This is a genomic window from Rhizobium sp. BK181, from assembly GCF_014193305.1.
GTDB lineage: Bacteria > Pseudomonadota > Alphaproteobacteria > Rhizobiales > Rhizobiaceae > Rhizobium.
Genome location: NZ_JACHZA010000001.1, coordinates 1122070 through 1350184 on the forward strand (window position 1 = coordinate 1122070; position 228115 = coordinate 1350184).

Consider the following 228115-nt stretch of genomic DNA (forward strand, 5'->3'; position numbering starts at 1 on the left):
AGCTATACCGGGCGCTGCTTCTGCGGCACGGTCGAGATTGTTGCGACCGGCGAACCGGTGGCAATGGGATACTGCCACTGCGCCTCCTGCCGGCATTGGTCGGCCGGGCCGGTCAACGCTTTCACGCTCTGGCAGCCCCAGGCGGTCCACGTCACCAAGGGTGGAGAGCACGTCGAGGGCTACCAGAGGTCCGATACCAGCGTTCGGAAATTCTGCGACCGCTGCGGTGGTCATCTCTACACGGAGCACCCGACCTGGGGCGTCACCGACGTTTACGCAGCCCTTCTGCCCGATCTCGATTATGCCCCGGCGTTGCACGTGAACTATCAGGAAAGCGTGTTGCGCATCCGTGATGGCCTGCCAAAATACAAAGATATGCCGGCGGAGATGGGCGGATCGGGCGACACTCTGCCGGAGTAGCCCTTCTACTTCGTGCTGCGCGACAATCGCGTCATCAGCTGAGCGGTGTAATCGACCATCGGAACGATGCGCGAGTAGTTGAGACGCGTCGGCCCTATGACGCCGACGGCGCCGACAATGCGGTCATCGTCGTCCCTGTAGGGCGCGACGATCAACGACGAGCCCGAGAGCGAGAACAGCTTGTTCTCCGAGCCGATGAAAATCCGCACCCCGGGGCCGCTTTCGGCCAGGTTCAGAAGCTCGAGCAAGCTGTCTTTCTTCTCCAGATCGTCGAACAGCATGCGCAGACGGTCAAGATCGTCGGCACCGGCGAGACCGGCCAGCAGATTGGCACGGCCGCGAATGATGAGCTGCGCGGGCTTGCCTTCGTCGGCGCTACCGGACCAGACGGCGATGCCGCGCTCGACGAGATCCTGCGACAGCGTGTCTAGCTCGCGGCGCACATCATCCTTCAGTCGGCTCAACTGATTGCGCAGTTCCGGCAGCGTCTGCCCGGTCATGTGCGCATTGAGAAAGTTTGCGGCCTCGGTCAATTGCGATGACGTGACGCCCGCCGGAAGCTCGATGATCCGGTTTTCCACTTGGTCGTGATCGCCGACGAGCACCGCGAGCGCCTTGGTCGGCTCAAGCCTGATGAATTCGACATGCTTGAGAACCGGATCGCTCTTCGAGGTGATGACCAGTCCGGCGCCGCGCGAAATGCCCGAGAGCATGCGGCTCGCCTCGTTCATCATCAACTCCATCGGATTGTCGCGACTTTCAGCGCGCACCTGCCGATCGATATTGGCGCGATCCTCGGCTGAGAGATCGCCTACCTGCATGAAGGCGTCGACGAAGAAGCGCAGGCCGATCTGCGTCGGCAGACGGCCGGCGCTGACATGCGGCGAATAGATGAGGCCAAGTTCTTCCAGATCGCTCATCACATTGCGCACAGATGCCGGCGACAGCGACATCGGCAGGATGCGCGACAGGTTGCGGGAGCCGAGCGGTTCACCCGTTTCCAGATAGCCCTCTACAATCCGGCGAAAGATTTCCTTAGAGCGTTCATCCAGCGCAGCCACTGCATCTGAAACCGACGTCGATCTGAACTCCATGAAGCCTTGCGTACCCGTGCTGACGATGATCCGACAAAATATAGCCAATCTCCCCGCAGCGGCAAAAGGGAAATTGCAAATGGGCGCTGCCAATCGTAGAAGCTCTCAACACCACAGCACGCATGATCTATCCGAAGGCTGCTCACGTCTTCGGCATGACGATTAGGAGAATAGTATGCGGCCCTCAGGCAGAAAAACCGACCAGATGCGCAAGGTCTCTTTCGAGCGCAATTTCTCCAAGCATGCAGAAGGCTCCTGTCTGGTGAAGTTCGGCGATACGCATGTGCTGTGCACGGCTAGCGTCGAGGAAAAGCCGCCGGCGTGGCTGCGCAACACCGGCAAGGGCTGGGTCACGGCTGAATACGGCATGCTGCCGCGCGCAACCGGCGACCGCATGAAGCGCGAGGCTGCGGCCGGCAAGCAGGGTGGCCGCACACAGGAAATCCAGCGCCTGATCGGCCGGTCGCTGCGCGCCGTCGTCGATCTCAAGGAACTCGGCGAACGCCAGATCACGCTCGACTGCGATGTCATCCAGGCGGACGGCGGCACGCGCACGGCATCGATCACCGGTGCCTGGATTGCGCTCCACGACTGCCTGAAGTGGATGGAGAGCCGCAACATGCTCAAGGTCGAGCGGGTGCTGAAGGACCATGTCGCGGCCATCTCGTGCGGAATCTTCGCCAACCAGTCGGTGCTCGATCTCGACTACCTCGAAGACTCCTCGGCCGAGACCGACGCGAACTTCGTGATGACCGGCACCGGCGGTATCGTCGAAATCCAGGGCACTGCAGAAGGTACGCCCTTCACCGACGAGGAGTTCGCTTCGCTGATGACGCTCGCCAAGGCAGGTATCGCCGAACTCGTCGCAATGCAGAAGCAGGCGATCGCCGGATGAACGACATGCTGGAAGGCATGCTGGAAACGGCGCTCTATGCTGATGATCTCGACAAGGCAGAAGCCTTCTATGAAGGCATCCTCGGCCTTTCGAAGATCTCGCGCGGCGGCAACCGGCATGTCTTCTTTCGTTGCGGTGCCAGCGTTCTGCTGATCTTCAACCCTGACGAAACGATCAAGCCACCCTCGCCCGGCTCCCTGCAGGTGCCGCCGCACGGCACGACAGGCGCGGGACACGCTTGCTTCCGTGTCTCCGGGGAAAATCTCGATGCAATTGCGGCCCGGCTGAAGTCCAACGGCGTTGCCATCGAATCCGAAGTCACCTGGCCGCAAGGCGGCCGCTCGATCTATTTCCGCGATCCGGCGGGCAACAGCCTCGAATGCGCTGAAGCCCGCATCTGGGGCATCGAATAGGACCATCATGCGCAAGCTCGAAACCAAGACCATCGTCGTTGCCAGCCACAATGCCGGTAAGATCCGGGAAATTCAGGACCTGATCGGCCCCTTCGGCTTCACCGCGAAGTCGGCGGCCGAATTGAACTTCGTCGAGCCCGACGAAACGGGTACCACCTTCGAGGAAAACGCAAAGATCAAGGCGCTCGCCTCTGCCGAAGCCTCCGGACTGCCGGCGTTGTCTGACGATTCCGGCCTCGTTATCGATGCGCTCGGCGGCGACCCGGGCGTCTACACCGCCAACTGGGCAGAAAAGCCGGACGGCACCCGCGACTTCGCGATGGCGATGGAAAAGGTCGAGGCGGCGCTGGACAAGGCCGGCGCTTCCAAACTTGAACAACGCGCCGCCCGCTTCGTTAGCGTGCTCTGCCTGGCCTGGCCGGATGGCCATACCGAGCTGTTTCGTGGGGAAGTCGAAGGCGCTGTCGTCTGGCCGCCGCGCGGCAGCCAGGGCTTCGGCTACGATCCGGTCTTTCAACCCGAGGGTTATGACACTACCTTTGGCGAGATGAGCGCGGAAGAAAAGCACGGCTGGAAGCCGGGCGACGCAGAAGCCCTGTCACACCGCGCCCGCGCCTTCAAGATTTTCGTCGAAACCTGCCTGGAAGCCTAAGGGCAAACGTGGACACTTTGGAACAGCCTAACCTGACGCGCTATGCCGCTCTTTTGGCCGATACCGGTGAACCCGGCTTCGGCGTCTACGTGCATTGGCCGTTCTGCGCCGCCAAGTGCCCCTACTGCGATTTCAACAGCCATGTCCGTCACCAGCCGGTGGATCAGGAGCGCTTCACGGCCGCCTTCCTGAAGGAGATGGCGACGGTGCGCCAACTGAGCGGACCGAAGACAGTCACGAGCGTCTTCCTCGGTGGCGGCACGCCCTCGTTGATGAATCCCTCGACGGTTGCTGCCATTCTCGACGGCATCGGCAAGCACTGGCATATGCCAGATGGTATCGAGATCACCATGGAGGCAAACCCCTCCAGCGTCGAAGCGGAGCGTTTCCGCGGCTATCGCGCCGCCGGCGTCAACCGCGTCTCGCTCGGCGTCCAGGCGCTGAATGATCGTGACCTGAAGTTCCTCGGACGACTGCACGACGTTGCCGATGCGCTGAAGGCGATCAAGCTCGCGCGCGACATCTTCCCGCGCATGTCCTTCGATCTGATCTATGCCCGCCCGAACCAGACGGTCGACGAGTGGGAGCGCGAGTTGAAGGAGGCGATCTCCTACGCGGTCGACCATCTCTCGCTCTATCAGCTGACGATCGAAGAGGGCACGCCCTTTTTCGGCCTTCACAAGGCCGGCAAGCTTGTCGTTCCGGATGGCGAACAATCGGCGCTGCTCTACGAGGCGACCCAGGAGATCACGGCCCGCGAAGGGCTGCCTGCCTACGAGGTCTCCAACCACGCCCGCCCAGGTGCCGAGAGCCGTCATAACCTCACCTATTGGCGCTATGGCGACTATGCCGGCATCGGCCCCGGCGCCCACGGACGACTGACACGCGGCTCCATGAAGATCGCAACCGCGACCGAACGCAAGCCTGAAAGCTGGCTCGATCTTGTCGAGCGCGACGCCCACGGCATGCTCGATCAGGAACAGCTCGGCTACGAGGAGCAGGCGGACGAACTGCTGCTGATGGGACTGCGTCTGAAGGAAGGCGTCGATCTCGCCCGCTGGCAGCAGCTTTCGGGCCGCGATCTCGACCCGAAGCGGGAGGAGTTCCTGCTGGAGCACGGCTTCATCGAGCGGATCGGCAATTCCCGGCTTCGCTGCACGCCGTCGGGCATGCTGATCCTCGATTCCGTCGTCGCCGATCTGGCCTGCTAGAGCGGCTGTCTGAAATAGACGACGCGCTGAGTTTCCTCGAAGCCGAGGGCAGCGTGGAAGCGGTGGCTGTCGACATTGTCCAAAAGCGCATCCGACGCAAATTCCGTACAGCCTGACGCCTTGCCGAAGGCGCGCACGGCCTCAAGCAAAGCCCGCCCGATGCCGCCCCGCCGAAACGCCGGTTCGACATGGATGCCCTCGAGGAAGAGAACCGGCGACGATCTGCAGCCGTTAACGTAGTCACGCCGCAAGCAGGCTTCGGCGAAGCCGACCGCCTCGCCATCCGACCGAAAGGCCAGAAAACCGCGGAAATCGGCAGCGTCATCATCGAGCAGCCGCCGCAGGTCCCGGGAATGTTCCTCCATCGACTGGTCCGACCATAAGGCGGCGCGAAGCTTCGCCCACGCGTCGATATTATCGCTCGACGCCCGCTCGATCCTGATCGTATTGCCTGCCTGCTGCTTCATCTCGACGCCCGAAAATTGCGGTCTTCGGGATAGTAGCCATACCCTGCGGGTTTGCAATCTTCACCCGTCACGCCACCCGCCCGCGCCAACGGGAGAACAACCGCCCATCGATCGCCGCAAGGCCGATCGCGATCATCGCCATGCCGATCAGATGCTTGGACTGCAGCTGTTCGCCGAGGATGGCCGCGCCGAGCAGGATGGCGCTGACCGGGATCAGGAAGGTCACCAGCATCAGATTCGTTGCCCCTGCCGTCGCAAGGATGCGGAAGAACAGCACGTAGGCGATCGCGGTCGATAGCAGGGCCAGACCCAGCAGCGCCAGCCAAGTCTCGACTGACGGGGCGGCCAGTGTCCAAGGCTGGTCGACGATGAGCGCGATCGGCAGCATCAGGACCGTGGAGGCGGTGACCTGCCCTGCGGCGGGAATGAGCGGCGCCATGCCCATTTGGCGGAAGCGGCGGCCGAAAATCCCGGCAAAGGCATAGGACAGAGCAGCAGCGAGCACCGCCAGCTGAGCCAGCACGTTCGAGCCGAGATCACGCAAAACGTCGAAGCCAATCATGTAGGCGACGCCGGCAAATCCGACGAGAACGCCAAGCAGGCGATTGCCGGTCATCTTTTCGTCCGCGGTCAGGAAATGCGCGACAACGACGCCGAAGAGCGGCGTGGTGGCGTTCAGGATGGAAGCGAGACCGCTTGCGATATGCGTCTGGCCCCAGACAATCAGGCAGAAGGGGATCATATTGTTCAGGATGCCCATGCCGAAGAACGCCGCCCAGGATTTGCCGTCACGCGGCATGGTATGGCCGGTTGCACGGACGATCATGTTCAACGCAAGCGCGGCGATCAGGACCCGGCCCGTGACGATCGTGAACGGCGGCAGGGTCTTCACCAGAATGCCGTTGAAAAGGAATGAGCCGCCCCACAAGAGGGAAAGCACCAGTAACATCCCCCATTCGGAAAAACCCATCTGTTTCTGCTGCATCATCTTCTCCCAAAGTCAGTCTGCTACGGCATATATGCCATCGCCAACGGCCACCACCCGATTGTTGCGCGATCTAAGAGCGGTTTTCTCGATTTATTCTCGCTCTTCACTAAGCCGGAAACAGCTTTTGCGATGGCTTTCCTGCTGATATTATTGCCATGCTGGGCACGAGACAAACGAGTCTTTCTCGATGCATGATATAGCTGAGCTAAACCATGAGTGATTATCTCCCCTCGCTTTCAGCGCTTCGGGCCTTCGAGGCTGCCGCCCGGCATCTCAGCATGACGCTGGCGGCAAAGGAGCTGAACGTCACACCAGGCGCCGTCAGCCTGCAGATTCGCGACCTGGAGGCATCGCTTGGCATCAAGCTCTTCGAGCGCAAGACGCGGGCGCTCGCGTTGACGGTGGAGGGTGCGGACTATTTCTCGACCCTGAGGGCGGCATTTCGTCTGGTTCGGGAAGCGACGGCGGCGATCACGGCGCGTGGACGCGGCGCCGTCCTCAATGTCACCTGCACGGCGGGATTTGCAACCTACTGGCTGGTGCCGCGCCTTGGACGCTTCGAGGCTATGCACCCTGAAATCGACGTCCGCATCAGCGCATCACACCGCGTCCTCGACTTTCAGCGTGACGGGATCGACCTCGCGATCCGCCACGGCCTCGGCGGATATGATAACCTGATCAGCGAACGGCTTGTCGATGACGAACTGGTGCCGGTCTGCACGCCAAAGCTCGCCACAGAACTGGGGCCCAATCCGTCCGCGGGCGCCCTCTCTGGTTTCCAGCTGATCCATGATGTCTATCGCCATGACTGGCAGCTCTGGCTGGAAGCAGCCGGCGCGACCGGAGTCGACCCCTCGCGCGGGCCGGTCTTCATGCATGGCAACGGAGCCTATGACGCGATGAAGGCCGGGCTGGGCTTTGCCTTGATGCGGCGCTCGTTTCTGGAACGGGACCTGAAAGAAGGCGCAGTGGTCACGCCCTTCCCGATTGGCATTGCGAGCCGGCTTGCCTTTCATCTCGTCTATCCGGGCCTTGCGCTGGAGCGACCGGCTGCAGCCGCCTTCCGTCGGTGGCTGTTGTCGGAGGCACAAGCCTGATTGGATGCGCTCACTTTATCACGCTGATTAAAAAGTGGAGTAATTTAATCATAAAATAGGGTTTTCTTCGGACAATTTCTTGACTATTACACTCCACATATTTTTCTCAATGCACATTCCCGGTGTGATAAGCCAATGAATAGTCTCCGATTTTCCTCTCGAATCCTTTCAACGTCGGCATTGACCGGCATGGCGCTCGTTCATCTTCTCACGCCAGTCGCAGCACAGGACGCGACGGGAAAGCAGCAAGACGGTGCGACGGTTTTGGAAGACATCATTGTCAATGGCGGCAGCGGCGGCGTGATCCAGGCAGACGGATATGTCGGCAAGAGCAGCGCCACGGGCACGAAGACCGACACACCCTTTATCGAGATGCCACAATCGATTTCGTCGGTGACCGAACAGCAGTTGAAGGATCGCAACCCGCAGACGTTGCTCGATACCGTTGCCTATACACCCGGCACACGCGTCGGCGCCTATGGCTTCGATCCGCGTTTCGATTCGTTCTCGGTACGCGGTTTCGACGTGACCTATACCGGGATTTTCCGCGACAACCTCCGTCAGCCAGGCGCAGGCTCATCGCTCTTCAAGACCGAGCCCTACGGGCTTGAAGGAGTTTCCATCCTTCGTGGCCCCTCCTCCGCGCTTTATGGGGCAACAGGTGCCGGTGGTCTTTTCAACCTCATCACCAAACGGCCGACGGAAGAGCCCTTTCATGAAGTTCAGCTGCAGTACGGCACTGAACAGCGTTATCAAACCCAGTTCGACGTTTCAGGCCCCGTCAACAATACGGATCCCTTCTACTATCGTCTGACTGGCCTCTACCGCGATGCCAATACCGAGCAGATCAGCGTTCCCGACGACCGCATCTATATCGCGCCAGCCTTCATGTGGAAGCCGGACGAAGACACGAGGCTCACCATTCTCGGCGAATACTCCCGAACGAAGACCGGCGGCACCGCGGCCTATTACAACGACCCTGCCGGCAACGTAACGGACTTTTCCGCAGGCAATCCGGCCTTCAACGATTCAGTCCAAAACCAGGCCCGCATCGGCTATGAATTCGAGCATCGGCTGAACGATGTCTTCGTCTTCCGCCAAAACGCCCGTGCATCGACGCTCAATATCGACGCCGACTGGGCCTTCGCCTACGCCCCCAATAAGATCGATCCAAGGCTCCTCGATCGCAGCGCCGGAACGTTCGACGAGCGGCTGACGGCCGTCGTTATCGACAACCAGCTAGAAGCGCGGTTCGAGACCGGCGCCGTCGACCATACGCTGCTTGCGGGTCTGGACCTGACCAAGCTGCGCTGGCGCTCGCTCGATGGCCGCGGCGTGTCGCCGCCGCTCGACACCAACAATCCGACGGCAGGGGCTTTCGTTGCGCCGATCGATTTCGACACGCGTACCGTCCAGGACCAATGGCAAGTCGGCACCTACTTGCAGGACCAGATCCGCTATGACGCATGGATACTGACCCTCGGAGGTCGCTACGATTGGGTTTCGACGGACACCGAAAATACCGACCTCAGCACGAACGCCTTGACGACCATTTCGCAGAGGGACAAGGCATTCTCCGGCCGCATCGGTCTAGGCTACGAGACAGATTTCGGCGTCGTACCTTATGCCAGCTACTCCACCGCCTTCTCACCCAATGCGGGCATCAACCAGGAGACAGACCAGCCCTTTAAACCCACGGAAAGCGAGCAGGAAGAGATAGGGGTCAAGTACCTCCTTCCGAACAGCAATACGCTGCTCACGGCGGCGCTGTTCAATATCGACCAGAAGAATAGCCTTTACTACGAGGTCGTGAACCTGCCGACCGGACCGGCGAACATTCAGGTGCAGCGCGGCAAGATTCGCTCTCGTGGATTGGAGCTCGAAGCGAACACGAGCCTCGATAATGGCCTGTCGCTGGTTGCGTCTTATACCTACACCGATACCGAGATCCTGGAAGGAACGACCGGCACTGTAGGCAATTCCGTCTCATCGGTTCCGAGGCACATGGCTGGGCTCTGGGCGAACTATACATTCCAGGAGAGTAGCCCGATCTACGGTCTCGGTATCGGTTTCGGAACGCGGTATCTCGGCAAGAGCTATACGAGCGACACCAACACCGCCCAGAACGGGTCGCGCGTCCTCTTCGACGCCGCTGTCAGCTACGATTTTGCGGCGCTCGATAAGAAATACGAGGGCCTGAGCCTGCAGGTGAATGCCACCAACCTCTTCGACCGCCGCGAGCCCATCTGCTCGGCTGGCTTCTGCTATCGCGATCAGGGTCGCACCGTGATCGGCAGCCTGCGTTATACGTGGTGAGCTGATGGTGAGTGCTGGGCACCATATCGCTGCTCCGGGCTGCACTGCCTCGGTCCTCTCGCCGGCTTTTGCCGGCGAGCATGCATGGTGCAGCGAGAAAATGGCTCTTTCCGCCGATCTGCCCGACGGCGTGCCGCTGCCGTCGTTCTTCGGAAATGGCGGGTTCGAGCAGGCGATCGGTCGCTATGCCACGGCCTGTGGCGACTGTGACCGGCGTGCGGTCGTGTCGATGTGGTCGCTGTATTACTTCTCCGCTCTCTCCATTCCCTATGTGCTGGCTCGCCGTCTCGCCGCACAGGAGCTGCCGGTCGCTTTCGACGAGATGACGATTGCTTTGCAGGATAATGGCCTGCCGAGGGCGTTCGGCGTTCCCCACCGGGGCCGGAATGCCCGGAACGGCGAGGAGGACGGCTTTGAGGCGATTGCCCCGTTGATGGAGGAACACCTTCCGGAAGCAATCAGGAGGCTCACCGCCTGCGGTGTTTCGGCCAAGCTGTGCTGGAACAATGCCGCGGTGTATCTCGACTACGTGCTGCGGTTGACCCTGCCGCCGGAAGGCCCGGATCTCACCGTCTTTGTGCGCGGCTGTCTGCCCGATGGCGGCGTCAACCCACTTTGCGGCAGCCTGCGATATGTCGAGGAAGACGGAGAGCGCGTCGCTCGCCGGAAGATATGCTGCCTGCGCTACATGCTGCCTGGCGTCCAGAGCTGCGGCAAGCTTTGCGCCCTTCCCAGTCAAAGGAATATGCAATGACCTGCCTCACCATCACAAGGCGTGGCTTTCTCGCCGCGGCGTCTGCGGCGCTCTGTGCGCCGGCTCTGCTGAAGGCTGAGACGCGATGGCCGCTGACCGTGACCGATGCCGTCGGGCGGACCGTAACGATACCCAAAAAGCCGAAGTCGATCATCCTCGGCACGGGTTTCAATCTTGTCGCGCTGTCGCTGATCCATCCGGATCCGGTCAGCCTGCTGGCCGGCTGGGCGACGGACATGAAAACGGACAATCCGTTCATCTACGATGCCTTCCGCGGCAAGTTTCCAGCCCTTAACGAAGTCCCGCTTGTCAGCAACGGCCTGGCGGATGGTATGAACTTCGAAGCTGCCCTCTCGTTGGAGGCCGACCTGGCGGTCATGGGCATGTGGCAGGCAGAGGGCGAGCAAGGAAAGCGTGCCATCGACTATCTCCAATTGACCGGCGTGCCTGTCATCGTCGTCGATTTCAATGTCGATCCACTGAAGAGTACCCCGCGGGACATCCGCCTCCTTGGTCGCATCTTGGAGTGTGATCGGCAGGCTGAAGATTATGCCCAGCTTTTCGAAAAACGGGTGCAGCGCATTAGAGCGGCAGCGACGGGGAAAGGCGAGGATGGGCCGCAGGTGCTGATGGATGCCTTCCCGAGCGCAACGCGCGGCAGTTGGGCATACGGTCGAACCAGCCTCGGCGAATTGATTGCGCTTGCCGGCGGACGCAACATCGCGGACAAGAACCTGCCGCCACAGGGCGGTCCGGTTACGGCGGAATATATCATCGCGGCGGAGCCGGACGTCTATATCGCCACCGGCTCGCCCGGCGGGACTTACACCGCCTTCTCGATCGGCCCTGGCGTCGATCCTGCGGAAGCGCGTCGGTCGCTCGAGGAGACCGTGAAGGCCCCCACGCTTGCGCCGCTGAAGGCGGTGCGCGAAGGGAACGTGCATGGCATGTGGAACTTCTTCAACGCCGTGCCGCTGAACGTGCTGGCGGCGGAAGCGGTAGCATCCTGGATCAGGCCCGACCTGTTCGGCGATCTCGATCCGACGGGCAGCCTCGCCGAGATCAACGAGCGTTTTGCGGCTGTGCCCTTCGAGGGCGCATATTGGACGAGCCTGACAGGCTAACGGGCGGGCGCGCCAGTCTTGAAAAGGCTGCCGGTTGGCGTGTTCAGGAACATCTCCAGCGGAATGTACTCCTGATGCAGGAAGCCGGTGGACGGCAGCAGATCGTCGCGCACCATCTCGATGACAGCAACCACCGAGGCCGATGTCGTCCACGCGATCGCGGTGCGGCGGCCCCCCGCGATCTCGATCGGATAATAGGCGCGGACAAATTCCTTCCGGCGCAGGGTGCCGTTTACCGTACCCTCCGCCGCCACATGGACATAGACAACATCGTCATCGACCGGAGGCTTGGCATTGGTCAGTATCTCGCCGGCAAGCTTGCGCCTGTCGCGCATCAGCAGTTCGTGGAAGAAGAAGTTCATCAGATCCATGTGCCCCGGATAGCGCATCGTCTTGTAGTCGAGGTTCTCGACCTTGCCGAGGAGCGTGTCGCACATGGTTCCGAGACCGCCTGACGTGGTGAACGCCTCAAGCTTGACGCCTTCGACATAAATCGTCTCATGCCATTCCATCGGCGAGACCAGTTTGCGAACGCCGCCCTCGATCACCTCGCAGTCGTTCAGATACTCGTTGACCACGCCCTCCGGCGACCAGTTGAAGGCGTAACCAAGGAGACCGGTCGGGTTCTGCGGCAGCGCGCCTACCCGCATGCGAATGGAACGGCATTTGTCGAATCCGTCCGCAAGGCTGGATCCGACAAGGCCGACGAAGCCGGGGGCAAGGCCACATTGCGGCGCCATCAGCCCACGCGCTGTCTTCGACAATTCGATAATGAAATTGGTGGTCGGCACATCCTCGGTCAGGTCGAAGTAGTGGATCCCCGCAAGGTGGGCGGCACGTGCCAGGCCGATATTGAGGTGATAAGGCAGGCAGGAAAGCACGGCCTCGACGCCTGATAGCAGCTCACCGATCACGACCGGATCGGAAATGTCTCCATTCCAACACTTGAACGGTACTTCCTCGCTTGGCGCCTGAAGGTCGACGCCGAGAACGTCGAAGCCTCCTTCGTGGAGGAGCGTGGCTGCCAGCCGCCCGACCTTGCCCAGCCCAAGTACGGCAATCCTGTCAAATCCCATCGATCCCTCCCACGAGCGCATGGCGACACGTTCCCAGCATCAAGCGTACAGAAGATTGCAGGCAAAGGAAAACGGCCGGAGCATAGCCCGGCCGTTAGAAGTTGCTCAGAGAGGTTGCCTACTTATTATTCGTTGATCAGGCGCTTCAGCAGTTCGATCTCGTGCGAGAGCTTCGTGTCCCCGGCAATAAGCTCCTCGATCTTGCGCACGGCGTGCAGCACGGTCGTGTGGTCACGACCGCCAAAGCGACGACCGATTTCCGGGAAGGAGCGCGGCGTCAGCGTCTTCGACAGATACATGGCGATCTGGCGCGGCTTAACGATGACGCGGGTGCGGCGGTTCGAAACCAGTTCCTGGCGCGACACGTTGTAGTGCCGTGCGACGATGCGCTGGATGTCCTCGATGCGGACTCGGCGCGGCTCGCCCGAGCCGACGAGATGCGCAAGAAGCTCATCTACGCGCTCGACCGTCAGGTTCGGCTCGAAGGAGCGGCGGAAAAGCAGCTGGTTGAACGCGCCTTCCAGCTCGCGGCCGCTTGCCGTGATGTTACGCGCAACGTGGTTCAGCAACTCGGCCGAGATTTCCAGCGACGGATCCTCGAGGCGAGCAGCAGTGAGGCGACGCTTCAGGATTTCGAGACGCATCTCGTAATCCGGGGCGTCGAGCTCGATGGCCACACCGCCCTGCAAACGCGAGCGGACGCGTGGATCGAGCGATTCCAGCTCCCAGGGAGCGCGGTCTGCAGCGACCACGACCTGCTTGGCGCTGTCGAGCAGCATGTTCAGCAGGTGGCAGAACTCATGCTGGATCATCTTGCCCTGCAGGAACTGCATGTCGTCGATGATCAGAAGGTCGATGTTGCGCAGCGAGTCCTTGAGCGTCAAAGCATCATTGTCGCGGATCGCGGTTGCGAAACGCCACATGAAATACTCCGCCGTCAGGTAGACGACGCGCAGCGCACGCGGGTTTTGAACCGCGGCATTGGCGATCGCCTGCAGAAGATGCGACTTGCCGAGTCCAACGCTGGAATGGACGAAAAGCGGGTTGAAGCGAACAGCGCCCTGTCCGGCTTCCGCAATCGTCTTGGCAGCAGCAAGCGCTACACGGTTCGAACTGCCTTCAACGAAGGTGTCGAAGGTGAAACGGGAGTCCAGCGGCGAGCCAAAGAGCGGCTGGCCGGAGCTGGCCGGACGGGCCGCAGCCGCGGATGAGACCGTGTGCTGAACAATCTGCCCGGCATGCTGCGCCACGGAGCGGCGCGTCTGTGCGGCAGCAACAGGCTCTGGAGAAACCGGCTCTTCAGCCGGTTTGCCAACGCTACGCGTTGCGGTGCGCACCAGAATTTCGACTTTCAGGATTTCGGAGTCTTCGGCCTGGAACAGGCTGGTGATCAGTTCAAGATACCGATTGTTGATCCAGGACTTCAGGAAAGTTGTCGGCACCGTGAGGCGCACGACGCTCTTTGAAACCGAATGCAATTTCAGCCGCGCAAACCAGCTTGCATAGACATCCGGACCGACTTGCGCCTTCAGACGGGCGCTGACACGATCGAAAAGTACACCATGCTTCATTTCTCCCTTTTCCCCTGCCGTTTCGGCGCAAATAGAGCCAAACGCCTGCGGTTCATTGTCCCCACTCTCCAGGACATCCGCCGTCATTGTATTCATCTGCATCATGCCGCCTTCCATTCGTCGGCCGACTTTGTTCGTCGCCCGATTATTTCCCCGCTATGACCAGAAAGTGGCACCCTCATGAGCCACTCGCCTGCCGGTTCACTCGAATACTGCCCCACTCACAAGACTTCCCGAGAAAGCGCGAGCCCGCTTCATGCGGCCCGACTGCCCCCTGTCGGACTGGATGCCGCTCCTCGTAAGCCAGCATCCGGTCGTCCTGTCACGACTTCTCTTCCCCATTCCGGCTTCACGCCACGCGTGCAACCAACACACAAAACATCACCATTCCGCGACAGCCACGTCGCGGTCAAAAATGCTCAAGTGCGTGAAAAACCGGAGACTTTGACTCTCCGTAACAAGTGGCACAGGATCATCGTCCTGCCGACGTGGCAGTTTCAGACCGAGCCTTCGCAGGTGATGTCTGGACCCCTTGTTGGAGGGCATTTAGGCAGGATCGATTGCGGGAATCAACGATGAATTTTACGCAAAATTAAGAGCGGCCCGTTGACTCCCGCGGCACCTTTAGGGCGTCACATCCGTGTCAAAAAAGAATCGCTTTTGAATCAAGGAGATTCGCCTCGCTGACATTTTTGACACGCATAAAAAGAAAAAAATAAAAAAGCTTCTTGACTCTGCTCAGACCGCAGATTGTAGAGCCCGAGTCGCGTGCACCTGAAGTATCCTACAGCAAACACTTGTTTTTATTGTATTTTTCGTGTCACACGCTCGACATGAAATCGTCGCCGAGTTAACCATACGGAAGCCAGTCGGCGGAATCGAAAAAGCCCGACAAAGTTGCCGGGCTAATCATAATGATGCGTTTATTAACGAAGGATTATGCGGTCGCAGAAACCGACAGGGCCTTCACACGAGCTGCGAGGCGCGAAACCTTGCGGGAAGCCGTGTTGGCGTGAACAACGCCCTTGCTTGCGGCGCGAGCCAGTTCCGGCTGCGCGGCCAGGAAAGCTTCCTTTGCCTTGTCAGCATCACCAGATGCGATTGCCTCTTCGACCTTGCGAACGAAAGTACGAACGCGCGAGCGACGAGCCTTATTGACGTCGGTACGGCGGGCGATCTTGCGGGTCGCTTTTTTCGCCGAAGTTGTATTGGCCATGGATGCCTCTCTAAGAATTCGAACAAACTCCGTCATTACCGCGGGCCTTGCGGCCACTTCATACAGCAATGCGGGAGCATAATCGGAAAACCGGAGTGGCTTCCCGAACCGTGGGCGGGCATATAACCCTAAAGCCGACCCACGTCAACGCGCATTTTCGAGGAAACGCCGCCTTTCTCCAAGGCTCAGCGGTTCTTGAAGGCAGGCTTACGCTTTTCGATGAAAGCCGTCATCCCCTCTTTCTGATCTTCGGTGGAAAACAGGCTATGGAAAAGCCGGCGTTCGAAGCGCAGACCTTCATCCAATGTCGTCTCCAGCGCGCGGTTTACCGCCTCCTTCGCCATCAGCACGGACGGACGCGACAGCGATGCAATCTTGGCGGCCGCCTCCAGCGCCTCCTCCAGCAGCCGATCCGGCGCCACCACACGCGAGACGAGTCCTGCGCGCTCGGCTTCAGCAGCATCCATCATCCGGCCGGTCAGGATCAGGTCCATCGCCTTATATCTGCCGACGGCACGCGTCAGCCGCTGTGAGCCACCCATGCCGGGGATGACGCCAAGGGTGATTTCGGGCTGGCCGAACTTGGCGGTTTCCGAGGCGATAATGATGTCGCACATCATGGCGAGCTCGCAGCCGCCGCCGAGCGCAAAGCCGCTGACGGCGGCAATGACGGGCTTGCGCACCTTGGCGACATCGTCCCAGCCGCTCATCAGGTCGCGGCTGTAGACATCGACATAGCTGAGCGGCTGCATTTCCTTGATGTCGGCGCCGGCCGCGAATGCGCGCTCGGAACCGGTCAGCACCATGGCGCCGACGGCATCATCGGCCTGAAAGGCTTCGTAGGCCTGCAGGAGTTCCTTCAGCACCGTCGAGTTCAGCGCATTCAGCGCCTGCGGGCGGTTCAAGGTGATCAACCCGACTGCACCGCGGGTTTCAACGATCAGCGTTTCGTAGGCCATGGACAATCCTCCCGTTATTTCTGGCAGGTAGGGCAATAGAAGGTCGAACGCCCCGCCTGAACAATGCGTGCGACCGTACCGCCGCAGCCCGGAGTACGGCAAGGCAGACTTTCGCGATCATAGACCGAGAAGGAGTGCTGGAAGTAACCGAGCGAACCGTCCGTCTGGATATGGTCCCGCAGCGACGAGCCGCCCGCCTTGATGGCGTCGGCAATGACGTCGCGGATCGAGGTGACCAGAAGATCCATCTGCTTGGCCGGTTTCCCGGTGTTGGTCACGATCGTCGCCGCAGCACGGGTCGGGCTCAGGTGCGCGCGCCATAGCGCCTCGCAGACGTAGATATTGCCGAGCCCTGCGATATTCTTCTGATCGAGCAGCGCGCTCTTCAGCGGCTGCGCCTTGCCGATGAAACGTTCCGCCAGATAGGCGGCGCTGAGTGCGTTGCCTGTTGGTTCCGGCCCGAGACCGAAGAGGAAGGGATTGAGCTCAAGCTCGGAACGCCGCGCCATATCCATGAAGCCGAAGCGGCGCGGGTCATTATAGATGACGCGACTAATGCCTGTCGGGCCCTCGAGATGGAAGATGGCGTGGTCGTGCTTTTCATCCTTCGAACGCGGATGATGAAAGTCGCCAGGCTGATCGGACACTGGCCCGGTCTCGATGCGGAACGAGCCGGACATGCCAAGATGCGAGATGATTGTCGTGCCGTCGTCGAGGTCGATCAGCAGATATTTGGCGCGGCGACCGAGCGCGACGATCTCGCGGCCGGTTGCCCGCGTCTCCAGACCGTCCGGAAAGGGGAACCGCAGGTCCTTGCGACGCAGCTCCAGGCGGGCGATCCGCGCGCCTTCCATGGTGGGGGCAAGCCCGCGTCGGACGGTTTCGACTTCTGGCAATTCCGGCATCTTAACCCATCTATATCTAACATGTTTCAACCACGGGCGTTGTGCGCTATAGCGCCAAGGTGCCGCGGCCTTGACCGTGGCCCACAGATAGCGCCGCGCGCGTCCGTTCGCTATGGTCGCCGCGCCGATTTCAGATAGATGGAGTATTTCGATGTCAGAAAGCCGTACCTCCGCCGAAGGCGGCATGGAAACATCCTACGGCTTCCGCGAAGTGGCGGACGGTGAAAAGCAGGGCCTCGTCAACGAGGTCTTCCACAAGGTCGCCAAGCGCTACGACATCATGAACGACGTCATGTCGGTCGGCATGCATCGCGTCTGGAAGGACGCGATGATTTCGGCGCTGAACCCGCGCAAGGAGCCCGGCTACAAGGTTCTCGACGTTGCCGGCGGCACCGGCGACATCGCGTTTCGCATCATCGAGGCCTCCAACCGGCAGGCCCATGCGACGGTTCTCGACATCAACGGTTCGATGCTGGCCGTCGGCGGCGAGCGCGCCGCCAAGAAGAAGCTTTCCGACAACCTGACCTTCGTCGAGGCGAACGCCGAGGAGCTGCCGTTCGAGCCGAACAGCTTCGACGCCTATACGATCGCCTTCGGCATCCGCAACGTGCCGCGCATCGACGTAGCGCTGAGCGAAGCCTATCGCGTGCTGAAGCGTGGTGGCCGGCTGCTGGTACTCGAGTTCTCGGAAGTGGATTTGCCGCTGCTCGACCGCGTCTATGACAGCTGGTCATTCAACGCCATTCCGAAGTTCGGCAAGGCGATCACCGGCGAGGCCGAGCCCTATCAATATCTTGTCGAATCCATCCGCAAGTTTCCCAACCAGGAGAATTTCGCCGAGATGATCCGCAACGCCGGCTTCTCGCGCGTGAGCTTTACGAACTACACCGGCGGGATTGCGGCCCTCCACTCCGGCTGGAAGCTCTAAGGGATGGTTCGAGAACAATCGTTCACCCGCTCGCTTTCGCAGGCAGGCAATCCGGCATGAGCACTCTGGGGGCATATTTCCGGCTCTGGCGCGTCGGCTGGATTCTGGTGCGCGAAGGCGTGATTTCGGCCTTGCCGTCGGAAGATCTGCCGCCATCGGTCGGCCTTGCCAAGTCGTTTGTGGGCCTGTTCGCGCGCAATCGTTCAAAATCGAAGAAGCGCAGCGACCGGCTGGCGCAAGCCGTTGAGCGGCTGGGCCCCTCCTATGTGAAGATCGGTCAATTCCTGGCAACGCGCCCCGATGTCGTTGGTGTCGAGTTCGCCGACGATCTGTCGCAGCTTCAGGACCGCATGGCATTCTTTCCGCTCGCCGCCGCCAAGGCGAGCATCGCCGGATCGCTCGGCCGCCCGACAGAAGAACTTTATGCAAGCTTCGGCGAGCCGATTGCCGCCGCTTCGATCGCGCAGGTGCACCCCGCCGAGGTCGATACACCTGCTGGGCGCAAGAAGGTTGCGGTGAAGGTCGTTCGCCCCGGCGTGCGTCAACGCTTCACGCATGACATCGAGGCGATGTATCTCGTCGCTCACATGCAGGAGCGCTTCATGCCTTCGAGCCGGCGGCTAAGGCCGGTCGAGGTCACGAAGACGCTGGAGCAGACGACCAAGGTCGAAATGGACCTGCGGCTCGAGGCGGCGGCCCTTTCCGAGATTGCCGAAAATACCGAGAAAGACCCAGGCTTCCGCGTGCCGAAGGTCGATTGGGAGCGCACCGGCCGCGACGTAATCACCATGGAGTGGATCGACGGCGTGAAGATGTCGGATGTCGAAGGCCTGAGGGCCGCCGGCCACGACCTCAACCTGCTCGCAGACACGTTGATCCAGTCATTCCTGCGCCACACGCTGCGCGACGGCTTCTTCCATGCCGACATGCATCCAGGCAACCTGTTTGTCGACGAGCACGGCGATATCGTTGCGGTCGACATGGGGATTGTCGGGCGTTTGGGGAAGAAGGAGCGCCGTTTTCTGGCGGAAATTCTCTTCGGCTTCATCACCCGCGACTATATCAGGGTCGCCGAAGTCCACTTCGAGGCAGGCTACGTGCCGGGCCACCACAATGTCGAAAGCTTCGCGCAGGCGATCCGCGCGATCGGCGAGCCGATCCACGGCCAGCCTGCCGAGACGATCTCGATGGGCAAGCTGCTGACCCTGCTGTTCGAGGTGACCGAACTCTTCGACATGGCGACGCGGCCCGAACTGGTCATGCTGCAGAAGACCATGGTCGTGGTCGAAGGCGTGTCGCGCATGCTCAATCCACGCTTCAACATGTGGAAGGCATCCGAACCCGTTGTCGGCGATTGGATCCGCAACAATCTTGGCCCGAAGCGCATCGTCACCGATCTCAAGGACGGGCTGAAGGCGGCTGTGAAGCTAGCCGAAGCAGCGCCCGAGATTGCCGCCAAGACCGAGAAATTCCACCATCAACTGCTGCAGATGAGCGAGAACGGATTGCGGTTCGACGCGGAAACGGCTGAGGCGATCGGCAAATCCGAGGCGCGACACAATCGTTCCGGCCGGTTCGCCCTCTGGATTATCGCGCTCGCCCTTCTTTATATTGCTTGGGTGGTCACCTGATCCATCGCAGCAATGCATGTTGTGTTCGATATTTGGGATATCCCATCGAGTAGCGCCGTCGCATAGTCTCACTTTTCAGGAGATATGGCAGATGAAGCATGAACGCCCCCGCATCGAACTTTCCGGACAGCCGCTCAGCTTTGCCGAAATGGTGAGGGTCGGATCGGGAAAGGTGGCGATCTCGGCTTCTGCGACCGGGATGGCTCGCGTCGAGATCGCGCGCGGGATCGTCGAGGATGCGATCAAGTCTGGAATGCCCGTCTATGGAGCGACCACCGGCGTCGGCGCCATGAAGGATGTCGAGTGGTCCCCCGAGGACCTCGATGCCTTCAATCTCGGGCTGGTGCGGGCGCATCACTTCGGCACTGGTACGCCATTTTCGTGCTCGGTGGTGCGCAACGCGATGGCCATCCGCATCAATACTGCGCTGACGGGGCAAGTCGGCTGTACACCCGAACTCGTCAATGCATACATGCAGATGCTTGAAGCGGATATCATTCCGGTCGTGCGCCGCACCGGCTCCATTGGCTGCGCCGATATCGGCCTGATGGGGCAGATCGGCGCTGTACTGACGGGAGTCGGTGAAGCCGTCCATCGCGGCAAGCGCATGCAGGCGGCCGATGCCTTCGCCGCTGCCGGCATGAAACCCTTCACCATGGCACCGCGCGACAGTCTGGCCTCGCTCAGCGTCAATGCCGTGAGTTTTGCCGCGGCAGCGGACGCCACTCGCAATGCCGCTGCCTCCATTCGTGTGCTGCTCGCCTCCGGCATGATGGCTTCGGGTGCACTCGGCGCTTCCCGCGACCCGTGGCTTTCCGTTCGCCATGTCGGCACCTCCCGGGAGGCATTGATCGGCTCCTGGCTCTGCAATGCGTCGGACGCCTGGCACTGGCCGATCAAGACTCACGTCCAGGACCCATTGAGCCTGCGCATGATCGCGCAGGTCTTCGGCGCCGTCATCGAGAACCTGCTGACGACGGGTCACAAGATCCTCGCCGCCACCGGACGCTCCGACGACAATCCAGTCGTCGTCGAGGGGCGGGTCATGACGTCGGGCGGATCGCTGCCGCTCGACGTGACAATCCTGCTGGAATCAGCTGCTCTCTGCATGGCGCACGCCGCCCGCAATGCCTTCAACCGCTGTGTCCTGCTCGGCAACGGCCAGCGCCGTGACCTACCGGTCAATCTCGTGCCGCCTGGCCGTATCGCCACTGGCTTCGGTCCGATCATCAAGCTGGCCGGCGAAATCTTTTCTCGCGTGCTGTCGATGTCGAACCCGGTTTCGGCGCAGTCATTGGTGGTTGCAGCCGGCCTCGAGGATGAGGCTGCCTTCCTGCCGCTGGTGATCGAGCGCTTCGAACGCCAGACGCGCGCGCTGATGCGCCTCGCCGCTCTCGAAGCGCTGCTTTCAGCGCAGGCGGTGGACATTCTCGGCGACAAGCCGAAAGGCGTCGGCGGGATGCTCTATGACATCGTTCGCAAGCATGCGGACTTTTATACGGTCGACCGGCCACTCTCTGCCGAGGTGGAAGCGATCGAGGAAGAATTCGGCTCCGACGCCTTCATGTCCAAGCTGATCGAAGAGGTGCCGATCGCATCCTTCGACGATTTCTTTGCGCTCGGCTCGCTGGCGCGCATCGAGCAGCGCCTGACCCAGGAACCGGTCGCCATCTGATCCTTCAATATTCGCCACGGAGAAAGCGGCATGGCTGATTTCGATCTCGTTCTGCAAGGCACGGTCGTTTTGCCGGAGCGCATCCTGGAAGCCGGCTACGTCGCCGTCCGCGATGGCAAGATTGCGGAGATCGGCCTTGGAGTGCCGCCTGCCGCGCGCGAACGCCATCTCCTCGGCAAGGCATTGATCCTGCCGGGCGCCATCGACGCCCAGGTTCACTCGCTGTCGCAGAAGGACCAGGAGGATTTCATCTGGTCGACGCGCTCGGCTGCTGCCGGCGGCGTGACGACGATCGTCGACATGCCCTACGATGAAGGCAATCTTGTCTGTTCGGCGGAAGCCGTAAAGAAGAAGATCGCCCATGCCGGCCCGCAGGCGCGGGTCGATTTTGCGCTCTACGGCACCGTCGATCCCGAGGAAGGCGCCAAGCGGGTTGCCGAAATGGTCGATGCGGGCGTTGCCGCCTTCAAGTTTTCGACGTTCGGTACGGATCCGAAACGCTTTCCGCGCATCCCCCCTGCCCTGCTGGACGAATGCTTTGCCGCGATAGCGCCGACCGGGCTGACCGCCGGCGTTCACAACGAGGACGACGAGGCCGTTCGCACCTACATGGATCGCGTGAAGGCGAGCGGGATCACTGATTGGCGCGCGCATGGACTGTCCCGGCCGCCGATCACCGAGTTGCTCGCCATGCACACCATCTTCGAGACGGGCGCCAATACGGGTTGCCCGTCACATGTGGTGCATTGTTCACTCGGGCGCGGCTACGACATCGCACGCGCCTACCGCCGCGACGGTTTCGAGGCGACGGTTGAATGCTGCATTCATTACCTGACTTTGGATGAGGAAAACGACGTCAAGCGGCTCGGCGGTAAGGCGAAGATCAATCCGCCGATCCGACCACGCGCCGAGGTCGAGGCGCTGTGGCGCAAGATTGCGGAAGGCAATGTCTGGCTGGTCTCGACGGATCACGTCAGCTGGTCCGAAAATCGCAAGACCAACCCTGACATGCTCGCAAACGCGTCCGGCGTTCCCGGGCTCGAAGTGATGGTACCGCTCTTCGTCAAGGGTGCCTCCGAGCGCGGCATTCCGCTCACTTGGGCGGCCAAGCTGATGGCGGAAAACCCGGCGAAGCATTTCCGCCTCGATCATATCAAGGGCGCGCTGACGCCAGGCAAGGACGCCGATATCGTCGTGCTCGAGCCGCGCGAAACGGTCTATGACGCCGCAGCCAGCGGCAACAACGTGGTCGGCTGGAGCCCCTACAACGGTATCCGCCTTCCCTGGACGGTCGCCGCGACCTATCTGCGCGGCAAGAAGATCACCGATGGCGCGACCGTGTCGGCTGAACCCGGGAACGGCCAATTTGTGCGTCCGCTGCCGAGGCAGGTAATCGCCGGAGCCGCAGAATGAGCCGAAACCTGCCGGTCAACGCGGATCGTATCGCAGAGGATATCGACGCCCTGTCTGGGATTACCGAACCCGGTCATCCCTGGACCCGCCGCGCCTTCTCGCCACTCTTTCTTGAGGGGCGCGCCTATATCGAAGCTCGCATGCGGGCGGCTGGCCTCGAGACGCGGATTGATGCCGCCGGCAACCTGATCGGCAAGCGACAGGGAGCCGGCAACGGGCTCGGCACGATCATGCTCGGTTCGCATTCGGACACTGTGCCGGATGGAGGACGGTTCGACGGCATTGCCGGCGTCGTGGCAGCGCTGGAAGTCGCTCGTGCGCTCCGCGATCGGGGCATCGAACTCGATCACGACCTCGAGATTGTCGACTTCCTCGCGGAGGAGGTCAGCATCTTCGGTGTCTCCTGTATCGGCAGCCGGGGCATGACCGGGCAGCTGCCGGAAGCGTGGCTTGCCCGCGCGACGGACGGGCGCGACCTGGCCGAGGCGATTGCCGAGGTCGGTGGGCGCCCGAGCGTGCTGCAGCAGCAAAACAGGCCCGATATTTCAGGCTTTCTCGAACTGCATATCGAGCAGGGGCCGGTTCTGGAGAACGAGAAGAAGGACATCGGCATCGTCACTGCGATCGCCGGGATCACCCGGATTGAGATTGTCGTCGAGGGGCGCGCCGACCATGCCGGCACGACTCCGATGGATAGCCGCTCGGATGCGCTGGTCGCCGCCGCGCAACTAGTGCTCGATATCCGCAATGCCGCATCCGCCCGCGCGAAGACACCGGGGCATTTCGCTGCGACAGTCGGCGAGTTCCGGATCGAGCCGAATGCGGCCAACGTCGTTCCGTCGAAGGTCGTGTTGCTGATCGATGGGCGGGCGGAGGTTCGCAACGACATGGAAGCTTTCTGCGAGTGGCTGGACGAGCACGTGATTAAGTTAGCCATCGCTTACGGAGTTTCGATCAAGAGTCCCATGCGGGTTTCGGATAACCGTCCGACGCCGAGCGATGCCGGACTGTTGAAGACATTTGAAAGGGCGTGCGGAACCGTCGGCGCCAGGTACCGCCGAATGGCATCGGGCGCCGGCCACGACATGGCCTGGATTGCCAAGGTCGCGCCTGCGGCCATGATCTTCGTGCCCTGCAAGGAGGGGCGCAGCCACTCCGCCGACGAATGGGCTAACAACGACGACATCGCGCTAGGGGCGGCCGTGCTTTTCGAAGCCGTCTTGGACATGGACAAGAGCTTGAAGCAGGAGAATGCCTGATGGGACGCATACTGGTTGAAAAGGACGTCGAAGCAGCGGTCAAGGGCGGGTCGGTCTATGCTGCCGGTGGGGGCGGCTGGGCGGATCACGGGCGCATGCTCGGTTACGCAGCGGTCAACGTCGGCAAGCCGGAACTTGTGTCGATCGACGAGCTGAAGGACGACGACTGGATCGCGACGGCCGCCGCGATCGGCGCACCCGCCTCCACGACGCCCTGGGAGATGCAGGGCATCGACTATGTGAAGGCCGTGCAGTTGCTGCAGGACGAGCTCGGCGAGAAACTGTCCGGCCTGATCATCGGCCAGAACGGCAAGTCATCGACGCTGAACGGCTGGCTGCCTTCCGCCATTCTTGGAACCAAGGTCGTCGACGCCGTCGGCGATATCCGCGCGCATCCGACCGGCGACATGGGCTCGATCGGCATGGCGGGCTCGCCTGAAAAGATGATCCAGACGGCGGTCGGCGGAAACCGCGCCGAGAACCGATACATCGAGCTTGTCGTAAAGGGCGCGACAGCGAAGATCTCACCGATTCTGCGGGCGGCCTCCGACCAGTCGGGCGGCTTCATCGCCAGCTGCCGCAACCCGCTGCGTGCCTCTTATGTGCGTACCCATGCTGCACTTGGCGGCATCTCGATGGCGCTTGCCCTCGGCGAGGCGATCATTGCGGCTGAGAAGATCGGCGGTTCAGCCGTGATCGACGCCATCTGCAAGACCACCGGCGGCCATATCCTGGCCGAAGGCATCATCACCAAGAAGGACGTCGTCTATACGAAGGAAGCCTTCGACATAGGCACGATCGTCGTCGGCTCCGGCGACAAGGCGGTGACCATGCATGTGATGAATGAATACATGGCCGTCGACGACATCGAGGGCAAACGCATCGCCACCTTCCCCTCGGTCATTACGACGCTCTCGCCCGAGGGAGAACCACTGAGCGTCGGTCAGTTGGAGAGCGGCATGCATGTGTTCATCCTGCATGTGCCGATGAGCATCATTCCGCTGTCGGCAAGCGTTCTCGACCCGACCGTCTATCCCCCGGTGGAAAAGGCGATGGGGATCGAGCTTGCCCGCTACGCGCTGGCCGCGAAAGCCTGAGCCGCGCCGGATTCCGACGCGGCAAGCGAAGATAGAGGAACAACCAAGATGCCGAAGCCCAATCCACGTCATCCGAAATTTCCGATTCCGGGCGGGTCGGACCTGCGCGCCAAGGGTTGGCGGCAGGAGGCCCTGCTGCGGCTTCTGGAAAACGTTCTCTCCGTCGGCGAGGATCCGGACAATCTCGTGGTCTACGCCGCGCTCGGCAAGGCCGCGCGCAACTGGGCGGCGCACAAGGGCATCGTCAAGGCGCTGACCGAGATGGACGAGGATCAGACGCTGCTGATCCAGTCCGGCAAGCCGATCGGCGTTGTCAAGACGCACGCGAAGGCACCGCTCGTCATCATGGCGAACTGCAACATCGTCGGGCAATGGGCGAAGGCCGAGGTCTTCTACGAGCTGCAGCGGAAGGGATTGATCTGCTGGGGCGGGCTGACGGCCGGTGCCTGGCAATATATCGGCAGTCAGGGCGTCATCCAGGGCACCTATGAAATCTTCATGCGCATTGCAGAGCGCCGGTTCGGCGGCGATCTCTTCGGACGCTTCGTGCTGACGGCGGGGCTCGGCGGCATGGGCGGCGCGCAGCCGCTCGCCGGCCGCATGGCGGGTGCGGCCATCCTCTGCGTCGACATCGATGCCGAGCGCGCGAAGAAGCGGCAAGAGATCGGCTATCTGCAGGAAATCGCGCCGGATCTCGATACGGCGCTTGCGATGATCGACGCCGCCGTGAAGGAAAAGCGGGCGCTATCCGTCGGTCTCGTCGGCAACGCCGCGGAAATCTATCCCGAAATCGCACGGCGCGGCATCGTGCCCGATATCGTCACCGACCAGACCTCCGCGCACGATCTTGTCTACGGTTACGTGCCGAAGGGGATGAGCCTCGCGCAGGTGCGCGAGCTGCGCGACGATGGTCAGGGACAGTTGATGGCGGCAAGCCGCGCCTCGATCGTGCAGCACGTAACCGCCATGCTGGACTTCCAGAAGAAGGGCTCCGAGGTCTTCGACAACGGCAACCTCATTCGCACACAGGCGAAGGAAGGCGGCGTCGCCAACGCCTTCGACATCCCGATCTTCACCGAAGCCTATCTGCGGCCGCTCTTTGCCCGGGCAATCGGTCCCTTCCGCTGGATGGCATTGTCGGGCGAGGAAAGCGACATCGCCCGGATCGATGATCTGCTGCTCGAGATGTTCCCCGAGAACAAGATCATCACCAACTGGATCCGGCTGGCGCGCGAGCATGTGCCTTTCGAGGGATTGCCGGCCCGCATTGCCTGGCTCGGCCACGGCGAGCGCACGATGCTCGCCCGCCGGGTCAACGAACTCGTCGCAAGCGGTGAGCTGAAAGGGCCCGTCGCCTTCTCGCGGGATCATCTCGACGCCGGCGCGATGGCGCATCCGAACATCATGACCGAGCGGATGAAGGACGGCTCCGACGCGATCGCCGATTGGCCGCTGATCGATGCGATGATGCTTTGCTCGTCGATGGCTGATCTCGTCGTCGTTCATTCCGGCGGCGGCGGCTATGCCGGCTACATGACAAGCTGCGGCGTGACCGTCGTGGCCGATGGCACCGATGCAGCTGACGAGCGACTTGACCATGCGCTCACCAACGACACGGCGCTCGGCGTCATGCGCTATGCCGATGCCGGCTATGACGAGGCGCTGGATGAGGTGGCAAGGAAGGACGTTCCTTACATCAGGCTTGGATAGCGCCGCGGCGGCTGTCTGGAGGCATTTTCTGTCGGATTACGCTATGGCGTGGCGCAACCGATCGATCGCTGGTCTGGCGTCTCTGATACAGATCGGATGTCGACTCGACAGCTGCCCTTCCAACGAACGGATCTCACCATGCAGCCCCGCACCTACGGTATGCTCCTCGTCAGCATCGCTACGATCATGTGGAGCACCGCGGGGCTCTTCGTCCGGGCGCTCGACCTCGATGTCTGGACGGTGCTCGGCTGGCGCTCACTGTTTGGTGGACTGGCGCTGACGATCATCATTTTGGCAAAGAAGCGGATCAGTGCCGCGCCTGGCAAGGCACCGCTCTATTTCTATCCGCTGTTTGGTCTGATGGCCGCGATTTCGATGTACGGCTATATTGGCGCGCTCAAGCTGACGACCGTCGCCAACGTGCTGGCGATCTATGCGACCGTTCCCTTCGTCGCCGCAGCCATCGCCTATCTCTGGCTGAAGGAGACCATCAGTAGGCGCGTGCTTATCGCCAGTATGATCGCCTTCGTTGGCGTCCTGATTGTTGCAGGTTTCGGGGCGAGGCCCCAGGACATCGCGGGCAATGCCCTGGCGTTCCTGATGACGCTAACCTTCAGCATTCTGCTCGTGGCAGCGCGACGCTATCCGGCGCTGCGGCTGGCGCCAGTCAACGCGCTGGGGTCGGGCCTCTGTGTGCTGCTTTGTCTGCCGCTGATGTCCCACACGCTACCGAGCTGGCAGGAAATCCTCGTGCTCGTGGTGTTTGGGTCGACGACATCGGGGATCGCCTATCTGCTGTTCATGACCGGCGGCCGCTATATTCCGTCGAGCGAGGCTGGACTGATCGGCTTGCTTGACGTCGTGCTCGGCCCGCTCTGGGTCTGGCTCGCCTTCTCGGAGACACCCACCCTTTCCACGATCATCGGCGGTGTGATCATCCTGATCTCCGTCTTCTGGTATCTGTGGAGTGGCATGAGAGGGGCTCAACCGCGGCGCACGGCAAAGACTGTTTAGTCCGCTTACTATCTTTGGTTATGACGCCTATCGTTTGGCCAGCCTCGCGGCGGCGAGCGCCGCGACCATACCGAGCACCAGCAGTGCCAGCGTGAAGACCACGACGGCATTCCAGCCATCGGCACCCCAGAAATAGCCACCGACCGAACCGGCAACGCTGGAACCGATGTAATAAGACAGCAGATAGAGCGCGGAAGCGTGCCCCTTGGTGCCGCGGGCAAGGCGACCGACGAGCGCGCTTGCCACCGAATGGGCGACGAAGAAGCCCGATGTCAGCAGCACGATGCCAAGGACAATCAGCGGCAAGGAGGATGAGAGCGTCGCGGTCACACCCAATGCCGCGACCGCAATGCCGGCCGGCAGGACGATGAAGTGACCGATGCGGTCACCGAGCATGCCGGCAACCCACGAGGCAGCGATGCCAAAGAGGTAAACCGTGAAGATCAGGCCAAGCTCGGTTTGATTGAGGTTGTATGGTGGCTGAACTAGGCGGAAGCCGATGTAGTTGTAAACCGTGACGAAGGTGCCCATGGCGAGAAAGCCGATGGCGAAGAGCAGCGGCAGGGCAGGATTGCTGAGATGTCCGGCCCAGGCCCTCACGTGGAATCGGGCGTCGAAACCCTTGCGCGGTGTAAAATTGCGCGATGCGGGGAGCAGCAGGAAGAAGCCTATTGCTGCAGCGAGGCCGAGCACGCCGAGCGCCCCCAATGCGACGCGCCAGGAGAAAAATTCAGCCAGCGTGCCGGTGACGACACGGCCTGCCATACCGCCGAAGGCATTCCCAGCGATATAGAGGCCCATCGAAGCGCCAAGTCCCCGCGGATCGATTTCCTCGGAGAGATAGGCCATCGCAACAGCCGGTACGCCGCCGAGCAACAGCCCTTCAAGCGCGCGGATAACAAGCAGCGCGTGCCAGCTTGGGACGAGGGCGCAGGCGATCGTGCAAAGCGCGGCCCCGAGCAGCGAAGCGAACATCAGGCTGCGGCGGCCAAAGCTTTCGGAGACGGCCGCGGCACAGAAGATCGCGAAGGCGAGAAAACCGGTCGACAAAGACAATGATAGCGAGCTCGCCGCCGGGCTTACTCCGAAGTCCGCGGCAAAGATCGGCATCAGCGGCTGCACGCAATAGAGCAGCGAAAAGGTAGCAAAGCCGGAAAGGAAGAGCGCGAGGCTGGCGCGCCGATAGGACGAGGTGCCGCGCAGCAGGAACTGCCTGTCCTGCGGCTCCGCCGTCGTTCGCACGACGTGGAGATTTGGACGCGAGTGAATTTCGGAGGCGTCTAAGGGCTTATCTGCGGCGCGTTGCATTGGGGCACCAACCTTTCACGCCTTTTGACCTAGCCAGCAGCGCGCCATTTGTCCAATATATGAAAGTGCCATTGTCGATAGCTTTTGGAGATACCAATGGAGTTGCGCCATATCCGCTATTTCCTGGCAGTGGCCGAAGAGGGGAATTTCACCCGCGCCGCCGCGAAGCTCGGCATCGGCCAGCCGCCGCTCAGCCAGCAGATCCGCGACCTTGAACATGAGGTCGGCGCCGCGCTGTTTCATCGCGTCCCGCATGGCGCGGAGCTGACGGAGGCGGGCAGCGCATTCCTGCCGGAAGGCCGGGCTGCCATTGCTGCTGCCGAAAAGGCGAAACTCGCCGCACAGCGCGCGACACGTGGCGAGACCGGGCGGCTGGCACTCGGCTTCACCGCGTCCTCCGCCTTCAACACGGCGGTCAGCGGCACGATCCGCCGCTTTCGCAGCCAGTGGCCCGATGTCGGCCTTTCCTTGACCGAGATGAACAGCAATTGGTTGATGGAGAAATTGCTGCGGCAGGAAATCGACGTCGCCTTCATCAGACCCGGTCTGGAAGATCCGAAAGACGTCACGCTGAAGCGACTGGCGGACGAGCCGATGCTGATTGCTTTGCCGGCGCACCACCCGCTTGCAAAATACGGGAAGGTGCCACTCTCGGCGCTTGCCGGCGAACCCTTCATTCTGTTTCCACGCACGGTCGGTCTCAGTCTCTATGACGATATCGTGCGCGGATGCCGCGATGCCGGTTTCGAGCTCGTCGTGACACAGGAGGCGCCACAGATTCCGTCGGTCGTCAATCTTGTGGCCGCCGATCTCGGCGTGTCGATCGTTCCGGCTTCGATTGCCCATCTGGCTCTCGATGGCGTCGCCTACCGACCGATCGAGGGGCCACCGCTGGTGGCGCGTCTCGGACTTGCTATGTTGAAGGCACAGCGGTCGCGCGTCGCCGCAAACATGATGAGCCTCATCTGATCATCCGGCGGGATCCCAATAGGGCGGATCTCCGAAGGTCCTGCGCAGATGGTCCGCGACGGCGCGCAACTTCGCGGACGGATTGCGGCCCTCCGGATGCGCCATATAGATGAACTCGGCTTCCGGCCTGTAGCCGACATCGATTTCCTGCAGCTGTCCCTTACTGATCGCAGGTCCGGCGATGAAGGCTGGCAGCAGCGCGATTCCGAGACCGGCGGCCGCGGCATCGCGGATCATGTCTCCGTTGTTCATGCCGACGGCCTGGCTTGCCCGCACGACGATCGCTCCATCCGGGGTCTGGAACCGCCAGTCGGCAACGCCCCGGTTGGTGTAGAAGATGCCTTTATGACCATCGAGGTCGGCAAGGGTCTTCGGCATACCATGGCGGCCGAGATAAGCCGGCGAGGCGACCAAAATCCGACGACTGCGGCTGAGCTTCCATACCACCAGCCGGGAGTCGACAATCGGGCCATGGCGGACCACGGCATCATACCCTTCCGAGGAGACATCGACGCGGCGGTCGTCGATGTCGAGCACAAGCTGGATCTCCGGGTGCTCGGCCAGAAACGGGTATAGCGCAGGGCCAAGATGCATGCGCCCGAAGGTGACGGGGGCGGCAATGCGCAGCGGTCCGGATAGTGTGCCACGGCGTACCGCCATCTCGGCGGTGGCTTCCTCTATTTCCTGAACGATCCGCGTCGCGCGCTCCAGAAAGGCCGTGCCGTCTTCCGTGAGGGTGAGTTTTCGCGTGGTGCGATGAAGGAGCACACCGCCGAGCGATTTTTCAAGCTCCGCCAGTCGCTCGCTGACGACAGACTTCGACAACCGCAGGCGCCGGGCGGCCTCGCTGACCGAGCCGGCTTCCACGATCGCCACGAAAGCCGTTATTCCCTCAACCCTGATCATCGTTCGGCAAATCCGAATTCGAGTTCCACCATTTGGAGACTAATCCGAACGAAAAGAAAATGCCATCTTCTGCTCATCGAAAGGGACGGCAATCGCCACCCACAACCCAACACTGGAGATGGAACAATGAACCGCTTGAATGGAAAAGTCGCCATCGTAACCGGCGCGAGCGCCGGCATCGGTCGCGCAACGGCCAAGCTCTTTGCTGCCGAGGGCGCAAAGGTCGTGGTCGGCGCCCGCCGCCAGGCAGAACTTGAAAGCCTGGTGGCAGAGATCAAGGCAGCCGGTGGAGACGCCGTCGCCGTTGCCGGCGACGTCCGCTCGGAAGACTATCACAAGGCGCTGGTCGCCACCGCAGTCGATCGCTACGGCAAGCTCGACATTGCTTTCAACAATGCCGGCATCCTTGGCGAAGCCGGTCCCAGCACTAGCGTTTCGGAAGCCGGTTTCACTGAAGCGCTGACGATCAACCTGACGGCCTCCTTCCTGGCTGCCAAGCATCAGATCGGCCAGATGGAAAAGAACGGCGGCGGCTCCGTCATCTTCACCTCGACTTTCGTCGGCTACAGCTTCGCCTTCCCGGGCGTTGCCGCTTATGCCGCCAGCAAGTCCGGCCTCATCGGCCTGACACAGGCGCTCGCTGCCGAATTCGGCCCGAAGAATGTGCGTGTCAATGCGGTTCTGCCGGGTGCTGTCGACACCGACATGTATCGCGAGATGAACGACACCGAAGGCAAGCAGAGCTTCATCACCAGCCTGCATGCGCTGAAGCGTGTCGCTGCGCCTGAGGAACTTGCCCGCTCCGTGCTCTACTTCGCATCCGACGACTCGAGCTTCGTCACCGGCACCGCCTCGCTGGTCGACGGTGGCGCCTCGATCACCCGCACCTGAGTTCGAAAGCTATCCGCTCTGACCGGAAAGATTGTGGAAAGAGCGGATATCGCGGCTAGCAATTGCAATCGCATCCTCCCAACATCAATGGATCATAAGGACTCACGACAATGGCACGCTTGCAGAACAAGACAGCTCTCATCACTGGCGGCACCAGCGGCATCGGCCTCGAGACCGCCCGTCAATTCATCGCCGAAGGCGCTCGCGTTGCCATCACCGGTAGTAGCGAAAAGAGCGTCGAGGCCGCCCGTGCCGAATTTGGCGACAAGGCGTTGGTCATCCAGGCGGATGCCGGCAACGCTGCCGGCCAGAAGACCGTCGCCGCCACCATCAAGGACGTTTTCGGCCATCTCGACATCCTCTTCGTCAATGCCGGCGTGGCCGAGTTCGGCCCGCTCGAACAATGGAGCGAGGAAGCCTTCGACAAGTCGATCGCGATCAATGTCAAGGGTCCGTTCTTCCTGATCCAGGCACTCTTGCCGCTCTTTTCGAAGCAGGCTTCGATCGTTCTCAACACCTCGATCAACGCCCATATCGGCATGCCGAATTCCAGCGTCTACGCCCTGACCAAGGGCGCGCTGCTGACGCTGGCAAAGACGCTCTCCGGCGAACTGATCGGCCGCGGCATTCGCGTCAACGCGGTCAGCCCCGGTCCGATCGCGACACCGCTCTATGGCAAGTTCGGGATGTCGGAAGCCGACGCCAAAGCCATGGCTTCGCAGATCCAGGCGCAAATCCCGGTAGGCCGGTTCGGCGATGCCGGCGAGGTTGCCAAGACGATCATTTTCCTCGCCTCCGATGAAGCCGCCTATATCGTCGGCAGCGAGCTCGTCATCGATGGCGGGATGAGCAACCTCTAAGGACCGAGACCCCGAGAGAGGATGCATGAGAAGGCCGTGGATTCTCTCCTCCACGGCCTTTCTGCTATCTGTCGATCGGGCTGGGCGCGAGTGTGTCCGCCTCCCCAGCGAGGTCAGATCGATGGCAACCTTCTGGACCTGACGTAGAGCCAATCCAATCCGAGCATAACGATGAGCGACAGGCCGACCAGCGGGAAGAGCACCCCGCCGATGGCAAGGATCGCAATCAGGCCGCGAAACACGCGTTTGTCCGCCGGCATCGGCGGAACGCCGAGCGATCCGGCCGGGCGTCGCTTCCACCACATGATCGCAGCCGAAACCGCAAGCAGGATGATCGCCGCACAAGCGACGATAAGCACAAGCTGGTTCACAAGCCCGAATTGCTGACCGAGATGGGTGTTGATGCCCCACTCGAGCGACTCTCCGAGCGGACCGTAGTCGGCATAGCTCATGTCGATCAGTGGCGTTCCGGAATACTGGTCGAGATGTACGACCCGCTGCTTGGTAAGGTCATCGGGATAGACCGATCCGGTAAACACACCGTCCGACGTCGTCGGAATATTCACGGCGTAGCCACGATGCAGGCCAAGACGGTCGAAGGTGGCGACGGCGCCGTCGAGACTGATCGGCTGTGCATGATGCGCGTGCCCGGCAGACTGCGGGACCTGCGCCTGCTCCAGCGACCACGAGGTCTTGGCAATGTGATCGAGGTGCTCGTCGGACATCGGTACGGCGACGCGCACCCCTGCGGGATAGCCGAAGTTGTTGCCATTCGCCCATTCATTGACCTTGCCACCCCAGACCCCGGACCACGGCATGCCCGTGATGGCCAGGAAGACGATGAAGAAGCCGACGAATATGCCGGTCACGGCGTGCATGTCCCGCCAGAAGACCCGGCGCTTCGGCGTGCCGCGAACGGAAAGAACGCCCCCAGTCTGGCGTCGCGGCCACCAGAGGTAGATGCCCGTGGCAACCAGCAGGATTGACCAACCGGCCGCGATTTCGATCAGCATGCGTGCGTAGTTTCCGAAATATTTTAGGCTGTGAAGATAGCGGATCGTCCACATGACGGTGCCGCGATCCGGCAATGCGCCCAGCACCTTGGCGGTGTAGGGATCAACGTACACGGCAAGTTTACCTTCCGCCACCGTACCGATGGTGATTTCGGCAGAAGCGTCGGGCGTGGCCGGGTCGGTGAATTTGACTGCAGTTCCAGGGTGGACAGCAAGCGCGGCGGCCACCATCGCTGAAGGTGCCGCACGGTTTACGCCCGGCTGCACTTCGACGCGCTTGAGATCGGAATGGATCGCCGCGTCTATCTCATCCTTGAAGAGATAAAGGCCGCCAGTGATTGCCAGCGTAATCATGAAAGGCAGGACGAGAAGGCCTGCGTAAAAATGCCAACGCCAGACGGCGCGGTAGAGGTCGGAGGCGGAGCGCACCGAAGCGCCAACGCTCTCGCGACCGATGGTAAGATCGGACATGGAGGACTCCCAACGTGAGAAAATCGGCCTCTGCGCGACGGGCGTAGAGGCGGACGACGATGACGTCAGGCTGTGATGGGAGGTGCACGCGGTTCGGCGATCCGTCCGCGTAAAGGATATGAAACAACGGCATCCGCTCGGGCCGCTATGTCGATAGAGGCCTCGACCGCAACATAAAGAGGAGCTGTCTGCCCGCCGAGAATTGCCGGCATGGCAGTCGATACGAGGCGGCAGAGCGTGCCGCACGGGCACTCCGGCATCTTCTTGGCCGGCAAATTACCGTGCCCGGCATCATCGACGGAACCGTGTCCGCTCGAAGAACAGATGATCGCGAAGGGATCGACGGCGGATGCCGCCATGGCGCCCTGCGCGGTGCCGGTCAGCAGCCCCTGGATCAAAAGCAGGCAGGCGAACAGCAGCGCGACGGCGCTTGCCGATACCCGATCCCGCAAGATTCGCCGCATGGTCCCCATGTTTCGCTCCATGCCACAGGACGTCCGCGTTGTCACTGCGACCGATGCGCTTCCAGTGCCGATTGCTTATTATTCCCCAAAGGCTTAGGGTTTGCTGCAACCAGCTAATCGATGGAAAGAGCCATGGTTCTCAGCGGCAAACGGATCCTCCTCATCATTTCAGGCGGGATCGCGGCCTATAAAAGCCTGGACCTGATCCGACGACTCAGGGAGCGGGGCGCTTCCGTGCGACCGCTGATGACCACAGGCGCGCAGGAATTCGTGACGCCGCTTGCCGTCGGTGCGCTTGCTGCCGACCATGTGTTCACGGATCTTTTTTCTCGGCAGGACGAGCAGGATGTCGGGCACATCCGGCTGGCGCGCGATTGCGACCTTGTCCTGATCGCGCCGGCGACGGCGGACCTGCTTGCCAAGATGGCGAACGGGCTTGCTGACGACCTTGCTTCTACGGTGTTGCTTGCGACCGACCGGCCGGTTCTCGCCGCACCCGCCATGAACCCGCATATGTGGGCCCATCCGGCGACGAAACGCAACGTCGAGACGCTGCGCGGCGACCGCATCCGGTTCATCGGGCCGATGTCCGGCGAGATGGCGGAGAGCCGCGAGGCGGGCGTCGGTCGCATGGCCGAGCCGCTGGAGATCGTTGCTGCCGCAGAAGCGTTGCTGAGCGATGGGCCGAAGCCGCTGGCCGGTCGCAGGGCAATCGTCACCTCCGGGCCAACGCATGAGCCGATCGACCCCGTGCGCTACATCGCCAATCGCTCCTCCGGCCGCCAGGGGCATGCGATTGCCGCGGCACTCGCCACGCTTGGCGCAGATGTGACCCTCGTTTCCGGACCGGTTTCCATTCCCGATCCTTTCGGCGTCAAGGTTGTCCATGTGGAGCGCGCCGATCAGATGCGGGACGCCGTGCTCGCCGCCCTGCCCGCCGATGTCGCCGTGATGGTCGCGGCCGTCGCCGACTGGCGCGTGGCCTCAGCCGCCGACCAGAAGATCAAGAAGCATCCGGGCGAATCCATCCCGACGCTCGCGCTAACGGAAAATCCGGACATCCTGAAAACAGTCGGCCATCACACGATGCGGCCGAAGCTGGTGATCGGTTTCGCCGCCGAAACCCAGGACGTCGAGAGCAACGCCAGGGCAAAGCTTGATCGCAAGGGCGCCGATATCATCGTCGCCAACGATGTTTCGCCGGCAACGGGCATCATGGGCGGTGTGCGCAACCGCGTAAAGATCGTCGCCCACAGCGGCATCGAGCAGTGGCCGGACCTTGCAAAGGAAGAGGTTGCCACCAGGCTGGCGGCAATGATTGCCGAACGGCTCAAGCCGTGATGGCGACCGGAGCGGCTCTCACCACAGCCTGCACCGGACGAAACGGTACGATGTCGAGACCACCATCGCCGAGCGTGACGACGCTGCCGTCCGGGATCTCTGCCCAAGCATCGACGTCATCGTTGAGCGGCTCGGACACCAGGCAATAGCCCTTGCCGAGCGGTGAGGCGTAAAGCGTCGGCGCCTTGCGATCGGTCGCATAGCGCATCGCGTAGAGCGACTTGCCATCGGAGAAGGCCGCCGTATAGCGCAGCAGCACAGATCCCAGCAGCTTGTCGGCGAGGCTTTCGACGAAGCGGATCATCTCCGCCATCGCAGCCACCGGCGTCTGTTGCAGACCGAACTGCAGGGCAAGGAGGAACATCAGCTCTGAATCGGTCGTCCCGCCGCGGGCATTGAAGAGTTCGTCGTCCAGCATGGCTTCCATGGGTCGGCGCAGCCGCTCGAAGCCGGAGATCTGGCCGTTGTGCATGAACGACCAGTTGCCGTAGGTGAAAGGGTGACAGTTGTCACGACGGGTACCGCCGCCGGTAGCCGCCCGCACGTGCGCCAGGAACAACGGCGAACGGATCTGCCGCGCAAGGCTCTTGAGATTGCAGTCGGACCAGGCCGGCAAGGTGTCGCGATAACGACCCGGCTCCGGTCGGTCGCCATACCAGGCAATGCCGAAGCCGTCGCCATTGGTGGGCGTCTTGGCGCGGGTGGCGCAATGCGATTGCTCGATCAGCGAGTGCGCGGGAGATGACACCAGTTCCTCCAGATAGAGGGGTTCTCCGCGATAGGCTGCCCAGCGACACATGCTCTTTCCACTCCGGAACCCGCTCCGTCGGAAGCGGGAGAAATGCTGAAACGCGACAATGATTGTCGAATCCGATGGTTAATAAGACCTGAACGGCTTCGTGGCTTGCAAGCGGAAGATGACAAATTTCTGACGGTTGACGCGTTCACATTGCGCAATGGTGCATCTTCTTTTGTGAACAGTGCGTTCCTGTCTCCGGCGGTTTCGCTCGGGCCGGCCCGATGGCTATATTTCGGGCTAAGTTGAACCTTGGAGAGGATGCCATGTCGATCCGTCCCGTAAAGCATATGAGCACTGCAACGCCGACCATGGAAGGCGCCGGCGTGAAGCTGCATCGCGTCTTCGGCTTCGGAGATCCGTCGATGACAGATCCGTTCCTGATGATGGACGACTTCCGCAACGACAATCCGGCCGAATATATCCGCGGCTTCCCATGGCATCCGCACCGCGGCATCGAGACGATCACCTATGTTCTCGCCGGCACGGTCGAGCATGGCGACAGCCTCGGCAATCGCGGCCTGCTCGGCGCCGGCGACATCCAGTGGATGACGGCGGGCAGCGGCATCATGCATCAGGAAATGCCGAAGGGCGATTTTGCCGGACGCATGCACGGCTTCCAGCTCTGGGCCAATCTCCCCTCGTCGCTGAAGATGACGGCGCCACGCTACCAGGACGTCAAGTCCGCCGACATTCCCGTTGTGGTCGATGACGACGGCACCGCCGTACGCGTCATCTGCGGCGACTTCTGGGGCAAGGCTGGCCCAGTCGACGGCGTGGCAGCCGAGCCGATCTACCTCGATGTCTCGGTACCGCCAGGCAAGAAGAAGCGCTTGCCGGTCGATACCTATCGCAATGCCTTTGCCTATATCTTCGCTGGCTCCGGCACGTTCCGCGACGCGTCGAAACCCTTCGGCGTCCGCGTCGAGAAAGAGGTCAACGGCGAAGAGCTGAACATCCGCGACATGTCGGGCAACCGGACGCTGGTCGTCTTCGACAGCGGTGACGAAGTGACAGTGCAGGCCGGCGACGAAGGTATCCGCTTCCTGCTTGTCTCGGGCAAGCCGATCGAGGAACCGGTCGCCTGGCACGGACCGATCGTCATGAATTCCCGCGAAGAGATCATGCAGGCGATGCGCGAACTGCAGAATGGCACGTTCATCAAGGCCGCACATTGAGCCGGCTCAATCCACAGGCTTTCCCACTAAAGTCTACAATGGAACAGAAGCAAGCAGCACTCCGTTGTAATCATTACAGGATCGCCGATGACAGCGAAATGAAATCGGGGGATTGGCAAGTTGTCGCGGCATCCTCGTCAGGAATTCTTCTTGCATCGCCGGCGAATCATCCTACCTTCTTCTTATCGACAACAGAACGAAAGGAAGGTGATCCAATGTCTAATGAGATTTCAGACCTCGTAAAAGGCATGGAAGTGGTGATGAAAGCGAGGCAGCCCTCGCTCTAAGCCCACCTTCCTAGGGCCGCTTTGACGGTCCGGCCATTTACAGGCCAGAACTCATGGAAAGGGTCGCTCGCGCGGCCCTTTTCCAATTTTCGCGATGGCATTGACGAACATCATGATCTCGGAGTATTCATAAAGTCATCTGATGACTTTATGAATACGAACGATGGAACCACTCGCAAAAACCAAGCTGGCGGATACGGCCATTGAGGCGATCCGTACGGAAATCCTCGGAAAGAGGTGGGCCGTTGGCGATAAATTGCCCAACGAGGCGTCTCTTTCGTCCATGCTCTCCGTCAGCCGCGGCACCGTCCGCGAGGCGGTCAGGGTGCTGGTATCGCAAGGCCTGCTGGAGACCCGGCAGGGCTCGGGAACCTACGTGCTCTCGACCACGGATACCCGGCTGCCGCTCACCATGGCCCGTCGCGCCAGTCTGCGCGATCTGTTCGAGGCCCGGTGCGCGCTCGACGTCGAGGCGGCACGGCTCGCGGCTCTACGGCAGACGCCTGCGATCATCGCGGAGCTTCGGGCACTTCTTGAAAAACGCGGCAATTTCGAAGGCGGCGACAAGAGCGCCTTCGTCGAACGCGATCTTGCCTTTCACAAGGCGGTCATCGCCGCGTCTGCCAACCGTGCGATGATTGAAATCTATGAGTTTTTCTCCGCCTCGATCACCGAGACGATCAAGGCGACGTTGGATGATGAAATTCCGGAGCCCGATATGCGGGCGCATGCAGACATCATCGACGCAATCGCCAGCGGCAATCCACAGCAGGCCGACGCCGCCGTACGCCGCTTCATGGCCCCGATCATCAGTGCTCTTGACCGGATGCTCCATTCATGACAACGCCCCTCGAGGATTCCGCTCACGTCTACGACCTGGCGGACGAACAACTCATCGACGCCGAGGCCGACAGCGTCCCGCAACCGAAGCCGCCGGTCGGCAGCAGCGCCGCGGCGCGCTTTCTGCTTGGGGCAAGCCTCGTTCTGATTGCGTTCAATCTGCGTCCGGTGTTCTCCAGCGCCTCGGCGCTGTTGCCCGAAATCAAATCTGAACTCGGCCTCTCCGCGCTGGGCGCCAGCCTGCTGACCACTTTGCCCGTTGTTTGCCTCGGTGCCTTTTCACCGCTGGCGCCGCGGCTTGCCCAGCGGATCGGCACGGAACGCACGCTTCTCGGCGTGCTCGTCCTGCTGGCGCTCGGGACAGCCTTGCGTGGCCTTTCCTCGATTCCGCTGCTCTTCGTCGGCACTGCCCTCGCCGGCGGCTGCATCGCTGTCGGGAACGTGCTGCTGCCGGGCTTGGTCAAGCGCGACTTTGCCGATCGCGCCGCATTGATGACCGGCTTCTACACGATGGCGCTGTGCGCCGGCGCCGCGAGCGCGGCGGGCTTCACTTTGCCGCTCGAACACATTCTCGGTGATTCCCTTTCCGCGGCGCTCGCCGCGTGGGGGATACCCGCGCTGGTCGTCGCGATTATCTGGCTGCCGCAGGTGCTGTCCACGAAGAACCAGGTCAAACGCACCGGCTTTTCGGTGCAAGGGCTCTGGCGCGATCGCCTGGCCTGGCACGTCACACTGTTCATGGGGCTGCAATCAGCGCTGGCCTATTGTGTGTTCGGCTGGCTCGTTCCAATCCTGCGCGAGCGCGGTGTTGACGGCATCACTGCGGGGGCGATCGTTTCCGTGTCGGTGATGGTTCAGGCCGCGGCATGCCTTGTCGCCCCGCAGATCGCAGTCAGGGGCAAGGATCAGCGGGTGATCAACGCGTCGCTCTGCGCCGTCGCCGTCGTCGCCCTGTTCGGCCTGCTATTTGCGCCGCTGTCCACGGTCTGGGTCTGGGCCGTGCTGCAGGGTATCGGCCAAGGCGGACTGATTGCGGTTGCGATGACGACGATCGTCTTGAGGTCTCGCGATCCGCATGTCGCGGCCCACCTTTCCGGCATGGCCCAATGTGTCGGCTACCTGCTTGCGGCGATCGGTCCGCTTGTCGTTGGGCTGATCCGCAGCTGGACTGGCAGCTTTGGCTGGTCGGCGGTGCTCTTCGTGGCGCTGGGCACCGGTGCCGCCATCAATGGCTGGAACGCCGGCCGTGCACAATTCGTCAATGCGCGGACGATCGAGAAGGCGGACTGACGTCCGCCTCACCATCTGTTGATTTCTCCCCTCACCGGGCGATGCTAGGCTGACCTCTTCCATGCCGCTTCCGCCGGAGGAGAAGTCTTGCGTTTCCTGTCCGCCATTCTGCTCGCAACCGCCCTGCTTGCGCCGATCACTCCCGCCGTATCGCAGGAGGGCAGAGGCGATACTTCCACACAGCGGGCATCTGACGATAGTGTACTGAGCCTGTTGCCAATCGACTCGGCGACCGAGCGCACAATGACCATCGGTGGCCGACAGCTCGACTATGTCGCAACGGCCGGGACGCTGGATCTCTTCGCGCAAGACGGCTCCAAGACCGGCGCTATCTTCTATACGGCCTATGTCGCCAAGAATGGAGCGCCCGACCGACCGCTGACCTTTGCCTTCAATGGCGGCCCGGGTGCTGCCTCGGCATTTCTCCAACTCGGCCTTGTGGGGCCGCGCATCCTCGATTTCGGCCCGAAGGGCGACGATGGGGCCGACGCGAAATTGGTCGACAATCCGCTGAGCTGGCTCGACTTCACCGACCTTGTCCTGATCGATCCGATCGGAACCGGCTGGAGCCGGACCGCCAAGGCTGACGACGCGTCCAAATACTACAACGTCAACTCCGACGCGGAGAGCATTGCAAAGGCGATCGCCCTCTACGTCGCCCACAACAACCGCTCCGGTTCGCCGAAATTTCTTCTCGGCGAGAGTTACGGCGGCTTTCGCGCCGCCAAAGTCGCCGGCGCACTGAAGGATAGCCAAGGCATCATCGCCTCCGGCGCGATCCTGCTTTCGCCCCTGCTCGAAGGGCAACTGATGTTCAATGCAGATCAGTTTGCACTCGGCGCCGCGCTTGAGTTTCCGTCGCTCGCGGCAGCGAACATGGAGAGGCGCAACGCCTTCGATGAAGTACGGCAAAGCGAGGCGGAGAAGTTTGCACTCGGCGACTATCTGACGACACTTGCCGGCCCGGCGCCGACAGGCGATGCCGCCAAAGCCTTCTATGGGAAGATTGCCGGCATGACCGGCATTCCCGAGGATGTCGTAACGAAGAACCGTGGCTTCCTCGGAAATGCCTACGCGAAGCAGTCAAGTGGCCAGGACGGCAAGGTCGTCAGCCCTTACGACGCGACGTTCTCGACGCCCGATCCTTACCCGGAGTCGGACTCTGATCGCGGCGACGACGCAATTCTCGACGGCTTCACCCGCGCCTATGGCGGCGCCTTTGCCGACTATGCGCGCAACGAACTCGGCTTCAAGACCGAGATGACCTATTCGCTGCTGGACGGCGACATCAGCCGCAGATGGGAATGGGGCGGACGCGGCGGCGGTTCAAGGCTGCAGGCGAGCGTGACCGACGACATCCGCCAGCTGCTCGCCTCCAATCCGAAATTCCGGCTGCTGATCGCCCACGGCTACAGCGATCTGGTGACGCCGTACGGCGTCAGCCGCTATGTCGTTGACCACCTGCCGCCTTCGCTTGCCGGCGAGCGGGTGGCGCTGAAGGTCTATCGAGGCGGCCACATGTTTTATACGCGGGCAGATCAGCGAGAAGTCTTCACGGCCGACGCCAAGGCCTTTTTTGCCGAGCATTCCGGCACGATCCCGGCTGAATGAAACGGCCGAGCGCAGGACGCCGGTAGAAATCCGAGATTTCCTCGCAACATTCAATCGCGCGGGTTGCCTTGGGATGATAGCGACATAGGTAAGTCACCATGTCGTACACCAGTAAGCCATTTCCTGCCGCGACGCCGCAATCGGTCTCGGGGCAGAAGAAGGTGCTGAGCGCTCTGTCCTCTTCGCCTCAAGATTGCGCTCTCTTCCTCGATATCGATGGGACATTGCTCGATCTCGCCGAGGTTCCGGACGCGATCGTAGTGCCCCCGCTGCTGCCTGCAGGTCTCGATATCGCTTCGCAAAGGCTCGGTGGTGCGTTGGCCTTGGTCACCGGGCGAGCGCTCGCCTATGCCGATGAATTGTTCTCGCCATTCCGATTTCCGATCGCCGGCCTGCACGGCGCCGAGTTGCGTCGGCCCGACGGCAAGGTCGCCAAGGCAGAAACGACAGCTGCGTTCGAGGCTTTGAAGGCCGATCTTCGGGAGGAAACGGAAGGGCTGGAAGGCGTGCTCGTGGAAGACAAGGGAGCGGCAGTCGCCGCCCACTACCGTCTAGCGCCACACAAGCAGGCGCAGGTGGAGTCCATCATGGAGCGGATGCTGTCCCGGGCCGGCCCGAACTGGACCTTGCAGCGAGGCAAGATGGTCCTCGAGATCCGCCCCGCCAGCGCCGACAAAGGAAACGCTGTCGAGGCGTTCCTGTCGATGCCGCCATTTGCAGGCAGACGTCCGATCACCATCGGTGACGACGTAACCGATGAAGCGATGTTTCGCATCGCCAATCGTCAGGGCGGCCTCTCCGTTCGGGTGGGCGCACCCTCCGAAACGGCCGCCGCACTGACGCTGCCTTCGGCATCGGCAGTACGGGAACTCATTGGGCAGTTTGCCGTTTGATCCGAGCGCTCGCGCTGCCCTCCCAGGAAAGGAATCCCTGTGTCCCGTCTCGTTATCGTTTCCAATCGCGTGCCAGCCCCGACAAAGGAGGGCGCAGCCTCCGCTGGCGGACTGGCGGTGGCGCTGAAAGCGGCATTGGAACAGCGCGGCGGCATCTGGATGGGCTGGTCCGGAAAGTCGAGCGAAAACGACGAGCCCGGTCCGCTCTCCCTGACGGAAGAGGGCAAGATCACCTACGCCCTGACCGACCTCACCGGCAAGGATGTCGAGGAGTATTACCACGGCTTCGCCAACCGGGTGCTCTGGCCGATCTGCCACTACCGGTTGGATCTCGCGGAGTACGGCCGCAAGGAAATGGCCGGATACTTCCGGGTCAACCGCTTCTTCGCGCATCGGCTGGCGCCGCTGCTGCGTCCGGATGACATCATCTGGGTCCATGACTACCATCTGATCCCGCTGGCTGCGGAACTCAGGCAGATGGGGTTCAAGAACCGCATCGGCTTCTTCCTGCACATTCCCTGGCCGCCGGCCGATGTGCTCTACACGATGCCGGTTCACGAAGAGATCATGCATGGCCTGGCGGCCTACGATCTCGTCGGCTTTCAGACGGACCATGATCTGGAAAACTTCGCCGGGTGCCTTCGCCGCGAGGACATGGGCGATGCGATCGGGGATGGCCGGTTCACGGCAAACGGCAAGGTTTTCAAGGGCGGCGCTTACGGGATCAGCATCGAAACGGCTGCCTTTGCCGATTTTGCCAAGAAGGCGAGCAGCCATCATCTGGTGCAGCGCGCACGGCAGAGCGTCAAGGATCGCGATCTTATCATCGGCGTCGACCGGCTCGATTACTCGAAGGGCATCACACAGCGGCTGGATGCTTTCGAGCGCTTTATCATCAACAATCCTGCCCACCAACGGAAAGTCACCTATCTCCAGATCACACCGAAATCCCGATCGGAAGTGCCTGAATACGAGCAGATGCAACGCACCGTCGCGGAGCAGGCCGGCCGCGTCAACGGTGCCTTGGGAACGGTGGACTGGGTGCCGGTCCGCTACATCAACCGCTCCGTCAGCCGCCCGATCCTCGCCGGTCTTTATCGGCTGGCCGAGGTTGGATTGGTCACGCCGCTTCGGGACGGCATGAACCTCGTGGCCAAGGAGTATGTTGCCGCCCAGGACCCGGAGGATCCCGGCGTGCTGGTGCTCTCACGCTTCGCCGGTGCCGCCCGCGAACTGAAGAAGGGTGCCTTGCTGGTCAATCCCTACGACATCGAGGGAACAGCCAACGCACTGGCACGGGCCTTGAACATGCCGCTTGAGGAACGCCAGGAACGTTGGCGGAAGATGATGGACCACCTGCTGGTGCACGATGTATCGCGCTGGTGCCAAGATTTCCTCGATGACCTCGTCGCTTGAGGGTAGCGTCAGTCGATGCCAGCCTCGGCCATCAGCCACGCTGCAAGCAGGTCACTTTGGGCATCGCGCATGCGCCGCGGCAGCAGCAACCAATAGCCTCGATCCGGCGCTTCCAGCGCGGGGCCAGCGGTCTTCAGCATCCCGGTTGCTAGCAGGGAGTCGACCAGGCCCATCCATCCGATTGCAACGCCCTGTTCGCCGATTGCCGCCTGTACCACCAGCGAATAGGTGTTGAAGCTGAGGTCGCCCTGCCCGGCGTGACCATCGCGGCGGACACCAAGCTCCGCCAGATAGGTTCGCCAGTCGAACCAAGGCGACGGTTCCTCGGTATCGAGATGAATCAAACGCGTCCGCGCGAGATCATCAGGCGTCGAGAGGGAGCCGTAGCGATCGAGAAAGCCCTGGGTGCAGACCGGTGCGACCTTTTCCGGCAGGAGCAGAACCGCGCCGCGATCGAATTCGGATCGCCGACCAAAGACCACTGCAATATCGCCGTCGTCCGAACGACCTTTCTCTATTCGTTGTGTCGCGACAATCTGAATGTCGACATCCGGGTAAAGCGTGCGGAATGCGTGCATCCGCGGGATCAGCCAGAGCGAAGAGAATGCGAAGTCCGTCCGCAGTCGGATCGTTGGCCTGTCCGGTTCAGTGCGGAAGCGCCGCGCCAGCTCGTCAATCTCGCTGACGCTCCTTGCCACGACGTCGAGCAGGCGGTGGCCCTCCGCCGTCAATTCAACGCCGCGATGTTGTCGTTTCAGGAGGCTCACGCCTAGTTGCTCCTCCAGCCGGCGAACCTGATAGCTGACGGCGGGTTGCGTCAGACCAAGAGCGCTTGCCGCAGCCGACAGACTACCTGTCTTGCCGATCTCGGAGAATATGCGCATCCACCCAAGTTCGACACGGCGGCTTTCCATAAAAAATCCTTAGAGATGATATCAAAAAATGCCCGCTTCACAGGTCAATTGATATCGATAATCAATAAAGCAATCAAATGGCACATGCGAGATGAGGCCGAGATTCCTGTTGCGCCTTCCAGTCGATGCGGGCTGGAATAGCGCAGAGCACACGGCTAAGTTCCCGCTCCCGCAAACCGAAGGACGATACGCATGGCGCGCCCGAATATTCTCATTCTGATGGTGGATCAGTTCAATGGCACGCTGTTTCCCGACGGGCCGGCTGATTTTCTCCATGCGCCGCATCTGAAAGCCCTGGCACAGCGTTCGGTGCGTTTTGCCAACACTTACACGGCAAGTCCGCTTTGCGCGCCGGCGCGCGCATCCTTCATGTCCGGGCAATTGCCGAGCCGGACCCGCGTGTATGACAACGCCGCCGAATTCGCGTCCGATATCCCGACATTCGCCCATCACCTGCGGGCGGCGGGCTATCACACCGCCCTTTCCGGAAAGATGCATTTCGTCGGCCCCGACCAGCTGCATGGCTTCGAGGAACGGCTGACCACCGATATATATCCCGCCGATTTCGGCTGGACACCCGATTACAGCAAGCCCGGCGAGCGCATCGACTGGTGGTACCACAATCTCGGCTCGGTCACCGGTGCCGGCGTTGCCGAAATCACCAACCAGATGGAGTATGACGACGAGGTTGCCTACAACGCGACCCGCAAGCTCTACGACCTTTCGCGCCGTCAAGACGACCGCCCATGGTGCCTGACTGTGAGCTTCACTCACCCGCACGACCCCTATGTCGCTCGCCGCAAGTATTGGGACCTCTACGAGAATTCCCCGGCGCTCGATCCCGAGGTCGGCGCAATTCCGTTCGACGAGCAGGATCCGCATTCTCAGCGCCTGCTGAAGGCCTGCGACTACGACGCGTTCGACATCACCCCGGAACAGATCCGCCGCGCGCGCCAAGGCTACTTCGCCAATATCTCCTACATCGACGACAAGATCGGCGAGATCCTTGATGTCCTCGAACGTGCGCGGATGGCGGACAATACCATCGTGCTGTTCGTTTCCGACCACGGTGACATGCTCGGCGACCGTGGCCTCTGGTTCAAGATGTGCTTCTTCGATGGTTCGTCGCGCGTGCCGCTGACGATTGCGGCGCCCGGCTGGGCACCTGCCTCTATCCAGCAGCCTGTCTCGACGCTCGACGTGACGCCGACGCTCGCGGCACTGGCGGGCATCGACATCGCGAAGCTCGCCCCATGGACGGATGGCGAGGATCTGACGCCGCTTGCCACCGGCACCGGCGGTCGTGGCCCGGTGCCGATGGAGTATGCCGCCGAGGGGTCGGAAGCCCCGCTCGTCTGCCTGCGGGACGGCCGCTTCAAGCTGACGCTGTGCGAGAAGGACCCGCCGATGCTGTTCGATATCGAGGCGGACCCAAGGGAATTGAACAACCTTGCTGGCGATACTGGACATGCCGATATTCTCGCCGGACTGACGGCCCAGGCCGAGAAGCGCTGGAACCTGCAGAGCTTCGACGCCGCCGTGCGCGAAAGCCAGGCGCGCCGCTGGGTGGTTTACGAGGCGCTGCGGAACGGCGCCTACTATCCCTGGGATTATCAGCCGCTGCAGCGGGCTTCCGAGCGCTACATGCGCAACCATATGGATCTGAACGTGCTGGAGGAAAGCCAACGCTATCCGCGCGGCGAGTAGATTGCAGCGGCACACCTTAGCCACTACTGTCCGCATGCAAAACAGGAGGCTTCCATGAAGATCAGTGCACGCAATCGCTTGAAAGGAAAGATCGTCGAGGTGAAGAAGGGTGCGACCACGGCGCACGTCCGCATCGATATCGGCGGCGGTTCCATCGTCACGTCCTCGATCACCAACGAAGCCGTCGATGAACTGGGGCTGGCCGTCGGCGGCGACGCCTATGCGGTCGTCAAGGCCTCTGACGTTATGGTCGCGGTCGACTGATCGTCAGGCCTTCTTGCAATAATGCGCGACGTCGTCGCCGGTCTGGAAATCTCCGGGCTGCGGCGGCGCGATCGGCTTGAACAGCGTGCGATCGGGCTTCAGGTCGAGCAGCGGCGTGCCGTCAAGGCAATCCATCCCGCGAACCAAAAGAACGCCCTCTTCGACCCCTTCCAGCTTGACGATGGAGGTGCCGATCGGATTTGGCCGCACCGGCGAGCGAAGCGAAAAAGTGCCATGGACTTTTCCGCTATTGGCAGGACTTTGCAGAACGAGATCACGGCGTGATCGATCAAGCCAATAGAGGATCTCCAGCCGCTCGAAGGCTTCCACGCCCTGGAGCGCCTGCCTCCATGGCTCGAATATCTCGATCTTGCAAAGGGGACCGTCATGCCGCCCCTGGCGCGGCGTCTCCATGCGCGAGGTCCAAGGGGTCAAGATACGCCCGATGAACACCAGCCCCGCATCCGTCGCCGGCGGCAGATCGACCGCGACTTCGTTTTCCCGGATTTCGTTCTCGCGTACCATCAAACGCTCCTGTTCGAAGATACATCATGGCAGATCAGTGTATCCGATCCAATATCACGCGGCCTTGACGGCGTGGTATTCCTTGAGGGCGGCCATCCTGATCACCGGGTAGCGCTCGGCCTCGTAGCGGAGAGAGAAGCTGTCCTGCGCCAGGAACACCGGGTCGTTATCGAGGTCGCGGGCGATATCGCCGCGACGCGCGGTTATGAATTTTTCGAGCTCTGCCGGCTGATCAGCCGAAATCCAGCGGCACACGGAGAAGCGCGACATTTCAAAGGAGACCGGCAGGCCGTATTCGGCCATTAGGCGCTCCTTCAGAACGTCAAGCTGTAGCGCGCCGACGACGCCAACGATAGCCGGCGAACCATCTTCCGGCGAGAACAGCTGGACGACGCCCTCTTCCGCCATCTGCTGCAGCGCTTCCTTGAGCTTCTTCGCCTTCATGGCGTCTTCCAGACGTACGCGGCGCAGGATTTCCGGCGAGAAGTTCGGCACGCCCTGGAACACCAGCGACTCGCCTTCCGTCAGCGTATCGCCGATGCGCAGCGTTCCGTGATTGGGAATGCCGACGACGTCGCCGGCATAGGCCGTATCCGCAAGCTGCCGCTGCGAGGCAAAGAAGAACTGCGGCGCGGTGAGGCCGAGCTGCTTGCCGGTGCGCGACAAGCGCGCCTTCATGCCGCGCTCGAGCTTGCCCGAGCAGATGCGGGCAAACGCGATGCGGTCGCGATGATTGGGGTCCATGTTCGCCTGGATCTTGAAGACGAAGGCGGTCATCTTGTTGTCGGTCGCCTGCACGGTACGTATGTCGGCGACCTGATCACGGGGCGGCGGGGCGAACTCGCCGAGCGCATCGATAAGGTCGCGCACGCCGAAATTGCGCAGCGCCGAACCGAAGAAGACGGGCGTCAAATGGCCTTCGAGGAAGGCCTTCCTGTCGAAGGGCTTGCAGGCCTCGATCGCCAGCGTCGTCTCCTCGATGAACGCGTCACGCTCGTTCTCCGGCAGGCGATGGGCTACCATCTCGGGATCGGTGACCTTGGTCATGATCTCCTGCGTGTCCGAAGCACGCACCTCGTTGTTCGCCAGGTGGTAGGTGCCGCAGAAGGTCTTGGAACGGCCGATCGGCCATGTCACCGGTGCGCAGTCAAGCGCCAGCTTCTCCTCGACTTCGTCAAGGATCTCGAAGGGATCGCGGCTTTCCCGGTCCATCTTGTTGATGAAGGTGATGATCGGAATGTCGCGCATGCGGCAGACTTCGAACAGCTTCAGTGTCCGCGGCTCGATACCCTTGGCGGCATCGATCACCATGACTGCGGCATCGACCGCCGTCAGCGTGCGATAGGTGTCGTCGGCGAAGTCTTCGTGGCCGGGCGTATCGAGGATGTTGAAGACATTGTCCTTGTACTCGAACGTCATGACCGAGGTGACGACCGAGATGCCGCGCTCACGCTCGATCTTCATCCAGTCGGAGCGCGTCTGCATGCGATCCTTCTTTGCCTTGACTTCGCCGGCAAGCTGAATGGCGCCGCCGAACAGCAGCAGCTTTTCGGTGAGCGTGGTCTTACCCGCGTCCGGGTGCGCGATAATAGCGAATGTGCGGCGGCGGGAGACCGCCTCGGCGAGACTTTCGGCCATAATGTGAATCCTGTGGAATTGCGGCGTATCTAGCGATTAAAGCCCGGCATTGCAATTGACCTTGGAGCTTCGGGCGCAAACTAATGCGGCATGACCATTCATGCCGATACGCGCCCGACGCTCAACATCATCCGCCTTGCCAACGGCAAGGACCTCGAACTGCCGGCCTATGAAAGCAAGGGGGCGGCAGGCATGGACCTGCGCGCCGCCGTCGATGCCGACGCGCCGACCATCCTCGCGCCTGGCAAGCGCGCGCTGGTGCCGACCGGTTTCATCTTCGAAATTCCGGAAGGATTCGAGGGCCAGGTGCGTCCGCGCTCCGGCCTCGCCTTCAAGCACGGCCTCACCTGCCTGAACACGCCCGGCACCATCGACAGCGACTATCGCGGCGAGGTCAAGGTTCTGCTGATCAACCTCGGCGACGAGCCGTTCGAGATCACCCGGGGCATGCGCATCGCCCAGATGGTAATCGCACCGGCGATTCAGGCTCATATCTGCGAAATCTCCGAGGCGAGTGCCACGGCGCGCGGCGCCGGCGGTTTCGGCTCGACCGGGGTATGACCTCCAAGGGGATCGATCATTCCGGCTTGACCTTCCGCCAAGACTATTTCGGCGACCTTAAGGCATGGCAGGCGCTGGTCGATCTCCTAAAGGACACATTCGATATCGATATCGGCCCATTGCAGCAAATGGGCGGACCCGACCCTAGCAGCATGCCCTTCGGCTGGTTTGACGGCGATGGCCTGCTTGCCGCCAATCTTTCGGCCTTTGCGATGCCCCTCGTCATCAACGGTCGAACACTGAATGCCGCCGCATTCCAATCGGGCGCGGTTAGGCCGCCCTGGCGCAGACGCGGCCTGTATCGCAACCTGACCCGCAAGGCGCTCGCGTGGTGTGAGGAGATGGGCTTCGAAGCGATCGCCCTCTACACGGACAAGCCGTCGCTGTATGAACCCTACGGATTCCGCTCGGTTCCAATGCATGCCTATTCCGGCAAGGCGCCGGCTGTTTCAAAGGCGCAAACGCCGGCGTATCGCCTCGATCCGCTCGACGCGGCAGACCTCGAGTTGCTGCGCGCAGCTTTGAGGTCCCGCGAACCAGTCTCAGACGTGCTCGCCGTGTGTCAGAGCGCCGCGATGTTTCTCATCAACACACAGCTCGACCCCGGCGTCAGGGTCAGTTGGATGGAACGGGAACAGGCCGCGATTGCCTGGAAGATGGAACCGCCGGGACGTTTGATTCTCCTCGACGTCGTCGCGGCCGATATGCCCTCGCTGACCTCGATCATCGGAGCTCTCGACATAGAGCCTGGCGCCGTCGATGCGTTGTTCTGCCCTGACAAACTCGGGTGGAACGGCGAGGCGCGACCGCTCGACGGCCACACGCACTTCATGATCCGCACACCCGGCGCAATCACCTTTGATCGACCGGCAATGCTGTCGCCGATGGCCGATTTCTGATCTATCGGTCCCGCGAGAGCGGCGGCAGACGGCGCTTTACCGGAGATGCCTTGACCATCGAGGTGCTGGTTTCGGCCTTCTCGGCCACCTTGTCGAGGATCGCGTCGAGTTCCGCCATGGAGGAAACGACAAGCCGGGCAATGAAACAGTCATCACCCGTCACCTTGTCGCACTCCACAAACTGGGGCGTATCCTGGATGATGCGCTGGACGACATGCAACTGTCCCGGCAGCGGCCGGACGCGCACGATCGCCTGCAGCGGATATCCGAGCGCCGCGGCGTCGATATCAATTGTGAACGCGGCGATGATCCCGCGTTCCTCAAGGCGGCGGAGACGTTCGGCGGCGCTGGGCGAAGAGAGGCCCGCGGCCTGCGCCAGTTCCTTCAAGGAAATGCGGGCATTCTCCGCCAGTGCCTGCAGGATTTTCTGGTCGACCGCATCGATCAAGTTGTCATTAGGCAATACAGACACTTTTCCTCACAAAGATAGGACGATTGCGCAGCGAGCCTAATGGAATCTATATAAGTCACGATGACCCCGCAATATTCTTTCTCCATCAACATGGAGAGATGCGATGCACAGTGAAGTTCGCGCCGGCGCTGCCCAAATCACAGCGGCAATGCTGATTTCAGGAACCATCGGCTGGTTCGTCGTGATGTCCGGCCAGCCTGTGAGCGGCGTGGTGTTCTGGCGCTGCTTCTTTGGGGCGATCAGCCTGCTCGCCGTCTGCGCGGCCATGGGACTGCTGCGACCGGGCGTCATCAGCTTGAAGGCGTTTGGCATCGCGGTCTTCGGCGGAGTTGCCATTGTTCTCAATTGGCTGCTGCTGTTTGCGTCATACGGCCACGCCTCGATTTCGATAGCGACGACCGTCTACAATACGCAACCCTTCATGTTGCTTGCGCTCGGTGCGCTTTTTCTCGGCGAGAAGATCACCGCCGCGAAGCTGTTGTGGCTGACGCTGGCCTTTGGCGGAATGGCGGCCATCGTCGAAGCCAAGCCGGCGACGTCAGGCGAACACGAGGGCTATGCGGTCGGGATCCTTTTGGCGCTTGGCGCTGCGTTTTTCTACGCGCTGGCAGCCCTTGCCGCGAAATGGCTCAAGGGAACGCCGCCGCATCTGATAGCGCTGATACAGGTTGCGACCGGCGTGCTGATGCTGCTGCCCACCGTGAACTTCTCGAACCTGCCAACCGACGGACAGTCCTGGTCAATCCTTGCCACCATGGGCATCGTTCATACAGGGCTGATGTATGTGCTGCTCTACGGAGCGATCCAGAAGCTGCCGATCCATCTGACAGGGGCGCTGTCGTTCATCTATCCGATCGCCGCCATCCTCGTGGACCGGGTGGCCTTCGGACATGCGCTGCAACCGCTTCAGCTCGTTGGTGCAGCGATCATTCTCGTCGCCGCGGCCGGCATGAACCTCGGCTGGACGCCCGCGCAGTTGCTACGTGCGCGGGCAAGCTCATAGGCCAGAGGGCGCCGACGCTATTTCTGCTGCCGCGTCGTTTCGAACAGGAACCAAGTGCGGCGCTCGGCCTCGTCGATCCAGACTTCCAGCAGACTTGTGGTAGCGAAGTCATTGTGCTCGGAGCAGACATCGTGGGTTTCGCGCAACAGCGATACAAGCTGCCTGTTGTCGTCGCGCAGTTCCGCCAGCATGTCCTCCGGCGTGACATACTCGGCGTCATTGTCATTGATGCGCTGCAGGCGACCGATATGGCCGATGGAGCGCAACGTCGTGCCGCCGATCTTGCGGGCGCGTTCGGCAATCGCGTCGGTCGTGGCAAAGATCTGCTCAGCCTGCTCGTCGAGCATCAGGTGATAGTCGCGGAAATGCGGCCCCGACATATGCCAGTGGAAATTCTTGGTCTTCATGTAGAGCGCGAAGACGTCTGCCAGCAGCGCCGCTAAAGCGGCCGAGATGTCCTGGATGGCATTGCCTTTCAGGTCCGTCGGCGTGGCAAGTGGGGCGAGTTTACGCTTTTCGGCTGCGTTGAGGCTCATCGATGTCTCCTTTGGCGAACAGTAGATATTGGTCGGTATGGAGGGGTTCATTGCCCATTGGCCCTCGGATTTGGTTGTTGGCGCGATGCCGGCCTTCATAGCTTCGACCCCGCCTTGGAACTAGAACCGTCACAACAAGCGTCAATAGCGGCTATGCACTGCAGCCCGGTGACAGAGCGTCACATCCTTGAAATCCCCCGTTTACAGGCGTAGAAGGCGTCCGAAGCAGGAGCTTGCACCATGTCTTTCACCGCCCTTTTTGCATATGCTGCAGCCCTTTTCATCGCTGCCGCCATCCCCGGACCGGGCATCACGGCGATCGTCGCGCGCGCACTCGGCTCGAATTTTCGCGAGACATTCTTCATGGGCCTCGGTCTAGTGCTTGGTGATATGACCTATCTCACTGCCGTCATTCTCGGCCTCGCTTTCGTGGCGCAGACGTTCACCGAACTCTTCATTGTCATCAAGATCGCCGGTGCGCTTTATCTCTGCTACATCGCTTACAAGCTCTGGACGGCCGGGTTGCTGCCCCACGACATCGCGGCCAGGAAGGCGAGCAATGTCGGCATGAGCTTCCTGTCCGGCCTGCTGGTAACACTCGGCAATCCCAAAACCATGCTCTTCTATGTCGCACTGGTGCCGACTTTGATCGACATCAACAGCATCGGGCTTCGTGAATATGGTGTCCTTTTGGCAACCACCTTCGTCGTCCTGCTTGTGGTTTTGGTCCCGTATATGCTGCTTGCGTCACGCGCCCGCATGATGCTGAAGCAACCGCGTGCACTGGCGGCGCTGAACAAGACGGCGGCAGGTATTCTCGCCGGCACGGCCGCCTTCATCGCCACCCGCGCGGCCTGAAAAATTCATTCGACAAAGCCCGGTTCCTAAAGGATTTTTTCTCGCCTGACCGCTTCTGAGGGATGAAGCCACACTGGCCTCCATCCATCTTTGACCCTATTCTCTCCGCACATTTCACCAAGGGAGAGCCTAATGTCGAAGAAACCGGGCCGCGGCCGCATCTATTCCTCGATCACCGAGACCATCGGTGACACGCCAATCGTGCGGCTCGACAAGCTCGCCAAGGCGAAGGGCGTCAAAGCGAACCTCCTGGCGAAGCTGGAATTCTTCAATCCGATTGCTTCCGTGAAGGACCGCATCGGCGTCGCAATGATCGAGTCGCTGGAGTCACTGGGCAAGATTTCGCCCGGCAAGACGACCCTGATCGAGCCGACATCGGGCAATACCGGAATTGCGCTCGCCTTTGCAGCAGCGGCCAAGGGGTACAAACTGATCCTCACGATGCCGGAAACCATGTCCGTCGAGCGCCGCAAGATGCTGGCACTGCTCGGCGCCGAACTCGTGCTCACCGAAGGTCCGAAGGGAATGAAGGGCGCGATCGCCAAGGCCGAGGAATTGGCGGCGACACTGCCCGATGCGATTATCCCGCAGCAGTTCGAAAATCCTGCCAATCCAGAAATCCACCGCCGCACGACAGCCGAGGAGATCTGGAACGATACCGACGGTGCGGTCGATATCCTGGTTGCCGGCATCGGCACCGGCGGCACCATCACCGGCGCGGGCCAGGTGCTAAAATCGAAGAAGCCTGGCTTCAAGGTCGTCGCCGTCGAACCTGCGGAATCTCCCGTCCTTTCCGGCGGCCAGCCGGGTCCGCACAAGATCCAGGGCATCGGCGCAGGCTTCGCGCCGGCGATCCTCGATACGCACATCTACGACGAAATCGTCACGGTCAGCAGCCCCGAAGCGCTTGACCTTGCCCGCGAGGTTGCCAGGCTGGAAGGCGTGCCGGTCGGCATTTCCTCGGGCGCAGCCTTGGCCGCCGCAATCAAAATCGGCAGCCGTGAGGAGAACGCGGGGAAAAACATCGTCGTGATCATCCCATCCTTTGCCGAACGTTATCTCTCCACGGCCCTGTTTGAGGGGCTTGGCGGCTAAGCCGGCATTCCTGACGCGGGGCGCTCTCGGCGGGCGCCCCCCTTTCGTTTCAGGCGGGCGTGGTCAGACGTTCGCCGGCGATGCGATAGGAGATCGCCTCGGCGAGGTGGATGCGACCCACCATCTCATTGCCATCGAGATCCGCGAGCGTACGCGCGACCTTCAGGACCCGATGATATCCGCGCGCCGAGAACTTCATTTTTTCGGCTGCGTCGCGGAGCAACTGCAGGCCGGAAGCATCCGGTGCGGCGTATGCCTCGATCATGGCGGTCGAGCACCGGGCGTTGGTCCCGATTGCCCCCGGGCTCGCCGCCTTGAAGCGATCCCGCTGAATCTCGCGCGCACGGGCGACGCGGCGGGCGATATCCACGCTCCTTTCAGCAGGCATCGGTCGAATGAGATCGAAGGCGGAGACAGCCGGAACATCGATGCGGATGTCGATGCGATCCATCAGCGGGCCTGAAATGCGCGACTGATAGTCCGTCATGCAGCGTGGACCGCGTACGCAACTATGGCCAGGTTCGCCGGCCATGCCGCAGCGACAGGGGTTCATCGCCGCGACGAGCTGGATGTTGGCCGGATAGGCCACACGATGATTGGCGCGGGCGATGATGCATTCGCCTGTTTCGAGCGGTTGCCGCAGAGCATCGAGCGCCTGCGGCGAAAATTCGGGAAACTCATCGAGAAACAGCACGCCATGGTGGGCCAGCGACGCCTCGCCGGGCTTTGCGCGCAAGCCGCCGCCGACGAGGGCTGCCATGGTGGCGGAATGATGCGGCGTACGGAAGGGGCGTCGATCCGAGAGCTTCCCGCCAGATAGTTGGCCGGCTACCGAATGAATCATCGAGACTTCGAGAAGTTCCGCGGCCGAAAGCGGCGGCAGAATCGATGGCAACCGGGCGGCAAGCATGGATTTTCCGGAACCGGGAGGACCGACCATCAGGAGATTGTGGCCGCCGGCCGCCGCAACTTCCAGCGCCCGCTTGGCGCTTTCCTGCCCCTTGATATCGGCAAGATCAGGCAGGCTGACCGTATTGGCGCGGATCGAGGGTTCTGGACGGGAGAGAACCTGGGTGCCGCGAAAATGATTGGCGAGCGCGATCAGGCTGCGCGGCGCGAGGATGTCGATATCCGGTCCCGCCCAGGCCGCCTCCGCGCCGCTTTCGGCCGGGCAAATCAATCCCTTGCCGATGGCGTTGGCGCCAATCGCGGCCGGCAACGCCCCGGCGACGGGAGCGATCGTCCCATCCAGATTGAGTTCGCCAATCACCACGTAGTCGGAGAGCGCATCCGCGGGAATGGCGCCCAAGGCGGCCATCAGGCCAAGGGCGATCGGCAGGTCGAAATGGGAGCCTTCCTTGGGCAGGTCCGCCGGCGCCAGGTTGACAGTAATCTTCTTGGCCGGGAGGGCCAGGCCCGAGGCGTGCAGCGCGGCGTGAACGCGCTCGCGGCTTTCCGCCACCGCCTTATCAGGAAGGCCCACGATCTGGGTGACGACCCGGCCGGGCGCGACCATGACCTGGACCTCGACCGGAACACCCTCAATGCCCTGAAATGCAAGCGTGTTGACGCGTGCGACCATGCCCCATCCCCTGTGCCGCAACCCACTACACTGCAGTTTAACGACGTATCATTGTCGCCAATTGCAATCTTGCATAGAAACGGGAATGAAACAAGAACAATAAAAGAACAGATTCAAGCCAACGCTGTGGGTAGGTTGTGGCAGGTTGCAGCGAGAGAACAAAGCGGTCGATTTATTCCGACCGTGTCGAGCGGGAATGTCTTGAAGAAAGAAATGTCCGTAGAGCCGCGCGTCCGTTCCCAGCGCGCGGCCACAAAGCGCGCCTAGCGCTTCTGCTCGATCGCATCCCACAACAAGGCGGCGATATCGGCACCACCGAATTTGCGCACTTCGCGGATGCCGGTCGGCGAGGTGACGTTGATCTCCGTCATGTAGTCGCCGATGACGTCGATGCCAACGAAGAGGAAGCCGCGTTCCTTCAGCGCAGGGCCGATGCGCTTGCAGATTTCGATCTCGCGGGCCGTCAGTTCAGTCGCCTCGGCGCGTCCTCCGACATGCATGTTGGAACGGCTGTCGTGCTCGGCGGGCACGCGATTGATGGCGCCGACGGGCTCGCCGTCGACGAGCAGGATGCGCTTGTCGCCCTTGCGAACATCAGGAAGGTACTGCTGCGCAATGAAAGGTTCGCGGAAGAGTTGACCGAACATTTCTAGCAGGGACGACAGGTTGCGGTCGTCCTTTGTCGAATGGAAAACGCCGGCGCCGCCATTGCCGTAGAGCGGCTTCAGGATGATGTCGCCCATCTCGTCTCGGAAGCGGCGAATTTCCGCTGCATCCTTGGTGATCAGCGTCTTCGGCATCAGATCGGCAAATTCGGTGACGAAGATCTTTTCGGGAGAGTTCCGAACCCAGGCCGGATCATTGACGACCAGCGTCTTCGGATGGATCCGCTCCAGCAGGTGGGTCGAGGTGATATAGGCCATGTCGAACGGCGGATCCTGGCGCAGCAGGATCACGTCCATGGTGGAAAGGTCGACGCGTTCGGGCGCCCCGAGCTCGAAATGATCACCCTTGACGTCGCGCAACACCATCGGCTCCACCGTGGCGTACAGATTGCCGTCCCGGAAGCTCAGGCGCTCAGGCGTGTAATGGAAAAGCTTGTAGCCGCGGGCCTGCGCTTCCAGGCTCATCGCAAAGGTGGAATCGCCCGCGATATTGATGCCGGCGACATGATCCATCTGGACCGCTACGTTTCTGATCTTAGCCATTTCCGTCCCTTAGCTGATGCCGGACAGATGTAGGCTGCAGATGCCCCGAAAGCAACGCCAATCAACGGCTTCGTTGTGGCGGGACCGGAAATCGTCAGGCGGCGATGCCGCTCTTTTGGACCTCGCCGCGCAACAGGCTCTTCAGCCGGTAGGCGAGCGCGACCGGCTTCGGGAACGGCTTCCTCAGGAACGCAACCTTGCGCACGTAACTGTCCACGCGCCAGCTGGCCCAGGTGCCCGCAGCGAAGAAGGCAACATCGCCGGCTTGCAGTGTCCGCTCCGTGCCGTCCCCGGCAACGATATGGACGCCGCCTTCGAGGATCATCACCGTTTCGTCCCAGTAGAAGTGCCAACGGAATTCGCCGGCCGTGCAATCCCAGATCGCCGTATAGGCTCCATCGTCATTGCTGCGTGAATGCTCGCCGGTGCGCGCCTCAGGGTTACCGCTGATCACCCAATCGGGATTGATCGGCGTCGCGCGCATGTCGAAAGTATCGCCGGACTTCGCCACGAATGTCTTTGCTTGCGGCTGCGGCAGGCTCGGAAAGGGCACCACGCGCGCCGCCATCGCGACCACGCTTGCCAGCATCATATGAATACCCATGAGCCCCCCAGCTATCCAATCCGTGTTGGGATAGCAGAGAGTCGTAAAGGCACCGTACAGTCGATCCGTACAATTTTAAGGATCAGTGAGGCGTCAGGCGATTTCCGTTTTGACCACGGCGGCCGGCGAAGCTGCCGGCTCGCCGATGCGCTTGCCCGTCTCGTGATTGAAGAAATGCAGCCGCTCTGCGCCGATGACCAGCCGTAGTTCGGACTTCAGCTCCGCCTCGGGCGACAGGACCGCGGTCAACTGCTGATCGCCAAGACTTCCGTGCACCAAACGCTGTGAACCCAGCTCTTCGACATAGTCGATCGCGACCGTCATGGCATGTTCACCGGCACGGGCAAGGCGGAGGTCTTCGGCGCGAATCCCGACCGTGACCGGACCCGACGTCGGCGCGCTGCCGGCAAGGTCGATCAGGCTCGGACCGAGCGCCAGTTTGTCGCCGTGCAACTCGCCCTTAAGGAGGTTCATGGCCGGCGAGCCGATGAAGCTGGCCACGAAGGTGGAAGCCGGGCGATGATAGACCTCGAGCGGTGTGCCGATCTGTTCGATCTCTCCATGGCTCAGGACCACGAGGCGATCTGCCAAGGTCATCGCTTCGAGCTGGTCGTGGGTGACATAGAGCGAGGTGGTGCCGAGGCGGCGCTGCAGGCGCTTGATTTCGCCGCGCATGGAAACGCGCAGCTTGGCGTCGAGGTTCGACAGCGGTTCGTCGAACAGGAAGGCAGCCGGCTTGCGAACGATGGCGCGGCCCATGGCGACGCGCTGGCGCTGACCGCCCGATAGCGCCCGAGGCTTGCGGTCGAGATAGGGCTCGAGCTGCAGCATGCGGGCGGCCTCTGCGACGCGAGCGTCGATCTCGGACTTCGGCGTCTTGCGGTTCTTCAGGCCGTATTCCAGGTTCTCGCGCACCGTCATGTGCGGGTAGAGCGCATAGTTCTGGAAGACCATGGCGATGTCGCGATCAGCAGGGTCGACGCTGTTGACCACGCGGTCACCGATGCTGACGGTGCCGTCGGAGATCTCCTCGAGACCGGCCACCATGCGCAGCAGCGTGGACTTGCCGCAACCCGACGGGCCGACCAACACGATGAACTCACCGTCGGCGATCGAGATATCGACGCCGTTCACGGCGCGAACGCCGCCATGATAATCCTTGCAGACCTTCGAGATTTCGATCCGTGCCATGTTTCTCTTCCTTACTTATCGCTCTCGGTGAGGCCCTTGATGAACCATCTCTGGAAAATCACGACGATCAGCACCGGCGGCAGCATTGCCAGCACGGCGAGTGCAAAGGCTTCGTTGTAATCGGGAATTTGCGAACCGACCCAGACCTGCAGGATCGACTTGATGCCGCGCATGAGCGTGAAGAAGCTCTCGTCGGTGGTCATCAGCATCGGCCAGAGATACTGGTTCCAGCCATAGACGAACATGATGATGAAGATCGCCGCCATCATGGTGCGCGACAGCGGGATCAGGATGTCGACGAAGAACTTGAACGGCCCGGCGCCATCGATGCGGGCGGCCTCCAGCAATTCTTCGGGAACGGACTTGAAGAACTGGCGGAAATAGAAGGTGCCGGTCGCCGAGGCGAGCAGCGGCACGATCAGGCCGGTGTAAGTGTTCAGCAGCCCGAGTTTGCTCATCACCTCGTAGGACGGCATGATGCGGACTTCGAGCGGCAAGAGCAGCGTCGTGAAGATGATCCAGAAGGCGAGCGTCGCGAAGCGAAAACGGAAGTAGACGATGGCGTAGGCCGCCATCATCGACAGCACGATCTTGCCGACGGCAAAGCCGATGCCGAGGATGAGCGAGTTCAGCACCATGTTGAGGCCGGTGACCTGGCCGGTGAAGCCGCCCTTCTGGGTCAGGACCTTCTCATAGGTGCCGACGAAATTGTCGCCAGGGAGCAGCATCAGGCCTTTAGTGTGGATTTCAGCCGCCTCGTGCGTCGAGGTCATGAAGGCCACGATCACGGGCACGATCAGGAACAGCGAGCCGAGGATCAGGATCAGATGGTCGAGGGGTTTCGTCTTGTACATTGGTCGTCCCCTCTCACGTGTAGTGGATGCGCTTCTCGATGAAGCGGAACTGGATGATGGTCAGGACGAAGACAACGATCATCAGGATAACCGACTGCGCCGAGGAGCTGCCGATGTCATTGCCGCGGAAGCCGTCCATGTAGACCTTGTAGACAAGGGTGATCGGATTGTTGGCCGGCTTGTCCTTCACCATCACGTCGATGACGCCGAAGGTGTCGAACAGGGCGTAGGTGATGTTGATGATCAGCAGAAAGAAGGCGGTCGGCGCCAATAGCGGCAGCGTCACCGTCCAGAACCGGCGGAAGCCGGAGCGGCAGTCGATGGTGGCGGCTTCGCGCACGGAGACCGGCACGCCCTGAAGACCGGACAGGAAGAAGATGAAGTTGTAGGGGATCTGCTTCCAGACCGCGACGACGATCAGCGCAAAGGCGGTGTCGTAGTAATCGAGACCGACCTGCATGTCCCAGCCGAACCAGGCCGCCAGCTTGACGAAGGGCCCGATGTGCAGGTCGAAGAACATCATGCCGATCAGGCCAGCAACCGGCGGGGCGATCGCGTAGACCGAGATCAGCAGTGTCTTGTAGGCGGAGCTGCCGCGAATGACGGCATCGGCCTTGACCGCCAGCAGCAGGCCGAGCGCCAGCGAGAAGAAGGTCACCAGCGCCGTGAAGACGACCGTGAACTTGGCGATGCTCAGATATTCGGGGCTGAAGATCGCGTCCGTATAGTTGGCGAAGCCGACGAAGGTCGAGCCGAAGCCGAACGGGTCCTCGATATAGAAGGACGACTGCACCGCCTGCACGGACGGCCAGTAGAAGAAAATGAAGATCACCGCGAGCTGCGGCGCCAGAAACAGATAGGGGATGAGCGAGGGCGAGAACTGGACGCGCTTGGCGCCCGATGGCTCGGCAGCGGCTGCCGGTTTCCTGGCGCCTGCCGCGAGGCCCGGAATGAACCGGCCGAAGCGGGGTTGGGATGGAGTATAGGCCACGCGCGGTCCTCTATCGCTGATAGGACCTCCCTTCCGGAGAAGGGAGGTCCATGTTGACTGTCATGGTCGACGCGGCTTGGATCAGCCAGCGGTCTTCGCGAAGCGGGCGAGAAGTTCGTTGCCTTCCTTCTCGATGGTGTCGAACGCGTCCTTGACGGTGGTTTCACCAGCGAAGATGCGGTTGTATTCGCGCTCCATGATCGAGCGGATCTGCGGGTAGAAGCCGAGGCGATAGCCCTTCGACCACTCGCCGCCTTCCAGCTTCAGCTGCTTGATACCGACTTCGGCGACAGGCTCCTTCTCGTAGTAGCCTTCCTTCTTGGCGAGATCGTAGGCTGCTTCGGTGATGGCGACGTAGCCGGTTGCCTGGTGGTAGAACTTCTGGATCTCAGGTGAGGTCAGGAACTGGAAGAAGTCGGCAACGCACTTGTTTTCGGCTTCCGGCTTGCCGGCCATCGCGAAGAGTGCGGCGCCACCGATGAAGGTGTTCTTGCCAGCGCCGCTGATCGAGTTCCAGTAAGGCAGGAAGGTTGCGGAGAAAGGCATGGTTGCGGTCTTCTTCAGGCCGCCGAAGGAGCCCGAGGAACCGATCCACAGAGCGACCTTGCCTTCTTCGAAGGGCTTCTGGTTGTCGTTCCAGCCGGCGCCGTAGTAGGCGAAGTAGCCTTCATCCTTCCAGGCCTTCAGCTTTTCGAACATCATGATGAGGTTCGGGTCGGTGACCTTCAGCTTGGTGTCGACGATGCTGTCGTAACCATTGTTGTTGGTGGCGAACTGGATATTGTTGCGCGAGAAGAAGTTCTCGGTGAACTCCCAAGTCAGCTGCGTCTGAACGAGCGGGATATAGCCGGCTTCCTTGAGCTTCGGCGCGATCGCCTCGAACTCTTCCCAAGTCTTCGGGGCTTCGACGCCGGCCTTCTTCAGCGCTTCCGGGTTGGTGTACATGATCGGAGCGGAAGAGTTGAACGGCATGCCGACGAACTTGCCGTCTGCAGCGGCGTAGAGATAGCGAACGCCAGGGATGAAGGCGTTGCGGTCGAACTTGTAGCCGGCGTTGTTGATCAGGTCTTCAGCCGGGATGACGGCGCCCTTGGCGTTGATGATCGTGGCTGCACCCGCATCGAAAACCTGCAGGATGTTCGGCTGCTCGCCCGAACGGAAAGCAGCGATGCCGGCTGCGAGCGCTTCTTCGTACGATCCCTTGGAGACCGGCGTGATCGCGCAGCTCGTCTGCGATGCGTTGAACTTCTGTGCGACTTCGTTGATGACTTCGCCGTTGCGGCCGCCCATGCCGTGCCACCAAGTGATATTGGTCGCGGCAAAAGACGACGAGGCCGAGAAGCTCACGGCCACGGCCGCCATCGTAAATTTCTTGAACATGACTAATCCCTCTCCACCAGTTGTTGGGGTGAGGAGTGCAATAGAGGCGTTCCATGACGCCTCCTTGATGATTTGATGACGGGACTGTTACAGTCGGCTCTTTTTGCACGCGAGTGCAAAAAGGTCAGAAGGCGTTCGGAAAATGACGCGGCAGCCGGCCGGGCAGGATGGCCACAATATCGTAACGCTGCGAAAGCAAAGCATAATCGCGTTGGCGCTGTAGCCATAGATCACTGGCCGCTCTGATCCGTTTTTGCGCCGTTGTCGACACGGCGTCGATGGCGATCATCTCCTCGCGCCGCGCCTTCACTTCAACAAAAATCGCCAGATTGCGCTTGCGTGCAATGATGTCGATCTCGCCGAGCTTGGTGCGATAACGCATGGCAACGATGCGATATCCCTTCAACATGAGATAGAGAGCAGCGAAATACTCGGAGACATGGCCCCGGCGGAGCGCCCTTCGGCGGTCGGCAGCAGGAGGAGTCCTATCGCCCATCGCCGCCCTTCATGTCGAGGAGCCGCTGATAGAGTTCCTTCTTAGAGACGCCGGTCAGCTTTGACGCTTCCGCGGCAGCCTTGGAGGTTGGCAAGGTTTTGGCCAAGTCCGCCAAGATCGCATCGACATCGGCTGCTTCGACCGCCCGCTCGGGAGGCGGTCCGATGACCAGCACGATCTCGCCCTTGACGTTATCGACATCGGCGTAATGCGCCGCGAGCTCGGCCAGCGTCCCACGGCGAAACTCTTCATAGGTCTTCGTCAATTCGCGACAGACGGATGCCGCGCGATCGCCGCCGAGCACATCGGCGGCAGCGGTCAACGTAGCAGCAATGCGATGCGGCGATTCAAAGAACATCAGCGTTGCGGGAACTGCCTCGAACTCCGCCAACCGATCACGGCGGGCCTTGTCCTTGGTCGGCAGAAACCCGGCAAACAGAAAGGCGTCGTTCGGCAGGCCGGAACCGACCAAAGCCGCAAGCGGCGCGGAGGCGCCGGGAATCGGCACGACGCGATAGCCCGCCTCGATGGCGTTCTGCGCGAGGCGATAGCCGGGATCGGAGACCAGCGGCGTTCCGGCGTCCGAGACGAGAGCCACAGACTTTCCAGCCTCCAGCGCCTGCAAAAGCCGCGGCCCAGCCTCGTCGGCATTGTGTTCGTGATACGCATAGGGGCGGTTCTGGATGCCAAACCGGTCAAGCAAGACGCGGGTGACGCGCGTGTCTTCGCAGGCCAGGACGTCGGCGCCGGCAAGCGTTTCCAAGGCACGCAGCGTGATGTCGCCGAGATTACCGATCGGCGTCGCGACGAGATAGAGCGCCGGCTCCAATGGTCGTGCCGGAACGGACATATTGTGCAGGCGGAAGCTGCGTTGCCTGCCGCCATCGGCCATCACATCGTCATTGCTCAAGGTATCGATACTCATCTCTCGTTTCCGCTGTTATGGGCGAGACCCCGCCTTTCGGCAAGGCCGCAGCAATTTCTGTGTGCATTGCACCGGAAAACGGCAATTGCAGTGGCGCGGCCATTTGCGCCTCTTGCAATCGGTCTCAAAATCCTGCCATTTTGCCTATCCACTCTACGGTCCCTTTTGGGCAAAGGCATTCCTTGCGGCGCGCGGCATGCGCGCCCAAGCAGTAACGGTCGAAAGCGGTAGCATCCCATGCGTATTACAATTGAGCGGTCCAACCTTTTGAAGTCGCTGAACCACGTGCATCGCGTGGTCGAACGCCGGAACACGATCCCGATCCTGTCCAACATCCTGCTGCGCGCCGATGGTCAGAACCTCGACATGAAGGCGACCGACCTCGATCTAGAGGTGACCGAGGCGACGCCTGCGAACGTCGAACAGGCCGGCGCCACTACCGTTCCTGCCCATCTTCTCTACGACATCGTGCGCAAGCTGCCTGACGGTTCCGAAGTCCTGCTGGCGACGAGCACAGACGGCGGCTCGATGACTGTCGCGTCCGGTCGCTCCAAGTTCTCGCTTCAGTGCCTGCCGCAGTCCGACTTCCCGGATCTCACCGCGGGCACCTTCAGCCACACCTTCAAGCTGAAGGCGACGGACCTCAAGATGTTGATTGATCGTACCCAGTTCGCGATCTCGACTGAGGAAACGCGCTACTACCTGAACGGCATCTTCTTCCACACCATCGAAAGCCAGGGCGATCTGAAGCTGCGCGCCGTCGCAACCGACGGCCATCGCCTCGCCCGCGCCGACGTCGATGCGCCATCGGGCTCCGAAGGCATGCCCGGCATCATCATCCCGCGCAAGACCGTCGGCGAACTGCAGAAGCTCGTCGATGTTCCGGATGCGATGGTGACCGTCGAAGTGTCGGACGCCAAGATCCGCCTCAGCATCGGCCCGATCGTCATGACCTCGAAGCTGATCGACGGCACATTCCCCGATTACCAGCGCGTTATCCCGGCCAACAACGACAAGGAAATGCGTGTCGACTGCACGACGTTCGCGCAGGCCGTCGACCGCGTCTCGACGATCTCCTCCGAGCGTGGCCGCGCCGTCAAGCTCGCTCTCTCGGACGGCCAGTTGCTGCTCACCGTCAACAATCCGGATTCGGGCAGCGCGACGGAAGAAGTCGCCGTTGGCTATGACACGGACGCGATGGAAATCGGCTTCAACGCCAAATACCTGCTTGATATCACCGCACAGCTTTCCGGCGACGAAGCGATCTTCCTGCTCGCCGATGCGGGATCGCCGACGCTCATTCGCGACACCGCAGGCGACGACGCCCTTTACGTGCTGATGCCGATGCGCGTCTAGACGGGCGTCGCATTTGCCGTGCAAACTTTGCCAATTGCGACGTCAGGCCTTGTTTTTCGCTGAGACTGACTGCAATTAGAAAGCGGGCTGTTTTGTTGCATAACCAGGAGGACGGGCATGGCGTTGCGCCTAAAGGAACGGCTGGGCAAGAAGTTTGACGAAGAGATCCGCTTCTTCAAAGGAATGATGCAGGGGCCGAAAACCGTCGGTTCGATTGTTCCCACCTCCTCCATTACAGCCCGCAAGATGGCAAGCGTCATCAACCCGCACTCGGGACTGCCGGTCCTTGAGCTCGGACCCGGCACCGGGGCGATCACCAAAGCCATTCTCGGTCGCGGCGTGAAGCCAGGAAATCTGGTCGCCGTCGAATATTCGACCGACTTCTACGAACATCTCGTCCGGCTCTATCCGGGCGTGAATTTCATCAATGGCGACGCGTTCAATCTCGACAAGACGCTCGGCGCCATGAAGGATCAAACGTTCGATTCCGTCGTTTCCGCCGTGCCGCTGTTGAACTTTCCGATGCAGGCGCGCATCGCACTTCTCGAGAGCCTGCTCGACCGTCTGCCAGCCGGTCGCCCGGTCGTGCAGATTTCCTACGGCCCTGTATCGCCGATCATCGCGCGGCCGGATCGCTACCATATCCAGCACTTCGACTTCATCGTCCGCAACATTCCGCCGGCGCAACTCTGGATCTACCGGCGCGGCTGAACCGGTGTTCGGCCTCTACATCACGCATCCGCAGGTGAAGATCGACCCCGATGTCCCCGTGCCGAAATGGGGACTATCGGACATCGGGGCTGCGCGCGCTGGCAAGGCAGCTGAAAGCGGTTGGGCAAGGCAGTTGCGGCGGGTCGTTTCCAGCGACGAGACGAAAGCGATCGAGACTGCCGAAATCCTTGCGTCCGCAGCCGGACTGACCGTCGAAATCGTCCCGGGCATGCATGAGAACGATCGCACGGCAACCGGTTTCCTGCCGCCGCCGGAGTTCGAAAAGGCAGCCGACTGGTTCTTTGCGCACCCCGAGGAAAGCTTCCGCGGTTGGGAGCGAGCAATCGATGCACAACGGCGTATCGTTTCGGCGGTTACTGATGTCCTCGCATCGCATGATTCCGTCCTGCCCATTGCGCTTGTCGGGCACGGCGGCGTCGGCACCTTGCTGAAATGCCACCTTCAGGGCCGGGGGATCCGGCGCGACGGCGATCAGCCTGCGGGTGGCGGCAATCTCTATTGTTTCAGCCTTGCAGATCAGAGCCTATCGTGCGACTGGACGCCTATCGAAGAGTGGCAGGGATGGATGTGAGATGGATGCACGCGAACGCCTGATCGTCGGACTGGATGTTCCAACGCTTGGCGAAGCCGAAAGGATCGTCAACACACTCGGCGACGACGTGGTTTTCTACAAGATCGGCTATCAGCTGGCCTTTGCCGGCGGCTTGGAATTTGCGCGCGACCTTGCCAAGAGCGGCAAGAAGGTCTTCCTCGACATGAAGCTGCTCGATATCGACAATACGGTCGCCTCGGGCGTCGAGAACATCGTCAAGATGGGCATGTCGATGCTGACGCTGCACGCCTATCCGAAGGCGATGAAGGCTGCGGTCGAGGCGGCGAAGGGCTCCGATCTCTGCCTCCTCGGTGTCACCGTGCTGACATCGATGGACGAGCAGGACCTGATCGCCGCAGGCTACGAGTATGATCCGCATACGCTCGTGCTGCGCCGCGCCGAACAGGCGCATCTCGCCGGCATGGGCGGCATCGTCTGCTCCGCGGAAGAATCTGCGGCCGTGCGCAAGATCATCGGCCCCGATATGGCGCTCGTCACGCCGGGCATCCGCCCTGCCGGCGCCGACAAGGGCGACCAGAAACGTGTGATGACACCGGCCGATGCGCTGAAGGCCGGCTCCAGCCATCTGGTCGTTGCCCGCCCGATCGTCAAAGCCGCCGATCCTCGCGAAGCCGCGCGGGCGATCCTCGCCGAAATGGCAACCGTCCTACAATAACCAAGCATGCCAGGGAGCACTCAGATGGCAAAAGCATACTGGATCGCACGCGTCGATGTTCGCGACCTCGAGCGTTACAAGGACTACGTCGCAGCCGGAAAGCTGGCATTCGACAAGTACGGCGCCAACTTCCTCGCCCGTGGCGGCGCGATCACCGAGCTTGAAGGCAAGTCGCGCGCACGCAACGTGGTCATCGAATTTCCCTCGATGCAGCATGCCGTCGATTGCTACAATTCACCGGAATACCAGATCGCCGCGAAAATCCGCCAGGAAATCGCCGATGCCGAGATGGTCGTCGTCGAAGGCATCTGAGACGAGTTCTCAGCGGTGAGAACTGCGGCGCGATGGCCCTTTTCGTCACGCCGTGATTGGTCTAAGACGAAACCACATCGACCACACAACTGAGCCTTTCGAGGAGCCTGCCATGACCCTTGCCAACCTGCCGCCACTCGTCACCGTGTTCGGAGGGTCCGGCTTCATCGGCAGGCATATCGTTCGCGAGCTCGCAAAGCGCGGCTACCGCATCCGTGTTGCCGTCCGCCGTCCCGATCTCGCCGGCTTCCTGCAGCCACTCGGCAATGTCGGCCAGATTTCCTTTGTCCAGGCGAACCTGCGCTACCGCAACTCGGTCGATCGTGCGGTCGACGGCGCTGACTATGTGGTGAACTGCGTCGGCATCCTCCACGAAGCCGGCCGCAACACCTTCGAGGCGGTCCAGGAATTTGGCGCCCGTGCCGTCGCCGAAGCCGCGCGCGGCGTCGGTGCCAAGCTGATCCATATCTCCGCGATCGGCGCACATGCCCATTCCGACTCCGGATATGCCCGCACGAAGGGTCGCGCCGAGGCGGCAATCCACGCGATCAAGCCGGACGCCATCATCTATCGTCCGTCGGTGGTCTTCGGCCCGGAGGACAGCTTCTTCAATAAGTTCGCCGACATGGCGCGCATGTCGCCGATGCTGCCGCTGATCGGCGGCGGCAAGACGAAATTCCAGCCGGTCTACGTCGTAGACGTCGCCGAAGCGGTCGCGAAGGCTGTCGAGGGCAAGGTTGCCGCTGGCGAAACCTTCGAGCTCGGCGGCCCCGAAGTACTGACGTTCCGCGAATGTCTTGAAATCATGCTGAAGACCACCTCGCGCAAGAACCGCCTCGTGTCGCTTCCGTTCGGCATCGCCTCGATGATCGGCAGCATTGCCTCGCTCGTTCCGTTCATCACGCCGCCGATCACGGCGGACCAGGTGCGCCTTCTAAGGAAGAACAACGTCGTCTCGAAGGAAGCAGAAGCTGAAGGCCGCACGCTGAAGGGCATCGGCGTCACGCCAACTCTGGTGAACTCGGTCATCGGGTCGTACCTCGTGCAGTATCGTCCGCACGGCCAATACACCGGCTCGGGCAAGGCCGCCTAAGGCCACTGTCCACTTCTATCTAGGTGTGCCGCTCGCGGGATCGCGGGCGGCATTTTTCTTGGAAGAGTTTTCCGGAATCGCGCAAGTTGTGGATGCTTTTTTCTCTGTGCCGGCAAGGCACTCGTTGCATAAAAGCCGCACCAAAAAATTAGCGGAATTAACACCAAATTTAGCAGGAACATTTATTGCTATTTGTCATTCCACTGACTACACACCCCGCGCGTCTCCCAATGGACTCAGCGCCTTGACGGCGCGCTAACGACTTTTGAAAGGCTTTCTTCGATGGGTAGGTCAATCGCGCTTCTGTTTGCGTGCGCGGCGCTGGTTATTCTGGCAGGCTCCTTCATTGCACCCGGCTCGGTTGCAGCGGTGAAGGGCGAGTGCTCGCCAGCTTATGGCATCGATCCCTGCGAGACCGGCTCCATCAGCCGATAACGAAAAACCGGCGCTTTACGCCGGTTTTTTTGTGCCGTCAGACATCTGAAGTGTTTGTCACTTCGTCGGGCAATCCGCATTTGCGCGATCAGTGCGCAAATGCGGCAGTCAAAAGCTATCTCAGGCGATCGCCCCAGTCGCGGCCATGCCAAGCAGAATGGCGCCCAGAATGATGCGGTAGATGGCAAACATCGTAAAGCGGTTGCTGCGGATATAGGAGAGCAGCCACTTAACTGCCACGAACGCGACAATCGTCGAGACGACGAAGGCGATACCGAGGCTCGTCCAGTTCTCATTTGCGGCGCCGCCATCCTTGAACGTCTTCAACAGTTCGTAGGCGCTTGCAGCATACATGGTCGGGATGCCGACCAGGAAGGCGAATTCGGTCGCCGCAGCGCGGTTGCCGGTGCCGGCCAGCATGGCAACGAAGATCGTGGCGCCTGAGCGCGAGGTTCCCGGGAAAACGCCTGCGACGACCTGGGCAATGCCGACCAGGATGGCAACAAGCCAGGTGATTTCCTTGTGCGGGGGCCTACGCGCGGCGGCCCACTCGGCAAAGATCATCCAGACGCCGCCGATGATCAGCGCCCAGGCGATCGGTGTTGCGTTCTCCGGCAACTCGAAGCCGAGCTTCTTGACGATCAGCCCGAGGACGGCCGTGATCAGAAATGCGACAATCAGCTTGGCGGCATAGGCGCGATTTCGCGGATCACGCCATCCGAGAACGAGATCCACGAGGCGCCGCCAGTAGATAATGGTGACGGCGAGGATGGCACCAGCCTGAATGACAATGTTGAACATGTCCGAGCGGTGGCCGAGCCATTGTTCCGCAATGATAAGGTGGCCAGTGCTCGAAATCGGCAGAAACTCGGTAATTCCCTCTATTATGCCTAGAATTATAGAGTTCACATATTCCATACATTCTCTCCGTGGAAATTTGGTCGGGCTGCGTGGGGGTTATGGCGGCCGTAAGTGACGAAGGCAGGGCGGGAAGGCAAAAATCGGTTTTCGGCGCGTACACGTCCTTTGTCCAGGCGGTCGGCTGTCCGATTCGCTTGTATTGGAAGGACCAAACTCCTATAGCTTCAACGAATAAGTCATGACTAGGGCGCTATGATCATCGCGCTCCCGCAACGCACCCACAGCCATCAAAAATCCGAGAATCGATGCCCACGCTCTATCATCACCCCATGTCATCCGCATCACGCTTCGTTCGGCTGATCCTGACGGAGTACGGCTATCAGGCGGATCTGATCGAAGAACAGACATGGGAGAAGCGGCGGGATTTCCTCGCGCTGAACCCGGCCGGAACCTTGCCGGTGTATGTCGATGACAGCATGCGGGCGCTCTGCGGCGCCACAGTCATCTCGGAGTATCTCGACGAGACGCATGGCGTGCTCAAGCGGGATCGCCGGCTACTCGCAGAAGATCCGTTCCAGCGCGCCGAAATCCGCCGGCTGGCGGAGTGGTTCATGCAGAAGATGGAAACCGACGTCACTAGGCCGCTTGCCCGCGAGCGGGTCTACAAGCTGCAGATGACGGCGGACCAGGGAGGCGGTGCGCCTGACTCGAAGATCCTTCGCACGGCACGGGCAAACATCCGCCAGCATATGAAGTACCTCACATGGCTCGCAGGCTCGCGCCAGTGGCTGGCCGGCGACCGCATGAGCTATGCCGACCTGGCTGCCGCCTCCGCCGTTTCCATTCTCGACTATCTCGGCGAGATCGACTGGTCGGAAGCGCCTGTTGTCAAGGAGTGGTATCAGCGCCTGAAGTCGCGTCCATCCTTCCGGCCCCTGCTCACCGAACGCGTACGGGGCCTGACACCGGTGTCCCACTACGCCGATCTGGATTTCTGACGAGGGCCTTCGATGGCCACAGAAAACAAGGAACAGAAACGCCGCGACACCCTCACCGCCTTCGTTCGCTCGGAGGCGAAGGCTCTCGGATTCGATCTCTGTCGCATCACCCGAGCCGATGCAATCCCCGAGGCCAAGGAGCGGCTTGGCGAATTCATCGACGCCGGGCGGCACGGCACGATGGAGTGGATGGCGGAGACTCGCGACAGGCGCGGCGATCCGCGCACGCTCTGGAGCGATGTCCGGTCAATCGTCGTCTTCGGCCTCAATTACGGACCGGATGAAGATCCCCGCGAAATTCTGACGAAGCCCGACAAGGCCGCGATCTCGGTCTATGCGCGCAATCGCGACTATCACGACGTCATCAAGGGACGGCTGAAGGAGATTGCGACGCGTTTTGCGGCGCGTGCGGGGGTGGACGTGAAGGTCTTCGTCGATACCGCGCCTGTGATGGAGAAGCCGCTTGCGGCCGCGGCCGGCCTTGGCTGGCAGGGCAAGCACACGAACCTCGTCAGCCGTGAACTCGGCTCGTGGCTCTTTCTCGGCTCGATGTTCACAACCGCGGATCTGAATATAGATGCCGCTGAAGTCGACCACTGCGGCTCCTGTCGTGCCTGTCTCGACATCTGCCCGACCAATGCATTCCCGGCACCCTATCAAATCGACGCGCGACGCTGCATTTCGTACCTGACCATCGAGCACAAGGGACCGATCGATCCCGCCCTGCGTCCGTTGATCGGCAATCGGATCTACGGCTGCGATGATTGCCTTGCCGTCTGCCCATGGAACAAGTTTGCCCATGAGGCGTCCGAAATGAAGCTGCAGCCCCGAGAGGACCTGAAGGAACCGACGATCGAGTTCCTGCTCAACCTCGACGACGCCGCCTTTCGCGCATTCTTCAGCGGCTCGCCGGTCAAGCGGATCGGCCGCGACCGCTTCATCCGCAATGTGCTCATCGCTGCCGGCAATTCGGGCGACCGCCGCTTTGTCGAGCGATGTCGGGCGCTGTCGCTGGACCCCTCGCCCGTCGTACGTGGTATGGCGGTCTGGGCGCTTTCACGCCTTTTCGAGGCTGGTGAATTCGCAGCCTTTGCGGCACAAAGGCCAGATGAATCGGACAGCGATGTCAGGGACGAATGGCGGCTAGCGGGAGCTGTATGATGGATGTGATGATTTTCGGCTGCGGTTTTTCCGGTAAGGCAATCGCCGAGGCTTTCATAGCTGATGGGGCGCGCGTAACCGGGACGACACGGACGGACGAAAAGGCTGCCGCTTTGCGTGGCCTCGGGATCAACGCGTTCCTTTTCGACGGCGAGACTCTGGGACATGATCTGAGCGTCGCGATGCGCGATACGACGCATCTCGTTCAATCCATTGCTCCACGGGAAAGCGGCGATCCGCTGATCGGGCTCGCAGGTGAGCGATTGCGGGAGATGATGCCGAAGCTCCAGTGGATCGGCTATCTCTCGACGGTCGGCGTCTACGGCGATCACAAGGGCAACTGGGTCACTGAAGACACGCCCTGCACGCCGGTTTCCGGCCGCTCAAAGGAGCGGCTGGAAGCGGAAGACGGCTGGATGGCCATCGGCGCAAAGAACAATATTCCGGCGGCGGTTCTCCGCCTTTCCGGCATCTACGGACCCGGCCGCAATGCGTTTTGCAATCTGGAGCGCGGCACGGCAAGGCGGCTGATCAAGAAAGACCAGGTCTTCAACCGCATCCGCGTCGAGGACATTGGATCTGCGACGCGGTTCCTTGCCGAGCGCGGACTTGGCGGCATCTACAATGTCACCGACGATCTGCCCGGCCCGCCTCAGGATGTCATTGTCGAGGCCGCTCGCCTTCTGGGCGTCGAGCCCCCGCCGGAGCAGCCGTTTGAGACTGCCGAACTCACGCCGATGGCGCGGTCCTTCTACGGCGAGAACAAGCGGGTATCCAACGCCAAGCTGAAAGCGGCAGGCTTTACCTTCACGTTCCCGACCTATCCGACCTCCCTCGCGCAGCTGAAGCAAAGCAACAGCTGGCGAGGATAGGCAGCCTCAAGCCGACACGCCGAGAGCCGGTTCGGTCTTTGCTCTTGCGAGCGGCGGAAACGCCAGGGCAATCGCAGCCGCCCCAAGCCCAACCAGGGCGGATCCGATGAAGAGCCACGAGTAGTTGTGGAACGTGTCGAAGATCCAGCCACCGATCAGTGGGCCGAAGGCCATGCCGAGGCTGGAGAGCATGGTGGCGGCGCCGAAAACGGTGCCGATGATACGCGGTCCGAAATATTCCCGCGCCAGCACCGCATAGAGCGGCATCACGCCGCCATAGGCACTACCGAAGATGATCGCTAGAGCATAGAATTCACCGAGCCTGCTGACGAAAAGGTAGGTTGCCAGCGCGATCGCCTGGACAAGCAGGCCGGCCACAAGCACGGGCTTCACGCCGATCCTGTCGGCAAGCCCGCCATAGAGAAGCCGTCCGCCCAGCCCCGCGAGCCCCTCGACGCTGTAGATGCTGACAGCGGCCATCGGGGCAATGCCACAGATCGTGGCGTAACTGACCATGTGGAAGATCGGCCCTGAATGCGCGGCACAGCAGGCAGCGAATGTCAGCCCGAGCACGATGAATTGCGGCGAGCGGAACACGCGGGAAAGGGACGGCTGCTCGCCACTCGCTACATCGGCGGCCGCAGCGTCCCCCGTTTCCGCGGGCGGACGGCGAACGAGCAAGGCTGCCGGTATCAGCAGCACCCAGGCGGTGATGCCGATCAGCAGCATCGCAGTTCGCCAATCATAGGCGGAGATCAGCCAGCGCGCGAACGGTGAGATAGTCATGGGCGCAACGCCCATGCCAGCCGACACCAGCGAAACGGCAAGGCCACGGTTCTCCTCGAACCAACCCGTCGTCGCCGCGATCATCGGCGCAAAGAAGGTGCTGGCGGCCAGCCCGACCAGAATGCCGTAGGTCAGTTGAAATTGCAGAAGGGACTCGGCTCGACTTGCAAGCACAAGCGCCAGGCCGAGGCCTCCGGCGCCGATCAGAACGACGACGCGGGGCCCGTAGCGATCGCTTGCGGTGCCCCACAAGAAGCCACCGATCCCCATGACAATGAAATTGAGCGTCATTGCGCTCGCGATGCCAGCATGTGACCAGCCGGTGTCGATGGCGATCGGCTCCTGGAAAATCGCTAGGGAAAACATCGCGCCGAGCGCGACGCACGTCATCAAAGCCCCAGCAGCAACAATAATCCAACGATAGGGTATGCTCATAACTTCGCAGCCTCCCTGCCCAAGTTGACGAGGCGTGCACTACTTGCGCGCCTGCAAGCTAAAGACGTTCGGGCGTCCGCATTTTCGACAACGTCGTCGTATTTTGAGCGACACCTCGCCAACTCCCAGCCAACTTGATAGCACGAGTTGGCAAGCCGGCGGGAGCGGACCTCAGATTTTTACGTCCATGGGTTGTGCAACCACTTGCAGACAGCTCGCCAAAAGAGGTAGGAAATTCCTACCTTTCCGGTGCGCACGCACAATTCTGCGCCGCTTTATGGTTAACGGCCCCTAAATTTGCTCAAATGGGGCAGCAATTATGGCAATTGCGCAAAATTATTTTCGTAAATTTTGTGATCTCGGGTTGCGTGGATCATGTCTTGTAAAAAACGTTCGAATTTTACTTGATTTCATTATCTTTTTTTCCATCTCCTTGTTTTTAACGGCGTTACCTGTCGTGCATCTATCCATCACAGATATTACACTCTGTAACATTCCGTGATAATTGGGGGCACTTTTTCGCCACACTTGGCCGGATTCAACCCCTTCACCGCCCACAAGGCGTGAGTTCAACAGTTGAGGGACAATCCGTTTTGAAGAAAATCTGCCGTTCTGTTATCGCCGCAGCAACAATTGCAGCTTGCTCTACCATCCTTCCCGTCGAAGGATTTGCTGCAAATGGTTGCGGTGGCGCTTCCTGGTACGCACTTCGCTCCAAAACCGCCTCCGGGGAACGTATGAACCCGGCCATCAATACTGCAGCACATCGTTCATTGGCATTTGGCACGAAGCTGAAAGTTACCAACCGCAACAACGGCCGCAGCGTCGTCGTTCGCGTCAACGATCGTGGTCCGTTCATTCGCGGCCGCGTTCTCGATCTCTCCCGCGCTGCCGCCCAGAACATTGGCATGGTCAGCAGTGGCACGGCAAAGGTCTGCTACGAAGTCATAGGCTAAGCGTTCGCCCGTATACGAACGGGTCGCTTGCTCTTGCCGCCAATCGCGTCTACGACGCGGTTTAGACTTGTGTACTATCCGCTGCGTCTGTCGCGCTTCCTGCGGATTGTTCACAAGCCCGGTATTTTGATCCAGGCGATAGGAGCTGTTTGAATGCGATTGGGCGGGCGGCTCGAAGGGGCGATTTCGGTTCTTGCAGATATCGATGCCCGCAGACGGCCTGTAGCCGATGCATTGAAGGACTGGGGCCTCGCCCATCGGTTTGCCGGCTCCGGCGACCGCGCCGCGATCGGCAACATCGTCTACGATGCGCTCCGCATGCGCCTGTCCCACGCCTGGCTGATGGACGACGAAAGTGCTTCCTCCATCGCTTACGCCGTGATGTTCCGCCAGTGGGGTTTCACGCCGGACACGCTTGCTGCGGAACTTGCGGACGACAAGTTCGCACCTGCCCCCCTTTCGGAAGCTCAACTGTCCGCATTCAATAGCCGGCGCCTGACCGATGCTCCGGCTCATATCCAGGGTGATATCCCTGAGTGGGTCCAATCCTCCTTTGAAAATGCCTTCGGCGACAGCTGGCTTGCCGAGGCACAGGCCCTTGCGGGACGTCCTACACTTGATCTGCGCGCCAACATCCTCAAGGCGACCCGCGACAAGACGGTCAAAGCGCTTGAGAGGGCCGGCGCACAAGAGGCAAAAATCGCGCGCTACGGGATCCGGATTCCCGCCGGCGAAGGAGCCTCAAGACTTCCAAACGTGACAGCTGAGCTTTCGTTCCAAAAAGGTTGGTTCGAAGTTCAGGACGAAGGATCGCAGATCGTTGCCGATCTCGTGCTTCCCAAGGACGGCGAACAGGTGCTTGACTATTGCGCAGGCGGCGGCGGCAAGACGCTCGCCATGTCGGCGGCGATGCACAACAAGGGCCAGGTTCATGCCTACGACGCCGACCGCAAGCGGCTCGCCCCGATCATCGAACGGCTGAAGCGTGCGGGCACCCGCAATGTTCAGGTCCATGATGACGCCAAGGCCCTGAAGAGCCTTAGCGATCGCTGCGACAAGGTGCTCGTCGATGCGCCGTGCACGGGAACCGGGACCTGGCGGCGGCGGCCCGACACCAAATGGCGATTGACCGCAAAGAACCTCGACGAGCGCACGGCCCAGCAGCAGGATGCCCTCAAGCAGGCGAGCGCCTTTGTCCGCCCCGGCGGCGAGTTGATCTATGTCACCTGCTCGGTTCTGCCGCAGGAAAACGAAGAGCAGGTCCGACGCTTCACCGCCGAGAACGGCGACTACGAGATCGTCAGCGCCCTGCCCGCCTGGGACGGACTGTTCGGAAAGGACAGCCCGCGCCCACGCTCGTCGGACGGCAAGACCATCACGCTGACGCCCTCTTCCACCGATACGGATGGGTTCTTCTTCTGCCGCATGAAGCGGAAGGGCTGAACAGCCGGTCTTCGCGCCCGCAATCCCGCGAATACACTTAAAACCATTCCAAACTAGAGTGTTTGACACCAGTTTGCTTTTGCGCAAAGAGATTTGCGTCGGACTTCGCGCTGAACGTCCGCACAGGAGAGGATCATGAAACTCAACAAGAATTTCTGCGCAGCCGTGGCGCTGGCGGTGGCCCCAACCGCTCTGCTCGCCATTCCTGCCTACGCGGCACCGGATGCTGCCGCAGTTGTAAAGCACTACGCCGACGTTGCGCATGCCAAATACGAAGACTCGCTGACGACGGCCAAGGCCCTTGACGCGGCAATCGACGTCCTGCTCAAGGACCCGACCGACAAGACATTGAAGGCTGCCCGCGCCGCGTGGATCAAGGCACGCATCCCTTACCAGCAAACGGAAGTCTATCGCTTCGGCAACCCGATCGTTGACGACTGGGAAGGTAAGGTCAACGCTTGGCCGCTCGACGAAGGCCTGATCGATTACGTCGATGCGTCGTACGGAACCGAGAGCGACGAGAATTCGCTCTACGTTGCCAATGTCATCGCCAACAAGACGATCAAGATCGACGGCAAGGATGTGGACGCGTCGAAGCTGACGCCCGAATTCCTCTCCGGCACGCTGGCCGAAGCCGGCGGCGTCGAAGCCAATGTCGCCACCGGCTACCATGCCATTGAATTTCTGCTCTGGGGTCAGGATCTGAACGGCACGGGCCCGGGTGCCGGCAACCGCCCTGCTACGGATTACGACCTGAAGAATTGCACGCACGGCAATTGCGATCGCCGCGCCGAATATCTGAAGTCCGCCTCGACGCTGCTGGTCTCCGACCTTCAGGAAATGACCGACAACTGGACTGCGGATGGTGAAGCCACCAAGCATGTCGAAGCCGATCCGAAAGCTGGTCTCGTTGCCATCCTGACGGGTATGGGCTCGCTCTCCTACGGAGAACTGGCTGGCGAGCGCATGAAGCTCGGCCTGCTGCTGCACGATCCGGAAGAAGAGCATGATTGCTTCTCCGACAACACCTTCAACTCGCACCTCAACGACGCGATCGGCATCGCCGCTGCCTACACGGGCGACTACACCCGCGTTGACGGCACGAAGATGAAGGGACCGTCGCTGCACGATCTCGTCGTCGCCAAGGACGAGAAACTCGACAAGGAAATGCAGGCCAAACTGAAGAAGACGCTCGATGCGATGCAGGTCATGGCGAAGCGCGGTCTGAACGTCGAGAAGTACGACCAGATGATCGGCGAAGGCAACAAGAAGGGCAACGCTGTCGTTCAGGCTGCCATCGACGGTCTCGTCGACCAGACCAAGACGGTGCAGCGCGTTATTGCCGCACTCGATCTCGGCACGGTGAAGCTTGAAGGTTCCGACAGCTTGGATAATCCTGGCGCGGTCTTCCAATAAGTGAAAAGGCGGGCCGCTTCGTTCGACGCAGCGGCCCGAACTCTCGGATGCCTTCCAGATTGGCTCGTCGTCTTGTCAGTTGCGCAGCATTTTGCGCCGCGATTGCCGGATTTTCGGTTGCGCTGGCATCCGGGTTCGATCTTCCGACGAAACGAGGCGACCTTTCCGAAGCGGATATGAAACGCGTCGCCGCGGTGACCCGGCCGACCACGGATTTTTCCAAGGCCGAGCAATACGAGACGATGCAGGCGGGCGGCGCCACGTCCATCGATCCGGTCACCGAGGATTCCTTTTCGCATATTTCCGCGACCATCCCCTTCGAGGAAGAGCAGCCGTTCCGCCTGGGAAACGCCCTCTTCAAGAAGCTCTGGGTTTCCGCTCCTTCCTCGACACAGGCCTCGGATGGCCTTGGGCCGCTCTTCAATGCCCGCTCCTGCATGAGCTGTCACGTAAACGACGGCCGTGGCACGCCGCCGGAAGACGGCGTCAGCGCCACCTCGATGTTCCTGCGCCTGTCGCGTCCCGCAGCCACGCCTGACGAACAGCGGGCAATTGCCAACGCCGAGATCGTCAACTTCCCTGATCCCGTTTACGGCCACCAGCTGCAGGATCTTGCGGTTCCGGGTCTGCCCTCCGAGGGCAAGATGGCGATCCGCTATTCCGAGGTGCCGGTCACACTTGCTGGCGGAGAGACGGTTTCGCTCCGCCGCCCGAGCTACGAGGTGACCAACCCAGGCTATGGCCCAATCGACCCGGCGACGACGATCTCGCCGCGCGTTGCGCCCGCGATGATCGGGCTCGGGCTGATCGAGGCCATCCCCGAAGCTGATATTCTGGCCCATGCCGATCCGGACGATACGAACGGCGATGGCATTCACGGCAAGGCGGCTGTTGTGCGCAACCATCGCACAGGCAAGATCGCGCTCGGCCGCTTCGGTTGGAAGGCGCAGAACGCAAGTGTGCGCGATCAGAGCGCGGATGCCTTCTCCAATGACATTGGCATTTCGACGCCGGACCAGCCTGACCCGCATGGCGATTGCACCGCAGCCGAGGCCAAGTGCAGGGAGATGCCGACCGGCGTGCAGAAACGGCTTGGCAAGGGGGAGGCCCCCGGCCCGATCCTCGACCTCGTGACCTTCTACTCTGCCAACCTGGCCGTCCCTGCCCGGCGAAAGGCGAGCTTCCCGGCGACCCTGCAGGGCAAAAAGATCTTCTACCAAAGCGGCTGCGTTTCCTGCCACGTGCCGAAGTTCGTCACCCGCCGGGACAGCGCCGACAAGGCCCAATCCTTCCAGCTGATCTGGCCCTATTCCGACTTCCTGCTGCACGATATGGGCGAAGGTCTCGCGGACGGACAACAAGTCGGGAGCGCCAACGGTCGTGAATGGCGCACGCCCCCACTATGGGGTATAGGTCTGACCCAGACTGTCAGCGGGCACAGCTTTTTCCTCCACGACGGCCGCGCCAGAAATCTCACCGAAGCGATTCTCTGGCATGGCGGCGAGGCTCAAAAAGCGCGTGACGCTTTCGCATCCCTGCCGAAGGATGATCGGCAGGCACTGATTACATTCCTGGAGTCCCTTTGATGCGCCTTTGGCAACCTCTTCTTCTCTCCTTGGCCCTTGCTACTTCTGCCTCCGCACAGACCCCCGCACCGCAAGCCGGCCTGAACGAGGAAGCGGTATCCGCGGTGATGCAGCGGGCAGTTGACGAGGTGATCCGCCCCGGCTATCGCAATGCCCAGCAATCGGCCGCACGCCTGACGACGGCGATGAAGGACCTCTGCGAAGACGCGACGCAGCAGAAGCTCGACAAGGCGAAGTCGGCTTTCGACGACACGATCCGCTATTGGTCGGTCATCGAGATCGTCCAGACAGGACCTGTCATTCAGGACAATCTCTTCGAGCACATCCTGTTTTATCCCGATCGCAAAGGGGTCGGCCTGAAGCAGGTTCAGGCGCTGATCGCCAAAGCCGATCCGAAGGACACCACGGTCGATGCGATCGCCGGCAAGAGTGTTGCGCTGCAGGGGCTCACTGCGCTTGAATACGTGCTCTACGGCACCGGCGCCGAAGACCTGACGACACAGAAAAATAGTTTCCGATGCCTCTATGGCGCAGCCGTCGCCGGCAACATTCAGCGCGAGGCCGGCGAGGTTGTCGCCGCCTGGGAAAAGCCCGACGGCGTGCAGGCGAGCTGGAAGCATCCCGGCCCGCAAAGCGCGGACTTCATGGATAACAAGGAAGCAGTGACGGCGCTACTCGGCATTCTCGTCCACGGCGCCGAAACGGTTCGCGATCAGCGTCTCGAGCAGTTCTACAAGGGCAAGGACAGCACGCCCCGCCCGCGCATGGCGATCTACTGGCGTTCCAAGAACACCTGGAAGTCGATGGCAGCCAATCTCGACGGACTGCGCACGCTCTGGCAGAAGGCCGGCATGGCCGAGCTTCTTCCCACCGACAAGAAACCACTTGCCGACGCGATCGATGCCAGCTTCAAGTCGCTGCTGGAAACCGTACCAAAGCTCAACCCCGATATCGAAGTCGCGACAAGCGATGCCGAGAAAGCAAAGCTGGATGCCCTTCTGGTCAGCACGCGTGAGCTGATTACCAAGATAAGCGACGACTACGGAGCGGCGATCGGCCTATCGGCTGGCTTCTCCTTCTCCGACGGCGACTGAACATGTGGAACAGCTCTGCGATTGATCGGCGCAGTTTCGTCAAGGCTGCCGGACTAACCTTCCTGGCGGCACTGCAGCCGCGCGCGCTGATGGCACTGGAGCGTGCAGATGCTGTTTATGCATCCGGTTTGCGGACGGCCGACGGATCCTATGCCATAGCCACGGTCTCGGAACGCGGTGAAATTATCGACCAGGTTGCGCTTCCCGCGCGGGCGCATGGCATGGCCTTCAGCCGGGCGACCGGAAAGACCGTCGCCTTTGCGCGTCGGCCCGGCACCTATGCGATGATCTTCGACCCGCGCGGCAAGAACGAGCCAATCACCATTGCCGCCGCCGAGGGACGCCATTTCTATGGTCATGGCGCCTTTTCACCAGATGGTCGGCTCCTTTATGCCAGCGAGAATGCCTACGACGCCAATCGCGGCGTGATCGGCCTTTACGACGCGACCGGTCGTTTCGATCGTATCGATGAATTCGAGACCTACGGTGTCGGTCCGCATGACATGACGGTGTCCGACGACGGGCGCATGCTGATCATTGCCAATGGCGGGATTGAAACGCATCCGGATTTCGGCCGCACCAAGCTCAATCTTTTCAATATGCAGCCTTCGCTGACGCTGATCGATGCGGCGACGGGATCGCTGATCGAAAAGCGCTCTCTGCCGTCGCAATGGGCACAACTCTCCACGCGTCACGTCGATGTCGACGATAGCGGCCGCATCTGGTTTGCGTGCCAGTACGAGGGTCACCGCAACGACCTGCCGCCGCTCGTCGGTTCCTTTGCAAAGGGAGAAGACCTGCGCTTCGTCGATCTGCCGGACGAAACCACGCGCCGCCTCGCCAACTATGTCGGCGCTATCGCCATCAACCGGGCAGATGGGCTCGTCGGCATCACCTCGCCCAAGGGCGGTGCATCCGTGACGATCGATGCGAAGAGCGGCCGCGTGCTGCGTGAAGCGGTCGTGCCTGACGCGGCTGGGATTGCAGCGGCCAAGACCGGCTTTGCCGTGTCATCCTATGATGGCGGGTTTTTATCAACGCGGAGCGACGTGGCCTGGGACCAGCATATCGTGCGTATTGCGGCCGTCTGAATTGTGCGCAAAAGATCGCTAGCGATCTGGTTGGAGGGTGCGCTCGCCCTATCTAGCGCGGATGAGCAGAGCCCTGACCTACGTCGTCTTCATCGCCATCGCGCTCGGCGGGGGCCTGACTGTCGGCGTCAACAATTTGCCCGGTGAATGGTATCAATCCCTCGCCAAGCCGCCGTTCAATCCACCTGATTGGATATTCGCCCCTGTGTGGCTCACCCTCTACGTTTTGATTGGTATTGCCGGTGCGCGGACATGGTTGCGCGGCCATCTCTCCGTCGGCATGCTGATCTGGGCCTGGCAGATGGTACTGAACTTTCTGTGGTCGCCGTTCTTTTTCGGCATGCGGATGCTCTCCGCCTCCCTGGTCGTCATCGTGCTGTTGCTGGGGCTAGTGATCGCCTTTGTCGTCAACCGCTGGAACGCCGACCGGGCAGCCGCGCTGCTTTTCATGCCCTATGCCATCTGGGTCGGTTTCGCGACGCTTCTCAACGCCTCGATCGTCTATCTGAACTGAAGCAGCGGCAGCGGGATCGTCGGTCGCGAGCCACGGAGGCTTCCGCCCGAAGGCAGACAACGAGAGCTCGTTTGCCGAATTCTAATCGGCTTTGGCGACCCAGTCGTGCCAGTCCGCTTCGCTGCCGTGGAAGACATTCAGGTCGATCCGGCCGTCAACGCCGTGCGAGATGCCGGAGCCTGAATACTGCCAGAACACCCAGCGGCGTCCGGGATAGACCTTGGAAGGGTGCGCCGCGACCGAACGCAGCCAGAAGGGATAGTTCAGGAAGGCTCCCTTCAGGTTGTCGCGATAGAAGTCCGGCGCGGTGTAGATGATCGGCCGCTGCCCGTAGTGCTGCTCCAGCTTGTCCATGAAGACCTGCATCTTCTCGCGAACCTTCTCGGGCGAGACTCGCCGCTTGCAGCTCGACTCGCCGTTCCATTCGACGTCGATGACCGGTGGCAAGGCCCCGGCTTCGCGGGGAACGTTGCGGATGAACCAGTCAGCCTGTTCGCCCGCCGTGCGGCACCAGTAGAAGAAGTGATAGGCCCCGCGTTTGATCCCGGCCTGCTTAGCGTCGCGCCAGTTCTTCCGGAACATCGGGTCGAGGTGATCGCCACCGTCGGTCGCCTTGATGTAAACGAAGTTCGCGCCCTGCGTCCTCAGCTTCTGCCAGTCGATATCGCCCTGCCAGCGCGAAACGTCGACACCATGGACGGCAAGCTTTCTTGGCGACGAGGAGCCGAAATTGATCGGTTTGACGTCGCGGAAACGATGGTTGTAGATCCGCGAGCGTGTCCGCGGCGCGTCGTCGATTTCGGGGGCCGTCGGCGTTAGCACGGCTGGCTGGACTGTTGCAACCGGCCTTTCCGAAGGCATGGGGGCGGCGGACACGCCTGCCTGCGGTTCGAAGGCTCGTGGCTGAGGAACCGGGCCGGCCCAGGCCAATTCTTCCTGTCTTGGCGCCGTTGCCGCAGGCGTTTCTGCGACATCCGCCGATGGCACCGGGCTTGCCGGCACAGGCGCGCTTGGGCGTGCAACCGAGCTGGTCGTCTCGCGGGACGGCACGCTCGCGACAAGGTCCGGCCCCAAGCTGGATGTGCAGCCGGACAGAGCAAGAGAAGCAAGAAAGAACGCTGGCGCAGCCGATAGACGCATTGAGAACCCGCACGCAAAACAATTGTCGATGGCAGGGAGCCGCCACCGGGGAACCATTGAAAGGCAATGGCTAATGGAAAATTACCAAAAAAGACTGAATCCAATCTTTACGCGCGGCACGGGACGCTTCGTCAGTCAGACAACATCCAGCGCGCAGAAACCTTCTGCCAACTGATTTCCGGGAACCGCTTGTCTGACGCGACGCACCATGCCACTTTCGCGCCGGCAAAAAAGGCAAAGCGATGACTGACAACGGCGACTTCCACGAGCGGATCCGAAGAAACTTTGCGCGCCAGGCGGCGCTGCAGACCATTGGCGCCGAGTTGACCCGCGTCGAGCGGGCAACGGTGGAAATCGAGCTGCCATTCGACGTCAAGCTCACCCAGCAGCACGGTATTTTGCATGCAGGCGTGATTTCCGCGGCGCTCGATTCCGCTTGTGGTTTTGCCGCTTATAGCGTCATTGACGCCGAAGCATCCATTCTGACGATCGAATTCAAGGTCAATCTGCTGTCGCCGGGCCGGGGCGAGCGTTTTCTGTTTCGCGGCGAGATCACCAAGCCGGGATCGAACATCATCGTCGCGGACGGGCGCGGCTACGCGATCGGCGACGGGCCGGCAAAGCTGATTGCTTCCATGACAAGCACCATGATGATCATCCGTGGCAGAGAGGGCATTTCGGGATGAAGTTTGAGCTGAAATCGGTCGCCGGCAAATCCATTCTATTCGTGATGGCGGCGGAGGCCGAATACGGTCCGTTCCTGCGCTCCCGCTTCGAGCCGCTGATGACCGGGGTCGGCCCCGTCGAGGCGGCTGTCGCCCTCACGCGGACACTGACGGAATTGGATAACGCGGACGACCTGCCACAACTCGTCGTCTCGCTCGGCTCGGCGGGCTCGTCCAAGCTTGAGCAGACCGAAGTCTACCAGGTCACGTCAGTCTCCTATCGCGACATGGACGCCTCGCCACTTGGTTTCGAAAAGGGGCGCACGCCTTTTCTCGATCTGCCCGCCGTCGTCGAATTGCCGCTGAGGATCCCGGGCATTGCCGAAGCAAGCCTCTCGACCGGTGGCAACGTCGTGTCCGGGCAGGCATACAGCGGCATCGCCGCCGACATGGTCGATATGGAGACCTTCGCAATCCTGCGTGCCTGCCAGGCCTATGGCCTGCCGCTAATCGGCCTGCGCGGGATTTCCGACGGTGTGGAGGAACTGCAGCACATTTCCGGTTGGACGGAATACCTGCATGTCGTCGACCGCAAGCTGTCTTATGCCGTCGACAGTCTGTTTACGGCACTGGAGGACGGCGTATTCTGGTTCTAACCCCTGCTAAACAGGGACAATCGGGACAATAAAATCCTCCAGCCAAGGATTTCGCGCATTGCAAGACCGGGTGCTTTTCATTAAAGGCTCGCCATGACCCAGACAGCACATCCAGACAGCGTTCTCATCGTCGATTTCGGCAGCCAGGTAACCCAGCTGATCGCACGCCGCGTGCGCGAAACGGGTGTCTACTGCGAGATCGTTCCCTTCCAGTCCGCCGAAGAAGGCTTCAAGCGCCTGCAGCCGAAGGCAGTGATCCTGTCCGGCAGCCCGGCCTCGACGGTGGATGAAGGCTCGCCCCGCGCGCCCCAGATCATATTCGACAGCGGCCTGCCCGTTTTCGGCATCTGCTACGGCCAGCAGACGATGTGCATGCAGCTCGGCGGCAAGGTCGAGAGCGGCCATCACCGCGAATTTGGCCGCGCCTTCCTCGAAGTCGACGAAGACAGCGCGCTGTTCGAAGGCCTCTGGTCAAAGGGTTCGCGCCATCAGGTGTGGATGAGCCACGGCGACCGCGTCACGGCGCTCCCCGAAGGTTTCGAGGTCGTCGCGACTTCACCGAACGCACCCTATGCCTTCATTGCCGACGAGAAGCGCAAATATTACGGCGTGCAGTTTCACCCGGAAGTCGTACACACGCCCGATGGCGCCAAGCTGATTGCCAACTTCATTCATAACATCGCCGGCATCAAGGGTGACTGGTCGATGTCGGCCTATCGCCAGAAGGCCGTCGAGGCGATCCGCGAACAGGTTGGCGACAAGCGCGTCCTCTGCGCCCTTTCGGGTGGCGTCGACAGCTCCGTTGCAGCGCTGCTGATCCACGAAGCCATCGGCGACAAGCTCACCTGCGTGCTCGTCGATCACGGCCTGATGCGCAAGGACGAGGCGGCCAACGTCGTCGCCATGTTCCGCGAACACTACAATCTGCACCTCATCCACGTTGACGCATCCGACAAGTTCATCGGCGAGCTGGAAGGGGTTTCCGACCCAGAGACCAAGCGCAAGATCATCGGCCGCCTGTTCATCGAAACCTTCGAGGAGGAAGCCAAGAAGCTCGGCGGCGCCGATTTCCTCGGCCAGGGCACGCTTTACCCCGACGTCATTGAAAGCGTTTCCTTCACCGGCGGCCCATCGGTGACGATCAAGTCGCACCACAACGTCGGCGGCCTGCCGGAGCGCATGAACATGCAGCTCGTCGAGCCGCTGCGCGAGCTCTTCAAGGACGAAGTGCGCGTCCTCGGCAAGGAGCTCGGCCTGCCGGACAGCTTCATCGGCCGCCATCCCTTCCCGGGTCCCGGCCTCGCGATCCGCTGCCCCGGCGGCATCACCCGCGAAAAGCTGGAAATTCTGCGCGAAGCCGACGCCATCTATCTCGACGAAATCCGCAAGGCCGGTCTCTACGACGCGATCTGGCAGGCGTTCGCCGTGCTGCTTCCCGTCCAGACCGTCGGCGTCATGGGCGACGGCCGCACCTACGAATTCGTCTGCGCACTGCGCGCCGTGACCTCGGTCGACGGCATGACGGCGGATTTCTACCATTACGACATGGAATTCCTCGGCCGCGCCGCCACCCGCATCATCAACGAAGTGCGCGGCATCAACCGCGTCGTCTACGATGTGACGTCGAAGCCGCCCGGCACGATCGAATGGGAATGATTTGAGAGTCGCCTCAATCGAGGCGACATCCATCAGAAATCAAGTGACTGCTGCACCGGCTTTGGCGGCGCCAGGCTAACGCCTTCGAGCTCCAACATCCTCTGCTTGGACGTTGAGCCGCCGGGCGCGGAGAAGCCTCCGATCTTGTTTCCGGCCGCTAGCACGCGATGGCAGGGGATGATCAAGGCGACCGGATTTTTCGCCATCGCCTGGCCGACGTCGCGGGCGGCCTCCGGCCCTACGCCGAGTTGCTTCGCGAGCGCACCGTAGGTGGTCGTGTGACCCCAGCCGATCTGGCGGGCAGCATCGTAAACCTGCCTGAAAAAGGCATCCTGACCAGCGAGATCGACCTTCACGGTTGAGAAGTCCGTCGGCTCTCCGCTGAAATAGCGCTTCACTGCGGCAACAGCTTCGGCAACGGCGGCCGTCGGCTTCGCCGGCTCGGCGCCGGGAATGCGGCGAAGGAGCAATCGCTCGGTTGCCTCGGCACTCGACGTCGGCAGCTGAAACCGCGTAATGCCGACATCATTCCAGGCGATGCCGCAGAAGCCACCGCTCGTCTCGAAAATCAGATAGTGATGCATTGCCTGTTGCATGGGTTATTGCCTCCCTGCTGCTCACTCCGAAGATCGTGCCGTCGCGGCCCGAATTCAACCCGTTTCTTGCGTCGCACGAGCTTGCTCCGGTCGATCGTTTCCCCTTGTGTTCTTTTTTTGTTCTTGTCATTTCAAGATCAAATGTTAGGCTCCCTGTCTTCGGTGAAGAATGAGAAACGGCCGTTGCCCAGGAGCCGATCATGCAAGAGGACTTGCAGGCATCTTTCGATTTCGCTTCGCCGAAGACGCGCCAGCAACCATCGCGCTTCGACCGGGAAAGCCTTTTCTTTGCGATTTTGCCGGACTCGCGATCGCTCGACGAATGCGTGGCGATCCAGCAGTGGCTGCAGCAGGATTACCTTCCCCTCGCATCGCCGCGTCCGCCGGCGGCCATACACGTCTCGCTCTATTGTGTCGGCAGGAGCGCCCGCATTCCCGAGGCAATCATCGCGGCGGCACGCCAGGCAGGAACGGCGATCGATGCGTGTCAGTTCGAGCTCGCCTTCGACCATGTCATCACATTCCTGCTGCCGCAGGACAACGCGATCGTGCTGGCCGGCAATGGCGGACGGGAACTGTTGCGACAACTGCATGTGCAGATCGCGATCGAGATGCACCGGTTGGGTGCAGACGCCAATCTGAACCCGAACTTTCAGCCGCATGCCACGCTCCTCTACGACAAGGACGTGGTGCCGCGGATCGCCCTGCAGAAGCCAATCGTGATGGCTGCGCGCGAATTCGTTCTGCTACACAATCGCCGGGTTGAAGCAGGCTACGAAGAGCTCGGGCGCTGGCCGCTCCATGCGCGCGGATAACACCTTGCCTCCGGCTATCGAACTCGCTTAAAGCTCCTGCGACAAGGCATGAAGCGGAGAACGACATGAACACGTCCGAGATCATTATTGCCGGCGACACGGCGGGTATCGAGTGGCGTTTGCCGGTTCTTCGTTTCAAGGGCAGCGATCCCAAGGCACCGAAGGTCTACATTCAGGCGGCTCTCCACGCCAACGAGCTGCCGGGCACGGCGTTGGTTCACTTCCTGTGTGAAAGACTGCGCCAGTCGGAAAACGCCGGTCAGATCAAGAGCGACATCATCGTCGTCCCGCATGCCAACCCGATCGGCGCGGCCCAGTCGCATTTCGGCGAGCTTCAGGGCCGCTTCGATCTTGGATCACGGACCAATTTCAATCGCGAGTTTCCGCTGATCTCGGTGAAGGATCGCGACGGGTTGCTTGAGGGCCTCGAGAACCGTTCCGCCATCGACAAGCTGAAGCGCCAGCTGCTGCACATGGCGCTCGGCTGCGATCTGGTGATCGACCTGCATTGTGATGATGAGTCGCTGCAATACGCCTACATCGACGAGGCCTTCTGGCCGGAGGCAGCCGATCTCGCCTCAGCGATGGATATGGAAGCGGTTCTCCTCTCCGATGGCGAGAGCTCCGCCTTCGAGGAGGCCGTCGGTTTTGCCTGGAAATACGAGACGCCGGAGAAACAATCGCGCCTGCCCCGGAAACTGTCCGTCACCGTCGAGCTTCGCGGCCGCCGTGATGTCTATCCCGAGATGGCGAAGAAGGATGCCGATGGATTGTGGAAATTCCTGGCGAGCCGCGGCGCAATCGATGCCGCCGTCTCGCTGCCCGCCTTCGATGGTCCCGCCGTACCGCTCGATAATATCGAGATCGTCCGTGCGCCGGAGGCCGGCACGGTTCTCTTCCACCACAATATCGGCGAATGGGTTGGCGAAGGCGATGTGCTTGCTACGCTCATCACCCGCCCCGGCATGGCTGACGGCAGCCTCGAGATTCGTGCGCCGCAGGCCGGCCTGATCGTGACCCGCAGCTCCGAGCGGTTGGTTCGCCGCCGCGCCGACCTGATGAAGATTGCTTGCAAGACTGCCAGCAAGGCAACGCGCAAGCCTGGAACGCTGGAGGACTAAGTGACCGTCACCATTTACGGCATCAAGAACTGCGACACCATGAAGAAGGCCAGAACCTGGCTGGAAGAGCATGACGTCGGCTACCAGTTCCATGACTACAAGGCCGTCGGAATCGATCGCGCCCACCTGCAGGCATGGACGAAGCAAGCCGGTTGGGAAACCGTGCTCAACCGGGCCGGCACGACCTTTCGTAAGCTGCCCGAGGCCGAGCGCGAAAATCTCGACGAGGGCAAGGCAATCGCTCTGATGCTGGAGCAGCCGTCGATGATCAAGCGGCCGGTTGTGGAGGCAGACGGCAAGTTGCTCATCGGCTTCAAGCCCGAGATCTACGGCAGCTTCTTCAAGGCCTGATCGATGTCGAAAACTACGCGCGCCACGCAGGTTCTGAGCCAAGCCGGAATTGCCTTCACGGTCCATACCTACGACTATGATCCGAACGCGGAGCGCGTCGGCCTGCAGGCGGCAGAAGCGCTTGGCGAGGAGCCGCATCGCGTGTTGAAGACGCTGATGGCGGAGGTCGACGGCAAGGCGGTCTGCGTCGTCGTGCCGTCGGATCGTGAAGTCAGCATGAAGAAGCTCGCTAGCGCGTTCGGCGGAAAGTCCGCCAACATGATGAAGCCCGCCGATGCCGAGCGCCTGACTGGCTACCACGTCGGCGGCATCAGCCCGTTCGGACAGAAGAAGCTTGTGCCGACGGCAATCGAAGAGGCGGCGCTTGCCGAGGCGCAGGTTTATATCAATGGCGGACAACGCGGCCTACAGGTTCGGCTTGACCCGAAGGACGCGTTGAAGACGCTGAAGGCCGCAGCGGCACCGCTCATTGCCTGATCTCAGCTGAAGCGTGCCAGCAGAGAACCGAGCGTCGCGGCATCGGCCTTGCTCAGCTTTGCGCCGAAGTTGGCCTCGATAGCCTTGGCATAGACCGTCCACATGCGCTTCTGCAGTGCCCACCCCTTCTCGGTAACGACCACCCACTGCCCGCGCCCGTCCCGGTCGAACGTCTGGCGCTGCACCAGCCCCGCCTTCTCGAGGCGGTCGATCAGTCGCGAGAGATTGTATTGGGCGAGCAACGTCCGCTCTTCGATCTCGAACGGCCGCAACCTGCCCTCCGGCGAGCGCACCAGTTCCCAGAGCACGTCGTACCAGCCGAGCGGCGGAAGCTCGGCCGACTTGAGATCCGCTTCGATCTGACCGAGCAGTCGCTGCTGCGCGCGCATCAGCCCGATCCAGGCATCGACCGCCGCATCGGAGGGCGTCGTTTCGTTCTTTTCGTTCATACATGCATTTACATCTACCTTGAACCCCGGCGCAACAGCTACTACATGCACTTGCATCTACAATGGAGATGCCCACTATGGATCATTTGCCACTTCAAGCACCGGGTTCGGCTCTGCTGCTTGTCAGCCACCACCTTTGCCCGTACGTGCAGCGCGCCGCGATCGCGCTGGCGGAGAAGGGAGTACCCTTCGAGCGAATCAACATTGATCTCGCAGACAAGCCCGGCTGGTTTCTTGAGATTTCGCCGCTCGGCAAGGTTCCCCTACTCTGCGTCAGCAACAGCGACGGCAGTCATGAGGTACTTTTTGAGAGCAGCGTGATCTGCGAGTATCTGGAAGAGACGCAGGATGGCGCCCGCCTTCATCCGGCCGATCCATTGACGCGCGCCCGCCACCGCGGCTGGATGGAGTTCGGCTCTTCGATCCTGTCCGACCTCTGGGTCTACGAGACGACGCAGGACCGCGCCCAACTAGAGGCGAAACGGCAAGTCCTTGCATCGAAGTTCGCGACCATCGAAACGGAACTGAAGAGCGGCCCCTACTTCGCGGGCGACAGCTTAAGTCTGGTCGATGCGGTGTTCGCGCCGATCTTTCGCTACTTCGACGTTTTCGACACCATCGGCGACAGCGGCATCTTTGCCCGCCTGCCCCGCGTTCAGGCCTGGCGGAAAGTATTGTCAGAGACGCCGAGCGTGAAGGCAGCGGTCGGGCCTGACTATGCCGATCGGCTGATGGCCTTCCTGAAGCGCCACGATGCGGTACTGTTGCAGCAGCCATCCGTTTCGGCCGCCTAATCCCGGCATAAGCCGGTGGCGGCAAAGAGCTGCCATCGGTTGACAAGCAACTTCAATTTCGCCGCAAAGGGGTCTAAGTCTACCGGCCAATCCGTTTTGTTCGAGGAGTGACCGATCATGAATTTCATGCCGCAAAGCCAGACCTCAGTCGATCCCGTAAAGCTTGAAAAGCTGGCGGAGGTGGCCGTCAAGGTCGGGCTGCAGTTGCAGACGGGCCAGGACCTCGTGATCACGGCCCCGGTCGTCGCCCTGCCCCTCGTGCGCCTGATTACCAAGCATGCCTACATGGCGGGTGCCGGGCTGGTGACGGCATTCTATTCCGACGAGGAGTCGACGCTCGCGCGCTACAGATACGGCAGCGATCAGAGCTTCGATCGCGCATCCGATTGGCTCTATGACGGCATGGCAAAGACTTATGCAAAGGGCACCGCCCGGCTTGCCGTTTCAGGCGACAATCCGATGCTGCTTTCGGAACAGGATCCGGCAAAGGTTGGTCGCGCCAATCGGGCGAACTCGGCGGCCTACAAGCCGGCGCTGGAGAAGATCTCGAATTTCGACATCAACTGGAACATCGTCTCTTACCCCAATCCGTCCTGGGCAGCGCTGGTCTTCCCTGACGATCCGGAAGCGATCGCGGTTGCCAAGCTCGCCAAGGCGATCTTTGCGGCGTCGCGCGTCGATGTCGAAGACCCAATCGCCGCCTGGGCTGAGCACAATGCCAATCTTGCCAAACGCTCACACTGGCTGAATGGGGAGCGCTTCGCTTCCTTGCACTTCACAGGGCCCGGCACCGATCTGACGGTCGGCCTTGCCGACGGCCACGAGTGGCATGGCGGCTCGTCGACCGCCAAGAACGGCATCACCTGCAATCCGAACATTCCAACCGAGGAGGTCTTCACGACGCCGCATGCGCTCAAGGTCGAGGGCCATGTTTCGAGCACCAAGCCGCTGTCCCATCAGGGCACGCTGATCGACAATATCCGGGTTCGCTTCGAAGGCGGCCGGATCGTCGAAGCGAAGGCCTCGCGTGGCGAGGAAGTGCTGAACAAGGTGCTGGATACCGACGAGGGGGCACGGCGGCTCGGCGAAGTGGCGCTGGTACCGCATTCATCACCGATCTCAGCGAGCGGCATTCTGTTCTACAACACACTGTTCGACGAGAACGCCTCGTGCCACATCGCGCTCGGCCAATGCTATTCGAAATGCTTCGTCAATGGCGCCAGCCTGACGCAGGAGCAGATCAAGGCCCAAGGCGGCAACTCGAGCCTGATCCACATCGACTGGATGATCGGCTCCGGCCAGGTCGATATCGACGGCGTCAGGCCAGACGGCTCGCGGGTTCCGGTGATGCGTCAGGGCGAGTGGGCCTGACCGACATTGCGCGCTGACTGAGCCAGACGCTCGCGAGCACCATTGCGAAGCCGACGAGCTGCGCGGGCGTCAGGCTTTGTCCAAGAGCCAGCCAACCCAGCAGGGTGGCTGTGACCGGACTAAGGAAGCCCAATGAGGCCGCGGCGGACGGCTCGATGCGCGCGAGCCCCCGAAACCACAGAAGATAGGTGAAGGCTGCGCCGATCAGGCCAAGATAGGCCATGCCGAGGACATTGGCTGTAGTCGGCACCGGCAGCGCGGGTTCAAGGAAGAATGCGACGGGCGCGAGCAGGATGCCGCCCGCCGTCAGCTGCCATGCGGTAAAGGCAAGATTTGAGACCGGCGGAGCCCATCGTCGCGTCAGCACCGTGCCGAACGCCATCGAGACCGCACCCGCGATGCCGGCGACGACGCCGATCGGGTCGAGCGCCGCGTTGGGCGTGAGCACCAGCAGTGCGACGCCCGTCATCCCGATCAGCCCGGCACCCACGGCAAGAGCATGGATCGGCTTGCCGAGGAAGATGCGCGACAGCAGAATGACGATCAGCGGCTGAATGGCCCCAACCGTCGCGGCAACGCCGCCTGGCAACCGATAGGCAGACACAAACAGCATTGCCCAGAAGAACGAGAAATTGAGGCCGCCGAGCAAAAACACGCGAGCCCACCAGATCCCTTGCGGCAGTTGCCGGACGACCGCAAGCAGCAGAAGCCCGGCCGGCAAGGCGCGCAGGAAAGCGACCGTCAGTGGATATCCGTGCGGCAGGAAGGATGTCGTCACGAAATAGGTGCTGCCCCAGATCGTTGGCGCCAGCGCCGTGATCAGGACATCGGAAAGAGGCGTTCTAATTGTCTTCATCTCAAGAATCTCTATATCAAGATAAATATAATCTAGTGCCATTTATCTTGACGTCAAGAGACATGGTGATAACAGTCTCCCGGAAGAATGGGCTGGCCGATGGATCGCGTCGACAAGATACTTGCACAATGGAAAAGGGAGCGCCCCGACCTTGATACCGAGGCGATGGGCATCATGGGTCGGCTGAAACGGCTGACGACGCATCTCGCCCGCGAGGTGGACCAGGTGTTGCAGCAGCAGGGACTGTCCTCCTCGTCCTTCGATGTGCTGGCAACCCTCAGACGTTCGGGCGCGCCGTATCGGCTCTCACCGGGCGATCTGCTCTCCATGACGATGGTCAGCTCCGGCACCATGACCAACCGGATCGACCAGTTGGAGAAAGCCGGGCTGGTCGAGCGCGTTCTCAATCCCGACGACCGGCGAAGCGTCCTCATCGCCCTGACCGAAGCGGGACTTGCCGCCGTGGAAAGCGCAGTCGGTCTGCACGTCGCAAATCAGCAACGCTTGACGCAGGGCTTCAGCGCCGAGGAGAAAGCGCAGCTTGACGCCTTGCTGCGCAAGTTTCTGGCGACATTCGAGTAGCCGGACCAGCCGCCCTCCTCGCGTGTACCCTTGGCATCGGTGGGAAGCGGCCTCCTTGCTTTGGCCTCAGATGTTCAGGTCGACCCAGATCGCGGCATGATCGGACGCCGCGTGTTTTGGCTCGGTGAGTTCCGGATACGTCTCCCAGCGTCTCGGCCGGCTTCCGGGCCAGGCGCCTTTGCGGAAGACGCCGCCGCGCTCGACCTTGTCGAAAAGCTTCGGCGACAGGAGGAGGTAGTCGATCTTGTTGCCGGCGTTGCCAAGGCCGAAGGTGCCGGGAAAACCGCCGTCGTCGAACGCGGGATGTGTAAAGGCGTCCCGGAGCGTGCTCTCTTTCAGCGGAGTCAGCGGAGCGCTGTCTGGTGTGTCGTTCAGGTCACCAATCAGCGCGACATGGTCGAACCCTTCGGCGATGCGCTTCTCGTAGATGTCCCGAGCTCGTTGCGCTTGCGCATGCCGGCGAGCATCGGAGGACTGGGCGCTCCCGAAACCCTTGCTCTTGAAATGATTGACCATGACAAGCAGCGTCACCCCTGCAGGCGTGGTCACGTAGTACTCCGGGCAATCGCGGGAGAAGATCGGGTTGCCTGCCGCAACCCGATCGTCGACGTGGCTGCGCATGATATCGAGGACGAAGCCGTTGCGCGTCAGGAGCCCGACATCGATCCCCCGCTCATCGTTGCCATCGATGACCATGACCTGATTGAAAGGCATACCGCCAACAGCCGGCAACACCTGCATATTGAACGCCGTAAGGACCGGCCGACTTTCGACTTCCACAATCCCCAGAATATCGGCGTCGAGGTCGCTCATGACGCGTGCGGTATTTTGCATGGCGATTTCATTGATCGGCTCGTCTCGCAGCTCGAGCGACCCGACCCAATCGATGCGACCATTGGCCGTTATCACAACGCCGCCAGTCCTTGGCCGCTTCAGAAGATTGCCCCGGTTGCGACGAAGAATGACAAAGGGGCCGGTATCGCTCTCCTCCATGCCGAGCTCGATGATCAAGGTGGCCATGCGGGCTTTGTCGGCGCTGCTGTAGGTGACCTGCCCCAGCAATTGCTGCAATTCTGCAAAGCGGTCCAGAACGACTCGCCCCTCCGCCCAGGTGTCCAGGTTCATGGCCTTTGCGCGGTCGAACAGGTTTTCGACATTGAACGATGCAAGCCTCATGTTTCTCCCTCCCATTTATCGAGAGGTTGGCACGCATATGTTGCATTTCCATGATGTCCGCGCGACATTCAGCGGCTGATGACCACCTAGAATAGGCTTCCCTGCTTTGGCGGCGCCTGCTCGTCGTGCGGTTTCGCGGCTCGTTTCTTCTGCGCGGAGGAGGACGCGCCCCCGTCCGTCGTCACCGCGCCGACACGACCATCCGCAAACTCGATCGAGATGCCTGTCCCCGACGCCAACATCGCCGCCTGCGACACGGGCCTGTTCTCGTCGTCCCGGATAACCGCGTAGCCTCGCTTCAGCACGTTCTTGTAAGATAGGGACTGCAGTACACGATCTTGAGCCGTGAGCTCACCGCGTGCCCGCGTTAGCTGATGCCTGACAGCGGTGTCGGCGTGACGTGACAGATTGGCCAGGTGATCACGCTGGCGCGCCGTCTGCGTCTTCAGGCGCGCCGGCAGCGTCGCAAAAATCGCGTCCGCACGGCCAACCCGCGATTTCGAGCGGTCGAGAAGACGCTCGATCGTCCGCTCCGCGCGCGTCATACGTTCGTTCAGATATTGGCGCCGCTCCGTAATGCGGTTCGACAGGACATCGGGCCGCAAATGCGCGGCGATCCGCTCAAAACTACGGCGCTTATTGATCGTGTTGAGTTCGAGACCGCGGCCAAGACCGGCGGCCGCCTCATCGAACCGGCGCCGCGGCAGGGCCAAGAGCTGATCCAGAGAAGGCAGCGCGCGGACGAGAGCCCGAACCGACTGGCGATGATGGTCCATGCGGCGGTTCATACACCCCTGCAGGCGCGCGGCGAGTGCTGCTGTCTGCGCCCCCAGTTCGGCCTTCACCGGAACCGCCATCTCGGCCGCTCCGGTCGGCGTCGGTGCGCGCACATCTGCGGCGTAGTCGATCAGCGTCCAGTCAGTTTCGTGTCCGACCGCCGAGACCAGCGGGATCTGGCTCTCGGCAGCGGCACGCACAACGATTTCGTCGTTAAAGCTCCAGAGATCTTCAAGGCTGCCGCCGCCACGGGCGACAATCAGAACGTCCGGGCGCGGCATGTCCCCACCAGGCTCGAAGCTGTTGAAGCCTCTGATGGCGTTGGCGATCTCTTCGCCGGAACCGTCGCCTTGGACCTTGACGGGCCAGACGATGACATGAACCGGGAAACGATCGGAGATGCGGTGGAGAATGTCGCGAATGACCGCGCCCGTCGGCGAGGTCACGACGCCGATCACCTTCGGCATGAAGGGTAGCCGCCGCTTGCGGGACTGGTCGAAGAGCCCCTCGGCGCCAAGCCTGCGCTTGCGTTCCTCGATGAGCGCCATCAGCGCGCCCGCGCCGGCCGGTTCCAGCGTTTCGATAACGATCTGATATTTCGATGAGCCGGGGAATGTCGTCACCTTGCCGGTGGCGATCACCTCCATCCCTTCTTCGGGACGGAATTTCAGCCTGGAGAAATTGCCCTTCCAGACGACGGCATCGATACGCGCGCGGTCATCCTTCAAGGAAAAATAGGCGTGGCCGGAAGAGTGGGGCCCTCTGTAGCCGGAAATTTCGCCCCGCACACGCACCTGGTCGAAGGCAGTCTCGACGGTGCGCTTGATCGAGCCGGAAAGCTCCGAAACCGAATACTCGGCAAGATTGCTCGGCGAATCATTCTCGAAGACATTGCTCATGGTCCTGTTCTAGCCGATGCGGCGGCAAAGAGCAGCCCTTGTCTTCGTAGGCATTCTGCGCACTCAGCCATTTGCCGCATGCTAGTCTGGCGGTATTACAAAAAACCAGGCGCAAGGCCGCTTAATCGGAATTTCGCAACAACGGCTTTTTCGGCTCACGCCCTTGCCGAACCAAGCCGCATCCGGAGAGGAAACCATGGAGATCAGCGTAAGGAAGCTCTTCGACCGGTATGAGCGCTTTTTCAACCAGCCCCTCGGCGGCGACGTAGACAGGGAAGGCGTCGCTTCTGGCTCGACAGGGGGATGTTTTTTCAACCGAATTCGCAAGAGCTCGGCTTTTTCCGTGGCAAATCAATTGCTTCATTGAACCACGCCGCGAAACTCGCGGGACCGTTTTCCCCGACAATCCTTGGAGAGCGATGATCGGGCAAACGACAAAAGGAGTTTGCATGTCCGACCGTTTTGCTTCCCACGCTCCCTCTCTTACTGGTCCGGCAAGCGCCGGCTTCGCCATCGTTCCCAATGACAATCTCGATCTGCCGGAGATTACAAGAGCGGTCTATGTCGGCATCGGCGGAGACTTGGCTGTGACCCTGGCGTCGGGGCAGGTTCTGACCTTTGCCTCTGTTTCAGACGGGTCGCTGCTGCCGCTGCGGGTTTCCCGTGTCCATGCCACCGGTACTACGGCAGAGAGCGTTCTCGGGCTCGCTTAGGTGCCCGTCCCGCCACGGGCGCTCCTGTGCCGATTGCGAACACTGGGGAAAACCGCAACAAACCCTTCCATTAATTGTTCGACAAGACAGACCCGTCTATACTGAAGCAAATCAGGAGATGCTGATGATCGCTTTGACAGCCACCACACTGGGCTTTGCCACTGCGCCAATGCGTTCGATCTTTTCGATGGTGTTGGTCGGCTGCCTCGTCTGCGTCGCCTACGCCTGCGCGGCCCTGATGTCATTGACATCCATTCTGGATCTTGCAGCCGCGATCGTTTGCTATGACGCTGGCCTTCTGATCTGCCTTCTCGGCCTCCACGCTTTCGCGCGTATCCTCGATCGCCGACGCTTCGTCTAAATTCTACGTCCCAGTGGGCACGTAACGAAAGAACCGAATGGGTGCACCTTTGGGCGCTGGAATCGGCCTCAGGTAAGCCGGGACCATTCCCTTAGTCAGCTGCGCGTAAAGACCATCCGGCTTCATTTTGGCGAGCTCCGTGGTCTGCGGATAGTCGGCGCAAAAAGCCAGAACCGTGACCCCTGCACCCTTCAGGAAGGCCTCGGCTTCCTGCGGTTCTGCCAGGCCGATATGCATTTCCGTCAGCATGCCACCTTGGTTTCGATGGTACGGCGCGGCCAGAATCCGGTTCCCTGTAAAGCGGAGAATCGAGACGCCCACGTCGGACGGCGCCGCCACAAGGCCCGGGGGAACATCGGCCAACGGCGCCAGAGCCGACTTCGACGCACAAGAGGTTTTTGTGGACGCCGCTTGCAGGACGCTCTCGTTGTTCACCTGCATACCGATCAGCCCTCCCGTGAGCCCCCAGACTGCCGCCACACTCATAAGAACAGTGGAAAGGTAGCAGAAGGCAGCGGCGACATCCTCGCTGTCGCTGGCCGATAGACGTCGCAGGTCGATGATCAGCAACGTCAGCGGCAGGACCGCGAGAAGATTGGAAAACATCGTGCCGCGCACCTGAAAGGCCGCGATTGCCCAGCTGACGGAAAGAAGGAAAAGAAGGATCAGGTGAATTCGCACCCGGTCCCTGAAAACAAGGCGAAGGATGCAGACGGCTATTGCGAAAACCCCGGTTGCGTAGAAAAAGCCGAGCGTGAACGGATCCCGCTGGTCTAGCGCAACAATCGACTGAGCTTCCTGCACCCCGTCCAACCATAGCGTGACAAGGAGTGGATCGAGGTCAGCCAGCGGGTTGCGGAGGCATTGCGGAGCGATCGTGATCGCAGAGGCGAGGACGACCGCGCCGATCCCGCCCAGAACGACAAACCGCAGCAGCCGGCTTGTTCTGCTGGCGAGGGTGGCGGCACACAGCAACAGCCCGCCGCCAATCGCCGCGAGACTGTAGTAGCCGAGTGACAGGTTATCACAGCTGACTGCCGAATAGAGCCGCGGTGGAACGGTGCCGAAGAAAAGCAGACTGATCGAGAGAGCCAAGGCCAATCCGAAAGCCTTGGCTGCGCCTGCGAACGGCTCGCCTTCCCACGCCCACGAGATGGCAACAACCACGCACGCTGCCGCCACGAAAGGCGTTGTTTCGGCGCCGATGGCAATCGCGGTTGCTGCCGCCAGTCCTGCGACCGCGTAGCTGAGCGGTCGATGGTCTTCGTCGAGCAGCATCGCCGTCATGATGGCGACCAGCGCGAACTGGACATTGTGGTGGTCGATTGCGCCAGGCAGGAAACGGTTGCTGGCGACCAACAGCATTGCGGTCAGCCCTAAGGCGATGTGCATTCCGAACACGCCGCCGATGCGGCGCCCGGCAAGCCCCATGGCCCAGAGACTGGGGACGGTTAGTGAAAGCGGCCAGACGGCAAGCGCAAGCGCCTCTGCCCGCTCCTGCGGGAGAAACAACTCGAAAAATCTGATCAGCGTGGCGATCGGAAGGTCAATTAGGCGGGACCAGTGCATCAACGTGCCCTCGCCGAGACCCATCCGGTATTGCATCAGGTCGAACCAGCCCTGGCCGTTCAGGAAATCGCGCACCTCGACAAGCCGCATACCGTCATCGTTATCCGCGCCGACATAATCCGTGGCGCCAGGCAGCTTCAAAGCCAGGATCGCGGCAACGAGGAGGGCGCTGTAGAGGAGCGCCGAAGGCCACAGCCTGGTCATCATGCTGCGCAGCTTGGCGGTCAACGATGCCGATGTCGGCGCATCGACCATCTGGGCAACATTCGTCATGAAGCGGATCTCACCGTTTTGAGTGGCAACAAAGTAACGCGCTCCTGTCAAGAAACCGTAAAGGTCCCACCGGCCGGCGGTTTTCGCGGGATTCATAGTTAGTTGTTAACGGCCGCCATCTATTCTTGAGCGGATTTCTTTCGCCACGGGTTTGATCATGACTGGATCGCGGATCGACAATCTGAATATTGCGGTGCTCTTACCGTGCTACAACGAGGCCTCGACCATTGGCGCCGTTGTCCGGGGGTTCAGATCTGCGCTGCCGGGCGCCGTGGTGCATGTCTACGACAACAACTCGACGGATGGCACCGCCCTCCACGCGATGCTTGCCGGCGCAAGTGTCGTGCGTGAACGGCGGCAAGGCAAGGGCCACGTTGTCAGGCGCATGTTCGCCGACATCGACGCTGACATCTACATCATGGCGGATGGCGACGCGACGTACTCCCCCGACGACGCCGAGGAACTGATCCGCACGCTGCTGACGGAGCGCGCCGACATGGTCGTCGGCACGCGGCGCGGCGTGCAGGCGGACGCCGGCAGGCAGGGTCACGCCTTCGGCAACAAGATTTTCAACGTGCTCTACCGAACGATCTTTGGAACCGACTTCACCGATATCTTCTCGGGCTACCGCGTCTTCTCGCGACGCTTCGTCAAGAGCTTCCCTGCCGTCTCGGGAGGTTTCGAGATCGAGACGGAAATGTCCGTGCATGCATCGCGTCTGAAGCTGCCGATCAGCGAACTTGAGCTGGACTACGGCCGCCGGCCGGAAGGCTCTCATTCCAAGCTTTCCACATTCAAGGACGGCGCAAAGATCCTTTGGATGTTCGCGATGCTGATGAAGGAAACCCGCCCTTTCGCGTTCTTTGGCATCGTCAGCGCCGCCTTTATGCTGGCCAGTCTGGGATTCATGGCGCCTGTTCTCGTCGAGTATTTTGAAACGGGTCTTGTCAGCCGAATGCCGACATGGGTTCTGTCCATGGCACTGATGATGGTATCATTCATGATGTTTACCGCCGGCGTGATCCTGGACTCCGTTTCGCGCGCCCGCGCCGAACAGCTTCGCATCCACTATATGAGCCTTGCGTCCCCTCGCCCACGCGAGCAGACACCGTTGCTGGTGGATGATCTTGACACTCCCCGACAATTGCCGAGTAGGATCGGCAGCAGATGAAGAAGCTGCTGCGCTTCGCGATTGCAGGCGGCCTTGGCTTTCTCGTGGATGCCGGGGTCTTGGCGTTTTTGTTGCATGTCACGCCACTTGGCCCATTCCTGGCGCGCTTGATAGCGATTGCTCTCGCAATGGCGACGACATGGCTCTTCAACAGAACGTTCACGTTCGATCGCTCGGGACATTCGCTCGCCGTCGAGGGATTTCGCTACGGCTCCGTCGGCGTAACCGCGGCACTGGTTAACTATGGACTCTATTCAGCGCTGTTGCTGCGGCTGCCCGACTTGCAGCCGCTCGCGGCGATGGTGCTCTCCACCGCCGCCTCCATGGTGTTCAGCTTTATCGGCTATTCCCGCTTCGTCTTCCGCCGCGACTGAATCAGACCGGCTCCCAGCCGTCCTTCTCGCTCGCGCGATAGATCGAATCGATGAACTTCTGGCTGAGCTTCGAGCTCTCCAGCGTCACGATCTCTTCATTCTCGCCCTTGGCAGCCCGCGCAAAGGCTTCGGCTTCGCGCTTGTACTGGCGGCTGTCCGGGAAGCGGAAGATCGTCGATTCATTGTGGCTGCGGTTGGTCAGCTCGATTTCCTCGGCGCCCCAGCGGTCGGCGTTGAAGGGCGACTTCACCTCGATAAAGCCATCCGTGCCGTGGAAGACCATGACCTGGCGGTTCGCCATCTGCGTTGCGACATAGAAGGTCAGCTCGAAGTCGCCGAAATCGGCCTTGACGCTCGAATAGATGTCGGTGCCGAACTCAGGGTCGCGGCGAGTAACGGCCTGAACACGGAGCGGCTCCTTGCCGGTCGTGAAGCGGGTGGCGATCGTCGGGTAAACACCGATATCCGGCAACGCCCCGCCGCCGAGCTCGGGGATATTGCGCATGTTGCCGGGATCGCGGTTGAAATAGGTAAATGCGCCCTGGACATGCAGGAGCGTTCCGATCGCGCCATCCGCAATCAGCGAACGGACCTTCCGCCAGACCGGCGTGTAGGTGACCATATAGGCCTCGGTGACGAGAACCTTGTTGCGGTCGCGGGCGGCGATCAGGCTGTCGATCTCATCGGCCTTCAGCGCAATCGGCTTTTCGCAGAGCACGTGCTTGCCGGCGTCAGCGGCCTTGATGGTCCACTCGACATGCTGCGAGGTCGGCAGCGGGATATAGACGGCGTCGATCTTGTCGGAGGCCAGCATCTCCTCGTAGGAACCGAAGGCGTGCGGAACGGAAAAGCGATCCGCCATCTCCCGGGCTCTCGCCAGATTGCGGCTGGCAACCGCCGTCACGACGCAGTTTTCGGCGTCCTGGATGGCGGGGACAACGAGTTCACGGCCGATCTTCGCGGTCGAAAGAATACCAAAACGCAGCATAGCCTCACTCCTCTCCTGGTTCGATTTTTGCGCACCTTAGTAAGGCGACGGCGACGGCGCAATGGCGTGATCACAATTCAAGGAGCAGGTTTCCATCAGGCGGCGGCCGCGCTAGGTTACGTCCCGGCGGCGTTCTGTCGCGTCATCGATTTCAATCAATTCAGCACTTTAGGAGAGCGCCATGGATATGCGCCGTCTTGGAAAAACTGGCCTTTCAATCGCCCCGATCGTCTTCGGCGGCAACGTCTTCGGCTGGACCGCCGACGAGAAGACATCCTTCGACATTCTCGATGCCTTCTTCGACGCCGGGTTCAACACGATTGACACGGCCGACGTCTATTCGGCCTGGGTGCCGGGCAACAAGGGCGGCGATTCCGAGGAGATCATCGGCAAGTGGCTGAAGCGCGGCAAGGTCTCCCGTGACAAGGCTGTGATCATCACCAAGGTCGGCTCCGACATGGGCCAGGGCAAGACGCTGAAGGAAACCTATATCCTGAAGGCGGTCGAGGATTCGCTGCGCCGGCTGCAAACCGACCATATCGATCTCTACCTCTCACATTGGCCTGACGAGAACACGCCCTATGAAGAAACGCTCGGCGCCTTTGCCAAGCTGAAGCAGCAAGGCAAGATCCGCGCGATCGGCTCCTCCAATCTCGACGCGACACAGCTTCAGGCGTCCTTCGATGCCGCCGAGAAGGTCGGCGTGCCGCGCTACGACGTGATCCAGCCGGAATACAATCTCTACGAACGCGCTAACTTCGAGGGACCGCTGGCCGATCTCTGCGTCAAGGAAGATATCGGTGTCATCACCTACTTCAGTCTTGCCGCCGGCTTTCTCTCCGGAAAATACCGCAGCAAGGCCGATACGGAAGGCCGCGCCCGAGAAGGCCGGGTGGCGCAGTATCTCGACGACAAGGGAATGCGCATCCTTGCAGCGCTCGACAAGGTCGCGGCGGAAACCGACGCCAAGCCGGCGGAGATCGCGCTTGCCTGGCTGCTCAGAAAGAAGGGCGTGACGGCGCCGATCGCCAGCGCCACCAGCCTGTCGCAGCTTGACAGCCTAACCAAGTCGGCGACAGTTTCGCTCTCTGACGAGGCAATGGCACTGCTCGACAATGCGGGCGCGTGACGGGAGCCAGCCGATGGCCGTGACGATCCGCTATGCGAAGCGCGAGCACGATGCGCGCTGACGCGAGCTTTTTGGCCGATTAAGTTCCCAGGCGGACAGCGTGCGGGAGGCAATGCCAGCTTCCTTTTCCAAGCCTTCTGCCGCCTTGCCCGCAAGAGCGCCACCAACGACCCTATAACCGGCCGCCGCCCACGCCTCTCGCGCCGCCTTCATCATCGTCGTCTTGCCAGCGCCGGCACAGCCGATCACAGCGGTGATGCGCTCCGATCCGGCGACACGTTCGATCGCAGTTTTCTGCTCATCCGACAGACGGCCATACTGCGAAAGACTTACCGACCCGTGAGCTCGCACGAGCCCTCAGTCTGGCCAGCTTCTTAAGTATTATTTTCATCTAAGCGGTGTAAAATTGAATAAAACATCTCCATAGACAAGATGTAACCCTATTGGTGTATGCGTCGCGATACATCATACCGCTGATTACTGTCGTTCTCTCTTTCCGCAAACATGACAGGATACTTCCCTGGACATGTGTCGCAGTGCGAGTGAGGGGCGTTCGTCATGCTGAGGATCAACATCAAGAACCGCGACTATCTGAGCGCATACGGCGGAACGTCGAGCGTTTACAGCGCAGCGGTCACTGGCAGTGCTCTTCTTGCAAACGCAACAGTAGGTTCCTCAACAGGGGCTCCCCCGATTGCCGACTTGAACGCCGTCGGCTCGGTAAGCTCGCTCTGATGTCCGTTGTCAATGCTCTGGGCGTGTTTAACCGCCCGTTCTGACGAACGACTATTCATGATGATGATCGCGTATGGGTGGAGGCGGAACTCAAGGACGTCGGTGATCAAGCTCTGATGCGCGGGTTGGCTACCGCATTCCCGATTGTGCGTCCGGGGCTGTTCCTATCTTACTGCGGGCGTCGGTCATTTACCGGCCACAAAGCGACTGACGGATGTTCCCCTGCCGTTGTCCCGCCTCCGCCCATGCGCGAGGTGCACGTTCGTTGCCGCGATCTACGATTTGACCGTTTGCGCCTCCCTTGCAACAGCCCACATGAATCCGGCCAGCTCTCGAGCAATCGCAGTGCATACCACTGTCGTCCGCTTTCCTCGTGCGGCTAACATACGGTAGCGAGCCGTCAACCGGCTCTGAGCTTTCCACGCGATCTCGCGCACTTTCGGTGGCGCCGCATCCAAGCGATATAACTTCTTCGCGCCCACCCTCGGAGGATGGCGATATGTCCAGGCGCTTTCAACCAACATGTGGCGGATCCGGCCGTTGCCAGCCTTCGTGATAGAGCCCCGCCGGACTGTCTCACCCGTCGACCGCTCTCCCGGCACTAGACCGAGGTAACCCATCAATTGCCGAGGGCTGTCAAATCTGGTCACATCGCCGACCTCAGTGGCAAAGGTGACAGCAACGATCAAATCGACCCCTCGTAGCGCCTGCAGAGCTCGGACGACCGGCGCGAGAGACCAGTTCGGGATGAATTCTTCAATTACCTTCTCCAGTCGTTCAACACGCTCTTTCGAGACGCGCACCGCCTCGGCCATTTCCTGCAGCGCGATTTGGTGCGCGGGATGGTCGAACTGCTGCTCTTGCAGCCAACGCAGATACCGCATTGTCCAAGTCTTCTTGCCCGGATAGATGCGGCTATGTTTGAGCATGAAGGCACTTATCTGCTGCCGATGAACCCGTAGCGTCTCGACAGCGGAAGCCCGAGCACGAACAAGATCACGTATCGCTTCATGACCCTCGTCAGGAACCCACACCGACGTGAGCTCGCCGGCCCTTAGTAGCCGGGCGAGCGCGAGTGCATCTCGACGGTTCGTCTTCACGCGATCACCAGGTTTCCTCGGGATCAGCGACGGAGCTACGACTGTGCATTCATGGCCGAGCGATAGGATCAGCCGATAAAGGCCGTAACCCGTAGGGCCGGCTTCGTAACAGAAAATTACGCGATCAAATTTTGCAGCTATTCGTTGGATTGTGCGCCGCATACTCGAAGCCGACGCATCAAACTCACCTAAAAAGCGGATCTCGCCCGTGCGGCCGGCGTCGGCGATGGCAATTGCATTCTTCAATTTAGCGACATCGATTCCGACAAAAGCTTCTCTATATTCTGCCACGGCTCGTCCTCCTGTGGTGAGGATCCGGCTCGGCCTACCCGAGCAACCCTCGGAAGACCAGTGTAGGGCGAGCCACCTCAGCCACGAAGACGGACATACGGTCTTACGGGAGCACAGACCACAGCATCTCCTCTGACGAGTGATCCTGCCACGTCGCAAATGTCTCCGGCTTCAGGTGCGCCCTCCACAGGCGATACGACCGGCGGAGCCAGCTTCGCGCTAACGACCGCCGGGGCATCGACGACAAGTTCTTCCACGCCCGACCCACAGACGACAGCGAAGCCACGCACGGTCCTGCCTCCCGATCCTTCCACGCCGATTGCCACGACGTCGCTGGAACCTGCCCTTTCGGCTGCTCCTGAGGTGACACTGCCGGTCTCGGGCGCAAGCGATACATCAAGTGCGCCGATCCTGAGGTTTTCGGCCGCAACCGTAGTAACTGCTGAGGACAATAATTCGTCCGCGTCAGCCCCGACAACCGCAACGGACCCGGCAACGCTGGCCGCAACTGCCCCGGCGGCCCTGGCCGCAACGGCCCCGTTAACAACAGACACTACAGTTACAGCCGCAGCTACTCCTTTGCGAAACAGGATCGCCGACGAGAACTTGAAGCAAGGCGACCCGATCAGTGAATGGGGCCTCGACGGCGACGGCGGCGGGACCATTCAGGGTTTTGCTACCGAAATCAGCACCAATGTCGGCGGCACCGTAGACTTCAAGATCGCAACGGACTCGACTCACTACCGCATCGACATTTATCGTCTCGGCTATTACGGCGGCGACGGCGCGCGCAAGGTAGCGTCGATTGACAAGTCGCTGACGACGGCCCAGATCCAGCCGCACCCCATCGTCGACATGTCGCTTGGCCTTATCGACTGTGGCAACTGGTCGGTTTCAGCGAGCTGGCAGATTCCGGATGACGCAGTATCGGGCGTGTACATCGCCAAACTGGTGCGGGAGGACGGGACCGAAGACGCAAGCATCATTCCGTTTGTCGTGCGCGACGATGCTTCGCACAGCGACATCGTCTTCCAGACCTCCGATACGACCTGGCAGGCCTACAACGCATGGGGTGGGGCGAGCCTCTACGAAGGCAATGTACCGGTCGACCCAGCAGACATGATCGGCTACATGCCTCCAAACTGCAGTTGCGGCCTGACTGCGATTGGGCGTGCATCGGCAATCAGCTACAACCGCCCGATCATCACCAATACAAGCGCGATGGGAGGAACGTGGGACTACATCTTTGGCGCCGAGCACTCAGCAATCCAATGGCTTGAGCAGAACGGCTATGACGTCTCCTACATCTCCGGCGTCGATGCGTCTCGCAATGGCAATCTGCTCCTTAACCATCAAGCTTACCTCTCCGTTGGTCACGACGAATACTGGTCAGCCGAACAGCGCACTAACGTCGAAGCGGCCCGTGATAGCGGCGTCAACCTAGCATTCTGGAGCGGAAATGAATGCTACTGGAAAGTACGATGGGAAAGCAGCATTGATGGCAACGGCCAAGCCTACCGGACCATGGTTTGCTACAAGGAGACTTGGGGGACCAGCACGGATCCGAGCGACATCGGCACCGGCACTTGGCGCGATCCACGCTATGCCGACCCCGGACAGGAGCCGGAGAACTCGCTGACCGGAACCATGTTCACGGTCGACAGCTATCGCTCCGATACAATTTCAATACCTTATGACTATTCGAACCTGCGTTTCTGGCGAAACACCGACGTTGCCAACCTCCAGCCCGGAGAAACATACAATCTCGTCCAGAACCTGCTTGGCTATGAATGGGATTCCGACGTCGAAAATGGGTTCCGGCCAGACGGGCTGATCAACCTGTCTCTGTCCACAGTGGCAGTGAACACCTATCTTCGGGACTATGGCACTACCATCGGCGATGCCGTCGTAAATCATAGCCTGACGATGTATCGAGCCGCAAGCGGAGCGCTGGTATTCGGCGCAGGCACCGTATTCTGGTCGTGGGGATTGAACGATCAGCATGAAGGACCGGAAACGCCGACAGACCCGAACGTCCAGCAGGCTATGGTCAACATGTTCGCGGATATGGGAATCCAGCCAACGACGCTGGATGCCAGCCTTATTCTCGCGACGCAGTCCACTGACCACCTGAAGCCAACATCAACGATTACGTCGCCAATCATCGGTGCGAGTTTTGTCGAAGGCCAGCACGTCACGATCACTGGAACGGCCCAGGACTTCGGCGGCGGCATTATCGCCGGTATCGAGGTGTCTACTGACGGCGGCCAGCATTGGTTCAAGGCAACCGGCCGTGAAAACTGGAGCTACAACTGGGTCGTCCAGGCGAGCGGCACCTACACGATCATGTCGCGTGCCGTCGACGACAGCGTCAACCTGGAGACGCCATCGTCCGGAAAGCAGGTCACTGTCACACTGCCGGACACGACCGGTCTTTGGACACTGGCCTCCAAGCCCACGCTCGAGACTGCGGTCGACCGCGACGGCGTCGAACTCGGGGTCCGTTTTCAGTCCACCACCGGCGGCTATATCGAGGGGATTCGCTTCTACAAAGGCTTCTACAACGTTGGTGAACATAAAGTCAGTTTGTGGGACGCCAGTGGGACACTGCTTGCCACGGGCGTATCGACGGGCGAGTCCCTTTCAGGCTGGCAAACAGTCACCTTTTCCACTCCAATTCATATCCCCGCGGGGACGACCTTCGTTGCCTCCTATCACAGCAACGGCTTCTATTCAGTCACCGAGAACTATTTCACTCCTGGCTCGACCTATACCAATGGCGTGCTGAAGGCAGTTGATGGGGGTGGTGTTTATGCATATGGCGCCACCAGTACCTTCCCGGGCAACAACCCTGGCGGATCAAACTACTGGGTTGATGTTGTGTTTGACGCTGGTCCGAACAGCATACCCGTGGCAACCGACGACAGCGGCTTTACCATCTCCCGCAATGGCGTTTTGACAATGTCATTTGCCTCGCTGACAGCCAACGATACTGACGCCAATGGTGATGCGCTGACGATCATCGGCGTTGGCAATGCAGTCAACGGAACGGTTGCGCTGGACACTCAAACCGGCAACGTGATCTTTACACCGAATGCCAACTACATCGGGCCGGCAAGCTTCAGCTACACCCTTTCCGACGGACGGGGTGGCACGGACCAGGGGAGCGTGAGCCTTTCCGTGGACGAAGTTGCGGCCGGCGTTTCGCTGTTTCAGCCGAACGAAGGTCCCACGGGGCAGGCGTTTACCGACAATTCTGCAGTCGAGTTGGGCATGAAGTTCACCTCGTCGAGCAGCGGTTCGATCACCGGAATTCGTTTCTATAAGGCGTCCGGCGATACGGGTACCCACACTGGTTCGATCTGGAGCACTGACGGCACGCTCCTGACGACTGTAACTTTCACCAACGAGTCTCTCAGCGGTTGGCAAACCGCAAAGTTCTCCAGCCCGATCCAGATCCAGGCCGGGGTAACCTACGTCGCATCGTATCACACGACCGGGACCTATGTGGCAACTGTCGGCTACTTCAACACTGCGCATACCAACGGAGCCCTCACCGGCGTTTCCGCGACCGCGAGCGGAGGGAACGGCGTCTTTTCCTACGGCACCGGCACGACTTTCCCAACATCCAGCTATCAGGCATCCAATTACTGGGTCGATGTCGTATTCAATCAATCGACGGTGAATTCGGTGCCTGTTGCAGCCAACGATAACGGCTTCAGCACCTACTCGAGCACGGCACTATCCATTGCGGCAGCAGCCCTCCTGGCGAACGACAACGACCCGGATGGCGACCCGTTGTCGATCACGGGCGTTGCAAACGGGGCAAACGGCACAGTCACTTTCGATAGCGTGACAAATACGATCGTGTTCACTCCGACAACAGGATACGTCGGCGCGGCAAATTTCTCGTACACGATCGCAGATGGCCGCGGCGGCACCGCCTCGGCAACCGTCAGCCTGACGGTTGGCGCACAGCCAACGGGCACAGGCCTGTTTTCGTCAACCGACACGCCCACCATTGCTGCGGACAATGATCCAGGATCGGTGGAACTCGGCGTCAAGTTCACCTCTTCCGAAAGGGGCGAGATTACCGGCCTGCGCTACTACAAGAGCGCGCAAGACACCGGCACGCACGTCGGTTCACTCTGGAGCAGCACCGGCGTCTTGCTTGCGTCCGCAACCTTCACGAACGAGACAGCAAGCGGCTGGCAAACGGTAACCTTCTCGCAACCTGTCAGCATCTCCGCAGGCGTTACCTATGTGGCAAGCTATCATTCGAACGGCTTCTATGCGGCCACGCCAAACTATTTCACGACCAGCCACTCAAACGGCACTCTGACCGCATCTTCTACGGGCAATGGCGTTTATGCCTACGGCACAGGCAGCCTCTTCCCGAGCGCGACCTACAATTTGACCAACTATTGGGTCGACGTTCTTTATCAGCCAGCGACTCAAAACGCTGCCCCAGTTGCTGCGAACGACTCCGGAATATCAGGTGTTGCAAACACCCAATTGACGATCCTCGCCTCGGCATTGCTCGCCAACGACAGCGACCCCGATGGCGACGCGATTTCCGTCACCAGTGTCGGCAACGCGCTGCACGGAACGGTGTCCTTCGACAGCCAGTCGAATATGATCACCTTCACGCCGGAAACGGGCTACACCGGATCTGCGAGCTTTTCCTACACCATCGCCGATACGAAGGGTGCAACGTCCACTGCGCAGGCATCCCTCAACATTTCCAACGAAGGCAGCGAGCAGAATGTCTTCGCCGCCGGTACGACGCCGGCGATCGTCTCCGTCAATGACAACAGCCCGGTCAATCTCGGCATGAAATTCCAGTCGGATGCAGCGGGCTGGATCACCGGTATTCGCTTCTACAAGAGCGCGGAAAATACCGGAGCACACACAGGCTATCTCTGGACAGCAAGTGGCACCCTGCTGGCGAGCGCCACCTTCACCAACGAGAGCGCAAGCGGTTGGCAATCTGTCGATCTCTCGCAGCAGGTCGCCATCGATGCCGGCTCGACATACGTCGTATCCTACAGCACGAACGGCAATTACTCGGCAACCGGCAACTACTTCAGCGACACAACGACAAACGGCAATCTGCAGGCCATGTCGTCGGCGCTGAGCGGTGGTAACGGCGTGTATGCCTATGGCTCCAGCGGGCTGTTCCCGACGAGCACATTCAACAGCACCAACTACTACGTGGACGTGGCATTCAGGCAGCAGCTCGCAGCGTAACAGCGAGTGGGGGAGTATCAATGACAGGTGGCGACAAGCGCCTCCCAGTAACGGTTTTGGCGGGTTTCCTCGGCGCGGGAAAGACAACCATCCTCAACCATGTATTGCGTAACCGGGAAGGACGCCGGGTTGCCGTCATCGTCAATGACATGAGCGAAATCAATATTGATGCCGAGCTCGTTCGTGATGGGGGTGCCAACCTGTCGCGCACCAATGAAACCCTGGTGGAACTCACCAACGGCTGCATCTGTTGCACGCTGCGTGACGATCTGTTGAGCGAAGTGCGTCGGCTTGCTGCCGACGGTCGCTTCGACTATCTGCTCATCGAGGGCACCGGCATCGCCGAACCTCTGCCGATCGCCGCTACATTCTCTTTTCGCGACGAAAACGGCAGCGCGCTTTGCGACATTGCGCGGCTTGATACAATGGTGTCGGTCGTCGACGCGGCAAACCTCCTGGCGGATTACTCGAGCGTCGATTTCCTGAGCGATCGCGGCGAAACTCGCGACACCGATGACGTACGAACGCTTGTAGACCTGCTCGTAGAGCAGATCGAATTTGCCGATGTGGTCGTGATCAACAAGGTTTCCGAGGTCAGTTCCGAGACCCGCGCGATGGTGCGCCAGATCGTTGCGGCACTCAATCCCGATGCTCGCGTCATCGAGACGGACTTCGGCCATCTCCCGCTTTCCACCATTCTGGACACCGGCCTTTTCAGCGAGGCCAAGTCGGCCCGTCACCCGTACTGGCACAAGGAGCTCTATGGCTGGGGCGACCATGTTCCGGAAACCGAGGAGTACGGGATCTCAAGCTTCGTCTATCGCGCACGCCGTCCTTTCGACCCCGCTGCGCTCGACCGCTTTCTCGCGCAGCAGTGGCCGGGCCTCATTCGCGCCAAGGGACACTTTTGGTTGGCGACGCGGCCGAACGAGATCGGGCTCCTTTCGATTGCCGGTACACAGCGACGCATGGACACCAAGGGCTTCTGGTGGGCAAGCGTGTCAAAGGCGCATTGGCCACGCTATCCGCAGTTCCGCCAATTGCTCGACCGCTATTGGGACGCCGTATGGGGCGATCGCCGCCAGGAACTCGTGTTCATCGGCGCCGGCTTCGATAAGCGGGCGATCAGCGCCGCGCTCGACGATTGCCTGATCGGAGACGAAGCAAGCTTCGACCCCGATCTCGGTAGGCATCTCGCGGATCCGTTCCCGGCCTGGCAACACGCACAACATCACCATCCATGATCAGCTATCGAAACGAGGAGACGACAATGAGCAATGAACTCTATGCAGATGGAATTGGCGAAATCACCGTTACCGGCACCATCGTGCGCATCGATCTGATGTCGCTGTCGGCCACCGAGCGCGATGCGAGCAACAACCCGAAGCCGGTCTTCCGCCAACGCATTATCTTGCCGGTCGACGCGTTCGCGAATGCGGTCGACCTGATGCAGAAGGCGCTTGGCGGGCTTGTCGAGGCGGGTGCAGTGCGTCGCATCAACGACCTGCCATCGGCCCCCAAGGCTGAAATCATTCAGCCGTCTGGTGCATCGGCAAACGCCTCGCCGAACTTCAACTGACCAACGCCTCTTCTTCAACGCAGACACCCGGGTGGGCCATGAGTACGTTTTTGCACACCAATCTACACTGCCTTGCTCTCGTCGCACGCCATCACGGCGTCGATCTATCTCCCGAACGCCTGCAGCACGACTACGCAGTCGACGAGCGGCCGGTCGAAATGCGGCAGCTGCTGCGCATGGCGAAGGATGCCGGATTGCGCGCGCGGCAGATCAGCCTTTCCTGGACATCACTCGTCCAGTTGGGCGAGGCCTTCCCGGTTCTGGCGGAACTCGACAACGGCAACTGGGTCGTCATTGCCGGCCCGGCCATGGGTGAAGAAGAGGCAAAAATCAGGGTTCTCGACCCGCTCGCCGAGCGCCCTGACTTCATTCTCCTGAACGAGGAGCAGTTCACCAGGTCCTGGCGGGGATCCGTCGTGATGATGAAGCGAAACTTCAGCATCAACGATGCCGACCAGCCTTTCGGCTTCCGCTGGTTCATTCCCGAGATCATCAAGCAGCGCAGCTTCTTCCGCGATGTTGCCCTTGCCGCCATCGTTCTCTACGGCCTTGGCCTGATGACGCCGATCTTCTTTCAGCTTGTCATCGACAAGGTGCTGGTCCATCAGAGCTACGCAACGCTGACGGTCCTGACCATTGGCATCGGCATTGCCCTTGTCTTCGATGCTGCCTTCAGCTTCCTACGCCGTTACCTGTTGCTCTATGCGACGAACCGGATCGATATCCGCATCGCGACACGCACGTTCGGGCATCTGCTCAATCTTCCAATCGCCTTGTTCGAGCAGGCTTCGGCGGGCGTCCTCGTGAAGCACATGCAGCAGACAGGCAGGATTCGCGAGTTTCTGACCGGCCGCCTGTTTCTGACGCTTCTCGACGGCGTGTCATTGCTGGTCTTCATTCCGATCCTGCTTCTTTACAGCGTCAAGCTGACCCTCGTCGTCATCGGATTTGCCGCCCTTGTCGGCCTCGTCGTCATGCTTCTGGTCGGCCCCTTCCAGCGTCGTCTCCAGGCGCTTTACAAGGCGGAAGGCGACCGCCAGGCTTTGCTCGTTGAAACCGTCCACGGCATGCGCACCGTCAAATCGCTGGCGCTTGAACCACGCCAGCGCCGCGCCTGGGACGACTATTCGGCGCAATCGATTTCCGTCCGGTTCCGTGTCGAGAAAATCTCGACGGCCGCCCAATCGATGACCGGGCTCCTCGAAAAGCTGATGAGCGTTGCGATCATCGGGCTCGGCGCTCTCGACGTCTTCAGCGGCGCGATGACGATTGGCGCATTGGTCGCATTCAACATGCTCGCCGGTCGCGTGTCTGGCCCGCTTGTCCAGATCGTGACGATGGTTCACGAGTACCAGGAAGTTGCGCTTTCGGTGCGGATGCTGGGTGAGATCATGAACCAGCGCCCGGAACAGGCTGGCCGCGGGCGCGGCATTCGCCCGCACCTCCGAGGCAACATCCAGTTCGACAAGGTGACGTTCCGCTACGGACCAGATGGCCCGCCGGCACTCGACGATGTCTCCTTCAACATTCCTGCCGGCTCCGTCTTCGGCGTCGTTGGCAAGAGCGGTTCCGGCAAGACGACGATCACGCGACTGATCCAGGGTCTCTATCAGAACCAGCAGGGTATTGTGCGGATGGACGGCTATGACAGCCGCGAAATCGACCTTGTGCATCTCAGGACGAGCACCGGTGTCGTGCTGCAGGACAACTTCCTTTTCCGCGGCACTGTTCGCGAAAACATCGCGGCGGCAAAGCCCGACGCAAGTATCGAGGAAATCATGGAGGTGGCACGCATTGCCGGCGCCGAAGAGTTCATCGAGCGCCTTCCGCGCGGTTTCGACACGATGCTGGAGGAAAACGCCTCGAACCTGTCGGGCGGGCAGAAACAGCGTCTGGCAATTGCCCGGGCACTCATCACCGATCCGAAACTGCTGATCCTGGACGAGGCCACCAGCGCGCTCGACCCCGACAGCGAAACGATCATTCGCCAAAACCTCAGCCAGATCGCGGCCGGGCGAACGGTGGTTATCGTTTCTCACCGCCTCTCCACGCTTGTGGATGCGGACGCCATTCTCGTCGTCGAACGCGGCAAGATCGCCGATATCGGCAGGCATGATCAACTGGTCACACGCTGCATGACATACCGTCACCTGTGGTCCCAGCAGATGAGGCAGGTAGCATGAACGCGCGCGCTGAAAAGCCAAGAGAGAATCTTCCAGTTCCAGCACCCGCCCCGGTCACTCAACCGGCGCTCAGGCGCTCGCTGCCAGCCGCGATCGCAGAGTTCCAGTCCGATGCCGTTGAGTTGGAGGAGCGCGCTCCGCCAAGGGTTGCCCGCATGACGCTCTACGGCATCACCGCGCTGATCGCCGCGGCAATCGTCTGGGCGTCCGTTTCGTCGATAGACGAGGTCGTCGTTGCGCCCGGCAAACTGATCACGACGCAGCCGACCATCGTCGTGCAGCCTCTCGAAACGTCAATCATCCGGACGATCAATGTCGCAGCCGGCGAGATCGTTAAGAAAGGTCAGGTGCTCGCGACGCTCGATGCGACATTCAGCCAATCTGACGTCGATCAGCAACGGGCAAAGTTCGCGGCTCTCGACGCCCAGGTGAAACGCCTCGAAGCCGAGCTTGCCGGTACCGACTACACCCAGACGGCCGGCGGATCCCGCGACGAGCTGCTTCAGATGCAGTTGTTCGGGCAGCGACGCGCCTATTACATGGCGCAGCTGCAGAACTACGACCAGCAGATTGCGGCGCAGGCCGCGACGATCACTTCGAGCCGAAACCAGGAGGCGGTCCTTGCCAATCGACGCGATACGCTGTCACAGATCGAGGGTGCCCGCGAACGGCTTTACAATCGCGAAAGCGGATCCTTGATAACATTGCTTGGATCGCGCGACGCTCGCCTGGATGTCGAGACCAGTCTTAGCGCTGTCCAGGGCCGGGCAGATGAGGCAGAGCATACCTTCGCCAAGCTAAAGGCGGATCGACAAGCGTTCATCGAAGACTTCCGACGCGCCGCCATGGAGCAACTGGTCGATCTGCGCAGCCAGCGCGACACCGCCGCTCAGGAACTGAAGAAGATGGAGCTTCGGCGTGACATGGTTGCACTGACGGCACCTGCGGATGCAGTCGTGCTTGATCTTGCCGCACGCTCGGTTGGCTCCGTGGTTCGAGAAGCCGAGCCCATTGTAACGCTGGTGCCGCTCAATGTACCGCTGGAAGCCGAGGTTTCGGTCAATACCCGCGACATCGGCCGCATTACCAATGGCAAGGAAGCGCGCATCAAGTTTGACGCCTATCCGTTCCAAAAGTTCGGCACTGCATCCGGGACGGTCAGAACGGTGAGCCGCGACGCCTTCACCCCATCGCAGCAGGAGGCCGCAACCCAGACGGCGGCCCCTTATTTCAAGGCACTCATACCGCTCGCTGACCCAAGGCTAAAGGGCTCGGACGAGCCCGTGCGTCTGCTGCCCGGTATGACGGTTTCAGCCGAGATTATGGTGGGGCATCGTACCGTCATCTCCTACTTCCTCTATCCCATCTTGAGAGGACTCGACACCGCAATCCGCGAGCCCTGAAAACGCCAGATGGCCGCTGGCGCCGCAAATGCTTGACGGGGCCGCTTTATCGCCTCCCCAAGCGGCCCCGACAATATGACAGGTCGCACTGCCACCATCCAAGGAGGAACCGGTGATGGCAGCAACCAGATGCTCGGACAAGCGAGTTGATACGAGGAATTCTCGATGAAAGCCCCCTGAAGGCAGCGAGCTTCATCGTGACGATCTATGGCGATGTCGTCGAGCCGCGCGGCGGCATTGCCCGGATCGGCAATCCGATCGAAACCTGCGCAGAAGTTGGAATCAGCGAGAACCTCGTGCGTACTGCCGTCTCCCGTCTCGTCGCAGCCGGCCAGCTTTCCGGGGAACGAGAGGGACGGTAGCTATTACCGGCTGTCATGGTCGGCCGGCAGCGAGTTCGCGGCCGCAGCCCGCGTGCTGTTTGGCGTTCCCGAGGACAGCGGGTGGCAGTTTGTTCATGTGACCGGCCCGGCCTTCGAAGATACGATGCTGACGCTCAAGCGTGCCGGTCTCGCGCGACTCAACAATCGCCTGGCAGTCGGCCCTGCCAGGTCGACGCCTGCGACAATCCCGGCCCTGATATTCCGCTTCTCACCGACATCGCAAGCGTCGCCGAGCTGTCCTGGGACATGCCGGACAGTGTTAAGCAACCTTGGTTGGGTGGCACGATTCGAAAGCGCACTCTACGACGGCTATACCGAGAACAACGGGCACATTCGCTATCGCGTCAACTTCTGAGAGGCGGGAAGCCTTCATAGAACCCGGCGTGGCTGCCTTCCCAGTTTTCCATTCCCGGCTTCGTGAGGATGCCGCGCGGCCGGACATAGCTCTGGATGATACGGCGGGGTCGCTCATGCCACTGGATGTTGAAGGCCCAGAGTTTCGGGAAGAAGCAGAGTGCGGCATAGGGCAGATGGTCGTGGATCCACCAGGCAAGCCGCTGCCAATCCTCCTCGTTGCGGTAGTTGTCGATCATCCACGGAACGACGACGCAGGCTGTCGCTCCCATGCAGCCATCGAAATCGCGAAGATCCCAGATGTGATCGGCCGCGGTCGCGGGATTTGACGAGCAGTTGAGATTGTTGCGGTTGCCGAACTGGTTGACCTCGGGCGAGCGATAGCCGGAGCGGATGTGCAGCCGGCCGAAGGTTGCCTGCAGCGGCTCCAGCAGGTCCTCGCAGAGCCGTTTTCCCGCCTTGATCGCCAGATCGGGATTCTCCGGGATGTTCGGAATGCGGTAGAAATCGGCGATTTCGGAATGCAGAAAATCGCGGAGGAAGAAATTCTTCGAAAGCCGCGCACGCCCGAGATCTTCCAGGCCCTTCATCGATCCAGGTTTCTTCACGAAAAGCTCCCGTTGTTTGACCGCCGGAGTCTGCCGGCCCTGACGATCGGCGCAACCCGAAAAACGGTCGGAACAATTAGCGTCCTCTTAACTTCTTCTCCCGTCCGCGCTTCGCGGTACTCCACACAGCAAGGGAAGAGACAATGGCCAAGGAAAAGACCCTCGACGATCTATTCTACGATACGCTCAAGGACATCTATTTTGCCGAACGACAGATTCTTCGCGCCCTGCCGAAAATGGCGCGGGCGGCCCAATCGCAAGAGCTGAAAGCCGGCTTCGAAAAGCATCGCGAGCAGACGGAAGGCCATGTGGAACGCCTGCAGCAGGTCTTTGAAATCGTCGGGAAGCGCGCCCAGGGGAAGACCTGCGAAGCGATCCAGGGCATTATTGCAGAGGGCGAAGAGATCATCGACGAATTCAAGGGCTCGCCGGCTATCGATGCTGGTCTCATCTCAGCAGCGCAGGCGGTCGAACATTACGAGATCGCCCGCTACGGCACCCTGAAGACCTGGGCACAGACGCTCGGCAAGAAGGACGTCGTCGCCCTGCTCGACGCGACGCTCAAGGAAGAGGCCGCGACGGACAAGACCCTGTCACAGCTGGCGATGACAGCCGCCAACCAGAAGGCCGCGGCCTGATTGTCGGTCCCGCGGGAGCAACAATAGCTGCACAGGTTCCTTCCCGGCGCGATCGACAACCGGGGGAAGGTCCGCGAGACCAGATCGCCGGCGAGCAATTCCCGGCTGGCCGGCGGAGCTTGCGACCCAGCCAAAAGGTTAAGGTGCTGCCGCATCGGGCGACCTTGCCGCACCCATTCGCTGCACTATGCTATTGGGCATATTTCTGGCGAGGTGAGGCATGTCGGACCAGCAGGCAATCGAAGCAGTCGTTCATCTCTATGTCGAAGGCATGACCTTCGCCAACGAAGCGGCATTGCGGAAGGCCTTTCATCCGCAATGTGCCATCATCGGCCACTACGAAAATGCCGTCGAATGGCTGAACCGGGAAGAGTTCATTGCCGCCATCGTCGCCGAGGGCTCGGCGCCGCCGACCACCCAGCCGCACATGGACATCCAGATGCTTGACGTCGTCGGCGATGCAGCGAGCGTGAAGGTCAGCGACGATTTCGCCGGCATGCGGTTCACCGACTATCTCTCGATGCTGAAGATCGATGGCCGCTGGACGATCGTCAACAAGCTCTACTATCTCCACACATAGAAAAGCCGGCGAGACTATCGCCGGCTTTTTTGCATTAACAGATCGGATGCGCCTCAGGCTCTGAGGACGCCGCCGGTGAACTTCGTCACGCTGGCGACGATCTTCTCAGTCAGCGCCTCGAAATCCTCGTCGGTCAGCGTGCGCTCGACCGGCTGGATCTGCACCTCGATCGCTACCGACTTCTTACCTTCACCGAGCGACGGGCCTTCGAAGATGTCGAAGACGTTGACACCGGTGACGAGCTTGCGGTCGACGCCGGAGGCGGCCTTGATGATCGCGCCCGCTTCTACCGACTTGTCGACGACAAAGGCGAAGTCGCGCTTGACGGCCTGGAACGGCGAAAGCTCCAGCGCCGGCTTGGTGCGGGTCGCCTTCTTCTTCGGCTCGGCCATGGCGTCGATGTAGACTTCGAAGCCTGAGAGAGAGCCCGATACGTCGAGGGCTTCCAGCGTCGAGGGATGGAACTCGCCGAAATAGCCGAGAATGATCTTTGGGCCCATCTTGATCGTCCCGGAGCGGCCGGGGTGGTACCATTCCGGTCCGCCCTGTTCGATCTGGATATTGCCCATCGGCAGGCCGCAGGCTTCGATCACGGCGAGCGCATCGGCCTTGGCGTCGAAGACGTCGACCGGCTTGCCGCCACCCTTGGCGGCGTTCAGCCACATGCGGCCGGCGCCGGCAAGCGAGGCAGTGCCGCGACGGACACCGCCGGCAACGCGGCGCTGGCCCTCGGGGCGATCGTTCTCATAGGTGCCGGAGACTTCGAAGATCGCGACGTCGCCGTAGCCCTTGTCGGCATTGCGCTGGGCAGCGCTGAGCAGGCCTGGCAACAGCGACGGACGCATGTCGGACATGTCTGATGCAATCGGGTTGGCAAGCTTCAGTGCCGGCGAGCCGCCGCCGAAGAGCTTCGCTTGCTCTTCCGAAATGAACGACCAGTTGACGGCTTCCAGCATGCCGCGCGAGGCAAGCGCGCGCTTGGCGGTGCGGGTGCGGATCTGCAGCGTCGTCAGGATCCTGCCGTTGACGGCCGCATGGCTTTCCAACGGCGCGGGCTTGATGTTGTCGACGCCGTGGATGCGCATGACTTCTTCGACGAGGTCGGCCTTGCCGTCGACATCGGGGCGCCAGGACGGAACCGAGACCGAGACGCGCTCGCCGGAACCGGTGACCTTGAAACCGAGGCGGGTTAGGATTTCGACGCTCTCTTCGGTGGAGACTTCCAGGCCCGTCAGTCGCTTCACTTCCGAGAAGGGGAAGTCGACGGTCTTGGGCTCATAGCCCTTGTAGCCGACGACGTCGGCCTTGGCCGCCGTACCACCGCAGAGTTCGAGCACCAGCTCGGTGGTGCGCTCGATACCCGGAACCATGTACTCCGGATCGACGCCACGCTCGAAGCGGTAGCGCGCATCGGTGATGATACCGAGGCCGCGGCCGGACTTTGCGATATTCATCGGGTCCCAGAGAGCGCTCTCGATCAGGACGTCTGTCGTGTTCTCGTCGCAGCCGGAATGCTCGCCGCCCATGATGCCGCCGATCGACTCGATGCCATCGGCGTCCGCGATCACGACATTGTTCGGCCCAAGCTTGTACTCGCGCTGATCGAGCGCCAACACCGTCTCGCCATCCTTGGCGCGGCGGACGGTCAGGTTGCCCTTGACCTTGGCGGCGTCGAAGACGTGCATCGGGCGCCCCTGGTCGAAGGTCATGTAGTTGGTGATGTCAACCAGCGCGTTGATCGGGCGCAGGCCGATCGCCAGCAGGCGCTGCTGCATCCACTTCGGGCTCGGGCCGTTCTTGACGCCACGCACGAGGCGCAGCGCAAAGCCCGGGCAAAGCTTCTCGTCATCGAGGTCGAGCGTCACCTTGACGGGCGTCTCGCCTTCAACCGCGAAAGACTGTGCCGGACGCGTCTTCAGCGTGCCGAGACCGGATGCCGCCAGGTCACGAGCGATGCCGTAGATCGAGGTACAATCCGGACGGTTCGGCGTCAGGTTGATCTCGATCATGGGATCGTCGAGATGTGCATAGGCGGCGTAGCTCTGACCAACCGGCGCATCCTCAGGAAGGTCGATGATGCCATCGTGGCTGTCGGAGATCTGCAGCTCCTTCTCCGAGCACATCATGCCGTGGCTTTCGACGCCACGGATGTTGCCGACGGCAAGTGTCACGTCGATGCCGGGAACATAGGTGCCGGGAGCCGCGAAGGCACCAATCAGGCCGGCGCGCGCATTCGGAGCGCCACAGACGACCTGGATGGGCGCGCCCTTGCCGGTATCAACCGAGAGAACCTTGAGGCGATCTGCCTGCGGATGCTTCTCGGCGGTCAGGATCTTGGCGATGACGAAAGGCTTGAACGCCGCCTTGTCGTCGACATCCTCGACCTCGAGGCCGATCTCGGTCAGGCGCTTGCAGATTTCATCGAGGGTCGCATCCGTTTCCAGATGATCCTTCAGCCAGGAAAGTGTGAACTTCATGATCTCTATCCTCCCTTACGCGCTCAGACCGCCGAACAGCGTCGGCATGTCGAGCGGGCGGAAGCCGTAATGGGTCATCCAGCGGACATCGGCGTTGAAGAAGTCGCGCAGGTCGGGCATGCCGTATTTCAGCATGGCGATGCGGTCGAGGCCCATGCCCCAGGCAAAGCCCTGGTATTCGTCAGGATCGAGACCGCCGGCGCGCAGCACGTTCGGATGCACCATGCCGCAGCCGAGGATTTCCATCCAGTCGGTGCCTTCGCCGAACTTGACGATCGGGCCCGAGCGGTCGCACTGGATGTCGACCTCGAACGACGGTTCCGTGAACGGGAAGAACGACGGGCGGAAGCGCATCGTCACGCTGTCGACCTCGAAGAAGGTCTTGCAGAATTCTTCCAGCACCCAGCGGATGTTGGCGACGTTCGCCTTCTTGTCGACGACGAGGCCCTCGACCTGATGGAACATCGGCGAGTGCGTGGCGTCACTGTCCTGGCGGTAGGTCTTGCCGGGGATGATGATGCGGATCGGCGGTTTCTGCGCTTCCATGGTGCGCACCTGCACCGGCGAGGTGTGCGTGCGCAGCACCTTGCGCTCGCCGTTCTCATCCGGATTGAAGAAGAAGGTATCGTGCATCTCGCGGGCCGGGTGGCCTTCGGGGAAGTTCAGCGCCGTGAAATTGTAGTAGTCGGTCTCGACATCGGGACCTTCAGCGATCGAGAAGCCCATGTCGCCGAAGATCGCGGTGATTTCGTCGATGATCTGGCTGATCGGATGGATGCGGCCACGCTCGGCCGGCGAAGAGCGCACCGGCAGGCTGACGTCGACCGTCTCCGCCTTCAGGCGTGCGTCGATCGCGGCCTTCTTCAGTTCCGCCTTGCGTTCCGTGATCGCGTCGGTGACGGCGTTCTTCAGCGCATTGATCGCGGCACCGCGCGTCTGGCGCTCTTCCGGCGTCATCGAACCAAGCGTCTTCAGGAGCTCGGAGACCGACCCCTTCTTGCCGAGTGCGCCGACACGCACGGCTTCGATCGCCGGCTCGTCGGCAGCGGCTGCCACATCAGACAGAAGTTGCTTTTCCAGGGTTTCGAGTTCGGTCATCTTTTCCTGCCTCACGGGGCGTCAGTCTTGTCGATAATTCACGAAAACATGCATCGGATAGCTCAAGCGCCACGATGAAGCGTCGCAGATCACTACCCATGTGCACGCAGCCAATCAACCGGGCACACCACAAAAAGCCCGCGACGTCGAACGAGGAGCGGCCAAGCCGTCTCAATCGCCATCGCGCCAATGCAAAGAACCCGCGCAAGCCTGGCCAGCGCGGGTCCCAAATCATCGAAGCAAAGGTTCGAATAGCGCCGGCTTAGTTGACGGCTGCTTCAAACTCGTTCTTCGTACCGGCGTCCTTCAGGTACTCGAGAGCCTTCTTGGAGGCAGCAACGAGTGCACCGAATGCTTCCGGCTCATGGATAGCCATGTCGGAGAGAACCTTACGGTCGACTTCGATGCCAGCCTTGTTCAGGCCGTCGATGAAGCGGCCGTAGGTCAGGCCGAATTCGCGGACGGCAGCGTTGATACGCTGGATCCAGAGGGCGCGGAAGTTGCGCTTGTTGATCTTGCGGTCGCGATAAGCGTACTGCTTCGAACGATCGACAGCAGCCTTCGCAGCGCGGATGGTGTTCTTGCGACGGCCGTAAAAGCCCTTAGCGGCCTTCAGAACCTTCTTGTGCTTGGCGTGGGCGGTAACGCCTCTTTTTACACGTGCCATTTCATGATCTCCTTAATCTAAAGCGTTCGCGGAATAGTCTTAGAGACCGTTCGGCAGGTAGTTCTTCACGACCTTGCGGCCATCGGGTTCTGCGAGAACCATCGTGCCACGTGCATCGCGGATGAACTTGTTGGTACGCTTGATCATGCCATGGCGCTTGCCAGCAGCTGCAGCCTTGACCTTACCGGTCGCGGTGATCTTGAACCGCTTCTTGGCAGCAGACTTCGTCTTCATCTTGGGCATTTTGCTACTCCGTTTCTGATCCCCCTGCATGCTTCATCAAGGAAGCCTTCTCGCGATGCCCGGTTTACGGCCGTCGCAACAAGGTGCGGGAGCGTTTGTTGTTGATCTGCGGCTCCGGTGATGAACCGTTCCGCAAGCATTCGAAACCGCCACGGCATGCCCTGCCGGTCAGTTCGGACGCGCGCTTATAACCGCAGCGTCATAAAAGTGCAACGGGGCGGCGGATGAATCTTCTAGGCAATGGCGGGAGGCCGGGCGGCCATGGCCGGGAGCATCAGTTTCACCTGAAGGCCGCCCCACCGCGAGGCGGAAAGATCGAGCCTGCCGCCGTAAGCCTCCAGGATATCGCCCGAGATCGCCAGCCCCAACCCAGTTCCTGCCGTGCCTTCGTCGATCCGGACGCCGCGCTTCAACATCAAGTTATAGCTCTCCGGATCGGCTCCGGGCCCATCGTCGGAAACGCTGAGCACGACATCATCCTGTGAGCGCCCGGCGGAAAGATCGATGCGTGTTCTGGCAAAGCGCACGGCATTGTCGAGCACGTTGCCAAGCGCCTCGGCAATATCGGCGGGATCCGCCTGTACCGTGAGCGACGGATCGATATCGAGATGCCAGTCGATCCCCTTCTCTTCGGTGAAGGGTGTCAAGACGTTGACGAGCTTTCCGGAAATCCCGAGCAACGATGTCGTTGCCATCTGCTCCACGCCCATCCGGGCCGCCTGCAATTGGCGGTCGGCGCGCTGCCGGACCAGCTCGATCTGCTGCAAGGCGGTGTCGCGTTGGCCCTCCGGCAGAGCTTCAACCAGGTGCGACAACACCGTTAGCGGCGTTTTCAAACCGTGGGCGAGGTCGCTCGCACGAGCACGGGCCCGTTCGATCGCCGTCTCGCGCTCGCTGAGCAGCAAGTTGATCTCGCGAACCAGCGGCTTGACCTCGCTCGGCCCCTCCGTGCCGATATGAGAGCTGCGCCCGGCCCTGATATCGGCGACGCGATCGCGAAGCCGCACCAGCGGGCGCAGGCCCACCCACCCCTGCAAAAATGCGGCCAGGAGAAGCATGCCGCCGGTCGAAAGCAGCATCAACCGCAACGGCCGGTGATAGCTTTCAAGCGCTGCTTCCATCTCCGGCTTGGAAAAAGCGGCGTAGACGGTGAAGTTCTTCTTTGCGTCGCCTTCGCCAAGCGCCATCGTCTTCATCGACACCAGCAGCGGCGAGCCATCCGGCCCGTCCGTTTCCCGGAACCCGCAATACATGTCCTTCGACAGGTCATCCGTGGTGATTTCCTCGTCCCACAGCGAGCGGGACCGCAGCGGCTCCTCGTTGCCATCGGGAGAGATTTGCCAGTATCGGCCGCCAGCCGGAATCTGGAAGCGCGAGTCGGCAGGCTCGTTCTTCAATTCAAGAGCGCCATTCTCCACGCTGAGCCGCGCTGCCAGCGAATCCATCACCGACGTCATTTCGTTGGAATACTGGTCGGCCAGATAGTCCGTGAACAGATGGCTGAGCACCGCCCAGACGAGCGTCAACGCCAGCGCGATCGCGACAAGCGCTCCGGCAGCCAGGCGAAAATGCAGCGAGTGGATCACCGAGGTCGCTCCGGAAGGACATAGCCAAAGCCGCGCCGGGTCTCGATGGCGTCGCTGTCCGTCTTCTTTCGCAGCCGCGCCACCATGGCCTCCACGGCATTCTTGGCGGCATCGTCGTCACGGCCCTGAACCTGGCTTGCCAGTTCGGTGGGGCTGAGCACTTCCCCGGGCTTTCCGATGAAAAGCGCGATCATCCGGTATTCCAGCGGGCTGAGGTCGAGCTCGCGCCCGTCGAACGTCACGCGCCTGGCGCTCTCATCAAGTGTGAAACGGTTGGCGGATTTGACGCGCACAGCGACAGCGCCGGTGCGCCGAAGAAGCGCCCGCAGGCGGGCCAACAGTTCCTCGGTACGAAACGGCTTCGGCAGATAGTCATCGGCGCCCGCATCGAAGCCGTCGACGCGCTCCATCCAGGAGCCGCGAGCCGTCAGAACGAGAACCGGCGTGTTGATGCCCGCGCCGCGCCAACGTTTCAGTATTGAGAGGCCATCCATACCGGGCAATCCGAGGTCAAGGATGATGGCTGAGTAATCGCCAGTCTCGCCCTCTTCCCACACGGCAGGCCCGCTCGCGAATACTTCGACGCGATAGCCTTCCCGCCCAAGCTTTTCGACCACATGGCCGGAAATATTGGGATCGTCCTCCGCCAACAGGATACGCATAGCCCCTAGCCCCCCAGCAATGCTCCGTTGCGGGCGTCGACGCGCAATGTCCTGATCGCGCCCGTCACGTCGCGAACCTTCACTTGATACACATCGCTGAACATAGATCGACGGAGATTGACGTCGATAACCCGACCGTAGCGTTTTGCGTCGATGCGCTGCAGAACGGTCTTCAGCGGCAGGATCCGTCCCTCGCGAACGGCGTCGCGCGCGCGATCGGAATCGGTGTTCCGTCCGCCGCTGCCGCGGCCGCTGTTACCGCCGCCTCCGCCGCCGCCGTGGTCATCACCGCCGTCATCATCCCCGTGATCGTCGTGGCCGCCACGACCGGAATTGGAACTGCCGCTGCCCGAGTTGGACCCCGAGGATCCGGACGAGCCGGAGCCCGACGAGCCGCTGCCGCCACTCGAACCACTCCCACCGCTGCTACCGCCGCCGCCACCATCGTCGCTGCCATCCTTGGCTTCGGCATGGGAAACGAAAATCGGACCGGCGGCGGCGAGCGCCACGGCCAGCATCAACATCGTCATGAAAGAGCGACGGCTTGTGTTCATTGACCTTCCAGGTATTTCAAGCATCTGCAATCGCGGAACCTACACTGAACGCTTTATCGCGACGAGACAAGGTTCCAAGAAACCAAGAACTCCGCCGGGGCGCGGCGGAGTTCTTTCTTCCGAAGGGGTGGCCGGAAGACCGCGCCGGGCAGATTATTGCGCCGAAGCGGGAACTATGTTGACGCTGGTGATTGCGCCAGGATTTCGAACAAAGTCACCTCTGTGTGGATGCGCCACGACCTCACGTGTCCCGTGCTCGAGCTCAACCTCGACCTCGAGGCGTCGCCCGAGCTGATCGACAGCGACGAGCGAACCGTTCAGCAGTCCCGTCAGGCTCGCTTCGGATACCGAAAGCGTCACTTCCGGACGATTGTCGTTGCGTCCGCCACGGCGGTTGCCAGCATTGTCGTCATTGGCGTCATGGTTGGCTCCGTCATCGGCTCCACGTCCACGGCCATGGTCGTCATTACCGTCGTCGTGACCGCCGCGACCGCTGTGATCATCACCACCACGCCCGCTGCCGCTGTGGTCATCACTGCCACCGCTGTGGCTGGATCCGCTATTGCCGCTGCCGCCCGAGCCGCCGGAACCGCTACCGCTGCTCCCACCACCATCATCGCTGCCACCACGGGCAAATGCTGCCGACGAAAAATGGCCTGAACTGAATGTCTGGATTGTCGGGAGCGACAAGGTCACCGCGATTGCGGCGACTGAAGCCAGAAACGTGTGGGAAATGGTCTTCTTCATGATCTTTGCCTTCTGCTCTCTTCTTTGTTGAGAACAGATTGCCAAAGTCTCGCTGACAGACCGTTGAGCGCGTTTGTCAGCATCCTGTCAGATTGGGTGGACGAGGCCCCAAAATACAAAAGCCGCCCTTACGGACGGCTTTGATACGAGAGTAGCTACACGCCTCACTTCGGCGCGAGCACCATCATCATCTGGCGGCCTTCAAGCTTCGGCTCGGCTTCGACCTTGGCATATTCGGTCGTGTCGGCCTTCACCTGCTGCAGCAGCTTCATACCGAGTTCCTGGTGCGCCATTTCGCGACCGCGGAACTTCAGCGTCACCTTGACCTTGTCACCGTCTTCAAAGAAACGGCCCATCGCCTTCATCTTCACCTCATAGTCATGGGTGTCGATATTGGGGCGCATCTTGATTTCTTTGACTTCGACAATCTTCTGCTTCTTGCGCGCCTCGGCGGCCTTTTTCTGGTTGGCGTATTTCAGCTTGCCCAGATCGAGGATCTTGCACACAGGCGGTTCGGCATTGGGGGAGATTTCCACCAGGTCGAGGCCGGCTTCTTCAGCCATTTTCAACGCCTGGTCGGTGGGCACAACGCCCAAGTTCTGTCCTTCAGCATCAATCAGCTGAACTCGGGGGATGCGAATTTCCCGGTTCGAGCGCGGCCCTTCCTTCACGGGCGCGTCGGCTTTAAAGGGTCTGCGAATGGTCGTATTCTCCTCGCGTTGTTTCGGATCGCTGCAGCCCTGGCACTCCCAATCACGGGAGTACAAACGTAGTCTCACCATTGCTGCAACGGAGTCAGTAGCATTCTTTAGCGGAAAAAACACCTGCTGTCAGCCTGTCAAGAATCTGTTTTATAGGCCAAAACAACCGGAGTTCTGCGATGTCTGACGCAAATTTCATTCATGACCAACAATATCTGACCGTCGGAGAAGGCGAAGCCGCACGCGAGATTGCCTACATCGCGCGCAGCCGGTCCGGTCAGGCAAACGGCCCAACCCTCGTTTGGTTATCCGGATACCGCTCCGACATGAGCGGCAGCAAGGCGATCGAACTCGACAGGTTTGCCGCGGAAAACGGTCTCGCCTGCCTACGCCTAGACTATTCGGGGCACGGCCTATCCGGCGGCAAGTTCACCGATGGGACGATCTCGCGCTGGCTGGAGGAAGCGCTTGCCGTGATCCTCCACACGGCCCCCGACCGGATTCTGGTCGTAGGTTCGTCGATGGGCGGATGGATTGCTCTCAGGCTCGCGCAGGAACTTGGCAAGCGGCAGGACGGGCCGAAGCTCGAAGGCATGGTGCTGATTGCGCCGGCTCCCGACTTCACCACCGAGCTGATCGAGCCGAGCCTCACGAAGAAGGAGAAAGCCTCGCTAGCCGAGCGCGGCTACTTCGAGGAGCGGTCGGCCTATAGCCCGGAGCCAAACATCTATACGCGGGCGCTGATGGAGGACGGGCGCGACAACAGCGTCCTCAAAGGCATCATCGAGACCGGTTGCCCCGTGCATATCCTGCAGGGGATGAAGGATCCCGACGTTCCCTATCAGCACGCCATGAAACTGGTGGAACATCTGCCTGCCGACGATGTCGTACTGACCTTCGTGCGCGACGGCGATCACCGGCTTTCGCGACCGCAGGACATCGAGCGCATCCTTGCCGCCGTCAAAGGGCTTATCCGATAATTCAAACGGTACCGCCTGTGCCAAATCCTAACGGATTTTAACCATGTTGGTGGTTAGCGCCCCCCTCCCCAGAAGTAACGATTGACTCTCCGAGCCTCCGTCCGTTAACTTTTTGTTAACAATACATGGGCGATGCAAGGGAAGAGCGGGCGTGCGGATCAAGGGTTTCGTCGTGGCCATGATGGCCGTGTTTGCTATGTCTACAGCCGCAACGCCGGCTTCCACCAACAACCTCTCGATGGTCACAGGCGCAGCCACTTCCCAGCCGATCGGCCACTACGACTTCTGCCAGATCCATAGCAACGAATGCGGCCCGAACCGCAACACCTCGCCGGCTGAGATGTCTGATGCCAAGTGGGGAATGGTGCGATCGGTCAACGCCACGGTCAACAACAGCATCACGCCGATGACCGACAAGGAAATCTACGGCAAGGATGAGGTCTGGGCTTATCCGACGACGGCGGGCGATTGCGAAGACTTCGCCCTCTTGAAGCGCCGCATCCTGGTTCAGCGGGGAATTTCGCCAGCTAACCTTCTGCTCACGGTCGTTCGCAAGCCGGACGGCGAAGGCCATGCCGTACTGACGTTGCGCACCACCAACGGCGACTTCGTGCTCGACAACCTGGCATCCAGCGTCAAGCCGTGGTTCGACACCCCCTACTCCTTCATCAAGCGCCAGTCGAGCGCCAATGCCGGTCGCTGGGTCACCATCGAAAACGGCCGCGACGTTTTGGTCGGCGCCTTGAGGTAGACGATATCGGATTGAACAGGAAAGGCCGGCGAGATGCCGGCCTTTTTTGTACCTCAGCCATTTCCAATCAGAATACCGGCCCCGAGAACAAGACCGCCGCCGACAACCACCTGCAAGGCGGCACGCAAGAACGGTGTTTCCATAAACCTGTTCTGGATGAACGCGATCGCCCAAAGCTCGAAGATCGCGATGATCACCGCCATCGTCGTTGCAGTCCAGAAGTTCGGGATCAGATACGGCAAGGTGTGCCCAAGACCGCCGAGCGCCGTCATCACTCCGCAGGCGAGACCACGCTTGATCGGCGAACCGCGGCCGGAAATCTTGCCGTCGTCATGCGCCGCCTCGGTGAAGCCCATCGAGATGCCGGCGCCGACCGATGCGGACATCCCGACAAGGAAGGTCTGCCAGGTGTCCTGGGTCGCAAACGCGGCCGCAAAGATCGGTGCCAATGTTGACACCGAGCCGTCCATCAGACCAGCGAGACCGGGCTGCACGTAGGTCAGAACCAATTGCCGCCGCGCAGCGACGTCTTCCTCCGCCTTTACGGTCTCAGGCGTGTGCTTGTCGCCCAGCATATGGGTGATCTCTTCGTGGCCCTGCTCGGCGAGCGCCAAGTCACCCAAAAGCTGCCTCGTGCCGGCGTCGGTCACGCGGGTCGCGGCCTCGACATAGAAGCGATAGGCCTGCTGTTCCATGGCCGCCGCCTCGTCCCGGATCTTGTCCAATGACAGGTTGCGTCGCAGCCAGTCGGGCTTGCGCTCATAGAATCCTCGAACATGCTCGCGCCGGATGAGCGTTATGCGCTCGCCGAACCGCTGGCGATAAATTTCGATCAGGGATTTGCGATGTGTGTCCTCGACCTCGGCCATGTCCTCGAAGACTTTTGCCGAGGCGGGATACGCGTCCCGCAGCATGTCGGCGTAGGCGAGATAAATGCGCGCGTCGTCCTCTTCGGAGCCGATGGCAAGCGCGAGTATTTCCTGTTCGGACAATGAATCAAAAGAACGCTTGGATGAATTGAAAAGTCTGTTGAACATGACAACCTCGTTTTAGAATTATTCTAAAATATGAGTTGTCGATGCTTGGGTCAAGTTTGGCAAGCCACGGAATCGACGGAGAATCAGGTGATCGCCGCGGCAAGTAAAATAGAATGCGACTTACGCACGATTGCCGCCCTAAACGCGCATCGCAAATAGCGTGCACGTTACGGTCGATGTCTACGCCGAAAGTGTATGACTGAGCGGCCCAAAACCACAGCAAAAGCAGGTTGAAAATTGCAACTAGTTGGTTGAGATATTGCAAAAGGCGGGCATAGTACTAGCGCATTTGAATTTATAATGAGGGAACACAGCAGTGCCAGATCCGGTGGATATTATTGTCGGCAGAAATGTCCGGACGCTCAGGGCCAAACGACGCATATCGCAGCTGGAACTGGGAGACGCGCTGGGGCTGACTTTTCAACAGATTCAGAAATACGAGAAAGGCACCAATCGCGTATCCGCGAGCAAGCTTCACCAGATCGCGGTCTTTCTGGGCGTGGATATTTCGGACCTGTTCGAAGGCGCCAATCCGCGTGACGGATCGGCGCGACCAGGTCTCAGCCCGGAGGCCTATGAGCTTGCCCTGCACTACGACAAGCTTCGCTCCACAGCAGGCAAAGAGGCCGTGAAGACCATCCTGTCGATCATGACCGGCGAAAGCTACGTCGAGGCGTTGGGCTGAGCTCTGCTCTGCCGGTCAGTGCAGTTCGCGCTCGTGAAGGGCGACGAGCAAATCGTCCTGTGTCTGATGGCCGGCGTGATAGAGATCTATCGCGATGCTGGCGATCGCAAGTCCCTGCTGGCTGCGCAGCTTGATATTGTGCTCGGCGCACCACGCGTAGAGCGCGCCGGCGAGCACATCGACATCGTCAGACTGGAAAGACACGGAAGCGGCTGCTGCCATCATGGAAGTTGCCCTCGATTTTTTGGTTGATCCCCGCAAGGATACTGGCCGCTTCGTGTGCCTTTGCAAAGCGCCATTCATTGCCTGCGTTAACGCAAGACAGATGCGCATTTCGGCCTGCTCCAAAATGGAACAGGTGCCGGGCGCCAGCGCTATTCCGACGCCACCTTGAAGTCCAGCGAGGCTGAGCAGGCCGCGATCGCATCCAGCATCTTTTCGAATCGTGGGTGATCGCGCACCGAATCCAGATCCGAATCATGCTTGAACCACAGGATGTGATAACAGGACGACAGCGGCAGTAGCTCCTCCAACAAGTCCAGAGCAGCGTCGCATTCGTTCAGCAACGCGTAAACACAGGCGATGTTATACTGCGCGACAATGTCATCGGGGTCGATCATCTGGGCGCGCTTCACCCACTCCTTTGCTTTTTCCGCCTCGCCCATGTGCGCCAGGGCCAGCGCGCCGCGATGAGCTGGGCCTGAATTTTCCGGATGCCGCTCCAGGGCCTCCTCGGCGCGCTCGATGCAGATGCGTGCCCAGTGCGCTCGTTCTTCCTCCAGCCCGAGCGACCGACATGCACTCATCAGGTGTATCGGCGACAAATAGTCGTCCGGCCTGATCTCGGCCGCCCTGGTGAAGAACGTGATGGCTCCTTCGAACTTGCCCTCCATGAAAAGGAAGCGGCCGTAGTGAAAATTCGCTTCATAGAGATCGGGCTCCAGCGCCAGCGCCTTTTCGAACTCGCTCAGCGCCTCTTCGTCTCGGCCATCCTGGTGCAGCGCCAGCCCGCGCGAGGCGTGCGCCTCAGCGAGATTTGGATCGAGTGCAAGCGCCTTGGCACTCAGATTGAGAATCCCCTGTAGCGTATACTCTCCCGCATGCCAGTCGCGCAGCGCTGACTCGCAATCGGCCATCCCGGCATAGGCACGCGCATATTCCGGATCGAGAGCGACCGCAGTCGCAAACATACGCCGCGCCAGAAGCAGATAAGGCCGCGTCCAGGTATGAGAAAGCTGCCGGCCGCGCAGGTAATAGGTGTAGGCTTCGACATTGCATGTCTGCTCGGCTTCGATCGCTCGCCGCTCCTCCGGCAGCAACTTGATCTTGAGTTGATCGACGATCGCGTGGGTGATCTCGTCCTGGATCGCAAAAATATCGGTCAGGTCACGGTCAAAGCGGTCCGCCCAAAGGTGCCCGCCGTTCTTCGCATCAATCAGCTGCCCGGTAATGCGCACCCGCTGCCCGACCTTGCGGACGCTGCCCTCGAGAACGAAGTCGACCCCGAGCTCGGCCGCGACCTGCTTTACCTGCACGGATTTTCCCTTGTAGGTGAAGGCGGTGTTGCGCGCGACGACATAGAGGTTCGATACCTTGGAGAGGTCGGTAATGATGTCTTCAGTGATGCCGTCCGAAAAATACTCCTGCTCGGCGTCACCGCTCATGTTGGTGAAAGGTAGGACGGCAACGAGCTGCTTGTGCTTTTCCTTGGCTGCGGCCAGAGCGGCCTTGTTCACTTTCAGCGGCAGCGCCCGCCGCGGAGAGATCGCATAGACCCTGATCGGTTCCTTGATGTTCTTGAGCCTGTGCTCGCCGCGATCCTCGAACGACAGGTCGAGCCGCGAGCCGACGTGGTCTTTGACCGAGGCGGAGACAGCAATGCCGCCGGGTTCGGCCAAAGTTTCCAGCCGGGCGGCAACATTGACACCATCGCCGAAAATATCGCCCTCCTCGACGATAACATCGCCGAGATGGATACCGATCCGGAACTCGATGCGCTTTTCTTCAAGTACGGACAGGTTTCGCTGCGCCGTCTCCCGCTGCACCTCGTCGGCACAGGCAACCGCGTTCACAATGCTGGAGAATTCCACCAACATGCCGTCACCGGTCATCTTGACGATGCGGCCGCGATGCTGCGCAATTTTCGGGTTGAGGAGCTCCGTGCGGCAGGACTTTACCGCACTCAGCGTCCCGGATTCATCTGATCCCATCAATCGGCTGTAACCGACGATATCTGCTGCGAGGATGGCTGCGAGACGGCGTTCCAAGTGTCCCTCGGCGCTGCTATGTTGTTCGGCCTGCTAATTTACCCTTTTATTATCTTAATGTCCCACCAATCATTTGGCTGATCCAAAATTGTAAAGCCATTTTCACTGCGAAAGTCGCGCTCGCGCAACAACCCTGCATAGGCAATCCGGAGCAAATAACAATAAAGGCCCGGTTGCAGGAACAACCGAGCCTTTTAACATTTCATCGATGGCCCGATCAGCCTTCGAAGAATTCCTTCATTCGGGCAAAGAACCCGGTCGATTCCGGATTGTTTTCCTTCGAGGACAGCTGTTCGAACTCCTGAAGGAGTTCGCGTTGCCGCTTCGTCAGCTTCTGCGGGGTCTCGATCTGGATCTGGATGTAAAGGTCACCCGTTTGCGGCGACCGCAGCACCGGCATGCCCTTGCCCTTGAGGCGGAACTGCTTTCCGGCCTGCGTGCCTTCCGGCACGGTAACGCGCGACTTGGTGCCATCGAGCGTCGCCACGTCAAACGTGCCGCCAAGTGCCGCCGTCGTCATCGAGATCGGGATAGTACAGTAGAGATCGGCGCCATCACGCTGGTAGAATTCATGCGGCTTGACCGACAGGAAGATGTAGAGATCGCCCGCCGGACCGCCGCGCATGCCGGCCTCGCCCTCGCCCTGCAGCCGAATGCGGGTGCCGTCTTCGATGCCCGCCGGAATGTTCACCGAGAGCGAACGCTCTTCGGTGACCCGACCCTGGCCATGGCACTTCGTGCATGGATCGGGAATGATCGTGCCACGACCATGACAGGTCGGGCAGGTCCGCTCGATCGAGAAGAAGCCCTGGGCCGCGCGAACACGGCCAGAACCCTGGCAGGTGCCGCAGGTTTTCGGCTGGGTGCCGGGCTTTGCGCCCGAGCCGGAACAGACGTCACAAGTGATCGATGTCGGAACGCGGATTTGCGCCGTCTTTCCGGAGAAGGATTCCTCCAGCGAAATTTCCATGTTGTAGCGAAGATCGGCGCCACGCTCGCGGCCACCCGAAGAGCGCTGCCGCTGACGGCCGCCGCCCATCATCTCGCCGAAGATATCCTCGAAGATATCGGAGAACCCACCGCCGCCGCCAAAGCCACCGCCGCCGAAGCCGCCACCGCCCATGCCGCCATGCTCGAAGGCTGCGTGACCGTAACGGTCATAGGCCGCCCGCTTCTGCGGATCCTTGAGCATTTCGTAGGCTTCGTTGATTTCCTTGAATTTACGCTCTGCCTCATGATCGCCCGGATTCTTGTCCGGATGGAATTTCATGGCGAGTTTGCGGAAGGCGCTTTTCAGCTCTTTTTCGTCCGCCGTCTTGGCGACACCCAGCGTTTCGTAAAAATCGGCTTTTGCCATTAAGGATCAGACCCCGGAAATGGATTTCCGGCTGCCCTGGAGAGCAGCCGGAATGTCAGTTTCAAACGTGACCGTTCAGCCCAGCTTACGCGGACTTCTTGCGGTCGTCGTCCTTGACTTCTTCGTAGTCGGCATCGACGACATTGTCATCGCCGGCTTCTGCCGATGCGTCTGCCGCACCACCTTCAGCCTGCTGTGCTTCGTAGATCGCCTGACCGAGCTTCATGGAGACTTCCATGAGGGTCTGGGTCTTTGCCTTGATCTCTTCAGCATCCGGCTCGCTTACCTCGACGGCAGACTTCAGAGCAGCAATCGCATCGGAGATCGCGGTGCGATCGGCCTCGGTCACCTTGTCACCGTAATCCTTCAGCGACTTCTCGCTGGAGTGGATCAGGCTTTCGGCCTGGTTCTTGGCTTCTACGCCTTCGCGACGCTTCTTGTCGGCTTCGGCATTGGCTTCGGCGTCCTTGACCATCTTCTCGATGTCGGCGTCGGAGAGACCACCAGATGCCTGGATGCGGATCTGCTGTTCCTTGCCGGTGCCCTTGTCCTTGGCCGAAACCTGCACGATGCCGTTGGCGTCGATATCGAAGGTGACTTCGATCTGCGGAACGCCACGCGGTGCCGGCGGCAGGCCAACGAGGTCGAACTGGCCGAGCAGCTTGTTGTCGGCAGCCATTTCGCGCTCGCCCTGCGAAACGCGGATGGTGACAGCCTGCTGGTTGTCGTCGGCGGTCGAGAAGGTCTGCGACTTCTTCGTCGGGATCGTGGTGTTACGCTCGATCAGACGGGTGAAGACGCCACCGAGGGTCTCGATTCCGAGAGACAGCGGGGTTACGTCGAGGAGCAGAACGTCCTTGACGTCGCCCTGGAGAACGCCGGCCTGGATGGCGGCGCCGAGAGCGACGACTTCATCCGGGTTGACGCCCTTGTGCGGCTCCTTGCCGAACAGCTGCTTGACGACTTCCTGCACCTTCGGCATGCGGCTCATGCCGCCGACCAGAACGACTTCGTCGATCTCGGCAGGCGTTACGCCGGCATCCTTGAGAGCAGCCTTGCACGGTGCGATCGTGCGCTGGATCAGATCCTCGACCAGGCTTTCGAGCTTGGCGCGGGTCAGCTTCAGGGTCAGGTGCTTCGGGCCGGTTGCGTCCGCCGTGATGAACGGCAGGTTGATTTCGGTCTGCTGCGAAGACGACAGTTCGATCTTCGCCTTTTCGGCAGCTTCCTTGAGGCGTTGCAGAGCCAGCTTGTCGCCCTTGAGGTCGATGCCGTTGTCCTTCTTGAATTCGGCAACGAGGTATTCGACGAGGCGCATGTCGAAGTCTTCACCGCCGAGGAAGGTGTCGCCGTTGGTGGACTTCACTTCGAAGACGCCGTCACCGATCTCGAGGATCGAGATATCGAAGGTACCGCCACCCAAGTCGTAAACGGCGATGGTCTTGCCGTCCTTCTTGTCGAGGCCGTAAGCGAGCGCGGCAGCGGTCGGCTCGTTGATGATGCGGAGAACTTCGAGGCCAGCGATCTTGCCGGCATCCTTGGTTGCCTGGCGCTGTGCGTCGTTGAAGTAAGCCGGAACGGTGATGACGGCCTTTTCGACCTTTTCACCGAGATAGGATTCAGCGGTTTCCTTCATCTTCTGAAGGATCATCGCGGAGATCTGTGCAGGCGAATAGCCGGTGCCGCGGGCCTTGACCCAGGCGTCGCCGTTGTCACCCTTGGTGATCTCGAAAGGAACGAGAGCCTTGTCCTTTTCAACCGTCGGATCGTCGTAGCGGCGGCCGATGAGGCGCTTCACTGCGAACAGCGTATCCGTGGGGTTGGTAACTGCCTGGCGCTTGGCCGGCTGACCGACGAGGCGTTCGCCATCTTCGGAAAATGCTACGATCGAAGGCGTCGTGCGCGCACCTTCGGCGTTCTCAATGACCTTCGCGTCCTTGCCGTCCATGACAGCGACGCAGGAATTTGTCGTTCCGAGGTCGATACCAATTACTTTTGCCATGTCATTCTCTCCTTGAAGCAAGCTGTCGGAACCCCGAGAAGGCATTTCCCTGACAGCCCCTTACGGGATGGGTCTTTAAGATTAACGCAATCGTGATTGCGGTGATGCCGCGTATATAAGGAGCGGTTTTCGGGACTGCAAGGCGAGAAATGGCCAGAAAACCAGCAAAACAAGCGCCCAGCGATTAATTTCGACACACACAGGAAAATGGCATTTTCCTGACCGAATGCTTTGGTTATTGCCCCATGATCAAGTCGAGCAAAGTCGTCCGTCTCGGCCTGTGTGCCGGCGCCGGTTCAGGCTCGCCAATGTCACCCGGCGGCAGCGCGTCGCCGTAGCCATAATCTCCGTCCTGGGCGATGTCTGCGGGAGGCACGGGGCCGCCGTTATCAGGCGTCATCGGCTGGCGTCGTGGCCGACCCGGCGCCTGCGGATAACGCTCGGCGCTCTCACCAAAGACGCCGGAAAGAATGCTGCCGATCGTCGTCGGTTCTTCAAGCGGCGGCGCCATGCCAGGCTCGGCGGATGCCATCGGCTGATCGCCGAAGCCGGGATTGGCTGCCGGATCCGCCATGAACTGGCCGTTGCCGAACAGCGGGGCCGGCGACAGTCCCTTGTGCGCGGCGACCATGAACTCCTGCCAGGCCTTGGCGGGCAAGCCGCCGCCCGTGACCTTCTTCATTGGCTTGCCGTCGTCGTTGCCGAACCAGACGCCCGTCGTGAGGTTGCTCGTGAAGCCAACAAAGAGCGCGTCGCGCGAGTTCTGGGTGGTGCCGGTCTTGCCGGCGGCCTGCCAGCCGGAAAGCTTGGCGCTCTTGCCCGTTCCCTGGTTGATGACGCCCATCATCATCGTATTCATGTTTGCGGCGATCGCTTCCGACAGGACGCGGGGCGGATTGTCGTAGGTGTTCTCATAGAGCACCTTGCTGCCGTCGGCCGTCGTCACCCTGCGGATCACGTGCGGCGTCGCCTTGTAACCACCATTCATGAAGGCGGCATAAGCGCCGGTGAGCTCGGTCAGCGACACTTCTGATGTGCCAAGCGCGATCGAGGCATTCGGCTGCAGTTCCGATTCGATGCCGAGACGGTGTGCCAGCTTGATGACCTGGTCCGGCCCGTCATACATGACAAGCTGGGCGGCGACGGTGTTCAGTGACTTTGCAAGCGCCGTCGCGAGCGTCACCTCGCCATTATACTTCTTCTCGTAATTCTCGGGCGTCCAGTCGCCGATGCGGATCGGCGCGTCGTTGAATACGGAAAACGGCGTCAGGCCCTTTTCCAGCGCCGCGGCGTAGACGAACGGCTTGAAGGACGATCCCGGCTGGCGTTTGGCAGTGACGGCGCGGTTGAACTGGCTGTCGGCATAGTCCCTGCCGCCCACCAGCGCGCGGATTGCGCCGGTGCCATCGAGCGAAACCAGGGCCGCCTGTGAGGCATCGAGCTTGGCGCCGTCCTTGCCGAGAACGACATTCAGCGACTGCTCCGCGCGCTTTTCCAGCGTCTTGTCGATCGTCGTATCGACGACGATGTCTTCCTTGACGTCACCGATCAGACCTGGAAGTTGGTCGATGACCATATCGGCGACGTAGTGACCGGCGCCCGACCAATAGCGCTTTGCCTTGGCCGGCGTCTGCGACATGGCGGTCTTCACTTCGTCATCGGTGATATAGCCCTGCTCGCGCATCGTCTGCAGCACCACCTGCGCGCGGGCATTGGCGGCCTCAGGATCGCGTGCAGGCGACAGGCGCGACGGCGCCTTGACGAGGCCGGCAAGAAGGGCGGCTTCACCAAGGTTCACATCACGCGCGGACTTGTTGAAGTAGCGCCGCGACGCAGCCTCGACGCCATAGGCGTTCGAACCGAAAAACACCCGGTTGAGATACATCGCAAGGATCTGCTCCTTGGTATATTTCTGCTCCAGCCATAGCGCGAGCAGAACTTCCTGGACCTTGCGCTCGAGCGTCCGGTCCGGCGACAGGAAGAGGTTCTTTGCAAGCTGCTGCGTCAGCGTCGAGCCGCCCTGAACCATATGCCCGGTCGTCAGGTTGGTGACCAAGGCGCGTGCAAGGCCAAGCGGATCGACGCCGAAATGCGAATAGAAACGGCGGTCTTCGATGGCGACGATCGCTTCGGGGATGTACGGCGACATATCTTCGAGTGCCAGCGCTTCGCCGCCGGTCGTGCCGCGATTGGCAAGGACGCTGCCGTCGACAGCGGTGATCTTGACGTTCGGCGGACGTTCCGGAATGGCCCAGGTGCTCGCGCTCGGCATACGCGAGCCGTAGTAAACGACGAGGCCGGCGACGCCGATCCCGGCCCAAATCCCGAAAACGATGCACCAGTAGACAAGGCGACGGATGAAAGCGAAGAGCCCACCGCCGTCGCGATCACGGCGGTCTCGTTTGCGTCGCTCCGGCTGCCGCGAACGGGACGACTTCGGCGGCGCTTTCCGCGTCGAGCGTCCGCGCACCACACGGTCATCGGCATCGAGCGAGAAATCGTCATCATCATCACGGTCGTTGCGACCGCTGAAAGAAGGTTCGATCCTGTCGCGTGATTTGCCTCTGCCCGCCATCTAGTACCCGGTACACCCCATCTTCGCTTCTCGCGCGGCGATGCCGCAGAAACCGTGCTTTGCCAAACGGTTCTCCACCCGGTTGAACTTTAAATGCGGCGATTTAAGGGGTGGTTAAGAAGTGGTTAGAACGGCCCATGCCTGCCCCAATAATGTCAAATTTGGTTCAGCCCCCGTTCACCGAACCGGCTCTCTAATCGGTAGGCAAGGGACTTGCATAACAGAGGTGCAGAGATGCGTATGAGAATGATTGCAGCCGCGATCGCCATGTTTGGATTTGGCGTTTCCATGGCTGAAGCGATGCCGATTGCGCCAGTGAACGGCATTGCGGCCAAGAATACAGTGCTCGTCGACTATGCCTGCGGGCGCGGCTATCACCTGACCCGATGGGGCAATTGCCGGCCGAACTGGAACCGGCCTCCGCCGCCGCGATACGGCTGGCGCAATGACCGCCGCCCTTATGGCTGGGGCGGCCCGCCGCGCTATGGTTGGCGCTACGAGCGATCCTACGGGTGGGATCGCCCGCCGCCGTGGGTGCGCGGACGCGATTGGCGATAGTCGAATTCAGGAGAATCGCAGGGCCCGGCTTCGACCGGGCTTTGTTTTCTTTGGCTTACCAAGCCACGCTTTTTCGGCATAGCTGCCATTCGTTGCGACTGTCACAAATCTGACATATAGCACGTCGAATTGCGCCTAAGATTAGCGCAGACCGCGCAATATGTAGGCATTTCATGAGCATCGACTTTAACAACACCGAAGAATTCAGGCTGCGCGAAGTCTGGAGCGTGCATGAGTTTGCACGCCACCACCGGCTGACCAAAATGGAAGAGAGCCGTCTGAAGATGCTGCACGGTCCGTTTGCCGAGATGCGCGAACTGCTCGCCTCGCGGCAAAGTTCAGTTTCTCTCTGGTAAGCGGGAACCATTAGCGACCCCGTGGATTATGCCCGAAGCGAAACACGCCCTACACGTTTCGCTAAAGGTCGGCCGTCTCCCCTCAAACGAGCCGATCGCGATCCGGCCCGGTGTCTCTCCCAGAGCGCCGGGCCGTCCTCTGTCTGCTCCAGACATTTCATCTGCAATAAGGCGGCCTGCGGCCGCCTTATCCGTTTACTGCTGAGGTCCGCAACTCGGATCACCGGGCTGGCAGCGCGGGGGTCCACGACGACCATCACCACCACGACGTTGATTCGCGTCGTCGGTCCGCTGCGGCGGTCGCTGGAAATCGTGACGGTTGTCACTGGGTCGCCCCTGGAAATCCTGAGCGTCCGGGCGGCCGCCGAAATCCCGGCGGCGATCCGGGCCGCGGTTTCCATCGGGCCGGCGATCGGGACCACGATCGAAATCGGGCCGCGGGCGGTCGGGGCGCGGGCGTCCGTCAAATTCCGGCGGTCGCGCCGGCCGGACGGCAGCGGGCGGACGATCATAGACCGGATTCCGGCGCCAACGATCCCGGTCCCGATAAAAGTCGCGATTGCGATAGTAGCGATCCCAGTAATTTCCGACGCTGAAGACCACGGTCGGAATTCCGAGGGGACGGTAGTATTCCGGCCCCACATAGACGCGCCGGCTTTGATACAGCGCCTGCACGTAGCGACCAGCTACCCAGCCGCGACCGCCGTAAAACTCCACATCGCACCATGGAACATCCGCAAGGCAACCATGAATCTCCACCGATTCGCCCGCCGGAATGACGGTGACGGCAGGGTATTGCGTGCTCGGCCCGGCGCGCATGTTGACGTTGGCTGTGGCAAATCCTCCTGCGGCTTCCGCAACCGCAGGCGCAAGTAAAAGGGCCGCCACGGCAGCGGCCGTCGTCAGTATGGACTTCACGTTTTAAACTCCTTTGCCGACGCACGCGGATCACGCCGCCTGCGCGTTTCGAAAAGGTCGCCTGGTGCATCGGACACGCGTTCGCCATTCCTCGCCCCGCGTCGATTCAGCCAATCACCTTTTTCTTTCAATGGTTTGTAGTTCGCTCAGATGAACCTGAGTTGAACAGCCGAAGGCCTCGAAACGCAAAAATATGCGAGCCTCGCTTGAAACGCGGGACGGGCATACCGACATAGGGCTCAACAGATTGCAGCCGGTGGAAAGCTGGGCGCGCCAGCAACGTTGCCGCTTCCGCCATTGTGATCGTGGCTCGCTGGTTAACCATTCGTTAACCTTTCCCGATCAGTCTGGCTGCAACATTCGCTTCCTCCTTGACCACGGATGTACTGGCATCGAAGTGAAGCGAATGACGAAAGGCCGGTTTGTTCCGGCCTTTTTGTTTTTCAGGCGCCCGCGAAGCAGGCGCACATTCCGACCGTCACTTGGCCAGCGCTTCCAGGATGCGGATCCAGGAGCGGATGCCCTTGTGATAGGACACCAGTTCGTACTTCTCGTTGGGCGAGTGAATGCGATCGTCGCTGAGGCCGAAGCCGACGAGCAACGACTCCATGCCGAGCATCTTCTGGAAGTCACCGACGATCGGGATCGATCCGCCCATGCCGATGACGACGGCAGGCTTCGGCCACTCGTCGGAAAGCGCGTTCTTCGCCTTTGTCAGAACCGGCGAATCATAGGAAAGATGGATGGCCGGCGAACCGCCGTGCGGGTGGAATTCGACAGAGCAATCCGCCGGGATCTTCGACCGGACATAGGCGCGGAAGCTTTCGCGAATGGCGCTTGGATCCTGGCTCCCTACGAGACGGAACGAAACCTTGGCCGAGGCCTTGGCTGCGATCACCGTCTTGAAGCCCTCGCCCGTATAGCCACCCCAGATGCCGTTGACCTCGGCGGTCGGCCGCGCCCAGGTCAGTTCAAGGACGGACCTGCCCTTTTCACCCGAAGGAATCGACAGGCCAACCTCCCCGAGGAAGGTCTCCGCCGTCTTGCCGAGGGTTTCCCAGGATGCCTTGATGTTGGCCGGGGTTTCCTCGACACCGTTATAGAAGCCTTCGAGGGTGATACGGCCGGTTTCATCGTGCAGTCCAGCGAGAATGGCCGTCAGAATATGGATCGGGTTGGCAGCCGCACCGCCGAACAAGCCGGAATGCAGGTCGCGATCAGCCGCGGTTACGACCACCTCCTCTCCGACAAGCCCGCGAAGCGCTGCGGCAATCGCCGGGGTATCACGGTCCCACATGCCGGTGTCGCAAACCAGTGCGTAGTCCGCCTTCAGTTCGGCGGCGTTGGCCTCGAGGAACGGCTTCAGCGACGGCGAACCCGATTCTTCTTCGCCTTCGAAGAGGATGGTAATGCGGCAGGGCAACGCGCCGTTGACTTCCTTATACGCGCGGCAGGCCTCGACGAAGGTCATCAACTGGCCCTTGTCGTCGGAGGTGCCGCGACCGGTGAGGACCTTTCGGCCGTTGCCGATGTCCTTGATCGCCGGCTCGAAGGGATCGTTCTCCCAAAGTTCGATGGGATCGACGGGCTGGACGTCATAGTGGCCGTAGAACAGCGCATGCGGCGCGTCGGCGCTTGCCCCAGCATGATGAGCGACAACCATGGGATGACCGGGCGTGTCGCGCACGGAAGCCTCGAAACCCAGCGTCTTCAGGTAGGACACGAGCCATTCCGCCGCCTTGCGGCACTCCGCCTTGAAGGCGGGATCGGTCGAGATGGACTTGATCCTCAATAGCTCAAACAGCTTGTCGAGGCTTGATGGCAGGTTCTGGTCCGCGCGCGAAAGCACCGGCATTGCATCGGTCATTTTCGACTCCTTTCGAAATTTCGCGGGACGATAGACCAAAGGTCGACTGCTTTCGAGGCGAAAAAAGCAGAGCAGCGGAACGCTACAGCGAGGGAATGGGGCAAGGGACCAGCCTTTCGGTAAGCCTGATAACGAACCGAGCGTAAGGCTGGCTGCATACGAAAATTTTCTTTCCGTACACGGAGACGAGTTTGACCGCCTTTACAACGCGACACCGATAACGGCAGCGAAATGGCGCCTGCTCAAAGCTTCTTGGCGTTGTCGAGAAGCCGGCGGATATATTCGAGGGTCAGCTCCCGTTCGAAACTCTTGAAGCCCTGAAATAGCGCAAGGTCGGCTTCTCGCGCCGCCTCGATCGCATCATCTTCCATGCCCTTTGCCTTGTCGGTCAGAAAGATCAGCTGGGCCCGCTTGTCGGATGGATGCGGACGACGGTCGATCAATCCGTCGCGCGCCATGCGTGCAAGCGTGTTCGCCATGGTCGCCTGCTCGATGTCGACGCGGGCCAGCAGCTGCTTCTGCGTCAGCCCGTCCTCGGCCCAGAGTTCGAGAAGAACCGGGAACTGCCCTGGCGAAAAGCCGAGCCGCGCCGCGCGCCGCTGCAGCGAACGAGCAAAGCCCTTGGCCAGCTGGCTGGCAAGGTAGGCCCCCGAGTCCATACGATTACTTCCCATCTTCTCAGTTAGTCGCAAAAAACTCGACGAAACAGTGCAACAAATCGCATACGACGCATCACAAGTGCTTCATCGCAGGTTGTCCTTCGGAAGATAGAGCAGAAAAACAAAGCCGCCATAGCCTGGAGGTCTGGCTATGGCGGCTCTAAAATGGGGACAAAGGCCCGGAGAGGGGATAAGGCCTTTGTCCAAGTCCGATGCGGCGGGGGACAAGCCAGCTATCAGACCCTCGACGCGACCAAACACGATCAAACGTCGGTAGTAATCATTTGTGATCGGGAATGTGGCTTTTCAAGGGAAAGCCGAGCATTGACTATTACAAATTGGTAACAGTTTGGTGAGGCGGAATCTTTTCGGTCTCCAAGTTTATATGGACCTTCCAAGGTCGCCGCGCTATCCATGACGCCATGAAAAAAGGCGATCATCTTTTCCTAGTCGACGGCTCCGGTTTCATTTTTAGAGCCTTTCACGCACTCCCCCCTCTGACCCGCAAATCCGATGGTTTGCCGGTCGGCGCGGTGTCAGGATTCTGCAACATGTTGTGGAAGCTGCTGACGGATGCGCGCGACACATCGGTCGGCGTGACGCCGACGCATCTTGCCGTCATCTTCGACTACTCGGCAAAAACGTTCCGCAAGGATCTCTACGATGCCTACAAGGCAAATCGCTCAACACCGCCCGACGAGCTTATCCCGCAATTCGGGCTGATCCGGCACGCAACGCGGGCCTTTAATCTGCCGTGCATCGAGACGGAGGGTTTCGAGGCCGACGACATCATCGCAACTTACGCCCGCCAGGCCGAGGCCCTCGGCGCTGACGTGACGATCGTCTCCTCGGACAAGGATCTGATGCAGCTGGTTACGACTGCGGTCCACATGTATGACAGCATGAAGGACAAGCAGATCGGCATTCCTGACGTCATCGAGAAATGGGGCGTGCCGCCCGAGAAGATGATCGATCTTCAGGCGATGACAGGCGACTCCGTCGACAACGTGCCCGGCATCCCAGGCATCGGTCCGAAGACGGCGGCGCAGCTGCTTGCCGAGTACGGCAATCTCGATGCGCTTCTCGAACGCGCGACCGAGATCAAGCAGGAGAAGCGCCGCCAGACGATCATCGAGAATGCCGACAAGGCCCGCCTGTCACGCGAACTGGTGCGACTGCGTACCGACGTTCCGCTCGAACTCAAGGTGGAAGACCTGATCCTCGAGCCGCAAAACGGGCCAATGCTGATCGGCTTCCTGAAGGCAATGCAGTTCACATCGCTGACGCGGCGCGTTGCCGAGGCTTGCGATTGCGACGCCAGCGCCATCGACGCCGTTGACGTTCCGGTCGAATGGGGTGCATCGGCGCGGGGTCCCGATCTCGACAGCGCAGAGCCCGAGCCGGTGGCCGGGGGCATTCCCGACGTTGCCGGCGACGCGGTGCCCGTCCCCGCGAAGACGAATGGCGTGAACGGTCGCGAAGGTACCTTCCTGCCCGGCGACCTTGCCAAGGCACGCGCCGAGGCTTTTGCCTCGCTACCCTTCGATCACTCGCGCTATGTCACCATTCGCGATGTCGCGACGCTCGACAAATGGATTGCCGATGCGCGCGATACCGGAGTGGTTGGCTTCGACACCGAGACGACGTCGCTCGATGCGATGCAGGCAGAACTCGTCGGATTCTCGATGGCGATCGCCGACAACGACAAGAATGCCACCGGCACCAGCATCCGCGCCGCCTACATCCCGATCGGCCACAAGACGGGCTTCGGCGATCTGCTCGGCGGCGGATTGGCCGAGAACCAGATCCCGATGCGCGACGCCTTGCCCCGGCTGAAGGCGCTTCTGGAAGACGAGGCGATCCTGAAGGTCGCCCAGAACCTGAAATACGACTACCTCTTGATGAAGCGATACGGCGTCGAAACGAAACACTTCGACGATACGATGCTGATCTCCTATGTGCTGGACGCCGGAACCGGCGCACACGGAATGGATCCGCTGTCGGAGAAGTTCCTTGGCCATACGCCGATTGCCTACAAGGACGTGGCCGGTAGCGGTAAGTCGAACGTTACATTCGACCTCGTCGATATCGATCGCGCGACGCACTATGCCGCAGAGGACGCGGAGATCACGCTCAGGCTCTGGCTGGTGCTGAAACCGCGTCTTGCCGCCGAGAGGCTGACGACGGTTTACGAACGCCTCGAACGGCCCCTGCTTCCGGTTCTCGCCCATATGGAAGAGCGCGGGATTACCGTCGACAGGCAAATCCTGTCGCGCCTGTCCGGCGATCTCGCGCAGGGCGCTGCCGCGCTCGAGGAGGAAATTTTCAAGCTCGCCGGCGGGCGCTTCACCATCGGCTCGCCGAAGCAGCTGGGCGATATCCTGTTCGGCAAGATGGGACTGGCCGGCGGTACGAAGACGAAGACCGGCCAGTGGTCCACCTCGGCAAGCGTGCTCGAAGACCTCGCCGCTGCGGGCTTCGAACTGCCGCGCAAGATCGTCGACTGGCGCCAGCTGACCAAGCTCAAGTCGACCTATACGGATGCGCTGCCGGGATACGTCCATCCCCAGACGAAGCGGGTTCACACTTCGTACTCGCTGGCGTCGACGACAACCGGTCGCCTGTCGTCCTCGGAACCGAACCTGCAGAACATTCCTGTACGCACTGCGGAAGGCCGCAAGATCCGCACGGCATTCATTTCGTCGCCGGGCCATAAGCTGATTTCGGCCGACTACAGCCAGATCGAGCTGCGCGTGCTCGCCCATGTCGCCGAGATTCCGCAGCTGACGCAGGCGTTTGCCGATGGCGTCGACATTCATGCAATGACCGCGTCGGAGATGTTCAGCGTACCCGTCGAGGGCATGCCGTCCGAAGTGCGACGTCGCGCCAAGGCCATCAACTTCGGCATCATCTACGGCATTTCCGCGTTCGGCCTCGCCAATCAACTCTCGATCGAGCGCTCGGAAGCGGGCGACTACATCAAGAAGTATTTCGAACGCTTCCCCGGCATCCGCGACTACATGGACAGCCGCAAGCAGATGGCGCGTGACAAGGGCTACGTCGAAACGATCTTCGGACGGCGAATCAACTACCCGGAGATTCGCTCCTCCAACCCGTCGGTTCGCGCCTTCAACGAACGGGCGGCGATCAACGCACCGATCCAGGGATCGGCCGCCGATATCATTCGCCGGGCGATGATCAAGATGGAACCGGCGCTCGCCGAAGCAGGGCTCGGCGACCGCGTGCGCATGCTCCTGCAGGTGCACGACGAACTGATCTTCGAAGTCGAGGACGCAGACGTCGAAAAGGCCACGCCGATCATCGTTTCGGTGATGGAAAACGCCACCATGCCGGCGCTCGAAATGCGCGTGCCGCTCCGAGTCGACGCGCGTTCGGCCACCAACTGGGACGAAGCGCACTGAGCGCTTCGTCGAAAATCCATTAAAATTTTCACTACCGTTCAATCCATTGATACAAAATGGTTTTGCATGAATTCCGCGGCGAATGTAGGCGCGGATGGAAGGAACTTATTAACCTTCATTTCCTAATCCGAGAGCGGGTATTAGTTGCTAATCATGAGTGAGTAGCGGTCGTATGCGCTTTCCTAGAACCAATCTGACAGGGGCCGAGGAGATTTCCGCGGAAGTCGAAGGTGAACAGCTGCAGGAACACGCAGGCGAGAAGCCTACGGCACCTATCTGGCAGAACAATTTTTCACTGGCTCCGAATGTGCGGTTTACCCGCACGCCCGAGAATCTGATCAATCCAAAGCGCGTGCCGACGCCAGCCGTTCGCACGCCGCCGCTTGCGCTGCAGGAGCGCGTTGCGGCGGAAATCGGCGCAAGCGTGGAATCGCTGGCGCCCGTAGTCGCTAACCTTCCGCTCGAGATCTATGAAGCCGTGATTCCGCCTGCGATCGAAGTGCAGCCGGCTGTAGCTGTATCACCGATCATGTCGGCCGAGCCCGAAACCCAGACCATTGTCCGGGCCTCGACCGAACTGGCTGCCATCTCGGACTTCGCGTTCTGGGAAGTCATGGCATTCGAGGAAGCGGCGGCGGAACCGATCCTGCTGCCGCCGGTAGTTTCGCTGCCGAAGCCAGAGGTCAGCCCCGAATCGATCATCAGCCGGTTCCGCGTCATGGAGTGGCGGCCAGGTCGACAACATCAGGCCATCGCCGTTGCACCGACGCCTGAACCAGTCGCGCCGCCGCCCGTCGCGCCTGCTCCCGGTTTGACGCGGGGCCGCGCAGCGCAAAGCCCCGTCGCGACCGAGCAGATCCGCTTGGAAGAAGCGGTACCAGTCGAGCCAAAGGCGCAGCCGATCGCTCCACTGCCGGTTCGCGCTTTGGCGCCGCAGCCGCTCGCACCGGCCCCTCGCTTTGCCGCGCCGAAGGTCGTCCCCTCGAGGGTCGATGCCTCGGGCTACGAGTTCCCGTCGCACTCGCTGCTGCAGGAGCCGCCAGAGCGCGTCGGCGAGATCATGTCGCAAGAGACGCTCGAGCAGAATGCCGGGCTTCTCGAAAGCGTGCTGGAGGATTTCGGCATCAAGGGTGAGATCATCCATGTCCGCCCCGGCCCCGTCGTGACACTTTACGAGTTCGAACCGGCACCGGGCGTGAAATCGTCGCGCGTCATTGGCCTTGCCGACGATATCGCCCGCTCGATGTCGGCGCTGTCGGCACGCGTCGCCGTGGTTCCCGGCCGCAACGTCATCGGCATCGAACTGCCGAATGCGCTCCGCGAAACCGTCTATTTCCGCGAGATGATCGAAAGCGCCGACTTCGAGAAGAGCAGCTTCAAGTTGGCGCTCGGTCTCGGCAAGACGATCGGCGGCGAACCTGTGATCGCCGAGCTCGCGAAGATGCCGCACCTGCTCGTTGCCGGTACCACCGGTTCGGGCAAGTCGGTTGCCATCAACACGATGATCCTGTCGCTGCTCTACCGGATGTCGCCGGAACAGTGCCGCTTGATCATGGTCGATCCGAAGATGCTGGAGCTGTCGGTCTATGACGGCATCCCGCACCTTCTGACGCCTGTGGTCACCGACCCCAAGAAGGCCGTGATGGCGCTGAAGTGGGCCGTTCGCGAGATGGAGGACCGCTATCGCAAGATGTCGCGCCTCGGCGTGCGCAATATCGACGGCTACAACAGCCGCGTGGCGCAGGCCCGCGACAAGGACGAGACGATCCACGTCATGGTCCAGACCGGTTTCGACAGGAGCACCGGCGCTCCGATCGAGGAGCAGCAGGAGATGGACCTGACGCCGATGCCATATATCGTCGTCATCGTCGACGAGATGGCCGACCTGATGATGGTCGCCGGCAAGGAAATCGAAGGCGCGATCCAGCGGCTGGCGCAGATGGCGCGCGCCGCCGGCATCCACCTGATCATGGCGACTCAGCGCCCTTCCGTCGACGTCATCACCGGTACGATCAAGGCAAACTTCCCGACCCGCATCTCCTTTCAGGTGACCTCGAAGATCGATAGCCGCACCATCCTTGGCGAACAGGGCGCCGAGCAGCTGCTCGGCCAGGGCGACATGCTGCATATGCAGGGCGGCGGGCGGATTTCTCGCGTGCACGGACCGTTCGTTTCGGATGCCGAAGTCGAGAAGGTCGTGGCACACCTGAAGACGCAGGGTCGGCCGGAATATCTCGACACCGTCACGGCTGACGAAGAGGAAGACACCGAGGAAGAGGACAGCGCCGTCTTCGACAAGGGCGACATGACGGCCGAGGACGGCAACGACCTCTACGACAAGGCAGTCAAGGTCGTCATGCGCGACAAGAAGTGCTCGACCTCCTATATCCAGCGCCGCCTCGGCATCGGCTACAACCGTGCGGCTTCGCTCGTCGAACGCATGGAGAAGGAAGGCCTTGTCGGCCCGGCAAACCACGTCGGCAAGCGCGAGATCGTGGCTGGACGCGGCGAAGGGGAATGATCTCCCGGAGGGGAGAACTGCTGGCGGCGCGCAAGTGACCGCTAGCCTGGGGACGAGGCCACAGCGCGTTCCCAGTCCTCGACAATGCTGGGATTCGGCTTCTTGCGAAGTCAGTCACGGGCGCGACGGCCGAGAAAGTCGGCGATTGCGACACGACGCGTCCGCAGCTATAGATGCCCCGGTAGGCACCGCCCTTCATGTTGAAACATTGGAGCGCGCGCATGGTCTTCCGCACGGCCGGAGCCATTCGCGACGTCTCGGAAGGAGATTGAGCGATGACAGAAATCGCTGATCACGGTGTCCGCTTCGGACGCATCGCCGCGATGCTTCCCGTAAAAGATATCAGTCGGGCAGTGGACTTTTATAGCGGCGTGATGGGCTTCACCAAGGTGTTTGAGAACGGCAACCCGGTCGGCTTCGTTATCCTGAAGCGTGATGCCGCCGAACTGCATCTGACGCTGCAACCGAACCACGAAATCCCCAATTTCAACGTCGCTCATCTCATGGTCGACGATGCGGATGCTCTCTATGCGCTGTGCCAGGCGCATGGCGCGCGGATCATCAAGAGGCTGCAGGACAAGGACTATGGCCTCCGCGCCTTCGTGTTCGAGGATCCCGACGGCAACCGTATCGATGTCGGGCAGGTGATCTAGGCCAACGCAGGAGCCGGGCGCATCGTGCGTCCGGTCTCTCTGGCAGGCGGGACACCCGTGCTTCGCCTGCTTGGACCGGAGAATGTCCGCACCCGATCCATTTCGCTATCGGGTAAATCGCAAGCCTGTCGACCGAAGCTGTCCATCCTGTTTCCAACCGCACCCGTTGCCGGGCAACACAAAGCCCCGCACCGGAAAGAGCTCCGGTACGGCGTGGACTGGCTGGGAATAGGCAGGCGGCGGTTATAGTAGATAGGGATTGTCAGGCGGTGCAGCCTGCCCGATCGCATCGAGATCTCCGCCCTTCCGGGCCGACAGGAGCGTCTCTCGGCCTTTCCGATGCGGCGGATCGCCAGCCCCGACGACTTGCGACCCCTCTTCTGCAACCATCATCGAACGCCGGACTTTCGACCAGTTTTGTCAGATCCGGTTCGCGACCCGGCTCCCTGTCCAATGACGCCACCAGTGTGCGTCAGATCATGTATGCGGGGATGGGCGGGGACAATACGGCAGGCAAGCGCCTGAGATCGCTTCGAAGTTTCCTGCTACGCAAGAAAATTATCCGCGCAACGACCGTTCGGCCTCGATCATCGCAAGCCGCAGTGTCTCTGCGACGAAGTCGCTCTTGCCGCCGGTGTAGATATCCCAGTCGCCATTGGCCTTTGCGGCAAGGTGACGTTTCAGCGCCTGATACTCGGCCGCCTTTTGCGGGTGGCAGCGGAGGTGGTCGCGAAACAGGATACGGTTACGGTGAGCCGGATTATTAGGTGTGCAGAGATAGAGGCGTAGGCCATAGCCCTCATGATCGCGGGTGAAGGGCCAGCGGCCGTCGCCGTGGGGATCGCCGTGAGCCCGGAAACCGGCAGATGGAAGCAAAGAGGCGACCGAATTACGTGCTGTTTCGTCCACCAGCACGGCATCGAGATCGATCTTCGGCTTCGCCGCCAGTCCAGGGACCGCTGTGCTGCCGATATGCTCGATCGTGAGGATACTATCCGCCGCCAGCGTCACCAGTTCGCGTCTTGCGGCGTCGAAGAGAGCGGGCCATGCCGGGTCGTAATCGAGAACCGTGATCGGCCGCATGCCCCCGCCTCCGCGTCAGCCGATCTCGGCCAGAAACGCGTTCAACGCATCGATGATCCTGCTTCCGCCTTCTTCCAGCGAACCGCTGTTATCCAGGTCGACCACGTCGTAGTCGCCGCGCACCGTCAGGGGGCCGCGTGCGAGCCTGGCCATGATGTCTTCATGCGTCTCGCGGCCGCGAGCCTCCAGGCGGCTTGCCAACACCTCGACGGTCGCTGTCACATTGATGACCTTGAGCCGCGGGAAAACGGCCTTGAAGTGGTGGAGCGCCGAACGCGAACCGTTGGCAATAACCAGATTCCCTTGTGCGAGCGCGACCGACACCTCAGCCGGAATGCCATATTTCAAGCCGTGCGCTTCCCACCAGACCGCGAAGTTTCCGGCCTGCTCCATCGACGCGAAACCCTGGGCCGACACGGCGAGATGCTGCTCGCCGCCGGCATGGGTGTGGCGGGTGATGACACGGCGGACAAAATGCACATCCGGGCGGCCCTGGAAGTGCTTGGCGGCGAGCGCCATCAGCGTGTCCTTGCCGGCACCGCTCGGGCCGACGACGACCACCATGATGCCGCGCTCCGTTCCCGGAACAATGTGAGGTTCGTGCGAGGGCATCATGCGACTCGGCGTCCTTCGCGCCACACGGAGCGAGTGACCGGAACGCCGTGGTCCCGGTAGACCCGCACGAGGTCAGCGCGCAGGCTGGGCGCGATCCGGCCACGGTCGTTGAGGTTGACGGTGCGCGCCGGCGTCGACGTAACCATGGCGATTGCCTGCGGCAGCGAAATGCTCTCGACGTCGTCGGCCAGGATGAACGGCGCGTAGAGCAGGCTGAGTGGCACGTAATCCGACGACAACACGTCCAGCACGCCCCGCTCCGCAAGGTCGCGGGCCGCGATGTTGCCGGAGTGGGACTTGCCACGCACCACGTTGGGGGCGCCCATCAGCACGCTCATGCCATGGCCATGCGAGGCCTTGGCGGCGTCGAAGCTGGTCGGGAACTCGGCCAGGCGAACGCCATTTTCGATTGCTTCATCGACATGGGAGAGGGTGGCGTCGTCGTGGCTGGCAACGGTGATGCCGCGCTCGGCGCAGACCTTGGAAATGGCCGTGCGGTGCGGCGTGGAATTGCGCTCGGATTCGGACACGCGGCGATCGACGAACTTGGCGAACTCGGCGTCGGAGAGGCCACGCTTCTTCTGGTAGTAGAAGATATACTGGTCCATCGTCTGGAACTGGCGCTGGCCGGGCGCGTGGTCCATCAACGAAACGAGGCGAACGTAGGGATCGTTTTCGAAATCGGCGAAGTGCTGCAGCACGTTGTCGGCCGAAACCTCGCAACGCAGGTGGATCAGGTGCTCGGCGCGCAAGCGGCCTTCCTGCTCTGCCTTCTGGATCGCATCGGCCATCTCGCGCATTTCGCCATGCTCGAAGCCGCCGTCCTCGTCAGCGCCCATGCGCAGGCAATCGAAGACCGTGGTGATGCCCGAGGTAACGATCTGGGCGTCGTGCGCCTGGATTGCCGCCGTCTTGTGCCAGCGTAGGCCGGGGCGCGGCGAATAGTGGCCCTCAAGATGGTCGGTATGCAGTTCGACGAGGCCGGGGATCAGGTAGTCACCCTCGAAATCCTCGCCAACATGTGAGCTGCCTGTCGAGATGTCGGCGATCTTGCCATCGCGGATGAGGACCGATCCGTTGACGATCTCGTCTTCGAGGACGATACGCGCATTGGAAAAGACGGTTTCTTTGCTCATGGATCAGGTCTTTCAGCTTTCGGCGCCGGCAAGCGGCCACCAGGAATGAACTTTGAACGGGGCGCCGCGCGCCTCCTCGACGAATACGGCCAGGCCGGAGATTGCCAACGGCCGGCCCGTGAAGGCCGAAAATCGCTCGGCCAGGATTCCCTTCATCACGCCGGATCGCTCCGGGGGCACCTTGCCGGTCAGCGTCATATGGAAGCCGAAGTCATCCATGACGTAGGGATAGCCCCAGCGCAGCAGATTGGCCCTCTGGCTTTCCGTCAGCTCCTCCGGCTTGCGACGCGCGACATCGGCCTCCGATAGCGCGGCGCGGAACGGTTCGAAGGACTTTACCACCTTCGCGGCAAAATCCTGAAGCGGCGGATGCAGGAAACCGGGGATCAGCGCGAAAAAGCGGCCGAGCTGGCCGAGCACCAGTTCCGGAATCTCGAAAGCAGGCGTGCGAGCGGCAAAATCCTCGACAACCGGGATCAGGTCCTTCTCGGTCACCGATGCCGCCAGGCTGAACGGCGCCTTGATCGTCGCATGGAAGCCGTAACGCCGCGGATCGGCGGTCAGCTCGAACTGCTCGCCGGCCGGCATATCCGGATATTCGGGAGCCGGGTAAGTTTCGCCGGTGAAGGCATCGCGGCCAAGCCAGAGCGAAGCCGTGCCGTTCAAAGGATGATCCTTCGGTGGCGTGAAATAGAGTGCGTAGCGCAAGACGCGTATCCTGGGAAATCGTTCCGAAAGCGGGCCGCAGTCTGCCGCGATTTGCGCGGCAACTGCAAGGCCGGTTTCCGGCTAAAAGATTTCCGTGACAGAATGATGATGGCCGAGGCCGATCCTCATTTTTTAATGTGTCTTCGTGCCCATCAGCCGGTGACGCAGGGCGTTCGAAGCCATGTCGAACATGAACACCACCATCAGGATCAACAGAACCATGTAGGCGACGTTTTCCCAGTTGGCGTTGGTGCGCATCGATTCCCAGAGCTTGAGGCCGATACCGCCTGCGCCGACGGCACCGATGATCGTCGCACCGCGGACGTTCGATTCCCATTGGTAGAGCGTCTGGCTGACGAAAACCGGAACGATCTGCGGGATGATGCCGTAGCGATGCGTGAGCGTCGTCGAGGCGCCGGTGGACCTGATGCCTTCGCGCGGCTTGTTATCGATGTTCTCGAGGCCTTCGGAATAGAGCTTCCCGAGCGTACCGGTCTCCGTGAGGAAGATCGCACCGGAGCCAGCCAGCGGTCCAGGACCGAAGGCGCGGGTCAGGAACAGCGCCCAGATCAGCATGTCGACCGAGCGCAGGAAGTCGAAGGAGCGCTTCAGGACCTGATTCAACAGCCTGTTCGGCGTGATGTTGCGCGCAGCCAGGAACGCCAGCGGGAAGGCTGCCAGCGCACCAAGCAAGGTGCCGAGGAAGGCCATGACAATCGTCTGGAAGAGCTTGGTCCAGACGTCGCCGTGCTGCCAGGCGCTGTTGTGCCAGATATTATCGAAAGCGAGCGACAGGTTGGATTGACCGGGCTTCAGTTCCGGACCCGAAACGATCAGCCCCAACACCTTACCTGCCGGCTTGTCGAAGAAGGGGGACTGGGTGTCGAAGACGAAATTCGCCCAGCCGAGGAAGCGCTTGCGGATCTTTACGCGGTCGGCGGAGATGCTGACGTCGCCGGCAAAGCCGAGATCGGCAAGAACGTTGTCGTCATAGACTGTCATCCAGCTCGGGACGGGGCCCACGACCTTCGGCGCACCGCTCGACAGTTCGACCGGGACAGCGATGCCGTGGGCCGTGACGACGGCTTCGGTCTTCGAAACCGTGACCGTGCGGCTCTCGCCACTCACCGAAACCGAGACGCTGCCATCCGGGTTGTTGACCACCCAATCGGGATGCGGGTTGTCGCCCAGCGGCGAGAAGCGCGGATACTTGACGGTGATGCCGGTATCGCCGATGCGGAATTCCGGCTGGACGTCGTAGCTCACCCACTGGCTGAGATAGAGGCCGACACGTTCCCAATGCGCTTCGGCCAGCAGCTTCGGCAAGTCGAAGAACCAGGTGGCGTAGACGCCGTAGAGCAGCGTCGCGATGACGATCATCAGGCCGCCGAACCGCTGACGGAAGGAACGTTTGAAGTAGTCCGGATAGCGGAGTTCGATTTCATGCATCCGGTTGGCGTCGATCACCGTCATGGCGGACCTCAATGCTGCAGAAGGAAGGCATGCTCGCCGACGAGGCGGCGGCGCAGCCATGCGGAGAACTGGTCAACCGCGACGATGGTGATGAAGAGCAACAGAACCAGGGCCACGGTCTTGGCACCGAAACCGCGCGAGATGGAAAGCTTCAGCTCCTCGCCGATACCGCCGCCGCCGACGGCGCCGATGATGGTGGAGGCGCGGACGTTCACCTCAAGCCGAAGCAGCGCATAGGACATGAAGTTCGGCAGAACCTGCGGCAGCGCGGCAAAGCGGACGCGCTCGGCCCAGCTGGCGCCAACGGCCTTCATGCCCTCATCCGGCTTCATGTCGATGTTTTCGACCACTTCGTAGAAGAGCTTGCCGAGCGCGCCGATCGTGTGGAGGCTGACGGCGATGATGGCGGCGACCGGACCGATCGAGAGAATGGCGGCAAAGAGGCCGGCGATAACGATCTCGGGAAAAGCGCGCAGGAATTCCATGAGGCGCTTGACGACGATGCGCAGCGGCGAAGAGGGCGACAGGTTGCGGGCTGCGAGGAAGCTCAGCGGCATCGCGAAGACGACGCCGATGATGGTCGAGACCAGCGCGATGTTGATCGTGATGATCATCAGCTCGAAATATTCGGGGATATAGAAGCTGCCCCATACCGGCACACGACCGAGCGCGAAATTGTATTCTTCGCCGGTCTGGTGGCTCGGGCTTTCGATATCGAACAGCGCCCGCCAGACGTCGTTCCAGTCCTTCGGAACAAGCCAACTCACGAAATCGAAGAGGTGCGGAAGGCGTTCGAAGAAATGGCCGGCATTGCTTTCGTCGGCGAACTTCACGGAACTGACGAAAGCGACCAGGAGGATCACCAGGCCGAGACCGGTGTAGAGGCGCCGGCGCGCCACCATCTTGCTCCACGCCTCGCCGATTTCATGGGCGCTCTGCTGCGGTTGCTGCGCGCTGTGCGTCTGGGAATGAGGATCGGCAAAAGTCATGAAACGATGTCCGCTTTCTTGGCAGGAAAAAGGGCGGCCGCAAGGGCCGCCCCTCTCGATCTGGAGATCGATCAGCCGCCGATGGCAGCCTTACGAGCGTCGATGATCGCGTTGTAGAAGTCAGGCTTGACCTTGGAGTAGCCCTTGAAGTCGCCGCCTTCGATGGCTGCGAAGCACTTGGCGTCCTTTTCCGGAAGCTTCATGAAGAAGTCCGTGAGCTTGGCCTGCCACTCGGTGCCGAGTTCGTTGCGAACGACGAGCGGGCCGTTCGGGATCAGCGGCGAGCGCCATACTTCAACGAGCTTGTTCGGATCAACGGTGCCCTTGTCGACAGCCTTGCGGAAGGTGCCGGAGGTGTAGCCGTCCTTGAAGTCGCCGATGCCCGAGCTATCGTCAACAGCAACGTCGACCTTGCCGTCATAGGCAGCGAGAAGGTTGTTCTCGTGGCCGCCGTTGAACTGCGTCGAAGCGAAGTACTTGTCGTTCGGAACGCCGGTGTCCTTCGGGATCTGCGTCAGCGGGATCAGGTAACCAGACGTGGAGTCCGGATCGGCGTAGCCGAGCTTCTTGCCCTTGGCGTCCTTGATGTCCTTGATGCCGGCCGACTTCAGAGCGAGACCGATCGAGTAGTAGCCGGTCGAGCCGTCTTCCTGCTGCGTCGTCAGGATCGGGGTTACAGCCTTCGGGTCCTTGATGTGGACGGCTGCGTAACCGGAAGCGCCGAGTTCGGCGAAATCGAGCGTGCCGCCGAGGAGACCCTGGATAACGCCGTCATAGTCGGCAGCCGGGAAGAGCGAAACCTTCTCGAAGCCGAACTCCTGCTTCAGGTGGTCGGAAAGGCAAGCGTAGTTGCGAAGACGGTCGGCTTCGTTTTCGCCGCCGAGGATACCGACGCGGAATTCCTTGAGGTCCGCAGCATGCGAAACGCCGGCGAGCGCAAACAGCGCCGTGGCGGCAAAAAGTGCTTTCTTCAACATGGTTCTCTCCTGATTGACCGGGGTCTCCGGCAATTCTGTTTAAGAAGAAGTGTGCCCATAACGCAGGCTTACGATCGAGGCCGCCCCTCTCAGAGACCGGCCAGCGCCAGCGGTTGCAAGCCGGCGGATTGTTGGGCGGCAGCGGCCGCGGGAATGTTGATCGAGGTCGAGGTCATCGTCTCGTCGATGCCGGCGCCGTCCTTGTCGGTGCCGTAGATCTGCTTGACGGCTTCCGCCGTCAGTTCGGACGGCTTACCATCGAAGACGACGCGACCGGCCGACATGCCGACGATGCGCTCGCAGTAATTGCGCGCGGTGTCGAGCGTATGCAGGTTGGTGACGACGGTGATGCCTTCACGCTCGTTGATGTCGCGGAGTGCATCCATGACGATCTTGGCGTTCAGCGGATCGAGCGAGGCGATCGGCTCATCGGCGAGCAGCATCTTGGGGTTCTGCATCAGGGCGCGGGCGATGGCGACGCGCTGCTGCTGGCCACCCGACAAGGTGCCGGCCATCTGCAGCGCCGTCTGCTCGATGCCGAGGCGCTCGAGGGCGGCAATGGCGTGAATGCGCTCTTCGCGGCTGAAGACGCCGAGCAGGCTCATCGTCGTCGAGCGATGATTGAGACGGCCGAGCATGACGTTCGTCAGGACGTCGAGGCGCGGCACGAGATTGAATTGCTGGAAGATCATCGCGCAGTCGCGCTGCCAATTGCGCAGTGCATGGCCACGCAGACTCGAGACTTCGACGCCGGCGAAATGGATCGAGCCTGACGTCGGCTCCTGCAGGCGGTTGATCATACGCAGCAGCGTGGACTTGCCCGCGCCCGAGCGGCCGATGATGCCGACCATCTGTCCCTGAGGAATATCGAGCGTCACGGAATCGACGGCAGTCTTGGTTCCGAAACGGCGGGTGACATTCTTCAGTTCGAACATCATGCTCTTCCTCATAGTCCAGATGCGATATGGGGGAGTGCATTAGTCCCGGTTCATGAAGCTCCAATGTCAGTTTTATGTAAGGACTGTCATAATCGAGGCTTTGGTGGATAACGAAACCCGGCCGGCTTGCCTGCAGACAAGGACCTGCTGGTCGGCGTCTCGCCTTGCGATTTCAACCCCCGGCCTGTCGCCGTTGACGGTTGACCGGACCACCAGTCGATGGCAGGCAATCCGGGACCCGACGATAGTGGAGCAAAGCGATGGATCAGACACTCTTCAAAAGCCTGTGCAAAGACGGGAAGTTCAAAGAGGCACTCGCTCTCGCCATCCGTGGACACGAGGACGAGAAGTTCACGCCCAGCCGCTTTTCCATGGACAAGAAGACCGGACTGCCGATCTTCTATCGCGGCAACAAGCGCGTCGAGCCTGACGAAACCGGGGAATGGCAGCTGGCGAAGAACCCGTGGGCGTGAGGGCAGAAGCCAATAGTTGATCGCGGCAAGTTACGCGCCGGCAGCGCCTACCTGCCACGCAACGACAGGCGGCCGCGCTCGGCAAGCTCATCCGCGCGCTCGTTGCCGGCAAGGCCCGAATGGCCCTTGCACCAGGCGATGGTCAGCAGGCGATTGCGAGACAGCTGGCCGTCGATCGCTTTCCAGAGATCCGGATTTGCGATGGTTCGGCTCCGGGCCTTCGCGTTGGCGCTTATCTTCTTCCAGCCGTTGTTCTTCCAGATGTGGCGCCACTGATTGCAGCCTTTGACGGCGTAAGCCGAGTCGGACCATACGACAGCAGCTTCCTCCGTGGCGTTGGCGTTGATCCAGGTCACGGCTTCGAGCAGCGCGATCAGTTCCGTCGTATTGTTGGCGGTATCCTTGATGCCGCCAAAACCGGAGGCGACTTCCGCATCGTCGCGAAAGACCGCGAAGGCCCAGCCGCCCTCCCCCGAAACAGGTTCGTAGCAACCGTCCGCGAAGACGTGGAGTTCGTGCCCGGCGGCGATATCTTCAGGGAGGAGAACAGTGTCGGGGTGGTCGGTCATTTGCGCCTTGTGGACATCCATCCGCGAACGACGGATCGCGGATGCTCGGTCTTATACCGAACCACCAGGAACGCCAGACCTATTCGGCAGCAGCCAGAAAAACCGTATTCTCTGACGAAGAGGCAAGGGCGCGAACCCTGGCTTCCGTCGTGGCGATCAGCCGATAGAACTCGTCTGTCGCTTCGACATCGAGCTGGATGACGGCATTTACGTCGTCCGGGGTATCGCAGACGCAGGCGACCGCCGATATCGGACAGATGCCACCCGGATACCGCTTGCCGGTTCCCGTGTAGGCGCGACGACCCCACTGCTCCGAATAGACCGTTTCCTCACGCTCAAGCTGCAGGATCGTGCCCTTGCAGGCCGTCACGATTGCAGCCTTGCCGTAAGCGAACCAATGATAGTTCAGCTTGCGCAGAATATATTTGCCAGTGATATCTTCGCCGGCCAATTCCGCCGGATCTTCAATCATTCTGATCATGATGACTTCCTCAAGATCAGCCTAATATCCATGAAGTACGTTTATCAGACAAGCCGAAAAAGGTTAGCTTTTGTAAAGACTTAGTCACAATGTATTTCCAATTCTTACAGGAATTGGCATTCGCGCAAGCTCATCCACGGCCAAGACGGGTGGTTATCCTTGCGGCAAACAGGGGTCGCCTCCGGCTCTTCCCTAGCAGAGACAGACGCGACTATTGTGACAACGGGGTGCGCCGATGCTTCGTCGGCTGCAAGTTTTAGCGCCCGGGCGAGCCGCGAATAGCGGCGATCGGCCGGCCGCTTTTTGGGCGGCCAAGCTCCGGGGCCGTTGATCATGCTTCGTAGCGGGCGAGGAAATCTTCGGCGCTCAGCGCGCGAAAATCGGCCAGCGCAACGCGCAGGCGGTCGTGCTCCCAGTCCCACCAGGCGAGCTTGTCCATCCGTTCGCCGACCTCTTTCGGGAAGCGTTCGCGGATCAGCTTGGCGGGGACGCCGCCGACGATGGTGTAGGGCGCGACATCCTTGGAGACGACGGCACCAGCGCCGATGACCGCGCCATTGCCGACCGTGACGCCGGGCAGGATAGTGGCGCCATGGCCAATCCAGACGTCGTGGCCGATGACGACGCGGTTGGAGCGGCGCCACTCGAAGAAGTCGGTCTCCATATCCGCATCCGGCCAATAATCGGCGGCGCGATAGGTGAAGTGGTGCAGCGTTGCGCGCCAAGTCGGGTGGTTGGTGGCATTGATGCGCACCGAAGCGGCGATGTTGACGAACTTGCCAATCGTCGCGCACCAGATGGCGCCGTCCTGCATGACATAGGAATAGTCGCCGAATTCGACTTCCTCGATGCGGCAACGCTCCGAGACCTCCGTGAAGCGGCCGAAGGTGGCGTTCTTCACGGATGCCGTTTCATGAAAATAGGGCTCGAGGCCAATCTTGCGGCTCATGCTGCGATTGCCTTTCGCGGCGAGAACTTCTGGACGTCGAGAATGCGGTCGGCGACAGCCTCGCGCACTTCCTCATCGTGGAAGATGCCGAGAAGCGCGACACCCGCCTTTTTCTTCTCCTCGATCATCCCGACCACGACGGCGCGGTTCCTGGCGTCGAGCGAGGCGGTCGGCTCGTCGAGCAGCAGGACGGTGTGATCGGTGATGAAGCCGCGGGCGATGTTGACGCGCTGCTGCTCGCCGCCGGAAAAGGTGGCCGGTGGAAGCTGCCAGAGCGCTTCCGGCAGGTTCAGCTTTGCGAGAAGGTCTGCGGCCTTCTCGCGCGCCGTTTCCGCCTTCTCGCCACGGGCGACCAGCGGCTCGGCAACCACGTCGATCGCCGCGACACGCGGCACGGTGCGCAGGAACTGGCTGACATAGCCAAGCGTATCGCGGCGCACGGAGATGATGGTGCGCGGATCGGCTGTTGCGAGGTCGACGATCTTGTCGTGATGCTTGATGAGGATCTGGCCGCTATCGACGGCGTAGTTGCCGTAGATCATCTTCAAGAGCGAGCTCTTGCCGATACCCGAGGGCCCGCCGAGGACGACGCACTCCCCGCAGGCAACGGAAAAGGATACATCCGAGACAACAGGCAGCTTGATGCCGTCGCGCAGGTGCATGGTGAAGCTCTTGACGACTTCAGAAACAACGAGTGGCGTTGCCATGATTTCTTTCCTTAATTTCGCTTGCCACGGACACCGGTAGCCGGAGTCTGAACAGCATTTGCGATCAGACCTGCAGGATGGAGGAAACGAGGAGCTGCGTGTACGGCTCGCGCGGGTCGTCGAGCACGCGATCGGTCAGCCCCTGCTCGATGACATGGCCATCTTTCATCACCATCATGCGGTGCGACAGCAGGCGCGCGACGGCGAGGTCGTGGGTGACGATGATCGCGGCAAGGCCGAGATCGTTGACGAGACCGCGCACGAGATCGAGCAGGCGGGCCTGTACCGACACGTCGAGGCCGCCGGTCGGCTCATCCATGAACACCAGACGCGGGCCGGTCACCAGATTGCGGGCGATCTGCAGGCGCTGGCGCATGCCGCCCGAGAAGGCGCGCGGCTGGTCGTCGATACGGCCCTCGTCGATCTCGACGCGCTGCAGCCAGTCAACCGCGGTGGAGCGGATATTGCCGTAGTGGCGGTCGCCGATCGCCATCAGGCGCTCGCCGACATTGGCACCCGCAGACACCGTCATGCGCAGACCATCAGCCGGATTCTGATGCACGAAACCCCAGTCGGTGCGCATCAGGAAGCGGCGCTCGGCCTCACTCATGCGGTAGAGGTCGCGATAGGCGCCGTCGCGCATGTGGTATTCGACGCTGCCTGTCGTCGGCATCAGGCGGGTCGAGATGCAATTGAGCAGTGTCGTCTTGCCGGAGCCGGATTCACCGACGATAGCGAGCACTTCGCCGGGCCAGAGTTCGAAGGCGACGTTCTTGCAGCCGATGCGGTTGCCGTAGAACTTCGAGACGTCATTGACTTTGAGAAGCGGGGTGTCGCTCATTCGGCGGCCTCCTGATTGGGTGCCAACATCTCGCCGGCATGCCCGTGGGCGCGGCGGTCTTCGCAATGGTCGGTGTCGGAGCAGACGAACATGCGCCCGCCCTTGTCGTCGAGGATGACCTCGTCGAGATAGACCTCTTCGGCGCCGCAGAGCGCGCAGGGCTTTCCGAAGCGCTGGATCTCGAAGGGGTAGTCGTCGAAATCGAGGCTGACGACTTCGGTATAGGGCGGAACGGCATAGATGCGCTTCTCGCGCCCTGCCCCGAAGAGCTGCAACGCATCCGACATGTGCATTTTCGGATTGTCGAACTTCGGCGTCGGCGACGGATCCATGACGTAGCGGCCGGCGACCTTGACCGGATAAGCATAGGTCTTGGAGATGCGGCCGTTATGCGCGATGTCCTCGTAGAGCTTCACATGCATGAGGCCGTATTCCTCAAGCGCGTGCATCTTGCGGGTTTCCGTCTCGCGCGGTTCCAGGAAGCGGAGCGGTTCCGGGATCGGCACCTGGTAGACCAGCACCTGGTTGGGCCCAAGCTTTTCTTCCGGGATGCGGTGGCGGGTCTGGATGATCGTCGCATCCTTGGTGTGCGTGGTCACCGCGACATTCGCGACCTTCTGGAAGAAGGCGCGGATCGAGACCGCGTTGGTCGTGTCGTCGGCGCCCTGGTCGATGACCTTGAGGACATCATCCGGCCCGATGATCGAGGCAGTGACCTGCACACCGCCTGTGCCCCAGCCATATGGCATCGGCATTTCGCGGGAGGCGAAGGGCACCTGATAGCCGGGGATGGCGATCGCCTTCAGGATCGCGCGGCGGATCATGCGCTTCGTCTGCTCGTCCAGATAGGCGAAATTGTAGCTGGCCAGATCGGTCATTCCGCAGCCTCCTTCATGGTATCGTCGCCGCCGATGCGGCCGGCTTCGAATTCGTTGCGCATGCGGCGGACCAAATCGAGTTCGGCCTGGAAGTCGACGTAGTGGGGCAACTTCAGGTGTTCGACGAAGCCGGTCGACTGGACGTTGTCGGCATGCGAGATGACGAATTCCTCGTCCTGCGCCGGGGCCGTGATGTCCTCGCCGAGTTCTTCGGCGCGCAGCGCACGGTCGACGAGCGACATGGACATTGCCTTGCGCTCGCTCTGGCCGAACACCAGGCCGTAGCCACGCGTGAACTGCGGCGGCGCCTTGGACGAGCCCTTGAACTGGTTGACCATCTGGCACTCCGTCACCTGGATGGTGCCGAGCGAGACGGCAAAACCAAGTTCGGGAACGTCAAATTCGACCTCGACTTCACCGATGCGGATTTCGCCGGTGAAGGGATGGTTGCGTCCGTAACCGCGCTGTGTGGAATAACCGAGCGCCAGCAGGAAGCCTTCGTCGCCGCGAGCCAGCGCCTGCAGGCGCAGATCGCGGGTCATCGGGAATTCCATCGGCTCGCGGGTCAGGTCGCCGATCTCGTGATCCTCCGGCATTTCGCCATCGCCCTCGATCAGGCCTTCCTGCGCGAGGATTTCCGAAACACGCATGACGCGGCCGGATTCGGCATCGCGGAGCGTCGGCTCCTCGACGGCTTCGTCTGATAGCAGCGACGGGTCGAGGAGGCGATGCGTATAATCGAAGGTCGGACCGAGCAGCTGGCCGCCGGGCAGATCCTTATAGGTGGCGGAGACGCGGCGCTCGATCTTCATTTTCGCTGTGTCGACCGGCTTGCTATAGCCGAAGCGCGGCAGCGTGGTGCGATAGGCGCGAAGCAGAAAGATCGCCTCGATCATATCGCCGCGCGACTGGCGGACGGCGAGAGCGGCAAGCGTACGATCGTAGAGCGAGGCTTCAGCCATGACGCGGTCGACCGCAAGCGCCAACTGCGCGACGATCTGGTCGATACCGATAGCCGGCAACGAACGGTCACCGCGACGGCGATCCGCCAGCAGGCGATGGGCGTTGGCAATGGCGGCTTCGCCCCCTTTGACAGCAACATACATGGGTCACATCTCCGTTGCGGTGATCTTGGTGGTGCGCGGCAGGCAGACGAACCGGCTACCCGACGTCAGCACGATGTCGATGCCGCGCGGGAAGAGGGCGCGGTTCTCCGTCCAGAGGCGCAGGAAGGTGTCGGGCAGGCCGAGCGGCGCGATATCGGTGACCGTCTTGATGCCCGGGCCCATGAGCGCCAGCTTGCGGCCGCCTTCGATATCAGCGAGTTCGATGACCAGTGTCGTCGAACGGTCCGGATATTCCTGTGTGCCGGCGGCGAAGAGGCCGAAGGACGACAGCGGCGTTCCGGCTTCGACGAAAGCGAAGCGCGCTTCGGCCTTCTCCGGCGTGACAGGCGCACCGGTGTGGAAGCCAAGCCATTGCGGCACGGCGGATTTTGCCAGCCCTGATGACAGCCAGACGGGGGTGTCATGGTCGCAGAGCGTCAGCGCAATCGCGCCTGCGGCAACGCCGAGCGGAGCCGGCGGCGTCGCGTCAGGGGCAACCGTCTGGATCGTGCCCGGGCGCGCCATCGCGTCCATCATCAGCTTGAACACGCTCTGGGCATGGAAGACCGGCTCGGCGAAGCCTCCGGCCAACACGTCATTCTTGGGAACTTCCGTCTTGAGGCTCATCAGTCGTCTCCGCGAACCATGGTGAAGAAATCGACGCGGGTTGCTGCCGTCTCATCGGCTTTGCGGCGATCGGCATCGGCCACGCGTGCGGCGACCGGCTGCAGAAGCGCCTGCTCGACGAAGGATTGCGTCGCCTGCTCCTGCCAGAGGGCGTCGAAGATGGCGGAGAGCCGGGCCTTCTCACGATCGGTGCCGAGCGCCTGGGCGTGACCGACGGAGCCCGAGGCAAGGCGCACGGTGGCGCGGGTCACCGTCACCTCACCGAGGTTGAACGGCGCACCGCCGCCGCCCATCCTGCCCCGGACCATGACGAGGCCCGTTTCCGGGCCGCGCACCGGCTGGACCACCGGCTTTTCCGCCAGCTTGTCCCATGCCGCGACCAGCTCCTGCCGCTCCGCACGCGCAAGCAGGTCGACGACGCGCTTGCGCCCACCTGCCCCCGGCTCATTCTTTTCCGCTAAGGTCATCGCCACATCCTTTAAATGTCTATTGATATAGACAACTATACAAGATACGGTTACGCTTAAATCGGCGACATGACAAGCGTGTGACATCAAGGGGCAAAATGGCTGGGCAGGTACAAAGACAGACGGGAGTGGCGCTGTGGCGGCAGATCGCCGACCGCATTCGCCAGGCGATCAGCGCCGGCGCCTATGACGAGACCGGCATGGTGCCGCCGGAGACGGTGCTGGCGCTGCAATTCGGCGTCAACAGACATACAGTCAGAAGCGCGATCGCTGCCCTTGCCCAGGAGGGTATCGTGCGCGCCGTGCAGGGACGCGGCACGCTGATCGAGCGCAAGGAGCGGCTGAATTTCCCGATCACCAAGCGCACCCGGTTTACATCAGGGATCGGCGAACAGGCGCGCGAGATGCGCGCACTGCTGCTTTCCCATTCGGAGGAGAAGGCCGACGCGGACGTGGCGCGCTGGTTGAGATTGCGGCCGGGGGCGCCCGTTATCCGCATGGAAACGGTTCGCAAGGCGGATGGCCGGCCGGTCTCCTGCGCAACCACCTGGTTTCCCGCCGACCGCTTCGCCGGCATGCCAGCCGCATACGAGAAGACGGAATCGATCACCCGCGCCTTCGCCGAGCTCGGGCTGCCGGACTATGTGCGTGCCACGACCGAGATTACCGCCACCCATGCCGACGCCGCCGAGCTGGCCGCGCTAGAGCTGACACCGGGCGCAATCGTATTGATCACGAAGGCGATGAACACCGATCTCTTGGGCATTCCGGTCCAGTATGCGATCAGCCGGTTTGCGGCCGACCGGGTACAGTTCACGATCGAAAATTAAGTTGGGCGACGCCGGAGAGCAGGTCTCTGGCGTCGCCGAAGCAGCCCGGTCGTTATTTCTCGGCTTCCCACGGAAACTTTCCGGCACCACCGCCGGGCTCGAAGTCCGTGGAAACGCCGAGGTCGCGCCAAGCCGCATGCTCGCTGGCCCGTGCCGCGTCGTTCTGCTCGACACCGCGCACTGCGTCACTGCCGAGCAGCAGGCGTAGCGGCGGCTCAACCACACCGGCGACGTGGATAATCGCAGCGGCTGCCTTTGCGGGATCGCCCGGCTGCTTGCCGTTGTAGTCGCGCTGGTAGCGGGCCATCTTGCCGACCGTGTCTTCATATTCCGGGCGTCCTTCGCGGAGGGTGGTGGAGGCGCCTGCGAAATCGGTGCGGAAGCCGCCGGGCTCGATGATCGTCACCTTGATGCCGAGCGGTCCGACTTCCCGGGAGAGCGCCTCCGAGAAACCTTCAACACCCCACTTCGCTGCCGCATAAGGCGCGCGGCCGGCCGGACCGATGCGGCCACCGACCGAGGAAACCTGGATGATGTGGCCGGAGCCCTGCTCTCGCATCAGCGGCAGTGCCGCCTTGGTGACGATGATCGTTCCAAACAGGTTGGTTTCGATCTGGGCGCGGAAATCCGCAAGGGTGGTGTCCTCGATCGATCCAACATCGCCATAACCGGCATTGTTCACGAGCACATCGAGGCGACCGAACTCATCTACAGCTGCCTTCACGGCTGATGCAGCCGATTGCTCGTCGGTCACATCAAGAGGAATTGTCAGGACATTGCCGCCATAGCGCTGCATGATGTCCTGAAGCTGCGAAGGATCGCGCGCGGTCGCGACCAGTTTGTGCCCTGCGGCCAGCACCGCCTCCGCAAGCGCCCTGCCGAGGCCGCGCGAACTGCCTGTAATCAACCAAACCTGTGACATCCGAAATCTCCTTAATCCGTCGCAACAGCATATAGGCAAGTCTGTTTCATCTTGAAAGAAGGCACCCGATAGAGCTATACATACCTAATGGTAACTGATCTGACCGATGGTACATTCGATTTCTGCGAAACGCTGAGCGATGCGCAGGATGCGCTGGCTCGCGAGATGCTGGAACGCGCCAGCGCCAAATGGCCGCTGCGGGTGATGCACATCCTGGCGGAAGCCAAGGGGCCGTTGCGCTTCTCGCGCGTTCTGGAGCGGGTGGAAGGCATCAGCCAGAAGGTTTTGACGCAAACGCTGCGGACACTCGAGAGCGACGGACTGGTGACGCGCACGCTCTACCCGCAGGTGCCGCCACGGGTGGAATATGAACTGACGCCGCTCGGCGGCGAGCTTCTGGTGGAGGTGGTTACGCTCTGGCAGTGGATCGCCAATCGCCTGCCTGATTTCGAGGCGGCGCGGAAAAAGGCGCCTCAGGCGGAAGATACGTCAAAAAGCTAAAAGGCTGGTGCCCGTCTGGCTGGAAAAGCGCCGCGCAGCAAAGGATGCGCGGCGCAATGGATGTTAGTGCGCCCCGGACATGTCGCCGAGCACTTCCTTGGAAGCGACGGTCGAGTCGGCGTTGAGCTTGTAGACCATGGGAACGCCGGTCGCGAGGTTGAGCGCGAGGATCTGTTCCTTGGTCAGACGGTCGAGCACCATCACAAGCGAGCGCAGCGAGTTGCCGTGGGCGGCAACCAGCACCTTTTCGCCGCGCAGGACGCGGGGCAGGATTTCGGTCAGGTAGTACGGCCAGACGCGGGCGCCGGTGTCGCGCAGGCTTTCGCCGCCCGGAGGCGGAACATCGTAGGAGCGGCGCCAGATATGGACCTGCTCTTCACCCCACTTGGCGCGGGCGTCGTCCTTGTTGAGACCGGAGAGATCGCCGTAGTCGCGCTCGTTCAGCGCCTGATCCCTGAAGGTCTTGAGGTCCGGCTGACCGACGTTGTCGAGGATGATCTTCAGCGTGTCCTGGGCGCGCTTCAGATCCGAGGTGAAGGCGACGTCGAACTTGATGCCGTAATCGGCGAGTGCCTTGCCGCCGGTGTTGGCTTCCTGAATGCCGAGTTCGGTCAGGTCAGGGTCCTTCCAGCCGGTGAAAAGGTTCTTGAGGTTCCAGTCGCTCTGGCCGTGGCGAACGAGGACGAGAGTGCCGCTCATGAAAAATGCCTCCGAAAAAGATTACTTTGAAGAAAGCCCGAGCACGTCGAGCATGGAATAGAGACCGGGCTTCTTGTCGCGCGCCCAGAGCGCTGCCTTGACGGCGCCGCGGCCGAAGATCGAGCGGTCGGTGGCGCTGTGCGACATCGTTACGGTTTCGCCCTCGCCGGCGAAGATCACCGAATGCTCGCCGACGACGGAGCCGCCGCGCAGCGTCGCAAAGCCGATGGTGCCCTGCTCGCGCGGGCCGGTGTGACCGTCGCGCACGCGCACCGAATTCGAGGCGAGGTCGATGCCTCTGCCCTTGGCCGCCGCGTCGCCAAGCAGCAGTGCCGTGCCCGAAGGAGCGTCGACCTTGCGCTTGTGATGCATTTCGAGAACTTCGATATCCCAGTCGGCGGGTTCCAGGGCACGAGCCGCCTGTTCGACGAGGACGCTGAGCAGGTTGACGCCGAGGCCCATATTGCCTGATTTCACGACACGGGCGTGACGGGCAGCAGCCGCGATCTTCGCGTCGTCGTCGACCGAGCAGCCGGTCGTGCCGATGACGTGGACAATGCGTGCCTGGGCCGCCAAGGCGGCGAACTCCACCGTGCCGGCGGGCGACGTGAAATCGAGAACGCCTTCGGCATGGAGAAAGGCCGCCAGCGGATCATCGCCGATGATCACGCCATTCGGGCCGAGACCGGCAATTTCGCCAGCGTCCTTGCCGAGGAAGGGCGAGCCGGTGCGCTCGACGGCGGCATGCAGCGCCACGCCGTCAATGGCATGAATGAGACGGATGAGCGTCTGCCCCATGCGCCCTGCTGCGCCAACCACCACCAGTTTCATCGCAGCATCGCTCATGTCAGTCGATCATCCTATTGTCAGCGGGCATCGGAGGCGGCCGGCCTCTGCAGATTGTTGAGTCGAGCGTAGAGACCGTCGCTGCGCCGCGCAAGGCTGTCGTGGTTGCCCTCTTCGATGATGCGGCCCTGCTGCATGACGACGATCTTGTCGGCGCGGACGACCGTCGAAAGACGGTGGGCGATCACGACCACTGTGCGGCCGACCATGGCCTCATCGAGCGCCTTCTGAACGGCCGCCTCGGACTCGGTGTCGAGCGCCGAGGTCGCCTCGTCGAGCAGCAGGATCGGAGCGTTGCGGACGAGAGCGCGGGCAATGGAGAGCCGTTGGCGCTGGCCGCCGGAGAGCGTCACGCCATTCTCGCCGACCGGCGTGTCGTAGCCCTGCGGCTGCGCAAGAATGAACTCATGCGCATAGGCCAGGCGGGCCGCGCGTTCGACTTCCTCGTCGGTCGCCTCCTGGCGGCCATACCGGATGTTGTCGCGAATCGTGCCCTCGAAGAGGTACGGCTGCTGGGAAACATAGGCCAGCTGCTCGCGCAGCGACTGCTTCGTTACGTGCGCGATGTCCTGACCATCGATGAGAATCTGGCCGGCCTTCGGATCATAGAAACGCGGAATGAGGGTGATGATCGTCGACTTGCCGGCGCCGGACGGGCCAACGAGCGCGGTGGTCTTGCCGCCTTCGGCGAAGAAGCTGACATCGCGCAACACTTCATCCTCGCCGTAGGCGAAGGAAACGTTGCGGAATTCGATCTTGGCGTCCGTGACGACGAGCGCCTTCGCATCCGGCACGTCGCGCTGATGCGGGACCGTGTCGAGGAATTCGTAGATCATACGGGCGTTGACGACAGCGCGCTCCATCTGCACCTGCAGGCGCGCGAGGCGGCGGGCAGGATCGTAGGCGAGCAGCAAGGCGGTCACGAAAGAGAAGAAGGCGCCCGGCGGAATGTTGTTATAGATCGTGCCGTAGGCGGCATAGGCAAGGACGCTGGCGACCGCGAGGCCTGCAAAGCTTTCCGTCAGCGGTGCCGTCCGTTCCGACAGGCGGGCGATCCGGTTCGCGCGCCGTTCTGCGCTCTCGACGAGCCTGTCAACCTTGCCTTCCAGCTGACCTTCCATGGTGAAGGCCTTGACGATAGCGATACCCTGGATCGTTTCCTGCATCGCGCCTGCGACATGGTTGTTCACGTGGATCGCGTCTTTTGTCGCGGTACGAAGCCGCTTCGACACATATCGCAATGCGTAAAGAAGAGGCGGCGCCAGAACAAACACCGCGAGGCTCAGCAGCGGATCCTGGATGATCATCACCGCCAGCAGCGAGACGAACGTCAGAAGGTCGCGCACGGTCGAGGTGATCGTCAGGTTCATCACATCGCGAATGCCGCTGATGTTTTGATTGAGCTGCGAAACGACGTGGGCCGAGCGCGTCTGGTTGAAGTAGCCGAGCGACAGCTTCATCAGGTGCGAATAGGCACGCTGCTGATACCGCGCCACGATGTTGTTGCCGATCCTGGAGAGGATCACGGCCTGGCCGTAGCTCGCAAAACCGCGCGCGACGAAGGCAACGAAAATCGTAAAACAGATCGCCCAGACGATATCGGCACGGCGGTTCTGGAACGCCTCGTTGATCACCGACTTCATGATCCAGGCGGTATACGCCGTCGACAGGGCGACGATGACGAGGCAGGTGATCGCAACAACATAGCCCCACAGATGATCACGGCCGTTTTCCGCGAGGATGCGCTTCAAGATGCCGGTGATGCTGTCGCTGTTAACAGGCGCCTGCTGGGTGTCGGGTGATTGCAAAAATCAGTCTTCCTGTGTGTCAGGACACGCGAGCCCTCATGACTGCGTGCGCTCGCGCGGCTCTATAAAGAGTTGACGGCCTTTTGACCAGAGCCGTTAGGCCCGCCAGCGGCGCCCATCCGTCGAAACCCCGAAGCTCTCCGGCTTGCGGGCATAGGACGAAAGCCCGGCAAGAGCCGCAAGCGGGTGGGTGACGACATAGGTCGGGATCGTCGCCAACAGCTCAGAATGCGGTGCCTTGTCCTCGAACGCGGCGCGGAATTCCGGCTTTTTCAATGCGAACAGGATTTTCTGCGGAATGCCGCCCGACAGGAAGACGCCACCGCGGGCCATGAAAATCATTGCCATGTCGCCGGCGACGCGACCAAGGTAAGTCGAGAACAGGCTGATCGTCTCGACGGCGACCGTGTCGGAACCGGCCAGCGCATGCGCGGTGATATCAGCCGGATCGGAATAGATGGGGTCAATGCCATCCGCCGTGCAGATCGCCCGATAGAGATTGACGATGCCGCGGCCGCAGAGGATCTGCTCGGCCGATACTCGGCCTTCGATCGTTTCCACATAGGGGAAGATCTGCAGGTCGCGTGCGGTGCGCGGCCCGAGATCGACGTGGCCACCCTCGCCTGGCACGGGGATCCACGCGCCACGTGCATGCACGAGCCCGCCAACACCGAGACCGGTGCCGGGGCCGAGGACGAGACGCGAGGCGATCATCTCGCCGGACGCGTCGCCCAGCTGCTCACGATGTTCGTCAGAGAGATCCGAGATTGCGAGTGCCTGTGCCTCGAAGTCGTTGACGACGAGAACGTCCTCGATGCCGAGACCGTCGATCATCGTTCGCGGGCGCACGACCCAGTCGCAGTTCGTCAACGGAATCTCGTCAGCGCTGATCGGGCCGGCGACGGCGAGGATTGCAGAACGCGGCCGCAGGCTGCTCTTTTCCAGAATGCAGCTGCGGATCGCATCATCGATCGTCTCAAAATCGGCGGTGCGGACATTGGGAAAATGGATCTGCTCTGCCTCGGCATCCGGAATAATGGAAAAACGGGCATTCGTGCCGCCGATATCGCCGATCAGGATCGGAAAGGGCATGACGGTGTCGCTGGTGTCGAGTTGCATGGCAGGTTCCCTGCGAGGGCGCAATCAAGCGCAAGTTACGCGTGAAGGTTGGCTATAAGCTTGTCGGCGGTCGCTTCGTTCAGCGCCATCGGGATATCGTAGACGATCGCAAGCCGCATCAAAGCCTTGACGTCGACATCATGCGGCATCGGCGTCAGCGGATCGACAAAAAAGATCAGAGCATCGACTTCGCCGGTCGCAATCAGGGCGCCGATCTGCTGGTCGCCGCCGAGCGGGCCGCTTTTCAGGCGGGTTACATCGAGATCGGGAACGGCCTCCAGCACCCGGCCGCCCGTTGTGCCGGTAGCAACGATCTTCCAGTTCGCGAATGTCTCGCGGTTACGGCGGGCAAACTCCGCCATGTCGTCCTTCTTCTGGTCATGCGCAATCAATGCAAGGCACTTGCCGCCGGCCATGAAAAGGACCTCCGCCTGAAAATTCAATCGATTTGGCTGCTTCTATACGAAGCGCCCGTCTTTTGAAAGACCGCTGCAGTGCTGGCAATGCGTCACTCGCCGGACGGCTTGTCGTCCGGTACCGGGCCGATGTCGGGCAGCGCCTCATCGGAGGCCGCGGCAGGCATCACCGCCATAGGCGCAACCGCGGGCGCACCGGGAGCACCGCCGAACGTCGCGGCCTGGATGGAGTCGACGGACGGCGCGGCGAGAACCGCGGCGCAGGCGTTCGGAAGATCGGACACCATCACTTCGCGCGGCTTGACCGGCTTCGTGCCGGGCTTCGGTGGCTTCGGCGGCGCCCACGGTTCCTTGGTGAACCACCACGCCAGCGGTTTGCCGCATCCATCGTCAGCCGGCACCGGCGCTTGCGGCTTGCAGGCGGTTGAGCCCGGTGGGCACTTGATGCGGATGTGGAAGTGCGAATCGTGGCCGTAGATCGGGCGCAGCTTGCCAAGATTGGTGCGGTCTCCCGTCCAGGTATCGCACATCTTCTTCTTGATGGCTGGATTGACGAAAATCCGCTCCACCTGCGGATAGCTCGCCGCACGCATCAACAGCCTGGCGCGCGATTCGGTCCAGACGTTGGGGTTGATTGTCAGGAACGCGTTCTTCTGTAGCATCGTCGTGAAGGGCAGCGTTTCACGTTCTTCGATGCTGAGTGGGTGAGCGGGCATCGGCGTCAGCCAGATGTCGGCATCAAGTCCGATCTGGTGTGACGCATGACCGTTGAACATCGGTCCACCGCGCGGCTGCGAGATGTCGCCGACGAGCAGACCAGGCCATCCGTCATACTTTGCCGCATCGCGAGACAGCCGCTCCAAGAGCGAGATCATGGCGGGATTGCCCCAGCGGCGATTGCGCGAAAGCCGCATGGTTTGCCACGTGGGTCCATCGACCGGCAACGCGACGGCGCCGGACATGCAGCCTTTGGCATAGAAGCCATAAGGCTGAGCTGTTCCCTGGTTCGGCAGGGAAACGGAGCCGAAAATCGCCTTGGCGCTGCCGGGACTCGGTTGCTTCTGCTCGGCACCGACTTCGCCGGCAACAAGGCTTGTGCCAAGCAGGCCGGCGAACGCCAATTTCAAAAATGTCTGGAAAGTCCTGGTGGTATGGAAAGCCATGCCATGTCCTGAGCGTCTGCGGCGCAAGGCCGAGTGATTTGCAATCGAATCTACCGTGAAAAGCAATTTTGGTGAATCGATGTTTTGCACAGCAGGGAATGAGCCAGGCTTGCCCGAGCAACAAATGGTCACGATCTCGCGAGCCAGACAAAAACTCCCACATCACCTGTTTTTCGCCTATTGTCGGCGAAAGCAGAAAAACAATCGGGGTTGGCGAATGGCGCTTACGTGGTCGAAACTTGCTGTGGTCTTTTCTCTTCTCGGCACAATGGCGTTGCCCGTGCAGGCCGTTGCCCAAGAGCCAAATTTCCGCATCGGCAGTTCCGTCATCAGCGAGCTGAAATACAAGCCGGGCTTCAAACATTTCGACTACGTCAATCCGGATGCGCCGAAGGGCGGTAATCTCAGGTTATCGGCTTCAGGCACCTACGACACTTTCAATCCGCTGCTTTCGAAGGGCCAAACGGCGGTCGGCCTGACGCTGCCGTTCGAAACATTGATGAAATCGGCCGACGACGAACTGCTCGCCTCCTACGGGCTGCTTGCGGAAGGGCTTTCCTATCCCGATGACGTCTCGAGCGCGACGTTCCGGCTGCGGGCGGAGGCGAAGTGGGCGGATGGCAAGCCTGTCACGCCCGAGGACGTGATCTTCAGCTTCGACAAGGTCAAGGAGCTGAACCCGCTCGCCTCCAACTACTACAAGCACGTGGTCAAGGCCGAGAAATCGGGCGAGCGCGACGTAACCTTCACCTTCGACGAGAAGAACAACAAGGAGCTTCCCAATATCCTGGGTCAGCTCGTGGTGGTGCCGAAGCATTGGTGGGAAGGCACGGGGGCCGACGGCAAGCCGCGCGATATCGCCAAGACGACGCTGGAACCGGTCATGGGCTCCGGGCCCTACAAGATCGCCGCATTCTCGGCAGGGGCCACGATCCGTTACGAGCTGCGCGACGATTATTGGGGCAAGGACCTCAACGTGAATGTCGGGCAGAACAATTTCGGCTCGATTACCTACACCTACTATGCCGACCGTGACGTTGAGTTCGAAGCCTTCCGCGCCGGCAACAGCGATTACTGGCAGGAGACGCTCGCCGCGCGCTGGGCGACCGGCTATGACTTCCCCGCCGTCAAGGAAGGCCGCGTGAAGAAAGAGGACGTGCCGAATGTGCTGCGCGCCACCGGCATCATGCAGGCAATGGTGCTGAACACCCGCCGTGACACTTTCAAGGACGAGAAGGTCCGCGAGGCGCTGAATTACGGCTTCGACTTCGAGGAACTGAACCGCACTGTCGCCTTCAACAGCTACAAGCGCATCGACAGCTATTTCTGGAATACCGAGCTTGCCTCCTCCGGCCTGCCTCAGGGTCGCGAACTCGAAATCCTCAACGGTCTCAAGGACAAGGTCTCGCCTTCGATCTTCACCACCGCCTACTCAAACCCCGTCGGCGGCGACCCGCAGAAGAGCCGCGACAACCTGCGCACGGCGATCAAGCTGCTGAAGGAAGCCGGCTGGGAGATCAAGGGCAACCGCATGGTCAACACGCAGACCGGCAAGCCGATGAGCTTCGAGATCCTGCTGTCGAGCCCGATCTTCGAGCGCTGGGCCGTGCCCTATGCCAACAACCTCAAAAAGATCGGTATCGATGTGCGGGTACGCACCGTCGACGCCTCCCAATATACCAATCGCGTGCGCAGCTTCGACTACGACATGATCTGGAACGTGTGGGCCGAGACGATGAACCCCGGCAACGAACAGGCGGACTACTGGGGTTCGGGCTCCTCCAACCAGCAGGGCTCGCGCAACTATGCCGGCATTTCAGACCCAGCAATCGACGCGCTGATCCGCATGGTGATCTTCGCGCCTGATCGAGACGAGCAGGTGGCGGCGATCAAGGCGCTCGACCGCGTGCTGTTGGCGGGCCACTACGTAGTACCGCTGTTCTACCGCGATACGCAGTCGATCACCTACTGGAACACGATCACCCGCCCGGCCGAATATCCGACCTACTCGACCGGTTTCCCTGATGTCTGGTGGTCGTCTTCCGCCAAGAAATGAGCGGACTTGCATTGGCCTGACGGCTGGGCTCCAAATGGGCCAACCGAATCACTTCGGACGATGATCAGTGCCGGGACTGACCGGCAAAGGAAGGTTGACGATTGAGCGGCGTTAGACTGGACAGCCTACGACAGAACTCCCCGGAGGCCGCTCGCTGATGGGAGCCTATATCCTTCGCCGCCTACTTCTGATGATCCCGACCATTATCGGCATCATGGCTATCTCATTCACCGTCATCCAGTTCGCGCCGGGCGGTCCGGTCGAGCAGGTAATCGCGCAGCTGACCGGCGATGCGCAAGGCGCCGACTCGCGGCTTTCAGGCGGTGGCGGCGATCTTCTCGGCGGCGGTGGCCTCGACGAAGGCGGCTCGAAGTACCGCGGCGCGCAGGGGCTTGATCCTGAACTGATCAAGAAGCTCGAAAAGCAGTTCGGCTTCGACAAGCCGCCGCTGACGCGCTTCGGCGAGATGATGTGGAACTACATCCGCTTCGACTTCGGCGAGAGCTTCTTCCGCAACACCACGGTTCTCGAACTGATCAAGGAAAAACTGCCGGTTTCCGCCTCGCTCGGCATCTGGATCATGATCTTTTCCTACGGTATCTCGATCCCGCTCGGCATCCGCAAGGCGGTCAAGGACGGCTCGACCTTCGACGTCTGGACCTCGGGTATCATCATCATTGGCTACGCCGTCCCGAGCTTCCTGTTCGGTATCCTGCTGATCGTGCTCTTTGCCGGCGGATCCTTCTATGACTGGTTCCCGCTGCGTGGCCTCGTCTCCGACAATTTCGACCAGCTCGCCTGGTGGCAGAAACCGCTCGACTACTTCTGGCACCTGACGCTGCCGCTGATCTCGCTGTCGCTGGCCGCCTTTGCAACGACGACGCTTCTCACCAAGAACTCTTTCATCGAGGAGATCAAGAAGCAGTACGTAGTGACAGCGCGGGCGAAGGGGCTGAACGAACGGCAGGTGCTCTACGGCCACGTGTTCCGCAACGCCATGCTGATCATCATCGCCGGTTTCCCCGGCGCCTTCATCTCCGCCTTCTTCACCGGATCGCTGCTGATCGAGAACATCTTCTCGCTCGATGGGCTGGGCCGGCTCGGCTATCTCTCGGTCGTCAACCGCGACTACCCGATCGTCTTCGCGACACTCTACATCTTCTCGCTGCTCGGCCTGTTCGTCAGCCTGATCTCCGACCTGATCTACACATGGATCGATCCGCGCATCGACTTCGAGCGGAGGGACGTCTGATGGACACCGCCGCCAATCCGACGACCGCAACGCCGGTCAAGCCGCCGCGCAAGGGGCTGCTGTCGCCGACCAACATCAGGCGCTGGACGAACTTCAAGGCCAACCGACGCGGCTACTGGTCGCTCTGGCTGTTCCTTATCCTCTTCGTGCTCACCCTGTTTGCCGAATTCATCGCCAATGACCGGCCGATCGTCGCCTCCTACAAGGGCGAGATCCTGTTTCCCGTGCTGGTCAATTATCCGGAAGAGAAGTTCGGCGGCTTCCTGGCCGAAACCGACTACCGCTCCGACGTGATCGCGGACGAAATCAAGGCCAACGGCTGGATGATCTGGCCGCCGATCCACTACTCCTATCGCTCCGTCAACTCGAACATTCCGCATTCGGCGCCGACAGCACCTTTCTGGATGATGAGCAAGGAAGAGCGCTGCTCGGGATACCCGCAGGGTGCTTCCGATCCCGGCTGCAACTTCGGCAATCTCAACTGGCTCGGCACGGACGATCAGGCGCGCGACGTGCTTGCCCGCGTCATCTACGGCTTCCGCATCTCCGTTCTCTTCGGCCTGGTGCTGACGATCTGCTCTGCCGTCATCGGCGTCACCGCCGGCGCGATCCAGGGCTATTTCGGCGGCTGGACCGACCTGTTGCTGCAGCGCTTCATCGAGATCTGGTCGTCGATGCCGGTGCTCTACATTCTCCTGATCATCGCGGCTATCCTGCCGCCCGGCTTCTTCGTGCTGCTCGGGATCATGCTGCTCTTCTCATGGGTCGGCTTCGTCGGCGTCGTGCGCGCCGAGTTCCTGCGGGCCCGCAATTTCGAGTATGTCAGGGCGGCGCGAGCGCTGGGCGTCGGCAACCGCACCATCATGTGGCGCCACCTTTTGCCGAACGCCATGGTCGCGACGTTGACCTTCCTGCCGTTCATCCTGTCGGGCTCGATCACGACGCTGACCTCGCTCGACTTCCTCGGCTTCGGCATGCCGCCAGGCTCGCCCTCGCTCGGCGAGATGATCGCGCAGGGCAAGGCCAACCTGCAGGCGCCGTGGCTCGGGCTGACCGCGTTCTTCACCATGTCGATCATGTTGTCGCTGTTGATCTTCATCGGCGAGGCGGTTCGTGATGCATTCGATCCCAGGAAGACGTTTCAATGAGTGACGCTGCCGAAACACTGCTGTCCGTTCGCGATCTCTCCGTGGCATTCCACCAGGGAGGCGAAACATCGCTGGCTGTCGATCACGTCTCCTTCGACATCCGCAAGGGCGAGGTCGTGGCGCTGGTCGGCGAGTCCGGCTCCGGCAAATCGGTCTCCGCCAACTCGATCCTGCGGCTGCTCCCCTACCCTGCGGCCAGCCATCCCTCCGGCGAAATCCTGTTCAAGGGCAAGGATCTCCTGAAGGCATCCGACAAGGCGTTGCGCGAGGTGCGCGGCAACGACATCACGATGATCTTCCAGGAGCCGATGACCTCACTCAACCCGCTGCACTCGATCGAGAAGCAGATCGCCGAAATTCTGGAACTGCACCAGGGCGTGACGGGTCAGGCGGCACGGACCAAGGTTCTTGAACTGCTGAACCAGGTCGGCATCCGTGAGCCGGAAAAGCGGCTGAAAGCCTACCCGCATGAGCTTTCCGGCGGCCAGCGGCAACGCGTGATGATCGCCATGGCGCTCGCCAACCGGCCGGAGCTCTTGATCGCCGACGAGCCGACGACCGCGCTCGACGTCACCGTGCAGGCGCAGATCCTCGAACTGCTACGGCAGCTGAAGGGCCAGCATGGCATGTCCATGCTCTTCATCACCCACGACCTCGGCATCGTCCGCAAGTTCGCCGACCGGGTCTGCGTGATGACCAAGGGCAAGATCGTCGAGACCGGCACGGTGGAAGAGGTCTTCCACAACCCGAAGCACGACTATACCCGGCATCTGCTGGCCTCCGAGCCGCGCGGCGAGCCACCGCTTGCGGACGCCTCGAAACCCATCGTGATGCAGGGATCCGACATTCGCGTCTGGTTCCCGATCAAGGCCGGGCTCATGCGCAAGGTCGTGGATCATGTGAAGGCCGTCGACGGCATCGACCTGCAGCTGCGCGCCGGGCAGACGCTCGGTGTCGTCGGTGAATCCGGTTCCGGCAAGACAACGCTTGGCCTTGCGCTAACACGACTGATCTCCTCGCAGGGCCGGATAAGCTTCGTCGGCAAGGATATAGCCAGCTATTCATTTACGGAGATGCGGCCGCTGCGCAACCAGTTGCAGGTCGTGTTCCAAGATCCCTACGGCTCGCTCAGCCCGCGCATGTCGGTCGGCGACATCATCGCCGAAGGGCTCAAAGTGCATGAGCGCTCGCTTTCCTACGAAGAGCGCGACCAGCGGGTCTGCTGGGCGCTGGAGGAGGTCGGGCTCGATCCGCTGACCCGCTGGCGCTATCCGCACGAATTCTCCGGCGGGCAGCGCCAGCGCATCGCCATTGCCCGCGCCATGGTCTTGAAACCACGCTTCGTGATGCTCGACGAGCCAACCTCGGCGCTCGACATGAGCGTCCAGGCGCAGGTGGTGGATCTCCTGCGGGACCTGCAGCAGAAGCACGATCTCGCCTACCTCTTCATCAGCCACGACCTGAAGGTGGTGAAGGCGCTGGCAAACGACGTCATCGTCATGCGCTTCGGCAAGGTCGTCGAACAGGGATCGTCCGCCGATATCTTCGGTGCGCCCAAGGATGACTATACCAAGGCGCTGATGGCTGCCGCCTTCAACATCGAGGCGGTCCCGACGCCCGCCGTCCAACAGTAAAGACGATCATGTCCGCAAAATCGCCTATTCTCGTCGATCTGAAGTTCGACCCCACGACCGTTGCCCGCATCTTGAAAACGGCCTTTGCGGATCGCGGCAGCATCAATCTCGCGGATCCCCTGAACAAGGATCGCGATCTGACCGGCATCGACTATGCTTTGCTCTGGAAGCCGGACCCGGATCTCTTCACCCGCGCACCTGATCTGAAGGTCATCTTCTCCGGTGGCGCCGGCGTCGACAGCTTCATGAACCTGCCGGGCCTGCCCGACGTCCCGATCGTTCGCTTCTCCGACCGCAGCCTGACGACGCGAATGAGCGAATGGGTGGTGATGCAGTGCCTCATGCACCTCCGCCAGCAGCATCAGCACGACCGGGATCAGCGGGAGCGCATCTGGGGCAAGCTGGTTCCGCCCGAGGCCGCCGAAATCACCGTCGGCATCATGGGACTTGGCGTGCTCGGGCAGGATGCAGCGCACAAGCTGAAGGTCATGGGCTTCAACGTCATCGGCTGGTCGCGCAGCCGCAAGGAGATCGATGGCGTCGAGACGTTCGATGCCGGGCAGCTCGATAACTTCCTCTCTAGGACGGATTTTCTCGTCGGTCTGCTGCCGCTGACACCGGAGACGTCCGGCTTCTACAATGCGGCGCTGTTTTCAAAGCTGCGGCAGGGCGGTGCGCTCGGCAAGCCTGTGTTTATCAATGCGGGCCGCGGCAAAAGCCAGGTACAATCGGACATCGTCGCCGCGATAGAGGGCGGCGTGCTCGGCGGCGCTTCGATCGATGTCTTCGCGGTCGAGCCGCTTGCCTCCGACGATCCGCTCTGGGGGCTGGAAAACGTGTTCATCACGCCGCACGATGCGGCAGTTTCCGATGAGACAGCGCTCTTCCGCCACGTCGAGCGCCAGATCGCCCGCTACGAGGGCGGCGAGCCGCTGCAATTCGTCGTCGATCGGCAGATGGGTTACTAAGCGCCGGAACCATGCTGCTTTCCGTTCGTTTTTCTCCGAGGTGAGGTGGCGAGCCGATGACGGCTTGCGCGACATCGGAAGGAGGCAAGCATGGCTCAGCAGACGGAAACGCGCTGGGAAGAAGCGGACGGCAAGCTTCATGCCGAGGAGACGATTTCACCTGTGAAGGCAAAACAGGGCCGGACAGGAACCCGGATTCTCATGGTCCTGATCGTCGCGCTGGTGCTCGCCTTCATCGTATGGATCCCCGTCGAAATCTGGGGCAAGAAAGAGTCAGCGGACGTCGCACCCCAACAGCCGGGACAGCAGATTCAGTCGCAGCAATCAGCACCGACACCATCGCCTTCGCTGCAGAACGGCAATGCGGTGCCGACCGAGACACCAACTCAGCCGCCGGCCTCGAACACGGCGCCGGCAATGCCCAAGCCTCCTGCACAATAGGAGCGCGCGGGTCAAAGTGGTCACTGCCAAGCATCCTGTCGGACCGCCGGCAGGGTGCTTTTCTGTTTGCGCTGGACTTTACCGGCTGATTTTTCGATAAGAAAAGCACACGAGCCGGTTTTCGTGCGCCGGTCGGCGCACCTTACCCGGCTTGGGAATGGGCGGAGTACATGGCCAAGACTGATATCGCGCGGCGCGTCTACAATCACACCTGGAAGCTCGATCCGATTGTTCGCAGCCTGATCGACACGGACTTCTATAAGCTGCTGATGCTGCAGATGATCTGGAAGCTCTACCCTGAGGTCAACGCCACCTTCACGCTCATAAACCGCACCAAGCGCGTGCTTTTGGCCGAAGAGATCGACGAGGGCGAACTGCGCGAGCAGCTCGATCATGCCCGCACCCTGCGTCTCTCCAAGAAGGAAACGATCTGGCTCGCTGGTAACAGCTTCTACGGCCGCGCGCAGATTTTCGAGCCTGAATTCCTTGCCTGGCTCTCGCATTTCCAGCTGCCGGAATACGAACTGTCGAAACGTGACGGGCAGTACGTGCTCGACTTCCATGGATCGTGGAAGGACACGACCATGTGGGAAATCCCGGCGCTTGCCATCATCAACGAGCTGCGGTCGCGCTCCGCCATGAAGGCGCTTGGACCATTTACGCTCGATGTGCTTTATGCCCGCGCGAAAGCGCGGATGTGGGAAAAGGTGGAGCGGCTGCGCGAATTGCCTGGCCTGCGGATCTCCGACTTCGGTACGCGCCGCCGCCACAGCTTCCTTTGGCAGCGCTGGTGCGTCGAAGCCTTGAAGGAAGGCATCGGGCCTGCCTTCACCGGTACCAGCAATGTGCTGCTCGCCATGGATTCAGATCTCGAAGCCGTCGGCACGAACGCCCACGAGCTGCCGATGGTGGCCGCGGCCCTTGCCCAGACCGACAAGGAATTGCACAACGCGCCCTACAAGGTGCTGCGGGACTGGAACAAGCTCTATGGCGGCAACCTGCTGATCGTGTTGCCGGATGCGTTCGGAACGGCAGCGTTCCTGCGCGACGCGCCCGAATGGGTCGCCGATTGGACGGGCTTCCGACCTGACAGCGCACCGCCCGTCGAAGGCGGCGAGAAGATCATCGAATGGTGGAAGAAGATGGGCCGCGATCCGCGCCAGAAGCTGCTTATTTTCTCGGATGGCCTCGATGTCGACGCGATCATCCACACCTACAAGCACTTCGAAGGCAAGGTGCGGATGAGTTTCGGCTGGGGCACCAACCTCACCAACGACTTCGCCGGCTGCGCGCCGACCGAGATCTCCGGGCTCAATCCCATCTCCATCGTCTGCAAGGTCATTGACGCCAACGGCCGCCCGGCCGTGAAGCTATCGGACAATCCGCAGAAGGCAACCGGCGACCCGGCGGAGGTTCAACGCTATCTGAAGTTCTTCGGTACGGAGGATCGCGTCGATCAGGCGGTATTTGTGTAGGCGCTAAGCGCGAGTCTTCCGCGCAGATCCCTGGGACATATTTTACGGCGGAGGACGGCTCGACACCCGATCCGACTTGCTACCCGGTGTTGCAGTGTTTGAACCGCAGGACCCAATCGGCTGCGCAGATTTCCTGGCCGTTCGAGGACCCGCCATCCCGTGCAAACGCCGACCCTTGCTGCCGAGAAGTCTGCAGCGTCCCCGCTGATTGGTACGCCTTGGACGGAGACCAAATCGCAATCCGGTCTGCCAGGCCCAATGATGATCTTTTTGCCGAAGGGCAAACTCCTTATCGACTCTTGCTGGGAAACCTACGCTCTCAGGTCATGGAAACAGCCGTCGGCCAACGAGATTTCATGGGATGAGGACGGCGCAATCATATGGGCCAAGATCAAGACGATCTCTGCTGATAGGCTCACTCTTCAAATCTCCGCGGGGAAGGATCTCGTCGAGCGGAGTTATGCCGCCGCCAAGGCTCCCTATGTCTGCCCCGACATGAAGCGGTAGCTTGAGCCGCTAGCCCTGAAAAGCAGACGGCAAAACGCGGTCTGGCAAAATGGGGCGTCAATCCCCATCTATGGCGCAAGAAACGGGCTCAGATGTCTGTGCCCATTGTTTAGCTGGAAAGGACGTTTCCAATGACTGTAGAGCGTGCGGTACTGGCGGGCGGTTGCTTCTGGGGCATGCAGGACCTCATCAGGCGGCTCCCTGGCGTCGTATCCACTCGCGTGGGCTATACCGGTGGCGAGGTCGCCAATGCGACCTACCGGAATCATGGAAGCCACGCCGAGGCGATCGAGATCCTGTTCGACCCGGCGAAGACCAGCTACCGCGACATCCTCGAATTCTTCTTCCAGATCCATGATCCGACGACAATGAACCGGCAAGGTAACGATATCGGCGCCAGCTACCGATCGGCGATCTTCTACGCCGACGACGCTCAGCAAGCGACCGCCGAGGACACCATTGCCGACGTCGATGCCTCCGGCCTGTGGCCCGGAAAGGTCGTCACCGAAGTTGTTCCGGTCAGCGACTTCTGGGAAGCGGAGCCTGAACATCAGGACTATCTGGAACGCATTCCCAATGGCTACACCTGCCACTTCGTGCGGCCCGGCTGGAAACTGCCGAAACGGGCCCGCAGCACGGCCGCCGGATAACAGGGCGCTAGCTTGCCCGCGTGGCGTTCGAGCGCATACTGACAAGAGGCCTTGCTGTTGGAGCAGGGCCTCTTGGTTTCAGGCGAATGGCTGGGGACAACAGCCGCTAACGCCTCCACAGCGAATGATCCGTTCGTACCAACAATCGCCGGTCACGGTTGGTATACGTCACAGCCGCATCGTCCATAAGGGGTGCTTGAGTTCCTTTCCCAAAGCGCTACATTCGACTTACGGAATTCGCCTTCGATAGGCTGACCACGGAGGTACTGGCAGCCCATCGTCGCCGCGGATTGAGGAAGGTCGGCACGATATCGTTCCGACCTTTTTCCTTATGGCGGCTGAAGGCGGCCGTCACTCCACCCTACATCGTTGCTTTGCGAGGTACAGCGTCAGCACTCGCGAAAAGTTGGCTCAGAGAATCGACCAGAAAATGCGGGCTGAAACACGGATGCTAGGCGCAAGCTTGTCGCTAAACAGCCGAAATGACGCAATCCTCGGAAAGGCAAATGGCGGACAGAGAGGCCGCCTCGACGCTCATCTCATTACATCTCAAACAAGCAAATTTCGTATTGATTTAATTGATGTTTCTGCGATATCTTGGGCATCCACAACCTTATGCAGTATCATTCCATCCCATCGAATTTCGGCTCTTGTGGCGGGCCAGATGGCGGGCTAGGAAAGGTTCAACGAACCTCCAATGGCCAGCAAAAAAATGCTCAGTGATGCCAAAGCCCGAGCTAAAACCGAACGCCAAACCTGTTCTCGATGGGACGATCGTCGGCCTCTATCTCGTCCCCAGCGGCACGGCCGGCAGCGGAAAATGGATCCTGCGTTTCGTGTCGCCGACAAGCGGAAAGCGTCGTAAGATGGGTCTTGGCAGTTATCCGACGACCACGATCCGAGATGCCAGAACCAAGGCCTTTGAGGCTAGAGGTGTGATCGATAACGGAAGAGATCCGCTTGACGCTCGCAGGGACCGGGATCGGGCGAGAGCCCGGCTGGCGGCAGTCCCGACTTTCGAGAAAGCGGCGCGACTGCACCACGCTGACAAGGCCGAGGGCTTCCGTAACCGGAAGCATATCGATCAATGGATCAACACGCTGGAGCAATATGTCTTTCCCAGAATCGGAAAGAAACTGGTCAACGCACTCGGTCCCGCCGACTTTGCGGCTTGCCTTAAACCAATCTGGCTTTTGAAGCCGGACACTGCCTCACGCATCAAACAGCGCTGCGATGCGGTGATGAACTGGGCCGCTGCCAGCGGATATATCGTTGCGAGCCCTGTGGGCGTCGTCGATAAGCTTCTGCCCAAGCAACCAGGCAAACGAGACCGTGTCGCGCATCAGCCTGCCCTTCCCTGGCGGGATTTACCAAGCTTCGTCTCCGATATCCTTCATCCGCGAATGCCAAACGCGACCCGCGACATGCTGGAGTTGCTGATCCTGACCGCCTCCCGTTCGGGCGAACTCCGTCAGATGCAATGGAACGAGATCGACTTTTCCAACGCGATCTGGACGGTGCCTGCGGCACGCATGAAAGCGAAGGTCATTCACCGCGTGCCGCTTACCCGGAGGGGCATCGAGATCCTTGAAAGCCGACTTGAGAAATCGGAAACCGGCGAAGGGCTGGTATTTCCTTCGCGAAACAACACGCCGATCGGCGATATGGCACTCACCAAGTTTCTGCGGGACAATGAGGTTATGAGCGATACGCCAGGGCGCATCGCTACCGCTCATGGCTTCCGCTCAAGCTTTAGAGACTGGGCATCTGAGAACGGGTACTCCCGCGATGTTGCGGAGCGTGCGCTCGCGCATACTGTCAAGAATGCAGTCGAGGCCGCCTACCATCGTACGGACCTTATCGATCAACGGCGCGTCATGATGTTGGCGTGGGAGGCTTTCTGCCTGGGAGCGTGACGGCGGCGATTCATTTGAGCAATGAGAGGATTGAAAAGGCTTTCCCGTCACGTCAGATTGCGGAACCAATAGACTGTCGACCTGCCGGCTAGTCATCCGGTAGCTTGGAACGATGATGTTTGTCCTAGCGTCGTTATCGACACGGTCGTCTCAGCGCGCGATGGGATAACCAACCCGGTTCTGGATAGTCCCTCTAGAGTAAACGAAGTGGGGCGTGACGTACACTGCTACCGGCCACGTCCAATCCTAGACTTGAGGTTTTCAGAACGCCGATGATAACAGCGGTGAAATCCGAACTGGACCTTGATATGGCGCTTTTGAGAGACTCGAATTCGTGAATTAGTGGAACTTATATATTAAAATCAATTTGTAACGCTGCAACGACCGAAAAAATGTACTTCGCTTCTCGCTGGAGCACTGGCTTTCGTTTCCCACGCTTTCCTGCCTATCGTATCGGGAGGCTCGGGGGTATCGATAGTCGGAAGGAGTCGGCACTGATTTCCAGTTCGGTTACTGCCAGTTCGAAAGCACCTAGAACATGTCTGCAAGGGACATGTCGGCTTCTCAACGCCATTTGCCAAGCGCCTACGCGAACCACCACGGATAATAGCGGGATGCGCCGAAGGGTACAGACAGTCACTATTAAGTCCAATTCTAATGTGCTAACCGCGAGCCTTGCGAAAAACAAGCGACTGACCCGGAGACTGCTACTACATGACCAGAGCGACAGCGCAGAGAATTACCGCCTGGAAGGACGTCTGGGATTCTATCGCCAACTTTCAACTGCCCGCGCTCTTGGGATGGCAAGACGTCGCGCAGCGATATCGCCGTTCCAAGGTCGGGGCGTTTTGGCTCACCATCAATATGGGGGTGCTCATCGGCGCTCTCGGATTGGTCTTTGGTACGATTTTCAATTCACCGATGTCGGAATTTCTGCCGTTCATCTGCGTTGGCTTAATCGTGTGGGGATACTATTCGCAACTGGTCAACGAAGGCTGCACCACTTTCATATCAAGCAGCGACACAATGCTGCAGTTGCCAATTCCATTTTTCACTTACATTCTTAGAACGTGGTGGAGAAATACAATTATACTTGCTCACAATTTAGTTATTTTCCCAATTATAATTTTGATATTTGGAAAATTTGTCAATTTTTATGCAATTCTTGTTGTTCCTGGCTTCTTTTTTGCATCACTCAATATTCTTTGGATGATGGTTGTACTGGCAATTCTTTGCACTCGCTATAGAGACCTGACGCAAATCATTCAAAACATCATGCAAGTCTGTCTATATCTGACGCCAGTGATGTGGGAACCTAGCCGTTTGCCAGCCGGCACCAGATCCATGTTGATGCTTAATTTGAACCCATTCTATCACTTGATTAGTGTGATAAGGGATCCGTTGCTCGGCAACGCTGGAACGCTGATTAATTGGTGCGTCGTTCTCGGTATGGCAGTCGTGGGGTGGACCGTTGCACTTCTACTTCTGAATCGCTACCGCTCACGAATTACGTATTGGCTATGAATATCCACGTCCAAAACAATCCTGCGCAGGCAAAAATGACTTCGATGCATCTTGAAGACGTCACGGTAGATTTCCCGATCTACAATGCGAAAAGCAGATCGCTCAAGAACCAGGTGTTCAGTTTTGCCACCGGGGGGACGATCGGCTCCAACTCTGAGGGCCACATCATAATTCGCGGGCTTGAAAATGTTAACCTGAGCCTCAACGAAGGCGAAAGACTGGGCCTCGTTGGCCACAATGGATCCGGCAAAACCACACTCCTACGTGTGATGAGTGGCGTCTATCACCCGTCAGGGGGGCGCATTCTTATAAATGGCAAATGCACATCGCTGATCAATATCTCCTTGGGCATTGATCCTGAGGCAACTGGGCGCGAGAACATTGCTATTCGTGGAGCCCTCTTGGGATTCAAAAAACGTGATCTTGCTGTGCATCAGAAAGACATCGAAGACTTCTCCGAGCTCGGAAATTTTCTAGACATGCCAGTCCGCACATATTCCACGGGCATGCAGCTTCGCCTCGCATTTGCAATTTCGACCGTTATTCAACCAGAAATCTTGATTATGGACGAATGGCTGGCGACGGGTGATCAAAGCTTCCAAGAAAAGGCGAATGAACGCCTACATGATCTCGTCAACAAAACCAAAATCTTGATAGTCGCCAGCCACTCCAAGGACCTGTTGGTAAAAAACTGCACTCGAATAGTTTGGCTGGAACACGGCAGAGTGCGGATGGATGGCGATGCCGAATCTGTTGCCACGGCATACTTCGACCATCATTGAAACCGCGCTGGTATTCAAAGCGTATCTGTTTTCGTGGACGCGCCGCCGAAGAGTGAAGGCGAAACCGAAATCCGCGTTCCGCCGAGGCGCGCGTGTTGCGACTGCGAAGCTCGGTCAGTTGAGGCGCGGTTATCCAGAACAAGTCGAAGCCTACAAGAGCCCGATACGGGCTCAGGTATTGAGCATTGGACCCAAAACACGTATTGGGAAGGCGATTGCAACTTAGTAGGCGGCGTCCTTTAGAACATGTTCACTGACAAAACCATCTTGATTACCGGCGGCACTGGCTCGTTCGGAAATGCTGTCTTGCGTCGCTTCCTGGATACGGATGTTGGCGAAATTCGTGTATTTAGCCGAGACGAAAAGAAGCAAGACGATATGCGCAAGCGCTATGCGCAGTCCAAGCTGAAATTCTACATCGGCGACGTGAGAGATGAGTCGAGCGTGAAGAGCGCAATGCGTGGGGTGGATTTCTGCTTTCACGCAGCGGCCTTGAAACAGGTTCCTTCTTGTGAATTCCACCCAATGGAAGCCGTACGCACCAACGTTCTTGGTACGGAGAACGTGCTAAAAGCGGCGATCGATTTCGGGGTCGAACGTGTTATCTGCCTTTCGACCGACAAGGCAGTCTACCCAATTAATGCCATGGGCATTTCCAAGGCAATGATGGAAAAAGTCATGGTTGCGACCTCTCGCAATCTTGAAGGATCCAAAACCGTCATTTGCGGAACGCGGTATGGGAATGTCATGGCCTCGCGCGGCTCTGTTATCCCGCTTTTTGTAAGGCAAGTTCTCGAGGGGCGGCCGATAACGGTTACTGATCCGTCGATGACCCGCTTCATGATGTCAATCGACGACGCCGTTGAACTCGTAATCTATGCTTTCGAACACGGACGAAACGGAGATATTTTCGTACAGAAGGCTCCCGCGTCGACCATTGGTGCCCTTGCAACGAGCATTGCGGACCTCATGGGAAAGCCTGACCACGAAATAAAGGAAATCGGAACCCGTCACGGCGAAAAGCTCTTCGAGGCACTTCTCAGCCGCGAGGAAATGGCTACTGCTGAGGACCGAGGCGGCTACTATCGTATTCCTCCGGATGGTCGCGATCTCAATTACACGAAATTCGTTGAGCAGGGCGAACTCAAGATCAGTTCGAGCGAAGACTACAACTCGCACAATACCGAGCGCCTCGATGTGGCCGGCACAAAGGAACTTCTTTTGAAGCTGGATTTCATGCGCCGAATTATCAAGGGCGAAAAGCCTTCGCTGGAGGATTGATCACCATGCGAATTGTCGTTACCGGCGCTGACGGGTTCATCGGGCGCAATCTCGTGCTTCGCTTACAGGAACTCGGCCACGGAAATGACCTGGTGCGGATCACGCGGGAAACGGAATCGGGCGATTTGGCGAAATTGATAGCAGGCGCCGATTTTATTTATCACCTGGCCGGGATCAATCGACCGAAGCATGAATCCGAATTTGCGACCGGGAACTTAGAGTTTACACGCACGCTTTGCGATGCCGTTTCAAAGCAAGCGCGCCCAGTTCCAATCGCCTACACCTCCTCGACGCAGGCTGATCGAGACAATCCATATGGAAACAGCAAGCGACAGGCTGAAGACGTTCTGCGCTCATACGGACACGAGGCAGGCGCGAAAGTGCATATCTTCCGTCTGCCAAATGTTTTCGGCAAGTGGGCGCGCCCGAACTACAATTCGGCCGTAGCGACGTTCTGTTACAATATTGCACGTGGCCTGCCCATTACCATTAACGACCCGAATGCTCCCTTGAGTTTGGTCTATATCGATGACGTCATTTCCGCCTTTGTTGGCCTATTGAAAGACAACTCCGTAGTCGAGAGCACGCCCGAAGTCGCGCCAGTCTACAAAACGACGGTTGGGGAGGTTGCCGATTACATCCGTTCGTTTGAGTCCGGCCGCCATTCTCTGATCACGCAACGGGTGGGGACCGGCCTTCTTCGGGCGCTCCATGCGACTTATCTAAGCTACCTCGACCCCTCCGGCTTCTCCTATGTCGTTCCGGTCCATTCTGACGATCGCGGCGAGTTCGTCGAGATGCTCAAGACAGAGGACAGCGGGCAGCTATCGTATTTTACCGCGCATCCCGGCATCACACGTGGCGAACACTACCACCATACGAAGACGGAGAAGTTTCTAGTTATTCGCGGTACCGCTCGCTTTGGCTTTCGTCATGTCGATACCGGGGAGACCTTTGAAGTCGAAACCAAGGGTGGTGACGCAACAATTGTGGAGACGGTTCCAGGTTGGGCCCACAATGTGACGAACGTCGGCGACGACGAATTAGTTTGCATGCTTTGGGCAAACGAAATATTCGATCGCGCAAATCCAGATACGATTGCATACAAGGTGAAGTCGTGAAGAAGCTGAAGGTCTTAACAGTAGTAGGCACTCGCCCGGAAATTATTCGGCTCTCGCGAGTAATTGCGGCGCTAAATGAGCACTGTGAGCATATTCTTGTTCATACCGGCCAGAACTACGATTACGAGCTCAACCAGGTCTTCTTTGAGGACCTGGAGGTACGCAAGCCGGATTTCTTTTTGGAGGCCGCTGCCGGAACTGCATCCGAAACCATCGGAAATATCATCATCGCAGTCGATCGTGTGCTGGACGCCGTTAAGCCGGATGCAATGCTAGTTCTGGGGGATACGAACTCTTGCTTGGCCGTCATTCCCGCCAAACGCCGAAAGATCCCAATCTTCCACATGGAGGCTGGCAACCGGTGCTTTGACCAACGCGTGCCTGAAGAAACCAACCGGCGGATTGTGGATCATACCGCCGACGTCAATTTGACCTACAGTTCGATAGCGCGCGAGTATCTGCTCCGAGAGGGGCTGCCACCAGATTTGGTGATTAAGACTGGCAGCCCGATGTATGAGGTGCTGTCGCATTACCATGATCGAATTGAAGCCTCCGACGTTCTCAAGCGCCTGAACCTTTCAGAGGGCCGTTATTTCGTTGTGAGCGCACACCGCGAAGAGAATATTGATTCCCCTCGTAATTTCAACAACCTGATAGCAGTCCTGAATGCTGTCGCGGAAGACTTTGGAGAGCCGGTCATTGTCTCGACACACCCGCGGACAATGAAGCGTATCGAGGCCGCCGGCGCAACTTTTCATGACAATGTCCGTCTTCTCAAGCCTTTGGGGTTTAATGACTACATTAGACTTCAAGCATCCGCTCGGGCAGTGCTCTCGGACAGCGGCACCATAACGGAAGAATCGTCCATTCTTAATTTCCCGGCGCTCAATCTGCGGGAAGCGCATGAGCGCCCCGAAGGCATGGAGGAGGCCGCGGTAATGATGGTTGGACTTAACGTCGATCGGGTAAGACAGGGCTTGGCAATCCTTGCCTCCCAGGCACAGGGCCACGAGCGGACCTTAAGGTTGGTAGCTGACTACAGTATGCCCAATGTTTCTGACAAGGTGCTCAGAATAATTCATAGCTACACGGACTACGTAAGGCGTGTGGTGTGGCGGACATACGACTGACTGATTATCACTATCGGATAAGCAGAGGCTTGATATTGCCGAATGACCACCGGCGAGTTGCGTCCCAATTGATGCTTGAGCATTGCCCAGTTTGTTTATGCCGAACTAAGTGGCTGGATGATTTGTCGTGATTTTTTGCTTGGTTGCCGCGAGAGGGTGCTGATTGATGAATGAAGTGAAGCAGCTTTTAAGACGCGTCCTGCGGCAGGCAAGAGACTTCAACCCCATACGGTCTCCACTAGCAAGACTCTCTAGTACCGCTCGTTCACTTTCAGATTCCGGCCGGTGGGATGAGGCGCTACAGATCTATAAAAAGGGATTCGCGATATCCCCTCGCGACGTTCACTTGTGGCGGGCATTGTTGAATGCTCCTGAAGAGGCCGGGTATCTCAATACAATCAGATCACAGTTGGTCGCGCTCGCTCCCGAAAACTCAGAATCCTCCGAACGAGGTTTTGTCCGGGCTCTCCAAAAAATCGATAAAAGCCACCAGTTGGCGGCGCGGTACGTTGGGTTGGAGTTTCGCGGTAAGACTGTTCACGAACTAGAAGCGTTTCTAGAGAAACTAAATCAAAGCGATTTGATCGATCTAAGTTTTCTCAAATCGCTTTCGGACTATTTCTGGGAGAATGGGCGCGCGGAGCACGCACTGCTGCCCTCTGAATTGTACGTCGCAAGGCACCGGCATCTCCACCTACTATATCGAGTAAGCGAAATATTGTCGCTGACAGGAAGCAGCGACGACCGTCGTGTCAGCTACTTGAATGAGGCTGTTGCCTGCAAAGTCGAAAGCCCGGTCGATGCTCTTGTTGTGGCGTTAGCGTTCACACGATTGCGGAAATGGAACGAAGCAGTCAGAGCTTTTAAAGACAGCCTAGACCGCTGGCCTAGAGATATAAACCTGTGGCAGGCCTTATTGAATGCGCCTAGAGAATCCGGCTGCCTCGATGCGATGAAATCGCTGTTGGCCGAACGCGCACACGAAGCTTCAGATGCTTCTGAACAAGGTTTTGTCCGGGCGCTCCGAGAAATTGATAAAAGTCACCAGTTGGCGGCGCGGTACGTGGGTCTGGAGTTCCGCGAGAAAACAGTCCAGCAACTAGAAGCGTTTCTCGTGGAGCTAAATCAAAGTAACCTGATTGATTTGAGCTTTTTAAAATCGCTTTCAGACTATTTCTGGGAGAACGGTTTGGCTGAGCACGCGCTGCCGCCGTCGGAATGGTACCTTAAGAGGGGCCGACATCTACATATACTGTATCGCGTAAGCGAAATTCTGGCGCTGAGGGGCAGTAGTGACGAGCGTCGTGTCAATTACTTGAATGAGGCTGTTTTCTATGATGCTAAGAGCCCGGTCGATGCGCTTGTTGTGGCGTTGGCGTTCACACGATTGCGCAAATGGGACGAAGCGATAAAAGCTTTTGAAGGCAGCTTAGATCGATGGCCATCAGACTTGGATCTTTGGCGAGGTTATGGCGATTCAGCAGCTGCCTCTGAGATCGTCTTCGTTCAATTCGCTAGGTCTCTGGCATCTCGTGGTGACAGAGCGGCGGGCATTGTTGCCGAGTTAACTCCCCTTAGCGCCGTATACTTTCTGAAGAATGCGCATGCTGTAGCACCCGGGATCGATCCAAATGGGATCACGGATTTCATAGTCAGTGCTCTTGCGAAGAGCGATCTCGCAGTAGCGGTAAAGAGAGCGGAGGATTACATCACCAAATCCGCATACACAAACGCTGCTGAGTTCCAGGAGAGGTTTTTCTTAGGAATTGTCGGACGCTGGTCCATGGAGACTGGAGAAAAGTATCGAAAAGCCATCTTCCGCTTGAGACTGCAGCGATTGTTCTCTCGATCGCTCGTTTTTGAGCATGTGATCAATGATGAGGAGTTCGTAAGAGCGTTTTGTCGAGACTGCAATGAAATGAGGCTTGAGGCGATGGAGCTTGATGAACCAATTGCCGATCTGGGAGGGTGCACACCGTGGGTTCCAATTTACACGAGAGCCGTCCCCCATCTGTACGCTGACGCGGCTCTAGCGATACATGACTTGTGCGCAGCAGTGTGGCCGCGCCTAAAGTGGACGGCTCCTCACATCGACAGCAAAATCCGCAGCAATGAGAAAATCAAAGTCGGCTTCACTTGTCTTGACTTTATGCCGATGATTTCAGGGCTCATGGAGCGGTTAAACCCAGAGAAATTCGAAAGAATTTTTCTTCAACCTCAATATCCTCACCCTGGTGGAGAGACAGCGCGAAACTGGGTCGCTAGGGCTGATCGCACGGTAAAGTTGCCGGTAGATTCTATTTTTGATATCCAAGAGGTTATCGCGCGCGAGGAGTTGGATATCATTGTTGCAGGTCCCTCGGTGCCGTCAGGAATTTATCCAATGATGGCAAGGTTGGCGCGGATCCAAATGACAATAATCGAACCCAATTGGTGCGACAATTTCGAGAACGTGGACTATTACATCACGTGGAGCAGGGCCGAGCCTGCTGACTATAGAAATTTCCACAAAAATGCTGTCGCATTGATGGAGCACCCACCGTATTGGCTTGAGATGCCTTCTCAAGGAAAGAGGGCTGGCGATGGCCCAGTAACCGCACTTCGCGATGCTCCACCGCATAGTAGAGTCTACGTGTGTCCAACTTCGCCAGTGAAGCTCCATCCCGCTTACGATGAGGTGCTGAAAAGCCTCCTTTCGAAGGACGAAGAGGGGATAGTCGTTTTCCTGAGAATGGATAGCCCTTGGGCGCACTCGGTACGTCATCGCATGGTTGATGCTTTAGGACCGCTTGCGGAGCGGCTGGTCTTTCTGCCGAGCCTCACGCCTGTAGAGGCACACGCACTCCTAAATTCTGTAGACTGTGTTCTCGATGCGTACCCTTTGGGGGGAATGTCTTCCAGCTTCGTGGCAGCAGCGCTAGGGACACCCACTGTGTCGCTTCCGGCTGAGATCCCATTTGGAAAATGGATGGGCGCGATCTACGACTATATTGGGGTCGCCGGTCTCACCGCAAAAACCCCAGGCGAGTATGCGGAGATTGCGTACCGTCTAGCCACAGACACGGCATGGCGCGAAGCGAAGGCGCTAGAGATTCGCGAAAAGCAATCCATGTTGGTCGAGAGTCACCTGTCGGCTACCGAGTTTGAAGCCTTTCTCTTGGCTGCGGCAGAGCGACACTCCAAGGGTCTTTCGGCAACAGACTGGGTTCATGATGGATGGGTTGACAGCGCTCCGCCACACTCGAACCAGCGGAACACACTATGAGTGTTCCGTCGGCCATTATCTACGGCGCCGGAGGGCATGCCCGTGAGCTGAAGTTTCAACTGGAGCTTGAGGGAGCTTCGGTTTCAGCGTTTGTTGATGATTTCGAATCTGGATTTTTGCTTGAGGGCATCCCTGTAATTTCCTTAGACGATGCACGTACGCGTTTCGGGGGGGCGGCTTGGTATGTTGCAATTGGCGCTATTGCCGGTCGCAAGGCCGTCGTTAGGAGATTGCGGGACCTGGGTCATGTTTTAGACTCCTTCGTGAGTTCTCGTGCGTTGATCTCGCCCCGCGCTTCCATCGGGGGAGCCGCTCAAATCTTCGGAAACACGGTAATTTCGTCCGGCGCGGTGATCTCAGACAATGTCATAGTCAACTTTGGTAGCGTAATATCTCACGATGTTGCTATTGGGGCTAATTCGTTTGTTGCGCCAAATGTCACGATCGGCGGCCACGTCGACATTGGAAATGACGTATGGCTGGGGTCAGGGGCGATCGTTCGGAATGGCGCGCCTGGGAATCGACTAAGGATCGGTAACAATGTCACCGTTGGCGCGGCGGCATGTGTAGTAGGTGACGTTGCCGACCACTCGACGGTCATCGGCGTGCCCGCAAAGAGGAAGGACTGACCGTGTCAAAAAACACGCCGATATACGTTGCGCGACCAATTGTTCCGACTTTGGATGATTTTCTCTTTTATCTAAAGCCAGCCTTGGAAGCCCGCAGGCTATCCAACGGCGGGCCAATCTCGGCTAACCTGGAACTGCGGCTTTCCGAACTGCTGCGAACCAGGTACGTCAACCTTATGTCGAATGGGACCGTCGCAATTGAAATTGCGGCCAAGGCTCTCAACTTTCAGAAAAAAGTCATTACAACACCGTTCACGTTCGCGGCCTCCATCGGGGCTCTACTTTGGGTTGGGCTCGACCCAGTCTTGGTGGATGTTGAGGAGGATTACCTTACTTTGAGCCCGGACGCGGTGGAGGGGGCAATCGACGATGACGTTTCCGGGATTTTGGGCGTGCATGTCTATGGATGCCCCTGCGATGTCGATGCCCTTGGTTTGATAAGCCGCAACCACAATCTGCCCATCCTATACGATGGCGCACACGTCTTCGACTCTACATACAACGGGCGCCCGATCGTGAGCTATGGCGATGCCACCACGATGAGCTTCCACGCGACCAAACAGTTCAATACCGGCGAGGGCGGCGCGATCGTAACCTCGTCAGCCGCAACTAATACAAAAATAAGTTTGCTGAAGAACTTCGGAATAGAATCGGAAGACCTGATTTCCGATGTGGGGATCAACGGAAAAATTAGCGAGATAAACGCTGCCTTCGGGCTTGCGAATCTGAATGCACTCTTTGATGAGCGAGCACGGCGGAGCTCCGTATCGCAAATTTACACCGACATCCTATCCGGTGACAACAAAATCAGGATCGTCCCGCAACGTCCGGGGACACTTGGATCACGTAGCTACTTCCCTATTCGTTTGCCGGTCGAGAATGGGACGTCACTCCGCGACAAGGTGTATCTTGGCTTGAGAGAGCTTGGTGTGTACACGCGCAAGTACTTCTATCCTCTCCTTTCAGATATTCCTGCATACACCGGCAAAATGTCGCAAACAAAGTTCCATCTGCCAAATGCCGAACGTGCGGCAAAAGAGGTACTGACGCTTCCGCTCCACGGTGGCATAACGGACGCGGAGGCATCCTATATAGCTGAGTCACTTAAGGCGGTCCTGAATGCCTGACGCTTCGATCACCATTCTGGTGCCAACGTTCAATCACGAAAAATACATCGCGGAAGCGATCAAGAGCGTGCGCGACCAAACGATCATTGGTTCGTGCAATGTCATCATATCGGACGACTGCTCCTCAGACGACACGGTTGAAATTGCTCGTCGCTTAACTCGAGATCTACCAAACTTCACCGTACGTCAAAACGCATCGAATCTCGGGATTATGGAGCATTATCGTTTACTCGCCTCATTGGTAGATACCTCGTATCTAGCGATCCTTGAGGGTGACGACTATTGGCATGCGACTGACAAGATGGAGCTTCAAAAGTCTCTTATGGATAGCCATCCAGAGATCCCCTTGTGTTTTACCGCATGCCTAGTGAAAGACGAAGCAAGTGGTGCGAAATGGCATCATCCTGGCTGGTCTCCAGATCGGCATCGAGTCGTTCATTTTCTCGATATGCTGACATTTAACCCTGTTGCCACCTTCTCGAATTGCTTCTACCGGACGGCGAGTTTTGCTGATGCCGTTAGTGTTGCCGATGCTAAGAGCGGCTATGACTGGCTACTCAACATGTCACTCGCTTCCGCTGGCGGCGCGCTTTTCGCGGCTCGAGCTTGCACTCTCTACCGACTCCACGCAAATGGGACTTGGACTAAACTAAACTCTAAACAGAAGCGCGCCGGTATTATTAGCTCGTTGGAAGCACTTAAAAGCAAAGTAGACAACTCGCTGGGTCTTTACATCGACGCAGCAATCGCCAGAGCACACAATGACAGATAATCCGCTGATTTCGGTTCTCATCCCGAGCTACAACCATGCGCCGTTCATCGAAGCTGCAGTCAATAGCGTTCTGGAGCAGACCTATCAGAGACTTCAAGTCGTTATCGTGGACGATGCATCATCTGATGCCTCGCAACAACTGATCCGATCATTCTCTGACGAAAGAATAGTTTTTCGTCTGCTGGCCGCAAATGTGGGCGCTTGCGAGGCAATGAACATCGGACTGTCAATGTGCGAAGGGGAGTTCATTGCAGTATGCAACTCCGATGATGTGTGGATACCACAGAAGCTCGAGCGGCAGCTCGAGGTGTTCAGCGCTGCAACAAATCTCGGCGCAGTCTTCTCTGATGTCGAATGGATAGACGATTTCGGTAGGCCATTGGCCAAGAAACAGGCCCCAGCATTTCACGCCGTTTTTAAGCAACCTAACCGATCACGCTTTGCCTGGATGAAGGACCTAATCGAAAAGGGTAACAGTCTTTGCCATCCCTCAATCCTTATTCGGAGGGAGGTTTATGATCGAGTAGGGACGTACAACAATTTCTATCGGCAACTGCCGGATCTCGATATGTGGATGCGCGTCTTGCAGCACTACGACATATTTGTGATGCCGGAGAAACTTGTGAGCTTCCGTATCCACAATAGCAACACTAGCCGACCGAACCCTACGACGAGTAACCGATCGATCAATGAACACAGGCTGATACTTCGAAGCTTTCTCCGCGATATTTCTCCCGACAACTTCTATGCCTCGTTTGGATTTACCAGTATTGCTCCACTCAATGGTACCAACAACCTAAAGTATGAGGTTGCCCAGTACCTATTGAAGTTCAGGGGAGGCGAAGTTTTCGAAAGAATGTTCAATCAACTTGGCTCTGAAATTCTCCTGGAGCTTCCGCAAGACGAAATCTTGGCACGAGGCACATCTGCACATGCCTTCCACCAGTATGTAGGTAGAAATAGCGCCTGGATCGGCACCTCAGGATTGGATGGCGATGAGAATTTGCTTGGATTCGGTCAGCGCCTGACGCCAACTCTCTCGGAGACACGCACGATCGATCTGGTCAAAACAATCCTCAGGCGCATTCGATCCCGGGTAAAAGCGATTTAGATCCAGGTCGTCCGAAGTAGGCAGCGTAGGGAGAGCTGCCAACTCTCATTCAATGGCACAAGACCTGCGTGTGCCGAATATAGGCGTATTCTCCCCGTTTTAGGCAACGGGCAGCCTTCGTGTGGCCAGCGATATGCCGATTTTCGATCAGCGACCACGTGAGAGCGACCAAGACGACGGTGCACGCCGGCTTGATGATCCAGAGCCACCAGTGACCAAACAAGCCGATCGCGACCGGTGTGTGGGATATACGCTGTCGACAGAACAAGGCCGACCAGAACGGCGACACGAAAGACGTCTACAGAGTGGCGTTGTTGATCGACAGATAAGTATATTGACCGCCGGTCACTGACCCGTCACCGCACAGTGAGCCGCGAGCCACCAGAGAGCTTTGTCTTCAAAGAGCACGGCGACGCGATCACGTTCGCGCCGCTTGATCGTGGCGCAATACTATGATTTTCACATCGAAAGCTCCAGATTGCTGGGAAAGATCAGACCGCGGTGGGCGAGGACCGAAGAACGGTCGGGCCCGGTCGGCGTTTACACCGTTCCGCTATTCGGCTACCCGTTAGCTGTGTGTAAAACGAGGATCTATCGCTTGAAGCGGGTCAGATTTCTGGATGGATTGCGAGGATGGGGCGCGCTGGTCGTTGTCCTCTATCACGTCTTCTGCAACGGCTTTCCGGAGAATGATTTCTTCAGAAATTACCTGTGGCGGTTCGTGCCGATGAACGGACCATTTGCGGTCATGGTGTTCTTTGTCGTCTCTGGCTTCGCTCTTTCGATCGGGTTCATCCAAAGCCGCGATTTTCGGCAATTAGGGACAATAGCCGCCACGAGATACTTTCGCTTGGCGCTACCCATCTTACTCGCTTGCGCTGTAGTCCATTTGGCCCAAGTGACGGGCGTCCTTCAGGTCCCTGCCGAGAGGTTCCCGCCTTGGGGGAATATCGTTGCCTTCCCGGCTAGCCTTGAGCACCTGTCGCGGTTCTCGTTCTATGACGTGTTTTTCAACTACAGTCTCTCAGAGACCTATATTGGACCGCTATGGACTATGAGTTTCGAACTGGTGGGATCATTCGTCGCGATTGCCGCGATTTTGTTTGCCACTTTGATCAGACTCAGGTTGCTGTTCCTCGCTGTGGTCGCGGCATACTTCCTTGCCGTTGGAAGCATGAATTTTCTTTTCGTAGCCGGTGTGATCGTCGCTCTGCTTTACCAGAGCGGCCGACTGAACGGCATCCCCTCATCCGTTGGCCTCGGCGGATTGGGCGCCACAACGGTTTACCTTCTCGCGTTCCAATGGTCCGAAGGGCGGCTAGATATGGTCGCATCAATCATTTTCATCCTAGGATGCATGATCGTCTACCAAGCTCGCGATTTTCTTTCCAATCGCCTATCGCGGCATTTGGGGACTATATCCTTTCCTCTGTATCTGATGCACGGTCCCGTCATGCTGATCTTCGGGGCGCCAATGATGGGACAATTCGGCGATACCGTCGTATCAAGATCAGTCATTCAGGTGTTGATGGTGACCGTTTCGTTCCTGGCAGCCTATGCATTCGTGCCGGTGAACAACGCCGTGATCTCGTGCCTTCGCAAGGTGAGCAGCCCTTTGATTGCTACTCCTGCCGTAGGAGTTGGTTGGCTCGATCGGCGCCGAGAGCGCCTCTCTGGAAGGCCTTGAGGGTTCCGAAAAGTCCGCCGTCGGTCAGGTGAGAGAAGTGCCGAACGCGTGCGACTACGATCCATTTAAAGCTCAGTTTTGTAAGGGGGAAGTCAGGCTTCAGGACATTTGCCTCGCCTGACCGATCGCTCACGCAAATTGTCAAAGTCCACAGATAAGTGTTCGACCTAAAGTAGACCTCAGGCGGTCACCTGCTTACTAACAGCCGCTAGAGGTGAAGACATGCGTGATTCTGAAAGCCAACACGAAAACGACGAACTGCCAAGTAAGCCGCTGCCTGAGGGCGAGAAGTTCTTCGACCCTTGGGAAGAGGAATTTCGTAAGAGCTACGCCAAGGACGACAAGGCCTTCGATTTTTGAACTATCGGGCGGACAACCCGATTCGCTCCGAGCAGCGCGACGGGAGAAGGTCGCGGCACCTCCGTTCAGCCCGCCCTTGGGCGTCTGTCCAAGTGCAGTGAAAGCGCAACACTCGGTGTTAATTTGCTTTACGGCCTGTCCTAGGGGGGCGTCACTGGTATCGACAAGTCGAGAAGGAAGTGCTGACTGAGTTGCTCGGAGAACATTCGCACTTGGGAGTTCCTGTTTTGGAACACCCGGCTTTGGGGGTAGAAACTGTTGAGGGCAAACAACTTCAATTTGGCACGGATGCTCTTGGCGTCCGCGGTACTTTTGAGTCATTCTTATGCTCTGTCCGGGTTCCCCGAGCCCGCTGCATTTAGCTCCACACTGGGTGCATTTGCCGTCCAATGCTTTTTCGTTATCAGCGGCTATCTGATCTGCGGCAGTGCATCGGCAAGTGATTCCGTTGCACGTTACACGTGGAAGCGCGCCCTCCGCATACTGCCAGCTTTGGTATTCGCGTACATTTTCACGAGGTATGTACACGGATACTTCGATAGGTTTTCCGGCAATCCGATTCCTTGGATGCCTAACGGTTCGATATGGACGCTTCCGTGGGAGGGTGTCTGTTACGCTATTACAGGCCTTGCCGCCGTTCTTCTGCTGCTTACCCCGGCAACAATCAATCCCGTCTACGCACTGTCGGCTGTGATGGTCTTGATTGACGTATCGGGGGCGTTGGGGTCCAACACCGTAGTCCCGAATCTTTTCTTCCTGTTTTTGGCCGGCGCATTCATCAAACTAAACGAAAAATCGCTTTCCCTTGCCCGGATAGCCTTGTTCGGAGCAGCTGTAATCGTCGCGCTGCAAGTTCCGCCTTTCTCAGGCGTGTCACGGAGCGTCTTGGGCATCATCCCATTCGCGTTGGGCCCAGACCTAACGTTTCAGCACGTTTCCTACTTTCTTTATCTGCTGCTTCTGCCGTTTCCTGTCGTCTATCTCTGTGCACAGGCCCCAGCGTTGCCGTTCTTCCGTGGTGACTATTCATATGGGGCATACATCTATGCTTGGCCGGTGCAACAGTCGGTGGTGGCCTATTGCCTATCGTATGGCTACAAAATCGGCCCGATCGAACTCTTCTGTTCTTCGTTCGCGTTGACAATGGGATTTGCTATGGTTTCGTGGCATTTCATCGAACGACCTGCCCTCAGCCTGAAGAACTGGAAGATCCCAAAAATCGGCTCCCGCCAGGATAAAGCGTTGGTTCCCTCGGCCGTGACCGAATAGCGGAAGCAAGACGAGTCAAAACGATGCTGCCACAAAGAAATCATCGATCTGCCAATCGCTGAAATGCATGGCGGGAAGTGTGCCGGCGGCATTGGTTTAGTTTCAACGAACGTTCCGCTGTAGCCTGGTAGCCTGGGGGCGCCGACTTCGCTTCTGCATGTTGCCATGGAGATGCCGACGATCAGAGGGGACAGAGGCCATGGGACCAGCGTCGTGTTGCTAGATCACTAGGCTTTCCATTGAGTCAATCGCGGCCAGGTAGTGGGCAACTGCACTAGCATCGGATCACCCCTGTGCCGGGCCCGGTCAAAAACCGGTGAGAGTCCCTAGCCACAGGATGAAATTGCAGTGGTACGTCTTCAACGCGAGTGCCACTTAGGTGCCCGGCTCCCGCTACCTCAGGCTGCCGGACCAATTCCTCTTAGGGTTTCCACGACCCGATCTTGTTGTGCGTTCGTCAAACCAACCCAGAGGGGTAGCCGAAGCAGCCGCGCCGACTGCTTGTTTGTCACAGCCATTTCTCCGTGTACGCGACCATATCGTCGGCCTGCCGGCGAGGAATGCAATGGGACGTAGTGAAAAACGGCACTAATTCCTTGCCGCTTGAACTCGTCGAGCATCGCTTCTCTAGCCTTCTCGGAGTTCAAGAGCACATAATACATATGCGCGTTATGGCGGCATTCACCCGGCACGATTGGCCTCCGAAGGAGACGTCCGGCCTCGAGAGGCGCCAGCAGCTCGTGATACCGCTGCCAGGTCTCCAAACGTTGACCCGTGATCGTCTCGGCCTCCTCTAACTGGGCCCAAAGGAAGGCTGCAATCAACTCGCCGGGCAAGAATGACGAACCCACCTCCTGCCAAGTATATTTATCTACTTGGCCGCGAAAGAAACGGCTGCGATCGGTTCCTTTCTCGCGGATGATCTCGGCGCGCTGGATGTGCTCCTCAGCGTTGACAAGCAAAGCACCGCCTTCGCCAGATATGACGTTTTTCGTCTCATGGAAGCTGTAAGCGCCGAGGTCACCGATACTCCCCAGAACGCGGCCCTTATAAGTCGCCTGCACGCCTTGTGCCGCATCTTCGACAACTTTCAGGTCATGGCGTCTTGCGATATCCATGATGGCGTCCATCTCGCAAGCGACGCCGGCATAGTGAACAACTGCGATTGCCTTTGTCCGCGGTGTAATTGCCGCCTCGATTAGCTTCTCGTCGATGTTTAGCGTGTCCTCACGAATATCGACAAAGACTGGGATGCCGCCGCGCAGAACGAAGGCATTGGCTGTCGACACGAACGTGTAGGACGGCATAATGATCTCGTCGCCGGGCCCAATATTGAGCAGCAGCGCGGCCATCTCTAGTGCTGCGGTACAGGAATGCGTCAGCAGCGCCTTCGAGCTTCCAGTCTCCGCCTCTAGCCATTCGTGACATCGCTTCGTAAAAGGCCCATCACCGGCCAGAGCGCCGTTGAAGTGGGATTGAGCTATATAATAGAGTTCCTTGCCGGTCATGTGCGGCCAGTTGAAGGGGACTTTCTGATTGCTCATTTTGCTCAAACCCTATGTCATTGGCTTCATTTAGTGAATCGGCTCCATGCCGGTCAGGATCGGCACCGAACATGCCGCACCATCGACGCTTTCCCAGCAGCTCCGCTTATCTCGACTAGGCTGGTTCCAAGCCGCTCGTGGCAATAATCGAACAATAGTGCTCAGCAGCCAAATTCAAACCAAATCCGGCCGGTGCTCTGCCGCCGATCTAAGATGTTTCATCTGGCGGAATGAATAGAGGCTGATCCAACGAAACAAGAAAAACCTCGCGAGATGGCTTTATTGTTATTAAAAAGGCCGCTATCCATTCCTCTCATCTGATCGCTCAAAATAAGTTCATCATATTCTTAGGCCGGCTCGGAATCGGCACTTGCAAAGACGAAATATTTGAAAAGGACAAACAATATCCCCGCGCACACGAATATGGCTCCCCCTTGAACTAACTGATGCGGCCAGCCCGCCTTCTGCCAAAAGACGTACAACATCAGCAGGTTCGCGCCATAGCTGATCGCATGGGCGATTGTGTAACGCAACGGCCCCGAAATCCCTTTTTTATTGTAGGCAAAAGAATATCTTGAATGGCCGAAATAAGCCGTCGTGGCGCCGATCGGATAGAGGAGCGAGACAGCCAACTTCGGATCGAGACCGAAAAACGTAACGGCCAAATATATGCCGTAGCCGAGGAGATTGTTTAAAACGCCAACAACACCATAGCGTACAATCTGGCGCATTGCCGCGTAATTGAACATCAACAATAAACCCCTATTTGGCGACAAGGGCGCGAAGCTGATGTCGATCGACCTTACCGTTGGGGTTCTTAGGCAAATCCCTCATGATAATCACGCTGCTGGGGATCATGTAATTGGGTAAGAACTCTGAAAGAGCGCCCAATAAGATCTTTTCATCAAGCTCAAACGAGCTGGCAACGAAACCGATAAGCTTCCCATAAGCGCTATTGGTGCGATGATATACGACCGCGGCTTGATTGACCTTGGCAAGCTTGCTCAAGGCCTGCTCGATCTCTTCCAGCTCGATCCGATACCCCATGTGTTTTATCTGGTTATCTTTTCTACCGACGAAAAATAGCGTCCCGTGCTCCGAACGCACCAGATCGCCCGTTCGATACATACGCTTCATAAAGCGACCGGGCTCCGTGATTGTTATGAATGAGGCTACGCTGCGCTCTAGGTCATTAAAATATCCTGCTGCAACATTGGGTCCAATCAAGCAAAGCTCACCTTCAACGGCATCTCTATCGCCCTCATCAAGGATGCGGTAGTCGAAATTCTGGTTGAGCTGGCCCAGGGGAGGTAACCCCTGCAATTCAGCAAAATCTTTCTCACTCAAATCGTATGCGCTACAAATACACGTGCATTCCGTTGGTCCATAGACGTTTACAAGCGTAGCCTGCTCGGAGAACAACGAATGTAGCTTTTTCAACTCCACCTTCGGGTAACCCTCTCCTCCAAATACGATGTGCTTCAGTGTCGACAAAATCTGGGGATTCATCGCCTTCATTGCCATAAGGTAGATAAGCAACGAGGGAACCGAAAACCATATCGTGCATCTCATCTGGCCGATATATGCGACGAGATCATAAGGCTTGGTCATCAAGTCGCGATTGACTGGGCTCAGCGACGCACCGGAAAACAGTGCAACATAAAAATCGAAGACCGAATTATCGAAATACATCGGGCTCAGATTGGCGAAATTGTCCTCTTCGGTAATTTTGAAACGCGACTGTCCCCAGGCAATGAAATGAAGGACATTTTGGTGGGTAACCGCAACGCCCTTTGGCGTGCCAGTCGAGCCCGACGTAAACATGATGTAAGCGATTGAGGCACCGTCAACCTTAGTCACGAGATCAAGCTGTCGAGCCAAATCGGTGGCGGAAACCTCCGGCAGCGTTTCGTAGGAGAGAGAAACAAGCGCGCAATCGCCTGCCTCTGCCAGTTGGGTCATGGCCGCAGCGCCTTCTGCATCGTCGTAAAAAACGGCTTTGGCGCCGCTAACTTCAAGAATGCGCGAATTCCGTGCCAGCGGCGATGCAATATCGACGTTCACATAGACGATCCCGATTTTGATGGCGGCGAGCATCAAGGCATAGGAAAGCGGTTGTTTGTTGTGGCCAATGGCGATGACGTCACCTGGGCGCAGTCCGTTATCGAGCAAGGCTTTCGCGAGCTTCTCGGTCCAACTCTGAAGCTCTGAATACGAATGTTCAATGCTAGCGTATCGCAACGCGGGAAGCTGCGCATGTGCCCTTACAACTTCAGAAAAGAGCATCCCGAGATTATAGTAGTATTTGCCCATGAGGTTTGACATCGAACCTCTTTTCCTTATCTGGCGATCGTGAAAAACGGATAGGGAGGTTGTATTGCCGTAAAGCCAACCGATGCAGCCAGCGCCATCGACCCAGTATTGTTTGTGAAACAATCCCACAATGGCATGCACGAACTGTCAAAGCATCGGTCGACGAAATTTGTCACTGCGACACGCCCAAGGCCGAGCCCCCGATACTGCGGAAGCGTTAGTACGTCGATCTCTGCTCTACGGTCTACCTCAGCAGCAGCATAACATACTGACGCGGGCTCCCCCTTGTAGCGCACGACAATTGCATGCGCATGCTCGATGAAATCCGCTGGCGTCCGCCAGAACCGGCAGGCGAGCTGGAAGGCATTCTCTATCAGACCGAAGTCAAGAGAATTCGCTTCTGATATCACAACATCTGGAACCGCAGGTTGCGCCTTGGCATTTCGATACTGGGGGCTGTCCGGCGAAATGGTGAAACGCTGCCGCCATGATCGCAGAATATCGTAACCCTCAACCAACAGAAAATTAGGAAGATAGGGTGCATAGAGCCGGACCTTAACTGGTGTGAACTGCTTGTTGAACAGTAAATACCCTTCAAGCTCCTCTTCGAACCGATCTACCTTCGTGCCAATGATTTGCGCAAATCCAAACGAGTGTTCCACGTAAATCTGCGTGGGCCGCAGGTCATCGTCAGCGAAGACAACTCCGTCCTGGGTCCCTAACAAAACCGCACCGATTAAAGGATAGAAAAATTCACTTGCGCGGTATGTTTGATACACCACAGCACGGGCGGCGGCCGACAGAAGCATCATGCTAAATGGTCACCCCTCCATTAACGTCCAATATCGCGCCATTGAGAAAGTCATTCGATATAGCAGCTGCTACGGCTTGCGCTATCTCTTCGGCCCGACCTAAGCGACGAAGTGGCGTTTCGGCCTCGATATGCTTGATAATTGCTTCATTCAGCGCCGTTCGCGTCGAAGATGTATCCACGAAGCCTGGAGCGACAGCGTTGCAACGAATTCCGAATCGCCCCAGCTCCTTAGCCCACGTCACTGTCATAGCGTTCACGCCAGCTTTTGCAGCAGAGTAAGCCGTTTGTCCCTCGTTGCCACGTGCGCTTATCGAGCTGATATTGATGACTACGCCCTTTGTTCGACGCAGCACCATCTGCTCTACAACGGCAGACGTCATTATAAAAACCGAGTCGAGATTTACCAAAAGGTTCTGCCGGAAGCGATCGTATCCATGCATCATGCCGACCGGATTCATCAAATTAACCATCGGCTCGCTGTAAATCACACCGGCATTGTTTACGAGGACATCGATTCGACCGTATGCTTCAACCAAAGATTGAGCTGCCGATTTTGCGTCGTCGGGCCGCGTCACATCGAGAATACGTCGGTCAAAAATATCAGGTAGGGCGTTCAATGCCGCGGTATCGATATCCGCGATCACAACGCGCCCGCCTTGGGCTTGCAGGTTATGCGCAATCGCTAAACCTAGCCCTTTCGAGCCTCCGGTAACCAGCGACACTGCGCCTTCAAGCTTCAATGGTCACTCCTTTGGCCTTCAGTACGCGATTGATCTTTTCCACTGACGTCATCGTGATGATATCAGCGATCTCAAGTTCGACGTTAAATTCCCTCTCAAGGGAGACAACCAAGTCCATTTGCTTCAGAGAATCCCAGCTCCCAACGTCGTCCTTTGTCAGGTGCGGAACAATCTCTTCCCGCCGCAGGCCGAAAACGTCGGCCAGCAAGGTAACCAGTCTATCGTTCATTCTTATACCCCAAAATACTTCGCATAATCCTGCGACGCGTAACGAATCTGCTCTGCTGATCTCGCCAAATGGACGGTGGATGGCTTCGTGTTCTTCGTGATCAGCGCGCCACCACCAATTACGCAATACTCGCCGATGCTCAGACCATTGGTGATCGTCGCATTTACACCCACAAACGTGTTTCGGCCTATGTCAGCTTTGCCCGAGATCACAGCGCTGGCAGCTATCCAGCAGTTCTCGCCGATGGATGAGTGGTGTGCCAACGTCACATTTCCCCATATCATCGTGTTTGCACCCACGGTTACGCCTGGTTCCACAAGGGCACCCGGCAACACGATAGAGCCTTCACCGAGAGGCACAGCAGTGTAAATCTTTGCGTCCGGATGAAGATAGGTCTCGATTTGGTAACCCATGCCCTTAAGTCTCTGGAACATGGATTCTCGGCCGCGATTCAGGTCATCGTATCCAACAGCTATAACGACCGCCGCATCGCCCGGACGAATTTTGGTTAAAAGTTGGGACAACTTGATCGTCTTGAAGTCGCGGTTATCATCCGAATCGGCAAACTGGTCATCGACCGTCGCGCATAAGACGTTATAGCGATCATCTCGACGCATATAACCGTTGAGGATGTCAGCCGTGACCGCGTTCCCCGCAAGAACGACGTTCTTCATCGCAACTGCTCCATTACCGCCAAGCCAAAGCCCGTTGCTCCATAATTATTGCCGTTATAGAGCATGTACATATGATCGCGATGTTCGAAAACATATGGATAGCATATCATTTGACTATCCCATCCAGATGTCGATACATCGATGCCTGAAATGGCGTCATTTCGTTCCCATTTCAGACCATCGGCAGACGATGCAAACCCGATCCGATAGGTATCGATTTCCTTAGTCGCGCGATGCGCAAACCACATCGCATAAAGGCCTTCACTGTAAAATACGCTGGGGCGACCAAAGGCGTATTCATATTCATCGGCAAAGGGAATGCACATCCCTGGATCGCATACCCAGTCAATGCCATCACTCGATTGAGCGTGGTGAATGCCGTAGTGGTGGTGCCATCCGCTCTCCCGCTTCTCCCATTTAACGCCGGAATTGTACCAAGTGTGCCATACGTCACCATCGATATGAAACGCGGTAGCAGCTGCAAAGAGTGGATTAGTCTTGTCGCGCCCGAGGACCGGGCCTGGAAAATCTTTGACTAGCGTAAGGGCTTTCGGATCCAAGGTCGCCCGCCCTGTATCGCAAATCCAAAGGCCGTCCGGCAGGTTTTGCCAGCCAACATAATAAAGGTGGGTCTGACCTGAGTGCGCAATCAGGCAAACGCTAATTACGCCATCACAGTCGAAATACCCAACTGGACCGGGCGACAGTGCGAGCTTAGGCTCGCCGATCAAAGTCATTTTTCCGTCTGCAACGGATGCATAGCTCAGGAAGACGTGCGAACGACGGTTTGCGTCGCGGCACGTGAATGTCACCACAAAAACGTCATCCTGGAAATGAGTAGCGCAAGGATGCGAGCCATGAGTGAACCCTGGGATGTTGGGTTCAAAAATGAGCCCAGCTTTCTTCCACTCAAACGGCTTTCCAGCCTCGATTTGAGCCCTTATGCTCTTAACCATTCACAGACCGCCTCAAGATTGGACCTCGTCGCGCCCTAACAATTGCTCAATAAATGCTACGCGACTTACGCCTCTCTTTTCCGCCTCCGCATATATGCGAGCCTTCAAAGCCGGATCGATACCTTCCAAAACACCGAAGTAGCGTGTGCGCATTGTCCCGCCACGTCGTCCGATATGAGGGACGTCAATATCGATGTTCGGTTCGGTCTTCGAAACGACATAATCAATCACGTAGAAACAACCACTTAGCTCCCACGACAGATTGACGTTCGTTGCCATCGCCGGCAATGAAGCCAGAGGCGCTTCGTATGCGTAAAGAGGATTGTTGTTGAGCAGAATTTTGCCCACTTCGGTAGACCTAATCCAGGGAGCAATACCCTCGTCGCATATTACGATGCGACCACCGGGTTTCACTACCCGATCCATCTCGGCGATGCCCCTTCCGACATCGGGAAAGAGATTGATGCCCCCAAAATGATATGCGGCATCGAACTGATTATTTTGAAAAGGTAGATTGCTCGCATCGCTGGCAGAAAAAAACACCTCGACATCCGAGTTGCTTAGAGCATTTCCATGTCGTTCGACCGCGGACATCAGCATAGGTAACGCTATATCCTGGGCATAGACAACGCCAGCGTTCAAAACCTCCGCTAGATAAGGTAAATCGTTGCCCGCGCCAGCACCGGTCACGAGAATCGTTTGACCCTTCGCCAACTTCAGGCGTCCGATGAGACTCTTTCTGAGAGTAGCTTCGTCTGTGTGGAAAGTTCGAAAAACCCACCGCAATGCATTGTCATGAATTTCCGCAGCATTTTCAATTGCGTACTCATTTGACCCTTCTTCTTCGCAAGCGAAAACGGGAACCTGGCTGCCGGCAGCGAAAGGATAAAAATGGCCATTCGGGCAGCGCAGCCCTGCAGCCTCCTCGGTAAGCCAAGCTCTGCCGCACGCAACGTCAGTGCAGCAATAGTGAACCGTCATAATTAATCACTACCTTTTTTCTGACAAACTACCCAGAACACCCGTTCAGCGATGCCGTAGTAATCGTTGTCGGCCGAACCGAAAGAGAAATTTTCAAACAACGGCGAAAAATACTCCCCTATGGACGGGGTATCGGAAAACGCCTGAAGTCTGTATTCATTCCGATTTTTATACGGGTCTTTCTTTATCAGCATCGAGCCGTCTGGCAACTGCTCGGCATCTTCAAAGATATAAGAGCGCCGATCGGCCACAGAAGCGACCAAAAAACCTCCTGTCTTTAGGACGCGTGCATATTCTCTCAGATTATCGAACAGCGCATCCCCGTCGTCGCAATAATAGCAGCAATGGCAAGCGAGAATATAGTCGAAGGTTCCGTCTTCGTAGGGAATCGAGCTGTTGCGGCCGACCCGCAAATCAACATGATAACCTAGGTCGTTCATTCGGCCCTGTGTCTGATCGACAATTCCCTGGGTAATTTCTATCCCACTAACATCAAATCCGGCATCGGCAAGTAGCACGGTGTTTCGCCCGTCGCCGAAGCCAACATCGAGCACCCTATCTCCAGCGACGGGCTTTTTGAAGTTAAGTCTTGGGTAACTGGCGAGGAACGTCCTTACTACAAACTCCGTTGGATAGACCTTCCTTGAAGCGCGCTCCGCGTAATGACGCTCGTAGCTTGCGTCAATGCTGCTGCCCTGACTGCCCATAAATATTCCTCACTATCACGTAGGGTCGTTGTTTTGTCTCGGAAAATATCTTTGACAAATAGATTCCGATGATTCCGATAAACGATATAATGGTCCCACCTAGCAGCCATACAGAGACCATGATTGAGGTCCAACCATCCACCGGCTCGGCCGTATACAATCGGTTGACGACAAGAAAAAATGTATAAAATAGTGCACACGTAAGTACAAATACGCCGCAATAAAATATCATTCTAAGAGGAAAATCACTGAACGATGTAACCGCATTAACAAGGTGACTAATCTTTTTAGGCAGGCGATACGTTGTCTCGCTGGTCATGTGTTTCTTGATTGCCTGAGGGCTTTGCTTGAAACCCGTCAATACCCACAAGCAAGAAATGACAGCTTCGCGCTCTTGATACATCAAGAGCGCATTCACATAACGCCTTGTCATCAAGCGGCTAGTAGTGATGTTTTTCGGATGATCGATATTCAACAGCCAATTGAGCATGGCGTAATATAGGTGTCCGCTCCAGCGCTCAACGAAGTCACCCTTTCGGCTTGTCTGGACGCCAAATACCACATCGGAATTCTCTGCGGCCATCTGATCAGCGAATCCAGTCAACCACTCAGGTTCCTCCTCTAAATCACTATCGATTAAGAACACCAAATCACCTCGGGCGTGTTCCAAACCAGCCCTCATCGCTTTGTGATGACCGAAATTTCTCGATAGATCGACCACCACGACATGAGGATCGCTTTCTGTGAGATGAACAGCCATCTGAAGACTATTGTCAGGCGAGCCATCGTTCACCAGCACGATTTCGTAATCGTCGGCCGCAAATTTTTGAGCCGAGCTAGTCGCACGTTGATAGAACTCAGCTAGGTATGGAGCCGATCTATATAGTGTTGCAACTACAGAGAGCTTCATGGGGATGCATTTTCTATAAAGACCACAGGTGCCATCTTTGGTGCTGCATCGCGCCGGTTATACTCCTCGATATAAAGCGCGGCGCGAAGCGTATTTATCACCGAGAGTTTCATTTGTGGACAAACCTCATGAATGCCGGACTGCTCTTTCCACAGTTGAACAACAAGTCGAGAATGCTGACGGCGTGCACGAACTCTCCCCACAATTGGGGGTACTCTGGATAGCCGTGATAGTCAAACCAGGTCAGTTTGAGGCCACGCTCGCTAAATGCGGTCTCATCGATGTAGTCTTTGGCGGCCGGCCCCGAAATGTACTCGGTGCCTCCCGCCTGCGCGCAAAGATCGGCAAGCCGCTCCGATTTTCCCTCGACGAGGTCATAGTCCCAGGAATTTGTGATAAGCGTGGTGATGCCAAGGTATTGGCAGATGCTTTCCAGCAGCTCGCGATTGAGGGGCGACAGGAACCGGTGAGGAGCCCCTAGATAAATAGGCTCGATAAGAGCCGCGATCTCCTCGAAGTAGGGAGCCCTCTTGTAATTCAGGACGAGCGATCTCCAATGTGCAGCGGCCCACTCTCCACCTTCAATTTCCGTTTCCCTGATCGTCTGACTGTACCTGCCCTTGACCTTGACGGGGACGGTCAACCACCCAAGCCCTTGGGGTGTTTTGATCTGATTGCGATTGCGCCAATCGCGCCGCGTGTATTGCATATCATCATACAGAATAAACTCGTCTGCAGCAGCTATCAGGTCGAAATAGCCCTTCCAGGGGATGTAGTTGGATTGAAGGATCGCGACTTTTTTCATTATGGGACACACTTGCCTCTGTAGTTGTCTTAGTCCGCCGTGGGACGCAGGTCGAAATTATCGACAATGTGGGGGCAGCTGAACTACCTGGTTTTCGACAGCGGCGATCATCATGCCCATGGAGCACCAAGTTGAAACCGAAGCGCGGCAAGCTTCTTTTACCCGTTCGATACTCGCGGTCAAAGCCTCCTATCAAAAACGGGTGCAAATCGCCCGCATCGGAGATTTGCGATAGGCAGGCAGCAAGCCGATGAGGTGGTGCTAAAACTAATTCAGATTGACGCAGCAATAGCCCATATCGTTGCTTATTTCCGCCTCTCGAAACTCATTGGGCATCCATTCGCAACGCGCAATGACCCCAGGGCTTCCCAGCTTTTTCAAAAATGGTAGCAGCCGGCCGTTCGTCAAATCGCCGCCATACCCAAACTCAGATACATAGAGCACATGTATAGGCTTTTTCTGTTTGAGGAAGGCAAAGTATGTCATGTGGTCAAGTACCAGATTTTCAGAGGTTGCGGGGGAAAGCCCGCATGAGGCACCGAGGCTTGTGATGGACTGTAGGTGTGATTGTGTGTCGAACACAGGAATGGACAGAGGCTGACCGGGAAGGCTTGCCTTTTGGGAGGATGAATTTTCCATCACCGATGGCGTGACCAATGACAGGAGCGTTGCCATCGAGAAAATTGAAAACATCAAGATGGCGGAATAGCAGCCGGTAGCCATCCTCCCGTAGAGTTTCTGGACGGGCAAGGAATGCATCAGCAGGGCAGTCAGAATTACCGAGATGGGAACGAACTGGGTTCCAGCGTAGAAGTTCTGGATGTTGAAAAACAGTGCGTTCAGAATATCGGCGGAGGCCAGCAATGCAGCCAGGAGGGTGGGAGCGGCGAGCTTTCTCTTTGTCACTTGGATGAGAAACAGCACGAGACTGGCAAGATGCGAACCTGCAACAAAGGCATAAAGTGAATATCTAATTCCTAGGTTCAAAATGAACAGGAAGCTGGTATTTCCCTCGATAGGGGGGAGCCAACCTGACTGAAAGACCGCGTTGAACGTCAAATGCGACAGCAGCCGATCCGGGAAGTTTGCAATATTGCTGAGCGCGGCTTGAATGAACTCACCTGGTGCGGAGAAAAGCCTCCCGGGGAGTAGCGTATTCGCGGCCAACACGCTTTGAATTACTGGCGCATCTGTACAGGCGGCAATGGCTCCTGATTCATGAAGCACCTGAGCAAATAAGAGAACCGCGTATGCGAGAAGCGCAAAGCGAACTGCCCTATGATAAGTTTCGGTCGCCAGCCATAGGGCCACGAGAGAAAAAGGAAGGAAAAACAAGCTTTTTGGGTGTACATAAAAGAAACAGGAAATTACTAGTGATAGGAAAATCGCCCCTGCGCACTGAACCGTTAAGGATTTCTCTCCTTTGAAACAGAGTGCAGTGACGCAAAGTATCAAGATAGGCAAAGTCATAAATTGCTCTGGGCGGGACAGAGCAAATAAGTACGGAACTACACCCAGCGCCGACAATGCGACTAAGCCGGCAAACTGGCGCACTGCGGATGTGATGGCCCCCGTTTGCTTAAAACACCAAATTAAAAGCAACGAAAACCAGGCGGAGGAAAGAATAATTCCGCTTAGTCGTATCCCGAGCGGCCCAAGATCAGCATATACCGTCGAGACTAACATTGCGGCGGGATAGAAGACCCAGGAGACAACGCGGTCAGACATTGTCAAGCACTGCGGATACAATGAAAGCAGATGTCGATCTTCAAGAAAAAATCTTGATGTGCTCCATTTCGTAACCACCTCGTCGGAGTAGATGGGAACGAAAGTTCCGCTCAGAAGTACGAAAAAAAACAATGCGATAACTACGACAGGGAGTCCCTTTGATGCTGTGGCGGTGATTGTCGCAACTCGTGTGTCTTGCATCTTCGGAGGGTCTTCTTGTACCGAGTAATTTTACAAAAATAAGTTGGACGAAGGCTCTTCCATTTGAGCACTTGCGTCTGCATTCGCAATTGAAATTGCTTTCAAAGTGAACAGCTGACATTCGCCTTTTATGTGCCTACTAATGCAGTTCAAATCGCGAGACCTGAGGGCGGTGGCGCCGCCCGCTCGCAAACACCATCAAACATCGAGAGATACAAGCCTGTTGACAGTGCTTGCACTTGAATCTTCCCAATTGGGCGCTCGCCAGCCGAAAACGCGGGAGAAGTGTTCAGTCGACAAACGGGAATTTGCCGGGCGGCGAGCCTTTGTAGGAAATTCCGAGCTCACAATTTCCTTGATCTGAGCACTAGGGCCGCGGTACTTCCGTGCGCAGGAAGTGATGTGGCGAGCAAAGCCGCTCCAATTTGTGTCGCCCGTACCGGCAAGGTGATAAATTCCATATTGGCTGAAATTGGGCGTCTGGTTAAGGGCGTTCGCGACGTGGAGTATCGCATCCGCGATGTCCAATGCCGATGTCGGATTGCCCCACTGATCAGCCACAACCGATATCTCATTTCGTGTTTCGGCTAGGCGCAGCATCGTCTTCAGGAAGTTCTTTCCAAACGGGCTATAAACCCACGCCGTTCGAAATATTAGATGCTTGGGATTGGCCGCCGCGACCAATCGCTCGCCCTCGAGCTTTGTCGCTCCGTACACACTTTGCGGACCGGTCGGGTCCGATTCCACATAAGGCCTCGCAGCCTCTCCGGAAAACACATAGTCAGTGGAGATATGTATGACCGGCACGCCAATAGCCGCAGCCGCGGCCGACACTGCTTCTGCACCAAGTGCGTTGACGGCACGCGCTTTATCTGGTTCGTCCTCCGCCTGGTCCACCGCAGTATAGGCCGCTGCAGAAACAATCAGATCCGGTCGGGCGGCACTTACCAACGCATCAATACCCTCGGGATGTTCGAGATCCAGATCTGGTCGACCAACAGCGATAATGCTGGATCCGGGATGGGATGCGCTTCTTTCGACTAGGCTTTGAACGACCTGTCCCTGGCGCCCGGTGACGAGGATCTTCACCTAACATCCTTTCGCGCTTGGGTATCCCGCTCTCCCAGTCGCTCGCCAGCATATTTGCCGTCACGAATGGGTCTCCACCACCAGGAATTGTCCAGATACCACTGAACAGTCTTTGTCAAACCGGTCTCAAACGATTCGACCGGAGCCCAACCCAACTCACGATCAATCTTGGAGGCGTCGATTGCATAACGTCGGTCATGTCCCGGACGATCGGTGACAAAGGTGATAAGGTTGCGATAAGGCATTCCGTTTGCCCTTGGCCGCTTCTCGTCGAGAATGTCGCAGATTGTCTGGACAACAGACAGGTTAGTTCGCTCAGAGCGGCCACCAATGTTGTAACTTTCCCCGACGACACCTCTCGTTGCTACCGTCGCCAGCGCGCGAGCATGATCCTCGACATATAGCCAATCGCGTACGTTTGCTCCTGCGCCATAGACCGGCAGCGGTTTCTCGTCGAGCGCATTCAGTATGACGAGAGGTATAAGCTTCTCAGGAAAATGGAAGGGACCGTAGTTGTTCGAACAATTGGATAGGACGACGGGTAACCCGTAGGTTTCATGCCATGCCCTTACGAGATGGTCGGACGCCGCTTTAGACGCCGAGTAGGGGGAAGACGGCTTGTAGGGCGTCTCTTCAGTAAATATGCCGCTGTCGAATGGAAGATCTCCGAATACTTCGTCCGTCGAAATGTGATGGAACCGGAAACTCTCTTTCCGCCCAACTCCAAGCTCACGCCAATAGGTGAGCGCGGCGTTGAGTAATCGGTAGGTCCCCACGATATTCGTTTCGATGAAAACGGCCGGTCCATCAATAGAGCGGTCTACGTGGCTTTCGGCAGCAAGATGCATGACGACATCTATATTCTCGTTGCGCAGAATATCGATGATCGTAGCCTCATCCCCAATATCGGCCTGTACGAAACGGTAGTTCGGGAGGTTCTCGATCTGTCGGAGAGATTGCAAGTTGCCAGCATATGTGAGTTTGTCGACGTTAATGACTCGATTGGCCGAGTCGCGAACCAAGTGCCGGCAGACTGCTGATCCAATAAAGCCGGCACCGCCGGTAACGAGGATATTCATGAAGGCGCCTCCCTTATTCAAAAACGTCTGAGTCCGCCAACGTTGGTGCCATTTTGTCTTTGTCGGAAAGCTGAACGATCGATGAGGGGAATGGCCACTCTATGCCGATAGCAGGATCGTCGAACCGAATGGAACGATCGTGTTCCGGTGAATAATAGTCAGTCACTTTGTAAATGACCTCTGTATTCTCCTCCAAGGTCACGAACCCGTGGGCAAAGCCCTTCGGCACTAGAACCTGGTTCCATTCGGCGGCCGAAACGACCAAAGAATTCCATTTGCCGAAAGTCGGCGAACTCTTCCTGATGTCGACTGCAACATCGAGAATCGCGCCCCTGGTGACACGGACGAGTTTATCTTGGGCTCGCGGAGCCACTTGGTAGTGCAATCCACGAACGACGCCTTTCGCCGCGGAGAAAGAGTGGTTGTCTTGGACGAAGGTGAGGGAGATACCGGCTGCCGCGAAACGTTCGGCATTGTAAGTTTCCGAGAAGAAGCCACGCGCATCTCCGAATTTTTTCGGGCGTATTTCAAGAACGCCCTCAAGGCCCAACGGTATGACTTCCATTACTCGTTTCCTAGTTCCTGCGCTCTGCGCTTCAGATAGCTTGCATATTCCGTCTTGCCCATCCGGGCCGCACGATCCAGCACTTTGTCGACTGATATCCAGCCATTATCCAGCCCTATCTCCTCCGGACACGCGATCTTAATTCCCTGGCGATGTTCGATGGTGCGGACGAAAGACGAAGCATCATGCAAGCTGTCGTGCGTTCCAGTATCAAGCCACGCATAGCCACGTCCCAGTTGCTGCACACTCAACTCTCCGCGCTCAAGGTAGATATTGTTGACGGTGGTGATCTCCAACTCCCCGCGGGCCGACGGCTTTATGGAGGAGGCAATATCCACAACGTCGTTGTCATAGAAGTAGAGGCCCGTGACGGCCCAGTTGGACTTGGGTTCTTCTGGCTTCTCCTCTATCGAAAGCGCTCTGCCGGTTTTGTCGAACTCGACGACACCATACCGATTGGGATCGTCCACATGGTAAGCGAATACGACACCGCCCTTATCGAGTTTGGCAGCTCGCTTGCAGATATCCGGTAGGCCGCTCCCGAAGTAGATGTTGTCGCCGAGGATCATGGCAACGCTGTCGTCACCGATAAAGTCCCGTCCGATAATAAACGCTTCGGCGAGTCCATTGGGCTGAGCCTGCTCAGCGTAGCTGAATTTTACGCCGAACTCAGTTCCGTCCCCGAGAAGCTTCTGAAAGATGGGTAGATCATGCGGCGTTGAAATCACCAGAATTTCACGAATTCCGGCGAGCATGAGAACGCTCAGCGGGTAGTAGATCATCGGCTTGTCGTAGATAGGGAGGATCTGCTTGGAAACCGCGATCGTCAGAGGATACAGTCTCGTGCCGCTGCCCCCAGCTAAAATAATGCCCTTCATCTCGATCGAACCCCCACCAACATAGATTGCGGACGATGCTTCTCGCTGCAATTATTCTGCCTTCAAGCACGTAGTTGGTTTCACCGCTGGGATCAATATGCTACCGACGCCGGACGAGATGATAACCCCCCAAGGTGGTATGCAAAGTTCTTCCAGCCCGTCAAAAATCACCGGCGTGATTGTCAGTTACAATCCCGATACGAACGCATTGAGGCAGTTGGCGACAGCGGTTGCACCACAATTGGATCAGCTATTGGTGGTCGACAATGGCTCTTGTGCCGACGTCGGACTTGGCGACGCCATGCCTGCCGACATCATACGGCTCGACAACAACTACGGGATTGCGCGAGCCCAGAATATTGGCATCGAGAAAGCTCGGGCCAATGGCGCAGACTATGTGCTCCTGCTCGACCAGGATAGCGTTCCCGCGCCAGATATGGTCGCGACTCTTCTCGCTGCAATCTTAGTCAAGGAAGCGGAGGGTTCAAAGGTTGCCTGTGCAGGACCTCGTTATACCGACAGTCGCAAGTTGGATGCCGCGCCATTTGTCAGGCTTGAGGGGCTTCGGCTGAAACGGCAAACATGCGAGCGCCCAGCGGCAATCATCGATGTCGACTTTCTTATCGCGTCCGGATGTCTCATCCCTCTTTCCACGATCGAAGCGGTGGGCGATATGGTTGAGGAAATGTTCATTGACTACGTCGACATTGAATGGGGTCTGCGGGCCAAGGCCAAGGGATACCGCTCCTACGGAGTTTGCGGGGCTTTTATGGAACATGCGCTAGGCGATGAGTCGATCGCGTTCGGCAAGCGCCACGTCCCCGTTCACAGCCCACTTCGCCACTACTACCACGTGCGTAATGCAATTTGGTTATGCCGCCAGCCTTGGCTTACAAAGCGTTGGAGGGTCGTGCTCCTGTGGCGGGTGGTATGTCAGTTCGGATTCTTCAGCCTAATGACTGCACCTCGACTTCAACATGCGGGAATGATGACCGTTGGATTGTTCCATGGCATTATAAATCGGATGGGAAAAAAGTAAGGTGAGTGTGCCTGATCAACCACCGGAAGAGCGACTCCGCGAGTCTGCGTCCATTTCCGTCTGTATCGTCACCTACAAACCGCAATGGCCGGTCCTAGAGGCGACGTTGAAAAGTCTCAAGAATGCCCTCGATCTTGCTGCAATTGATGCGAATGTAGTGATAGTGGACAATTCTCCTGTCGATGAGGTCACGCCTTGGGTTCAATCGAGAATGCCGGATTTCCCGCTGATGGTGATTTCCGGACAGGGAAACATCGGCTTCGGCAGAGCCAACAATTTGGCCCTAGCGTGGAAGAGTTCGCTGCATCTCGTGCTTAATCCCGATGTCGAGATGGATTCCGATGCGCTACTGCGAGCGGTGCAGTTCATGTTGTCCAACCCGGCCTGCGGCCTGCTGACTCCTGCCGCATTCTCGCCAGACGGAACCCGTCAATATCTCTGCAAACGCTATCCTGCTGTGTTTGATCTATTTCTCAGAGGATTTGCACCCGCGTTTGCCCGACCGTTCTTTCGCGAGCGGCTGGATCGCTACGAGATGCGCGACCTGATTGACGAGCAACCTGTCTGGGATCCCCCCATAGTCAGCGGATGCTTCATGCTTTTCCGGGGGGACGTTTTTCATGCGCTGGAAGGCTTTGATCCGAGATACATGCTCTATTTCGAAGACTTTGACATCTCGCTACGTGCTTCCGCCATTACCCGGATCGCATACCTTCCTTCGGTCAGAATTGTGCATGGTGGTGGCAATGCTGGCGGGAAGGGTGCCTGGCACATTTGGCAATTCGTTCGTTCAGCCGTGAAGTTTTACTCAACGCACGGCCTCAAGGTCTTCTGAGCCACAACGATCCGTAGATGACGGTCGCCGATTTTGGCAAGATTTTCCCACCGGCAGACTTCTGCCTAGGCCGCGCTTGCTCTGGGAGAGAGCCATACTCGGTTGAGCGGAGCCCATCGACCTAATAACTTGCTTACTATCAGCGCGATGCCCTGCCTATCTCGATACCAGCCGGTTGGCAGAACGATGGCCCGGATAGCCCGGCAGTCGCTCGGCCACAGCGGGCGGCAACTCCTCATAGAGCCCCTCGGCGCGCCACCTCCGCCTCGACGACCGATTGCACCGGGGGAATGGCCTCGCCTGAACCGGTGAAGCCGAAATGCCGGCGAACCAGATACGCAGGACGCTGCTTCGATTCCATATAGATGCGACCGATGTATTCGCCCAGGATTCCCAACCCGATTAACTGGAGGCTGCCCATGAACAGAATGGCGACGAGCAGCGAGGCGTAACCGGGCACATCCACGCCATAGATGAGCGTCTTGAAGATGATGTAGAGCGCGTAGAGCAAGGTGGCCAGCGTCCCGACACTTCCCACCCACGCCATCAGCCTGAGTGGCACGGTGCTGAAACTTGTGATGCCTTCCAGCGCGAAGTTCCAGAGCTTCCAGGCGGAGAACTTGGTCTCGCCTGTCTGGCGCGCAGCGCGCTTGTAGTCGATCACGGCGGTCCTGAATCCGACCCAGGCGAACAAACCCTTCATGAAGCGCTGCCGTTCGGGGAGACGTTTGATCGCAGCCAGGACTGCGCTGTCCATCAAGCGGAAATCGCCGACATTCTCGGGAATCTTGGTGTCGGACATCCGGTTGTGAAACCGGTAGAACATTCCCGCGGTCTTCCGCTTGAAGTACGTGTCCATGGTGCGATCCGCACGCCTCGCCAGCACGACCTCGTAGCCCTCTTCCCATTTTTCGATCATCTTCAAGATGAGTTCTGGGGGATCCTGAAGATCGGCATCGAAAGGAATGGCCGCGTCGCAGTTCGAGAAGTCAATGGCGGCGGTCAACGCAGCCTCTTTTCCAAAGTTTCGGGAGAGCTCGATTACCCGAAAGCGATTGTCCTCCTGCGAGAGCGCGATCAATTGTTCCAACGTATCGTCCTGGCTCCCGTCATCCACGCAAATGACTTCAAAGTCGTATGCCGGGGCTTTCGCCATGACGCCAGCAATTGCATTCCGAAATCGATCGATACCATCCGCTTCGTTATAGAACGGGACAATGATGGATAGGCATTTTTTTCTATTCACAATTCCCTCCAATTAAGCCTCCCACACTCAGACATGCACTGGTCACTGTGTACGCATCACAGCCAGCGGCGCGTTTGTGCTCCTGAAACACGCGACTCGACAACGCACCGTACGCTTCCATCGATCCGGGCAGAGCCGATCGACACTCGTAGCGTTTTGATCACGGCAAACGGCCGGTCGACAACCATCGAACAAAACGATACGGAGGACTTATGAAGATCAGAAACAATCGGCCACATTTTATATTTCTTGCATGCTTTTTTGTTCTCGTATGGTTGGCGACCTATAGCGTTGCCGTCATGAATGGTGACGATGTAGTTCACTATGCGTCGTCGCTGCAGAGCTCAATGCTTCCGAAATTCAGCGGCGGATGGACTCCAAATAGGGTCGTTGACAACTACGGAAGAAGCATCTTCGCCTCGACATTCAATTTTCTGTTCTTTGCCGCGAATGGAGTTTCAAAGGTTAGCTTCTTTAGCTTCTACAAGCTTTTTTCAGCGAGCGTCTTTGCACTCTTCTCCACCGGAGTGCTTGCTTATTTCCTTCGATCATTGCCTTTCGACTCGAGAAACAAGGTTTTTTCATTTGTCTTTTCGCTGATCATTGCAGTTTGCATTTTCAAATTGTTACCCTGGAAGAACCAAGTACATTTTATCTGCTACCAGTTGCCGGCATTCTTGACATTCGTCCTGCTCGGGATGACAGCAGGCATCAAGGATGACGGGGCGAGCATCGAGAAAACCTCGTGCCTGTTGTTGCTGTCCTATGTCTGCTCGTTCTCGCTCGAAGCATTTTCCGCGGCAATTTTCATATTCAACGCAATGCTGCTCGGGTTGCATTTGCACAAGAACGGATGGCAGGTGCCCGCGGTCATGTCGCAGGTCAAAATTGGATCGCGATCGATGATCGCGCTGACCAACATACTCTTCAGCTTGCTCGCTCTTCTCGTCACGATCTTCTTTTCCGAAAGAGCAAGGGTGGTGACCGGTGCGGAGCCCAGCGAAGGGTTCACGTTCGGTCCCGCTTCCAAGCTGGCACCGGTTGGGCTGGCACTTTTTCTTATTGGCGGGAGTGCCATTGCATTGTGGCAGGGGAGAAAAAAGCTGGAAGATGCCGAGCATCGGAGCAGCGTGCTTTTTTGCATTCAGACGGCTCTGGTCGTGCTCGCCGTGACGTTTCTGATCTCTCTGAAGACACGGGTGAACTATCTGGCGATAACAGAATATCCCTGGGGCGACCTCATGCTGGTAGGGAAAATAGCTGTCCTGTATTTATTTGCACTCGTCGTTTCGCGTGTCGCCACCAAGCACCGCACAGTTCAACCTATCCTGACATTACTTCTCGTCGTCTTGTTTTCCAAGTTACAGCAAGGCTCATTTCAGGAGATCGAAAAAGGGAATGCATTTTCACGGCAGGTCGAGGTCGTCTATGCGAGGGCCATGCTGGGCGATAACGCCACGCTCAAGACAGGACTCCAGCTGGACGCAATTCCGATGCAGATCAGACCGCTTCCAACAGCTTCATCGCCGGAGTGGTTCATCAAAGGCTATGAAACGGTGTTCAAGAAATACTATGGGGTGGAGTCGCCGATGTTCGAGTAGGTGCCGCTTGGCCGGTGACGGGCCCACAGTGCAGGGGGACGGCTCGCGATGGTCGTGCCGCAGCGCAGCGCGCCGTTCTGGTGGTCATGGTCTAGCCGCGAAGGATCACAAGGTCGAGTGGCACTATATCGCGCCGGGAAGGCCCATGCAGAACGGATATGTCGAGTCCTTCGGTAATCCCCCGTTTTCAACGGGGCTCTCGGCCCTGCGCGTAGCGCCCTGACTCTCGTTCTTTCAGAACGTCCATCTCCCCGCAAAGGCGTTTGGCCTCTCTGGGATCTTTCGTTCGGAGGGAAACAGAGTAGCGCTCTTTGCCGATATTAGCGATCAGATCCTTGGGAACGCGCTTCACGTAGTAGTAGTAGTAGTAGTAGTAGTAGTAGTAGACGCCGTTCGGGCCTTCGGTAGGATTCGTCATCAAATGCACCATGTACATCACCCGTGTACATGACTCGGGCCTCAGGTAGCCCTTGATACCACTTAGGTTTTTGAAACATAGGGGAAAGAATGGTGGGCGATGAGAGACTCGAACTCCCGACATCCTCGGTGTAAACGAGGCGCTCTACCAACTGAGCTAATCGCCCTCGCGAAATCGGTCCTGTTTGGTCCGCCGCGTCGGTGGCCGTGATTTATGCGGATCGCGGGAAAACCGCAAGAGCGTTTGTGAAGATTTTTTATTTTTTCGGAAGGGCTTTGCAGGCCTCGAACCACTGGGGCCAACCAACCAGAGGCGATGCGCGGTGGCAAATGGCAAATGTCTGCCACCGCGCACTACGGGTGACTATTTCTTGTCCAGCGCCATCTGCAGGATCTTACGAACCATATCCTGGGTATCCAGATCGACCCGCTCGGCAAGATCGCCTATGTCGCGGGCGCCCGGGTTCCGCTGCTTGTCACGCATCTTGCGGAACAGCTCCTGTTTCACGTGAGGCTCGACATCACCATAGTACTTCGACGTCGTGCTCACCTGCTCATGACCGAGGTTCTGGCTGAGCGCCTTCATATCCCGCAAAGAAGAGGCCCACTCATCACAGAGCTTCGCGACTGTGGAGCGGATCGCATGTGGCTTGAAGTAGGGAACACCCGCGGCAGCGGCCGCCTTCCGTAAGACCTGGCGCACGGGGGCAGCCGTGGTAAGGAATTCAAGCTCGATGCTGTGCCGACCGATCCACGGCTTGAATGGCGCCGTGGGAAAGAGAGGGGCATCTTCTCCGGCGTCCATTGCCTTCAACTCCGCGATCCAGTCGATGACAATACGTTCGATATCGTCTCCTATCGGAAACCAGTCGACGATGCTCGTCTTGCTGAACTTCGTCTTCACCTCACGCGCGTCCTGGAACACCTGCTTGCGGTCGATGTCGACATGCTTCAGGCGCAGCGAGATCAGCGCACCATCGCGGACACCAAACAGGAAAAGGGCCGCCAGCATAGCGCGGTCCCTCCGCTGGGCCGGCAAATTTGCCGGCATCTCCCCAAGCATCAACCGCAGCTGCTCTGCACTCGGGACGAACTTCTGCGCCGCGGCTCCAGCGAGCTCGACCAGATGCCGCGGCGAGTTGAAGTGGTTGTAGAGCTGGGCGCTGATCGCCCTCCTGTAGCCGTCCTGACCAGAAAGCCAGGTGAAGAAGGCTTTCAGGTTCCCGAACGTGTGTACGATGGTCGAGGCGGACAATCCCTCCTTGCCGGCTTTGTCTGCCCGGCTGACAAGCTCATCCTTGAAATCCTCGACCATCTTGCGCGTCACTGACCGGAAGTCGACGGATCCGGTGTGCGCCTCAAACTGCCAGATATGGCGCAGGATGTCGTTGACGGTCTTCGGGTGGAAGCCTTTGCCGTGCCTCAGTTCGCCCTGATAGAGGTAGACGATTGAGGCATTATTCTCGATAGATGAAGTCATTTTAGATCTCTAAATTTGATGCGATCGCTTGAGATCGCATGGGTTTGCATTACCAAAGGCGAACCTTCGGTTCGGGACAGGATTTCCGGCTGGCGGCGCTCCATGAGCTTGGTGATGGTCTGGTTGCGGCGACGGCCCCGGAGGCGGGACCGCCGGATTTGCACAAACCTCGATTGGACCGAGGAAACATATTAGTCGGGAGTCTTGCTTCCGGGATCGGTTTCGCGATGCCTCTGGAGCGTCTCCAATTCTTCCCTACAGACGAACCTGTTGGCCCTCACTCCGGTATCCGGGCAAGTTTTGGAGACGCGGAAAATCCTGTCAGTGCGACCGGGAGAAACCGAGACATGTCCCTCAAGCAGTGAATGAGAGCGCTTGCAGCCGAAGCAGTTGACCAAGAACCGACCGAGTGGCTCTCCAGCAGCCTTCAGCCGCCGTCGACTGTGGAAGGCGTTAAGGTCCGAGCCGCGAAACAGACGCAACCCGGCATCAATGAAGGGAAGACCGTCGGCAATCCAGTTTGTGAGCGTATTTCGTGAGATCTCATAGAGCTTGATGACATCGTCGCTCGAATAGAGCTGATGAAGCCTGGCCTTCCGGTCGCTCTGTAGAATACGGCGATTTTTGCGCGGGGCACTGGCGGCGGTCATTGGCTCATCTCCTGGCGCGAAATCTCGAAGGCCAGGATGTCGCTCATGCGCCAGCGGGTCGAACCGGTCAGGATCTTGATCGGTTTGGGGAAGTCCGGATTATGCTTGGTGTGGCGCCAGACGGTCTGGATACTGATGGCATAGCGGCGTGCCACATCCTGGACCGAGAGATAACGCTCGTCTGCCTGAGGCTTTGCCGGCGCAACTGCCTCGCCCTTGAGCCGGAGACCAATGTCTGCCGGAGCCCGGATCTTTGCGAAGAGCATGGCGTCGGGCGCTGCCACAATAGCGGCGCGAGTGGCTCCGGGCGAAGCGGGGGTACGGATCGCTACGTCGCTTGGTGGCGTAGCTTCAACTTTGTCAGGGGAAGAAAACAGTCCCAACTGCGAATCTTTTGACATAGGCGTCCCTTCTTGAGGACACCGCACGTCTTGCGCAGTGGTGGGTTGTTGTGAATGAATCTCAAGTAGCCGAATGTCATAGCAATTGGCAACGGGGGATTCGCATTTTTTTGTGACATGCGAAAAAAACCAGCCCGGATTCTCGTGGCGGGCTGAACGGCGGGCCGACCGAATTCAGATTGAATATCTCTTAAAAATCAGACACTTAAAGACAATAATGGCGGACAGAGAGGGATTCGAACCCTCGGTACGCTTTCACGTACACACGCGTTCCAGGCGTGCGCCTTCAACCACTCGGCCACCTGTCCTTTGGCGGTCTGCATCGGCGAAGATGCAAATCGTCGGAACGGCGCGATATATACCGATGAATTTTTGCCGATCAACCCAAATCTAACAGTTTTTTGACTTCTTCCGGTAAAAGTGCGCTCTGGCCCTCCATTGTAGCTCCACCCCTCCATAACTATCTTTTGTAGAGGTTGACGAATGGCGCGGCTGGCCGGGAAAATGCCTGGCATGTTTGATCGCCGGAGAGTTTGATGCGTTTCCTTTTGCGTTTGGCAAGTCTCGTTGCGCTGGCCGTCGCCGTCATCGCCGGTACGATTGATTCCATTCAGTCCGTTGCCGCCTCGTCGGTAGTTATCACTCCCATGGGTGACGCATGGCAGGACCTCAGCCCCTCGTCGCTGGAAACCCTTCAATCGACCATCGCCTATTACATCCATCCGCGCTTCTACACGCTTGCCTTCCAGTGGCTGATGCTCCAGCCGGCCTTTGCCGTGTTCCTGGTGCTGTCGCTGATGTTGTGGATGGTGGGCTACAAGAAGCCCTCGGTGGCTGGCCGCTTTGCGGCATGACAAGCGGTCTTGGCGAACCCAAATTTGCCGAGAAAAATCGCAAGCCGATGATGATTTTGTACAAAATTCAGCCCGCGTGAGCTGATTTTTGGCAATTGCGGCAAATCTTTACCAGTCGAAAAATTTCTCGTGAATTTTTTTTTGAGCCATGCAAGGATGCGCCCAGCCAGGCCTCCGGGGGGAGGTCGGTGGTTCCGCAGACATGCCTAAACGGCTTGCGGGAGGACCCAAACAATTAGAAACAATAGGGCTGCAACTCATGAAAAAATCCCTTCTGACTCTCCTGGCCGTGGCTGCCATGTCCACGACGGCGCTCGCCGCCGACGTCAAGCCGGCGCTCGTGTACGGCACCGGCGGGAAGTTCGATAAGTCCTTTAACGAAGCAGCCTACAACGGCGCCGAAAAGTTCAAGAAGGAAACTGGGATCGCTTATCGCGACTTCGAGCCGACCGGCGACACCCAGGGCGAGCAGGCCATCCGTAACTTCGCGAGCCGCGGCTTCAACCCGGTTATCGCTGTCTCCTTCGCCTGGACTTCGGCAATCGAGAAGGTCGCAGCCGAATTCCCCGACACGAAGTTCGTCATCGTTGACGCCGTCGTTGACAAGCCGAACGTTCGTTCTGTCGTCTACAAGGAAGAAGAAGGCTCCTTCCTCGTCGGCACGCTGGCCGGCCTCGCTTCGAAGACCGGCAAGGTTGGCTTCGTCGGCGGCATGGACATTCCACTGATCCGCAAGTTCGAATGCGGTTATGAGCAGGGCGCCCGCTCGGTCAAGGCCGATGTCGAAGTGTTCCAGAACATGACCGGCACGACGGGCGCTGCCTGGAATGACCCGGTTCGTGGTGGCGAGCTCACCAAGAACCAGATCGACCAGGGCGCTGATGTCATCTACGCGGCAGCCGGTGCGACCGGTCTCGGCGTCCTGCAGACCGCCGCCGACAACAAGAAGCTTTCGATCGGCGTCGACAGCAACCAGAACCATCTGCACCCGGGCTCCGTCCTGACCTCGATGGTCAAGCGCGTCGACCTTGCTGTCTACAACGGCTTCAGCGACGTCAAGGCTGACAAGTTCACGGCCGGCGTTCTCGCGCTCGGCGTCAAGGAAGACGGTGTTGCAGCCGCCATGGACGACAACAACAAGGCATTGATCACGCCTGACATGCAGGCTGCTCTCGACAAGGCCAAGGAAGGCATCATCGCGGGGACCATCAAGGTTCACGACTATACCTCGGACAATGCTTGCCCGAAGTGATCCGTGACTGAGACGGGCGTATGGCGGATTCGTTCCGCCATACGCCCTTTTCGTATTTGGAGCCTGCTGTGACAGACACGCCCGCTATCGAACTTGTGGGCATCGACAAGAAATTCGGTGCCGTTCATGCCAACAAAGACATCAATCTTACCGTCGCCAAGGGCACGATTCACGGCATCATCGGCGAGAACGGTGCCGGCAAATCGACCCTGATGTCGATCATCTATGGCTTCTACCATGCCGACGCCGGTGAAATCCGCGTTAACGGCAATCCCGTCACCATCAAGGACAGCCAGGCCGCGATCGCGACCGGCATCGGGATGGTGCACCAGCACTTCATGCTGGTCGACAATTTCACGGTGCTCGAGAACATCATGCTCGGTGCCGAGGGCGGCGCCCTGCTCGCCAAAGGCGTTTCTTCCGCGCGCGCCGAGCTGCGCCGCCTTGAGAAGGACTATGGCCTCGAAGTGAACCCCGATGCGCTCATAGAAGAGCTTCCGGTCGGACTGCAACAGCGCGTCGAGATCCTCAAAGCCATGTACCGCGGCGCCGAGATCCTCATCCTCGACGAGCCGACCGGCGTGCTGACGCCTGCCGAGGCAGACCATCTTTTCAAGATCCTTCGCGTCCTTCGCGACCAGGGCAAGACGGTCATTTTGATCACCCACAAGCTGCGCGAGATCATGGCGATCACCGATACGGTGTCGGTCATGCGCCGCGGCGAGATGGTCGCGACCCGCAAGACTTCGGAGACGACGGTCGAG

General features: G+C 59.6%; 219 protein-coding genes, 2 tRNA genes and 3 pseudogenes (2 of these 224 running past the window's edge). 118 read left to right on the forward strand and 106 right to left on the reverse strand.

Annotated features, from left to right (window positions below):
* Positions 1 to 420, forward strand: the 3' portion of a protein-coding gene (locus FHT77_RS05670; protein ID WP_016552490.1) for a GFA family protein. It extends 15 nt beyond the left edge of the window; only the last 420 of its 435 coding nucleotides appear in the window; the start codon falls outside the window, past its left edge; the stop codon is at positions 418 to 420.
* 5 nt (positions 421 to 425) lie between these two features.
* On the opposite strand, the gene hrcA is transcribed toward FHT77_RS05670, so the two are convergent.
* On the reverse strand, positions 426 to 1514 hold the full coding sequence (gene hrcA, locus FHT77_RS05675; RefSeq protein ID WP_183753259.1) for a heat-inducible transcriptional repressor HrcA: 1089 nt from the start codon (positions 1512 to 1514) through the stop codon (positions 426 to 428).
* Between the two features lie 175 nt (positions 1515 to 1689).
* On the opposite strand from hrcA, the gene rph reads away from it, so the two are divergent.
* The 4 genes from rph to hemW are packed head-to-tail and all read left to right on the forward strand — an operon-like array spanning position 1690 to position 4685.
* A complete protein-coding gene (gene rph / locus FHT77_RS05680) occupies positions 1690 to 2409 on the forward strand; it encodes a ribonuclease PH (protein ID WP_016552488.1) in 720 nt (239 codons plus the stop codon).
* Positions 2406 to 2822 carry a VOC family protein gene (locus FHT77_RS05685; protein WP_183753261.1) on the forward strand — a complete coding sequence of 139 codons (417 nt, stop codon included), beginning with the start codon at positions 2406 to 2408 and terminating at the stop codon, positions 2820 to 2822. Before rph ends, FHT77_RS05685 begins: the two co-directional genes overlap by 4 nt.
* Before the next feature lie 7 nt (positions 2823 to 2829).
* The gene (gene rdgB / locus FHT77_RS05690; RefSeq protein WP_183753263.1) at positions 2830 to 3474 is read left to right on the forward strand and encodes an RdgB/HAM1 family non-canonical purine NTP pyrophosphatase; all 645 of its coding nucleotides are present in this window, start codon (positions 2830 to 2832) and stop codon (positions 3472 to 3474) included.
* Positions 3475 to 3482: 8 nt separating this feature from the next.
* Complete coding sequence (hemW, locus tag FHT77_RS05695) at positions 3483 to 4685, forward strand: radical SAM family heme chaperone HemW (RefSeq protein ID WP_183753265.1); 1203 nt, start codon at positions 3483 to 3485, stop codon at positions 4683 to 4685.
* On the opposite strand, the gene aac(6') is transcribed toward hemW, so the two are convergent.
* Both aac(6') and FHT77_RS05705 read right to left on the reverse strand, forming a co-directional pair.
* Positions 4682 to 5152: an aminoglycoside 6'-N-acetyltransferase gene (aac(6'), locus tag FHT77_RS05700; protein WP_183753267.1), complete on the reverse strand. Its 471-nt coding sequence runs from the start codon at positions 5150 to 5152 to the stop codon at positions 4682 to 4684. The two genes, hemW and aac(6'), sit on opposite strands and share 4 nt — an antisense overlap.
* 67 nt (positions 5153 to 5219) lie before the next feature.
* Complete coding sequence (locus FHT77_RS05705; RefSeq protein WP_183753269.1) at positions 5220 to 6137, reverse strand: DMT family transporter; 918 nt, start codon at positions 6135 to 6137, stop codon at positions 5220 to 5222.
* Between the two features lie 215 nt (positions 6138 to 6352).
* Here FHT77_RS05705 and gcvA point away from each other — a divergent pair, with 215 nt between their 5' ends.
* The 4 genes from gcvA to FHT77_RS05725 all read left to right on the forward strand — a co-directional run bounded on the left by gcvA (position 6353) and on the right by FHT77_RS05725 (position 11431).
* Positions 6353 to 7237, forward strand: coding sequence for a transcriptional regulator GcvA (gene gcvA, locus FHT77_RS05710; protein ID WP_183753271.1), 885 nt, complete (start codon positions 6353 to 6355; stop codon positions 7235 to 7237).
* Between the two features lie 135 nt (positions 7238 to 7372).
* Positions 7373 to 9553, forward strand: coding sequence for a TonB-dependent siderophore receptor (locus FHT77_RS05715; RefSeq protein WP_183753273.1), 2181 nt, complete (start codon positions 7373 to 7375; stop codon positions 9551 to 9553).
* A 4-nt stretch (positions 9554 to 9557) separates the two neighbouring features.
* Complete coding sequence (fhuF, locus tag FHT77_RS05720) at positions 9558 to 10307, forward strand: siderophore-iron reductase FhuF (RefSeq protein ID WP_183753275.1); 750 nt, start codon at positions 9558 to 9560, stop codon at positions 10305 to 10307.
* On the forward strand, positions 10304 to 11431 hold the full coding sequence (locus FHT77_RS05725) for an ABC transporter substrate-binding protein (protein ID WP_183753277.1): 1128 nt from the start codon (positions 10304 to 10306) through the stop codon (positions 11429 to 11431). Before fhuF ends, FHT77_RS05725 begins: the two co-directional genes overlap by 4 nt.
* Here the strand turns inward: FHT77_RS05725 and FHT77_RS05730 are convergent.
* The 5 genes from FHT77_RS05730 to mutM form a co-directional block, all read right to left on the reverse strand.
* Positions 11428 to 12507: a saccharopine dehydrogenase C-terminal domain-containing protein gene (locus tag FHT77_RS05730; RefSeq protein WP_183753279.1), complete on the reverse strand. Its 1080-nt coding sequence runs from the start codon at positions 12505 to 12507 to the stop codon at positions 11428 to 11430. The two genes, FHT77_RS05725 and FHT77_RS05730, sit on opposite strands and share 4 nt — an antisense overlap.
* Before the next feature lie 125 nt (positions 12508 to 12632).
* Positions 12633 to 14180: a chromosomal replication initiator protein DnaA gene (dnaA, locus tag FHT77_RS05735; RefSeq protein ID WP_183753895.1), complete on the reverse strand. Its 1548-nt coding sequence runs from the start codon at positions 14178 to 14180 to the stop codon at positions 12633 to 12635.
* 835 nt (positions 14181 to 15015) lie between these two features.
* Positions 15016 to 15294: a 30S ribosomal protein S20 gene (gene rpsT, locus FHT77_RS05740; RefSeq protein ID WP_183753280.1), complete on the reverse strand. Its 279-nt coding sequence runs from the start codon at positions 15292 to 15294 to the stop codon at positions 15016 to 15018.
* Between the two features lie 185 nt (positions 15295 to 15479).
* A complete protein-coding gene (locus FHT77_RS05745) occupies positions 15480 to 16253 on the reverse strand; it encodes an enoyl-CoA hydratase (protein ID WP_183753282.1) in 774 nt (257 codons plus the stop codon).
* A gap of 14 nt (positions 16254 to 16267) precedes the next feature.
* Positions 16268 to 17158, reverse strand: a complete 891-nt coding sequence (gene mutM, locus FHT77_RS05750) for a bifunctional DNA-formamidopyrimidine glycosylase/DNA-(apurinic or apyrimidinic site) lyase (RefSeq protein WP_183753284.1) — start codon at positions 17156 to 17158, stop codon at positions 16268 to 16270.
* Between the two features lie 151 nt (positions 17159 to 17309).
* Between mutM and ubiE the strand changes: the two genes are divergently transcribed.
* From ubiE to FHT77_RS05790, 8 genes are all read left to right on the forward strand, one after another.
* Positions 17310 to 18086, forward strand: a complete 777-nt coding sequence (ubiE, locus tag FHT77_RS05755) for a bifunctional demethylmenaquinone methyltransferase/2-methoxy-6-polyprenyl-1,4-benzoquinol methylase UbiE (RefSeq protein ID WP_183753286.1) — start codon at positions 17310 to 17312, stop codon at positions 18084 to 18086.
* Between the two features lie 56 nt (positions 18087 to 18142).
* The gene (gene ubiB, locus FHT77_RS05760) at positions 18143 to 19717 is read left to right on the forward strand and encodes a 2-polyprenylphenol 6-hydroxylase (protein ID WP_183753288.1); all 1575 of its coding nucleotides are present in this window, start codon (positions 18143 to 18145) and stop codon (positions 19715 to 19717) included.
* A 91-nt stretch (positions 19718 to 19808) separates the two neighbouring features.
* Positions 19809 to 21392: an aromatic amino acid lyase gene (locus FHT77_RS05765; protein WP_183753290.1), complete on the forward strand. Its 1584-nt coding sequence runs from the start codon at positions 19809 to 19811 to the stop codon at positions 21390 to 21392.
* A 30-nt stretch (positions 21393 to 21422) separates the two neighbouring features.
* Positions 21423 to 22805 (forward strand): dihydroorotase family protein, encoded by a 1383-nt coding sequence (locus FHT77_RS05770; RefSeq protein WP_183753297.1) that lies wholly within the window; start codon positions 21423 to 21425, stop codon positions 22803 to 22805.
* On the forward strand, positions 22802 to 24064 hold the full coding sequence (locus FHT77_RS05775; protein WP_183753299.1) for a Zn-dependent hydrolase: 1263 nt from the start codon (positions 22802 to 22804) through the stop codon (positions 24062 to 24064). The genes FHT77_RS05770 and FHT77_RS05775 overlap by 4 nt, the downstream gene beginning before the upstream one ends.
* Entirely contained in the window at positions 24064 to 25161 is a 1098-nt protein-coding gene (locus FHT77_RS05780; RefSeq protein WP_183753301.1) for a DUF917 domain-containing protein, read from the forward strand. Before FHT77_RS05775 ends, FHT77_RS05780 begins: the two co-directional genes overlap by 1 nt.
* 48 nt (positions 25162 to 25209) lie before the next feature.
* The gene (locus FHT77_RS05785) at positions 25210 to 26871 is read left to right on the forward strand and encodes a urocanate hydratase (protein ID WP_183753303.1); all 1662 of its coding nucleotides are present in this window, start codon (positions 25210 to 25212) and stop codon (positions 26869 to 26871) included.
* A gap of 138 nt (positions 26872 to 27009) precedes the next feature.
* The gene (locus tag FHT77_RS05790) at positions 27010 to 27885 is read left to right on the forward strand and encodes a DMT family transporter (protein ID WP_183753305.1); all 876 of its coding nucleotides are present in this window, start codon (positions 27010 to 27012) and stop codon (positions 27883 to 27885) included.
* A 27-nt stretch (positions 27886 to 27912) separates the two neighbouring features.
* On the opposite strand, the gene FHT77_RS05795 is transcribed toward FHT77_RS05790, so the two are convergent.
* Positions 27913 to 29193, reverse strand: coding sequence for an MFS transporter (locus FHT77_RS05795; protein WP_183753307.1), 1281 nt, complete (start codon positions 29191 to 29193; stop codon positions 27913 to 27915).
* A gap of 96 nt (positions 29194 to 29289) precedes the next feature.
* Here FHT77_RS05795 and FHT77_RS05800 point away from each other — a divergent pair, with 96 nt between their 5' ends.
* Entirely contained in the window at positions 29290 to 30162 is an 873-nt protein-coding gene (locus FHT77_RS05800; RefSeq protein ID WP_183753308.1) for a LysR family transcriptional regulator, read from the forward strand.
* Here the strand turns inward: FHT77_RS05800 and FHT77_RS05805 are convergent, their stop codons facing one another.
* The gene (locus FHT77_RS05805; RefSeq protein WP_183753310.1) at positions 30163 to 31068 is read right to left on the reverse strand and encodes a LysR family transcriptional regulator; all 906 of its coding nucleotides are present in this window, start codon (positions 31066 to 31068) and stop codon (positions 30163 to 30165) included.
* 126 nt (positions 31069 to 31194) lie between these two features.
* Here FHT77_RS05805 and FHT77_RS05810 point away from each other — a divergent pair, with 126 nt between their 5' ends.
* Both FHT77_RS05810 and FHT77_RS05815 read left to right on the forward strand, forming a co-directional pair.
* On the forward strand, positions 31195 to 31959 hold the full coding sequence (locus FHT77_RS05810) for an SDR family oxidoreductase (RefSeq protein WP_183753312.1): 765 nt from the start codon (positions 31195 to 31197) through the stop codon (positions 31957 to 31959).
* Between the two features lie 110 nt (positions 31960 to 32069).
* Positions 32070 to 32819 carry an SDR family oxidoreductase gene (locus FHT77_RS05815; RefSeq protein ID WP_183753314.1) on the forward strand — a complete coding sequence of 250 codons (750 nt, stop codon included), beginning with the start codon at positions 32070 to 32072 and terminating at the stop codon, positions 32817 to 32819.
* Between the two features lie 113 nt (positions 32820 to 32932).
* On the opposite strand, the gene FHT77_RS05820 is transcribed toward FHT77_RS05815, so the two are convergent.
* Complete coding sequence (locus FHT77_RS05820) at positions 32933 to 34303, reverse strand: PepSY-associated TM helix domain-containing protein (protein WP_183753316.1); 1371 nt, start codon at positions 34301 to 34303, stop codon at positions 32933 to 32935.
* A 65-nt stretch (positions 34304 to 34368) separates the two neighbouring features.
* On the reverse strand, positions 34369 to 34776 hold the full coding sequence (locus FHT77_RS05825; protein ID WP_183753317.1) for a DUF2946 family protein: 408 nt from the start codon (positions 34774 to 34776) through the stop codon (positions 34369 to 34371).
* Between the two features lie 123 nt (positions 34777 to 34899).
* On the opposite strand from FHT77_RS05825, the gene coaBC reads away from it, so the two are divergent.
* A complete protein-coding gene (coaBC, locus tag FHT77_RS05830; protein ID WP_183753319.1) occupies positions 34900 to 36108 on the forward strand; it encodes a bifunctional phosphopantothenoylcysteine decarboxylase/phosphopantothenate--cysteine ligase CoaBC in 1209 nt (402 codons plus the stop codon).
* On the opposite strand, the gene FHT77_RS05835 is transcribed toward coaBC, so the two are convergent.
* Positions 36098 to 36907: a class II glutamine amidotransferase gene (locus FHT77_RS05835; protein ID WP_183753321.1), complete on the reverse strand. Its 810-nt coding sequence runs from the start codon at positions 36905 to 36907 to the stop codon at positions 36098 to 36100. The genes coaBC and FHT77_RS05835 overlap by 11 nt on opposite strands.
* Before the next feature lie 263 nt (positions 36908 to 37170).
* Here FHT77_RS05835 and FHT77_RS05840 point away from each other — a divergent pair, with 263 nt between their 5' ends.
* The 7 genes from FHT77_RS05840 (at position 37171) to otsA (ending at position 44419) form a co-directional block, all read left to right on the forward strand.
* A complete protein-coding gene (locus FHT77_RS05840) occupies positions 37171 to 38082 on the forward strand; it encodes a pirin family protein (protein ID WP_016552455.1) in 912 nt (303 codons plus the stop codon).
* 38 nt (positions 38083 to 38120) lie between these two features.
* Positions 38121 to 38369, forward strand: coding sequence for a hypothetical protein (locus tag FHT77_RS05845; RefSeq protein WP_183753323.1), 249 nt, complete (start codon positions 38121 to 38123; stop codon positions 38367 to 38369).
* 163 nt (positions 38370 to 38532) lie between these two features.
* Positions 38533 to 39210: a FadR/GntR family transcriptional regulator gene (locus FHT77_RS05850; protein WP_183753325.1), complete on the forward strand. Its 678-nt coding sequence runs from the start codon at positions 38533 to 38535 to the stop codon at positions 39208 to 39210.
* Positions 39207 to 40499: an MFS transporter gene (locus FHT77_RS05855; RefSeq protein ID WP_183753327.1), complete on the forward strand. Its 1293-nt coding sequence runs from the start codon at positions 39207 to 39209 to the stop codon at positions 40497 to 40499. Before FHT77_RS05850 ends, FHT77_RS05855 begins: the two co-directional genes overlap by 4 nt.
* Before the next feature lie 87 nt (positions 40500 to 40586).
* Positions 40587 to 42110: a S10 family peptidase gene (locus FHT77_RS05860; RefSeq protein WP_183753329.1), complete on the forward strand. Its 1524-nt coding sequence runs from the start codon at positions 40587 to 40589 to the stop codon at positions 42108 to 42110.
* Positions 42111 to 42208: 98 nt separating this feature from the next.
* Positions 42209 to 43003, forward strand: coding sequence for a trehalose-phosphatase (otsB, locus tag FHT77_RS05865; protein ID WP_183753336.1), 795 nt, complete (start codon positions 42209 to 42211; stop codon positions 43001 to 43003).
* 39 nt (positions 43004 to 43042) lie between these two features.
* The gene (otsA, locus tag FHT77_RS05870) at positions 43043 to 44419 is read left to right on the forward strand and encodes an alpha,alpha-trehalose-phosphate synthase (UDP-forming) (protein ID WP_183753338.1); all 1377 of its coding nucleotides are present in this window, start codon (positions 43043 to 43045) and stop codon (positions 44417 to 44419) included.
* An 8-nt stretch (positions 44420 to 44427) separates the two neighbouring features.
* Here the strand turns inward: otsA and FHT77_RS05875 are convergent, their stop codons facing one another.
* Positions 44428 to 45333 (reverse strand): choline sulfate utilization transcriptional regulator, encoded by a 906-nt coding sequence (locus FHT77_RS05875; RefSeq protein ID WP_183753340.1) that lies wholly within the window; start codon positions 45331 to 45333, stop codon positions 44428 to 44430.
* A 192-nt stretch (positions 45334 to 45525) separates the two neighbouring features.
* On the opposite strand from FHT77_RS05875, the gene betC reads away from it, so the two are divergent.
* Together betC and FHT77_RS05885 are read left to right on the forward strand one after the other, a co-directional pair.
* Positions 45526 to 47040 carry a choline-sulfatase gene (gene betC / locus FHT77_RS05880; protein ID WP_183753342.1) on the forward strand — a complete coding sequence of 505 codons (1515 nt, stop codon included), beginning with the start codon at positions 45526 to 45528 and terminating at the stop codon, positions 47038 to 47040.
* 54 nt (positions 47041 to 47094) lie between these two features.
* Positions 47095 to 47304 carry a molybdopterin-binding protein gene (locus FHT77_RS05885; RefSeq protein ID WP_016552447.1) on the forward strand — a complete coding sequence of 70 codons (210 nt, stop codon included), beginning with the start codon at positions 47095 to 47097 and terminating at the stop codon, positions 47302 to 47304.
* Positions 47305 to 47307: 3 nt separating this feature from the next.
* Here FHT77_RS05885 and tsaA read toward each other — a convergent pair whose 3' ends face one another.
* Both tsaA and FHT77_RS05895 read right to left on the reverse strand, forming a co-directional pair.
* On the reverse strand, positions 47308 to 47829 hold the full coding sequence (tsaA, locus tag FHT77_RS05890; protein WP_183753344.1) for a tRNA (N6-threonylcarbamoyladenosine(37)-N6)-methyltransferase TrmO: 522 nt from the start codon (positions 47827 to 47829) through the stop codon (positions 47308 to 47310).
* A gap of 54 nt (positions 47830 to 47883) precedes the next feature.
* Entirely contained in the window at positions 47884 to 49467 is a 1584-nt protein-coding gene (locus FHT77_RS05895) for a peptide chain release factor 3 (protein ID WP_183753346.1), read from the reverse strand.
* 90 nt (positions 49468 to 49557) lie between these two features.
* Here FHT77_RS05895 and dut point away from each other — a divergent pair, with 90 nt between their 5' ends.
* Together dut and FHT77_RS05905 are read left to right on the forward strand one after the other, a co-directional pair.
* Positions 49558 to 50028 (forward strand): dUTP diphosphatase, encoded by a 471-nt coding sequence (gene dut, locus FHT77_RS05900; RefSeq protein WP_183753348.1) that lies wholly within the window; start codon positions 49558 to 49560, stop codon positions 50026 to 50028.
* Entirely contained in the window at positions 50025 to 50927 is a 903-nt protein-coding gene (locus FHT77_RS05905; RefSeq protein WP_183753350.1) for a GNAT family N-acetyltransferase, read from the forward strand. The genes dut and FHT77_RS05905 overlap by 4 nt, the downstream gene beginning before the upstream one ends.
* 1 nt (position 50928) lies before the next feature.
* Here FHT77_RS05905 and FHT77_RS05910 read toward each other — a convergent pair whose 3' ends face one another.
* The gene (locus FHT77_RS05910) at positions 50929 to 51399 is read right to left on the reverse strand and encodes an Lrp/AsnC family transcriptional regulator (RefSeq protein ID WP_405049255.1); all 471 of its coding nucleotides are present in this window, start codon (positions 51397 to 51399) and stop codon (positions 50929 to 50931) included.
* Between the two features lie 103 nt (positions 51400 to 51502).
* On the opposite strand from FHT77_RS05910, the gene FHT77_RS05915 reads away from it, so the two are divergent.
* Complete coding sequence (locus FHT77_RS05915; RefSeq protein WP_183753354.1) at positions 51503 to 52402, forward strand: DMT family transporter; 900 nt, start codon at positions 51503 to 51505, stop codon at positions 52400 to 52402.
* 17 nt (positions 52403 to 52419) lie between these two features.
* On the opposite strand, the gene FHT77_RS05920 is transcribed toward FHT77_RS05915, so the two are convergent.
* Positions 52420 to 52938, reverse strand: coding sequence for a Dps family protein (locus tag FHT77_RS05920; RefSeq protein ID WP_016552437.1), 519 nt, complete (start codon positions 52936 to 52938; stop codon positions 52420 to 52422).
* A gap of 240 nt (positions 52939 to 53178) precedes the next feature.
* On the opposite strand from FHT77_RS05920, the gene FHT77_RS05925 reads away from it, so the two are divergent.
* Together FHT77_RS05925 and cysK are read left to right on the forward strand one after the other, a co-directional pair.
* Complete coding sequence (locus FHT77_RS05925; RefSeq protein WP_183753356.1) at positions 53179 to 53796, forward strand: LysE family translocator; 618 nt, start codon at positions 53179 to 53181, stop codon at positions 53794 to 53796.
* A 132-nt stretch (positions 53797 to 53928) separates the two neighbouring features.
* On the forward strand, positions 53929 to 54891 hold the full coding sequence (cysK, locus tag FHT77_RS05930) for a cysteine synthase A (RefSeq protein WP_183753358.1): 963 nt from the start codon (positions 53929 to 53931) through the stop codon (positions 54889 to 54891).
* Between the two features lie 49 nt (positions 54892 to 54940).
* On the opposite strand, the gene FHT77_RS05935 is transcribed toward cysK, so the two are convergent.
* The 9 genes from FHT77_RS05935 to rsmI form a co-directional block, all read right to left on the reverse strand.
* On the reverse strand, positions 54941 to 56473 hold the full coding sequence (locus FHT77_RS05935) for a YifB family Mg chelatase-like AAA ATPase (RefSeq protein WP_183753360.1): 1533 nt from the start codon (positions 56471 to 56473) through the stop codon (positions 54941 to 54943).
* 263 nt (positions 56474 to 56736) lie between these two features.
* The gene (gene gshB / locus FHT77_RS05940; RefSeq protein ID WP_183753362.1) at positions 56737 to 57681 is read right to left on the reverse strand and encodes a glutathione synthase; all 945 of its coding nucleotides are present in this window, start codon (positions 57679 to 57681) and stop codon (positions 56737 to 56739) included.
* 94 nt (positions 57682 to 57775) lie between these two features.
* Entirely contained in the window at positions 57776 to 58285 is a 510-nt protein-coding gene (locus FHT77_RS05945) for a cupin domain-containing protein (RefSeq protein WP_183753364.1), read from the reverse strand.
* Positions 58286 to 58378: 93 nt separating this feature from the next.
* Positions 58379 to 59476, reverse strand: a complete 1098-nt coding sequence (locus FHT77_RS05950) for an ABC transporter ATP-binding protein (protein WP_183753366.1) — start codon at positions 59474 to 59476, stop codon at positions 58379 to 58381.
* 11 nt (positions 59477 to 59487) lie between these two features.
* Positions 59488 to 60330, reverse strand: coding sequence for a sn-glycerol-3-phosphate ABC transporter permease UgpE (gene ugpE, locus FHT77_RS05955; RefSeq protein WP_183753368.1), 843 nt, complete (start codon positions 60328 to 60330; stop codon positions 59488 to 59490).
* A 13-nt stretch (positions 60331 to 60343) separates the two neighbouring features.
* The gene (locus tag FHT77_RS05960) at positions 60344 to 61321 is read right to left on the reverse strand and encodes an ABC transporter permease subunit (RefSeq protein WP_183753370.1); all 978 of its coding nucleotides are present in this window, start codon (positions 61319 to 61321) and stop codon (positions 60344 to 60346) included.
* Positions 61322 to 61402: 81 nt separating this feature from the next.
* Positions 61403 to 62701 carry an extracellular solute-binding protein gene (locus FHT77_RS05965; protein WP_065692469.1) on the reverse strand — a complete coding sequence of 433 codons (1299 nt, stop codon included), beginning with the start codon at positions 62699 to 62701 and terminating at the stop codon, positions 61403 to 61405.
* A 124-nt stretch (positions 62702 to 62825) separates the two neighbouring features.
* The gene (locus tag FHT77_RS05970; RefSeq protein WP_183753372.1) at positions 62826 to 63197 is read right to left on the reverse strand and encodes a YraN family protein; all 372 of its coding nucleotides are present in this window, start codon (positions 63195 to 63197) and stop codon (positions 62826 to 62828) included.
* A complete protein-coding gene (gene rsmI / locus FHT77_RS05975; protein WP_183753897.1) occupies positions 63187 to 64089 on the reverse strand; it encodes a 16S rRNA (cytidine(1402)-2'-O)-methyltransferase in 903 nt (300 codons plus the stop codon). The genes FHT77_RS05970 and rsmI overlap by 11 nt, the downstream gene beginning before the upstream one ends.
* A 270-nt stretch (positions 64090 to 64359) precedes the next feature.
* Between rsmI and dnaN the strand changes: the two genes are divergently transcribed.
* The 7 genes from dnaN to FHT77_RS06010 all read left to right on the forward strand — a co-directional run bounded on the left by dnaN (position 64360) and on the right by FHT77_RS06010 (position 69318).
* Entirely contained in the window at positions 64360 to 65478 is a 1119-nt protein-coding gene (dnaN, locus tag FHT77_RS05980) for a DNA polymerase III subunit beta (RefSeq protein ID WP_016552426.1), read from the forward strand.
* 117 nt (positions 65479 to 65595) lie between these two features.
* Positions 65596 to 66189, forward strand: coding sequence for a phospholipid N-methyltransferase PmtA (gene pmtA, locus FHT77_RS05985; protein WP_183753374.1), 594 nt, complete (start codon positions 65596 to 65598; stop codon positions 66187 to 66189).
* A gap of 4 nt (positions 66190 to 66193) precedes the next feature.
* On the forward strand, positions 66194 to 66781 hold the full coding sequence (locus tag FHT77_RS05990; RefSeq protein ID WP_183753376.1) for a histidine phosphatase family protein: 588 nt from the start codon (positions 66194 to 66196) through the stop codon (positions 66779 to 66781).
* Position 66782: 1 nt separating this feature from the next.
* Positions 66783 to 67478 carry an orotidine-5'-phosphate decarboxylase gene (gene pyrF / locus FHT77_RS05995; RefSeq protein WP_183753378.1) on the forward strand — a complete coding sequence of 232 codons (696 nt, stop codon included), beginning with the start codon at positions 66783 to 66785 and terminating at the stop codon, positions 67476 to 67478.
* Positions 67479 to 67502: 24 nt separating this feature from the next.
* A complete protein-coding gene (locus FHT77_RS06000; protein WP_016552422.1) occupies positions 67503 to 67790 on the forward strand; it encodes a DUF1330 domain-containing protein in 288 nt (95 codons plus the stop codon).
* 112 nt (positions 67791 to 67902) lie between these two features.
* Positions 67903 to 68883: a complex I NDUFA9 subunit family protein gene (locus FHT77_RS06005; protein WP_183753380.1), complete on the forward strand. Its 981-nt coding sequence runs from the start codon at positions 67903 to 67905 to the stop codon at positions 68881 to 68883.
* A gap of 282 nt (positions 68884 to 69165) precedes the next feature.
* Positions 69166 to 69318 carry a hypothetical protein gene (locus tag FHT77_RS06010; RefSeq protein WP_016552420.1) on the forward strand — a complete coding sequence of 51 codons (153 nt, stop codon included), beginning with the start codon at positions 69166 to 69168 and terminating at the stop codon, positions 69316 to 69318.
* A gap of 120 nt (positions 69319 to 69438) precedes the next feature.
* Here FHT77_RS06010 and FHT77_RS06015 read toward each other — a convergent pair whose 3' ends face one another.
* Positions 69439 to 70236 (reverse strand): undecaprenyl-diphosphate phosphatase, encoded by a 798-nt coding sequence (locus FHT77_RS06015; protein ID WP_183753382.1) that lies wholly within the window; start codon positions 70234 to 70236, stop codon positions 69439 to 69441.
* 248 nt (positions 70237 to 70484) lie between these two features.
* Here FHT77_RS06015 and FHT77_RS06020 point away from each other — a divergent pair, with 248 nt between their 5' ends.
* The 3 genes from FHT77_RS06020 to FHT77_RS06030 are packed head-to-tail and all read left to right on the forward strand — an operon-like array spanning position 70485 to position 73210.
* Complete coding sequence (locus FHT77_RS06020) at positions 70485 to 71177, forward strand: glutathione S-transferase family protein (RefSeq protein ID WP_016552418.1); 693 nt, start codon at positions 70485 to 70487, stop codon at positions 71175 to 71177.
* 12 nt (positions 71178 to 71189) lie between these two features.
* On the forward strand, positions 71190 to 72338 hold the full coding sequence (gene queG / locus FHT77_RS06025; protein WP_183753384.1) for a tRNA epoxyqueuosine(34) reductase QueG: 1149 nt from the start codon (positions 71190 to 71192) through the stop codon (positions 72336 to 72338).
* Positions 72338 to 73210: an SDR family oxidoreductase gene (locus tag FHT77_RS06030; RefSeq protein WP_183753386.1), complete on the forward strand. Its 873-nt coding sequence runs from the start codon at positions 72338 to 72340 to the stop codon at positions 73208 to 73210. Before queG ends, FHT77_RS06030 begins: the two co-directional genes overlap by 1 nt.
* A gap of 6 nt (positions 73211 to 73216) precedes the next feature.
* Here FHT77_RS06030 and FHT77_RS06035 read toward each other — a convergent pair whose 3' ends face one another.
* Positions 73217 to 74431, reverse strand: a complete 1215-nt coding sequence (locus tag FHT77_RS06035; RefSeq protein ID WP_183753388.1) for an MFS transporter — start codon at positions 74429 to 74431, stop codon at positions 73217 to 73219.
* 593 nt (positions 74432 to 75024) lie between these two features.
* Here FHT77_RS06035 and FHT77_RS06040 point away from each other — a divergent pair.
* The 7 genes from FHT77_RS06040 (at position 75025) to FHT77_RS06070 (ending at position 82531) form a co-directional block, all read left to right on the forward strand.
* A complete protein-coding gene (locus FHT77_RS06040) occupies positions 75025 to 75387 on the forward strand; it encodes a septal ring lytic transglycosylase RlpA family protein (protein WP_016552414.1) in 363 nt (120 codons plus the stop codon).
* A gap of 153 nt (positions 75388 to 75540) precedes the next feature.
* Positions 75541 to 76830, forward strand: coding sequence for an RsmB/NOP family class I SAM-dependent RNA methyltransferase (locus tag FHT77_RS06045; RefSeq protein WP_183753390.1), 1290 nt, complete (start codon positions 75541 to 75543; stop codon positions 76828 to 76830).
* Between the two features lie 135 nt (positions 76831 to 76965).
* On the forward strand, positions 76966 to 78246 hold the full coding sequence (locus FHT77_RS06050) for an imelysin family protein (protein ID WP_183753392.1): 1281 nt from the start codon (positions 76966 to 76968) through the stop codon (positions 78244 to 78246).
* A gap of 47 nt (positions 78247 to 78293) precedes the next feature.
* Positions 78294 to 79832, forward strand: coding sequence for a di-heme oxidoredictase family protein (locus FHT77_RS06055; protein ID WP_183753394.1), 1539 nt, complete (start codon positions 78294 to 78296; stop codon positions 79830 to 79832).
* Entirely contained in the window at positions 79832 to 80926 is a 1095-nt protein-coding gene (locus FHT77_RS06060) for an imelysin family protein (protein ID WP_183753396.1), read from the forward strand. Before FHT77_RS06055 ends, FHT77_RS06060 begins: the two co-directional genes overlap by 1 nt.
* 2 nt (positions 80927 to 80928) lie before the next feature.
* Entirely contained in the window at positions 80929 to 82017 is a 1089-nt protein-coding gene (locus FHT77_RS06065; RefSeq protein ID WP_183753398.1) for a DUF1513 domain-containing protein, read from the forward strand.
* Between the two features lie 61 nt (positions 82018 to 82078).
* Positions 82079 to 82531, forward strand: coding sequence for a TspO/MBR family protein (locus FHT77_RS06070; protein ID WP_183753400.1), 453 nt, complete (start codon positions 82079 to 82081; stop codon positions 82529 to 82531).
* Positions 82532 to 82612: 81 nt separating this feature from the next.
* Here FHT77_RS06070 and FHT77_RS06075 read toward each other — a convergent pair whose 3' ends face one another.
* Entirely contained in the window at positions 82613 to 83671 is a 1059-nt protein-coding gene (locus tag FHT77_RS06075) for a GH25 family lysozyme (RefSeq protein ID WP_183753402.1), read from the reverse strand.
* 242 nt (positions 83672 to 83913) lie between these two features.
* On the opposite strand from FHT77_RS06075, the gene FHT77_RS06080 reads away from it, so the two are divergent.
* The 3 genes from FHT77_RS06080 (at position 83914) to guaA (ending at position 86648) form a co-directional block, all read left to right on the forward strand.
* Positions 83914 to 84357 (forward strand): PaaI family thioesterase, encoded by a 444-nt coding sequence (locus FHT77_RS06080; RefSeq protein WP_183753404.1) that lies wholly within the window; start codon positions 83914 to 83916, stop codon positions 84355 to 84357.
* On the forward strand, positions 84354 to 84992 hold the full coding sequence (locus FHT77_RS06085; protein WP_016552405.1) for a 5'-methylthioadenosine/S-adenosylhomocysteine nucleosidase: 639 nt from the start codon (positions 84354 to 84356) through the stop codon (positions 84990 to 84992). Before FHT77_RS06080 ends, FHT77_RS06085 begins: the two co-directional genes overlap by 4 nt.
* A gap of 93 nt (positions 84993 to 85085) precedes the next feature.
* The gene (gene guaA, locus FHT77_RS06090; RefSeq protein WP_183753406.1) at positions 85086 to 86648 is read left to right on the forward strand and encodes a glutamine-hydrolyzing GMP synthase; all 1563 of its coding nucleotides are present in this window, start codon (positions 85086 to 85088) and stop codon (positions 86646 to 86648) included.
* Positions 86649 to 86680: 32 nt separating this feature from the next.
* Here guaA and FHT77_RS06095 read toward each other — a convergent pair whose 3' ends face one another.
* Entirely contained in the window at positions 86681 to 87244 is a 564-nt protein-coding gene (locus tag FHT77_RS06095; protein ID WP_018855202.1) for a methylated-DNA--[protein]-cysteine S-methyltransferase, read from the reverse strand.
* Positions 87245 to 87444: 200 nt separating this feature from the next.
* Between FHT77_RS06095 and FHT77_RS06100 the strand changes: the two genes are divergently transcribed.
* The 4 genes from FHT77_RS06100 to ybaK all read left to right on the forward strand — a co-directional run bounded on the left by FHT77_RS06100 (position 87445) and on the right by ybaK (position 90008).
* The gene (locus FHT77_RS06100) at positions 87445 to 88059 is read left to right on the forward strand and encodes a 2'-5' RNA ligase family protein (RefSeq protein WP_183753408.1); all 615 of its coding nucleotides are present in this window, start codon (positions 87445 to 87447) and stop codon (positions 88057 to 88059) included.
* Between the two features lie 65 nt (positions 88060 to 88124).
* Complete coding sequence (locus FHT77_RS06105; RefSeq protein ID WP_183753410.1) at positions 88125 to 89180, forward strand: succinylglutamate desuccinylase/aspartoacylase family protein; 1056 nt, start codon at positions 88125 to 88127, stop codon at positions 89178 to 89180.
* Positions 89181 to 89531 (forward strand): ArsC family reductase, encoded by a 351-nt coding sequence (locus FHT77_RS06110; RefSeq protein WP_183753412.1) that lies wholly within the window; start codon positions 89181 to 89183, stop codon positions 89529 to 89531.
* Positions 89532 to 89534: 3 nt separating this feature from the next.
* Entirely contained in the window at positions 89535 to 90008 is a 474-nt protein-coding gene (gene ybaK / locus FHT77_RS06115; RefSeq protein WP_016552399.1) for a Cys-tRNA(Pro) deacylase, read from the forward strand.
* Positions 90009 to 90010: 2 nt separating this feature from the next.
* Here the strand turns inward: ybaK and FHT77_RS06120 are convergent, their stop codons facing one another.
* A complete protein-coding gene (locus FHT77_RS06120; protein WP_246719664.1) occupies positions 90011 to 90457 on the reverse strand; it encodes a MarR family winged helix-turn-helix transcriptional regulator in 447 nt (148 codons plus the stop codon).
* Between the two features lie 77 nt (positions 90458 to 90534).
* On the opposite strand from FHT77_RS06120, the gene FHT77_RS06125 reads away from it, so the two are divergent.
* Both FHT77_RS06125 and FHT77_RS06130 read left to right on the forward strand, forming a co-directional pair.
* Positions 90535 to 91251 (forward strand): glutathione S-transferase family protein, encoded by a 717-nt coding sequence (locus tag FHT77_RS06125; protein WP_183753416.1) that lies wholly within the window; start codon positions 90535 to 90537, stop codon positions 91249 to 91251.
* Positions 91252 to 91368: 117 nt separating this feature from the next.
* Complete coding sequence (locus FHT77_RS06130) at positions 91369 to 92622, forward strand: aminopeptidase (protein ID WP_183753418.1); 1254 nt, start codon at positions 91369 to 91371, stop codon at positions 92620 to 92622.
* Here FHT77_RS06130 and FHT77_RS06135 read toward each other — a convergent pair.
* The gene (locus FHT77_RS06135) at positions 92570 to 93478 is read right to left on the reverse strand and encodes an EamA family transporter (RefSeq protein WP_183753420.1); all 909 of its coding nucleotides are present in this window, start codon (positions 93476 to 93478) and stop codon (positions 92570 to 92572) included. The two genes, FHT77_RS06130 and FHT77_RS06135, sit on opposite strands and share 53 nt — an antisense overlap.
* A 99-nt stretch (positions 93479 to 93577) precedes the next feature.
* Here FHT77_RS06135 and FHT77_RS06140 point away from each other — a divergent pair, with 99 nt between their 5' ends.
* Entirely contained in the window at positions 93578 to 94060 is a 483-nt protein-coding gene (locus FHT77_RS06140) for a MarR family winged helix-turn-helix transcriptional regulator (protein ID WP_183753422.1), read from the forward strand.
* 66 nt (positions 94061 to 94126) lie between these two features.
* Here FHT77_RS06140 and FHT77_RS06145 read toward each other — a convergent pair whose 3' ends face one another.
* Both FHT77_RS06145 and xseA read right to left on the reverse strand, forming a co-directional pair.
* Entirely contained in the window at positions 94127 to 95236 is a 1110-nt protein-coding gene (locus FHT77_RS06145) for an endonuclease/exonuclease/phosphatase family protein (RefSeq protein ID WP_183753424.1), read from the reverse strand.
* A gap of 86 nt (positions 95237 to 95322) precedes the next feature.
* Positions 95323 to 96912, reverse strand: a complete 1590-nt coding sequence (gene xseA / locus FHT77_RS06150; RefSeq protein WP_183753426.1) for an exodeoxyribonuclease VII large subunit — start codon at positions 96910 to 96912, stop codon at positions 95323 to 95325.
* Between the two features lie 196 nt (positions 96913 to 97108).
* Here xseA and FHT77_RS31200 point away from each other — a divergent pair, with 196 nt between their 5' ends.
* The 3 genes from FHT77_RS31200 to FHT77_RS06165 all read left to right on the forward strand — a co-directional run bounded on the left by FHT77_RS31200 (position 97109) and on the right by FHT77_RS06165 (position 97986).
* On the forward strand, positions 97109 to 97279 hold the full coding sequence (locus FHT77_RS31200; protein WP_246719666.1) for a hypothetical protein: 171 nt from the start codon (positions 97109 to 97111) through the stop codon (positions 97277 to 97279).
* Between the two features lie 82 nt (positions 97280 to 97361).
* Complete coding sequence (locus tag FHT77_RS06160; protein ID WP_183753428.1) at positions 97362 to 97625, forward strand: hypothetical protein; 264 nt, start codon at positions 97362 to 97364, stop codon at positions 97623 to 97625.
* Between the two features lie 124 nt (positions 97626 to 97749).
* On the forward strand, positions 97750 to 97986 hold the full coding sequence (locus FHT77_RS06165; protein ID WP_183753430.1) for a hypothetical protein: 237 nt from the start codon (positions 97750 to 97752) through the stop codon (positions 97984 to 97986).
* A gap of 3 nt (positions 97987 to 97989) precedes the next feature.
* Here the strand turns inward: FHT77_RS06165 and FHT77_RS06170 are convergent, their stop codons facing one another.
* Positions 97990 to 99828, reverse strand: coding sequence for a hypothetical protein (locus tag FHT77_RS06170; RefSeq protein WP_183753432.1), 1839 nt, complete (start codon positions 99826 to 99828; stop codon positions 97990 to 97992).
* Between the two features lie 157 nt (positions 99829 to 99985).
* Between FHT77_RS06170 and FHT77_RS06175 the strand changes: the two genes are divergently transcribed.
* Both FHT77_RS06175 and FHT77_RS06180 read left to right on the forward strand, forming a co-directional pair.
* Positions 99986 to 100999: a glycosyltransferase family 2 protein gene (locus tag FHT77_RS06175; protein WP_183753434.1), complete on the forward strand. Its 1014-nt coding sequence runs from the start codon at positions 99986 to 99988 to the stop codon at positions 100997 to 100999.
* Positions 100996 to 101373, forward strand: coding sequence for a GtrA family protein (locus FHT77_RS06180; RefSeq protein ID WP_183753436.1), 378 nt, complete (start codon positions 100996 to 100998; stop codon positions 101371 to 101373). The genes FHT77_RS06175 and FHT77_RS06180 overlap by 4 nt, the downstream gene beginning before the upstream one ends.
* Before the next feature lies 1 nt (position 101374).
* Here the strand turns inward: FHT77_RS06180 and FHT77_RS06185 are convergent, their stop codons facing one another.
* Entirely contained in the window at positions 101375 to 102361 is a 987-nt protein-coding gene (locus FHT77_RS06185; protein WP_183753438.1) for a Gfo/Idh/MocA family protein, read from the reverse strand.
* 181 nt (positions 102362 to 102542) lie between these two features.
* Here FHT77_RS06185 and FHT77_RS06190 point away from each other — a divergent pair, with 181 nt between their 5' ends.
* Positions 102543 to 103490 carry an aldo/keto reductase gene (locus tag FHT77_RS06190; RefSeq protein WP_183753440.1) on the forward strand — a complete coding sequence of 316 codons (948 nt, stop codon included), beginning with the start codon at positions 102543 to 102545 and terminating at the stop codon, positions 103488 to 103490.
* Between the two features lie 81 nt (positions 103491 to 103571).
* Here the strand turns inward: FHT77_RS06190 and FHT77_RS06195 are convergent.
* Positions 103572 to 103805 (reverse strand): annotated as a pseudogene (locus FHT77_RS06195) (AAA family ATPase); the annotation flags it as partial.
* 243 nt (positions 103806 to 104048) lie between these two features.
* Here FHT77_RS06195 and FHT77_RS06200 point away from each other — a divergent pair.
* A complete protein-coding gene (locus FHT77_RS06200; protein WP_183753442.1) occupies positions 104049 to 104225 on the forward strand; it encodes a hypothetical protein in 177 nt (58 codons plus the stop codon).
* Between the two features lie 275 nt (positions 104226 to 104500).
* On the opposite strand, the gene FHT77_RS06205 is transcribed toward FHT77_RS06200, so the two are convergent.
* Positions 104501 to 105616, reverse strand: a complete 1116-nt coding sequence (locus FHT77_RS06205) for an IS110 family transposase (protein WP_183753444.1) — start codon at positions 105614 to 105616, stop codon at positions 104501 to 104503.
* A gap of 159 nt (positions 105617 to 105775) precedes the next feature.
* On the opposite strand from FHT77_RS06205, the gene FHT77_RS06210 reads away from it, so the two are divergent.
* The 6 genes and pseudogenes from FHT77_RS06210 to FHT77_RS06235 form a co-directional block, all read left to right on the forward strand.
* Positions 105776 to 110866, forward strand: coding sequence for a DUF4082 domain-containing protein (locus FHT77_RS06210; protein ID WP_246719668.1), 5091 nt, complete (start codon positions 105776 to 105778; stop codon positions 110864 to 110866).
* Positions 110867 to 110886: 20 nt separating this feature from the next.
* Positions 110887 to 112110: a GTP-binding protein gene (locus FHT77_RS06215; RefSeq protein WP_183753446.1), complete on the forward strand. Its 1224-nt coding sequence runs from the start codon at positions 110887 to 110889 to the stop codon at positions 112108 to 112110.
* A gap of 26 nt (positions 112111 to 112136) precedes the next feature.
* Entirely contained in the window at positions 112137 to 112445 is a 309-nt protein-coding gene (locus FHT77_RS06220) for a hypothetical protein (RefSeq protein WP_183753448.1), read from the forward strand.
* Positions 112446 to 112483: 38 nt separating this feature from the next.
* The gene (locus FHT77_RS06225; RefSeq protein WP_183753450.1) at positions 112484 to 114628 is read left to right on the forward strand and encodes a peptidase domain-containing ABC transporter; all 2145 of its coding nucleotides are present in this window, start codon (positions 112484 to 112486) and stop codon (positions 114626 to 114628) included.
* On the forward strand, positions 114625 to 116031 hold the full coding sequence (locus FHT77_RS06230) for an HlyD family type I secretion periplasmic adaptor subunit (protein WP_183753452.1): 1407 nt from the start codon (positions 114625 to 114627) through the stop codon (positions 116029 to 116031). The genes FHT77_RS06225 and FHT77_RS06230 overlap by 4 nt, the downstream gene beginning before the upstream one ends.
* A 146-nt stretch (positions 116032 to 116177) precedes the next feature.
* A pseudogene (locus FHT77_RS06235) lies at positions 116178 to 116628 on the forward strand (PaaX family transcriptional regulator); the annotation flags it as partial.
* A 130-nt stretch (positions 116629 to 116758) separates the two neighbouring features.
* On the opposite strand, the gene FHT77_RS06240 reads toward FHT77_RS06235, so the two are convergent.
* A complete protein-coding gene (locus tag FHT77_RS06240) occupies positions 116759 to 117376 on the reverse strand; it encodes a hypothetical protein (RefSeq protein WP_312859728.1) in 618 nt (205 codons plus the stop codon).
* Between the two features lie 143 nt (positions 117377 to 117519).
* Here FHT77_RS06240 and FHT77_RS06245 point away from each other — a divergent pair, with 143 nt between their 5' ends.
* Positions 117520 to 118014 carry a ferritin-like domain-containing protein gene (locus FHT77_RS06245; protein WP_114710832.1) on the forward strand — a complete coding sequence of 165 codons (495 nt, stop codon included), beginning with the start codon at positions 117520 to 117522 and terminating at the stop codon, positions 118012 to 118014.
* A gap of 220 nt (positions 118015 to 118234) precedes the next feature.
* Positions 118235 to 118594 carry a nuclear transport factor 2 family protein gene (locus FHT77_RS06250; RefSeq protein WP_183753454.1) on the forward strand — a complete coding sequence of 120 codons (360 nt, stop codon included), beginning with the start codon at positions 118235 to 118237 and terminating at the stop codon, positions 118592 to 118594.
* 53 nt (positions 118595 to 118647) lie between these two features.
* On the opposite strand, the gene pheT is transcribed toward FHT77_RS06250, so the two are convergent.
* The 9 genes from pheT to infC all read right to left on the reverse strand — a co-directional run bounded on the left by pheT (position 118648) and on the right by infC (position 127329).
* Positions 118648 to 121071 (reverse strand): phenylalanine--tRNA ligase subunit beta, encoded by a 2424-nt coding sequence (gene pheT / locus FHT77_RS06255; RefSeq protein WP_183753456.1) that lies wholly within the window; start codon positions 121069 to 121071, stop codon positions 118648 to 118650.
* Positions 121072 to 121086: 15 nt separating this feature from the next.
* The gene (pheS, locus tag FHT77_RS06260; protein ID WP_183753458.1) at positions 121087 to 122169 is read right to left on the reverse strand and encodes a phenylalanine--tRNA ligase subunit alpha; all 1083 of its coding nucleotides are present in this window, start codon (positions 122167 to 122169) and stop codon (positions 121087 to 121089) included.
* 262 nt (positions 122170 to 122431) lie between these two features.
* Positions 122432 to 122836: a 50S ribosomal protein L20 gene (gene rplT / locus FHT77_RS06265; protein ID WP_007798644.1), complete on the reverse strand. Its 405-nt coding sequence runs from the start codon at positions 122834 to 122836 to the stop codon at positions 122432 to 122434.
* 39 nt (positions 122837 to 122875) lie between these two features.
* Positions 122876 to 123079, reverse strand: a complete 204-nt coding sequence (rpmI, locus tag FHT77_RS06270; protein ID WP_007529267.1) for a 50S ribosomal protein L35 — start codon at positions 123077 to 123079, stop codon at positions 122876 to 122878.
* Between the two features lie 233 nt (positions 123080 to 123312).
* Positions 123313 to 124665 (reverse strand): sensor histidine kinase, encoded by a 1353-nt coding sequence (locus FHT77_RS06275; RefSeq protein ID WP_183753460.1) that lies wholly within the window; start codon positions 124663 to 124665, stop codon positions 123313 to 123315.
* On the reverse strand, positions 124662 to 125327 hold the full coding sequence (locus FHT77_RS06280) for a response regulator transcription factor (RefSeq protein WP_183753462.1): 666 nt from the start codon (positions 125325 to 125327) through the stop codon (positions 124662 to 124664). The genes FHT77_RS06275 and FHT77_RS06280 overlap by 4 nt, the downstream gene beginning before the upstream one ends.
* 5 nt (positions 125328 to 125332) lie before the next feature.
* Positions 125333 to 125881: a PepSY domain-containing protein gene (locus FHT77_RS06285; protein WP_183753464.1), complete on the reverse strand. Its 549-nt coding sequence runs from the start codon at positions 125879 to 125881 to the stop codon at positions 125333 to 125335.
* Between the two features lie 153 nt (positions 125882 to 126034).
* Positions 126035 to 126628, reverse strand: coding sequence for a hypothetical protein (locus tag FHT77_RS06290; protein ID WP_183753466.1), 594 nt, complete (start codon positions 126626 to 126628; stop codon positions 126035 to 126037).
* Positions 126629 to 126792: 164 nt separating this feature from the next.
* Positions 126793 to 127329, reverse strand: coding sequence for a translation initiation factor IF-3 (gene infC / locus FHT77_RS06295; protein ID WP_025658610.1), 537 nt, complete (start codon positions 127327 to 127329; stop codon positions 126793 to 126795).
* Positions 127330 to 127508: 179 nt separating this feature from the next.
* Here infC and FHT77_RS06300 point away from each other — a divergent pair, with 179 nt between their 5' ends.
* Positions 127509 to 128309: a carboxylesterase gene (locus tag FHT77_RS06300; RefSeq protein WP_183753468.1), complete on the forward strand. Its 801-nt coding sequence runs from the start codon at positions 127509 to 127511 to the stop codon at positions 128307 to 128309.
* 151 nt (positions 128310 to 128460) lie between these two features.
* Positions 128461 to 129060, forward strand: a complete 600-nt coding sequence (locus FHT77_RS06305) for a transglutaminase-like cysteine peptidase (protein ID WP_183753470.1) — start codon at positions 128461 to 128463, stop codon at positions 129058 to 129060.
* A gap of 53 nt (positions 129061 to 129113) precedes the next feature.
* Here the strand turns inward: FHT77_RS06305 and mbfA are convergent, their stop codons facing one another.
* Complete coding sequence (gene mbfA, locus FHT77_RS06310; protein WP_183753472.1) at positions 129114 to 130097, reverse strand: iron exporter MbfA; 984 nt, start codon at positions 130095 to 130097, stop codon at positions 129114 to 129116.
* A 316-nt stretch (positions 130098 to 130413) separates the two neighbouring features.
* On the opposite strand from mbfA, the gene FHT77_RS06315 reads away from it, so the two are divergent.
* A complete protein-coding gene (locus FHT77_RS06315) occupies positions 130414 to 130782 on the forward strand; it encodes a helix-turn-helix domain-containing protein (RefSeq protein ID WP_183753474.1) in 369 nt (122 codons plus the stop codon).
* 15 nt (positions 130783 to 130797) lie between these two features.
* Here the strand turns inward: FHT77_RS06315 and FHT77_RS06320 are convergent, their stop codons facing one another.
* From FHT77_RS06320 to FHT77_RS06340, 5 genes are all read right to left on the reverse strand, one after another.
* Entirely contained in the window at positions 130798 to 131007 is a 210-nt protein-coding gene (locus tag FHT77_RS06320; protein WP_183753476.1) for a hypothetical protein, read from the reverse strand.
* Positions 131008 to 131156: 149 nt separating this feature from the next.
* Complete coding sequence (locus tag FHT77_RS06325) at positions 131157 to 133049, reverse strand: TPR end-of-group domain-containing protein (RefSeq protein ID WP_183753478.1); 1893 nt, start codon at positions 133047 to 133049, stop codon at positions 131157 to 131159.
* A 217-nt stretch (positions 133050 to 133266) separates the two neighbouring features.
* A complete protein-coding gene (dnaJ, locus tag FHT77_RS06330) occupies positions 133267 to 134406 on the reverse strand; it encodes a molecular chaperone DnaJ (protein ID WP_114710810.1) in 1140 nt (379 codons plus the stop codon).
* A gap of 85 nt (positions 134407 to 134491) precedes the next feature.
* A complete protein-coding gene (gene dnaK / locus FHT77_RS06335; RefSeq protein ID WP_183753480.1) occupies positions 134492 to 136408 on the reverse strand; it encodes a molecular chaperone DnaK in 1917 nt (638 codons plus the stop codon).
* A gap of 235 nt (positions 136409 to 136643) precedes the next feature.
* Entirely contained in the window at positions 136644 to 138983 is a 2340-nt protein-coding gene (locus FHT77_RS06340) for a transglycosylase domain-containing protein (RefSeq protein WP_183753483.1), read from the reverse strand.
* 234 nt (positions 138984 to 139217) lie between these two features.
* Between FHT77_RS06340 and FHT77_RS06345 the strand changes: the two genes are divergently transcribed.
* Positions 139218 to 139541 carry a GCG_CRPN prefix-to-repeats domain-containing protein gene (locus FHT77_RS06345; protein WP_040673870.1) on the forward strand — a complete coding sequence of 108 codons (324 nt, stop codon included), beginning with the start codon at positions 139218 to 139220 and terminating at the stop codon, positions 139539 to 139541.
* A 173-nt stretch (positions 139542 to 139714) separates the two neighbouring features.
* Complete coding sequence (locus tag FHT77_RS06350) at positions 139715 to 139897, forward strand: hypothetical protein (protein WP_016552358.1); 183 nt, start codon at positions 139715 to 139717, stop codon at positions 139895 to 139897.
* Positions 139898 to 140092: 195 nt separating this feature from the next.
* Here the strand turns inward: FHT77_RS06350 and FHT77_RS06355 are convergent, their stop codons facing one another.
* The 3 genes from FHT77_RS06355 to FHT77_RS06365 all read right to left on the reverse strand — a co-directional run bounded on the left by FHT77_RS06355 (position 140093) and on the right by FHT77_RS06365 (position 143341).
* A complete protein-coding gene (locus FHT77_RS06355; RefSeq protein ID WP_312859729.1) occupies positions 140093 to 140815 on the reverse strand; it encodes an SH3 domain-containing protein in 723 nt (240 codons plus the stop codon).
* A gap of 478 nt (positions 140816 to 141293) precedes the next feature.
* Entirely contained in the window at positions 141294 to 142682 is a 1389-nt protein-coding gene (locus FHT77_RS06360) for a M20/M25/M40 family metallo-hydrolase (protein ID WP_183753485.1), read from the reverse strand.
* Between the two features lie 242 nt (positions 142683 to 142924).
* A complete protein-coding gene (locus tag FHT77_RS06365; protein WP_183753487.1) occupies positions 142925 to 143341 on the reverse strand; it encodes a MarR family winged helix-turn-helix transcriptional regulator in 417 nt (138 codons plus the stop codon).
* A 422-nt stretch (positions 143342 to 143763) separates the two neighbouring features.
* Here FHT77_RS06365 and polA point away from each other — a divergent pair, with 422 nt between their 5' ends.
* The 3 genes from polA to FHT77_RS06380 all read left to right on the forward strand — a co-directional run bounded on the left by polA (position 143764) and on the right by FHT77_RS06380 (position 149937).
* A complete protein-coding gene (gene polA, locus FHT77_RS06370) occupies positions 143764 to 146763 on the forward strand; it encodes a DNA polymerase I (RefSeq protein ID WP_183753489.1) in 3000 nt (999 codons plus the stop codon).
* Positions 146764 to 146935: 172 nt separating this feature from the next.
* Positions 146936 to 149284, forward strand: coding sequence for a DNA translocase FtsK (locus tag FHT77_RS06375; protein ID WP_183753491.1), 2349 nt, complete (start codon positions 146936 to 146938; stop codon positions 149282 to 149284).
* A 275-nt stretch (positions 149285 to 149559) separates the two neighbouring features.
* Complete coding sequence (locus tag FHT77_RS06380; protein WP_183753493.1) at positions 149560 to 149937, forward strand: VOC family protein; 378 nt, start codon at positions 149560 to 149562, stop codon at positions 149935 to 149937.
* 558 nt (positions 149938 to 150495) lie between these two features.
* Here the strand turns inward: FHT77_RS06380 and FHT77_RS06385 are convergent.
* From FHT77_RS06385 to phnC, 8 genes are all read right to left on the reverse strand, one after another.
* Positions 150496 to 151020, reverse strand: coding sequence for a GrpB family protein (locus FHT77_RS06385; RefSeq protein WP_183753495.1), 525 nt, complete (start codon positions 151018 to 151020; stop codon positions 150496 to 150498).
* 15 nt (positions 151021 to 151035) lie between these two features.
* On the reverse strand, positions 151036 to 151635 hold the full coding sequence (phnN, locus tag FHT77_RS06390) for a phosphonate metabolism protein/1,5-bisphosphokinase (PRPP-forming) PhnN (protein ID WP_183753497.1): 600 nt from the start codon (positions 151633 to 151635) through the stop codon (positions 151036 to 151038).
* Positions 151632 to 152771, reverse strand: a complete 1140-nt coding sequence (locus FHT77_RS06395) for an alpha-D-ribose 1-methylphosphonate 5-triphosphate diphosphatase (RefSeq protein ID WP_183753499.1) — start codon at positions 152769 to 152771, stop codon at positions 151632 to 151634. The genes phnN and FHT77_RS06395 overlap by 4 nt, the downstream gene beginning before the upstream one ends.
* 12 nt (positions 152772 to 152783) lie before the next feature.
* Positions 152784 to 153479 carry a DUF1045 domain-containing protein gene (locus tag FHT77_RS06400; RefSeq protein ID WP_183753501.1) on the reverse strand — a complete coding sequence of 232 codons (696 nt, stop codon included), beginning with the start codon at positions 153477 to 153479 and terminating at the stop codon, positions 152784 to 152786.
* 132 nt (positions 153480 to 153611) lie between these two features.
* Positions 153612 to 154952 (reverse strand): phosphonate ABC transporter, permease protein PhnE, encoded by a 1341-nt coding sequence (phnE, locus tag FHT77_RS06405; RefSeq protein WP_183753503.1) that lies wholly within the window; start codon positions 154950 to 154952, stop codon positions 153612 to 153614.
* An 8-nt stretch (positions 154953 to 154960) separates the two neighbouring features.
* On the reverse strand, positions 154961 to 155941 hold the full coding sequence (gene phnE / locus FHT77_RS06410; RefSeq protein WP_183753505.1) for a phosphonate ABC transporter, permease protein PhnE: 981 nt from the start codon (positions 155939 to 155941) through the stop codon (positions 154961 to 154963).
* 71 nt (positions 155942 to 156012) lie between these two features.
* A complete protein-coding gene (gene phnD, locus FHT77_RS06415; protein WP_183753507.1) occupies positions 156013 to 156918 on the reverse strand; it encodes a phosphonate ABC transporter substrate-binding protein in 906 nt (301 codons plus the stop codon).
* A gap of 89 nt (positions 156919 to 157007) precedes the next feature.
* Complete coding sequence (phnC, locus tag FHT77_RS06420; protein WP_183753509.1) at positions 157008 to 157853, reverse strand: phosphonate ABC transporter ATP-binding protein; 846 nt, start codon at positions 157851 to 157853, stop codon at positions 157008 to 157010.
* Between the two features lie 263 nt (positions 157854 to 158116).
* Between phnC and FHT77_RS06425 the strand changes: the two genes are divergently transcribed.
* Positions 158117 to 158329 (forward strand): hypothetical protein, encoded by a 213-nt coding sequence (locus tag FHT77_RS06425; protein ID WP_016552344.1) that lies wholly within the window; start codon positions 158117 to 158119, stop codon positions 158327 to 158329.
* Positions 158330 to 158376: 47 nt separating this feature from the next.
* Here FHT77_RS06425 and FHT77_RS06430 read toward each other — a convergent pair whose 3' ends face one another.
* The 9 genes from FHT77_RS06430 to phnG form a co-directional block, all read right to left on the reverse strand.
* Positions 158377 to 158898 carry a ribonuclease H gene (locus FHT77_RS06430; RefSeq protein ID WP_183753511.1) on the reverse strand — a complete coding sequence of 174 codons (522 nt, stop codon included), beginning with the start codon at positions 158896 to 158898 and terminating at the stop codon, positions 158377 to 158379.
* A gap of 79 nt (positions 158899 to 158977) precedes the next feature.
* Complete coding sequence (locus FHT77_RS06435) at positions 158978 to 159379, reverse strand: hypothetical protein (RefSeq protein WP_183753513.1); 402 nt, start codon at positions 159377 to 159379, stop codon at positions 158978 to 158980.
* 331 nt (positions 159380 to 159710) lie between these two features.
* Positions 159711 to 160328 (reverse strand): DapH/DapD/GlmU-related protein, encoded by a 618-nt coding sequence (locus FHT77_RS06440; protein ID WP_183753515.1) that lies wholly within the window; start codon positions 160326 to 160328, stop codon positions 159711 to 159713.
* A complete protein-coding gene (phnL, locus tag FHT77_RS06445; RefSeq protein WP_183753517.1) occupies positions 160325 to 161035 on the reverse strand; it encodes a phosphonate C-P lyase system protein PhnL in 711 nt (236 codons plus the stop codon). The genes FHT77_RS06440 and phnL overlap by 4 nt, the downstream gene beginning before the upstream one ends.
* Positions 161036 to 161099: 64 nt before the next feature.
* The gene (gene phnK, locus FHT77_RS06450; protein ID WP_183753519.1) at positions 161100 to 161876 is read right to left on the reverse strand and encodes a phosphonate C-P lyase system protein PhnK; all 777 of its coding nucleotides are present in this window, start codon (positions 161874 to 161876) and stop codon (positions 161100 to 161102) included.
* A complete protein-coding gene (locus FHT77_RS06455; RefSeq protein WP_113360938.1) occupies positions 161873 to 162754 on the reverse strand; it encodes an alpha-D-ribose 1-methylphosphonate 5-phosphate C-P-lyase PhnJ in 882 nt (293 codons plus the stop codon). The genes phnK and FHT77_RS06455 overlap by 4 nt, the downstream gene beginning before the upstream one ends.
* Complete coding sequence (locus tag FHT77_RS06460; RefSeq protein WP_183753521.1) at positions 162751 to 163860, reverse strand: carbon-phosphorus lyase complex subunit PhnI; 1110 nt, start codon at positions 163858 to 163860, stop codon at positions 162751 to 162753. Before FHT77_RS06460 ends, FHT77_RS06455 begins: the two co-directional genes overlap by 4 nt.
* Before the next feature lie 3 nt (positions 163861 to 163863).
* Positions 163864 to 164487 carry a phosphonate C-P lyase system protein PhnH gene (gene phnH, locus FHT77_RS06465; protein ID WP_183753523.1) on the reverse strand — a complete coding sequence of 208 codons (624 nt, stop codon included), beginning with the start codon at positions 164485 to 164487 and terminating at the stop codon, positions 163864 to 163866.
* Positions 164487 to 164954, reverse strand: coding sequence for a phosphonate C-P lyase system protein PhnG (gene phnG, locus FHT77_RS06470; protein ID WP_183753525.1), 468 nt, complete (start codon positions 164952 to 164954; stop codon positions 164487 to 164489). The genes phnH and phnG overlap by 1 nt, the downstream gene beginning before the upstream one ends.
* Positions 164955 to 165052: 98 nt before the next feature.
* Here phnG and phnF point away from each other — a divergent pair, with 98 nt between their 5' ends.
* On the forward strand, positions 165053 to 165784 hold the full coding sequence (phnF, locus tag FHT77_RS06475) for a phosphonate metabolism transcriptional regulator PhnF (RefSeq protein ID WP_183753527.1): 732 nt from the start codon (positions 165053 to 165055) through the stop codon (positions 165782 to 165784).
* A 52-nt stretch (positions 165785 to 165836) separates the two neighbouring features.
* On the opposite strand, the gene FHT77_RS06480 is transcribed toward phnF, so the two are convergent.
* Positions 165837 to 166706 (reverse strand): oxidoreductase, encoded by an 870-nt coding sequence (locus FHT77_RS06480; RefSeq protein ID WP_183753529.1) that lies wholly within the window; start codon positions 166704 to 166706, stop codon positions 165837 to 165839.
* Positions 166707 to 166793: 87 nt separating this feature from the next.
* On the opposite strand from FHT77_RS06480, the gene FHT77_RS06485 reads away from it, so the two are divergent.
* Positions 166794 to 167207, forward strand: a complete 414-nt coding sequence (locus tag FHT77_RS06485; RefSeq protein WP_183753531.1) for a helix-turn-helix domain-containing protein — start codon at positions 166794 to 166796, stop codon at positions 167205 to 167207.
* A 63-nt stretch (positions 167208 to 167270) separates the two neighbouring features.
* On the opposite strand, the gene FHT77_RS06490 is transcribed toward FHT77_RS06485, so the two are convergent.
* The 6 genes from FHT77_RS06490 to mepA all read right to left on the reverse strand — a co-directional run bounded on the left by FHT77_RS06490 (position 167271) and on the right by mepA (position 173258).
* The gene (locus FHT77_RS06490; protein ID WP_183753533.1) at positions 167271 to 167906 is read right to left on the reverse strand and encodes a 2,3-bisphosphoglycerate-dependent phosphoglycerate mutase; all 636 of its coding nucleotides are present in this window, start codon (positions 167904 to 167906) and stop codon (positions 167271 to 167273) included.
* Between the two features lie 21 nt (positions 167907 to 167927).
* On the reverse strand, positions 167928 to 168752 hold the full coding sequence (gene dapB / locus FHT77_RS06495) for a 4-hydroxy-tetrahydrodipicolinate reductase (protein ID WP_183753535.1): 825 nt from the start codon (positions 168750 to 168752) through the stop codon (positions 167928 to 167930).
* A 20-nt stretch (positions 168753 to 168772) separates the two neighbouring features.
* A complete protein-coding gene (locus FHT77_RS06500) occupies positions 168773 to 170560 on the reverse strand; it encodes an ABC transporter ATP-binding protein (protein ID WP_183753537.1) in 1788 nt (595 codons plus the stop codon).
* Positions 170561 to 170656: 96 nt separating this feature from the next.
* Positions 170657 to 171679, reverse strand: a complete 1023-nt coding sequence (locus FHT77_RS06505) for a glucokinase (protein WP_183753539.1) — start codon at positions 171677 to 171679, stop codon at positions 170657 to 170659.
* 35 nt (positions 171680 to 171714) lie between these two features.
* On the reverse strand, positions 171715 to 172095 hold the full coding sequence (locus tag FHT77_RS06510; RefSeq protein WP_183753541.1) for a methylglyoxal synthase: 381 nt from the start codon (positions 172093 to 172095) through the stop codon (positions 171715 to 171717).
* Positions 172096 to 172187: 92 nt separating this feature from the next.
* Positions 172188 to 173258 (reverse strand): penicillin-insensitive murein endopeptidase, encoded by a 1071-nt coding sequence (gene mepA, locus FHT77_RS06515; RefSeq protein ID WP_183753543.1) that lies wholly within the window; start codon positions 173256 to 173258, stop codon positions 172188 to 172190.
* Positions 173259 to 173475: 217 nt separating this feature from the next.
* On the opposite strand from mepA, the gene FHT77_RS06520 reads away from it, so the two are divergent.
* The 23 genes from FHT77_RS06520 to FHT77_RS06630 all read left to right on the forward strand — a co-directional run bounded on the left by FHT77_RS06520 (position 173476) and on the right by FHT77_RS06630 (position 201363).
* Positions 173476 to 175314, forward strand: coding sequence for an extracellular solute-binding protein (locus FHT77_RS06520; RefSeq protein WP_183753545.1), 1839 nt, complete (start codon positions 173476 to 173478; stop codon positions 175312 to 175314).
* Between the two features lie 157 nt (positions 175315 to 175471).
* Entirely contained in the window at positions 175472 to 176566 is a 1095-nt protein-coding gene (locus FHT77_RS06525) for a microcin C ABC transporter permease YejB (RefSeq protein WP_183753547.1), read from the forward strand.
* A complete protein-coding gene (locus tag FHT77_RS06530) occupies positions 176566 to 177714 on the forward strand; it encodes an ABC transporter permease (protein ID WP_183753549.1) in 1149 nt (382 codons plus the stop codon). The genes FHT77_RS06525 and FHT77_RS06530 overlap by 1 nt, the downstream gene beginning before the upstream one ends.
* Positions 177711 to 179348 carry an ABC transporter ATP-binding protein gene (locus FHT77_RS06535; protein ID WP_183753551.1) on the forward strand — a complete coding sequence of 546 codons (1638 nt, stop codon included), beginning with the start codon at positions 177711 to 177713 and terminating at the stop codon, positions 179346 to 179348. The genes FHT77_RS06530 and FHT77_RS06535 overlap by 4 nt, the downstream gene beginning before the upstream one ends.
* 8 nt (positions 179349 to 179356) lie before the next feature.
* On the forward strand, positions 179357 to 180316 hold the full coding sequence (locus FHT77_RS06540) for a 2-hydroxyacid dehydrogenase (RefSeq protein WP_183753553.1): 960 nt from the start codon (positions 179357 to 179359) through the stop codon (positions 180314 to 180316).
* Positions 180317 to 180406: 90 nt separating this feature from the next.
* Positions 180407 to 180757, forward strand: coding sequence for a hypothetical protein (locus FHT77_RS06545; RefSeq protein ID WP_183753555.1), 351 nt, complete (start codon positions 180407 to 180409; stop codon positions 180755 to 180757).
* A gap of 170 nt (positions 180758 to 180927) precedes the next feature.
* Positions 180928 to 182232 carry a nicotinate phosphoribosyltransferase gene (gene pncB, locus FHT77_RS06550; protein WP_114710731.1) on the forward strand — a complete coding sequence of 435 codons (1305 nt, stop codon included), beginning with the start codon at positions 180928 to 180930 and terminating at the stop codon, positions 182230 to 182232.
* Between the two features lie 159 nt (positions 182233 to 182391).
* On the forward strand, positions 182392 to 182739 hold the full coding sequence (locus FHT77_RS06555) for a hypothetical protein (protein WP_312859730.1): 348 nt from the start codon (positions 182392 to 182394) through the stop codon (positions 182737 to 182739).
* Between the two features lie 131 nt (positions 182740 to 182870).
* A complete protein-coding gene (msrA, locus tag FHT77_RS06560; RefSeq protein ID WP_183753557.1) occupies positions 182871 to 183389 on the forward strand; it encodes a peptide-methionine (S)-S-oxide reductase MsrA in 519 nt (172 codons plus the stop codon).
* 722 nt (positions 183390 to 184111) lie between these two features.
* The gene (locus FHT77_RS06565; protein ID WP_246719670.1) at positions 184112 to 185305 is read left to right on the forward strand and encodes a tyrosine-type recombinase/integrase; all 1194 of its coding nucleotides are present in this window, start codon (positions 184112 to 184114) and stop codon (positions 185303 to 185305) included.
* A 714-nt stretch (positions 185306 to 186019) separates the two neighbouring features.
* Entirely contained in the window at positions 186020 to 186829 is an 810-nt protein-coding gene (locus FHT77_RS06570) for an ABC transporter permease (RefSeq protein WP_183753559.1), read from the forward strand.
* Positions 186826 to 187611 (forward strand): ABC transporter ATP-binding protein, encoded by a 786-nt coding sequence (locus FHT77_RS06575; protein WP_409527435.1) that lies wholly within the window; start codon positions 186826 to 186828, stop codon positions 187609 to 187611. The genes FHT77_RS06570 and FHT77_RS06575 overlap by 4 nt, the downstream gene beginning before the upstream one ends.
* Before the next feature lie 246 nt (positions 187612 to 187857).
* The gene (locus FHT77_RS06580; RefSeq protein WP_183753561.1) at positions 187858 to 188892 is read left to right on the forward strand and encodes a polysaccharide biosynthesis protein; all 1035 of its coding nucleotides are present in this window, start codon (positions 187858 to 187860) and stop codon (positions 188890 to 188892) included.
* Between the two features lie 5 nt (positions 188893 to 188897).
* Entirely contained in the window at positions 188898 to 190013 is a 1116-nt protein-coding gene (gene wbjC / locus FHT77_RS06585) for a UDP-2-acetamido-2,6-beta-L-arabino-hexul-4-ose reductase (RefSeq protein WP_183753909.1), read from the forward strand.
* The gene (gene wecB, locus FHT77_RS06590) at positions 190010 to 191143 is read left to right on the forward strand and encodes a non-hydrolyzing UDP-N-acetylglucosamine 2-epimerase (RefSeq protein ID WP_183753563.1); all 1134 of its coding nucleotides are present in this window, start codon (positions 190010 to 190012) and stop codon (positions 191141 to 191143) included. Before wbjC ends, wecB begins: the two co-directional genes overlap by 4 nt.
* 166 nt (positions 191144 to 191309) lie before the next feature.
* A complete protein-coding gene (locus FHT77_RS06595) occupies positions 191310 to 194408 on the forward strand; it encodes a hypothetical protein (protein ID WP_183753565.1) in 3099 nt (1032 codons plus the stop codon).
* Positions 194405 to 195037 (forward strand): hypothetical protein, encoded by a 633-nt coding sequence (locus FHT77_RS06600; RefSeq protein ID WP_183753567.1) that lies wholly within the window; start codon positions 194405 to 194407, stop codon positions 195035 to 195037. The genes FHT77_RS06595 and FHT77_RS06600 overlap by 4 nt, the downstream gene beginning before the upstream one ends.
* 2 nt (positions 195038 to 195039) lie before the next feature.
* On the forward strand, positions 195040 to 196164 hold the full coding sequence (locus tag FHT77_RS06605; RefSeq protein WP_312859731.1) for a DegT/DnrJ/EryC1/StrS family aminotransferase: 1125 nt from the start codon (positions 195040 to 195042) through the stop codon (positions 196162 to 196164).
* A complete protein-coding gene (locus FHT77_RS06610) occupies positions 196157 to 196936 on the forward strand; it encodes a glycosyltransferase (protein ID WP_183753569.1) in 780 nt (259 codons plus the stop codon). The genes FHT77_RS06605 and FHT77_RS06610 overlap by 8 nt, the downstream gene beginning before the upstream one ends.
* Positions 196926 to 198047, forward strand: coding sequence for a glycosyltransferase (locus FHT77_RS06615; protein WP_183753571.1), 1122 nt, complete (start codon positions 196926 to 196928; stop codon positions 198045 to 198047). The genes FHT77_RS06610 and FHT77_RS06615 overlap by 11 nt, the downstream gene beginning before the upstream one ends.
* 598 nt (positions 198048 to 198645) lie before the next feature.
* On the forward strand, positions 198646 to 199734 hold the full coding sequence (locus FHT77_RS06620) for an acyltransferase family protein (protein WP_183753573.1): 1089 nt from the start codon (positions 198646 to 198648) through the stop codon (positions 199732 to 199734).
* Positions 199735 to 199956: 222 nt separating this feature from the next.
* Entirely contained in the window at positions 199957 to 200094 is a 138-nt protein-coding gene (locus FHT77_RS06625; protein ID WP_183753575.1) for a hypothetical protein, read from the forward strand.
* Positions 200095 to 200352: 258 nt separating this feature from the next.
* Entirely contained in the window at positions 200353 to 201363 is a 1011-nt protein-coding gene (locus FHT77_RS06630; RefSeq protein WP_183753577.1) for an acyltransferase, read from the forward strand.
* A gap of 398 nt (positions 201364 to 201761) precedes the next feature.
* Here the strand turns inward: FHT77_RS06630 and rffA are convergent, their stop codons facing one another.
* The 17 genes from rffA to rfbA form a co-directional block, all read right to left on the reverse strand.
* Complete coding sequence (gene rffA / locus FHT77_RS06635; RefSeq protein WP_183753912.1) at positions 201762 to 202907, reverse strand: dTDP-4-amino-4,6-dideoxygalactose transaminase; 1146 nt, start codon at positions 202905 to 202907, stop codon at positions 201762 to 201764.
* A gap of 347 nt (positions 202908 to 203254) precedes the next feature.
* Complete coding sequence (locus FHT77_RS06640; protein WP_183753914.1) at positions 203255 to 203656, reverse strand: GtrA family protein; 402 nt, start codon at positions 203654 to 203656, stop codon at positions 203255 to 203257.
* Positions 203657 to 203669: 13 nt separating this feature from the next.
* The gene (locus FHT77_RS06645) at positions 203670 to 205232 is read right to left on the reverse strand and encodes an amino acid adenylation domain-containing protein (RefSeq protein WP_183753579.1); all 1563 of its coding nucleotides are present in this window, start codon (positions 205230 to 205232) and stop codon (positions 203670 to 203672) included.
* Between the two features lie 14 nt (positions 205233 to 205246).
* A complete protein-coding gene (locus tag FHT77_RS06650) occupies positions 205247 to 206032 on the reverse strand; it encodes a GNAT family N-acetyltransferase (RefSeq protein ID WP_183753581.1) in 786 nt (261 codons plus the stop codon).
* A gap of 1 nt (position 206033) precedes the next feature.
* Positions 206034 to 206774, reverse strand: a complete 741-nt coding sequence (locus FHT77_RS06655) for an SDR family NAD(P)-dependent oxidoreductase (protein ID WP_183753583.1) — start codon at positions 206772 to 206774, stop codon at positions 206034 to 206036.
* Positions 206764 to 207003: an acyl carrier protein gene (locus FHT77_RS06660; RefSeq protein WP_183753585.1), complete on the reverse strand. Its 240-nt coding sequence runs from the start codon at positions 207001 to 207003 to the stop codon at positions 206764 to 206766. The genes FHT77_RS06655 and FHT77_RS06660 overlap by 11 nt, the downstream gene beginning before the upstream one ends.
* A gap of 2 nt (positions 207004 to 207005) precedes the next feature.
* Complete coding sequence (locus FHT77_RS06665) at positions 207006 to 207677, reverse strand: acetyltransferase (protein ID WP_183753587.1); 672 nt, start codon at positions 207675 to 207677, stop codon at positions 207006 to 207008.
* Entirely contained in the window at positions 207674 to 208633 is a 960-nt protein-coding gene (locus tag FHT77_RS06670) for a hypothetical protein (protein WP_183753590.1), read from the reverse strand. The genes FHT77_RS06665 and FHT77_RS06670 overlap by 4 nt, the downstream gene beginning before the upstream one ends.
* Before the next feature lie 12 nt (positions 208634 to 208645).
* On the reverse strand, positions 208646 to 209614 hold the full coding sequence (locus FHT77_RS06675; RefSeq protein WP_183753592.1) for a class I SAM-dependent methyltransferase: 969 nt from the start codon (positions 209612 to 209614) through the stop codon (positions 208646 to 208648).
* 2 nt (positions 209615 to 209616) lie between these two features.
* Entirely contained in the window at positions 209617 to 210321 is a 705-nt protein-coding gene (locus tag FHT77_RS06680) for a class I SAM-dependent methyltransferase (protein WP_183753595.1), read from the reverse strand.
* Positions 210296 to 211231 (reverse strand): glycosyltransferase family 2 protein, encoded by a 936-nt coding sequence (locus FHT77_RS06685; protein ID WP_183753597.1) that lies wholly within the window; start codon positions 211229 to 211231, stop codon positions 210296 to 210298. The genes FHT77_RS06680 and FHT77_RS06685 overlap by 26 nt, the downstream gene beginning before the upstream one ends.
* Positions 211232 to 211340: 109 nt before the next feature.
* Positions 211341 to 212036, reverse strand: coding sequence for a WbqC family protein (locus FHT77_RS06690; protein WP_183753599.1), 696 nt, complete (start codon positions 212034 to 212036; stop codon positions 211341 to 211343).
* A gap of 267 nt (positions 212037 to 212303) precedes the next feature.
* Positions 212304 to 213764 carry a hypothetical protein gene (locus FHT77_RS06695; protein ID WP_210280770.1) on the reverse strand — a complete coding sequence of 487 codons (1461 nt, stop codon included), beginning with the start codon at positions 213762 to 213764 and terminating at the stop codon, positions 212304 to 212306.
* Between the two features lie 399 nt (positions 213765 to 214163).
* Entirely contained in the window at positions 214164 to 215054 is an 891-nt protein-coding gene (gene rfbD, locus FHT77_RS06700) for a dTDP-4-dehydrorhamnose reductase (protein ID WP_183753601.1), read from the reverse strand.
* Positions 215051 to 216133: a dTDP-glucose 4,6-dehydratase gene (gene rfbB, locus FHT77_RS06705; protein ID WP_183753603.1), complete on the reverse strand. Its 1083-nt coding sequence runs from the start codon at positions 216131 to 216133 to the stop codon at positions 215051 to 215053. The genes rfbD and rfbB overlap by 4 nt, the downstream gene beginning before the upstream one ends.
* Before the next feature lie 13 nt (positions 216134 to 216146).
* Positions 216147 to 216698: a dTDP-4-dehydrorhamnose 3,5-epimerase gene (gene rfbC / locus FHT77_RS06710; protein ID WP_183753605.1), complete on the reverse strand. Its 552-nt coding sequence runs from the start codon at positions 216696 to 216698 to the stop codon at positions 216147 to 216149.
* Positions 216698 to 217576: a glucose-1-phosphate thymidylyltransferase RfbA gene (gene rfbA / locus FHT77_RS06715; protein WP_183753607.1), complete on the reverse strand. Its 879-nt coding sequence runs from the start codon at positions 217574 to 217576 to the stop codon at positions 216698 to 216700. Before rfbA ends, rfbC begins: the two co-directional genes overlap by 1 nt.
* Before the next feature lie 97 nt (positions 217577 to 217673).
* Here rfbA and FHT77_RS06720 point away from each other — a divergent pair, with 97 nt between their 5' ends.
* A complete protein-coding gene (locus FHT77_RS06720) occupies positions 217674 to 218615 on the forward strand; it encodes a glycosyltransferase family 2 protein (protein WP_246719672.1) in 942 nt (313 codons plus the stop codon).
* A 1-nt stretch (position 218616) separates the two neighbouring features.
* Positions 218617 to 219450, forward strand: coding sequence for a glycosyltransferase (locus FHT77_RS06725; RefSeq protein ID WP_312859732.1), 834 nt, complete (start codon positions 218617 to 218619; stop codon positions 219448 to 219450).
* Between the two features lie 235 nt (positions 219451 to 219685).
* Here the strand turns inward: FHT77_RS06725 and FHT77_RS06730 are convergent, their stop codons facing one another.
* The gene (locus tag FHT77_RS06730; RefSeq protein ID WP_183753610.1) at positions 219686 to 220696 is read right to left on the reverse strand and encodes a glycosyltransferase family 2 protein; all 1011 of its coding nucleotides are present in this window, start codon (positions 220694 to 220696) and stop codon (positions 219686 to 219688) included.
* Positions 220697 to 220908: 212 nt separating this feature from the next.
* On the opposite strand from FHT77_RS06730, the gene FHT77_RS06735 reads away from it, so the two are divergent.
* Both FHT77_RS06735 and FHT77_RS06740 read left to right on the forward strand, forming a co-directional pair.
* Complete coding sequence (locus tag FHT77_RS06735) at positions 220909 to 222297, forward strand: hypothetical protein (RefSeq protein ID WP_183753612.1); 1389 nt, start codon at positions 220909 to 220911, stop codon at positions 222295 to 222297.
* 97 nt (positions 222298 to 222394) lie between these two features.
* Positions 222395 to 222469, forward strand: a pseudogene (locus FHT77_RS06740) (integrase core domain-containing protein); the annotation flags it as partial.
* 15 nt (positions 222470 to 222484) lie between these two features.
* On the opposite strand, the gene FHT77_RS06745 reads toward FHT77_RS06740, so the two are convergent.
* The 6 genes from FHT77_RS06745 to FHT77_RS06770 form a co-directional block, all read right to left on the reverse strand.
* Positions 222485 to 222715, reverse strand: a complete 231-nt coding sequence (locus FHT77_RS06745) for a DUF6538 domain-containing protein (protein WP_183753613.1) — start codon at positions 222713 to 222715, stop codon at positions 222485 to 222487.
* Between the two features lie 90 nt (positions 222716 to 222805).
* Positions 222806 to 222881 (reverse strand) — tRNA-Val (locus FHT77_RS06750).
* A gap of 197 nt (positions 222882 to 223078) precedes the next feature.
* The gene (locus FHT77_RS06755) at positions 223079 to 224194 is read right to left on the reverse strand and encodes a tyrosine-type recombinase/integrase (RefSeq protein ID WP_183753615.1); all 1116 of its coding nucleotides are present in this window, start codon (positions 224192 to 224194) and stop codon (positions 223079 to 223081) included.
* Positions 224195 to 224385: 191 nt separating this feature from the next.
* On the reverse strand, positions 224386 to 224844 hold the full coding sequence (locus tag FHT77_RS06760; RefSeq protein WP_183753617.1) for a helix-turn-helix domain-containing protein: 459 nt from the start codon (positions 224842 to 224844) through the stop codon (positions 224386 to 224388).
* Positions 224841 to 225245 (reverse strand): AlpA family transcriptional regulator, encoded by a 405-nt coding sequence (locus tag FHT77_RS31125; RefSeq protein WP_210280772.1) that lies wholly within the window; start codon positions 225243 to 225245, stop codon positions 224841 to 224843. Before FHT77_RS31125 ends, FHT77_RS06760 begins: the two co-directional genes overlap by 4 nt.
* A gap of 218 nt (positions 225246 to 225463) precedes the next feature.
* Positions 225464 to 225553: transfer RNA gene (locus tag FHT77_RS06770), tRNA-Ser, on the reverse strand.
* A gap of 228 nt (positions 225554 to 225781) precedes the next feature.
* Here FHT77_RS06770 and FHT77_RS06775 point away from each other — a divergent pair.
* The 3 genes from FHT77_RS06775 to FHT77_RS06785 all read left to right on the forward strand — a co-directional run.
* Positions 225782 to 226099, forward strand: coding sequence for a hypothetical protein (locus FHT77_RS06775; protein ID WP_183753619.1), 318 nt, complete (start codon positions 225782 to 225784; stop codon positions 226097 to 226099).
* A 259-nt stretch (positions 226100 to 226358) separates the two neighbouring features.
* Positions 226359 to 227351 carry a BMP family protein gene (locus FHT77_RS06780; RefSeq protein WP_016552315.1) on the forward strand — a complete coding sequence of 331 codons (993 nt, stop codon included), beginning with the start codon at positions 226359 to 226361 and terminating at the stop codon, positions 227349 to 227351.
* A 68-nt stretch (positions 227352 to 227419) separates the two neighbouring features.
* Positions 227420 to 228115 carry the start of an ABC transporter ATP-binding protein gene (locus FHT77_RS06785; protein WP_183753621.1) on the forward strand. Its footprint extends 816 nt past the window's final position, so the window shows 696 of its 1512 coding nt (coding positions 1-696); it begins with the start codon at positions 227420 to 227422; its stop codon lies beyond the right edge, outside the window.

What these genes read in the sequence shown, in the direction of transcription:
- gshB (WP_183753362.1), bottom strand. Translation starts at nt 57,681, where the DNA reads ATGGCTAAGATCAGAAACGTAGCGGTCCAGATGGATCATGTCGCCGGC.
- phnC (WP_183753509.1), bottom strand. Translation starts at nt 157,853, where the DNA reads ATGTTCGAACTGAAGAATGTCACCCGCCGTTTCGGAACCAAGACTGCC.
- phnF (WP_183753527.1), top strand. Translation starts at nt 165,053, where the DNA reads ATGGCTGGGCAGGTACAAAGACAGACGGGAGTGGCGCTGTGGCGGCAG.
- FHT77_RS06745 (WP_183753613.1), bottom strand. Translation starts at nt 222,715, where the DNA reads ATGACGAATCCTACCGAAGGCCCGAACGGCGTCTACTACTACTACTAC.
- mepA (WP_183753543.1), bottom strand. Translation starts at nt 173,258, where the DNA reads ATGGCTTTCCATACCACCAGGACTTTCCAGACATTTTTGAAATTGGCG.
- FHT77_RS05685 (WP_183753261.1), top strand. Translation starts at nt 2,406, where the DNA reads ATGAACGACATGCTGGAAGGCATGCTGGAAACGGCGCTCTATGCTGAT.
- FHT77_RS05935 (WP_183753360.1), bottom strand. Translation starts at nt 56,473, where the DNA reads ATGGTCGCACGCGTCAACACGCTTGCATTTCAGGGCATTGAGGGTGTT.
- FHT77_RS06615 (WP_183753571.1), top strand. Translation starts at nt 196,926, where the DNA reads ATGACAGATAATCCGCTGATTTCGGTTCTCATCCCGAGCTACAACCAT.
- FHT77_RS05790 (WP_183753305.1), top strand. Translation starts at nt 27,010, where the DNA reads ATGCAGCCCCGCACCTACGGTATGCTCCTCGTCAGCATCGCTACGATC.
- FHT77_RS06345 (WP_040673870.1), top strand. Translation starts at nt 139,218, where the DNA reads ATGCGTATGAGAATGATTGCAGCCGCGATCGCCATGTTTGGATTTGGC.
- FHT77_RS06665 (WP_183753587.1), bottom strand. Translation starts at nt 207,677, where the DNA reads ATGAAGAACGTCGTTCTTGCGGGGAACGCGGTCACGGCTGACATCCTC.
- FHT77_RS06425 (WP_016552344.1), top strand. Translation starts at nt 158,117, where the DNA reads ATGGATCAGACACTCTTCAAAAGCCTGTGCAAAGACGGGAAGTTCAAA.
- polA (WP_183753489.1), top strand. Translation starts at nt 143,764, where the DNA reads ATGAAAAAAGGCGATCATCTTTTCCTAGTCGACGGCTCCGGTTTCATT.
- mutM (WP_183753284.1), bottom strand. Translation starts at nt 17,158, where the DNA reads ATGCCGGAATTGCCAGAAGTCGAAACCGTCCGACGCGGGCTTGCCCCC.
- FHT77_RS06045 (WP_183753390.1), top strand. Translation starts at nt 75,541, where the DNA reads ATGCGATTGGGCGGGCGGCTCGAAGGGGCGATTTCGGTTCTTGCAGAT.
- FHT77_RS06095 (WP_018855202.1), bottom strand. Translation starts at nt 87,244, where the DNA reads ATGCAACAGGCAATGCATCACTATCTGATTTTCGAGACGAGCGGTGGC.
- FHT77_RS05775 (WP_183753299.1), top strand. Translation starts at nt 22,802, where the DNA reads ATGAGCCGAAACCTGCCGGTCAACGCGGATCGTATCGCAGAGGATATC.
- ugpE (WP_183753368.1), bottom strand. Translation starts at nt 60,330, where the DNA reads ATGTACAAGACGAAACCCCTCGACCATCTGATCCTGATCCTCGGCTCG.
- FHT77_RS06625 (WP_183753575.1), top strand. Translation starts at nt 199,957, where the DNA reads ATGCGTGATTCTGAAAGCCAACACGAAAACGACGAACTGCCAAGTAAG.
- FHT77_RS05745 (WP_183753282.1), bottom strand. Translation starts at nt 16,253, where the DNA reads ATGGCCTACGAAACGCTGATCGTTGAAACCCGCGGTGCAGTCGGGTTG.
- FHT77_RS05785 (WP_183753303.1), top strand. Translation starts at nt 25,210, where the DNA reads ATGCCGAAGCCCAATCCACGTCATCCGAAATTTCCGATTCCGGGCGGG.
- FHT77_RS06650 (WP_183753581.1), bottom strand. Translation starts at nt 206,032, where the DNA reads ATGATGCTTCTGTCGGCCGCCGCCCGTGCTGTGGTGTATCAAACATAC.
- guaA (WP_183753406.1), top strand. Translation starts at nt 85,086, where the DNA reads ATGACCCAGACAGCACATCCAGACAGCGTTCTCATCGTCGATTTCGGC.
- FHT77_RS06670 (WP_183753590.1), bottom strand. Translation starts at nt 208,633, where the DNA reads ATGGTTAAGAGCATAAGGGCTCAAATCGAGGCTGGAAAGCCGTTTGAG.
- FHT77_RS06130 (WP_183753418.1), top strand. Translation starts at nt 91,369, where the DNA reads ATGAATTTCATGCCGCAAAGCCAGACCTCAGTCGATCCCGTAAAGCTT.
- FHT77_RS06200 (WP_183753442.1), top strand. Translation starts at nt 104,049, where the DNA reads ATGCTGAGGATCAACATCAAGAACCGCGACTATCTGAGCGCATACGGC.
- phnK (WP_183753519.1), bottom strand. Translation starts at nt 161,876, where the DNA reads ATGAGCGACACCCCGCTTCTCAAAGTCAATGACGTCTCGAAGTTCTAC.
- FHT77_RS05810 (WP_183753312.1), top strand. Translation starts at nt 31,195, where the DNA reads ATGAACCGCTTGAATGGAAAAGTCGCCATCGTAACCGGCGCGAGCGCC.
- FHT77_RS05925 (WP_183753356.1), top strand. Translation starts at nt 53,179, where the DNA reads ATGTCTTTCACCGCCCTTTTTGCATATGCTGCAGCCCTTTTCATCGCT.
- FHT77_RS06180 (WP_183753436.1), top strand. Translation starts at nt 100,996, where the DNA reads ATGAAGAAGCTGCTGCGCTTCGCGATTGCAGGCGGCCTTGGCTTTCTC.
- dapB (WP_183753535.1), bottom strand. Translation starts at nt 168,752, where the DNA reads ATGAGCGATGCTGCGATGAAACTGGTGGTGGTTGGCGCAGCAGGGCGC.
- ybaK (WP_016552399.1), top strand. Translation starts at nt 89,535, where the DNA reads ATGTCGAAAACTACGCGCGCCACGCAGGTTCTGAGCCAAGCCGGAATT.
- FHT77_RS06430 (WP_183753511.1), bottom strand. Translation starts at nt 158,898, where the DNA reads ATGACCGACCACCCCGACACTGTTCTCCTCCCTGAAGATATCGCCGCC.
- phnN (WP_183753497.1), bottom strand. Translation starts at nt 151,635, where the DNA reads ATGATGCCCTCGCACGAACCTCACATTGTTCCGGGAACGGAGCGCGGC.
- FHT77_RS06290 (WP_183753466.1), bottom strand. Translation starts at nt 126,628, where the DNA reads ATGAAGAAGACCATTTCCCACACGTTTCTGGCTTCAGTCGCCGCAATC.
- FHT77_RS05715 (WP_183753273.1), top strand. Translation starts at nt 7,373, where the DNA reads ATGAATAGTCTCCGATTTTCCTCTCGAATCCTTTCAACGTCGGCATTG.
- FHT77_RS05965 (WP_065692469.1), bottom strand. Translation starts at nt 62,701, where the DNA reads ATGTTCAAGAAATTTACGATGGCGGCCGTGGCCGTGAGCTTCTCGGCC.
- rfbB (WP_183753603.1), bottom strand. Translation starts at nt 216,133, where the DNA reads ATGAATATCCTCGTTACCGGCGGTGCCGGCTTTATTGGATCAGCAGTC.
- FHT77_RS06510 (WP_183753541.1), bottom strand. Translation starts at nt 172,095, where the DNA reads ATGGCCGGCGGCAAGTGCCTTGCATTGATTGCGCATGACCAGAAGAAG.
- FHT77_RS06140 (WP_183753422.1), top strand. Translation starts at nt 93,578, where the DNA reads ATGGATCGCGTCGACAAGATACTTGCACAATGGAAAAGGGAGCGCCCC.
- FHT77_RS31200 (WP_246719666.1), top strand. Translation starts at nt 97,109, where the DNA reads ATGGAGATCAGCGTAAGGAAGCTCTTCGACCGGTATGAGCGCTTTTTC.
- FHT77_RS06530 (WP_183753549.1), top strand. Translation starts at nt 176,566, where the DNA reads ATGGACACCGCCGCCAATCCGACGACCGCAACGCCGGTCAAGCCGCCG.
- FHT77_RS06755 (WP_183753615.1), bottom strand. Translation starts at nt 224,194, where the DNA reads ATGACTTCATCTATCGAGAATAATGCCTCAATCGTCTACCTCTATCAG.
- FHT77_RS05835 (WP_183753321.1), bottom strand. Translation starts at nt 36,907, where the DNA reads ATGTGTCGCTGGGCAGCCTATCGCGGAGAACCCCTCTATCTGGAGGAA.
- FHT77_RS06100 (WP_183753408.1), top strand. Translation starts at nt 87,445, where the DNA reads ATGCAAGAGGACTTGCAGGCATCTTTCGATTTCGCTTCGCCGAAGACG.
- phnL (WP_183753517.1), bottom strand. Translation starts at nt 161,035, where the DNA reads ATGGCAACGCCACTCGTTGTTTCTGAAGTCGTCAAGAGCTTCACCATG.
- FHT77_RS06135 (WP_183753420.1), bottom strand. Translation starts at nt 93,478, where the DNA reads ATGAAGACAATTAGAACGCCTCTTTCCGATGTCCTGATCACGGCGCTG.
- FHT77_RS06030 (WP_183753386.1), top strand. Translation starts at nt 72,338, where the DNA reads ATGGATGTGATGATTTTCGGCTGCGGTTTTTCCGGTAAGGCAATCGCC.
- FHT77_RS06455 (WP_113360938.1), bottom strand. Translation starts at nt 162,754, where the DNA reads ATGACCGATCTGGCCAGCTACAATTTCGCCTATCTGGACGAGCAGACG.
- FHT77_RS06460 (WP_183753521.1), bottom strand. Translation starts at nt 163,860, where the DNA reads ATGTATGTTGCTGTCAAAGGGGGCGAAGCCGCCATTGCCAACGCCCAT.
- dnaJ (WP_114710810.1), bottom strand. Translation starts at nt 134,406, where the DNA reads ATGGCAAAAGCCGATTTTTACGAAACGCTGGGTGTCGCCAAGACGGCG.
- FHT77_RS06610 (WP_183753569.1), top strand. Translation starts at nt 196,157, where the DNA reads ATGCCTGACGCTTCGATCACCATTCTGGTGCCAACGTTCAATCACGAA.
- rsmI (WP_183753897.1), bottom strand. Translation starts at nt 64,089, where the DNA reads ATGGCCGATGGCGGCAGGCAACGCAGCTTCCGCCTGCACAATATGTCC.
- betC (WP_183753342.1), top strand. Translation starts at nt 45,526, where the DNA reads ATGGCGCGCCCGAATATTCTCATTCTGATGGTGGATCAGTTCAATGGC.
- FHT77_RS06525 (WP_183753547.1), top strand. Translation starts at nt 175,472, where the DNA reads ATGGGAGCCTATATCCTTCGCCGCCTACTTCTGATGATCCCGACCATT.
- FHT77_RS06535 (WP_183753551.1), top strand. Translation starts at nt 177,711, where the DNA reads ATGAGTGACGCTGCCGAAACACTGCTGTCCGTTCGCGATCTCTCCGTG.
- FHT77_RS05705 (WP_183753269.1), bottom strand. Translation starts at nt 6,137, where the DNA reads ATGCAGCAGAAACAGATGGGTTTTTCCGAATGGGGGATGTTACTGGTG.
- FHT77_RS06010 (WP_016552420.1), top strand. Translation starts at nt 69,166, where the DNA reads ATGGGTAGGTCAATCGCGCTTCTGTTTGCGTGCGCGGCGCTGGTTATT.
- FHT77_RS06360 (WP_183753485.1), bottom strand. Translation starts at nt 142,682, where the DNA reads ATGACCGATGCAATGCCGGTGCTTTCGCGCGCGGACCAGAACCTGCCA.
- FHT77_RS06250 (WP_183753454.1), top strand. Translation starts at nt 118,235, where the DNA reads ATGTCGGACCAGCAGGCAATCGAAGCAGTCGTTCATCTCTATGTCGAA.
- FHT77_RS06220 (WP_183753448.1), top strand. Translation starts at nt 112,137, where the DNA reads ATGAGCAATGAACTCTATGCAGATGGAATTGGCGAAATCACCGTTACC.
- FHT77_RS05820 (WP_183753316.1), bottom strand. Translation starts at nt 34,303, where the DNA reads ATGTCCGATCTTACCATCGGTCGCGAGAGCGTTGGCGCTTCGGTGCGC.
- FHT77_RS05915 (WP_183753354.1), top strand. Translation starts at nt 51,503, where the DNA reads ATGCACAGTGAAGTTCGCGCCGGCGCTGCCCAAATCACAGCGGCAATG.
- FHT77_RS06575 (WP_409527435.1), top strand. Translation starts at nt 186,826, where the DNA reads ATGAATATCCACGTCCAAAACAATCCTGCGCAGGCAAAAATGACTTCG.
- dnaA (WP_183753895.1), bottom strand. Translation starts at nt 14,180, where the DNA reads ATGCAGATGAATACAATGACGGCGGATGTCCTGGAGAGTGGGGACAAT.
- FHT77_RS06105 (WP_183753410.1), top strand. Translation starts at nt 88,125, where the DNA reads ATGAACACGTCCGAGATCATTATTGCCGGCGACACGGCGGGTATCGAG.
- FHT77_RS06380 (WP_183753493.1), top strand. Translation starts at nt 149,560, where the DNA reads ATGACAGAAATCGCTGATCACGGTGTCCGCTTCGGACGCATCGCCGCG.
- rfbA (WP_183753607.1), bottom strand. Translation starts at nt 217,576, where the DNA reads ATGAAGGGCATTATTTTAGCTGGGGGCAGCGGCACGAGACTGTATCCT.
- FHT77_RS06680 (WP_183753595.1), bottom strand. Translation starts at nt 210,321, where the DNA reads ATGGGCAGTCAGGGCAGCAGCATTGACGCAAGCTACGAGCGTCATTAC.
- FHT77_RS06210 (WP_246719668.1), top strand. Translation starts at nt 105,776, where the DNA reads ATGTCTCCGGCTTCAGGTGCGCCCTCCACAGGCGATACGACCGGCGGA.
- FHT77_RS06375 (WP_183753491.1), top strand. Translation starts at nt 146,936, where the DNA reads ATGCGCTTTCCTAGAACCAATCTGACAGGGGCCGAGGAGATTTCCGCG.
- FHT77_RS06565 (WP_246719670.1), top strand. Translation starts at nt 184,112, where the DNA reads ATGCCAAAGCCCGAGCTAAAACCGAACGCCAAACCTGTTCTCGATGGG.
- dnaN (WP_016552426.1), top strand. Translation starts at nt 64,360, where the DNA reads ATGCGTATTACAATTGAGCGGTCCAACCTTTTGAAGTCGCTGAACCAC.
- FHT77_RS06480 (WP_183753529.1), bottom strand. Translation starts at nt 166,706, where the DNA reads ATGTCACAGGTTTGGTTGATTACAGGCAGTTCGCGCGGCCTCGGCAGG.
- FHT77_RS06060 (WP_183753396.1), top strand. Translation starts at nt 79,832, where the DNA reads ATGCGCCTTTGGCAACCTCTTCTTCTCTCCTTGGCCCTTGCTACTTCT.
- queG (WP_183753384.1), top strand. Translation starts at nt 71,190, where the DNA reads ATGGCCACAGAAAACAAGGAACAGAAACGCCGCGACACCCTCACCGCC.
- FHT77_RS06000 (WP_016552422.1), top strand. Translation starts at nt 67,503, where the DNA reads ATGGCAAAAGCATACTGGATCGCACGCGTCGATGTTCGCGACCTCGAG.
- FHT77_RS05815 (WP_183753314.1), top strand. Translation starts at nt 32,070, where the DNA reads ATGGCACGCTTGCAGAACAAGACAGCTCTCATCACTGGCGGCACCAGC.
- FHT77_RS06440 (WP_183753515.1), bottom strand. Translation starts at nt 160,328, where the DNA reads ATGAGCCGCAAGATTGGCCTCGAGCCCTATTTTCATGAAACGGCATCC.
- FHT77_RS06020 (WP_016552418.1), top strand. Translation starts at nt 70,485, where the DNA reads ATGCCCACGCTCTATCATCACCCCATGTCATCCGCATCACGCTTCGTT.
- FHT77_RS06675 (WP_183753592.1), bottom strand. Translation starts at nt 209,614, where the DNA reads ATGACGGTTCACTATTGCTGCACTGACGTTGCGTGCGGCAGAGCTTGG.
- FHT77_RS06230 (WP_183753452.1), top strand. Translation starts at nt 114,625, where the DNA reads ATGAACGCGCGCGCTGAAAAGCCAAGAGAGAATCTTCCAGTTCCAGCA.
- FHT77_RS06055 (WP_183753394.1), top strand. Translation starts at nt 78,294, where the DNA reads ATGCCTTCCAGATTGGCTCGTCGTCTTGTCAGTTGCGCAGCATTTTGC.
- phnG (WP_183753525.1), bottom strand. Translation starts at nt 164,954, where the DNA reads ATGACCTTAGCGGAAAAGAATGAGCCGGGGGCAGGTGGGCGCAAGCGC.
- FHT77_RS06125 (WP_183753416.1), top strand. Translation starts at nt 90,535, where the DNA reads ATGGATCATTTGCCACTTCAAGCACCGGGTTCGGCTCTGCTGCTTGTC.
- FHT77_RS06580 (WP_183753561.1), top strand. Translation starts at nt 187,858, where the DNA reads ATGTTCACTGACAAAACCATCTTGATTACCGGCGGCACTGGCTCGTTC.
- rffA (WP_183753912.1), bottom strand. Translation starts at nt 202,907, where the DNA reads ATGAGCAATCAGAAAGTCCCCTTCAACTGGCCGCACATGACCGGCAAG.
- FHT77_RS06245 (WP_114710832.1), top strand. Translation starts at nt 117,520, where the DNA reads ATGGCCAAGGAAAAGACCCTCGACGATCTATTCTACGATACGCTCAAG.
- pheT (WP_183753456.1), bottom strand. Translation starts at nt 121,071, where the DNA reads ATGAAGTTCACACTTTCCTGGCTGAAGGATCATCTGGAAACGGATGCG.
- xseA (WP_183753426.1), bottom strand. Translation starts at nt 96,912, where the DNA reads ATGAGCAATGTCTTCGAGAATGATTCGCCGAGCAATCTTGCCGAGTAT.
- msrA (WP_183753557.1), top strand. Translation starts at nt 182,871, where the DNA reads ATGACTGTAGAGCGTGCGGTACTGGCGGGCGGTTGCTTCTGGGGCATG.
- FHT77_RS06695 (WP_210280770.1), bottom strand. Translation starts at nt 213,764, where the DNA reads ATGTCTGACCGCGTTGTCTCCTGGGTCTTCTATCCCGCCGCAATGTTA.
- coaBC (WP_183753319.1), top strand. Translation starts at nt 34,900, where the DNA reads ATGGTTCTCAGCGGCAAACGGATCCTCCTCATCATTTCAGGCGGGATC.
- FHT77_RS06320 (WP_183753476.1), bottom strand. Translation starts at nt 131,007, where the DNA reads ATGATGGCAGCAGCCGCTTCCGTGTCTTTCCAGTCTGACGATGTCGAT.
- FHT77_RS05970 (WP_183753372.1), bottom strand. Translation starts at nt 63,197, where the DNA reads ATGGGCGATAGGACTCCTCCTGCTGCCGACCGCCGAAGGGCGCTCCGC.
- otsB (WP_183753336.1), top strand. Translation starts at nt 42,209, where the DNA reads ATGTCGTACACCAGTAAGCCATTTCCTGCCGCGACGCCGCAATCGGTC.
- FHT77_RS06300 (WP_183753468.1), top strand. Translation starts at nt 127,509, where the DNA reads ATGTCTGACGCAAATTTCATTCATGACCAACAATATCTGACCGTCGGA.
- rdgB (WP_183753263.1), top strand. Translation starts at nt 2,830, where the DNA reads ATGCGCAAGCTCGAAACCAAGACCATCGTCGTTGCCAGCCACAATGCC.
- FHT77_RS06485 (WP_183753531.1), top strand. Translation starts at nt 166,794, where the DNA reads ATGGTAACTGATCTGACCGATGGTACATTCGATTTCTGCGAAACGCTG.
- FHT77_RS05920 (WP_016552437.1), bottom strand. Translation starts at nt 52,938, where the DNA reads ATGAGCCTCAACGCAGCCGAAAAGCGTAAACTCGCCCCACTTGCCACG.
- FHT77_RS06280 (WP_183753462.1), bottom strand. Translation starts at nt 125,327, where the DNA reads ATGCGTATCCTGTTGGCGGAGGACGATCCCAATATTTCCGGCCATGTG.
- FHT77_RS05845 (WP_183753323.1), top strand. Translation starts at nt 38,121, where the DNA reads ATGGAACAGAAGCAAGCAGCACTCCGTTGTAATCATTACAGGATCGCC.
- phnE (WP_183753505.1), bottom strand. Translation starts at nt 155,941, where the DNA reads ATGACTTTTGCCGATCCTCATTCCCAGACGCACAGCGCGCAGCAACCG.
- pheS (WP_183753458.1), bottom strand. Translation starts at nt 122,169, where the DNA reads ATGACCGAACTCGAAACCCTGGAAAAGCAACTTCTGTCTGATGTGGCA.
- FHT77_RS06435 (WP_183753513.1), bottom strand. Translation starts at nt 159,379, where the DNA reads ATGATCAGAATGATTGAAGATCCGGCGGAATTGGCCGGCGAAGATATC.
- FHT77_RS05725 (WP_183753277.1), top strand. Translation starts at nt 10,304, where the DNA reads ATGACCTGCCTCACCATCACAAGGCGTGGCTTTCTCGCCGCGGCGTCT.
- dnaK (WP_183753480.1), bottom strand. Translation starts at nt 136,408, where the DNA reads ATGGCAAAAGTAATTGGTATCGACCTCGGAACGACAAATTCCTGCGTC.
- FHT77_RS06600 (WP_183753567.1), top strand. Translation starts at nt 194,405, where the DNA reads ATGAGTGTTCCGTCGGCCATTATCTACGGCGCCGGAGGGCATGCCCGT.
- FHT77_RS05885 (WP_016552447.1), top strand. Translation starts at nt 47,095, where the DNA reads ATGAAGATCAGTGCACGCAATCGCTTGAAAGGAAAGATCGTCGAGGTG.
- FHT77_RS05825 (WP_183753317.1), bottom strand. Translation starts at nt 34,776, where the DNA reads ATGGGGACCATGCGGCGAATCTTGCGGGATCGGGTATCGGCAAGCGCC.
- FHT77_RS06690 (WP_183753599.1), bottom strand. Translation starts at nt 212,036, where the DNA reads ATGAAAAAAGTCGCGATCCTTCAATCCAACTACATCCCCTGGAAGGGC.
- FHT77_RS06570 (WP_183753559.1), top strand. Translation starts at nt 186,020, where the DNA reads ATGACCAGAGCGACAGCGCAGAGAATTACCGCCTGGAAGGACGTCTGG.
- phnH (WP_183753523.1), bottom strand. Translation starts at nt 164,487, where the DNA reads ATGAGCCTCAAGACGGAAGTTCCCAAGAATGACGTGTTGGCCGGAGGC.
- FHT77_RS06065 (WP_183753398.1), top strand. Translation starts at nt 80,929, where the DNA reads ATGTGGAACAGCTCTGCGATTGATCGGCGCAGTTTCGTCAAGGCTGCC.
- ubiB (WP_183753288.1), top strand. Translation starts at nt 18,143, where the DNA reads ATGAGCACTCTGGGGGCATATTTCCGGCTCTGGCGCGTCGGCTGGATT.
- FHT77_RS06545 (WP_183753555.1), top strand. Translation starts at nt 180,407, where the DNA reads ATGGCTCAGCAGACGGAAACGCGCTGGGAAGAAGCGGACGGCAAGCTT.
- tsaA (WP_183753344.1), bottom strand. Translation starts at nt 47,829, where the DNA reads ATGGTACGCGAGAACGAAATCCGGGAAAACGAAGTCGCGGTCGATCTG.
- FHT77_RS05875 (WP_183753340.1), bottom strand. Translation starts at nt 45,333, where the DNA reads ATGGAAAGCCGCCGTGTCGAACTTGGGTGGATGCGCATATTCTCCGAG.
- FHT77_RS06005 (WP_183753380.1), top strand. Translation starts at nt 67,903, where the DNA reads ATGACCCTTGCCAACCTGCCGCCACTCGTCACCGTGTTCGGAGGGTCC.
- FHT77_RS06170 (WP_183753432.1), bottom strand. Translation starts at nt 99,828, where the DNA reads ATGACGAATGTTGCCCAGATGGTCGATGCGCCGACATCGGCATCGTTG.
- FHT77_RS06640 (WP_183753914.1), bottom strand. Translation starts at nt 203,656, where the DNA reads ATGTTCAATTACGCGGCAATGCGCCAGATTGTACGCTATGGTGTTGTT.
- pmtA (WP_183753374.1), top strand. Translation starts at nt 65,596, where the DNA reads ATGGCGTTGCGCCTAAAGGAACGGCTGGGCAAGAAGTTTGACGAAGAG.
- FHT77_RS06070 (WP_183753400.1), top strand. Translation starts at nt 82,079, where the DNA reads ATGAGCAGAGCCCTGACCTACGTCGTCTTCATCGCCATCGCGCTCGGC.
- FHT77_RS06540 (WP_183753553.1), top strand. Translation starts at nt 179,357, where the DNA reads ATGTCCGCAAAATCGCCTATTCTCGTCGATCTGAAGTTCGACCCCACG.
- FHT77_RS06225 (WP_183753450.1), top strand. Translation starts at nt 112,484, where the DNA reads ATGAGTACGTTTTTGCACACCAATCTACACTGCCTTGCTCTCGTCGCA.
- FHT77_RS06780 (WP_016552315.1), top strand. Translation starts at nt 226,359, where the DNA reads ATGAAAAAATCCCTTCTGACTCTCCTGGCCGTGGCTGCCATGTCCACG.
- FHT77_RS06760 (WP_183753617.1), bottom strand. Translation starts at nt 224,844, where the DNA reads ATGACCGCCGCCAGTGCCCCGCGCAAAAATCGCCGTATTCTACAGAGC.
- FHT77_RS06015 (WP_183753382.1), bottom strand. Translation starts at nt 70,236, where the DNA reads ATGGAATATGTGAACTCTATAATTCTAGGCATAATAGAGGGAATTACC.
- cysK (WP_183753358.1), top strand. Translation starts at nt 53,929, where the DNA reads ATGTCGAAGAAACCGGGCCGCGGCCGCATCTATTCCTCGATCACCGAG.
- FHT77_RS06120 (WP_246719664.1), bottom strand. Translation starts at nt 90,457, where the DNA reads ATGAACGAAAAGAACGAAACGACGCCCTCCGATGCGGCGGTCGATGCC.
- fhuF (WP_183753275.1), top strand. Translation starts at nt 9,558, where the DNA reads ATGGTGAGTGCTGGGCACCATATCGCTGCTCCGGGCTGCACTGCCTCG.
- FHT77_RS06645 (WP_183753579.1), bottom strand. Translation starts at nt 205,232, where the DNA reads ATGTCAAACCTCATGGGCAAATACTACTATAATCTCGGGATGCTCTTT.
- FHT77_RS06595 (WP_183753565.1), top strand. Translation starts at nt 191,310, where the DNA reads ATGAATGAAGTGAAGCAGCTTTTAAGACGCGTCCTGCGGCAGGCAAGA.
- FHT77_RS06365 (WP_183753487.1), bottom strand. Translation starts at nt 143,341, where the DNA reads ATGGACTCGGGGGCCTACCTTGCCAGCCAGCTGGCCAAGGGCTTTGCT.
- rfbC (WP_183753605.1), bottom strand. Translation starts at nt 216,698, where the DNA reads ATGGAAGTCATACCGTTGGGCCTTGAGGGCGTTCTTGAAATACGCCCG.
- pncB (WP_114710731.1), top strand. Translation starts at nt 180,928, where the DNA reads ATGGCCAAGACTGATATCGCGCGGCGCGTCTACAATCACACCTGGAAG.
- rpmI (WP_007529267.1), bottom strand. Translation starts at nt 123,079, where the DNA reads ATGCCCAAGATGAAGACGAAGTCTGCTGCCAAGAAGCGGTTCAAGATC.
- FHT77_RS05895 (WP_183753346.1), bottom strand. Translation starts at nt 49,467, where the DNA reads ATGGCCGAAAGTCTCGCCGAGGCGGTCTCCCGCCGCCGCACATTCGCT.
- FHT77_RS06145 (WP_183753424.1), bottom strand. Translation starts at nt 95,236, where the DNA reads ATGAGGCTTGCATCGTTCAATGTCGAAAACCTGTTCGACCGCGCAAAG.
- pyrF (WP_183753378.1), top strand. Translation starts at nt 66,783, where the DNA reads ATGGATGCACGCGAACGCCTGATCGTCGGACTGGATGTTCCAACGCTT.
- phnE (WP_183753503.1), bottom strand. Translation starts at nt 154,952, where the DNA reads ATGACGGTGATCGACGCCAACCGGATGCATGAAATCGAACTCCGCTAT.
- FHT77_RS05795 (WP_183753307.1), bottom strand. Translation starts at nt 29,193, where the DNA reads ATGCAACGCGCCGCAGATAAGCCCTTAGACGCCTCCGAAATTCACTCG.
- FHT77_RS06050 (WP_183753392.1), top strand. Translation starts at nt 76,966, where the DNA reads ATGAAACTCAACAAGAATTTCTGCGCAGCCGTGGCGCTGGCGGTGGCC.
- FHT77_RS06685 (WP_183753597.1), bottom strand. Translation starts at nt 211,231, where the DNA reads ATGAAGCTCTCTGTAGTTGCAACACTATATAGATCGGCTCCATACCTA.
- FHT77_RS06490 (WP_183753533.1), bottom strand. Translation starts at nt 167,906, where the DNA reads ATGAGCGGCACTCTCGTCCTCGTTCGCCACGGCCAGAGCGACTGGAAC.
- FHT77_RS06775 (WP_183753619.1), top strand. Translation starts at nt 225,782, where the DNA reads ATGCGTTTCCTTTTGCGTTTGGCAAGTCTCGTTGCGCTGGCCGTCGCC.
- FHT77_RS05850 (WP_183753325.1), top strand. Translation starts at nt 38,533, where the DNA reads ATGGAACCACTCGCAAAAACCAAGCTGGCGGATACGGCCATTGAGGCG.
- FHT77_RS05905 (WP_183753350.1), top strand. Translation starts at nt 50,025, where the DNA reads ATGACCTCCAAGGGGATCGATCATTCCGGCTTGACCTTCCGCCAAGAC.
- ubiE (WP_183753286.1), top strand. Translation starts at nt 17,310, where the DNA reads ATGTCAGAAAGCCGTACCTCCGCCGAAGGCGGCATGGAAACATCCTAC.
- FHT77_RS05840 (WP_016552455.1), top strand. Translation starts at nt 37,171, where the DNA reads ATGTCGATCCGTCCCGTAAAGCATATGAGCACTGCAACGCCGACCATG.
- FHT77_RS05770 (WP_183753297.1), top strand. Translation starts at nt 21,423, where the DNA reads ATGGCTGATTTCGATCTCGTTCTGCAAGGCACGGTCGTTTTGCCGGAG.
- FHT77_RS05765 (WP_183753290.1), top strand. Translation starts at nt 19,809, where the DNA reads ATGAAGCATGAACGCCCCCGCATCGAACTTTCCGGACAGCCGCTCAGC.
- rpsT (WP_183753280.1), bottom strand. Translation starts at nt 15,294, where the DNA reads ATGGCCAATACAACTTCGGCGAAAAAAGCGACCCGCAAGATCGCCCGC.
- wbjC (WP_183753909.1), top strand. Translation starts at nt 188,898, where the DNA reads ATGCGAATTGTCGTTACCGGCGCTGACGGGTTCATCGGGCGCAATCTC.
- FHT77_RS06385 (WP_183753495.1), bottom strand. Translation starts at nt 151,020, where the DNA reads ATGCGGCCGATCACGGTTCTCGATTACGACCCGGCATGGCCCGCTCTC.
- FHT77_RS06165 (WP_183753430.1), top strand. Translation starts at nt 97,750, where the DNA reads ATGATCGCTTTGACAGCCACCACACTGGGCTTTGCCACTGCGCCAATG.
- FHT77_RS06285 (WP_183753464.1), bottom strand. Translation starts at nt 125,881, where the DNA reads ATGAACACAAGCCGTCGCTCTTTCATGACGATGTTGATGCTGGCCGTG.
- FHT77_RS06520 (WP_183753545.1), top strand. Translation starts at nt 173,476, where the DNA reads ATGGCGCTTACGTGGTCGAAACTTGCTGTGGTCTTTTCTCTTCTCGGC.
- FHT77_RS05805 (WP_183753310.1), bottom strand. Translation starts at nt 31,068, where the DNA reads ATGATCAGGGTTGAGGGAATAACGGCTTTCGTGGCGATCGTGGAAGCC.
- FHT77_RS06720 (WP_246719672.1), top strand. Translation starts at nt 217,674, where the DNA reads ATGCTACCGACGCCGGACGAGATGATAACCCCCCAAGGTGGTATGCAA.
- FHT77_RS05950 (WP_183753366.1), bottom strand. Translation starts at nt 59,476, where the DNA reads ATGGCACGGATCGAAATCTCGAAGGTCTGCAAGGATTATCATGGCGGC.
- gcvA (WP_183753271.1), top strand. Translation starts at nt 6,353, where the DNA reads ATGAGTGATTATCTCCCCTCGCTTTCAGCGCTTCGGGCCTTCGAGGCT.
- FHT77_RS05855 (WP_183753327.1), top strand. Translation starts at nt 39,207, where the DNA reads ATGACAACGCCCCTCGAGGATTCCGCTCACGTCTACGACCTGGCGGAC.
- phnD (WP_183753507.1), bottom strand. Translation starts at nt 156,918, where the DNA reads ATGTTGAAGAAAGCACTTTTTGCCGCCACGGCGCTGTTTGCGCTCGCC.
- FHT77_RS06160 (WP_183753428.1), top strand. Translation starts at nt 97,362, where the DNA reads ATGTCCGACCGTTTTGCTTCCCACGCTCCCTCTCTTACTGGTCCGGCA.
- FHT77_RS06505 (WP_183753539.1), bottom strand. Translation starts at nt 171,679, where the DNA reads ATGCAACTCGACACCAGCGACACCGTCATGCCCTTTCCGATCCTGATC.
- dut (WP_183753348.1), top strand. Translation starts at nt 49,558, where the DNA reads ATGACCATTCATGCCGATACGCGCCCGACGCTCAACATCATCCGCCTT.
- FHT77_RS06350 (WP_016552358.1), top strand. Translation starts at nt 139,715, where the DNA reads ATGAGCATCGACTTTAACAACACCGAAGAATTCAGGCTGCGCGAAGTC.
- rplT (WP_007798644.1), bottom strand. Translation starts at nt 122,836, where the DNA reads ATGGCACGTGTAAAAAGAGGCGTTACCGCCCACGCCAAGCACAAGAAG.
- rph (WP_016552488.1), top strand. Translation starts at nt 1,690, where the DNA reads ATGCGGCCCTCAGGCAGAAAAACCGACCAGATGCGCAAGGTCTCTTTC.
- FHT77_RS05780 (WP_183753301.1), top strand. Translation starts at nt 24,064, where the DNA reads ATGGGACGCATACTGGTTGAAAAGGACGTCGAAGCAGCGGTCAAGGGC.
- FHT77_RS06395 (WP_183753499.1), bottom strand. Translation starts at nt 152,771, where the DNA reads ATGAGCAAAGAAACCGTCTTTTCCAATGCGCGTATCGTCCTCGAAGAC.
- FHT77_RS06035 (WP_183753388.1), bottom strand. Translation starts at nt 74,431, where the DNA reads ATGAGCATACCCTATCGTTGGATTATTGTTGCTGCTGGGGCTTTGATG.
- FHT77_RS05945 (WP_183753364.1), bottom strand. Translation starts at nt 58,285, where the DNA reads ATGGGTATTCATATGATGCTGGCAAGCGTGGTCGCGATGGCGGCGCGC.
- FHT77_RS06190 (WP_183753440.1), top strand. Translation starts at nt 102,543, where the DNA reads ATGGATATGCGCCGTCTTGGAAAAACTGGCCTTTCAATCGCCCCGATC.
- FHT77_RS06175 (WP_183753434.1), top strand. Translation starts at nt 99,986, where the DNA reads ATGACTGGATCGCGGATCGACAATCTGAATATTGCGGTGCTCTTACCG.
- FHT77_RS06075 (WP_183753402.1), bottom strand. Translation starts at nt 83,671, where the DNA reads ATGCGTCTATCGGCTGCGCCAGCGTTCTTTCTTGCTTCTCTTGCTCTG.
- FHT77_RS05800 (WP_183753308.1), top strand. Translation starts at nt 29,290, where the DNA reads ATGGAGTTGCGCCATATCCGCTATTTCCTGGCAGTGGCCGAAGAGGGG.
- FHT77_RS06340 (WP_183753483.1), bottom strand. Translation starts at nt 138,983, where the DNA reads ATGGCGGGCAGAGGCAAATCACGCGACAGGATCGAACCTTCTTTCAGC.
- FHT77_RS06735 (WP_183753612.1), top strand. Translation starts at nt 220,909, where the DNA reads ATGAAGATCAGAAACAATCGGCCACATTTTATATTTCTTGCATGCTTT.
- FHT77_RS31125 (WP_210280772.1), bottom strand. Translation starts at nt 225,245, where the DNA reads ATGTCAAAAGATTCGCAGTTGGGACTGTTTTCTTCCCCTGACAAAGTT.
- hrcA (WP_183753259.1), bottom strand. Translation starts at nt 1,514, where the DNA reads ATGGAGTTCAGATCGACGTCGGTTTCAGATGCAGTGGCTGCGCTGGAT.
- FHT77_RS06660 (WP_183753585.1), bottom strand. Translation starts at nt 207,003, where the DNA reads ATGAACGATAGACTGGTTACCTTGCTGGCCGACGTTTTCGGCCTGCGG.
- FHT77_RS06215 (WP_183753446.1), top strand. Translation starts at nt 110,887, where the DNA reads ATGACAGGTGGCGACAAGCGCCTCCCAGTAACGGTTTTGGCGGGTTTC.
- FHT77_RS06080 (WP_183753404.1), top strand. Translation starts at nt 83,914, where the DNA reads ATGACTGACAACGGCGACTTCCACGAGCGGATCCGAAGAAACTTTGCG.
- mbfA (WP_183753472.1), bottom strand. Translation starts at nt 130,097, where the DNA reads ATGTTCAACAGACTTTTCAATTCATCCAAGCGTTCTTTTGATTCATTG.
- FHT77_RS05730 (WP_183753279.1), bottom strand. Translation starts at nt 12,507, where the DNA reads ATGGGATTTGACAGGATTGCCGTACTTGGGCTGGGCAAGGTCGGGCGG.
- FHT77_RS06185 (WP_183753438.1), bottom strand. Translation starts at nt 102,361, where the DNA reads ATGCTGCGTTTTGGTATTCTTTCGACCGCGAAGATCGGCCGTGAACTC.
- FHT77_RS06085 (WP_016552405.1), top strand. Translation starts at nt 84,354, where the DNA reads ATGAAGTTTGAGCTGAAATCGGTCGCCGGCAAATCCATTCTATTCGTG.